Genomic DNA, 226884 nt, shown 5'->3' on the forward strand with positions numbered 1-226884 from the left:
AATATTGCCTTCGGACTGGAAATGCGCAAAGTGCCTCCGGCTCAGATTGCCCTGGAAGTGGACAGAGTGGCCGCCATGCTGCAGATCGATCATCTGCTCGACCGCAAGCCGGCTGAGCTGTCGGGCGGCCAGCGGCAGCGGGTTGCCATGGGACGTGCATTGGCCCGGGAGCCGCAGATATACCTGTTTGATGAGCCGCTCAGTAATCTGGATGCCAAACTCAGAGTGGAAATGCGTACAGAAATCAAAAAACTGCACCAGCGGCTGAAAACCACCATCGTCTACGTTACCCATGATCAGATTGAAGCCATGACGCTGGCCGACCGGATTGCAGTGATGAAAGACGGTGTCTTGCTTCAGCTTGCCAGCCCGGAGCAGATTTACAACAACCCGGTCAATATGTTCGTGGCGGGCTTTATGGGCTCCCCCTCGATGAATTTTATCCGCAGCTACCTCAGAGCACTCAATGACGGTTTTGCCATCGAAGTGCACAACCGGGATGGTGAGCGGGTCAGTATTCCTTTGCCAGACAAAGCAAACGATCTGTCGGCCTGGGTGAATCGCGAAGTGATATTGGGGCTTCGTCCTGAGCAGATCCGTCAGGCAACGGCGAATCCGCCAGCCGCGTTTGAAAGATACATCCGCAATCGGCTGGACGTGGTGGAGCCGACAGGCGCGGACACGCTGGTCGTCACCCAATTTAATGATCAGGACGTGACCGCGAGATTAGACCCTGAAAGCCACCCTCAATCGGGACGTGATTTCTTATTCGCGCTTGATGTGAGCAAAGCGGTACTGTTCGACCCGGACAGTGAAGACAGAATCTATTGAGTGGTGAGTTGTTCAGGGACAAAAAAAGCGGCTGTTTCCAGCCGCTTTGTGATGAGTCGTTAAGACGGGTCTCAGAAAATCAGGTGCGCCATCAGCGCAATCACCGGCAGAGTTACCAGGGTACGCAGAATGAAGATCACGAACAGCTCCCAGGCTTTCACCGGAATTTTGCTGCCCAGCAGCAGGGCGCCGATTTCAGACATATAAATCAGCTGTGTCACAGACAGCGCTGCAATCACGAAACGGGTCAGATCGCTCTGAATGTCCGCGGCCAGAATCGCCGGCAGGAACATATCCGCAAAACCAACGACTATGGTTTTCGATGCCTCGGCAGCTTCCGGGATTTGCAGCAGTTCCAGTAGCGGGATAAAGGGTTTACCCAGCCAGTCAAACACAGGCGTGTTTTCAGCAATCAGCAGTGCCAGGGTACCAATGGCCATCACCACAGGCAGAACGCCGAACACCATGTCGACAGCCGCTTTCACACCGTCATTGACGACTTTACGTAAGCTGGTGACTTTATTGGCGCGCTCAAAGGCTTTCTCAAGGCCAAAGCTCAGTACCGTATGACCGTTCGGCAGGGCATCCATGTTGGCATCGGCCGGTGTACCGCACACATATTCATTGCGCTTGCGGCTAAGAGGCGGCAGACGCGGCACAACAATGGCAGCGACCACACCCGCCAGACACACAGTGGCGTAGAAAGGCAGGAACATGTGTTCTAGTTTCACCTGAGCGATCACAACCAGACTGAACGTAATAGAAACCGCAGAGAAGGTAGTCCCGATCACCGCCGCTTCACGTTTGGTATAAAACCCTTCTTCATATTGTTTGCTGGTCAGCAGGACACCGACACTGCCGTCGGCCAGCCAGGAGGCCAGACAGTCGATCGCGGAACGACCCGGCAGGTTGAACAGCGGACGCATGACTTTGGTCAGCATTGCACCAAAGAATTCCAGCAGACCAAAGTTCGTCAGCAGGGGCAGGAAAAAGCCCGCACACAGGAAGACTGCAAACAGCACGGGCAGCAGGTCGTTCAGTACCAAACCGCCGGTGTTGCCGTCAAAGATAGCAGCCGGTCCGACTTTAAAAAACGTCAGAATCGCAAAGGTCGCGCCCAGCAATTGAACGATGTACCAAGGCAGGCTTGGCTTAAACAAATTGGCAATAAAAGGTTTGCGTTCAATAAAACGGGGTTTGGTGAGGCGAACCAGGGTCGAGCAAAGCGCCGTCAGGGTAATGACGGTGGTGACGATGGCCGTCAGGCTACCTTCAAACAGGTTCTGGATTGCTTTCGCCATCAAGGCAATAGGGATGGTTATCTCTCCACCTACGGTGATTGGTGCCATAAACAGCAGCACACCGATGAATGATGGCAGAATAAACATGAGCCAAGGCGCTTTACGTTTTTTTGCGCCAGTTATCACTTGTTCTGACATGATTGACCTTTAAGTAACTGATACAACGTGTTTTTATGCTGAGTTGAGTGAATATTCTCAGCATGAACATGCAGTTATTATTAATATAATCGGGGCGAAGGTTACATTTTTTATCACTGCAATGGAATACTTCTCTGAAAGAATCATCTAATTATGCATTGTAAATTAGACGTTATGATAAGTTACTCACGTTTAACAACGATATATCTTGCATTACATTTTTCACTGGTATTGGCCGCCTGGAAAGATTTGTGCAGCACTTCACTGTTATTGATATTGTCATTGTTAAGCGTAAAACCGCTTATATAATGGGCGCTTCTTGATGACTTTTTTGACAAATTCACAGCAAAAAAATACTAATACTTATGAATATTAAATTGCAGGGACTCACACTGGCAGTGGCAACAGCTATGTCTGTCAGCACATTTTCAGTTCAAGCGGCGGTGAATGGTGCGGATGCACGCAGTGTCGCGATGGGTGGCACAGGGGTGGCATCCGCGAGTTATCTCACGGCCAGTTTTTATAACCCGGCGCTGGTAGCCCATTACAGCCAGACCGATGATTTTGGTGTGCTATTACCCGCGGTTGGGATCAGTATTCATGATCCGGATGACCTGAATCAGAAAGTGGAAGATTTCCAGGATGTGAATGATGAGCTGGAAATGGCGATCAATAATAGCGGTGGCAGCCCGGTTTCAGATGCATTAGTCAATGACTGGAAAGCGGCATTGATGGCCATGGATGAAGGCAAGCTCAAAGCTGACATCAGTGTGGGGGCTGTAGTTGCAGTGCCGAACCGCTACCTGAGCATGAGTTTGTTTACCCAGGCCCAGGTTGTCAGCCTGGCACAGGCCAACATCGATCCTGATGATTTGGCCGGTGTGGATGGTTCGAACCCGCCGGATCTCGACAATCTCCAGTCTGATGTGCTGGGTATTGCCGGTGGCATTGTTGATGTCGGTTTAACCATGGGTAAATCTTTCGAATTACCGATTGTGGCGCTGCCGGAGCAGAAACTGTCGGTGGGTATTTCGCCCAAGATTCAGCAGCTGATTGCGGTCAGCTTCCAAAACACCGTCAGCCAGTTTGATAACAGTGACTTCGAATTTGAAAACGAATATCAGGATGATACGGCCTTCAACCTGGATATCGGTCTGGCATATCAGCCGATCCCGACGGTAACCCTGGGTTTCAGTGGCCGTAACCTGTTTAAGCAGGCGCTGGAAACCAACACACCGGAATCTCCCGCAGGTCAGCCAGGCAAATTTACCAGCAAGACTTTGCTGGTTGAGCCGAAATACACTTTGGGTGCGGCATACAGCAACAGCTGGTTTACTGCCGCTGCTGATGTGGATTTGACGGAGCAGAAGTACTTCAAAGAGTTTGATCTGGCGACGCAATATGCGCGTCTGGGTATGGAGCTGAATGGCTGGGACTGGGTACAGTTCCGTGCCGGTTACAGCCTGAGCCTGACTGACTCTGCAGAAGATACTATGAGTGCGGGGATCGGCCTGAGTCCGTTTGGCGTGGTTGCTGTTGATCTGGCATTGCAATACGGCCAGGACAATAACTACGGTGCGGCCCTGCAGTTCGGCTTTACGATGTAATCACCCGGAATGCATCGTGCGCAGCCCGTCATTCATTTGGCGGGCTGTGTATATGATAAATATATTGATTACATGAAATGCTAGTGTTGAGTCCAAAAATAAAAACAATATTAGCCAGGTTTTTATAATCAATTGAAAATAAATAAAAAACAATTCCTGCTTTATTTATCTTCAGTAGAATTCCCCAGAATCTTAGCTAACCTCATAAGCAATGAAGTGATTCTTCATTGAAAGGCGAAAAAACAAAGGAAATAAAGAGTCGATCTTTATTTTATTGTTCCCGCTATTTTTTTTATCGTACTTATTCTTTTGTTCAGGGTGCGATGAAAAGGGACATTACCATAAAAATATGAGGAACAACGTCATGGCTAGTATTAATAAAGTTGAAATCGTTATCGATTGCGAAGCCATTGAAAATGGTGCACAGGGCTATCAAGCGGTGCAGATGTTTGCTGATCCCAGCCTGGTCATCGATAACTCACAGGGTTCTTATGAGCTGAGTATCAAGGTCAATAATGGCGATGTGATTCGCTGGTCCGCGTTTCCGAAAGTGAGTGTCGCGGAAGATGGCAGTCATTATTCAGTGCTGATTGATGCTGAACATGAATGGAACAGTACCCTGATCAAAGGCTGGTCGGCTTATCAGGGTAATACACAAGTTTATGTCTATCAGGAAGACGGCATTCCGATGAACGACAGTGTCAATGTGCCCTTTGTTCGCCAGACCGCCTACATGCCGTATGTTCAGGCAACAGCCACACTGCCGGGCCGCCCGAATCCGGGCACTCAGCAAAAAGCGGCGTATACATTCTGGGTACAAGTTTTTAAAGATGATCAGCTGATTAAAGAAATTAACTGGGACCCTTATGTGACTGCTGTTCAACCCTAATTACTTTTGATAACACCCAATAGCGAGCGTTATTTTTGCTCGCTATTGGGTTTATTGGTTTTTGATTGGTTTTTGATTGATTCAAGCATTTCATCTTCAAGCGGTTTTCATCACAATCACAGCAGCAATTACCACAAATATCCCGGCCCAGCCAAGAGGAGACAGACGCTGCTGAAATAAAACTGAGCCGCCAACGGCGGTGCCCAGAATACCAATCGCGCCCCACGATGCATAAGCCACCGCTAAATCAATCTCTTTCACGGCCTGAGCCAGCAGCGTAAAGGCACACAAAACCAGCGCGATAGACAAGCCTCCCCAGAACTTGTGTTTAAAACCATTCGAACGGGTCAGCGCCATATTCGCAGCAATATCGACGATAGCCGCCAGCACCACAAAACCGAAGGATAAGGTAAAAAACTGATTCATGACAGACTCCTGGAGGCAGACGCACACCGGGCAGAAGATGTATCCTGATCTTGCTCCGGTTGCGACTCACCCAAGGTCACCATCACAATCCCCACGACCGCCAGGCCCAGGCCCAACAGCTCCTGCAGACTCAGATCGGCCTCAAAGACAAACAGCGAAACCAGCGTGATCAGCGCGATGCCGAGTCCTTCCCAGACCGCATAGGCCACACCGATGGCGATTTTTTTCGCGGCCAGCGACAGAAAGTAATAAGACACAGTGATCAGGAGATACATCACGCCGTATCCCCACAGTGAATTTTCCTCTCCGATCAGATTCATGGTGCTGGTGCCGGCCACTTCAGAAGTAATGGCCAACAGCAGAAAGATTCGTGCAATAAACATGCTATACCTGCCAATGAATGAACATTAATGGATAGCAAAGGATTGCCAGGCCACACAGCGAATTGAAACCTGTTAAAGAATTAGGCTGAGATAACGGGCAATGCTTTGCAATACAAGGCAAGATTAGCCGTTGGCCAGAGCGGGGAACAGGTATATGAGATATTCAATTATGAATATCACTGAACTTTGACAGGTCCCGCTTGAAAACATTTCTTTATGACTCGATGTAAATGCTGGTGGAGCGGGTGATTGCGGTTGGACTGGACAAAACCACCGGAAATCACAAAGTCACTGAATTCACGGTTGACGGCTGGCATCGGGTAGGCGGCCAGCGCCGGAAACAGCCGGGTCGTACTCGTACTGGCATACATGATGGCATCCGTATCCAGCAGCATTTGGGCTGCCAAGCGCAGGTTATAGGTTTTCAGCAGCACCCGTGGCTGGTAGCCCATGCGCTGATATTCCGACTCGACGGTACATAACGGGTTGTATGAGGCCGGTGCCGGCAGGGAAATGATCGGCAACTGCGAGACCGTCTCCCAGTCATTTACATCTTGATGTTGCGATAAAGTCGGGTGGTTCTGCCGTGCCACAATCATTCGCTTTTCGGTAAAGAGCGGCCGCATATAGAGATCTTTGGGCAGCTCGGTTTCCTGATCCAGCATGCAGTAGTCGTGCTGCCCATCCAGCATTTCCTCCTGACTGTAGCTGTTCCAGTTCGAAAAGGTAAAGGTCGCCTTCGGGAACGACTGATGGCAGACCCGCAACAGTTGCTGGCCCTGTTCATCCAGCAGGTATGGATCCACCACCAGCGATAAATGGCCGTCATACTCGGCTGCGCTGAAGTCCTCGAACTCTTTCAGCACTTTTTCGATTGGCGCCAGAATGTTGTCGAACTCTTCCGCCAGGCGTAACGCCATTGGGGAAGGCTCTACCCCGTGGGGCTTGCGGACAAACAGCGGATCATTCAGCGTGGCTTTTAAACGTGCAATTCCCCGGCTGGCACTGGGCTGAGAGATCCCCAACTGCATGGCGGCCACTTTAATACTCTTGTGATCAACCACGGCCTTGAGCAAGCGCATGAGATTGAGATCCAGCGTATCGAGTTGATGGGCCATGCAGACACCTGTGTTTGAGATTCGGAAAAGAAACAATGTCCTAGTGATAGTAATCGACTGAACCGGCAAGGTCACTATCTGTTGTGATGCACTCAACAGGCTAAGGGTTAAGGGTTAAGGGGTTGGGGGAAATCCGAGCAGGGCTTTCTTCAGCATTAACAGACAAAAGACCAGCAATTGTGCTGGTCTTTTGTCTGTTAATGCTGAAGGCGAGCTTGCGGATCAACGCATGGTCACAAACTACTGTCACACGTAGAATCTGGAAATTTTCTGTAACCCCCTGTCTATAAGACCTTAGAGGTTTTCCAGAAAAAGCGCTTTACCAAGCCATTTTCCTGAATTTCATGAGCTTCAATATATCACTTCCAGAGTTTCAAGCATTCGGTATCTTCATTTTGAATCCCTTTTCGGTGCCAGTTCAGCACGTAAGCCTAGGACTACAAAGACCGTGTTTCGAGGTGAAAGAGAAGATCCGGATCTTTTTGTAGTTACAAGAGCTAACAGAAAAAGAAGTAGAGACAAAAAGGTACAGTCTATGCCTGCACCTTTTTCCTAAATTGATTACGAGTTGCTTTCCATTTCTGCTGGCATTGGAGCATCTGGACTTTGATCCGACAAAGTATATGGATTTAATCGTCGGAACTGTCTCTGGTGGCTTAATGTCACTTGATTTTCCGTTTTCAGATCTAAAGCAATGCCAATAGACAAGGTTCTATCTTCGGTCCAATTAACTGTATCACCTAGAGCAACCTTGAACTCATTACGTATGACATTATCGATATCATCATTACTTGCATCAGCAAGCTCAGGCTGGGCCTGCTTAACAGCTCGTCTAAGTGGGCGAAGCATCTTGTCTTCAATGACAACTATCCCACAGACCTCATACTTTTGACCCTCTGACTTCTCTTCCCACGAATCAAGCTTGATATAAACACCAGAAAGGTGTCCATTCCGACGCTCATAGAACTTTTTTAAACGTTTCTCTGCACTTTTGATAGAACGATTGAAAGCATCTGGCCAAACATCACGTCGAAAGCGCTCAGCTAGCCAGTGTTTTAAGCTAAATGAGGAATTATCTTCTACCTGATAATCAACGTGCCTATTGAGCTCAAGCAGCTTGTTACGTTCAAACTGGATAATACTCGAAGCATTAACTTCAAATGCTTCATCCTGCCCATCTTTAGCTACAGAAAAGTGCAACCTCCGCTCATTGCGACCATTTTGAAATTGCTTATTTAGCCCATCGATTTTCTTAGCTATAAGCACATTAACCCATGGCTCCGAAACGAAGCATGGGTTAATTACAGCACAGTCGTACAAAGATATGATCAGGAGATTACCGTCGACACAAAGTTCTTGGACACTCTCTGGTAGTATAGGGGTAAGCCATTCAATAATTGAATCATCAATTAGAATACAACTATGTCGGCACCAGCCTCTTTCTAAGAGTTCCTCACGAACGCCTCTTATCACGTTTTTTCCTTATAGAATCAAGCTAGTAGATCGAATTTCTCGTAGAGTTCATCATACAAAGAAAAAAGTTCTTCTTTACTTGCTCCATTAAGCAAAGCTTCACCGAAAGCAGGATCACCATCGATAGGGCTAAATGCGACTTTGTGCAATAACGGTCTATGTTCCTTGTCCATATCCATCATCAAAGCATTCAAGTTTACAAGTCTAGCCTCAACAGCAGCTTCGCTTCGAGAACTACTTGGATCATTAATCCAGTTGTACAGAGAACGTCTTTTCAAGCCTAACCAAGAGGCAAATTGTGTATGAGAAAGCTGAAATTCATCTTTCAATTCTTGATACAGAGCAACAGAAGCATGTTTTCCTGTATTTGCTCTCTGATCATTTAGTGCTTCCAACACAAACTGAGGTAAGTCGTAATCTTGAATAGAAACAACTGGCTCTGGTTGTTGAACAGCGTAAGAACCAGGAGTGGCTGCCAGCAAACAAACTGATAGTACCTGAGGTGCTACCTGCCTAGTTAGCATAGTTTCCATACGTTAGCTCTCCTTAGTTATTGAACCGTAAGTGCGATTTAAATGCTCGTGAATCTGCTCAAATTTATTTTCAACATCCTGTAGATCTAGATTCACAAGACTCACTCCTTGAGGAGCTCTTTGTTCTTTTCCTTGCTGATGATGCGCAACAGAAATCGTCAACAGAAGGCTTCTCTCCTGTACGACAGGAATCCCGCCCATAAATTGCCATAGTTCCCATTCAGGCTGAGGTATGAAACTTTGACCTTCATGTGCAATTGTACTGTGTACAACCAATCCGATTAGGCCATCGTCTAGCTCATAGTCATGTCTAGTCGCTGCGCCGACACGTTGCCATGCCTCACCGATTCCTTTATCTGCAACAGCAAAAGGAGAATTTTCTCGGATGTTAGCTGCCGCGCCTTCAGCATCAAATGCAAACATATTAATATTTTGCATGGATAGATATCCAACGTATTTTACATCCATTGCGCGCGCAAACATGCTGACAACGTGCAAGAACATTTTTTTTTGTTCTTCAAACGGTACATAGTTACGTACTGAATAGTCAAAACCTTGGTTACCAACCTTTAATGCATGAACATTATCAGCACTCGCCATGTGCAGCTCATAAGCACCATCTTGGTCAATCTGTACCGCATTAGGGTTGGTAAGATCTATGTTTAGAGCTTGAACACGAGGCAAATGTGACTTAGGAAATCGATCACGAAGAGCTTCTTGTAGAGTTTCAAGCTTTGACTTAAGTCCCGAGACTCCTAGCTTTTCAAACCTAATAGACGCTTTTTTCGCAACTATTTTATTTACCATCTCGTCCCCATTCGTACCTTTAAGCACACTCTTGTTTAAGTTTTGCACAGCAATTTTGAGTTCGCATTATATTTTGCACACGTTTTTGCACAAGTCATTATTAGCAAATATTATGTCAATGTAGTGTGATATTCACCTAATCTCTTAACATTAACTATGTTTAATCAAGGATTTCTCCTAAATAACAGATTTGACCTGTACCATCAATCTGAGACACACAGCTAAGCGACTTGGAATGCCTGAATTGATTTATGTATTGCTAATTTAGCAAAGTTATTGTCATGCATTTGTCTCTAGTTTAGGGGGAGGTTTACAAGCCCCATAAAAAAGCTATACACCCCAAGGGGGTATATAGCCTTCTATTTTCAGTGTGGTGATTCGCTGAAGGTGAGCTTGCGGATTAGCGCATGGTCACAAACTCTTCCGAGCCGGTTGGGTGGATAGCGACTACGCTGTCGAAATCGGCTTTGGTGGCGCCCATCTTCATGGCAACGCCGAAGCCTTGGATCATTTCGTCCACGGTATAGCCGATGCCGTGCAGGCCGACCACAGTTTCTTCCGGACCGGCGCAAACCAGTTTCATCTTACAAGGCTGGCGGTGGCTGGTGACGGCTGTGTACATGGCCGTAAAGCCCGACTGGTACACTTTCACGTTGTCTTCGCCGTACTGTGCAATGGCTTCCGGCTCCGTCAGGCCGATGGTGCCGATGGGCGGGTGGCTGAAGACCACGGTTGGCACCAGCTTGTAGTCCATTTTCGCGTCTGGCTTGTTGTTGAACAGGCGCTCAGACAGCTGACGGCCGGCTTTCACGGCCACAGGGGTCAGCTCGATGCCGCCGTCCATGATATCGCCCACGCAGTAGATGCCCGGCACATTGGTTTGCTGGTATTCATCGACCTTGATGTAGCCTTTGCCTGTGGTTGCAACACCGGTCGCTTCCAGGTTGATTTTGTGTGTCACCGGGTTGCGGCCGATGGCCCAGATCAGCAGGTCGGTATTGTGTGACTCGCCGTTTTCAAAATGCAGCGTCACAGTGCCATCGGCTTCTTTGACCACTTCTTTTGGCACCGAGTGGGTGTGCAGGGTCGGGCCTTCGTTGTTCATCACTTCAACCAGGGTATCGACAATCAGCGGATCGAAGCTGCGCAGCGGCGATTCTTTACGCACGAACAGGTGAGTCTCTGTACCCAGTGCACTCAGAACACCAGCGATTTCTACCGCGATGTAACCGGCGCCGATCACAGCAGTGCGCTTCGGTTGTTCGGTCAGCTCGAAGAAACCGTTCGAGTCGATCCCGTGCTCTGCACCCGGGATGTCCGGAATGGTCGGCTCACCGCCAACGGCGATCAGAATATGATCGGCAGTGAAGTGCTGGCCGTTGACTTCAATGGTTTTGGCATCCACGAACTTGGCGAAACCATTGATCACTTCAATCTTGTTCTTGCCCAGCACATTGTCGTAAGCCTGATGGATACGACCGATATAGGCCTCACGGCTTTCCACCAGGGTCGACCAGTTGAAGTTTTTCACGTCCACGTCAAAGCCGTAATCTTTGGCATACAGATGCATGGCTTCTGCAATCTGAGCGCCGTGCCACATCACTTTTTTCGGTACACAACCGACGTTGACACAGGTGCCGCCCAGGGCTTTGGCTTCAATCAGCGCCACTTTTGCGCCGTACATTGCTGCGCGGTTAGCTGATGCAATCCCGCCGCTGCCGCCACCAATACAGATGTAATCAAAATGCGTTGCCATGACTTTTCTCTCTATGCTGTGAAATCTTAGCTGGACGACAGTGTATACCTAAGTCGCCTTCAGATGCTAGGTTCGGCGAAACGGACGTCTTTGCCGTGGAATCGGTGGCGATATTGATGCCGGGACGAAGGGGAAGCAAGCTAATCCGGCACAGGCCATGCCTGCACCGGATATCCTCAAACGGCAGGGATTATTCCGGCACCACCCAGCGCAGCGTGGTGTGGCCGCGGGTGGGCGCAATCACAGACTGCAGCCAGGGCAGCAGGGTCGCCATCTGGCTTTCCAGCTTCCACGGCGGGTTGATGACAATCATGCCGGAGGCTGTCATACCACGTTCTTCGGTATCGGGTTCGACCCCCAGTTCTATCTGCAGAATGTTACGGATCCCCAGACTCTCGAGTCCTTCCAGCATGGCGTCGATATTGCTGCGGTACACCACAGGATACCAGACGGCATAGGTACCGGTTGCCCAGCGTTTGATGCTTTGGCCGATGGCTTTCACCACGTCCATGTACTCATGCTTGAGCTCGTAGGGCGGATCGATTAAGACCAGACCGCGGCGCTCTTTGGGCGGCAGGCTGGCTTTGAGACGGGCAAAACCGTCTTCTTTGTAAATACGCACCTGACGATCGCCGCGAAATTCCTGCAACAGCAGCGGGAAATCGGTCGGGTGCAGCTCGGTGAGAATCATGCGGTCCTGTTCGCGGATTTGCGCGCGCGCCACCTTGGGTGAGCCCGGGTAGTAACGCAGGGTGTCACCCTGATTCAGCACCCGGATGGCATCTAAGTAAGAAGCCAGCGCTTTTGGCAGATCGTCGCGCTGCCACAGGCGGGCAATGCCTTGCAGGTATTCGCCGGTTTTTTCGCTGCGCTCATCCTGCAGATCATACCGGCCCACACCTGAGTGGGTATCGTGATACACAAAAGGTTTGTCCTTTTGCTTGAGCGCATCAAGGATCAGGCTTTGGACAATGTGTTTGATCACGTCAGCATGGTTGCCGGCGTGGAAACTGTGGCGATAACTCAGCATGGGTTACTCTGTGGTGGTCGACGAAGGGCGCTATTATGGCGTAATCCGGCCGATTATGCAGCGGGATTGTGGTCTGTCATCCGCACGGCCACTAAAATAGAGTGAGCTGTGAGCCTAAAATTGCGCGAGGGGATTGAAAATCACCGCAAGCAGACGCATTTCTTCAGGAACTTATATGAAAAGGATACGCTGATGTCGAACCCATTACTGACCATGACGGATCTGCCCCCGTTTTCGCAAATCAAACCCGAACACATCTTTCCTGCGGTTGAGCAGGCCATCAAAGACTGCCGGGCCAAGGTAGAAGAAGTTCTGGCCAGCGGCGAGGCACCCAGCTGGGACAGCATCTGTGCGCCATTGGCGGAAACGGATGATCGCCTGAACCGGATCTGGTCACCGGTGGGGCACCTGAACGGCGTCAAAAACAGCCCGGCGCTGCGTGAAGCCTATGAAAGCTGTCTGCCCATGCTGTCGGATTACGGCACCTGGCTGGGTCAGCATAAGGGGCTGTATGAAGCCTACAAAAGTATCCGTCACAGCGATGCCTTTGCCACCCTGTCGCAGGCGCAGAAAAAATCCATTACTGATGCGCTGAAAGAGTTCGAACTGTCTGGTATTGGCCTGCCCGCGAGCGAACAGCACCGCTATGGGGAAATCAGCAAGCGTTTGTCTGAGTTGTCGTCCACGTTCAGCAACAATGTGCTGGATGCCACTATGGGCTGGAGCAAGCTGATCGCTGATGCCGATGCATTGTCGGGTCTGCCGGAGTCGGCCTTGCAAGCAGCTGCAGCGGCTGCGGAAGAAAAAGGTGAGCAGGGCTATCTGTTCACGCTGGAAATTCCTTCCTATCTGCCTGTGATGAGCTATTGCGATAATCGCGAACTGCGCCGTGAAATGTACGAAGCTTTCGTAACCCGCGCCTCGGATCGCGGGCCGAACGCGGGCAAATGGGATAACAGTGAAATCATCGCCGAGAAACTCAAGCTCAGCCATGAGCTGGCGCGTTTGCTGGGCTTTAATACCTACAGCGAGAAGTCGCTGGCGACCAAGATGGCGGAATCCACCGATCAGGTGCTGGGTTTCCTTAATGATCTGGCCGCCCGTGCCAAGCCACAGGGTGAACACGAAGTTGCCGAGCTGCGCGAGTTTGCCCGTAGCGAGTTCGGGGCCGATGCTCTGGAACCCTGGGATATTCCTTACTATGCCGAGAAACTGAAACAGCACAGATACAGCATTTCCGATGAGCAGCTGCGGCCGTATTTCCCGGAGCAGAAAGTGGTGTCTGGCCTGTTCGAGGTGCTCAAGCGCGTCTTTGGCATGACAGTGACGGAACGCGAAGGGGTGGATGTCTGGGATCCGAGTGTGCGTTTTTACGATATTTTCGATGCCAATGGCGAGCTGCGCGGCAGTTTCTACCTGGATCTCTATGCCCGCGAGCACAAGCGCGGTGGTGCCTGGATGGACGAATGTATCGTGCGCCGCGTGCGTCAGGACGGCAGTTTGCAGCATCCGGTGGCCTACCTGACCTGTAACTTCAACAAGCCGGTCGGTGGCAAGCCAGCGCTGTTTACCCACGACGAAGTGGTGACCCTGTTCCACGAAACCGGCCATGGGATCCACCATATGCTGACCAAGGTCAATGAGTCTTCGGTTTCCGGCATCAATGGCGTGCCCTGGGATGCGGTCGAGCTACCAAGCCAGTTCCTGGAAAACTGGTGCTGGGAAGAAGAGGCGCTGGCCTTTATTTCCGGTCATTACGAAACCGGTGAGCCTTTGCCTGCCGAGTTGCTGGAGAAAATGCTGGCAGCCAAGAATTTCCATTCGGCGCTGGGCATGCTGCGTCAGCTGGAGTTTGGCCTGTTCGATTTCTCACTCTACACCAATTACGATCCGGAAACCGGCGCGCAGGTGCTCGATACGCTGGCTGCTATCAAGCGTCAGGTCTCTGTGCTGCCAAGCCCGGAATGGGGCCGTTTCCCGCATAGCTTCAGTCATATCTTTGCCGGCGGCTACAGCGCAGGTTACTACAGTTATCTGTGGGCCGAAGTGCTGTCATCCGATGCCTATTCCCGTTTCGAGGAAGAAGGGATTTTTAACCCGCAAACCGGTGCAGATTTTCTGGCCTGTATTCTGGAGCGCGGCGGCAGCGAAGAGCCGATGGACTTGTTCAAGCGCTTCCGCGGCCGCGAGCCGAAGATTGATGCCCTGCTGCGCCACAGCGGCATCACAGGTTAATCTCCGTGCTTGTCGAGTCACGCAGGTAAGATCAGAAAAAGCTCCCATCGGGAGCTTTTTTATTGCGTGGTATTCGCGAGCGTCTGCTTGTTAGTCTGCTTCACGGATCTGCAGCGGCCAGCCGAGATCGGTCTGGCGATGGGCTTCCTGTTGTAGTTCTGCCTCGGTCAGCGGATTGGCCGTCAGCCAGGCTTTCGGCAGGATCAGGGTGAGCTGATTGTCATCCACCGTCAGGTGCGCGGGTGGCTGGTGCTGGCTGTCACGCCGATGACAGAGAATGACGGCCAGACGCAGCAGGCGCAAGATACGCACAGCGTTAATTGCGGGGATGGCATGCTGCTCCGGCAGACTGGTTAGGTTGTCTCTGTGCCTGCGCAGCAACTCGCCCAGCAGGTGCTTCTGGGCGCGGGTAAAGCCGGGTAAGTCCAGATGCTGGATCAGGTACGCGGCATGATCGCCACTTTGCTTAAAGCCGATACCCGTACCGATTTCGTGCAAGATAGCACCGGACTGGAGTAAGGCGCGGGTTTGCTCATCGGTTTGCCAGACGGGCTGACAGTCTGCCAGTAAAGCCTGGGCGGTGTCGGCCACGGTATTGGCATGTTCGGTATCCACCTGAAAGCGGTATTGCAGACTGTTCAGGGTTCTGGCTCGCACATCGTCGTGGCGCATTTGGCTCATCATGTCGTACACCATGCCTTCGCGCAAGGCGCCGCCGGCCAGTGTCATGGTCTGGATCTCCAGTGTCTCGAACAAAGCAATCAGAATCGACAGGCCGCTTGGAAACACCAGGGCCCGCTCTAACGTCAGCCCTTCGATATCCAGATCTTCCAGCCGTTCATACTGCATGGCCTGACGCTGCAGACGCTTGAGTTTAGACAGGGTGATCAGCTCGTCCATACCCTGGGCGACCATAATTTCCTGCAGCGCCTGAACCGTACCGCTGGCACCGACACAGTGGTCCCAGCCGAGCGTGCGATAGGGGGCGACGATCGGGGTGATGGCCTCTTTGGCGGCCTGAATGGCAGCGCTGAAGTTTTCTGCGGTCAGGTGGCGGTCTTTGAAGTAACGCTCCAGCCAGGTGACACAACCAATTTTCAGGCTGGTCAGTGCCTTGGCATCAAACCCTTCACCGATAATGACTTCAGTACTGGCCCCACCGATATCGACGACCAGGCGTTTCCCCTGACCGCCAGAGGTGTGTGCAACGCCCTGGTAGATAATGCGTGCTTCCTCTTCACCAGGAATAATGTCGATGGGGTGACCCAGTATACTGATGGCTCTGGAAAGAAAGTCTTCGGCATTCACGGCGGTGCGCAGTGCCGCGGTACCGACAATACGGACCCGTTCAGCCGGAATATCCTGCAGGCGTTCGGCAAACATCGCCAGGCATTCCCAGCCGCGCTGCATGGCTTCCTGGCTCAGTTCATTCTGGCCGTTCAGGCCGGCAGCCAGCCGTACTTTGCGCTTAATTTTAGCCAGTGTATGCACACTGCCTGCGACTTCACGCACGATCCACATGTGAAAACTGTTCGAGCCAAGGTCAATGGCTGCATACAGCGGGGATACGACACAACTTTCCATAGCGTCTTCTTCAGTTACTGTGTTTTCTGTGGTGAACGACGGCGGTTATGATTGCGCTGGCGTCCCTGTCCTTGTCCCTGACGGGAACCACTGTTGCGACGGCCACCGCTCTGGCGAGGTGCCCGCTGAACTTTCACCGGTGGCGGCAGATCATCCAGCAGCGCTTCGGCATCGTATTTCGACTGCGGAATGCTGTGCTCGATGTAGGTTTCAATCGCGGTCAGATTGATCGCATATTCTTCACAGGCAAAGCTGATGGAATGACCGCTGGCGCCGGCACGACCGGTACGGCCGATACGGTGCACATAATCTTCGGCATCGTCAGGCAGATCGTAGTTAAAGACGTGGGTGACCTGAGGAATGTGCAGGCCGCGCGCCGCGACGTCGGTAGCGACCAGAATGTCGACTTCACCCTGGGTGAATTGCTCCAGAATGCGGACACGCTTTTTCTGCGGCACATCGCCGGTCAGGAGGCCAACACGGTGGTTATCGGCTTCCAGGTGTGCCCAGATGTCTTCACAACGGTGCTTGGTGTTGGCAAAAATGATCGCGCGATCCGGCCAGTCTTCTTCGATCAGGGTCTGCAGCAAACGCATTTTGTCCTGATTGGACGGGTAGAACAGCTCTTCCTGGATACGGTGACCGGTTTTTTGCTCGGGCTCAACCACCACGCTTTCCGGGTTGTTCATGTGCTCGAACGCCAGCTCTTTGACCCGGTAGGACAGGGTGGCAGAGAACAGCATGTTCAGGCGCGCTTTCGGGCTTGGCATCCGGCGGAACAGGAAACGGATATCCTTGATAAAGCCCAGATCGAACATCCGGTCGGCTTCATCCAGAACCACAACCTGGATGCTGTGCAGATCGATGACCCGCTGCTTGTAGAAATCGATGATACGGCCACAGGTACCGATCAGAATATCGACGCCATTTTCCAGGTGCTGTTTCTGTTTCTCGTAGGCTTCACCACCGTAAGCCAAGCCAGCGGTCAGGCCGGTGCTTGCCAGTAAGGGAGCAGCATCATTGTAAATCTGAATTGCCAGTTCCCGTGTAGGTGCCATAATGATTGCACGGGGCTGATTGGTTTTTCGCTCCTCGGATGCCGGGTTCAGCATCAAATGGTTAAAGGTGGCTGTCAGGAAAGCCAGGGTCTTACCAGTCCCTGTCTGCGCCTGACCAGCAATGTCACGGCCGGAGAGCACTACCGGCAATGCCAGGGCCTGGATCGGGGTACAATTATGAAACCCTTTGTCTTCCAGTCCTTGTAAAACCAGGGGGTTTAGTCCCAGGTCGGCAAATTTCTGCTCTGTGATATGAGTCGTCTTCATTCGTATAGAATATCAGCTTAGGGTTGCAATACGAAACGTATTCAATTCAAATAGGGCATCGATTTGCTGGTTAAAATAGAATCAGCGTTGAAAATCAACCATTGGAGTGGAAGATGAGCGACAAGATTGTGCAGCTGACAGACGCAAGTTTTGATAACGATGTGATTAATGCTGCAGGCCCAGTTTTAGTCGATTTTTGGGCTGAGTGGTGCGGACCATGTAAAATGATCGCGCCTATTCTTGACGAAATCGCAGACGAGTACCAAGACAAGCTGACTATCGGAAAGCTGAACATAGATCACAATGCCGCGACACCACCAAAATTTGGTATCCGTGGTATTCCGACTCTGTTGCTGTTCAAAGACGGCAATGTGGCCGCGACCAAAGTCGGCGCCCTGTCTAAGTCACAACTGAAAGAGTTTCTGGACGCCAACCTGTAATTGGCCTACAGTAACGCGAAACCGCGTACAATAACGTTTGTACGCGGTGTCAATTTCAGCCCCTAGACGGATGCTGGCTTTAGTGCTAAGTTATTGCACGTAAATTATACGACAGTTCATTTCTTGACCAGCCCCATTGGTCGAAGCTTTTCTCAATTAACCATAGAACCCCTAATTTGACTGACAAGAAACCCACCACTATGAATCTTACAGAACTGAAGAACCAGCCTATCTCAAAGTTGGTTGCGCTCGGCGAAAGCTTAGGACTCGAAAACCTAGCGCGTTTGAGAAAACAGGACATCATCTTTGCCATTCTCAAACAGCACGCGAAAAGTGGTGAGGACATTTTTGGCGACGGGGTTCTGGAAATTCTGCAGGACGGCTTTGGCTTCCTTCGTAGCGCAGACAGTTCTTACCTGGCCGGCCCGGATGACATTTATGTCTCACCAAGCCAGATTCGCCGCTTCAACCTGCGTACCGGTGATACCATTTCAGGTAAAATCCGGCCACCCAAAGATGGTGAACGCTACTTTGCCCTGCTGAAAGTCAACGAAGTTAACCACGACAAACCAGACAACGCCCGCAACAAGATCCTGTTTGAAAACCTTACTCCGCTGCACGCCAATGATCGCATGCGTATGGAACGCGGTAATGGCTCGACTGAAGACATTACTGCCCGTGTCCTGGATCTGGCCTCACCGATTGGTAAGGGTCAGCGTGGTCTGATTGTTGCACCGCCAAAAGCGGGTAAGACGATGCTGCTGCAGAACATTGCACAGAGCATTGCTTACAATCACCCTGAGTGTGAGCTGATGGTGCTGTTGATCGATGAGCGTCCGGAAGAAGTAACCGAGATGCAGCGTCTGGTCAAAGGCGAAGTCATTGCTTCAACCTTTGACGAGCCGGCTTCCCGCCATGTTCAGGTTGCTGAAATGGTGATTGAAAAGGCCAAGCGCCTGGTTGAGCATAAGAAAGATGTGGTGATCCTGCTGGATTCGATTACCCGTCTGGCCCGTGCGTACAACACAGTCGTGCCATCTTCCGGTAAAGTACTGACCGGTGGTGTCGACGCTAACGCCCTGCATCGTCCGAAGCGTTTCTTCGGTGCGGCCCGGAATGTGGAAGAAGGCGGCAGCCTGACCATTATCGCGACCGCGCTGGTGGATACCGGTTCGAAGATGGACGAAGTGATCTACGAAGAATTTAAAGGGACAGGTAACATGGAACTGCACCTGTCTCGTAAGATTGCTGAGAAGCGTGTCTTCCCGGCGATTGACTTCAACCGCTCCGGTACCCGTCGTGAAGAGCTGCTGGCCAAGCCGGATGAGCTGCAGAAGATGTGGATCCTGCGTAAGATCGTTCACCCGATGAATGAAACCGACAGCATGGAATTCCTGATCGACAAACTGGGCATGACCAAGACCAACGACGAGTTCTTTGAAGCGATGCGTCGTCAGAAGTCCTGATACAACGGGCTTGATGTCACAGATTGTAGAAACGCCACCTTGTGTGGCGTTTTTTTATTGCTGATAATATCGGCATGCTGTTTGAAACAGCATTCAATTAACCGCTGATGTTTTCTTCTTCGGACTGTACCGTTCTGCCAGGAAGGCCGGCGGACATGACCGGACACTCAGCGGTTCGGACAGTCAAAAAGAATGAAGTCAGCGATGACACGGAGTATGCAACATGCAACAAGGAAGAAGCATGTGGGTCTGGTTGTGGTTACTGCTGGTCGCACTCCCTCTGAGGGCTGAGGAAATCAGCCAGCAGGAATACCAGCAGGTTACGCAGGACATCACACCGGCATTGAAAGCGCTCAAAACCCTGTACCGGGAAAATGAGATTGCCCAGCTCAATTATCAGCTGGCAGACTTCTCTGTGCTGGAGCAGGAAGCCCTGCGCTCTGCACTGGTGGACTACGCCCATACCTTCAAAAAGCTGGATGAAGAAAAAGTTGCCTGGCTTGAAGCTCAGGCGGCCCGGAAATCCCGTTTTACCCTGACCGAGCAGGGGGATGGCTACCGGGTGACTCGCGCGGCTTTTACCTACGCAACCCAGGCACATCAACTGCTGCAACACTGGCAGCGCGAGCAACTGGCCGAGTCATTTGTCCGTCAGGCGAATGCCGGTGATCTGGTACTGACCGACTGGCTGGCCGGTGATCTCAATACCCAGCGTACCCGGCGTGATATTGCCCTGGCGCAGCTTCCCGCGCTATCCGCTAAAGGCACCCGATACCTCGCGGATCAGTTTTTGTCTGACAGACAGCTGCTCTGGTTGGCTGATAACGGCTTGCTGGCCAAACTGGCCGCAATCACTGAGGATGAGAGCCTGTATCAGCAATTGTGGCGTCGCCGTACCGATCAATATAGCCGGGCCGAGCTGAACCGGCTGGCGGACGCGCTGCCGTCCCCACTGGCGGTGAGCCAATTGATGGCTGCGACCCGTAATCCCTCCCTGAAAGCCCAGGCCTACCAGGCACTGGCGACACTCAAGCCATTGCCGGATGAGGTGGAAATTTTTCTGCTAGGCAAGTTGTCTGAACCGGAAGACGGCGAGCTGGTGGCCAGTAAACTGGTTAATCAGGGTCATACGAACTGGCTGACTGCACTCGCCGCTGGCACGCAGAGCTACACTTTGAAGCGCAACCTGGAATCTGCTTTGTCGGCATCCATGCCCTGATCGCCGGCCAAGTGGTTTGCCGGCTCGGGCACTTTCTCTTCAGTCCCTTGTTTTACTGCCAATAAATGCGTGCTTTACAAGCATCTTGTCAGGGATTCAGTATATAATGTGTCCCATTTTCATCCCGGCTGTCCTGAGCCGGGCCGAACAAACAGATAGGGTGCAGGAATGAAATTCAACGATCTGCGTGACTTTATCGCCTACCTGGAAGAGCGTGGGCAACTAAAGCGCATCAAGCAGCCAATCGATCCCCGGTATGAAATGACCGAAATCTGCGACCGTACGCTGCGCGCAGGTGGTCCGGCATTACTGTTTGAAAACCCGGTGGGCTACGATATCCCTGTGCTGGCGAACCTGTTTGGCACCACCGAGCGGGTGGCCATGGGCATGGGGCGTGAAGATGTGCTGGAGCTGCGGGAAGTCGGTAAATTGCTGGCGTATCTCAAAGAGCCGGAGCCGCCGAAAGGCTTCCGGGACGCTATCGATAAGCTGCCTGTCTTTAAGCAAGTTCTCAACATGCCTGCCAAGCGCCTCAGTAAAGCACCTTGCCAGCAGATCGTCTGGCAGGGCGATGAGGTCGATCTGGATAAGATTCCGGTCATGAGTTGCTGGCCGGGCGATGTCGCGCCGTTGCTGACCTGGGGCCTGACCATTACCCGCGGTCCGGAAAAGAAACGCCAGAACCTGGGTATTTACCGCCAGCAGAAGCTGAGCAAGAACAAAGTGATTATGCGCTGGCTGGCTCACCGCGGCGGGGCATTGGATATGCGTGAATTCATGCAGGCCCATCCGGGGGAGAAATTCCCGGTGTCTGTCGCCTTTGGCGCCGATCCGGCCACGATTCTCGGGGCGGTCACGCCTGTACCTGATACCCTGTCTGAGTACGCCTTTGCCGGTCTGCTGCGCGGCAGCAAAACTGAGGTGGTCAAAAGCATCAGCAACGATCTGGATGTGCCGGCCAGCGCAGAAATTGTGCTGGAAGGCTATATTGATCCCAATGAATACGCAGACGAAGGCCCGTACGGTGACCATACCGGCTATTACAACGAAGTGGAAAGCCACCATGTGTTTACCGTCACGCACGTGACCATGCGTAAAGACCCGATTTATCACAGCACCTATACCGGTCGTCCGCCAGATGAACCGGCTGTGTTGGGCGTGGCGCTCAATGAAGTGTTTGTGCCGATTCTGCAAAAGCAGTTTCCGGAAATTGTCGACTTTTACCTGCCGCCGGAAGGGTGCTCCTACCGGATGGCCGTCGTGACAATGAAAAAACAGTATCCGGGCCATGCCAAACGGGTGATGATGGGCGTATGGTCTTTCCTTCGTCAGTTTATGTACACCAAGTTCGTGATTGTTTGTGACGATGATGTCAATGCCCGTGACTGGAATGATGTGATCTGGGCGATCACCACCCGCATGGATCCGGCGCGGGATACTGTGATGATTGAAAACACCCCGATCGATTCGCTGGATTTTGCTTCGCCTGTGGTTGGCCTGGGGTCAAAGATGGGTCTGGATGCCACCAATAAATGGCAGGGTGAAACACAGCGCGAGTGGGGGACACCTATTATTAAAGACCCGGAAGTGGTGGCGAAGGTGGATGCCATCTGGGATGAACTGGGGATTCTGGCGAAATAGCGCCAGATACGCAGCTTGAAGGTTTAGCGCAATGTATCAGGTTCGGGTACTGCCGCAGGACGTTATGTTCAGCGTCGGGGAAGCAGAAACCCTGCTGAGTGCAGCCCGCCGGGCGGGACTGGCTTTTCCCCACCGCTGTCAGGTCGGGGCGTGTGCCACGTGTTTATGCCGCAAGCTGGCGGGTGAGGTCACTTACCGGCTGGCACCGGTGCTGACGGAGAAGGAGCAGGCCGAGGGATGGATTTTTCCCTGTCTGGCCATGGCCCGCAGCGATCTGGTACTGACTTTGGAATAGAGGAACAGAATGTCGATTCAGTGTGAAGTGAAGTCAGTCGAGTCACTGGCGTGTAATACCTACCGTATTTTGCTGCAACCCAAGCAGCAGGTTGATTTTAAAGCCGGGCAGTATTTGCTGGCGGTGATGGGCGAGAAAGACAAACGTGCCTTCTCGATTGCCAGCAGCCCTTGCCGCAGTGGCGAGCTGGAGCTGCACATCGGAGCGGCGGACCACAACCCCTATGCTGTGGAAGTGGTGGACGCGATGCGCCAGGCGATGGAAGACGGCAGAACATTTGAGGTGGAAGCCCCGCTGGGTGAGGCCTGGTTGCGCGAAGACAGCACACAGCCTTTGCTGCTGATTGCCGGCGGTACAGGGTTTTCCTACGTGCGCAGCCTGCTGGATAACTGCCTGAGCCGCGGCATGAAGCAGCCGATTTTTGTGTACTGGGGTGGCCGCGACGAATGTCAGCTGTATGCCCATGACGAGCTTGTGGCCCTGGCTGCCAAGCACGCGAACCTGACGTATGTTCCTGTGGTGGAAACGGCGCCTCCCGCCTGGCAGGGCAAAGTGGGTAACGTACTTGAAGCGGTCAATGACGATTTTGTCAGCCTGTCTGCTTATGACATTTATATCTGTGGTCGTTTTGAGATGGCGGGTGCGGCCCGTGAACAGTTTACCGCGGAAAAAGGGGCCGATCGCGAGCGGATGTTTGCTGACGCTTACGCCTTTATCTGATGGTCTTGATCAAAAACAAAAGCCCCTGGCATCAACCGATGGCAGGGGCTTTTTTGATGACCGTGCGTGCTTGTTAAGCGTGAGCCGCTGTCACACGCTTCTTCACCCAGGTTTCATTGACCCAGAGTGACAGCAGGATAATGGCACCGCCTACGATCAGGCGTGGGTAGTCGACATCTCGGTTCCAGATCACCAGATTGACGATCAGACCTGCCGGCACCAGGGCGTTGTTCATAATCGCCAGCGCACCGGCGTTCACCAGAGTTGCGCCTTTATTCCAGATGAAATAACCCAGGCCGGAAGCAACAATGCCCAGGTACACCAGAATGCTCCACTGGGTATCTGTGGTCGGCAGTTTTTCTGTGTTACCAAACAGTAAAAACATCGGCAACGCTACACAAACAGCACCGAGATAGAACAGACCAAAGACCGTATGCTGCGGCAAATCGGCTTTTTCTTTCTCCATGATGACTTTATAGCCCACCTGACCGATGGCAAAGCACAGGTTCGCGCCCTGCACAATCAGGAAACCGAGAATGAAGTCTTCATTGATGCCTTCAAATTTGATGACGGCGGCGCCGAGTACCGCAATGACGGCGGTGATCAGATACCAGGCCGAAAAACGGCGCTGCAGCACATCATAGATGAGGGTGACATAAATAGGGGTAAAAATGGTGAACAGCAGCACTTCCGGCACCGACAGGTACAGGAAAGACTGGTAGTAAAAGCAGTACATGATGCCGAGCTGAAAGGCGCCCACCACCATGAGCTTGAGTGCCAGCGTCACCGTCAGGTGCTGACGGCGCAGAAAAGGCAAAAAGACCAGAGCAGCCAGTGCGACCCGGGTCAGTACCGAGAACCAGGCGTCCACCTGTCCGGCCAGATAAACCCCAATCAGGCTGAAGGAAAACGCCCAGAGCAGCGTAATCGCAGTTAAGTATCCCATGTGACATGTCCTTTGAATTTTGGCCGCCTAGTGTAACCGAAATTCTGTCCGAGCCAATGGGAGGCTGGTCTGTCCTGAGCAGAGACTGGCTGGCGCTCACAGTAGCCAGCCAGGTGCGGGTGGATCAGTGCAGCGGCACCATCAGCAAATCCACCGGGGTGTGATTGATTAACTGCTTGGTGGAAGACAGGATTTTGCTCCAGAAATCCTGGTGGTGGCCGCAGATCATTAAATCCACATCCGACTGCTTGATGGTATTGCAGATTTCATCGCTCAGATCGCCGCTGCCGACAAAAGTGTGCGTCACCGGATAGTTCGCTTTTTTTGCCAGATCCTGCAGTTGCTCCTGAGCATGATCCGCCATGCGGTACTGCGCCTCGGCCATGTTGATATCGATCAGGCCGGTATACAGCTCAGCATAGTTGGTATCGATGTGGATCAGAGACAGCTTGGCCCCGAGTTTTTCTGCCAGCGCGGCGCCTTTGCCGACCAGAATGTGACTGTCTTCAGATAAATCAACCGCAACCAGAATATGTTGATAGGTCATAACCCGCTCTCCTGTAAGGTTTTTTATATGCTATCATGGCGTATGAGTAAAAAATGCTGTGCTGATCGCATTGCTTACGTTAACGGAAAATTCTGTGACACGCTTGGGTAAGCAGTTGGATCGTTTTGTGATTTTTATTGCTTACCGGCAGGTTAAGCATGATACCTTGACGCATGAGTTGCAAACTCAGTTATGCATAGTGACAATGTGTTTATTACACTAGATTAGGAAGGAGTAGTTCGATGCTTGCTCAAGCAATGGTTGAGAAACTGAATGAACAAATTAACCTGGAGTTCTTTTCATCCAACCTGTACTTGCAGATGAGTGCATGGTGTGAGGATAAGGGCTTCGAAGGGGCGGCAGAGTTTCTGCGTATTCATGCGACAGAAGAAATGCAGCACATGCAACGTTTGTTTACCTATGTCAGCGAGACAGGTGCGCTGCCGATTCTGGGGACGATTGAAGCACCGCAGCATGAGTTCAGCTCTCTGGGTGAAGTGTTCCGCGCCACTTACGAACATGAGCGACTGATCACTGAGCGCATTAACAAGCTGGCCCATGTGGCGTTTACTACGCAGGACTACTCAACGTTCAACTTCCTGCAGTGGTATGTTGCAGAGCAGCACGAAGAAGAAAAGTTGTTTAAAGGTATTCTGGATAAGATCGAACTGGTGGGTGAAGACGGGAAAGCACTGTTCTTCATCGACAAAGATCTTGCTGCCATGGCGAAGCAGGAATCCAGCTCTGTCATGGGTCAGCAGGCCGGCTAACAGGTTCTGGGAAATGCACGGCGGCGCCCCTTTCCGAAAGTGTGTCGCTGCTGTTTGCCTCCCAACCCTTCCCGGCCAGCATAGAACCATGGTCGTTGTTCGGAGGGTGTTATGTTTAGTGGTGATGCAATTCTGATGGCCCTGTTTCTGGTGGCTGTAGTCAATATCTCTCGTTATGTCAGCACGCTGAAAACCTTACTGGTGGTGATGCGTGACTGCGATCCGCTGCTGTACCAGCAGGTCGACGGCCGGGGTTTCTTCTCCTCTCAGGGAAACGTCAATAAGCAGATCCGGCTTTTCCATTATATTCGCAGCCAGCAATACCATAAGCATCACGACGAGCTGTTCATGGCCAAGTGCGACAAGGTACGCAAGCTGTTTGTCCTTGCCAGCACCAGCCTGATGGTGTTCCTGGTCTCTATCTTTGTTGTCGCCTATCTGGGCATTTAACCGGTGATTGCTGACAGATTTGGTAATCCGCCCGCAGACGGGTAAAATACGCGCACTTGAAAAGGATGCCGGGTAATGCATGTCATTACCGCATCCTTTTTATTTTGTCGCTGAGTCGGATTGCGGATAAGAGAATGGCAGAAAAGTTTGATGTAGTAATTATCGGTGCGGGTGCCGCCGGGCTGATGTGTGCCGCTGAGGCTGGCAAACGCGGCCGCTCTGTGCTGGTGGTCGAACACGGCAAAAAACCGGGCCGGAAAATTCTGATCTCCGGTGGGGGCCGTTGTAACTTTACCAACTATGATGTGACGGCCAGCAACTATGTCTGCCGCAACCCGCACTTTGCCAAATCGGCGCTGGCGCAGTATACCCAGTGGGATTTTATCGCCATGATCGCCAAGCATGATATTACCTACGAAGAGCGGGATCACGGCCAGCTGTTCTGCCTCGATTCGGCCAAAGACATCGTCGAGATGTTGCTCAAAGAATGCGACTTGCCGACGGTACAACAGCGTTATCGCAGTGATGTCCTGGACATCAGCAAAACCGACAGCGGCTTTCACCTGAAAATCAACGCAGACACCGTATCCTGTGAATCTTTGGTGATTGCCACCGGTGGTCTGTCGATGCCCAAGCTTGGCGCCACCCCGTTTGGCTATCAGGTTGCCGAGCAGTTCGGCCTCAAGATGGTGCCGACCACAGCCGGTCTGGTGCCTTTTACCCTGCATGTCGAAGACAAAGACGCCTTTGCCGATCTGTCCGGGATTGCGGTTCCCGCTGTGGTGACAGCCGCCGATGGCACCAGTTTCAAAGAGAATATTCTGTTCACGCACCGCGGTCTGTCCGGCCCGGCCATTTTGCAGATCTCCTCGTACTGGAAGCCGGGCCAGGCGGTGTCGATTGATTTACTGCCGACCCTGAGTCTGGATGACACCCTGCAGGCGATGCGCGACAAACACCCCAACCAGAGCCTGAAAAACTCGCTGTCCCGTTTGCTGCCCAAGCGCCTGGTCGAAGCCATGATCGCGCGTGGTGATATCGAAGACAAGCCGCTCAAGCAGCTCAACCCGAAAGAGGTTCAGGCACTGCACGACTATTTTCACCAGTGGCAGATTGCCCCCAACGGCACCGAAGGTTACCGCACCGCCGAAGTCACCCTGGGCGGCGTCGACACCGACGGCCTGTCCTCGAAAACCCTGGAAGCTAAAACCGTGCCCGGCCTGTATTTTATCGGTGAAGTGATGGACGTCAGCGGCTGGCTCGGCGGTTATAACTTCCAGTGGGCCTGGAGTTCCGGCTTTGTCGCCGGACAGTATGTGTAAGCTGCACTGAATTGAATATTTTGAACGAACACAGCCCCGCCTCGCGGGGCTGTTTTTGTTTCTGAATCGAGAATGTATTTCTCGATTGATTTTTGTGACGATTGAACCATATTCATCCTGAATGGTTTATTTCAAACACCAGGGCGACGAGTGAATTGGAATGAAAGGGCAATCTTTAACTGAATGTGATTTGAGTTTGTTTTTTATAGGCACGGGTATTTATGCCTTTCACCAAAGTGAGTTCACTAAAAAGACAGAGGTCACAATCATTGATCTAGTCTATTTAATCTGAGCTATGCGAATAAAAGGCGTTATATCGAGACCACTTTCAGAAATAACATCAGAAATACGCTGTGATGCCAGATATAAATCAGTCAAATATTGTTCAGCTATTTTATTTTCATCATAGGATGATGTATTGGTATCAAACCATGCCAGATTCATCGAGCCGATTGGCTGTTGTTGATAAAATACAGGGATGGCGATTGCAGAGATATTAAAGGTTTGCTTGAGCTCTTTATAACCCCAAAACTGTTTTTTCCGCGCATAATACATCCCATCCCGATGCTGGCCCGCCAAAGCTGCACTGTACGCTTTCCCCATAGAGGAGTGCTGTAAATCAACCCCTAAGCCAATCACTGCTCTTTTAGCGACACGGGCATCGGTTAAGCCAAAACTGCTCTCCACAATCACTAATTCATCAAACATGAATGTGAAATCTGTTGATAATCCCGTGATTTGATACAGGCCTTCTAAAATGGGTTTGACCAGCACAGCTAAACGCTTTTTCAGGACGCATTCAATTTGTTCATCGCGAAGCTTATCTGAATAAGGTGGAATATAAGTGTATTTATGATTGCCCAGATATCTGTGTACCCAACCGGCTTGTTCCAGGCTCAAAAAAGCACGTGTTAAGGTCGATTTGGATAACCCGGTTAACAGATGAGCTTCTTCTAAAGACAAAGTCTCTTGCTCAGCCATCAGCGTCAGAAGTCGCAGCACCCGCATGACAGGCGTCTCATTTTTTAAATCCATTTTCCAATTGCACTCTTTTTTCGCCCTTAGGTTTCATCGGGTGAAACCTAATCTTCCACATGGGCAGTTTTTTTATGTTTATGTAGATGTTCATCCATTGAATAAAAAGGACAAGATGAATGGACTATCAAACTATAGCAAATTCACCTGCAATGTGGGCAGTGAGCAGCCTCATTGTTTTGATGGTGTGTTTTCAGGCAGCTTTGTTCATTTACAAAGCCAAGAAAACCGCCAAATCATTATCCATTACCGATGAACAAATTAAAGTCGCCGTCCGGACCGCCGCCATCAGCTCGATTGGCCCTTCGCTCGGCGTTGCCATTGCCATGTTATCTCTGATGGTCAGCTTAGGTGCTGCATTTGCCTGGATGCGACTGTCTGTGATTGGTGCGGTGCCGTTTGAGCTGTTTGCCGCCTCCAGTGCTGCGAAAGCCGCGGGAACCGAAATTGGCAGCGAAAGCTTCAATATTCACGCTTATGTCAACGTTGTCTGGACTTGCACCCTCGGCGCACTGGGTTGGCTGGTGATCGTCATGTGCTTTGCCCATAAGTTCGACACAATGAGAAACACCCTGGTCCGGGGACGGGAAGAAATGCTGCCGGCACTGTCTATCGGCGCAATGATCGGGGCGATTTCGTATTTCAGTGCTCCTCAAATGCTGAAAGATGTGCCCAATTTCTCCGCTTTTGCGGTCTCAGGGATCACTGTCCTGGTGCTGTCCATGGTTGCGGATAAATCGGGCAAAGCCTGGCTGCATGACTGGGCATTTGGTTTCGCTATCTTTGCCGGCATGGCCAGCACGCTCGTGCGCTAATCAGAAAGGAATCTCACATGAATACTTATAGTCAGTTTATTGCCTCAATCCAGTTCTGGGGCCGGTTGACCCTGCTGCTCGCTGCGTTGCTCAGTTTTGGCCCGGCAGTATATCTGTACCTGGCTTATGGCTTGAGCCCTGATATCTCTCAACTTTTTGGCGCCTTTGCCATCATCGCTTCTTTCATGGTGATCTCCTATGTCCTCGAGCCGATGACCTATTATCCGGTGCTAGGTTTATCCGGGACTTATATGTCCTGGCTGGCGGGGAATATTTCAAACCTGCGCTTGCCGGTTTCAGCCGTTGCTCAGTTACGTGTCGGCGTCAAACAAGGCTCACCCGAAGGCGATATTATTTCCACCATCAGTATTGGCGTTTCGATCGTGGTGAATCTGATCGTACTGCTTGTGGTCGCCATGTTGGGGCAGGAGGTCTTAACGCGATTACCTGAAAATATTCTCGGCATGTTCGAATACGTGCTGCCAAGCGTCATGGGCGCGCTCTTATTTTTATTTGCACAAAAGAGCATGACGACCTGCGCGATTCTGTTAGCCGCCACAATCGGACTCAACCTGATGGCCGCACCGGGCTGGTCAATCCTGATTGTCTGCATTCTGGGCGGGATTTTGTTATCGATCTGGCTGGAAAAAAGAAAGTTAGCGGCCAGTCAGCCTGTGCCGGTGGGAGAAACCGAAAATGTATGATGTGATCACCTTATCGGGCACGGATTTTGAAATTGGCTTGCAACATGGCCAGCAGTGCCAGCAACAAATCAAGGCGAGCCTGACCAATTATCAAAACATGTTCCGGGAGCTGGCCGGGCTCAGCTGGGCGCAGGTCTTAGAGTATGCGGCGCTGGAGCAGGACAGACTGCAACAGCTGGATCCGAGTGCCTTTGAAGAAATGGCCGGCATTGCAGAAGGTTCGGGGTTTACATTGTTAGAAATTTTGTCCCTCAATATTCGCAGTGAGCTTTTGTTTGCCGTCACGGGGGAAACCACCTCCTGTCATGACGGCTGCACCTCCTTTGCGTCAATGCCGCATGCCAATGACGAACAAGCCATGATGTTAGGCCAGAACTGGGACTGGATAGAAGCACAACGCGAGGCGTGCTTTATTGCCCATGTTCAACCGGTCTCGGGGCCGCATTACTGCATGGTGACTGAAGCCGGGATTATCGGGAAGATTGGCTTTAACAATGCGGGTGTCGGCGTCTGTTTCAATGCACTGTCTTGTGGGTTTGATCCCACAGGTTGGCCGGCGCATCTCTTGCTGCGCAGGATATTGCGCAGCCCGAATCTGATCAGCGCGATGAACTGGCCGCTGCTCAACCAAAGCATGTGTGCGGCGAACTATCTGATCGCCTCTTCGGATGGCGCGGCCTATAGCGTTGAAGTCACCCCGGCCAACGTCGATATTATTCCGGATCAGCAACACAGCGGCGTGATTGTTCACACCAACCACTTAATCGGTGAGAAGAACAAAACTGTCCCGGATCCGACTGTGAAGCTGATGGGGGCATCGACCTACCATCGCCTGCATCGTTGTACCCAGTTGTTAACGGACAACAACAGCGCGTCGTTCGAGCGCTTGAGGGCCATTTTGGGCGATCATTCTGGCGGCCACGAAGGCATCTGTCAGCATCCGTCCAATAAAGCAGGTTTGCTTGGCACTTTATCCAGCGTCTTCAGCATAGTAATCAACCTGTCGGAACAAAAAGCTGAAATCTCAATGACCAATCCCTGCCAGGGTGAGTCATTCAGCGTGCGTTTTGCGGGAGATCAGCTCATTTGGGGGGAAAGTCATGCCTGTCATTCATGAGATTGAGCAAAACCAACCCGCGTTTCTGCAATGGCGGCATGCGTTGCATCAGCATCCGGGGCTGGGCTTTGAAGAAGAATTCGCCGCCCGGTTTGTGGAGCAGAAATTACGGGAATTTGGTTTTGATGCAGTGCACACCCAAATCGGCAAAACCGGTATTGTCGGGGTGCTGAAAGGTAACCGTGCGTCGGATCACATCATTGGTCTGCGCGCCGATATGGATGCTTTACCGATCCAGGAAGAAAATGATTTCGCCCACAGGTCAACTGTGGCTGGGAAAATGCACGCTTGTGGCCACGACGGCCACACGGCAAGCTTGCTTGCAGCTGCCTGGCATCTGGCACAAACCCGGGATTTTTCCGGCACAGTCATCTTTATTTTCCAGCCTGCGGAAGAGGGCTTGGGCGGCGGTTTATCCATGATCCAGGATGGCTTGTTCGAGCGTTTTCCGTGCCGGCGCATTTACGCCTACCACAACATGCCGAATGTCGCCAAAGGCCATATTTTGATGCGTGAAGGCGCACTGATGGCCGGGTCGTTCTTTTTCGATATCCAGATTCAAAGCCAGGGCGGGCATGCGGCTTATCCCCACTTAGCCACGGATCCCGGGCTGATCATGAGCCATATTTACTTATCGGCCCAATCTATCGTGGCGCAGAACCTGCCGGCTGCCGAGTGTGGTGTGCTGACGTTCACCGACTCGCGCGCGGTCAGCAACAGCTACAATGTGATCCCTGACAGCGCGCAGATGAAAGGCTGTTTGCGCTTTTTTAATCAAGAGATTGGTCGTTTAATGCAGCAGCGGCTGGAGCAAATCTGCCAGCAAACGGCACAAATGTATAGCGGCAGCGCCACCATCACATTTCAAGAAACCTTCATTCCCTTGCTCAATGACCCACATGCCACCGATATTGCCGCGCAAGCAGCTGCCCGGGTCGTGGGCAAGACCAATGTCACCACCGACGTTGACCCCGTCATGGGCAGTGAAGATTTTGCCTTTATGCTGGAAGAAGTACCGGGGTGTTATGTTGCGATTGGTGCCGGGGAATCTCAGAATTTGCACCATCATCAATACGATTTCGATGATGATCTTATCCCCATAGCCGCCAGCTTTTTCTGCGAGCTGGTGCAGGTTGAATTAAATTAACGGCACTAGGGTGATGTGATTTTTCGCAAATACATCAGGCCATCACGGCGCCCCCCGATAGGAGTGGCACGAATACCGTGCCACTTGTTTCCCCGGTTCTGCTGTGAAAGCCGGGTTGTCTCAATGATTGGGTCGTCGGTTCACTGCCCAATCTGTACGCTATCTACATCGACTGTGGTGCCGTTGAGGTCTTTATCGACTTCGCCCATCAGGGTGACCTGGGTCTCCGGGCCGACTTGCTGATCGCCCCACAGGTGGTTGTCGATTTCGACAATCATTTCGCCTGTGCTGTCTTTAAAGCGGTAGTCCTCATCGCCGAGTGACGCGATGATATGGCCGGTCAGGGTGACGCGCGTGTCGTCTTTGGCCTGCATTGCCTGGGCAACGGTTGCGCTGGCGCCCTGGGTTTCGTTCGGTCCTGTGTAGCCGCCCTGAGCGGCGGTCGCGGTCAGGGGCAGGGCCAGCGTAGCGAATAAGAAGATTATTTTTTTCATGATTCGGTTCTCCGTTATCGGGCTCATGGGAGCAACGACAGTTTTCAGTATGACAGCTGAGTCACGATTTGCTGCTGTCATTGTGCTGTCTGTGTCGCCAGAATAACGAAGAGAACGTGAAGTAAGCGTGAAATTTCCGTCAGAAATATATGAAAAGTAGCGATAAAGAATCTTTTTTTATCGCCAATTTTCTTTGCGATCAGGTTCGCCGGGCCATGCCGTGCCACAACATATCAAACGCCGCCTGACGTGAGGCGGGATCGGCTGCCAGTGCCGGTTGCTCGGCAAACAGGCTGACGGTGGATAAAAACAGGCTGTGGCAGGTGTTGAGCATCAGGGCGCGCGGCCAGTCGGCCAGTTCCCCTTGCTGTTGCCCTTGTTCGATCAGCTGCGGCAGGAAAGGCAGAGCCTGACTGAGCATGGCATGTTGCTGGCTGAGCAGGTACTGCGGGTCGTTGGCCATCTGGCGCAGAAACTGAAATTGCTGCGGATGGCTTAACCCCCAGCTGATGGCGGCTTGCCAGATATGCTGCAATTGCGCCTGTACGCTCAGGCTGGTGTCCGGTGGTGTCAGGGCCGTTGCCATATCTGTTTTGATGCTCAGATACAGAGTTTCGACCAGCACCTGCTTGCTGGCAAAGTGATGGAACAGCGTGCCGTTGGCGACGCCGGCGGCTTTGGCAATCTTGGCGGTGGCCGTGGCCTGAATACCCTGCTGGGTGAACAGGGTAAGGGCGGCATCTAACAATTGTTGCTTCTTATTCTGGCTCATAGCTCGCTGTCAGTGGAGAAACTGGCTCATCGGGGTGAGCCAGCATAATACAGGTTTAGCGTAAGAAGAAAGCCATCATCAGCTTTTGCACTCTGGCCCGCCAGCCGGTGAAAGGCGGTACGGCCAGTTTGGCGGTATTGATACGGCCTTTGGTCAGCACGGTTTTGGCTTTGGAGAAGGTCAGAAAACCTTCCTTACCGTGATAATGGCCCATGCCTGAGGGTCCGATACCGCCGAAGGGCGCATCGTCGGCCGCGACATGGAACACCGAATCATTGATCGCCATGCCGCCGGCGTGAACATCAGCCTTCACGCGCGCTTGCAGGCTTTTGTCCTGCGTCATCAGGTACAAGGCCAGCGGACGGGGGCGCTGCTGGATATACTGGATGGCTTCGTCAATGTTGCTGTAGGTGATCACCGGCAGTAAGGGGCCGAAGATTTCTTCTTGCATCAGGGTCAGGCTGTCATTCGGGTTGACCAGCAAATGCGGCACCATACGGTGCGCACCCGAGTCGATCGCATCCGGGTGGACGGCTTCAATCCGGGTATTCTTCTGCACAGCTTCTGCCAGCCACTGGCTCAGGCGGTCGAACTGGCGCTGATTGACGACTGAGGTAAAGTCCTGGCTGTGCACGCCTTGCGGATACATTTGCGTAAATTGTTTCTTGAACTCGGCAATGAACGCATCTTCTTTGCCTTCCGGGACTAAAACGTAATCCGGTGCCACACAGATCTGACCTGCATTCAGGCACTTGCCGAAGATCATCCGTTCAACCGCCTGCGGCATATCGGCATCCGGGGCGATCAGGGTTGGCGATTTACCGCCCAGCTCCAGCGTAACCGGGGTGAGATTGTCTGCCGCGGCGCGCATGACATGGCGGCCGACGGCGGTCGAGCCGGTAAACAGCAGGTGATCAAACGGTAGGGCAGTAAAAGCCGCTGCGATGTCGGCTTCCCCTTCGATTACAGCGACCTCAGTGTCATCGAAAATCGCTGCCAGCAGGGCGGTAATGACCTGGTTGGTTTGCGGGGTGAATTCACTCAGCTTAATCATGGCGCGGTTGCCGGCCGCCAGTGCAGGGATCAGCGGGCCGATACTCAGCATCACCGGGAAATTCCAGGGCACCACGATCCCGACCACACCGACCGGCTGGTAAATGACTTCCACTTTGGCCGGCATCAAGAGCAGACCGGCGTGACGGCGCGATGGCCGCATCCATTTTTTCAGGCGTTTGATGGTGTAGTTGATTTGCTGAACACAGGGCAGGATGTCGCTCAGCAGGGTATCCTGATGGCTGCGGTGGCCGAAGTCGGCAGACAGGGCGTCACACAGGGCGTCTTTGTTCTCCAGCAAGGCGGCTTTGAGCTGTTTGAGTTTACTAATCCGGCTGGCATAGTCCGGCATAGTCTGCGCCAGATACTCGTTCCTTTGTGCATGGAACAGTCGCTGCATCGTGAAAATCTGCTGGTTGTCTTGGGTCGCAGTGGCAAAAGTCATCCCTATCTCCTGTTTGACAGAGTGAACCGCATGCGCGCGGTTAAGGTCTCAGAGAATGCCAGCCGGTTTGTCCGTAAACCGACTGACCAGTCGGTTTAATATAGGTCGACTGAGTGTTGTGCGCAAGAAATCGGCAAACTTAAATCCCGTTCTGTGAAGTGCAGCCCGTGAGACGCAGCGCGATTATGGTGCTGTCTGGCGACGCGGATGCCCACTTTTTTCTGCCGGGTAAGCGGCCAGAAAGGCGTCGAAATACTGCTGTAACGCTTTGGCATCCTGATGCTCTCCCAGCAACTCCAGCAGGGCGATACCGGTTTCACAGGTACACAGATGACCCGTCTGCTGATTGCGACGCAAGGTGTAAGCGGAGTCGCGAACCAGACTCAGGCTGAGCCGGGGCAGCTTGGCCAGCCACGGGCTTTTGCGCACCATCTTGCGGGCTTCCTGCCAGGTGGCGTCGAGCAGAATGAATAAAGGGGTTTTGCCTGCCTCGTGCGCAAAGGGCGTCGGGGGATGGGGGTCATCGGCCGGAAACAGCAGCCAGGGCTGGATCTGGTCATCGGCTATCAGCGTCAGCAGCGCCTCGGGCGGCTCAGTGCGAGACCAGAGCACGCGCTGGCAATGCGGCAGGGTTCTGGCCATCAGGGCGCCGGTATTGGTGCTTTTGCCAAATTCCTTGCTGTGGGTCAGCAGCACAAAGATCGCCTGAGCGTGCAGGCGAACCTCGGCATGGCAGATACAATGATGCACAAAGCCGCAATTCGGGCAGGAAGCTGCAGTGGCGGTGCGGGTTTGCTGCGGGTTCTCATCGCTCATGGTTGTTATCGCTTATGGTATGCTTGAATCAGTTCGCTCAGATGTTACTGCGCTGGCACCACAAAATCACGACAACAGGATGCACTATGGCTTATTGGTTATTCAAAACGGAACCCGATACTTTCTCGATTGATACGCTCAAGCAAATGAATGTGGCTTGCTGGGAAGGGGTGCGTAACTATCAGGCGCGTAATATGATGCGTGATGAGGTTAAAGTGGGTGACCAGGTCTTTATTTATCACTCCTCGTGCAAAGATATTGGGGTGGTGGGGATCGCCAAAGTGGTGCGCGAGGCCTATCCGGATCATTTTCAGTTTGATCCCGACAGCCCGTATTTCGACCCGAAATCCGATCCCGCCAATCCGCGCTGGGTGATGGTCGATATTGAATATGTGCGCCATCTGCGCCTGGTCACGCTCAAACGCATCAAAGCCAATGATGCGCTGCATGAGATGCCGCTGGTGCAGCGCGGCAACCGCCTCAGCATTATGCCGGTCACGGAACAGCAGTGGCAGGAAGTGCTGCGAATGACAGGGCAGTTTTAACGCCCTGGGGTTGTGGTTGATGGTTTGAATATTCCCTCCCCTTGGCAAGGGGAGGGTGAGGGTGGGGTTCGAGCGGCGAGCACGGATTTGGTGTCTGTGCTCAGTAACCCCCGCCTGGCTTCCCCCTTAAAAAAGGAAGCAGGGAAAGTGGCTTACAGCAGATGCTCGGCCAGATAATGCGCCACGGCTTCGTCGGCACAGGAGCCAATCACGCCGTTGTCCGGCAGGGCGGCCATCACTTTGTGGTGAGCGGTGCCCATGACCAGACCTTTGCCGGCCATGCTCAGCATTTCCACATCATTCATACCGTCCCCGAAGGCGATGCAGTCTGTCAGTGCATAGCCTTTCGCTTCGGCAACTGCTGCCAGAGCATGACCTTTCGATACACCAACATCCATGACTTCCAGACACCAGGGGGTGGAAAAGGCGATACTGGCACGCTCGCCAAATACGGCGCGGAATTTGTCTTCCAGCACGACCAGCTTGTCGTGATCCTTATCATCACGGGTAAAGAAAACCTTCGCCACGCCATCCAGCGGCGGGTTGTTCACGTCGAACAGTTTATAGGTAAAGGTTTCGTGGAAATCACGCAGATACGCATCTTCGATATTGAGCAGCCAGTCATCATGGCGGTAAATGTGGATCCGTAAGTCCGGCTCGTCTTTGGTGAGTTCCATCAAGCCCAGAATGACGTCAGGCTGTACGTCCTGCTGGAACAGGACTTCGCCCTGACAGGTGTGCACCCGGGCACCGTTCGAGGTGATCATGAAAGCCGGAATGCCCAGTTGCTCACGCATTTCGGCCACATCGACATGGTGGCGGCCGGTTGCGAAGACAAAATCTTTGCCCTGCTGGTGCAGTTGCTGGAGGACCTCTTTGGTGAAAGGGGCTATTTTATGGTCTGGTGTCAGCAGGGTACCGTCAAGATCAGAAGCAACAATTTTATACATGGCACGTCTCTTTCTTTGTGTGGCTGCCCTTGTTCGGTCAGCCGGGTGATTTACCTACACAGGCAGTGTAAACCAGATTGGAGTCAAGAAAAGAGGCTAATCTGCGACCCCGGTTTTTTCCGCTATTCCAGTCAGTGCTGGTTCAGCCTGGCTGGCTGTTGGCGACCAGCGGGGTCTCGGCTGCCGCCGGCTTGCTGAAGCGGGCGAAGTGCGCCAGCAGAGCCGTGACCGCCTCAACTCGCTGCGAGTCCTGCTCGAACAGCACTTCATGGCGGGCGCCTTTGATCACTTTCACCTGGCACTGACCGCCGGCCTGTTTGATCTGCTGGCAAAACAGGTTCTGGGCCCGGTTGTCGACGATGGTGTCTTGTTCATTTTGCAGCAGCAGGATCGGGCAGCGGATCTGACCGGCCAGAGCGACCGACTGGCGGGCCGCGCTCAAGGCCTGCCAGACCCAGCGGGAGCTGGGGCCGCCGAGCTTTAACTCAGGGTGATCTTCATATAACTGGCGAAACCACTCATAGCGGCACTGGCTCTGGCACAAGGGGTTATCGGCAAAAGGTTTGGGATAATAAGGCGCCTGACCTGGCGCATAGCCGGGCTGACGCTGGAGCTGCTCGGCCACTCTGGCCAGCGGTGAGGCAATGGGTTTCATCCAGTGGCTGACTTTGATGCCGTGCATCGGGGCGCTCAGCACGGCGGCCGCAATCTCATCCGGATACTGGGCCAGATACAGACTGGTCACTGTACCGCCCATCGAATGGCCGAGCATCAAGAGTTGCTGGTAACCGGCGGGTTTGATGATGGTCTCGACAAAGGTATGGAGATCACTGACGTAATCGGCAAATTCTTCCACATGGCCGAGCTGGCTGTCCGGGGTTAAGCGGCCGGAACAGCCCTGGCCTCTGTGATCCAGGGCATACACATCGTAGCCCTGACGGGTCAGCTCCCAGCACAGTTCCTGATATTTATGGAAGGTTTCAACCCGGCCGTTCACCAGCACGATGGCTCTGTCTGCGCTGAACCCGGTCAGGCTCATCCAGGCAATGGGTACGCCTCCGACACCGGCGAACTGACTTTGCCGGCGCTGGGCCCAGCACTCGGCGACCGGTCCGGCCATGGTGGCCGCAAAATCGGGTTCCATGCTGATCGCCCCGGCCGGGAGGGAAAATGAAAATCCTTGAGTCATGGGAAGCTTGTCCAACATTTGTCCGCTCTTTGTGGCGAGATAAAGGAATTAGTAATATGTTCCAGTATAACGTAAAGTATTGATGGTTTTGGATACGGCATAAAATCTGCTGCCATTCTATTATTGTTATTGTCTTCCACCGGACAGGATCATTCATTTCCCCAATATGTACGCCTATGTTGCTCGTCAACCTATCCTGAATCGCCAGCAGAGAACCGTTGGTTACGAACTGCTGTTTCGTGATGGGGAGCACAATGCCTTTCCTGACATTGAAGCCAATACGGCCACCAGCCGTTTGCTGGTGGAAAACTACATGGCAGTCGGTGATGATCTGGCCACCGCAAGTCAGCGCACATTTATCAATTTCCCTTATGACAGCCTGGTGAAATTACTGCCGTTATTGCTGCCGCGGCATAAGGTGGTGATAGAAGTACTGGAAACCTGTCCCCCGGATGACGAGCTGTTTGCCGCCATACGCCATCTGTACAAACAAGGTTATACCATCGCGCTGGATGACTTTGATTTGCATCCTGCCTGGCAGCGTTTCATGCCTTATGTGCATGTGATCAAGCTCGATTTTATCAAACTGGGTTGTCAGCGTGCCTGCGACTTCGTTGCCCGGCATGAGAACCGCCGCCTGAAGTTTCTGGCCGAAAAAGTAGAAACCCGGGAAGAGTTTGAAGCGGCCCGGGCTGCCGGTTTTCATTTGTTTCAGGGCTATTATTTCAGTAAGCCTGAGCTGCTGAAAAACCGTCAGGTGACCCCGGAAACCCTGACCACCCTGAGGCTGCTGCGGGAAATCAGTCGCACCCCGGTCGATTTTCCCCGTGTCGAGCGTATTATTTCCAGCGACGTGTCTCTGTCGTATCTTCTGTTGCGCTATGTCAATTCCGCCGCGCACCGAACCTTATCGCCGATCGGTAACTTCAAGCAGGCGCTGGTGTATCTGGGGGAGGAGAAAATTAAGCTGTTTGTCTCTGTGGTGGCCGCGGCGCATGCCTCGATCCGCAAACCGCGCGAGCTGTATATTCTGTCGCTGCAGCGGGCACGGATGTGCGAAGAGCTGGCCAGGGGAAGCGGTATTGCCCTCAACAGTGATCAGGCGTTTCTGGCCGGGATATTTTCGCTGCTCGATGCTCTGCTCGATAAGCCGCTGCCGAAATTGCTGGAGCTGCTGCCGCTGTCAGAGGAGGTACACAATGCCTTATTACTGCGGCAAGGGCCGCTGGGCGATGTGCTCAATCTGCTCGATGCCTATGACAATGCTGACTGGGAAAATACCGCCCGGTATTGCCAGCGGCTGGGGATGAGTGAAGTTCAGGTTGCCAATGTGTATCATCAGACGCTGCGCTGGCTGGCCAGCTATCAGATCCCGTATCAGAAATAAGCGGGGCAACCCGGCAGCGGGAAAAGAGGAAAAACAAAACCGGGCATTTGCCCGGTTTGTCGTTGAGGGGGCGCTGAATCAGCCGCCAATGTTGTAATAGGTTGCGGCGCCCGGTCCGACCGGAATCCCCAGCACAAACACCCAGACATAGAACATCAGGCTCCAGCCCACGATAAAGACCATGGAATACGGCAGCATAGTGGCAATCAGGGTGCCCAGTCCCAGATTCTTCTGGTAACGGGTTGCTACCGCCAGAATCATCCCGAAGTAGCTCATCATCGGGGTGATGATATTGGTGACTGAGTCGCCGATACGGTACGCCGCCTGAATGGTTTCCGGCGCATAGCCAACCAGCATCAGCATCGGCACGAAGATCGGGGCGGTCACGGCCCACTGTGCCGAGGCGGAGCCTATCATCAGGTTGATAAAGCCACACATCAGGATAAAGGCGAAGAACAGCATCGGGCCGGTCAGACCGATGGATTGCAGCATGTCTGCACCCGCGACGGCAAAGACCTGACCAAAGTTGGTCCACTTGAAGAATGCCACGAACTGGGCGGCAAAGAACACCAGCACGATATACATGCCCATGGACGACATGGAAGCCGACATCGCGCTGATCACGTCGCGATCTGTCTTCATGGTGCCGACGACTTTACCGTACGCAAAGCCGGGAATGGCGAAGAACACAAAGATGAAAGCCACAATACCTTTCAGGAAAGGCGAGCCCGCCACCAGGCCGGTGTCAGGATGACGCAGGACGCCATTTTCCGGCACGATCGTCAGCGCCAGCAGCGCAGATACGACCAGGGCAGCCAGACCGGCTACCTTTAGACCTTTCTTTTCCAGATCTGTCAGCTTGCCCATTTTGTCCTTGCCCAGATCGTCGCTGGCTTCCTCGACATTGTAAGTGCCCAGTTTCGGCTCAACAATTTTCTCGGTCACGAAGGCACCCATGATGGTGATCGCGAACGTGGACGCAAACATGAAGTACCAGTTCACTTCCGGGCCAACCAGGTAGGTCGGGTCGATCATTTGCGCGGCAGTCTGGGTAATCCCGGACAGCAGGGGATCCACTGTGCCCAGCAGCAGGTTGGCACTGTAGCCACCGGAAACACCGGCGAAGGCCGCGGCCAGACCCGCCAGCGGGTGACGGCCCAGCGAGTGGAACAGCATAGCTGCCAGCGGGATCAGCACCACATAGCCCAGCTCAGACGCTGTATTGGAAATGATACCGGCAAAGACGACCACCAGAGTCACCATACGGCGCGACGCGCCCATGACCAGTCCGCGCATTGCAGCAGAAAGTAAACCAGAGTGTTCTGCAATCGCGACGCCCAGCATGGCCACCAGCACAGTGCCCAGTGGTGCAAAGCCAGTGAAGTTTTTCACCAGATTGGCCACGATCATTTGCAGACCTTCGGCGTTCATCAGGCTGATCACATGAATCATGCCGTCGGCAGCACGGCCCGGAGCGCCTTCCGGACGCGGGTCTGGCACGGAAACGCCAAAATAGCCGGCAATGCCAGAAGCAATCAGGATTGCCAGGCTGAACAGGGCGAAAAGGGTGATTGGATGTGGCAACAGGTTACCCAGCCACTCCACGGTATCCAGAAAACGCGTAAAGAGCGTTTTTTTGGTATTCAATTGTTTTTGTGAAGCACTCGAATGCATCACGACCTCCATTCTTACGTCTTGTACCCGTCAATGGGCATCGAATCGGTGCGGGAGGTTACGCTATTGTTAAAGCCATAAACAAGATAAAAATGTGTCAAAATGTTTCTATTGTATATTTTATGACTGAATGTTGACGCTTTAATTAGATTTTTATGTTCATTTTTGGGTTGTATTCGGACCATTTTACGCTTTGATATGCTATGTGTTGATTATTTGTGCGGGTGGCTCAAAGAATAAAGGACTGAATCTTGTCAGACAGACCGCCTGTGAAAGGGAACAAAGTGTGACTCATCTCTCGTTTCGGCGTAGATTTAATAAAACATCATTCAAATTATCAATTTGATAACATACTGATCAGCATCTGCCTTTAGTCTGTGACGCTTAATGTCAGTGAGGGATGCAACATGCTCAGCCGGCAAGTGATGGTGCTGAGGATTGAAAACGTAGCTGTCTGTAACCAGTGAAGGAGATCCCATGCGGGAAAAAATCGTCTTTGTCGACTTACTGCGCTGTGTGGCGGCAGCCGCTGTGGTTGTGATTCATGTGCTGGGGCCTTACCGTGAACTGCTCGGGCAAATCCCGGACCATGCCTGGATCACTGCGGTAAGCTATAACAGCTTCAGCCGCTGGGCTGTCCCTGTGTTTATCATGATCAGCGGTGCACTCATGCTGACAGACAGCCGGCCGTTTGAGCTCAATTATTATGTCCGGCGCCGGCTGGGCAAAGTCTTGATCCCCTTTCTGGTGTGGTCGGTGTTCTATGCGTTTTTTTCAGGCCTGACGCCAGCGGGCTATCAGAGCAGTACTGCCTTGGCGACACTGGCTGAGATGCCGGTCCACGAAACCTATTATCACCTGGGCTTTTTCTACTACTTTCTGCCGCTGTATCTGGTGATTCCGTTTTTACAGGCTTGGGTGAAGCGGGCCGAACCGACGGCAGTGAAAGGGGTGACGCTGGTGTGGATGCTGCTGACGGCCTTGTTTCTGTTATATGTCGACGGCCCCTGGAGCCATCAACTGGTGCTGTACAGCGGGTATTTGCTGCTGGGTTATTGTCTGTATCGTTATTCCTGGCCGACCCTGGCCTGGTTACTGCCCCTGGGGATTGTGGCATTGCTGCTGACAGATTATATGGTCCTCAGCCGTAGCTTTGCGGCAGGTGAATATACGGTGGGCCGATGGCTGTCTTACAAAACCCTGAATACTGTGCTCATCGCCGCGATGGTTTTTGTGGTGTGCCGCTCTATCGCCGATCGCCTCAGCGAAGAGACCCTGGCCAAACTGGCCTTTGTCAGCCGCTACAGCCTGGGGATTTACCTGCTGCACCCGATTTTTCTGTGGCCGGTCAGGGCATTCGATTGGTACTTCATTCATCCTGTGCTGATGATCCCATTCTGGACTCTGGTGGCTGGCGGGCTCGCTTTACTGACGAGCTGGTTGCTCAGCCGCCACCGGCTGACCGCCTGGCTGGTGCCCTGATGCAGTCAGTGAATCACGAGATCTGTCCGTGTCAGCGTTTCAGCGCAAAATGCAGAAACCGGCGGCCTCGATAGGTCAGGGTGCCTGAATCACCGGGATTGAGGGCATGGAAGTAGTGCGGTCCGATCTGGAAGTCACGTTTGGGGCCGCCTTTTACCGGCTGGACATAAAGCCAGTACTCCTCACTGTCGCCGCCGGGCTGGGTGCTGTCGACAGCGACACTCTGCTTATCGAGGATCAGCACCTCGATTTGCTTTTCTATCGCCGCGTCACCGGACAGATGGCGGCGGGAGATATAGACAAATGAGGCGACAGCCACAACAAGCAACACCAGAAGAATCAGGAAAGGGGTAACAGGCATAACAGGCTCCTTGGATAACGGCCCGCTATTATGCTTGAGTGCGTATCGGGTTGTCTGTGACAGAATGCGGTTATGGTGAGATCGCTGGCGCTAGATTTGCAACTGGCTGATCTCCCTGTAAGGTTAAAGAAGAAGCAGTGAGCAGGAGAGATGTGGGTGTCAGAGATTGAATTGGTGGTGAGCCGGAGCCGACGGCTCGAGCATTTACTGCGGCACCATTATCATGCGGAAGGAAAAGGGCTGCATCAGCTCATTACCAGCTGTGAAGAGCGTTTACCGCATGAGATCATCCCGACTTTGCGTTATGTGGCCACCATACGCAATAAAGTGGTGCATGAAGAAGGGTTTACCCTGGATGACAGCCGTGGCTTTCGCCGGGCCTGTCAGGCGTGCGAAAAAGAGCTGACGCCGCGAAGCGCACGCAGAGTATGGGCGGTCGCCGTATTGCTCGTGCTGGGGATGACCGCCCTGGCGCTGTGGTTTTATTCAAACAACTGGCACCATATCAAACTGGATCCGTGACAGAGACCGGCAGAATACACGCCAATAAAAAAGGTGCCTCAGGCACCTTTTTTATTGGCTAATTTTATCTTTTGCTTAATAAAGCACAGGCAGCAACATGAGACCGGCGACGACGGCGATCATGACAAGCCCTTGTTTTTGAGAAGGTGATAACATAGTTATAGGCTCCTTTTATGTTGCTGGAAAATTTGTTAAGAAAAGAATAGCACTTTTTTTATCGCCTGATCAAAGGGAGAGTGTGATATTTAGCAATAAATTTACTTTTAGTTGTCATGAAATCCCTTTGTTGAGGATTCTTTGTTGCTGAAAATGTGGTGGTCAAAAAACGCCCCAACCAAGGATTTACGTTTTAGTGTTTATATAAGTTTTTGATTTATATTTATTTTGTGGTGTGTTTCGTTTTTTTTCTTGTTCGGTTGTTACGGCTAGTTCGTATTTTGATGGCTGGGGCTTTGCTGCTGTTCTTAAGTCAGTTTTTCGTTATAAAACTAAAAAATTGTGCCTTGGGTGTACAGGCTGGATAGGGTTTTGCATACGATTTTCGTGATTAATCGACATTGAAGGCTGATTAACTGCACTGGAGGCAGTAAAGCGTGCTAAGGAAAGTCTTACTCCGATATAGAACGAGTGTTTTAATTTATCTGGCTGTTTTTTATGATTTTTTATTTTTATTTTGAACGGGGTTTCTCTCTGTTTCTGTGGCTCTGCCGGATGACCAGAGGCAATATTTATCGCATCAGTGCAGGATGGGTGAGGCTGGCAGTGGAATCGCCCTGTTTTCGTTTCCGGGCAGGGAGCGACAGCCTTAGCATTGAACGAAAAGGAATAAAAGTGGCGGTAAAGGAATAAGTTATATGAAAGTGTGATGGATCACAGAGGTGAGAATTGGCTGGGTTAATGGCCTCTCTGAGCTAGACAAACGGCGTTTGCTTTTTACACTGTCACAGCTTTGATAACTCAGGTGAACGTATGTGGGTCTGGTTAGCTGTCTCTTTTTCTGCTTTGTTACATATCAATGCCGCTTACCGCGGTCCCCAGTGGCAGTTTTATCTGTTTAAGCCGCTGACGATTGTGCTGCTGCTGGCAACGACTCTGCAGTTTGGCCACGGCGATATCTATCAGCAATGGATTATTGCCGGTTTGCTGTGCTCTGTTGCCGGGGATATTTTCCTCATGCTGCCCAAAGATAAGTTTGTGCCGGGCCTGACCAGCTTTCTGCTGGCGCACATCGTGTATTCGCTGGCTTTCTGGAATGAGCTGTCCGGCCCGATAGTCTGGTGGCTGCCTGCCTTGCTGATGGGAGCCGGCATCATTGTCTATCTGCTGCTGCTCCCGTCTCTGGGCCGTTTGGCGTTGCCGGTTGGCGTGTATATCGGGGTGATCATCCAAATGACCTGGGCGGCGGGTGAATACTGGTTAACCACCCGGACCGGATCCGGCCTGGCAGCTTTTGCCGGGGCGATGGTGTTTCTGGTATCCGATACCCTGCTGGCTCTGGATCGGTTCAGGGGCCGATTCCGGGCTGCGACCGGCAGTATCATGACCACCTATTATCTTGCCCAGTCGCTCTTGGTGGTCAGTGTGCTGCTACGCTGAGGATAAAGAGAAGAGGTTGGCAATGACATCACGCTGGCAACAGATCTACCGGGCAGGCAACAGCCTGGAGGCACACACGCTGAAAGGGCTGTTGGAACATGCCGGACTGGCGGTGCGTCTGACCGGGGAAAATCTCGGCTCGGCGGCCGGGGAACTGCCGGCTGATGTGGTGCAAGTGAGCGTTTGGGTCCCGGAGCAGGATGCGGTCAAAGCACGTCAGTTACTGACCGGATACGAAACTGGCAATCAGCGTCGCTGGCGTTGCATATCCTGCGGTGAAGAGAACGAGGGCCAGTTTGACTGGTGCTGGCAGTGCGGCACCGACAAACCGGAGACGGATGCCTGAATACCGCAAGGGCGCCGGTTAGGCGCCCTGATGGTGAGCTTGTTTACACCATGTGCTTTCGGCGAATATCCAGCAGCGCAAAGATGCCGAAGATCAGGATCGACCATTTCTCCCAGCGACTCAGTGACAGTTTGTCACCAAAGGCACCGAGGAAGATCAGCATTTGCAGGCCGTGCATTGCCAGCAAAAACGCTGTCATGATGTACAGGGCAATTGCAGCGACGCCGGGGAAAGGGTGGAACAGGTTCAGCAAAAGGACCACCCAGACAAATCCGATTGCAACTTTCGCCAGTAAAATCAGCGCTTTCATATTTCCTCTCTTTGATACAGGCGGTAGCAGACTTGTCCCGCCGCTTTTTCTTTGATGAGCTGCCAGTGTTCGGGGGTCTCAGGCTGTCCCAGCTCTTTTTCGGCTTCCAGATAAATCAGGGCCTGAGGAGTCAGCCAGCCATTGGTTTCCAGCAGGTGGATCACCTCCGGCAGCATATCGCGCCGAAAAGGCGGATCGATAAACACCAGATCATAAGCCGAGCCCGGCTGACGGAGGAAAGCCAGACTGTCTGCCTGATGCAGCTCAGCCTTGTCGGTTCCCAGGGTGTCCAGATTTCGCTTCAGCTGACTGGCGGCTTTGCTGTCCAGCTCCAGCAGCGTCAGATGGTCAGCGCCGCGCGATAAAGCTTCCAGGCCCAGACTGCCGCTGCCGGCAAAGAGATCCAGACAGCGTGCGCCGTGGATATCCGGTGCCAGCCAGTTAAACACGGTTTCTTTGACTCGGTCAGTTGTCGGGCGTAACCCGGCCACATCGTGGACCGGCAGTTTTCGCCCCCGCCAGCGGCCACTGATGATACGCACAAAGCCTGCCTGGCTGGGCGGGTGAGCTTTGTGTCCGGAATGCGTCTTACGTCTAGTCATACATTTCTTCGACCGCAGAGAAAGTGATAGTATACATGGGCCTGATTATCTTTGTGTTTGTTCGTTGTTGGCTCTGGGGATTGGCAATCTCCGCCAGGCCCGCTGAGCTGGCAAGCCCAAAGATAAACAGGCCCTTTAATTTCAGGCCGTAAATTGTACCAATCAATGTCTAGGATTTGCCAATGGCAGAAAAAAAGAAGCGCGGATTATTTTCATGGCTGGGGTTTGGTGAAGAAGAAAGCACCGAGCAACAAGCACAACAAAAGCCGCAAGAAGAGGCCGCCGCGCCGGAACAGGCTCAGGATGCGGCTGAAACGGTAACACCGCCTGCCGGGGACATGACCGATGCGGAAGCCCCGTTGACACATCGCGAAGATGAACCCGAGCTGCCTGAGCAGAGTTCGCATCTGGATGTTGAGGCCGATACGCAGAACCGGCCGCTGGAAGAAGAGTCTCTGCCAGAAAATCAGCAGGCTGATGATCAAGCAGCTGTCGTTGCCCCTGTCTCTGAAGTGGCGGCGGTGCAGGAAAAACCGCAGCGCGAGGGTTTCTTTGCCCGGCTGATGAAAGGACTGAAGAAAACCCGCAACAATCTGGGCGCTGGCTTCTTCGGGTTGTTCCGGGGCAAACAGATCGATGATGATCTGTTTGAAGAGCTGGAAGAACAACTGCTGGTGGCGGATGTCGGTATGGACACCACGCTCAAGATTATCGAAAACCTGACCGAAAAAGCCGACCGCAAACAGCTCAAAGACGGCGAGGCCCTGTACGGTCTGCTGAAAGACGAGCTGAGTGAGATGCTGGCAAAAGTCGAGCAGCCACTGGTGATCGATACCAGCCGCAAGCCTTATGTCATTTTAATGGTAGGCGTTAATGGCGTGGGTAAAACCACCACCATCGGCAAGCTGGCCAAGCAATTTCAGCAGCAGGGACTGTCAGTGATGCTGGCCGCCGGGGATACCTTCCGTGCCGCGGCGGTAGAGCAGCTGCAGGTGTGGGGCGATCGCAATAACGTGCCTGTCGTCGCCCAGCATACCGGCGCCGACAGCGCGTCTGTGATCTACGATGCGATTGAATCAGCCAAAGCGCGCAATGTCGATGTGGTGATTGCCGATACCGCCGGCCGTTTGCAGAACAAAGGCAATCTGATGGAAGAGCTGCGCAAGATTGTTCGGGTGATGCAAAAAATCGACCCGCTGGCGCCGCACGAAATCATGCTGACAGTCGATGCCGGTACCGGCCAGAATGCGATCAGCCAGGCCAAACTGTTTAGTGAAGTGGCACCCGTGTCTGGTATTACACTGACCAAACTGGATGGCACGGCTAAGGGTGGGGTAATTTTTGCCATCGCGGATCAATTTAACATTCCTATCCGCTACATTGGGATTGGCGAAGGGATTGAAGATTTGCGTCCTTTTGCCGCCCAGGAATTTATCGAGGCTCTGTTCAGCGACGAGGATTAACTGTGATTCGGTTTCAACAGGTCAGTAAAGCATATCGGGGTGGTCGCCAAGCCCTGCAAAAAGTGGATTTCCATCTGGGAAAAGGTGAGATGGCTTTTCTCACCGGCCATTCCGGTGCGGGTAAAAGCACGCTGTTGAAACTGATTGCTGCGGTTGAGCGGCCGAGTGATGGCCGGATTTTTTTCAATGATCATGACATCACCCGAATCGACAGTCATCAGATCCCTTTTCTGCGCCGTCATATCGGGATGATTTTTCAGGATCACCGCTTGCTGATGGACAGAACCGTGTTTGACAATGTGGCGCTGCCACTGCAGATCGCCCAGTCGCCGGCTGGCGATGTAAAGCGTCGGGTGTCAGCGGCGCTCGATAAAGTCGGCCTGCTGGATAAAGCACAATGCCTGCCGATCCAGCTGTCCGGCGGGGAACAGCAGCGGGTCGGTATTGCCCGGGCCGTGGTTAACAAGCCACTGGTGGTGCTGGCAGATGAGCCGACCGGTAATCTCGATGCCGATCTCTCCCAGCAGATGATGGGGCTGTTTGCTGAATTTAACCGGGTCGGGGTGAGCGTCCTGATGGCTACGCACGACACCTCCTTGTTAAGCCGTCACAGTTACAGGCGGCTTGAGTTACATCAGGGCAGTTTGCGAGAGGTAACGTATGGCGCGTGAAGCTCAAAGCTGGTTCTCTGTCCAGCGTCAGGTGGGTAAGCAGGCACTTACTGATTTATGGCGCCGTCCGGTGGGCAATGTCCTGACGCTGGCCGTACTGGCCTTTGCCCTGACGCTGCCGGCCTGTTTTTATCTGGCGGCAAAGAATATTGCGATTGTCAGTCAGGCCTGGCAGAACCCAACTCAGCTGACGGTCTACATGGCACCCGGTGCCAGTGATTCAGACGGCCGTGCACTGAGGGACACGCTGGCGGGCTGGACGGAAATCAGTTCGGCAGATTATGTCTCTCCGCAACAGGGACTGGATGAGTTTCGCGAGCACGCCGGTTTTGCCAAGGCACTGAGCCTGCTGGATGAAAACCCCCTGCCAGCGGTACTGATTATCAAACCCTCGGTGCAGTGGCAGTCGGGCAGTCAGGCGGAAATACTGGCCCGCAAGCTCAGTGAGCAGGTCGGGGTCGATGATGTCCGGCTCGACAGCGACTGGCTGCAGCGCCTGGATGCCATCAAACAACTCAGTGTGACGCTGACCATGATCATGGCAGGCCTGATGCTGCTGGCTGTGTTTCTGATTGTGGGTAATACGCTGCGTCTGCAGTTGCAAAATCAGAAAGAAGCGGTGCAGGTCATGAAGCTGGTCGGGGCGACCAATACCTATATTCTGCGGCCTTTTTTGTATACCGGCGCCTGGTATGGTTTATTGGCGTCAGTGGCTGCGTTAGTGCTTACTACGCTGGTAAGTTTGATACTGGAAGGTGCAGTGGATAAACTGGCCGCCTTGTATGGCAGTGATTTCCACTTAACGGGTCTGGCCTGGGACGAATGTTTGCTGTTGATCGTGTTATCCGCTTTGCTGGGAATCCTGGCAGCCCGTCTATCTGCCGGCCGACATTTAAAAGAAATTGAACCAATCTGAGGAATCAGACTCTACGTATTGGTTATGCATGCTTGCATTTTGTGCAGTATTGAAGGCATTATTATCGGTCTGGCAGTGTTATGCTGCCGGATTGACGTGAAAGTCCAGGGTATTTGGCTCTGGCAAAGCATCCACAGGGGTTACTTGAATGACAAAAGAGATGACTTCATTAGCTTTAGTTTCTGCTGATAGCCTGGAAGGCTATATCCGGTCTGTGAACAGCCATCCGATGCTGACAGCCGAGCAGGAGCGGGAGTTAGCTGAGCGTCTGCATTATGACGGTGATATTGAGGCTGCACGCAGTCTGGTATTGTCGCACCTGCGCTTTGTAGTCCATGTTGCCCGCGGCTATACAGGTTATGGCCTGCCAATGGCTGATCTGGTTCAGGAAGGCAATATTGGTCTGATGAAAGCGGTTAAACGCTTTAACCCGGAAGTGGGTGTCAGACTGGTGTCTTTTGCGGTTCATTGGATCAAGGCTGAGATTCATGAGTATGTGCTGCGTAACTGGCGTATCGTGAAAGTCGCGACCACCAAGGCCCAGCGTAAACTGTTCTTCAACCTGCGTAAGGCGAAAAAGCGTCTGGGCTGGTTTAATAATGATGAAGTCGAGATGGTCGCCGAACAACTGGGCGTGGAAACCAGTGAAGTGCGCGAGATGGAATCCCGTCTTGCCGCGCAGGATGCCACGTTCGATATGCCGGCTGATGATGACGAGCGGGATAACAGCTACACAGCGCCTGTGTATTATCTGGAAGACAAGTCGTCTGACGTCGCGCTCAGTTATGAAGAGAATAACTGGGAAGATCATGCCAACAATCGTCTGTCACTGGCACTGGCGAACTTAGATGATCGCAGTCAGCACATCGTCCGTTCGCGCTGGCTGGAGGACGACAAGTCCACCCTGCAGGATCTGGCAGATCATTATGGCGTCTCTGCTGAGCGAATTCGCCAGCTGGAGAAAAACGCGATGCGCAAATTGAAAGAAGCCGTCGGTGACGCGCTGTAACGATCCGCATGGTGCAGGATCCTGAAACTGAGGATCCCTGTGGGTCACTGGATTTTCTATCCACAAACTTATTGCATGAAGAAACCGGCTGTCAGCCGGTTTTTTTATGCCTGAACACTGATGAAATGGCGCTTTGCTGAATGGTCGCAGAAAGATGTGGTTGCAACAGAAAATGTTATCCACAGATTTTGATCGGATCTTTACTATATCTAGTGGATCCTCTTGGCAGAAAACACATTATCAACGCTATTCACAGTGTTTTCCACAGCTGGTGAAACTCTGATCAGCCCGATATGGGGGAATCCGACCCGCTTGACTAACTCCCGATCCTGTAAGGATATTCGGGGAGATTGTCGGGGAAAGCGCGCGCAGATTTTTTTCAAAGCTGTGAGTAACTGAGTATACTGGCTGGCAACGAAAGAAAGGGGGCAGACAGTTCGGTTTACGCCCGGATCCTTCTCAGATGAAATTGCCGGTTGTTGCGCCGCAAAGTGCGTCGCGTCAGATCGCGTGAACAGTGGGTGTTGTTGCCACAGAATCTGACACCCAGATTGATAATTTAAGAATGAGGCCGTCATGGAGCAGTTTGAACATATTTCTGTTGAGCAAGCGTACGCATTATTACAAGAGTCCGACACCAAGGCAGTACTGGTCGATATCCGTGATCCTCAGTCACATGCGTTAGCCCATCCGGAATCCGCTTTCCATCTGACCAATGATTCTATGGTCAGTTTCATGGAGGATGTGGACTTCGAGCAGCCGGTGATCGTGATGTGCTACCATGGGATCAGCTCTCAGGGCGCTGCCCAGTATCTGATTAATCAGGGGTATGAAACCGTGTACAGCATGGACGGTGGCTTTGAAGCCTGGCGTCGTCAGGCCTATCCGTGCGTTGAGCAGTAATCTGGCTCAGTGATTATCCTGCGCCGTCCGGCGACACCCGCGGCGCATAGACCTTCAACAGAGGGAGTCTGAGATGCAGCGTATCGCCGTACTCGATAACCCCCGAATGGCACAGGCCTTCATCGATTATATGGCCTCTCGCGGTATTGAACTGACCCTGGCCGCAGAGCCCGGCGGCCAGTTTGCCATTTGGTTGTCCGATCCCACACATCAGGTTGAAACTGAGGCCGAGTGGCAGCAGTTTGTCCGCCAACCGGACGATCAGAAATACCAGGCTGCCTCCTGGCAAGTGGTCAACCGCCGCAAACAGCCTTCGTTTCGCTACGACAGTCCCAGTATGATCGACCTGGTGAAATCCGGTGCCGGACCTGTCTGTCTGCTGGTGATGGTGCTGGCGATCGGCATTTACGGCGGCTGGCTGCTGGGCTGGCAAGCGCCACTGTTTTACTGGCTGCATTTTCCGACCATGCAGGGCGACAGCTGGGAAGTCTGGCGCTATGTGTCTCACAGTCTGATCCATTTCTCCGCCCTGCATGTGATTTTCAATTGCCTGTGGTGGTGGGTGCTGGGCGGACGGCTCGAACAGCACAGCGGCAGTGGTAAGTTACTGGAAGTCTTCATCATTTCCTCGCTGGTCTCCGGCCTGGCACAGTTCTGGTTCCATGGCCCCAATTTTGGCGGCTTATCCGGTGTGGTCTATGCGCTGCTGGGTTACTTGTGGTGGCTGGGCTGGCTGGTCCCATCGCGGGGCCTCACGATTCCCAATGGTTATGTCGTGTTTATGCTGGTCTGGCTGGTCTTAGGTTTCGTTGGTGTGATGGGGTTTGAAGTGGCCAATATGGCGCATCTGTTCGGGCTGATCTCAGGATGCCTGCTGGCCTTTGTCGATGCGCATCTGCGACAGCCAGCGGATTCTGCGCAGTAAGGTTTCAGCCAGGAGTGGGATCACTTCCCTAGTAACCAGACCGATTGCCCAGTAAGATGAGCACGCCCGGAAACGGGCCACTAGGGTCATTGGAACTTCGTTAATCAGGAGCAGTAACAGCAGTGAAGCAAAGCAAACGTCATCAGGAGATCATCGATCTCGTGAAAACTCAGGGCTATGTCAGTACCGATGACCTGGTTGCCCGTTTTAACGTCAGCCCGCAAACGATCCGCAGGGATCTCAATGAGCTGGCTGAAGAGAATAAGATCCGGCGCCATCACGGCGGGGCGACTGTACCGTCCAGTTCGGTCAACACCTCATACACCACTCGTAAAGTAATGCAGCTGGCTGAGAAAGACCGCATCGCGCAGGCGATGGTCAAGCATATCCCCGACGGCGCCACGCTGTTTATTGATATAGGCACCACACCGGAAGCGGTTGCGCGTGCCTTGCTGGACCATTCAGATTTGCGGATCGTGACCAATAACCTGAACGTGGCCGGTATTCTGACCGGTAAAGATGATTTCCGGGTGATTCTGGCCGGTGGTGAAGTGCGTAATCGTGACGGCGGCATCGTGGGGGAGGCGACTCTGGATTTCATCTCCCAGTTCCGTCTGGACTTTGGCATCATCGGGATCAGCGGCATTGATCTCGATGGCTCCCTGCTCGATTTCGATTATCACGAAGTGCGGGTCAAACAAGCCATTATTGAAAATAGCCGCTGTGTCATGCTGGGCGTCGATCACACAAAATTCGGCCGCAACGCCATGGTGAATCTGGGCGATATCAGCCAGATTGACATGTTGTTCACCAATAAAACGCCACCAGAGCCGCTGGCCAAGCGAATGGCGGAGCTGGAGACACACCTCGAAATTATTCTCGACTGACAGACCTGGGTGTGAGCGTTTTCGCTCATACAAGAAGATATCGAGCACTTAATTGCCTGCAATATTTTGAGAAGCTGCCTGAAAAGGCAGCTTTTTTTGTGCGTATGATCATATAGGTGTCATCTTTCGAGCATAAAAAAGATGATATTCACGTTCTTATTGGCTATATTGAGCGATATCGAACATTTATGTGAAGTGAACACTTTCGAATGCATGTCCTAATATAAGCAGAGGGCAATGCATCCGGTAAGCGCGCAACGCAGTGAAGGCACAGGTGAAAGGCATGACAGCAGCAAATGAGATTCTGGATATTATCGTCGTAGGGGGTGGCATTAACGGTGCGGGTATTGCCGCTGATGCTGCTGGTCGCGGACTGAAAGTGGCGTTGTTTGAGGCTGATGACTTTGCATCAGCCACCTCGTCTGCCAGTTCAAAACTGATCCACGGGGGTCTGCGCTATCTTGAGCATTACGAGTTTCGCCTGGTTGGCGAAGCCCTGGCAGAGCGGGAAGTCCTGCTGCGCAAAATCCCCCATATTGCCCGGCCGATGCGTTTTCGCCTGCCGCACCGGCCGCACCTGCGTCCAGCCTGGATGATTCGGGCAGGCTTGTTTTTGTATGATCACTTAGGAAAGCGTACCACGCTGCCCGCCAGTGAAGGATTACGCTTTGGCGCCGATTCTGCGCTGGTGCCTGAAATTACCCGCGGCTTTGAATATTCAGACTGCTGGGTCGATGATGCCCGTCTGGTGATCTTAAATGCGATGGAAACCGCGGCCCGTGGCGGTGAAGTGCGGAACCGCTGCCGGGTCGAAAAGGCCGAGCGTGACGGCGAGCTGTGGCAAGTGACTGTGCTGGACTGTCAGACCGGCGAGCGTTTCATTCGTCGCTCACATGCGCTGGTCAACGCAGCCGGCCCTTGGGTGAAAACCTTTTTTGACACCAGTCTGGATACCCCGTCGCCGCGCAATATTCGCCTGATCAAAGGCTCGCACATCGTGGTCCCCCGCGTGCACGACGAACCGCAGGCCTACATACTGCAAAACGAAGATAACCGCATCGTCTTCGTGATTCCGTACCTGGATCGATTCTCCATTGTCGGTACCACGGATGTGGAATACCACGGTGATCCGCGCAAGGTCGCGATTGATGAAGATGAAATCCGCTACCTGCTCAAAGTGTACAACGATCACTTTAAGCACAAACTGCAACGCCAGGATGTGGTCTGGACTTACTCCGGCGTCCGTCCGTTGTGTGATGATGAGTCAGACTCACCGCAAGCCGTGACCCGTGATTACACCCTGGAGCTGGAACAGGAAGGCTCGCAGCCGCCCTTGCTGTCTGTGTTTGGCGGCAAGCTGACGACTTATCGCAAGCTGGCCGAATCGGCACTGCGCAAGCTGGCGCCTTTTTTCCCGAATATGGGACCGGCCTGGACGGCACAAGCCTGCCTGCCGGGCGGAGAAACCGGTTTTGACCGTGAGCGCCTCAGTGCGGATCTACGCACCCGGTTTAGCTGGATGAGCGAGTTTAGCGCCGATCGCATGGCAACGAATTACGGCATCATGAGCTGGCAGATCCTGGAAGGTGTCAGCAGTGAAGCGGAGATGGGGCTGCATTTCGGCGAAGGTCTCTACGCCAGAGAACTTGATTACCTGATGAGCCGTGAGTTTGTGGTCAGCGCAGACGATGCGCTGTGGCGGCGCAGCAAACTGGGGTTGTATCTGAGCGCTGAGCAGCAACAGGCGGTGGCAGACTATATTGCCTCGCAACATGGTAAGGCGCACGCTGCAGCCTGATACTGTGTCATTAAATACGGGAAAGAAAGACCAAAGCGCCCACCGGGCGCTTTTTTTGTAATCTCAGCACCGCAGGTTATGGCGGTGTTGAATGTTTTGTCGGCGTTACTGGTACAGATATTTGGTAAACAGCAGTTCAGTTAACAGTTTCTGATTGGTTTCAGCAATTAAGAGGTCATTGACTTTGTCCAGGCACTGCTGACGTATGGCTTCGCGACCGGCCAGAGATTTGATTTTTACTTCCGGCTGTTCACCAATAATCTGGATAATGGCATCACGGATCAGCGGCGCATGGTGCTCCACCAGAGGGATATAGTCCGGGTCGGAGACCATGAGATCGACTTGCAGGCGCAGATAACCCAGCTTTTTGCCTTGGGTGATATAGTTGGTCGTGATATCTGGCGTCAGGGTGAAATAACTATATTCAGGGGTTTTTGCCGACACAGATTGTGCCAGCGCAGGCTGAGTCAGGGTAATCAGCACGATTGCCAATGTCAGGAGTAGAGATTTCATCTTGCTATCCATCTGTATCAGGGAAAAATCTGTTACCCAAGTGCCTACTTTGGTGAGGAATGATATTCCTGTCCGTGACGGCTTGCTACAATAGGGCATCATTCAATGTTATCAATTGGCCACATTCTATCACCCTTTCTAGGAATTGAATTGGGAAGATGTCGAAATTCAAGCAGATATATCAACCCGCTCTGGACAATGCCGACTGGCAACTGACAGAAAAAATACACCTCAATCAGCCTGAACTGCAAAGCTGGTTACAGGAAAATGGCTCGTTGTCACGTCGTTTTGCCCGTCATTGTCATCAGTTCAGCGTGCTGCTGCTGGGGCAGGAGCCGATCAAAGCCGGCAGCTTACGGCCGGATGAACAGGCGATGCTGGGGCCAGTGGATTGTCTGGAACGTATCGTGCTCTTGCATGGGGACGGTGTGCCCTGGGTGTTTGGCCGCACGCTAATTCCGCTGCCGACTCTGACCGGGGAGGAGCAGGACATCGCCCAGTTGGGCGAGTCGCCGCTGGGCTACCGGGTGTTTACCGATCAGAGTGCCCGCCGTGATGCACTGCAACTGGCGCGAATTCCGTTCCAAGGCGATGAACTATGGGCGCGGCGTTCCCGCCTGTGGGTCAAAGAAAAACCGATGCTGGTGGCTGAGCTGTTTCTGGCCCCCGCGCCGGTATATCAGCAACAGCGCCCCAATGTCGCGCCATTCAGCAGTCAATTATCAGCGGGATCAGGCAGCGAAAAAGCTGCCCATTACGAACAAAAGTAGGAGAGTGAAGGTTTGGAGATGACCAAGGCCAGGGCGTACTGGCAGCTAGCGCGGATGGATCGCCCGATTGGCAGTTTGTTATTGATGTGGCCGACCTTATGGGCATTATTTCTGGCCGCAGACGGCATGCCGGAGATCAAGGTGCTGCTGGTGTTCGTGCTCGGCGTTTTTTCGATGCGCGCAGCAGGCTGTGTCATCAATGATTACGCCGACCGGCATTTTGACGGCCATGTGAAGCGCACCGCCCAGCGTCCGCTGCCATCAGGTTTGATCAGTGAACGTGAAGCCCTGGGCTTTTTTGCTGTGTTGTCACTGGTGTCTTTTGCGTTGGTGCTGACCATGAATACACTGACGATTCAGCTGTCTGTCGTCGGCCTGCTGCTGGCGGCTGCTTATCCGTTTATGAAGCGCTATACCCACCTGCCGCAGCTGGTGCTGGGCATGGCCTTTGGCTGGGCCATTCCTATGGCGTATGCCGCGCAGTCTGGCGGTTTACCGCCTGTAGCTTGGCTGCTGTTTATCGCCAACATCCTCTGGACGATTGCCTATGATACCCAGTACGCCATGGTCGACAGGGATGATGATCTGAAAATCGGCATCAAATCCACCGCCATTCTGTTTGGCCGCAATGACAAGCGCATGATTGGCCTGTTGCAGCTGGGCACCTTAGGGCTCTTGATTCTGGTGGGCATGCAGACGGGACTCTCTCAGGTGTACTACTGGAGCCTGCTGGGTGCGGCAGCGCTGTTTGTCTACCAGCAGATGCTGATTCGCGGCAGGGAGCGTGAACCTTGTTTTAAGGCCTTTCTCAACAACAACTATGTCGGCATGCTGGTGTGGCTGGGGATGGCTGCTGGTTTAATGTTCTGAGGCGGTGATTCTGTTCCGGTTGTCAAAACGCCCGCATCTAGCGGGCGTTTTTTATGGTAAGCGGTCGGATTATCCGTCAGCGGAATCCGGCCCCGGTTCTTTTTTCTCTTCCCGGTTCATGACCGCCTGAATGGTCAGCTTCACTTCCGGAGAGACCAGATCGGCCAGCAGATCGGCCAGGCTGGCGACCGGACGGGACACGGCATGGTTGTCTTCATTCAGATAGCCTTCCTGGCGCAGGGTTTTGACCATGGCAGAGAAGACACCTTTATCGAAGAACTCAGGCGCATTGATGCCGTGCAGGCGGCTCAGACGCTGTGCCATCATCTGGCTTTGCTGTTCCAGATCGCTCTTCATCAGCTGAGGTTCGCTGCGTAGCAGGGTCAGGGCAATGGCGTAGCGCTGCAAGGTTTCAGTAATGGTATTGCCCAGTAACTGAAGCGGCCCGATACGGACACTGTTCAGCGACAATTCATTGCCGTCGCTCAGGATCAGCCGCTGACGGATCAGCTCATCTATCCAAGCATCAATCGCTTCCGGTAAATCGGCCCAGTCAAAACGCAGGTAAAGCTCTGCCTTCAAAAACGGATATAACAGGCTGATCTGACGATGCATTTCGGCCCGGCTCAGGCGCTGGTGCGAGACGACTATGTGGGCAATCAGCGAAGGCAGCGCAAACAGGTGGATGATGTTGTTGCGGTAATAGGTCATCAGCAGGGACTGCTGGCGATCCAGCGACACGATATCGCCCAGGCTGTCGCGCTCAACCATGAACTTGTCCATGCTGATCGCATGTTCAACCAGCTCAGCCGCGGTATCCGACGGCTGGGTACAGTCTGACGAGTAGGGCGTGTTACGCAGCAACTGCAGGTAGCAGTCAATCTGTTGCTCCAGCTCTTCGCGGCTCAGTGCCCGCTGGCGGGAGGCCAGCAAGGCCAGCGCACACAGGGTCAGGCCGTTGGTCGCCGCGGCATCATTGATGTGGGTCATCATTTTATCGGCCAGACTGTTGACCACAGGATTGAGCCATTGCGGACGGGCCGGTTCGATCGGGTCGATATGCTGACGCCACTCGGGAACCTGTTCGTTCAGATAATGGTTGAGCGGAATGGGTTCGCCGAAGTTGACGTAACCCTGGCCAAAGTTGCGCAGTTTACGCAAGGTGCGCAGTACCTGACCCAGGCTTTCTTTTTCTTTGCGCTTGCCACGCAGCTCTTTGGCGTAAGTGGCCACTTCCATCACGTGCTCGTAGCCAATATACACAGGCACCAGAGTAACCGGGCGGTTGAGGCCGCGCAGCATGGCCTGAATGGTCATCGACAGCATGCCGGTTTTCGGTGCCAGCAAACGACCGGTCCGGGAGCGGCCGCCTTCACTGAAATATTCCACCGAGTAACCTTTGGCAAACAGCTCGCCGAGATATTCGCGAAACACAGTGGAATAGAGACGGTTGCCTTTAAAGCTGCGACGAATGAAGAACGCGCCGCCACGGCGGAAAATCGGCCCGGCCGGGAAAAAATTCAGGTTAATTCCGGCCGCAATGTGCGGCGGCACCATACCTTCCTGATAAAGCACATAAGACAGCAACAGGTAATCCATATGACTGCGGTGGCATGGGACATAGACAATCTCATGGCCATCCTGCGCGAGTTGCCGGACTCGCTGAGCATTGCTGACATTGATCCCTTTATAGAGCCGGTTCCATAACCAGCTCAGGAAGCGATCGCCGTGACGCACCAGGCTATAGGAGAAGTCGGCCGCAATTTCTTCCATCATATCAATGGCTTCTTTACGGACTTTTTCCAGGGGTACATCCCGGCTTTCCGCTTCTTCGCGGACCACTTTGTCGATCGCTTTGGAAGCCAGCAGGCGGTTAAACAGCGCCTGACGTTGCGGCAGACGAGGACCGGCCGCAGCCAGCTTCTGACGGGAGAAGTGGATCTTGGCCACCCGGGCCAGTTTGTTGGCAATGGCGTTATCTGTGCCATGTTTATCGGCCATAAAGCGCAAGGACATGGTCGGGCTGAGGCGGACCATGCAATCCCGGCCCTGTGCCAGCACGGCGAAGCATTTTTCCGGGCCGTTTAAGGCTTTCAGTATTGGCTTTTGCTCCCCTTCAGTACCGGGTTTTCGTCCCCATAAAACCGAAGCGGGCAACAGCTGAACGTCCAGTTGCGGATCGGCTTTATGGGCCGCCAGTAAGTCGGTAAACAGCGTGAGGGAGCTGGCCGGTAACTGGCCGTCACTGCCGAAAATACTCGGGCTGTTGGCGACGAAAACATGGCGGGGAAATACCTGGCCATTGATGACGACAGATTCCAGCGGATCGGGCAGTCCCAGGGCTTTGGCTGCCGCACTCAGAGTCAGCAGATCGGTCTGCGAGCTGAAAGGCAGGGTATAGATAATAGGGCGGTCGAGATCCAGTTCCAGTTCAGAAACCGGGTCGGACGGAATGGTACGGGTCTTCACCAGTAAAGAAAGCGGCAAATTCAGAAGACTTTGCGAATATTTCTGCCAACGTGACATGTGTATAACGAGCCTCGAAATCTTAATGCGTGGCAAGGATAGCAGAAAACAGGCCGGGTATTGCTGCGAAAAATACGACACAGGAGGGGAAAGCGTAAAATTTTGTTCCCAGAGATGATGGCCGGCCCGGCACAATCAGCATTTCATTGAATAGAGTCTTTTCAAAACCCTGAACACTGGATATACTCACAGTGAACTGTATAAAAAGACAGGGTATGTCATGAAGCCGTTAACGCCACGCCAACAAGAAGTCTTTGATTTGATCAAAGCAAAAATTGAAGAAGCCGGTATGCCGCCGACCCGGGCGGAAATTGCCCGTGAACTGGGATTCCGTTCTGCCAACGCGGCAGAGGAGCATTTAAAAGCGCTGGCTCGTAAGCAGGTGATTGAAATAGTACCGGGTGCATCACGCGGTATTCGCCTGCTGGTGAATGATGAGGATACACAGGAAAGTGGTCTGCCGCTCATCGGGCGTGTGGCTGCCGGAGAGCCGATCCTGGCTCAGGAGCATGTGGAAACCCATTACGATGTTGACCCGTCCATGTTTAAACCGCAGGCCGATTTCCTGCTGCGGGTGAATGGCATGAGCATGAAAGACATCGGGATCATGGATGGCGATTTACTGGCGGTGCATAAAACCCAGGATGTTCGCAACGGCCAGGTGGTGGTGGCCCGTGTCGATGACGATGTGACGGTCAAACGTCTTGAAAAGAAAGGCTCTCAGGTTTATCTGCATGCTGAAAACGATGAGTTTGCACCGATTGTGGTGGATTTGACTCAGCAGCATCTGACCATTGAAGGCATTGCTGTGGGTGTAATTCGTAACGGTGATTGGGGCTGATGCCTGATCGATGTAAAGGGCAACGAATCCTTTGCAATAGTTAATGATAGTCATTATCATCAAAGTATCACCTTGTAGACGATGACGACTATGACGAAATCTGCCCGCTATCATATTCCGGCTGCACTCTTGCAGCCGCTCTGGCTGCGCAGCCGCGAGAGTCTGGCTGACGGTGGCTTGATTTACGATCCCTTAGCTGCTGCGGCCTGCCAGCAATGTCATCTGGCGCCCGATTGCCTGGTCGGTAATGTCGATCAGCACCAGTTGCTGCACGCAACCCTGACCCTCTTGGTGGATCAGCGGGTACAGCATTTCCTGCGTCGTTTTCCGAATGGGCATGTCATCAATGTCGGAGCCGGGCTGGATACCCGTTTCTATCGTCTGGATAACGGCCGGTGCCGCTGGCTGGAGCTGGATTGTGATGAGAACCTGCTGTGGCGGCAAAAGTTGTTCCATGCCAGTGAACGGTATCGGATGCGGCCGGGCTCTGTGACCGACTTGAGTTGGTTATCCCAGCTGCCGACCTCTTTTTCCTCGCCGGTGATGCTGGTCTGTGATCAGGCGTTGTTGCAGATTTCTGCGCAGGAAGTGGCGAAATTTGTCCAGCGGGTGGGTTGTCATTTCAATCAGCTGGAATTGTGCCTTGTGCTGGCCGGCGATCGCTGTGACAGCGGTCTGGGTCATAAATTAGGGACGCAGGCTTATGCTCACGGCTTTGAAGATCCGGCCCGCCAGTTACTGCAATGGCTGCCTTGGGCCGAGCAAATCTCCAGTCATTCGCCACTGACTGTCCCTTGTCCGCGCTGGCGTCCCTGGCAGCGATGGTTGTCCCATTTGCCTTCGTTCGGCCACAGGCTGACGCCTGTGGTGTCGCATCTGCGTTATTAAGCACCGCACTTTTTTCTGTCTATCTGCTGATCTGTCCGCTCTGTCGACCAGCGCCCATTTCTGACGGGCGTTGACTTTTTCTCACTCAAATTTTTGTTCATTCCGGCAAATCTGTCCTAAGTTAAATGTAAACAAGCTGTTATAGCTATATTTGCGCTGATTAGGGAATCCTGGCTGAGACAGGTGTCTGTTGTCTCCGGCGTGGGACGGTAACTGGCACTTGACTGTCAGGGCGACTGAGGGAGGGATCCACGGCATGATGCGGCAATGGTTTTATGGATTATTGGGCTGGCTGAGTTTGCCTGTATGGGCAGAAACCCAGTCGATGCCGCTGAATATGACTCAGGGTGTCACCGGGGTGAGTCAGCAGGTCTACTCACTGCATATGACGATTTTTTATATCTGTGTCGCGATTGGTATCGTGGTCTTCGGCGTGATGTTCTGGGCCATTATTCACCACCGGAAGTCACGGGGCGCGGTGGCGGCTTCTTTCCATGAAAGTACCAAGGTGGAACTGCTCTGGACCCTGATTCCTTTTGTCATTCTGATTGTGATGGCTATTCCGGCCACCAAAACCCTGCTGGCGATGGAAGATACCTCGCAATCGGATATCACGATTCAGATCACCGGTTCGCAGTGGAAGTGGCATTATCGCTATTTCGGCGAAGATGTTGAATTTTACTCCAACTTAGCCACCTCTCAGGCGCAAATTAACAATGAACGGCAAAAGCGCGATAACTATTTGCTGGAAGTGGATCATCCGCTGGTGGTGCCTGTCGGCCAAAAAATCCGCTTTCTGATGACCTCACAGGATGTGATTCATTCCTGGTGGGTCCCTGCGTTTGCCGTCAAGAAAGACGCCAACCCCGGTTTCATCAATGAAGCCTGGACCAAGATCGATAAACCAGGGATCTACCGCGGGCAATGTGCTGAGCTGTGCGGCAAGGATCATGGCTTTATGCCGATCGTGGTGATTGCCAAACCGCAGGCTGATTTTGAGGAATGGCTGCAGGTCACCAAAACTGCCCAGCGCGAAGCGAAAGCGGAAGAGCTGCGTCTGCTGGACATGCAAATGCCCATGGAGGAGCTGATGGCGATGGGAGAGAGCGTCTACAACACCCGTTGTGCTGTGTGTCACCAGGTCAATGGCCAGGGGTTACCGGGCGCCTTCCCTGCACTGGCCGGGACAGGCATTTCGGTTGACCCGGAAAAAAAACTGGAACACATCAGCGTAGTGGTTCACGGACGTAACGGGACGGCAATGCAGGCGTTCGGCCCGCAACTGAGCCTGAAGGAGCTGGCATCTGTCATTACCTATGAGCGCAATGCCTGGGGTAACAATACCGGTGATATGGTTCAGGCCGCAGAAGTGCAGGCAGTTCTTAAGGGCGAGCAGCTTTAGGGAGTAACAGGTCATGACGGACATGATGCGTGAACAGACAGTGGAAGAGACCAGCCATACTGAGCATGATGCACACCATCATCAAAGTGGCATCAAACGCTGGCTGTTTACTACCAACCATAAGGATATCGGAAGCCTGTACCTGATGTTCAGCTTCACCATGTTCCTGATTGGTGGGGCGATGGCGATGGTGATCCGGGCGGAGTTGTTCCAGCCTGGCTTGCAACTGGTGGAGCCGAACTTCTTTAACCAGATGACCACAGTCCATGGCCTGATCATGGTCTTTGGTGCTGTCATGCCTGCCTTTACCGGGCTGGCGAACTGGATGGTGCCGCTGATGATCGGGGCGCCGGATATGGCACTGCCGCGGATGAATAACTGGAGTTTCTGGATTCTGCCGTTTGCGTTTGCCATGCTGCTGGCGTCATTGTTCATGGAAGGCGGCGGCCCGAACTTTGGCTGGACTTTCTATGCGCCGCTCTCGACGACTTACAGTCCGCAGAGCACCGGCTTGTTTGTCTTCTCGATTCATATCATGGGGATCAGTTCCATCATGGGGGCGATTAATGTCATCGTCACGATCATGAACTTGCGTGCGCCCGGCATGACCTACATGAAGATGCCGCTGTTTGTCTGGACCTGGTTAATCACGGCATTTTTGCTGATCGCTGTGATGCCGGTGCTGGCCGGGGCGGTTACTATGGTGCTGACCGACAAATACTTTGGTACCAGTTTCTTTGATGCCGCCGGTGGCGGGGATCCTGTGATGTTCCAGCATATTTTCTGGTTCTTCGGTCACCCGGAAGTGTACATCATGATTTTGCCGAGTTTCGGTATCGTTTCGGCCATTATCCCGGCATTTTCTCGCAAAAGGCTGTTTGGCTACAGCTCGATGGTGTACGCCACGGCATCGATTGCCGGTCTGAGTTTCCTGGTGTGGGCCCACCACATGTTTACCACGGGGATGCCGGTGGCCGCCGAGTTGTTTTTCATGTACTGCACCATGCTGATCTCGGTGCCGACCGGGGTAAAAGTGTTTAACTGGGTGGCGACCATGTGGCGGGGATCGCTGACCTTTGAGGTGCCGATGCTGTTTGCCATTGCCTTCATTATTCTCTTTACCATAGGCGGTTTCTCCGGCCTGATGCTGGCGATCACCCCGGCAGACTTCCAATACCACGATACCTATTTTGTGGTGGCTCATTTCCATTACGTGCTGGTATCAGGCGCGATCTTCTCCATCATGGCCGCAGCTTATTACTGGCTGCCGAAATGGACGGGGCATATGTTCGATGAACGTCTGGCGAAATGGCATTTCTGGTGTTCTGTAATCTCGGTCAACATCCTTTTCTTCCCGATGCATTTCCTGGGACTGGCTGGGATGCCGCGCCGGATTCCGGATTATGCGCTGCAGTTTGCTGATGTGAACGCCATCGTCAGTATTGGTGGTTTTCTCTTTGGTCTGTCGCAGCTGATTTTCCTGGCGGTCGTGGTGAAGTGTGTGCGAGGTGGTGAACCGGCAGCTGCGAAACCCTGGGACGGTGCCGAAGGACTGGAATGGACAGTGCCTTCTCCGGCGCCACATCATACTTTCTCCACGCCACCTAAGGTGGACTAAGGAGGCGATATGGCTCATGCCGATCAGGAAAAAGGCAAGAAGAAATCGTTGCTGTCGCTCATTGCCATGTCTTTGGGGATGTTTGGCTTCGCCTTTGCTCTGGTGCCGCTTTATGACGTGTTTTGTGAAGTCACTGGCATCAATGGCAAAACATCCAACCAGGCCGCCATTGCCAGTGAGCAGGTCGATGACAAACGCACTGTGACCGTGGAGTTCATGGCCTATATCAATCCGGGTATGGCCTGGCGGTTTGAACCGGAAGTGACCCGACTGGTGGTCCATCCGGGTGAAACCTACACAGTGCTGTATTCGGCCCAGAACCTGACGCAGACCGCCACAGTGGGCCAGGCGGTGCCGTCCGTCTCGCCGGGGCTGGGGGCGCAGTATTTCAATAAAATTGAATGTTTTTGCTTTAACCGGCAACCACTGGCTGCCGGGGCGTCAGCAGAGCTGCCATTGCTCTTCTATATTGATCCCAAGTTGCCTGAGGACATCAATACACTGACACTGGCTTATACCTTGTTTAACGCTCAGCCGGAACCTGCGGCGCAAACGCAATGAGGTCGACCATGGCGAATCCGTACACAGAACATGAGCAGTCCCTGAAACCTTCCCATGAGCATTATTATGTACCGGCGGCCAGCGCCTGGCCGATAGTCGGAGCTGTCGCGCTTTTTTTAATCGCCATGGGCGCCGGTGCTACTGTTGGCGGACTGTTCGGTGGCAATGGTCCCTGGATTTTGATGAGCGGCGTGGGTCTGCTGCTGATCATGCTGGTGGGCTGGTTCCGCGATGTGATCCGCGAATCGATGACCGGCCTGTACAGCTCACAGATGGACCGCTCCTTTCGTCAGGGCATGAGCTGGTTCATTTTCTCGGAAGTGATGTTTTTTGCCGCTTTTTTCGGGGCTTTGTTCTATGCCCGGATGATCGCCGTGCCCTGGCTGGGCGGGGCAAGCAATAATGCGATGACAAACGAAGTGCTGTGGCCGGAATTTGTCGCCCACTGGCCACTGATCATAACCCCTGACGGCACAGAAACCCAGGCCATGGGGCCGCTGGGTCTGCCGCTCTACAACACTCTGATTCTGCTGACTTCTTCAGTGACCGTGCATTTCGCCCATGTGGCGCTGGAAAAAGGGAACCGCCCGCGGCTGACGCTTTATCTGCTGTTGACCGTGCTGCTGGGTGGTTTGTTCGTCTACCTGCAGGGTGTCGAATATATCCACGCCTATCAAGACATGAATCTGACCTTGGATGCCGGGGTTTACGGCAATACCTTCTTTATGCTGACCGGTTTTCACGGCCTGCACGTGACGCTGGGTACCCTGATTCTGTTTATCGTCTGGCTGCGGGTGCTGAAAGGGCACTTTTCACCGGAGCAGCACTTTGCTTTTCAGGCCGGTGCCTGGTACTGGCACTTTGTTGATGTGGTCTGGCTGGGGTTGTTTGTCTTTGTCTATATTCTCTGATGCCTTGTCCGAGGGCATTAGAACGGCCGGGGATGCGGTTCAATGAGACCCGTCGCCAGTGCCAGTAACAACAGGGCAAACAGCAGCACAGAAAACAGCACGCGCCGGCCAAGGTAGTGAGACATCGGCTTGCTTTGCTTGCCTTTCAGCATCACGGGCAAGGCACGAAACAGGTTAAACAGGATAAAGAACAGCAGGCAGACAATCAGGATTTTTAGCAACATGATAGCTCCGTGGTTGGCTGAATCAGGGCGTCAGGGACGAGGCACAGGACGCGATGAGACGGACAGGTTTTATTCTTTTTACTTTGGTGGTCCTGTCGGTGTTGGTCAAGCTGGGAATGTGGCAGATCTCACGGGGACAGGAAAAAGAAACGCTGACAGCCGCATTGAAGCTCAGGGGAGAGCAGACCTTCTACAGTGTCGCCAGTCTGCCGGATGACCCTTTGTGGTACCGGGTCAGGCTCAGTGGAGAGTATGACCACAGCAAAGCTGTTTTACTGGATAACCAGCTGGATCGCGGCCGCCCGGGTTATCACTTGTTTTACCCGTTCCGGACCGAAAACGGCGCCTGGGTACTGGTGAACTTAGGTTGGTTGCCCGCCCCGCAATACCGGGATGAGTTACCTGTGCTGCCCGAATTTCACGGTCAGGTCATGCTGACGGGCATGATAGCGTCGCCGACGCAGCTTCCTGAGCTGAGCGAAACCGGGACAGAAAGCGGCTGGCCCAGGCGGGTGCAAAACATCAAACCAGACGAACTGGCTGCGGCAACAGGATTGCCCTTGCCTGACTGGGTGATACAGATTGACCCGGATGACCCGCTGGCGTTGAAGCAGAACTGGCAGGCTGTCGTGATGGGGCCTGAAAAGCATTATGCCTATGCCGTGCAGTGGTTTTTGCTGGCGCTGGCGGTCGCCGGACTGGCCTGGTGGTGGCTGAAGCGCAGTACGCATTGATAAACAGGAGTCAGGGATGAGAAAACACATCAATTTAGTGCTGTTGTTACTCTTGTTTGTGCTGCCTGTGGTGGTGGCCAAACTGGTGCTGGACAACCACTGGTATCAGGGGGGAGCCATCAATCGGGGACAGTTGCTGGATGAGCCTGTGGTCACCGACTGGCTGGGGATGCGTGGCAAATGGCAACTGGTCTATCTGCTGCCCGAAGCATGTGATGCCCGTTGTCAGGGAGCCTTGTTTAATTTGCGTCAGGTGCCTCAGGCCATGGGCGCCGAGCAGGAGCGGATTGTCAGTCTGGTGCTGGTCTCAGGTCAGGGTGATACAGGCTTGCCTTCGGCAGAGCAGGTGCAGGCCGGCGGCAGTACAGTACTGGCCGCACCGGATCTTGTCCTTGCTCAGATCCGTGCATTGGAATTCGGTGCCCAGGCCATTTATATCTCAGATCCGCAGGGCAATGTCATGCTGGCTTATCCTCTGGTGGAAGGCCAGACCCAGGTCCTGGCTCAGGGGAAAGACATGCTGAGGGATCTCAAACGTTTACTGAAAGTTTCCAAAATAGGCTGATGCTGCAAACCGCATGCGCTAAGGAGTGGCGATGTTCTCAATGGCTTCTTCCCGTTCCCGGCAGACCGACCGGCGCTTTACCTGGCTGGTTGGACTGACGCTCTTATTATCCGTTGCTGTCATCGCCCTGGGAGCCTATACCCGGCTGACAGAAGCCGGGCTGGGTTGTCCGGACTGGCCCGGATGCTATGGTTTCATGACCGTCCCCAAAACGGACGCGCAGCATGCACTGGCCCAGCAGGCGTTTCCGGATCACCCGGTAGAAGTGCATAAGGCCTGGAATGAAATGCTCCACCGCTATATGGCCGGTGCGCTCGGGCTGCTGATTGTGGCCCTGAATGTGGTGGCCCGTCGCCGTGATGACAGGCCGCACCGCTTACCTCTGGTGCTGCTGGCGCTTGTGGTGTTCCAGGCGCTGCTGGGGATGTGGACTGTCACCATGTCGCTCAAGCCGGTGATCGTAATGGGCCACCTGCTGGGCGGTTTTACTACGGCCAGCCTGTTGCTGGTGCTCTGGTTGCGGATGTTGGCGAGAGACAGAGAACGGCCAGCGCCAGCGGTTGCCTCATCGCCTCAGTTGCTCAGGGTCAGGCGCTTAGCCGTGGCCGGACTGATCGTGGTGGCGGTGCAGATTGCACTGGGCGGCTGGACCGCAGCCAACTATGCTGCGGTGGTGTGTACTCAGCTGCCTGTCTGTGAAGTGGATTGGGTGAGCAAATTCGATATCAGGGCGTTTGAACCCTGGCAGCCGGGTTTTCAGACCTATCAGTATGGTGTGCTGAATTTTGACCAGCGGGTCTCAATTCATGCCGCGCACCGCATCGGCGCTATGCTGACAACCCTGGTGATCCTGCTACTGATCTGGCGGCTGTGGCAGATCGGCTGGCGACGCTACGCTGCAGTGATATTGGCACTGCTCTCGGTGCAGATCGCCCTGGGGGTGACGAATGTACTGGCCAGCCTGCCACTGCCCGTGGCTGTGGCTCATAATCTGGGGGGATTGAGTTTACTGCTCAGCGTACTGGCGGCGAACTGGGCGTTGTTTACGGCTCCCTCCGCAGCCATGATCCGTCGGGCTGCACGGATTACGCGAGTGAAAACCGTCCGCCATGCCCTGATTCAGGCGCAGGCAGACACACAGGGAAGGCAAACGCATTTTGGCCGGATGACACCCAAGTCAGGCTAAGTCAGGGAGGGAAGCGACATGGCTAAATTACAGTCACTGGAAGCACGGCAGATAGCGTATTCAGGCCGCGGCTGGCGACAGCTGGGGCGCGATTATCTGATGATGACTAAACCCAAAGTCGTGGCCATGCTGCTGCTGACGGCGCTGGTGGGCATGTGTCTGGCAGTCCCGGGGATCCCTCCGATAAAAGCCGTGGTGTTGGGGTTACTGGGAATCGGCTTGCAGTCCGCGTCTGCCGCGGCCTTTAATCATGTGCTCGACCGGCAATTGGATGCCCAAATGGCCCGCACCCATCACAGGCCTCTGGCGCGCGGGCGGGTACCGACTGTGAACGCAGTGATTTTCGCTACTGTGCTGATGATTGTGGGTTTTGCTCTGTTGTGGCAGCTGAACCCGCTGACGGCCTGGCTGACGCTGGCCAGTCTGGTCGGTTATGCGCTGGTTTACACGGTGTGGCTCAAGCATGCCACGCCACAGAATATCGTGATCGGTGGTCTGGCCGGCGCCGCGCCGCCTTTGCTCGGCTGGGCCGCTGTGACCGGCCAGTTTGATCCGCATGCCCTGTTACTGGTGATGCTGGTCTTTGCCTGGACACCGCCACATTTCTGGGCGCTGGCGATACATCGCCGCGATGATTATGCCAAGGCCGACATTCCCATGTTGCCGGTGACGCACGGCATTGCCTTTACCAAAACCATGGTTCTGCTTTATACCCTGATTCTGACGCTGATCGGCCTGTTGCCCTGGCTGACAGGTATGAGCGGGGCGCTGTATCTGGCGGGCAGCCTGGCGCTGAATCTGGGCTTTGTCGGTTATGCGGTGAAGCTTAAGTTTGCCGATGAACCTGGCCATGCCTGGGCGACCTTCAAGTTTTCAATCTGGCACCTGCTGGGGCTGTTTGTCGTGCTGCTGGCTGACCACTGGCTGGGCATATTGCTGGCCTGACACCGGCAGATGCATGTGAACAGCTGGCAGTCACGGAGCCTGCTGTTACACTGTGCGGCTTAAGCGTGTGAATCATAAGGTTGAAACTGTGCTGGCCGCATTAAAAGATATCTCCCTCCACCGCCAGGTCTTTGCCCTGGCGCTTCCTATGGTGCTGTCCAATATCACTGTCCCTTTGCTGGGGCTGGTGGACGCGGCTGTGATCGGCCATCTTGAGCATGCCTGGTATCTGGGGGGCGTGGCGGTTGGCGGCACCATGATCAGCGTAACCTTCTGGCTGCTCGGCTTTCTGCGTATGGCAACCACCGGGCTGTGCGCGCAGGCTTACGGCGCTAGTAATCGATCTTCGCAGGCGACTGTACTCCTGCAGGGCATCGCGCTGGCTTGGGGGCTGGCGGCGCTGCTGATCCTCAGCCATGGCCTGATCGCGGATGCGGTGTTTTCTGTCAGCGATGCCAGTGACGCTGTGAAAACTTACGCAGATCAATATTACTCGATTCGTATCTGGGGGGCGCCGGCGGCCCTGGCCAATTTTGTCATTATGGGCTGGCTGCTGGGCAGTCAGAATGCCCGGCTGCCCATGTGGCTGCTGATCATCACCAACAGCATCAATATCCTGCTCGATGTCCTGTTTGTGCTGGGGCTGGGCTGGCAGGTGGCCGGTGCGGCCGCCGCCTCTGTGATCGCCGAATACAGCGGCATGATACTGGGTCTGTATTTTGTGGCCTGCCAGTGGAAAAGACTGAATCTGCCGCCCTGGCGAGACCAGCTTAGCCAGGTCGGGCAGGGCATGGGGCGCTTGTTGCGCCTGAATCGGGATATTTTCCTGCGCAGCTTATGCCTGCAGCTGGCGTTCAGCTTTATGACGTTTCAGGGCGCCAGCTTGGGGGATAACGTGGTGGCTGCCAATGCGGTGTTGATGAGTTTCCTGATGCTGGTGTCCTATGGGATGGACGGCTTTGCCTATGCCATGGAAGCCATGGTGGGCAAAGCCATCGGTGCCAGAAACCGTGAAGCCCTGAGCCGGACGCTGATCAGCACCACGTTCTGGAGTGTGGTGATTGCTGTGCTGATGACGCTGGCCTTTGCGCTGTTCGGCGATGCGATTATCGCTCTGATCTCGGATATCCCAGCCGTGCAGCGCGAAGTAAGTCGTTATCTGCCCTGGCTGGCGGCTGTGCCTCTGGTGGCGATGTGGTGTTTTCTGCTGGATGGCATTTTTATCGGCGCGACCCGGGGCAGAGAAATGCGCAACAGCATGTTTATCGCAACCTGCTGTTTTTTCCTGATATGGCTGCTGTTGAGTCCGTTTGGCAATCATGCGCTATGGGCGGCAATGTTAGGTTTTCTGGCCATCCGAGGACTTTCGTTAGCGGCTATTTTTGCGTATCAATGGCAAAAAAATATTTTTCTTGAAGAGGCCTGTTCTAACAAATAGTTATCATATTTTATGCTGTTCAATAAGCTTGTGTGGGCGAATAACTCTACCCTTTCCTATTGATAGTGTTTAAAATATGACCTGTTTTTGGAGTTGAGCAGGTTGAAAATGAAACAAAAAATCGGTGTTTTTTTATTGCTTTTTATGGGTTTAGGATGGTGTTTTAATGCTAGTGCAGTGGCTCCGGGCGCCAAAGTTCGGGTGACAGCAACGGCGTATAATTCCGTACCCGCCCAGACCGACAGCAGCCCTTCGATTGCTGCCTGGGGAGACAGACTAAAGCCGGGAATGAAGGCAATCGCAGTATCTCGAGACCTTTTGAAAATGGGCCTCAAACACGGCTCTAAAGTGAAAATCTCAGGCCTGCCTGGTGAGTATGTGGTGCTGGATAAGATGCATCACCGCTGGTCAAAGAAAATTGATATTTACATGGGCCGGGATGTCCGGGCCGCGAAAAACTGGGGCCGACGCGCTGTGACCATCACAGTACTAAAAGCCTGATACTGCACAATACCTAGCCGAATAATCGCACGAAAGCCTGATTATCCTGATAGGCATTAAGCAAAAGACAAGAATGAAAAAAGCCGCGAAAGCGGCTTTTTTTATGGGCTTGGTTCCGGTGCGGCTGTAGGGACAGTAAGGACTGGGTGCTCGCGCCGGGACACAGCAAGCTTGTGCTGATCAGTAGTAGGAATGATCGCCGCGGGCGTGCTCAGTTACATCACGAACCCCTTTCAGCTCACCTTCAAATTCGGCCAGCAATTGCTTTTCAATCCCTTCTTTGAGGGTCACATCCACCATAGAACAGCCGTTACAGCCACCGCCGAACTGCAGAATCGCGATACCATCTTCCGTGATTTCAGACAGGGATACATGACCGCCGTGACCGGCCAGCTGAGGGTTAACCTGGGTCTGAATCATGTAATCCACGCGCTCCATCAGTGGTGCATCGTCAGACACTTTACGGACTTTGGCGTTCGGGGCTTTCAGTGTCAGCTGTGAACCCATTTTGTCGGTAACAAAATCAATCTCAGCGTCGGCCAGGAAGGGCAGGCTCAGCTCATCAATATAAGCAGAGAACAGACCGAGTTGAATCTCGGTGTCACTGGCTTCTACGGCTTCCGGCGGGCAATAAGACACGCCGCACTCAGCATTGGGGGTACCCGGGTTAACCACGAAGACACGGATGTTAGTGCCTTCCGGCTGCTGGGCCAGCAGCTTAACGAAATGCTGCTGTGCATTTTCTGAAATAGTAATCATAGACACGACGTAATACCTGACTTAGTAAGCGTTAAACCTATTCTACTCTTTGGCGGAAGAACTCGCACCCCTGAATCTTGTGTGGTTTTTTTGAACAGTTCAAACGAGCCGTCACCGGTCAGCGATCATGGGGTGTAAAGGCCAGACAGTAGACATCAATCCGGGCGACCTGCTGCTTCCTGAGCAGCTGAGACAACACAGAGACGGTACTGCCGGTGGTCACCACATCATCAACGATGGCGACGTGATCCGGCCACACCCTGTTGTTATTAAGTATAAATGCCTGCCGGAGATTCTGCAGGCGGGCTTTTCTTGAGAGCTGATGCTGCGGCCGGGCCCATTGGGTCCGGTGCAGCACCCGGTGATCGCTCTCGCTCCCTGTGATCTCTGCCAGGGCGTCCGCCAACAGCGCACTTTGATTAAATCCGCGGATCAGCCGGCGCCAGGGATGCAGCGGTACAGGCAGCAGCAGCGGAGCCGGCTCAGTGATTTGCTCGGCTAATAAACCGGCCAGTGGCTGGCGGAGCCAGAACTTCCCCTGAAACTTGTATTGCTGAACCAGCCGATTGAGCGGAAAGCCATATTCCCCGAGGCGCACCAGCCGATCCCAGGGCGGCGGCTGGCGCAGACAGTAGCCGCAATGGCTGACGGATTCCAGTGTGGTGGCGCCGCAGCGCCGGCAATAAGGCGGCGTAGGCAGGCTGGTCAGACAGTGGTGACACCAGTAGTGATCACTGTCACGCAGCGGTAAACGGCACAAGGCACATCGCTGGTTTGGCCAACGAAAGATTGATCTTACAGCCACAGGGGATAACATCCTTGCCATCCGGTTTGAAGTGAAGGAAGTGTACATGACGGCATCTGTCTACTGGCAAGCATTTGGTCAGGACCCGGCTCAGGGTTCCGATCTGGTTCTCATTCATGGCTGGGGCATGAATGGTGCCGTCTGGCAGCATCTGGTGCCACATCTGGAAGCGCAATACCGGGTGCATGTCGTTGACATGCCGGGCTATGGTTACAGCGCCGGTGTCGGAGCGCAGTCGGTCGAAGCCATGGCGCAAGCCTTGCTGGCTGACGCGCCGGAGCAAGCGATCTGGCTGGGCTGGTCGCTGGGTGGACTGGTGGCCAAGCAGGCGGCGCTGCAGGCGCCCGATCGGGTCAGCAAGTTGATCACTGTGGCCAGTTCGCCGCGTTTTGCCGCGATGGACAGCTGGCGCGGCATCCAGCCTCAGGTGCTGAGTGATTTCCGGCAACAGCTCAGTGACGATTTCAGCCTGACGGTGGAGCGCTTCATGGCGCTGCAGGCCATGGGCAGCCCGAGTGCACGGCAGGACATTAAGTTACTCAAGCAGGCCGTGCTGTCGCGTCCTCAGCCTTCACCGGACGCGCTGGCTGCCGGTCTGGAGATGCTGGCGGATGTGGATTTGCGTCGGCAGCTTGCTCAGATCCAACAGCCCTGGCTACGCCTGTATGGCCGGCTTGACGGGTTGGTGCCGGTAAAAGTCGCCAGCGACATGGACAAACTGGCACCGCAGTCAGAGAAAGTCGTTTTTCCGAAAGCGTCCCATGCGCCTTTCATTTCTCACCCACAGGACTTTCTGCAGGTATTACAGTCGTTTATTGACGGTAACGTTCCGGCTGCCCGGGCGACTGAAGCGACAGAAATATTAAAGTAAACGCGTGATTGGCCGATAATCAGTATATCGCGGCAGCGATCTCTGCCCGATTTGCTGTTATTCATAAGGCGCACAATAGCCGTTGCTCGGGTGCGTCAGCGTAGAGCCAATGGCTCAAAGCGTTGCCTGTAGGAGTCGCCTGAACATGATCGTGTCGCCCCTGAATGCCGGTATCCCGACACTGGCGCCATCGGTGAATCCGATGACGGAGCAGGCTGCGCGGGATAACAAGATCCGTGACAAAGTGCGCCCGGCCAGTGCCAGTCTGCCTTCCGGCGGCGAACCTTCGCTCAAAGGCGATGACAAGCAAATGCGCCGGCCCGGCTGGGATCCCAGTGAGCACCCGGATTATGCGTCGCTGGATGCCGCCCAGCAAAAAAGCTACGGCTATCAGCAGGAATTTGAACAACTGGTGCTGGCACTGTCGGCAGACAGTTATATGAAAGATGTCAGCGAGCTGGGTTACAGCATGCATATCCGCTTGCCAAGGTCGCTACTTGAAGAACTGGCGCAGATCAGCAAGATGGAACGCATCCGCAGCGTGATCCGCTATAAATACGCCCAGGCCACAGTACCGAATCCGCCCACTGAAATGCTGAAGATTGTCTGAGTGATGATATTTTGAGCGAAAGGCTGTATTGAAGAGAAAAAGGCGGGTATCAACCCGCCTTTGTCGTTCAGCTTATCGCGTTTACTTCTTGGCTTTGGCAAACGCCGCGGCAAAGGCACCGCCCATGGCATTGTTGTCCGGCTGTCGGTCACGCTGCTGGCGCGGCGCACGGCGAGTTTGATCGCCCTGACGCTGGCCGCCCTGCGGTTTGTGGCTGGCTTCCTGGCCCGGCTCGTCGCTCAGACGCATCGACAGAGCAATCCGTTTGCGCTGCAGGTCCACTTCCATCACTTTGACTTTCACTACGTCACCGGCTTTGACCACTTCGCGCGGATCGGAGATGAATTTGTCCGACAGCGCCGAAATGTGGACCAGGCCGTCCTGGTGAACACCGACATCCACAAAGGCGCCGAAATTGGTCACATTGGTGATCACCCCTTCCAGCACCATGCCCGGTACCAGATCTTTCACTTCGTGAATGCCTTCAGCAAAGGTGGCCGTCTTGAACTCAGGTCGCGGGTCACGGCCCGGTTTGTCCAGCTCGCGAATGATGTCGGTCACAGTCGGCAGGCCAACTTCTGCTGTGGTGTAGTCGGCTGCTTTCAAACCGCGCAGGAACTCGCTGTTGCCAATTAAGGCATCGAGCGGCTTGCCGTTTTTCGCGGCAATGGCTTTGACCACATCATAGGATTCCGGGTGAACCGCGGACGCATCCAGCGGGTTTTTACCGTTCATGATCCGCAGGAAACCGGCACACTGCTCAAAAGCCTTCGGCCCCAGACGCGACACTTTTTTCAGTGTGGTGCGGGCATCAAAGCGACCATGTTCGTCACGGTAGGCCACGATGTTGCTGGCAATTGCCGGCGTCAGACCGGCTACGCGGGTCAGCAGGGCAGGCGAGGCGGTATTGACGTCCACACCAACGGCGTTTACACAGTCTTCCACCACGGCATCCAGACGCTTGGCCAGATTGTTCTGGCTGACATCGTGCTGATACTGGCCCACACCGATGGATTTGGGATCGATTTTTACCAGTTCTGCCAGCGGATCCTGCAGGCGACGGCCGATGGAAACCGCACCACGCAGCGACACATCGAGATTCGGGAACTCGTTGGCCGCCAGTTCAGAGGCGGAATACACAGAGGCACCCGCTTCACTGACCATCACGCTCTGAATCTTCAGATTGCTGTCTTTGAGCAGCTGCGCCACAAAGCTGTCAGTTTCACGTGAAGCAGTCCCGTTACCGATTGCAATCAGATCAACGTTATGTTTTTTCAGCAGTGCCAGCACAGTGGCGGCGGACTGGGCCACCTGTTTTTGCGGCTGGTGCGGATAAATGGTGGCGGTATCGACCAGCTTACCTGTGCTGTCGATAACGGCCACTTTACACCCGGTACGCAGGCCCGGATCGAGCGCCAGTGTCATGCGCGGTCCGGCAGGGGCAGCCATCAGCAGATCTTTCAGGTTATCGGCAAACACCTGCATCGCGCCGTCTTCGGCTTTCTCACGCAGGGCGGCCATCAACTCGGTTTCCATGTGCATCAGAATCTTGATGCGCCAGGCCCAGCTGATCACCTGCTTGCGCCAGCTGTCTGCCGGTTTAGTGCCCAGGTTCACGCCATAGTGATCGGCAATGATGACTTCACAGTAAGAGCCGCGCACGCCTTCTTCCTGATTCGGATCCGCATTGAGTGCCAGTTGCAGCACACCTTCATTGCGGCCGCGGAACATCGCCAGCGCCCGGTGTGACGGCACCTGAGTCAGTTTCTCGTTGTGCTCGAAGTAGTCTTTGAATTTCGCCCCTTCCTGCTCTTTGCCCTCCACCACGCGGGCGGTCAGTTCGGCATTGCTCTGCAGGTGGCGGCGGATTTTATCCAGCAGGGCGGCGTCTTCGGCAAAACGTTCCATCAGAATGGCGCGCGCGCCGTCCAGGGCCGCTTTGGTATCGGCGACCCCTTTGTCGGCGGACACATAGCTTGCCGCAGTGGCTTCCGGATCGTGGTCGGGTTGTGACCACAGCAGATCTGCCAGCGGCTCCAGACCGGCTTCAATCGCAATCTGGCCCTTGGTGCGGCGCTTGGGTTTATACGGCAGGTACAAGTCTTCCAGACGGGTTTTGCTGTCGGCGGATAAGATTTCAGCTTTCAGCTCAGGCGTCAGTTTGTCCTGCTCGGAAATGGATTTGAGGATCACCTGACGGCGGTCTTCCAGCTCGCGCAGGTAGCCCAGGCGGGACTCCAGATTACGCAGTTGGGTATCGTCCAGCCCGTCGGTCACTTCTTTACGGTAACGGGCAATAAAGGGGACGGTGTTGCCGTCATCGAGTAGCGCCACGGCTGCGGCAACCTGCTGCGTTTTGACGTTCAGTTCAGACGCAATCAGGTGATGGATACTCGCGGTCATAGAATTCCTTTGGCTACAGTTTTCTCAGGCCGACCATCTAACCACAATTCCGCCCGTCAGTCAGCGCCCAAGCCCCCGCAAAATGTCAGGAGTTTGCCAGCCGAAGCGGCGGGTGTGATCTGTATGCAAGCAGCGGCAGGCGGACAAAATGCTAAAACGTGTCGAAGTCATCCCATTGATGAGCCAGACGATTGATTTATTGTCGATGCAATCCAAGACATGATAAGCAATAATTTGCATTTAAATCGCGATACATATAATCAAGCACCATCACATCGAAGAATCAAATCAGATGACAGGAAGACAACAGCAAATCGCCGTTTTGATCATGTCAGGGATGACAAACAAGCAGATCGCACAACAACTGTTTATTTCAGAAAATACCGTGAAATATCACTGTAAACAGCTTTTTGGTACCTATGGGGTCAACACAAGAACTGAGTTGGCTTGTGCAGTTTTGAAATCAGGAATGGTGGGGGAGCGTGCCTGAAGACCTCTGTTGGTTCATCCTATACTTATCTTCTCGACACAATCCCTGAATGATACATGGTTCTTAATTTTGTAAGGTAATGTTCGTAATAACCGCACAGATGTGAATTTATGGAACTCAAGATGAAGATAGCTTACCTGAAGCATATCTTCTTTATCATTGCGAACTTTATCCTTAATAGTCTCGGGACTCCCAACTTCATGAGAATGACGGTCATGAGCAAGGAATAAAATCGGAACGACTATCCAGTCTCTCGATCTTTAAGGCGTAATCAAGAGACAAGGAAAATTTTTCTAACTCTGAGTTAAAAAGGTCTTCAACTCGGATAATAACTCTTGATGGAGGAAAGTCACTTCGACGTCATTTAATATTGTGTTCTCTATTCGCATTGCATCTAGCTCGTTTCCTGATTTGTATTTCACCAAGCTAATTAGCTGATATAAGTCATATTTTGAATGATGATCGACATCTCGTTCGAGCATTTTTTTTGGATCGACCAAGCTACGTTCAATGGATGCAAGCTCAGCATTGAATTGAGTTTTGGCTGTATCATACTGTTGCAGTAATTGGTAATAATGTGCATCAGTATGATCGGGGAGTGAGGATAGCGCTTCATTAACTATCCGATTCAGTTCGCATCCAGAACCTTCATTGAATAAAAAAGCCATGAGCTCAGAATAAGCACCAGCAACATAATTTTCATATTGACTCATATCTTGCTTTCCCATGTGAATTACCGTGGTCAGTAAGCTCTTTTTCTCCATCGATGTAATTGATGGAGGGAAATATCTGGATTTGAAAAATTTCCAGCGAATATTTTCCGGTTCTTCAGTCAGTTGCAAGTTGAGTAACTTGAGATTTCTGTCGTCTTTCTTAGAAAGTAAGTCATCACTGTAACCAGTATGTCTGAATGTTATCGGAACAGAAAGGATTTGGTCTTTTCTTAAGTCTGGTACAATGTATTCGTGGACTCGGCCATGGTAGCGGTTTTGCACTGAGTTTCTAAATAACCGGATGTTGGTTTTAAGGTTGCAACCATTGTTACTGATAATTTCAGGACATAGCAGTAAGTTGTGATTATTGTGTCTTGAGAGCTCTTCAAGGAGCGGATGAATTGTGTCAGCACTATCCACTGTTTCATCCGCATCCAGTACCAGAATCCAATCACTGGTTGCTTTGCTGAGTGCAAAATTCCTGGCTTCTGCGAAGGAGTCTGACCATAGAAAATGGAATATTTTTACTTTATCGCAGTTAAGGTTTTTCAACAGGTCGAGTGTACTGTCTGTACTCCCGGTATCCACGATTATGATCTCATTGGCTGCTTCTAAAATACTGGCAAGGCAGCAAAGGATGTTGTCTTCTTCATTTTTGATAATGATGGTGACGCTAAACGTTTTCATTCTATAATTTATAATCCATCTATTAGTTTCGGAAAGAGAAAGATCGCGAATAAATTCCATGCAAAATGGTAAGATAAGTTTATGATAATGGATATGATATTTCCAAACCGGATTCTGAAATACTCGAATAAGACACAAAAAATGTAACCTAACCCAAGTGTGAATAATGAGTTGGCGACTGAGTTTAAAAGGTGGGTTAATGAGAACAATATGGTGACAATCACTGCGGAAATATAGATGTCACCAAAAACAAAACGACACATGTTTTGTAATATAAAAAAGAAGAAAATGGTTTCTATTAGACAATAAATAAAAACAGATATTACTGTCCTGTCTTCATTGTACAGAGCGTCAACGGTTTGATTTGTGTCAATGAAGATAAGCTTGATAACCGACATAAAAATAACCGCTATTACAAACATAATCTTTACTAGTAACACTTGCCTTATGAGTGATTTTAGATCTTGTTCTAATGTGTTGTAGAAATGTTTTTTTATCATTATGAATTTTATTCTTTCTATATGAAGTATGGAGGTTGTTTAACCTCCATATTAAATTTATCTGTCCTGCTTCCGAGAATGGTGCGAGTTTGCACCACCAACACAACCGCCTCTGGATGGGGTGCTGTGTCTGTGCGAAGATTTCTCCCACTTATCTAAACCACGGCTGACACTTTCACCAGCAAAACCACCGCCTATCATCTTTCCAACCTCTTTCAGTGCTTTACCCATCCAGCCACCATTCACATTTAACATTTCTTGATGATTCAATTCTTTCATGTTTAATCCTTTTATTTTGATGCAATATGCTTGCGTATAATATTGTTATTGGACTGAATGTAACCTACCCAGTTAGGTAGTCATAGATATTTTTTCGCAGAAGATCTTCTCTCTGAAATTCACCAGGATCATCCATCATTATTTCAATTGAATCACCCGGTCAGCCGTCGAAATGGTTTCTGCTCTGTGAGCAATCATAATTCTGGTCATAGTTAGGGTTTTGATATTGTCATTGATCCAGTGTTCATTGCTTTTATCTAAATGGCTGGTTGATTCATCCAGGCATAATATTTTTGGGGACTGATAAAGTGCCCGGGCTAAAAACAGGCGTTGTAGCTGGCCCCCGGAGAAACTGTTACCCATGTCGCCGACGAGCGCGTGGTAGCCCATCGGCAGGGCTTCAATTTCATCCCGGATGCAGGCCATGCGGCAGCATTCTCTGACGCGATTTTCATCATAGTTGGACTCAAATAAGGTGATGTTTTCTGTAACTGTGCCGGAGAGCAACATGTCATTTTGCATCACTGAACCAAAATAACGGCGATATTCGCTCAGCGGTATGTCATTCATGTCAATTCCGTCGAGGTAGATACGACCTGACGTGGGTTTGAGCAGACCAAGGATAATTTTGAGCAGCGTTGTTTTACCGCAGCCGGAAGCGCCGACGATGGCAACCGACTCACCTGGTGCAATTTCCATACAGACATCTGTGAGCACTGCATCGCTGGTATCTGCGTAACGAAAGCTGATGTTTTCCAACCGAATGCCACCCCTAAAGGCTGACTTGGGCAGGGGGGTACTGTAACCAACCGGCTCTTTTTCCTGAAGGGTGATATCTGACAACCGCTCCAGGTGCAAACTGAGCAGTTTGAAGTTCAGGACATGGTCAATCAGCCCGGCCATACTGGACGTGAACTGTCCTTTATAGGCGATAAAGGCTATCAGCATTCCCACGGTCAGGTTGCCATCAATGACAATTAATGCACCGAAATAGATCACCAGAATCGACTCAATACCTAACAGGACAGTGTTGAGGGTGTTTTCAGCGATGCTGAGTTTGCCTAGCCGGATATTGGTGTTGATCACCTCAGCATAATGGTTGAGCCATAAGTTCTGACGATTGGACTCTTGACCAAAGAGTTTGATGGTCTGGATAGCACGAATGGATTCCAGGAAGGCGGTGTCTTCTTTGGCCTCTGCCATAATGTTTTCTTCGGTGATCCGGCGGTTTGGATAATAGAAAGCCAGTTGGATCAGAAAAGAGAACAGGACAATGCCGAGAACGACAGTGGCAAGTAACGGGCTGTAGAGGAACATCATCACCAGTACTACAACAGCCATCACACCGTCGATAACGGCTTCAACCAGACCGGTGGTGAGTGTTTCCCGGATAGCGGATAACGCCCCGAATCGGGAGACAATGTCTCCGACATGCCTTTTTTCAAAATAGTGTAACGGCAGGCGCAGTAAATGATGGAACAGGTTTGCTCCCATCTGCAAACTCATGGCGCTGCTCAGACGAAGCACCAGCCAGCTACGGAAGGCGCTGAGACCAGACTGGAAAATGAGCAGCAGCGTGAAGCCGCAGGCCAGAACCAGTAGCAGGGCAGTGTCTTTACTGAGTAACACAGAGTCGATCACCCACTGCATATAGTAGGGCGAGAGCAGGGCAGTACACTGATACACCAGTGACAGGCTCAATAAGGTGGCGAGTGAGCGTTTAAGGCCAGTGATTTTGCGCCATAGCTGGCGCATTTTCATCACCGCACGTTCATCTTTTTTCTGGAATTCTGCGGTGGGCGTCAGTTCCAGTGCGATCCCGGTAAAGTGCTGGCTGAACTCTGCGATTGAGAACTTACGCTTACCGTGGGCGGGATCGTTAATGGTGACGGCTTTTTTACTGACGCCGGTGAGCACCACAAAGTGTTGTAAATCCCAGTGCAGAATACAGGGGAGCTGAAGCTGATCAATTTCTTCCAGATCGCACTTCAATGCTCGGCCCGCGAGTTGCAAATCTCCAGCCAGCATCATCATTTGTTTGAGGTTCATCCCGCTATCATCGAGCGCCATACGCTGGCGCAGTGGCGGGATATTGATTTGAAAGCCGTGGTAGGAGGCGATCATTGCCAGACAGGCTAAGCCGCATTCTGCGACTTCTGCCTGCATGACCATCGGGACACGTTTCTTGCCGGAATAAGACAGCAGTGAAAGCTGCGGGTCATACGAAACGTTTGTGTTGGTGACGTCAGATAGTTGGTCACTCATCCTAATTTTCCTTGCACGGCATAGAGGGGTTCCAGGATCCACTCAAGTAAACTGCGTTGTTCCAGAATGATATCAGCTTCCGCAATCATCCCCGCTTTGAGTGGGAATGTTTTGCCATAGGCATGCATAGATTGCTGGAGGAGCCTGGCTTTGACCCGGTAGACCGCTTCATCAATATTGACAGGTAAGCGTTTATCGGTTGGCAGAACCAGTGCCCGGTCGACATGAGTGATTTCGCCCGAGATCATGCCAAATTTCTGATAAGGGAAGGCATCAAAGCGAATGTTCACCGGGTCACCAATTTGAACAAAACCAGCGGAACGGGTCGGGAGCAGAAGCTCAATCTCCAGTGGTGAGTGGTTGGGAATAATACTCATCAGGGGCGTACTTTCATCGACCCGAGTGCCGGGCGAGATCTGAATGGCAGTCACCGTGCCTGCTTCAGGTGCCTGCTTGATGAATTCAAATTGGTTGTTCAGCTCTGTCAGCCGCACTTTCAGGCCGGAGATTTCCCGCAAGATAACAGATTGTCGCAAGGACAATTGGCCAGGCAGCAATGCTAATTCCGATTCTTGAGCAGAGATTTCTGCTTTGATTCCGGCAATTTCACGCTGAGTCCGGTCGCTGATTGCCTGCGCTTCGAGGTAGGCCTCTTCCGTTTCATCCAGTTGGCTGGCGGAGGTAAATCCTTTGTCGTGGAGTTTCTGGTGATTCAGATACTGCTTTTCCTTCAGTTGCAGCTTTTTCTGGTTTGTGCGTTCAGCATTTTTGATGGCCTGCAGACTTTTGGTTAACTGTGTGATCTGGGTTTCCAGCCGGGACTGATTCTTTTCATGCATGGCCACATTGGTCTGGAATTCTTTTTCCAGCGTGGCAATCTGAGTGGTTAATTCCTGGCTGAGTGCGGAAGATAATTCAACCCCGGTTGACAGATTCTGGCTGTTCTGGATTTTGACTAAATGTGTATTTTCCTGAATGACCATCCCATCGCTGACATAGATCTTATCGATAATTCCGCTGCGATTGGAATACACCTTGATCACACCGGCTTCCGGACGTAAGTAACCTTTCACTGTCTCTTTGCGTGAAAACTCGGTGCTTATTAGAAAACACATCAAGATAGTGAAGAACATCAGGATGAATATTGCGAATAGGTATAAATATGTTGGCTGGGTCAGGCAGACGTTTCCTAAAAGCCGATGCTTCTGATATTCAAATACTTCTTTGCGAAACAACAAGGTGTCAATCCCATAGGCAGAATCGGCGCAAGATAATTGCAAATATTTTTTAGGGATACATGAATAGATAAAAAATGCGATTCAATTCAATTTATTGCTATTATGCACCAATTTTATCTTGACGCTACTGTCAAAGAAATGGCTTTTTATTTATCGCACCAGTTCAGTGCAGGTTATATTTAAATAGCAGAAAGGAATAAATACTTTGAAAGAATTAAATTTGAATGAAATGAATAATGTTGCTGGTGGAGCTCGAGCTAGAGGTTGTGGTTGTGGGTTCGGTGGGGGAGGTGGTTTTTCCCATCGTCCTGGTAACCGTCAGGCTGATCGTGACAATCGAAGAAAAACAGCTGTTGATGGTGGTACCCGAGGGCATGAGCGAGGTCGGAATCAAGCGGGGAATCGCTCCGAACGTGGCCGAGGTGGCCGACATACTGAGCGCTAATACGATATAGTCCTGAAAAAATCACAATTTATTCAATACCTTTCATGGAGTGAAAGGTATTTTTTTAATTCGGAGTAATAAATGATGCGCCGACATATATCTTACCTACTATTTCTTTGTTCTGTTCATCTTGTTCATGCAGATGAAGTACTCCCTTTTCCTTTTCATAAAGCGTATGAAATTTATTCTGTGTCTGGTCACAGTGATGAAGAAATTGATGCTTCTTATGAAAAAAGGCCCGCTCATTTAAAAGAAATTAACATCGATGCATCTGCAGCATGGGATTATGACTTTTATTATGATGACCAGACTTGTGATATCGATTTTATTACGCTTGATGTGACGTATACGTTGCCGCAGTTAAGAATATCATCTGAAAATCAAGAGTTCATGAAGGCGTATTTGGCATATACGAACAAGATTTATGCACATGAAGAACGCCATTGTGCAATCGCGTTGTCTCAGCTTCATGCGATTTACCAGTTGATTAAGCAAGGTCAGCGTGACGGGTGTGGTACTGTCCAGGATTTGATTGGTGAGCATGAGTCGAACATTACTGAAATGAATCGTAATTTCGATGTGTATACAAACCATGGCGAAATTGAATTAGCGGTTTCTCCGTTCGGCGAGGATGATTTTCTTCCGTACTGTAAGATTGAGGTCCCAGTTTCAGTTCATGTTGATGCAAGTTGAAAACGGTTTTTTTCTGTTGCGCAGAGTGACTGACGAGCGAGGAGATTGAGTATGTTGTAATGGATCATCATCAACAATGTCCTGTTGTTAGCTGTCAGTGGGTTGTTGCGAGTTAATGTTGAGTTCCTGGCTCAAGTCAGGCTGGTCGATTATCTCTTCTATAGTGGTTTTGTCTTCTGGCTGATCGGTGGGATGGCGTTGTTGGGTGGATCGCGCCTGACACGAGAAGATAGCATCAGTGTGGATGACATAGAGAATTACAGGGAGAATTTTCGGTTTTTTATCCTGATGCTGCTCTCGGGTTTACCCATCATTGTCAGTAGTGCTGTCTTGTATCGAATGGGCGTCATTACCTGAAGGTTGGGCGTGAGTTGGAGCTCAACCTGCCATTTTCCCGAATCATATCTCGATGTCGTGACCGCCAACGTCATATAATCAAGCCATTACCAGCAAGCAGAGACAGACACAATGAGAACCCCATTGATCACCCGGGAAGGGTATAACCGGCTCAAGCAGGAACTGGATTTTCTGTGGCAGGAAGAGCGCCCGGAAGTGACCAAGAAAGTGACCTGGGCGGCCAGTTTGGGTGATCGTTCGGAGAATGCCGATTATCAGTACAACAAAAAACGCCTGCGGGAGATCGACCGCCGGGTGCGTTACCTGCGCAAAACCTTAGAGAAGGTGAAAATTGTTGATTATTCCCCGGTACAGGAAGGTAAGGTGTTTTTCGGCGCCTGGGTCGAGGTGGAAAATGAAGCCGGTGACAGCAAAAAGTTCCGCATTGTCGGCTATGACGAGATTTTCGGGCGCCGGGATTATATTTCGATTGATTCGCCGATGGCGCGTGCCTTGCTGAAAAAAGAAGTGGATGATGAAGTGGTGGTGCGCACGCCAGAGGGTGATAAAGTCTGGTTCATCAATACGATAACTTACGTCACAGACTAAGCGCTAAGGGCGTGTCAGGTGTGGGGACACACTCGGTAACAATTTCACGGCGATCATTTGCGCACTGTTTCAGTCACAACAGGCAGCGGTCGCGTAAAATAGCAGCTCGGCGACATCCAGAGTTCGAAGCATAAGGTGGAACGATGCAAGACAATTTCAAGATTTTAGTGGTCGATGACGACATGCGCCTGCGTGCGCTGCTGGAGCGTTATCTGTCTGAGCAGGGCTTTCAGGTGCGCAGTGTGGCCAATGGCGAACAGATGGATCGCCTGCTGGCCCGGGAAAATTTCCACCTGATGGTATTGGATTTGATGTTGCCGGGCGAAGATGGCCTGTCGATTTGCCGTCGTCTGCGCAATGCCAACAACATGCTGCCTATCCTGATGCTCACCGCCAAAGGCGATGAAGTGGACCGGATTGTCGGTCTGGAAGTCGGTGCCGATGATTATCTGCCCAAGCCGTTTAACCCGCGTGAGCTGCTGGCCCGTATCCGTGCGGTACTGCGCCGCCAGACCGTTGAAGCACCGGGCGCACCGAGTGTGGAAGGCAAAATCATCACCTTTGGTGAGTTCCGCCTCAATCTGGGTACCCGGGAAATGTTCCGCGGGGAGGAAGCCATGCCGCTGACCTCCGGCGAATTTGCGGTGCTCAAAGCCCTGGTGACCAACGCCCGCGAGCCGATGTCGCGCGACAAACTGATGAATATGGCCCGTGGCCGTGAATATTCAGCGATGGAACGCTCGATTGACGTACAGATCTCGCGTCTTCGTCGCATGATTGAAGAAGATCCGAGCCGCCCGCGTTATATTCAGACCGTCTGGGGGCTGGGTTACGTGTTTGTTCCAGACGGCAGCGAGGCATAAGTCATGCCGATGCGCCTGTCGCCGCGCTCGACCTTTACCCGCACCCTGATTCTGCTGGCTGGCTTGCTGATAGCCAGCCAGATTTTTTCCTATCTGGCCGTACTGAATTACGCCCTGCTCCCCAGCCTGCAGCAGTTCAACCGCATCATGGCCTATGAAGTCAAACTGATGCTCAAAGAAGATGTGGAACTGGCCGATGGCCACAAGTTTCATCTTGATACCCCGCTGCGCCGGCAACTGCTGGAGCAGTTGGGAGTGACCCTTCATGCCGATGACAGTCCGGAATCGGCTGAATTCAGGGAAGCGACCCGCATTGATTATCTCAGTGAGGAAATGACCCGAGAGCTGAACACCCCGACTGAGGTGCGTCTGGTACTGGGAACAGACAGCTATGTGCTGTGGCTCGACTGTGATGCGATGCCGGGTTACCTGATGCGGGTGCCGTTGTCTGAATTGCAGGAAGAAGACTTTGCGCCGCTGTTCGGTTACAGCCTGTTTATTGCAGTGATGGTGATTGCGGGGGGCTGGCTGTTTATCCGTATCCAGAACCGTCCCCTGGTGGCCCTGGAGCAGGCGGCACTGGAAGTTGCCAAAGGCGGTTCTCCGCCACACCTGGATGTGCAGGGAGCCTCGGAGATCCGGGCGGTCACGAAAGCCTTTAATCGCATGGGCGAAGGGATCAAGCAGCTTGAAGACGACAGAGCATTGCTGCTGGCTGGTGTGAGCCATGATTTGCGTACGCCACTGACCCGGATCCGCCTGGCGACCGAAATGATGTCGCCTGAAGATGCTTATCTGGCTGAAAGTATGATTAAGGACACCGAAGAGTGTAATGCCATTATCAGCCAGTTTATGGAGTATCTGAAATCCACCCAGCTGCTGGAGCAGGAACTGCTCGATCTGAACATACTGCTTGAAGATGTGGCCGAAGCCGAAGGGGGCATTGAGCGCGGGATTGAACAGTCACTGGGTACCATCAATGGCAAAGTGTATGCCAACGGGGTGGCCATTAAGCGGCTGATCAGTAACTTGCTGGTGAATGCACTTCGCTACGGTCACGGCTGGGTGCGGGTGACCAGCGGCATGACGGCCGATCGCCAGATGGCCTGGTTCTGTGTTGAGGATGATGGTCCGGGCATTGAGCCGGATCAGGTCGCCAGAATGATGCAACCGCTGACCCGCGGCGACAGTGCCCGGGGCAGTGACGCAGAAGGCACCGGCCTTGGGCTGGCGATAGTGAAGCGTATTGTGGATCAGCACCAGGGCGATATTCAGTTCAGTAACCGCAGCAGCGGCGGACTGAAAGTCCAGATCAGCCTGCCGGTGCGAACCGGTAAACACAATGGCAAGCGGAGTGTGAAGTCTTAAGTCTTAAGCTCTTTACCCTGACCCCCTCCTAGCCTCCCCCTTGAAAAGGGGGAGGGATCATTCTGAACGAGCTGAAACCACGAATATTCCCTCCCCTTGGCAAGGGGAGGGCGAGGGTGGGGTTCGTGCAGCGCACCTGGATTTGGAACTGTGCCCGTAAACCCCTTCCTAGCCTCCCCCTTGAAAAGGGGGAGGGATCTGACGGAGAAGGCTGGAGTGTAGTGGTTTAATGAACCCGGACACCATTTAAGGTGGTAAAGTAGCCACCAAAGAAAGAGGTGTTCAATGACCAAAAAACGACGCTCATTTAGTCCTGAGTTCAAACGTGATACTGCAAGTTTGGTACTCGACCAGAATTATTCAATTCCTGAGGCATGCCGCTCCGTTGACGTCGGAGAGACGGCACTTAGACGTTGGGTTGATCAGCTCAGAGCTGAGCGCGGTGGCCAAACACCAACATCGAAAGCACTCACGTCAGAACAGCAAAAAATTCAGGAGCTTGAAGCACGAATTAATCGCTTAGAGCGGGAAAAAGCGATTCTAAAAAAGGCCACAGCTCTCTTAATGTCGGACGAACTCGAACGTACACGCTGATAGACCAGTTGAGGGAGCATGAATCGGTTCACTTGGTCTGTTCAGTATTCGATATTTCTTCATCCAGTTATTACGACTACAAGCAACGACAACAACGCGTTGATGTTGAACGCATGGAACTTCGTAGCGAAGTCAATCGACTCTTTACACTCAGCCGAGGTGCTGCCGGTAGTCGTACGATCACCTGGATGATGCGTGAACGCCGTTATTCCATCGGTCGTTTCAAAGTCAGAGCGCTGATGAAAGAAGCGCAACTTATCAGTAAGCAGCCAGGTCCACATGTTTACAGGAATGCGACCGTTGAGCGGCTTGATGTTCCGAACCGTCTCAACCGAGAATTTCATGCGTGTGGACCTAATCAGGCTTGGTGTGGTGATATCACTTACATCTGGGCTGGTAATCGGTGGTGCTATCTGGCTGCTGTGATTGACCTGTTCCGTCGTCGTGTTGTCGGTTGGGCGATGTCAGATAAACCAGATGCTTCATTAGCCGCAAAGGCTCTGACCATGGCCTATGAGCAAAGAGGCCGGCCACAAGATGTACTGTTTCATTCAGATCAAGGCTGTCAGTACACCAGTCGTCTGTTTCGCCAACATCTATGGCGTTATCGCATGACTCAAAGTATGAGTCGTCGTGGTAATTGTTGGGACAACGCACCCATGGAGCGGTTGTTTAGAAGTCTGAAATCGGAGTGGATACCAGCAACAGGCTATACATCGTTGACAGACTCAACCAAAGATATCAGTCGTTATCTGATGGACTACTACAACTGGGAAAGGCCACACAGCTACAATGATGGTATTCCGCCTGCAAAGGCAGAATACCAACCTAATTTACTGTCCGGAATTAGTTGACCACTACAGAGGTACGAATCCCCCGACAATCATCAGGCTTTCTTTTCTTCCGGCAGGATCAGGTTGAGCAAAATCGCCGTCAGGCCACCGGCTGCCATACCGGAGGACAGAATGCTCTTCACTACATCCGGCATGAACTGAAGAATTTCCGGTTTCTGCGCAATCCCCAAGCCCATTGAGAACGACAGCGCCATGATCAGAATCGCCCGGCGGTCCAGTTCACAGCGGGAGATAATCCGCACCCCAGAAGCGGCAATGGTACCGAACATCACGATGGTGGCGCCGCCCAGCACAGGTTCCGGGATCAGCTGAACCAGGCCGGCCACGGCCGGGAACAGGCCGAGCAGAACCAGCATGCCTGCAACAAAATAGCCGATGTAACGGCTGGCAACGCCGGTCAGCTGGATAATGCCGTTGTTCTGGCTGAAGGTGGAATTCGGAAAGCTGTTCAGCACTGCCGCCAGGGCCGAGTTGATACCGTCGGCCAGTACACCGCCTTTGATGCGCTTGAGATAGACAGGGCCACTGACGGGTTGTTCAGACGTTTCCGAGGTGGCTGTGATATCGCCAATGGCTTCCAGTGAGGTAATGGCAAAGACGATCACCAGTGGGATCAGCAAAGACCAGTCAAACCCGAGGCCGTATTGCATTGGATCGGGCACCGCAATCAGGCTGGTTTCCGCGAGCTGGCTGCTGTCTATCATGCCCATTGCCCAGGCCGCGAGTGTACCGGCGGCCATGGCAATCACAATCGACGAGACACGCAGATACGGGTTTTTCATCCGGTTCAGCAGCACGATCAGCCCCAGTACGATGCCGGCCAGCAAGAGTTTGTCCAGACTACCGAAGCTGCCGTTTTCAATGGCCGCATAACCGCCGCCGATAGAGGTCAGGCCGATCTGGATCAGCGTCAGGCCAATCAGAGTGACCACAATGCCGGACACCAGTGGCGTAATGATACGACGGGTGTGCTGTAAAATACGCGAAATAGCTACTTCAGTGAGAGAAGCGGCGAGGATAGTGCCGAAAATAGCGGCCATCATGGTCGTTACATCCGCGCCGCCGGCTTTCATCGCCAGTCCGGCACCGATAATCGGGCCAAGAAAGTTGAAGCTGGTGCCCTGAATCGACAACAGGCCGGAACCGACCGGGCCTATGGTGCGGATCTGAATGAAAGAGGCTACTCCGGAAGCCAGCAGGGACATACTGACGATGGTATTGGTATCGCTGGCGGGCAGACCCAGCGCCTGACAGATAATCAACGACGGCGTAATCACGGCCACGAACATCGCCAGCAAATGCTGCAATGCGGCAAACAGGGTTTGCGGCAAAGGCGGTCTGTCATCGAGTCGGTAGATCAAATCGGATGAACGCGGTGGCGTGATCTCTTGGTGCTGGCCAGTCATGATGCTTCCTTATGGGCGTCGACAGAACGGCCTCAGGCTGCGAGACAGGCAGACGCTGAGACCAGACAATGACTCTTAGGTCAAAAGTGGCCACTATTCTAATGAGGTTGCTATTTTTAGCAAACGTTTGCGCGATTCAATTGACGGTAAAATCGCGATTAAAAGCAGAAAATAGCCACACATTGCAGCAATCAGCAAACTGAAGACGGATGATCAGGCGTTCGAGTAGTTTTCTTTTTGTCCCAGCCAGCGGTCAATGATCGCTTTGGCATTGGCCGGGTATTGATCGTGCAGATAGCGCGCCATTTTCTGAACCTGGGGGATCAGGTGCTGGTCGCGGACCAGATCAGCGACTTTGAAATCGGCAATCCCGGTTTGTTTGGTGCCGAGCAGTTCGCCCGGGCCGCGGATTTCCAGATCGCGCTGGGCGATCACAAAGCCGTCGCTGCTTTCGCGCAGGACGCCCAGACGCTGCTGCGCCGTTTTCGACAGCGGGGCATGATAGAGCAGCACACAGTGGCTGGCCACATTACCCCGGCCGACCCGGCCGCGCAGCTGATGGAGCTGGGCCAGCCCCAGTCGTTCCGGGTTTTCAATGATCATCAGACTGGCATTGGGCACATCCACACCAACCTCAATTACTGTGGTGGCGACCAGCAGGTGCAGTTCACCGGCTTTGAAGCGCTGCATCACGTCCTGTTTCTCGGCCGCTTTCATCCGGCCGTGCACCAGCCCGATTTTCAGTTCGGGCAATTGTGCGGTCAGTTCGGTGGCCGTATCGGAGGCTGCCTGAGCTTCCAGCACTTCGGATTCATCAATCAGGGTGCAGACCCAGTAAGCCTGACGACCCTCATTGAGACAGGCTGCGCGGATGCGCGCGATGATGTCGGCACGACGTGTGTCTGAAACGGCAACGGTCTGGATCGGTGTCCGGCCCGGTGGCAGCTCATCAATGACTGAGGTTTCCAAATCGGCATAAGCTGTCATGGCCAGCGTCCGTGGAATCGGTGTGGCCGTCATGATTAACTGATGCGGGTAGCGACCTTCATTGGCGCCTTTTTCCCGCAGCTCCAGCCGCTGGTGCACCCCGAATCTGTGCTGCTCGTCGATGATCACCAGCGCCAGGTTGCTGAACACGACTTGCTGCTGAAACAGAGCATGGGTACCGACCACCATTTTGGCCTCGCCGCTTTCAATGCGGGCCAGCTCAGTGTCGCGTGCTTTACCTTTGAGTTTGCCGGCCAGCCAGCCGACCTGAATACCAAGCGGTTCCAGCCACTGGGCAAAGTTCAGCGCGTGTTGTTCGGCTAGCAGTTCGGTCGGTGCCATCAGCGCGACCTGAAAACCGTGCTCTATGGCGCGGACCGCAGCTAAGGCGGCAACCAGGGTTTTGCCTGAGCCGACATCACCCTGGACCAGCCGCATCATGGGGACGGGTTTGGCGAGATCGCTTTCGATATCGGCGACCACACGCTGCTGCGCACCGGTCGGGCTGAAAGGCAGGCCGGCCAGTAATTGTTGTTTCAGGGTTTCACTCGACGGCAACGGCCAGGCTTGGTGCTGCTGGCTTTTTTCACGCACCGCCAGCATCGACAGGTTCTGTGCCAGCAGTTCTTCCAGGATCAGACGTTTCTGTGCCGGGTGTTCCCCTTTTTCTAACTGATCCAGCGACACATCCGGCGTGGGACGATGCATCACATGCAGGGCTTGCGCCAGGGTCATCTGGCGATCGTACAAACCTTCGGGCAGTAATTCGCTGACCGCGGCTTTGTCGAGCAGGTTCAGCGCCTGTTCGGTCAGGTTGCGCAGGGTCAGTTGGCGTAAGCCGTCTGTCGTAGGATAGACAGGGGTAAGAGTCTCTTCGACCGCCAGTGCGGTCGGTTCAGAAAACACGCTGTAATCCGGATGGATCACTTCCAGCCCGTGCTGACCGCGACGGATCTCGCCGTAGGCTTTGACCTGTTTGCCTTCGGACAGGGCGTTTTTCATCGCGGCATTGAAATTGAAAAAGCGCAGGGTGACAGTGCCTGTAGTATCGCTGATCTTGACCGTCAGCATCCGGCGCTTGCCAAAACTGACGGCGTGATGCAGCACTTCGCCCTGCACCGTCAGGTGCTGGCCGGGTGTCACTTCGCCAATCGGCCAGATCCGGGTGCGGTCTTCATAGCGCAGCGGCAGGTGGAACAGCAGATCCTGTACGGTGTGAAGGCCGATTTTGCTCAGTTTCTCCGCCATTTTGGCGCCGACGCCTGACAGTTCTGTCAGGGCGATGGTGTCTAGCATCTGTCCGCTCATGCCTGCTTACTCTGTGCGTTGTCCGTTCAGGGTTATTTTTTGCGCCGGGGTTTATCCCTGGATTGTATGGCCTGCCACCAAGCGTCATCAGCCACGATCTGACCGGCGTCGTCCAGCGGTGGGTAGGGCAGTTGTTTACGTTTGGCCACTTTCGCCAGCACCGGATGACCGCGTTCAAACAAGATACGGTGAACCGTATCGGCCGGCAGCGGCGTGGTGTCTCTGTCATACATGCCGGCGAGCTGGCGCTGGCGCTGCGCTTCATACAGGATCAGCGCACTGGCCACTGAGACATTGAGTGACTGTACCATACCTACCATCGGAATGATGATATCCTGATCGGCCAGGGACAGGGCTTCGGCAGTGATCCCGTTTTTTTCGCCGCCCAGGATAATGGCGGTGGGTTTGGTGTAATCAATCTCGCGAAAATCCACCGCGCGATCAGACAGGTGCGTCGCCAGCACCTGCATACCTTGCTGTTTCAGCTGGCCGATGGCATCGGGCATGCTGGTGTGGGTTTCCAGCTCAACCCAGTTGCGCGCGCCGGCGGACGTGTGGGCAAGCACCCGCATTTTTTCCGGCCATACGGCGTGGACTTTGTGCACGCCAACCGCATCGGCGGTACGGATAATGGCGGAGACGTTATTGGGTTTGTGCACTTCTTCCAGGCACAGGGTTAAATCGGGCTGGCGGGTAGCCAGCACTGACTGGATCCGCTGGTAACGTTCTGGCGTCATGATTCTGGTCTTGTTTCAGTTCTGGCTGAATGGCACGATTCAGCGCTCGGGAAAGCACAAACGCCCGGAGCGGGCGTTTGAGTGATCAGTGTTGCTGCGGCGGGCAGACATATCAGTTCTTCTGCCGGGCCACCCGGACCACGTTGGGCATCACCCGGATCCGGCGCATGATGTTGGCCAGATGAACCCGGCCTTTGGTTGTCAGGCGCACTGTGATGGTATACAGGCGGCCGTCTTTTTCTTCCGTCGACAATCCCTGAATGTTGGATCCGGTATTGGCGATGGTGTTGGTGAGATCGGCCAGCGCGCCCTGATGGTTCTGCATATCCACTTTGAGGTTGGTGACAAACTCCTGCTCAAAGTCCCGGCTCCACTCAACCGGCATGTATTTGTCCGATTCTTTCTGATAGCCGCGGATATTGGCGCATTCTTCGCGGTGAATGACCAGCCCTTTGCCCGGACTGACATAGGCCATGATCGGGTCACCATGAATCGGATGGCAGCAGTTGGCAAAGGTCAGCAGAATACCGTCAGCACCCCGGATTGGCATCCGGCGTTTGTCATCCGCCTGGGTTTCGTCATCCAGCGTGCCGAGCAGGCGGCGGGCGACCACCACACTCATCAGTTCACCCAGACCAATCGCAGCCAGCAGGGATTCTGAGTCTTTGAGACGCAGATCTTTGAGGACTTTGTCCAGCGTGACCGGGTCGACCTGATCGATGTTCAGCTCGCCCAGCGCATGATTGAGCAGACGGCGGCCCAGAGTGATCGACTCAGTACGGCGCATGGTTTTCAGCACCTGGCGGATCTTGGTGCGGGCCCGTGAGGTCACCACATAGTTGAGCCAGGCGGCATTCGGACGGGCGCCCGGCGCACTGATGATATCGACTGTCTGGCCGTTTTTCAGTGGTTTGCTCAGCGGATAAGGCTGACGGTCAATTTTCGCCCCGACGCAGGTGTTACCGACATCGGTGTGCACGGCATAGGCAAAGTCGACTGCGGTCGCGCCGACCGGCAGTTCGACAATCCGGCCTTTGGGGGTGAAAACGTAAATCTCATCCGGAAACAGATCGGATTTCACGTTCTCGATGAATTCGAAGGAGTTACCGGCGCTTTGCTGCAGCTCGATCAGGCTTTGCATCCAGCGCTGGGCTTTGACCTGCGCTGTGGTACCTGAGCTTTCACCGTCTTTGTAAGCCCAGTGCGCCGCGACCCCTTTATCGGCCATCTGATCCATGTCTTCGGTGCGGATCTGTACTTCAACCGGTACACCGTGCGGGCCGACCAGCGAGGTATGCAGCGACTGATAGCCGTTGGCTTTCGGGATGGCGATATAGTCTTTCATCCGGCTCGGACGCGGCTTGTACAGGTTGTGTACCTGGCCCAGCACGCGATAGCAGGTATCCAGGTTATCGACCAGCACCCGGAACGCGTAGATATCCATGATGGAATGAAAACGCTGTTCTTTGTTCTTCATCTTGTTGTAGATGGAGTACAGATTTTTTTCACGGCCCAGAACCTGGCCGTCGATCCCCGCATCATGAAGGCGACCTTCAATCTCGGCGTGAATACGGTTGATCATTTCTTTGCGGTTACCACGGGCAGCGGCAACCACTTCTTTCAGGACCCGATAGCGGTTCGGGTACAGTGCCTCAAAGCCCAGCTCTTCAAGCTCGGTCTTGATATTGTGAATACCCAGACGGTGGGCCAGGGGCGAGAAGATTTCCAGTGTTTCGCGGGCAATGCGGCGACGTTTATCCGGACGCAGCGCGCCCAGGGTGCGCATGTTGTGGGTCCGGTCGGCCAGTTTGATCAGGATCACCCGGATGTCATTGGCCATGGCCATGATCATCTTGCGGAAGTTTTCTGCCTGCGCTTCCTTGCGGTCGCGGAACTTGAGCTTGTCCAGTTTGGACACGCCGTCCACCAACTCTGCCACGGTCGAGCCGAAACGACTGTCGAGGTCGTCTTTGGTGACATCGGTATCTTCGATGACGTCGTGGAGCAGGGCGGCCATCAGGGTCTCATAATCCAGGCGCATTTCGGCCAGGATACGGGCGACGGCAATCGGGTGGATGATGTAAGGCTCGCCGCTGGAACGCGTCTGGCCTTCATGGGCGTCTCTTGCGACTAAATAGGCCTGCCTGAGCGCCTCAATCTGAGTCTCAGGCAGGTATTCAATTACAACTTCTTTCAGGCTATCAAAGAGATACAAATTGCCCGCTTCCTTGAATTAGCGCTGGTTACCTGCAATCGCACTGACTGCCGCCAGCTCAGCGGCTTCCTGCTCTTGCATTTCCTGACGCTCACGTGCATCCAGAATGTCTTTGGTGATCAGGCCTTCTTCGATCTCGCGCAGGGCGATCACTGTGTATTTGTCATTCTCTTCAGGAACCAATGGATCCTTACCGCCAGTCTGCATTTGACGCGCGCGGCGAGAAGCAATTTGAATCAGGTCGAAACGGTTGCCGATTTTATCAACAGCATCTTGAACAGTTACGCGTGCCATCGAGGACTCCAGTGGGTTTAATAAAAAGATGGAAAATTGTACAAAATTACTTACTGTTGCGCCAGTAGCGCAGCCAACATGCTGCTATATTTAGCAGCTTGCTTGTCTTGCTTCAATCGCTCAGCGCGGATGATGGCTTTAAAATCGATTAAGGCGACATCAAAATCGTCATTCACGATCACATAGTCATATTCAGTGAAATGCGAGATTTCAGAGCGTGCTTCATCCATGCGTCTGGCGATCACTGCCTCGCTGTCCTGACCGCGGGCGTTGAGACGACGCTCCAGCTCATCTTTGGACGGCGGCAGGATAAAAATACTTTTGGCTTGAGGCATCAGCGTGCGGATCTGTTGCGCGCCCTGCCAGTCGATGTCGAGAAACACATCGATCCCTTTGTTCAGTTGCTGTTCGATCCACAGACGTGATGTGCCGTAGAAGTTACCGAACACTTCGGCATGCTCCAGAAATGCATCCTGGGCAGCCAGCTCTTTGAACTCTTCCACGCTGACAAAATTGTAATGCACACCATGAACTTCACCCGGACGCATACCGCGTGTGGTGTGGGATACGGAGACTTTCATGTCATAGGTCGGGTTGGTTTCCAGCAGGGCATTGATCAGGCTGGATTTGCCTGCGCCGCTGGGGGCCGAAACTATGTATAACGTGCCTTTGCTCATTACCATTGTCACTCAAGTGGAAGAAAGGGCGCGCAGGGTATCATGAACTGCGGCTAAATTGAATCCGCAAGTGTGAAGTTTCGCTCCAGGGCCAAAAACCGCCTTCATGACCTTGCTCTTATAAAAAATAGCAGCTGGTTGCTGGGTTAGCGGGTCAGGGTTGTGAGCCGGGTGAAATTCTCCACCATGTGGTGGAAGCTGTAGTGCTGGCGGGCTTTCTGACAATTGGCTGCGCCAATCGCCTGCCATTGCTCGGGCTCGGACAATAAATGCTGAAATGCGCGGGCGTAGTGAGCGGGCGGTACGACAAAAGGCGTGTTTTCCGCGGCGACTATGGTTTTCACATCGCCCACATCGGTGGCGACAATCGGCAGGGCGGTTGCCATGGCTTCCAGCACAGATAAGGGCATCTGTTCAGTATCGGATGACAGGCAAAAGATGTCGCCCTGGGCCAGAAATCCCCAGACATCATCAATCCGTCCAGCCAGCCTGACCGTTTGTGTCAGGTTACGGGCCACAATGTAGGCCTCAAGTTCGGTCAGCATCGGGCCATCACCGCCGATCAGTAAGCGGCTGCGGGGGGCATGGCTGGCAAAGGTGTCGATCAGACGGTGGAGATTTTTTTCGGCGCGTAAGCTCGCCAGGGTGATCAGTGTGGTCACTGCAGAAGGCGGCCTTTTCTGAAGCGTTTCCGGCATGGCAATGCCATTGGGAAAATAGTGCAGCCGCTGTTCGGGGATCTGCCAGTGCTGCCGGGCGATGGCCATTAAGGTGTTGGACGGTACCACGACCTGGGTGTCCCCACTGAGCGCATGGCGGCGAAACAGATTTCGGCGCCGGTACAACTGGCTGGCTTCATCCGGGCTGAAGCCGTCTTCCCAGTGAATGCCCCGGCACAGGCGCAGCAGGCGGTTGCAGAAGGCCCATTCGATGGCGCCCCAGTTGTAGGTCATCAGGATATCGGGTTGATGACGGCTGATCAGGCGGTGAATGGTGTGCAGTCGCTGTGGCAGGCTCATGGCCTTGAGGGCCGGCATGGGCAGAAACTCGGCCTGCACATCGGTTGCCAGCCGGGACATTGCCTGATCGGCGCCGTCCAGCGAGATGATGGTGTGGCGATATTGTCCGGACAGGGCATTGGCCAATTGCGCGAAGCGGATTTGCGGGCCGCCCACGGCAAAAGTGGAAAAGACATGCAGTAAGCGGATCATTCTGAAACCACTTTGTCAGCATGCACGGGGCGCGGCGTGGCACTTTCACCACGGGTGACTTCGGCTTCTGTCTCAGCCGCAGGCGTCGCCTGATGCACCAGAATGGCCTGTTGATAAAAGCAGTCCCAGTCACTGACCGGCTGCCAGTTCAGCAGGCGCTTCTCAATGCTGGTATCAAAACGGGCATTCATGGCGCGGGAGCGCAGATCGTACAAGGTGGGCACATCGGTTTTGCGGCCCGACAAGCGCTTGATGCCCCATTTACCCAGTTCCTGCAGAAACAGCCAGAAGGTCAATTGCGGTACATAGCGATAGGGGCGGCCCAGTCCCTTGCTGATCATGGCCACGTATTCGCGCGCGCTGGGGCGCACATCACCGACCAGGTTCAGTGCTTTGCCGGCAATGCCCGGCGCGGTCAGGGCAGATACCGCGGCGCTGGCAACATCGCTGGCCAGCACAAAAGGCAGGGGGTTATGGCCTAAGTTCCAGCCAATAAAATACTGGTTGTTATTGAAAAAGCCGACCCCGGTGTGATTCACCAATCCACCCTGACCGACCACAATGCCGGGCCGGAGCACGACAATGTCCAGTCCCTTGATTTCATGCAGCAGCAGGTGATCGGCCATGGCTTTGGCGCGGGCATAATGTGCCCGCTGTGCAGCCGCCGGGTCCGGCGGGGTGTCGCTGTGAATCACAGTTCTGTCGCTGCCGAGATAGAGCGAGGCGATGGAGCCCAGGTGCACCAGACGCGTGATCTGGTGAGTCTGACAGGCCTGGGCAATCAGCCGGGCCGAATCGACCATGGCGTGCTGAATGGTTTCCCAGTCACCGCTGGCACCGCCGTGGGCCAGATTGATGACATAAGTGGCACGTTGTACGGCGGTATCAACGGCCACGGGATCGCACACATCCCCCTGGATTAACTGCACGGCTGGCTGGTGATAAAAAGCAGGTAAAGCCTGAAGATTGCGCGCCATGATGCCGACTGAATCGTGTTTTTTCAGCAAGTGTTGCACCACATGACGACCGATAAAGCCGGTGCCGCCGATCACCAGCACATCGAAAGGCGTGTCGCAAGGTTGGTCGCTGTCTGGTTTAGCGGTGCAATGAACCGGCGGCTTCGCTGTTTTCAGCAGATCGGCCCCCTGGCTTTGGCTGGCCAGAAGATGGCATAGCGCCACCAGATCGCGGCCGAGTACGCCATCATGCAATAAGGGTTGCCCGGTCGCGATCGCCTGATAAAACTGGCCAATACTGGTTTTCATCGACAGGAAAAAAGGATCCTGCGAGTTTTTCAGGCCGGCGGTACTGAGCGCATAGTCGCTCAGTTGCCGCATTCCCTGCGACAGCAGACTGCTGGCCTGGGTACAGGCGGCCACGGCTGTATCCAGCGCCGGCAGAAAACGGCTGCGGTTTTGCACTATGGCTTGCTGGCGGACAAAATCCAGGCTCAGGCAGCCGTCTTCGCCGGTGATCTGCATTTCCCACACCGGAAAATCCTGACCCATCGCAAAGGAGAAATGAAAAGGAATATCCAGCTCGCCGATGGCATCCAGACGCTGAATCAAAGGCTGACCATTGCTGAGCTGCCGGGGCTGAGTGATTTGCGCCAGCACAGGCGCGTTCGGGCGGCCGAACAGACTGAGCAGCTGCGACAGCGGATGCACGGCCTGCTCGAGCAGTAAATTGACGGGCTGGCGGAACATCCAGTGACTGAACTGACCGGCTGCCAGCTGGCGTAACGGCATTTCATAGCGCAGGGAAACGGATTTCACCGGGCCAATGTCATGGTTGGCCAGATGCTGCCTCGCCCGGTCCATCACAGGATGAAAAATGAAATTCTGATTCACGGCCAGCGTGACCCCCTGTTGCTCAGCCAGGGCAATCAGCGCATCGCATTCCGCTTCGGTTTCAGCCAGGGGTTTTTCGACCAGCACATGTTTGCCGTGGCGGAGCAGAGTCGTGGTTAATGCAGCATGGAGATTGGGCGGAGTCAGTACATGGGCGCTGTCAAATTCGGCCTCTGCCAGCGCTTGTTCGATTGTGCTGAAGACAGAGGGGATATGGTGACGCTTTGCCAGAGCTTGTGCGGCAGAGCGATTGGGATCGACAACAGCACACAGCGCAATGCCATCCAGTGATCGGATGGCCGCCGCGTGAACATCAGAGATGTAGCCTGCACCAACCAGGATGACCTTCTTGTCTGTTTTTGCTGTCATGCTGCTACCTCTCCTTGGTTTTTTCTTGAAAAACAGTGACTAGATGAGCGTCGTGATTGAACTTTTATACGATGGTTTTGCCGCTCTTGTTAACTATAGTCAGTGCAGACAGGGACTGAGCTGCAACCTGATAAAGTCATGCGAAAGTTGAGAGCCGTGAACGCAGGCGGTGAGGTGGTGATGCCCGTCGAACGGGGTGGCGCAGGATCTGCTAATCTGAATCAAATCAGATTGATCTGTTCTTATCTGCGGGCTGGGAGACTGGCATCTTTCATCACCTCTCTGCGACGGAGTTCCCGAATATGGCGATTCGCCCCTTACTTGTTTGTCTGCTCTTGCTGCTGACCGGGTGTGGCAGCACAGGAGCCGGTTCATCCAGCCCGGCCAGCTATCACTACAGCAATGCGTGGTGGTACGACGATTATCTGTATTACTGGCACCATTATTATCCGAACTGCTGTCAGGGGGATGGCGAATACAAGGAGATGATGACCCAGTGGTGGCAAAGTCTGGATCCGGACAAGCAGCAGGAAATCAAAAACAAGTTCGACAACTGGCAAGGGGACCATGCTGATATTGCCGACAATCTGCCGGCGGTCAAAGCCCGGTTTGATCAGAAATGGCAGAGCCTGCCGCCGGAGACACAACAACGAGTCCAGCAGCAATTGCAAACCCGCCGCGAGCAAGGCCCGATGGATCGCTCTGCGATTCGCGCAAACCGGCCTGCGCTGCAGCGCGGTATGATGAGTCACCCCAATATTGGCGCGGGTCAGATGCGTGGCCAGGGAGGCGGCGGACTGCGGGGCAGGATGTAACCAGACGTCACACAGGTTCTCTGTTCCGAACCCGAGGACTGATTTTGCTCACGCGAAACATCAAAACTGTCGACACATTGCAGAGCGCCTGTTGTGCTGATTGAGTGTGATTTCCGAGAAATTTGCATTTTTTATGCCTTATTTATCGATTTTAGCTGATTTATCCCCTGGGTTTTGTCACTTTTAACGCGCTGACCTGATTGCGAGTACAGTCACAATTGTCGACAATCTTGTTGATTGTTGACAATCTGTCTTCTATTTTAAGGTCATACTCTTGGGGAGCACGACAGTCAGTGATGATCTTCCTGCTCACCCACTGACAGAAGATGAAAAGACGGCGACGGCACATTTCGGGTTGCCGGCGTTTGATTGAAAAACAGATCCAGAACCCAGCCCAAAATTGAGGAAAATGCCATGAGTTTAAGTCCGGGGGCGAAATTCAGACTCGCCATTCAAAATAACCATCCTTTGCAGATTGTCGGCACTGTGAATCCCTACTGCGCCATGATGGCAAAGCAACTGGGCCATCAGGCCATTTATCTGTCTGGCGGTGGGGTGGCCAACGCTTCTTATGGATTGCCGGATCTTGGGATCACTACGCTCAATGACGTCTTGGTTGATGTCGAGCGCATTACCAATGCCTGTGACTTGCCGCTGCTGGTTGATATCGATACCGGCTTTGGCGGGGCATTTAATATTGCCCGGACCATTAAAGCCATGGAAAAAGCCGGCGCCGCAGCGGTGCATATGGAAGATCAGGTCGCGCAGAAGCGTTGTGGTCACCGGCCCAATAAGGCCATCGTCAGCCAGCAAGAAATGGTGGATCGGGTGAAAGCGGCGGTGGATGCACGTATCAATCCGGACTTTGTCATCATGGCACGGACAGATGCACTGGCTGTTGAGGGCATGGACAGGGCGATTGAACGTGCGATTGCCTGCGTCGAAGCCGGGGCCGACATGATTTTTCCGGAAGCGATGACGCAGTTGGACCAGTACCAAGCGTTCTCAAATGCACTGCGTTCAGCCACGGGGAAACATGTTCCGATTCTGGCCAATATTACGGAGTTTGGCCAAACACCACTTTACGATTGTGAAGCACTAGCACAATCGAATGTTGATATGGTGCTGTACCCACTCAGTGCATTTCGTGCCATGAATAAAGCAGCAGAGATGGTCTACAGCCATATTCTGGAACATGGCAATCAGGAAGCCATGCTGGAGAAAATGCAGACGCGTCAAGAGCTGTATCGTTACCTGAATTACCATGATTACGAAGACAAGCTGGATCAGCTGTTTTCAGAACAATCCTCGTAAGCACAGGCTGCGGTACGGGGAAGTCCGGAAAGAACCAGAAATGCGAAACAGAGCCCTGAAGGGCCGACTCCAATCACGTGAAACCGCTGCGCTATCGAGCTGAAGCTGGCTCAATGAGACCGATTCATCAAGAATCCGAAGCGCAACAAGAAAAGGAATTTCAACATGTCATCTCAGCAACTTAGCGGCGCTGGCCTGCGGGGTCAAAGCGCGGGCAGCACTGCTTTATGTACCGTCGGTAAAACCGGCACAGGTCTGACTTACCGTGGTTATGACATCACAGATCTGGCCAACCATGCTCAGTTTGAAGAAGTGGCCCACTTACTGCTCATCGGGCACTTACCCACGCAGGCTGAACTGGACCGATACAAAACCCGTTTGATCGGCCTGCGGGGCCTGCCTCAGGCCCTGAAAGAAGTCCTGGAGCGTATTCCTGCGGATGCGCACCCCATGGATGTGATGCGCACAGGGTGCTCCATGCTGGGGAACCTGGAGGCTGAGCATGATTTCTCGCAACAGCAAGCCGTGACCGAAAGAATGCTGGCGCTGTTCCCGGCGATAATCTGCTATTGGTATCGTTTCAGTCACGATGGCGTGCGGATCGACACGGAAGATACCCGTGAAGATTCTATCGGCGGGTACTTCTTAAAGATGCTGACCGGCGAAGCGCCAAGTGAACTGTTCAAGCAGGTGATGCACTGCTCGCTGATCCTGTACGCAGAACATGAATTTAATGCATCGACCTTTACGGCACGCGTCTGTGCTTCCACCCTGTCCGATCTCCACTCTTGTGTGACAGGAGCCATCGGCACTTTACGTGGACCGCTGCATGGCGGGGCCAATGAAGCGGCGATGGAGATGATAGAGCACTGGAAAACGCCGGATGAAGCCGAGCAAAATATTCTGCGCATGCTGGAGAACAAAGAGAAAATCATGGGCTTTGGTCATGCGATTTACCGTGAGAGCGATCCGCGCAATGCACTGATCAAACGCTGGTCTCAGGCCCTGTCTGAGCAGGTGGGTGATACGCACCTGTTCGCCGTCTCTGAGCGTGTGGAATCGGTCATGAAACGTGAAAAAGGCCTGTTCTGTAACGCGGATTTCTTCCATGCCTCGGCCTATCATTTCATGGGGATTCCAACCAAATTATTCACCCCGATTTTTGTCATGAGCCGTTTGACGGGTTGGGCAGCTCATGTGTATGAGCAGCGGGCGAATAACCGGATTATCCGCCCCAGTGCAGATTACACTGGCCCGGAACATCAAGCCTGGTTGCCCATCGAACAACGTGGCTAATCTGCTCGCCCTGACTGTGCCTTGTGCACGGTCAGGACATTGAGCCGATATTTTATCACTGGTTCACTCGAACCGGTTCTCTGTGATTTTTGGGATGGACTATGAACAGCCAATACAGAAAAACCCTGCCGGGCAGCCACATTTGCTATTTCGATGCCCGGGAAGCGGTGAATGACATCTCGCCGGGTGCTTATGACACCCTGCCTTACACCTCCCGTGTTCTGGCCGAAAACCTGGTTCGCCGCTGCGAACCGGAAGCGCTGACTGATTCTCTGAAGCAGCTGATTGAACGCAAACGCGATCTGGATTTTCCATGGTATCCGGCGCGCGTTGTCTGTCACGACATTCTGGGGCAAACGGCACTGGTCGATCTGGCCGGTTTACGGGATGCGATTGCTGAACAGGGGGGCGATCCGGCGAAAGTGAACCCAGTGGTGGAAACGCAACTGATTGTGGATCACTCGCTGGCGGTCGAGCATGGCGGCTTTGAACCGGATGCGTTTGAGAAAAACCGGGCGATTGAAGATCGCCGCAACGAAGACCGCTTTCACTTCATTGAATGGTGTAAAACGGCATTCAAAAACGTCAGTGTGATCCCGGCCGGTAACGGCATCATGCATCAGATCAACCTGGAGAAAATGTCTCCTGTGGTGCAACTGAAAGATGGCGTTGCCTATCCGGATACTTGTGTCGGGACAGACAGCCACACACCACATGTCGATGCACTGGGCGTGATCGCCATCGGTGTGGGCGGCCTGGAAGCGGAAACTGTGATGCTGGGACGTCCGTCGATGATGCGCCTGCCGGATATTGTCGGGGTCAGGCTGACTGGAGAGCGGAAACCGGGGATTACCGCGACGGATATTGTGCTGGCCATGACAGAATTTTTGCGCAGCGAACGCGTCGTTTCTGCTTACCTCGAATTCTTCGGCGAAGGGGCGAAAGCGCTCACCATCGGTGACCGCGCGACGATTTCCAATATGACCCCCGAATACGGTGCCAGTGCCGGGATGTTCTACATCGATGAGCAGACCATCAACTACCTGAAACTGACCGGCCGTGAACCGGAACAAGTGGCACTGGTTGAGCAGTATGCGAAACAGACCGGATTGTGGGCGGATGCCCTGGATACGGCGCTATATGAACGAGTCCTGGAATTTGATCTGTCGTCGGTCGAGCGCAACTTAGCCGGTCCGTCCAATCCGCATCGCCGTTTGCCAACGGCCCAACTGGCGCAGCGTGGTATTGCCGCGCCCTGGGAAGAAAAAGAAGGTGAGTTGCCGGATGGCGCGGTGATTATTGCTGCGATAACCTCGTGTACCAACACCAGCAATCCGCGCAATGTGGTGGCTGCGGGCCTGCTGGCGAAAAAAGCCAATCAACTGGGCTTAGTGCGCCAGCCCTGGGTTAAAACCTCTTTTGCGCCAGGCTCGAAAGTGGCCAAGCTGTACCTGCAAGAAGCCAACCTGCTCTCTGAACTGGAACAGCTGGGCTTTGGGATTGTGGGGTATGCCTGTACCACCTGTAACGGCATGAGTGGCGCGCTCGATCCTCAAATCCAGCAGGAAATCATCGACCGCGATCTGTATGCCACTGCGGTGCTGTCCGGTAACCGTAACTTCGATGGCCGTATTCACCCTTATGCCAAGCAGGCCTTCCTGGCGTCCCCCCCGCTGGTGGTGGCTTATGCCTTGGCCGGCACGGTGCGCTTTGATATCGAGCGGGACGCACTGGGCACGGATGCCAGCGGTCAGCCCATTTATCTTCACGATATCTGGCCGAGCGATGAAGAAATCGACAGGGTCGTCAATCAGTCCGTCAAACCTGAACAGTTTCATCAGGTTTACATTCAGATGTTCAAACCGGACGATGCCGAGCAACCCAGTCACCCGCTGTATGACTGGCGTCCGATGAGTACTTATATCCGCCGTCCGCCCTATTGGGAAGGGGCACTTGCCGGTGAGCGAACGCTCAGAGGCATGCGCCCGCTGGCGATTGTGGGCGATAATATCACCACAGATCACCTGTCGCCCTCCAATGCGATTCTGGCCAGCAGTGCGGCGGGTGAATATCTGACCCAAATGGGTGTGCCGGAGGAAGACTTTAACTCGTACGCAACGCACCGGGGGGATCACCTGACCGCACAACGAGCGACTTTCGCCAACCCGAAACTGTTTAATGAGATGGTTCAAGAGAATGGTGAACTGGTGCAGGGCTCTCTGGCGCGTCTTGAACCGGAAGGGACAGTCACCCGGATGTGGGAAGCGATAGAAACCTATATGGCCCGTAAGCAGCCGCTGATCATTGTTGCCGGTGCCGATTACGGCCAGGGATCTTCCCGCGACTGGGCAGCGAAAGGTGTGCGTTTAGCCGGGGTCGAAGTGATTGTTGCCGAAGGTTTTGAGCGCATTCACCGCACCAACCTGGTGGGCATGGGCGTGCTGCCCCTGCAGTTCAAAGCGGGCGTCAGCCGGCTCACCCTGGGGCTGGATGGGACTGAGCTGTATGATGTGGTCGGTGACATCCAACCGGGGGCTGATCTGGCGCTGGTGATTACGCGTCGAAACGGTGAAACACTGGATGTGGCGGTGACCTGTCGGTTAGATACGGCCGATGAAGTGCATGTCTACCAGGCGGGCGGTGTGCTGCAGCGTTTCGCGCAAGATTTTCTGGCCAATTAAGGTAAGGGAGCAAGGACAATGAGTGATGTGAGTTCCCCGTCCCAGTGCAGAGTGCCGGCCACTTATATGCGGGGCGGTACCAGCAAAGGGGTCTTTTTCCGTTTACAGGATCTGCCGCCTGCCGCGCAGATCCCGGGTGAAGCCCGGGACAGCCTGCTGATGCGCGTGATTGGTAGTCCGGATCCGTACGGGAAGCAAATCGATGGTATGGGGGGGGCGACCTCCAGCACCAGTAAGACGGTCATCGTTTCGAAAAGTGAGCAACCGGATCACGATGTGGATTACCTTTTTGGTCAGGTCTCGATTGATAAACCCATGGTCGACTGGAGTGGCAACTGTGGCAATCTTTCCGCTGCAGTCGGGCCGTTTGCGATTCACGCCGGGCTGATCGCACCGGAACGTATCCCGCAAAACGGCATCGTGGCGGTGCGTGTCTGGCAGGTGAATATCCAAAAAACCATCGTGGTGCATGTGCCTGTGGTCAATGGCCTGGTACAGGAAACCGGTGAATTTGAACTGGATGGGGTGACCTTTCCGGCGGCTGAAATTCAGGTCGATTTTATGGATCCGGCCGACGGGGAAGGCTCGATGTTCCCAACAGGCAATCTGGTTGACGATCTCGATGTCCCGGGCGTTGGGACGTTTAACGCCACACTGATCAATGCCGGCATTCCGACGATTTTTGTCGATGCCGCCTCGATTGGCTATCAGGGCACCGAACTGCAGGATGACATTAACAATGACAGCAAGGCCCTGGCAATGTTCGAGACCATTCGTGCCCACGGCGCGCTGAAGATGGGGCTGATTGAGCACTTGGATGAGGCGAAAACGCGTCAGCATACGCCTAAAATCGCCTTTGTTGCCAAGCCGCAAACCTATCTGGCCTCCAGTGGCACAACCGTCAGTGCTGCGCAGACCGATCTCCTGGTGCGCGCCTTGTCGATGGGCAAGTTACATCATGCCATGATGGGCACCGCTGCCGTCGCCATCGCTGCAGCTGCCTGTGTGCCGGGTACGCTGGTGAACCTTGCAGCAGGCGGTGGCAATCAAACCTCGGTGACGTTTGGCCATCCTTCCGGGACGCTTAAAGTCGGCGCCAGCACGGCTCTGGCCCAGCAATCCTGGAAGGTCGAAAAAGTGGTCATGAGCCGCAGTGCCCGGATACTGATGGAAGGCTGGGTACGGGTGCCTGCTGAGACTATTGCATCAGGGTGACGCAACTTTGCTTGTTTACCCAGTCTCTTGCATGCTGGCGGATCAAAAGATCGGACAATGGCAGGCTCTGGGCATCAGGCCTGCCATTGTTGATGCGGAATGCTACAGCTGAGTAACAAAGGTGCCCTCAGGCGTGACGGGAAGGTAGTTGCGGTAGAAATCCAGATAAGCCTGCTCGGGGTTCAGATCGCTGAACAGTTCCGGATACAGGGCTTTGGCATAAAACTGGATCATCGCACCATCCATAATCGTTCGGCATGCCCCGTGGTAGGCGGCGTAAACACGATTGTTGCGCACGGCGGAAATGGACGTCCAACCCAGGCGGTTCTTAAAGCCGGCTAAACGCTGCCTGGCGAGCGCTTCTGGTACGCCTTGTCCCATCAGCATGGCGTCATCAACACTGCCTGATTCATACCCTGTCATGACGATGACGTCTGGGTTCGCGGCAATGATCTGCTCCGGATTCAGTTTGCCCCACCACTCCACATAAGGCGCGGAAATGTTGTCTCCGCCGGCCATGGTGGCAATGGCACCCCACATGTTTTTACCGAATGTGTAGCCAACTTCATTGATACCCGCCGCGCCGTATTCGGTATAGACTTTGGGTTTTGCCAGCTTGGCCGAGGCTAAGCGTTCATTGATCAGTTCGATATTCCGGCGGTATTCACCGGCAATTTTTTCGGCTCTTTCTTTCTGACCGGTAATCACGCCGATCAGTTGGGTGCTTTGGATGTGGCGCTCCAGTGTCTGGGCGTTGTAATCGACCACTATCACCGGGATGCCTGCGCTTTCAATGCGCGCTATTTCTGCGCCTAATGCTTTATATTGCCAGTCTGCCAGCATCAGTAAGTCCGGCTGAAGGCTAATGACTTTTTCAACGGAAAACGTGTTGGTATCAACGCGGCCAATGCCGGGAATATCCTCAAGCGAAGGGCGGTGTTTAACGTACAGTTCCCAGTTTGCTGAACGTGCCTGCCAGATATATTTCGACATGCCGACAACATGGTCATAGGCCGCTTCTGTGCCGATCGCCATGTAATCTTCCGGATAAAACCCGACAATGGCTCTTTTGGCCGGCGCGTCAAAGGTAACTTCTCTACCCAGGACATCCGTGACTGTGGTGACTTCTGCAAACGTTGCCGCACTGAACATCAGTGCAGCAATACTGAGTAACTTTTGATACATCAATGAGAACCCTGCTTTTTATGATCGATACCGGCCGGCATAGCCAGGTGCTTACTTAGCCAGCAATCATAATTCCATCAATAACACTTATGCAAACTATTATCATTTCTGGTAATGTGCGTACGGAATATAACCTGGCCGTCAGCCAGAGCATTGTGTGGCGGCTGGTCGCTATTGTTAACCAATCAAACACATCATCGGGTAATGTCAGATGCAATCTGCAGCAGTATTACAAGCCATTGAGACACAAAGAAAAAATGAATGCCGGCGCATGGTTGTGCTGATCATGTTCTGTCTGGTTTTGATGGCATCTTTTGTGCTGGATATTATGAGTGGCCCGTCCATGCTGGATGCCACCCGAGTATTGCACGCACTCTTTCAGTTTGTCGGCTTGCCTTTTCAGGTCGACAGCTCGACACAAATCATTGTCACTGATTTACGACTACCGATTGCATTGATGGCGATTGTGGTCGGCGGGGCTTTGGGGGTCGGCGGAGCTGAGATGCAGACTCTGCTCAACAACAATATGGCCAGTCCGTATACGTTGGGCATGGCGGCGGCAGCGGGATTTGGCGCGGCAATCACGCTTTACTTCGGCTCTTTAGGCATAAAGAGCTACTATGCCGTGCCGATTGGGGCGTTCATCTGCTGCATGCTGTCGGCCTGTTTCCTGTTCGCACTGGCCTCTATGCGACATATCAGTTCAGGCCAGCTCATCTTGGCGGGCATCGCTTTACTGTTTCTTTTCCAGTCACTTCTGTCACTCGTGCAGTTTGTTTCGTCACCTGAACTCAGTCAGCAAATCCTGTTCTGGCTCTTTGGCAGCTTGTCAAAAGCGACCTGGGGTAACCTGATGATTACGGCGGCTGTGGTGATCTCGGGATTTTTCTTTTTGATGAAAGATTCCTGGAAGCTGACGGCGTTACGTTTAGGCGAGGAGCGTGCGAAAAGCGTCGGGGTGAATGTGAAGCAGCTGCGGCTGAAAACACTGTTTATTGTCGCTCTGATGACGGCAACCATCACCAGTTTTGTCGGAATTATCGGGTTTGTGGGGATTGTTGCGCCCAACATTGCCAAAATTCTGGTGGGTGAAGATCAGCGATTTTTTTTACCGCTCTCGTTTTTGATTGGCGCCTTTCTGCTATCTACGGCTTCGGTGCTGTCTAAAGTGATTGTGCCGGGCGCTTTGTTTCCTATCGGCATCGTGACCGCCATTATTGGGGTGCCGTTTTTCTTCTGGCTCATTATCGCGAAGCGGAGTTAATTCATGTTGACTGTCGACAAGGCCAATATTCAGCTTGGCTCACTGACCTTAGCCCGTGATATGAGCTTCGGCTTAAAGCCGGGGCAGATCACCGCGATTCTCGGGCCGAACGGTACCGGGAAAAGCACGCTGCTCAAGACGTTATTCGGTGAGATTAAGTTAGACAGTGGCGAGATTGCTTATTGCGGTCATCGCTTGTCTTATCAATCGTTAGCACAGTGGCGGCATCAATTTGGGTATATGCCGCAGGATATCAATCTGGATGTCAATTTAACGGTGATTGAAGTGATCCTGTTAGGACGATTGGACGCCCTGAGCCTGCGCGTTGATGATCAGACGCTCAATCAGGTACTGCATATTCTCGACAACATCGGGATTGCGCATCTGGCGAACCGCAGCGTGAATACCCTCAGTGGCGGTCAGTGCCAGATGGTGCTGTTTGCACAAGCGTTAATGCGTGACCCGGCGATCATGATGCTGGATGAACCTGTCAGTGCGCTGGATCTGCATCATCAGCACGTCTTGCTGGAACATCTGGTCAATCAGACCCGGGAGAAGCAATGCATTACGCTGATGGTCTTGCATGATCTGAATCTGGCCGCGCAGTATGCCGATAACCTGTTGGTGCTGAAGCAGGGCGATCTTGTCGCTTGCGGGCATCCCAAACAGATTCTGACATCCGAACTGGTCGAAGAGATTTATAACGTGGAAGCTCAGGTGATCACCGATGACACTGGTGTTCCCTTTGTGCGTACCCTGCGCTCGAAAAAGGCGGCGTAAGTGAGATTGCACCATATCACCCATGACTGGCACTTGCTGTCAGCCGCCGGTCGCGTTCTGGTGTTTAACAGTTTCAGCTTTAATCTCGGCTTTTATATGTTGCTGCCGTATCTGGCTGAGCATTTGCAGAATCTGGGCTTTGACGGCTGGTATATAGGACTGATCATCGGCCTGCGTGTCCTCAGTCAGCAAGGTCTGTTTCTGGTTGGCGGCACGCTGGGCGACCGGTTTGGCTACAAACGGATGATCCTCTGGGGCTGCGCCGTCCGCATTGTGGGCTTCTTTCTGCTGGGCGTCAGTGACAGTTTCAGCGTGATTCTCCTGGGCGCTTTCTGTACCGGATTTGCCGGCGCGCTGTTTACCCCGAGCAGTCAGGCGTATCTGTCGTCCGAGTATCCTGAGCCGAGCGAGCGCCAGCGCGTTTTTGCGTTGCAGAATCTGGCAAAGGAAGCCGGGATGCTGATTGGTCCATTGATTGGCCTGACCCTGTTTAATGTCAGTTTCAGCTGGGTCGGCTTGTCTGCGGCTTGCGTGTTTTGTCTTTTGTTTGTGCTTCAGTGGCATTATCTGCCCAAAGATAGCCATCCTCCAAGCAGCACAGCGCAGCAGGGTTTTCTGCACGACTGGTGGTTGATGCTGAAACATAAAGCCTTTATGAACTTCGTTCTGGCCGCCAGCGTCTATCAGATTCTGTTTCACCAGCTTTACCTTGCTATACCTCATCAGGCTAAGGTGCAAACCGGCACACCTTCTGTCATCACCTGGGTATTTATGGTGTCGTCCTTCATGGGTGTGCTGTTGCAACTGCCTGTCAGTCGCTGGGTGGATGAAACGCTCGGTGTTGCCAAAGGCATGGGGATTGGGATGGCGCTGATGGGCAGTGCCTTTCTGTTCCTGAATCTGCACTTTGAACCCTGGCTGCCATTGCCGTTTGTACTGTGTGCCATGCTGCTGAGTGCCGGCTCCATGATGGTGTACCCGCTGATAGGTGCTTATGTACCGCGTTTTGCCGAACCGGCGAAACTGGCGAGTTATTACGGCCTGCATGCCTGTATCGGTGGATTCTTTGCGTTTGCTGGCAACTGGGGCGCGGGCTGGCTGCTGGACTTACCGGATTTTCACTCTGGCTGGCTGTGGCTGACATTCGCGGTACTCGGCTCTCTCTCCGGGATTGGCTTGTTTGTGCAGGTCAGTCAGCAGGAGAGAAGCGAACAGCAACCGCTTGGTGTCTCAAACGACTCAATCGCAGATTGAACATAGCTATGGCACTAAAACGGAAAGTGAGGCCGTGCCGTTGGTTGAAGCACAGGAAAAATGCTGAAAGCCACTGAAAACAACAAGCCCCTGAAAGCAGGGGCTTGGTCAGAATAAGTCGGCTGAAGTCACTCAGGAATTCTTATTCGATGTTCTGGATCTGCTCGCGCATCTGCTCAATCAGCACTTTGAGTTCAACCGCGGCGGCGGTGATCTCTGTGTTGATGGATTTAGACGCCAGAGTGTTCGATTCGCGGTTGAACTCCTGCATCATGAAGTCCAGGCGTCGGCCACAGGCGCCGCCTTTTTTCAGGATCTTGTGGGTTTCTTTGACGTGAGAATCCAGGCGGTCAAGCTCTTCGGCGACATCGCTCTTCTGCGCCAGCAGGATCAGTTCCTGTTCAATGCGGTTGGCATCCAGCTCAACTTTGGCTTCTTCCAGGCGATTGAGAATGCGATCGCGTTGCCACTGCATCACTTCAGGCATCAGCGCGCGCACTTTGCCGGCTTCTTCTGAAATCGCGGCCAGGCGCTGGTCAATCAGATCTTTCATATTGGCACCTTCGCTGGCACGCGCTGCCAGGAAGTCGTCCACTGCACCGTCAAACGCCGTCAGCAGCTCTTGGTTGATGGTGTCCATGTCCTGCTCAGGCGTTTCCATCACGCCGGGCCAGTTCAGCACCTGAAACGGGCCGATATTGCCTTCACCTGCCGCTTCTTTGACCCAGCTTGCTGCCTTGATGACCTGCTTGGCCAGTTGCTCGTTGATGCGCAGTTCGCTGCTGGAAGCCGGGTTGGCTTCAAAGCGCAGGCTGCACTCCACTTTGCCCCGGGCCAGACGCTGACGGAAGCGCTCGCGCAGGACAGGTTCCAGGCTGCGGAACTGTTCTGGCAAACGCAGATAAGTTTCCAGGTATCGTTGGTTTACCGAGCGGATTTCCCAAACGGCACTGCCCCAGTCGCCTTTTACTTCGCGACGGGCATAGGCGGTCATACTGTGAATCATTGGCTGTCGGCCCTTAAGAAATGATGGCTTGATTATACGCGCCGGTGCGAATAATGGAAATCTCTCCTCGGCCGGCGGATGCGGACAGGCGTGCACTGCGACGCAGATCTGGCTATAATCGCCGGTTAATGTCTGCTGACCGTGGTTCGGTCAGCGCTCAGTACCCAATTTCAGCCAAGGTGAAACCCGATGCGTCCAAGTGGAAGAAGTGCCAGTCAAGTTCGTCCGATTACTATCACCCGTCATTTCACCGCTCATGCCGAAGGATCGGTATTGGTTGAGTTCGGCGATACCAAGGTCATCTGTACCGCCAGTGTTGAAGAAAGTGTGCCGCGCTGGCTGAAAGGCAAAGGCCAGGGCTGGGTGACGGCGGAATACGGCATGCTGCCACGCGCGACTCATACCCGGAACCGTCGCGAGGCGGCCAACGGGAAGCAGGGCGGCCGGACCCTGGAAATTCAGCGCCTGATTGCCCGCAGTCTGCGCGCAGCGGTAGATCTGGAAGTGCTGGGCGAGCAGATGATCACGGTCGACTGTGATGTGATTCAGGCCGACGGCGGTACGCGTACCGCTTCGATTACAGGGGCCATGGTGGCGCTGACCGATGCTATCAATCTGATGCTGGAGAAAGGCCTGCTGAAAAAGAATCCGCTGAAAACCTCAGTGGCCGCTGTATCTGTGGGGATTTATCAGGGTACGCCCGTGTGCGATCTGGATTACGCGGAAGATTCCAATGCCGAAACCGATATGAATGTCATTATGAATCGTGATGGCAAGATCATTGAGATCCAGGGCACGGCGGAAGGGGATGCCTTCAGTACGGAAGAATTAATGGCCATGCTGTCGTTAGCCAAAGACGGCATTGCCGAGATCATCACTATCCAGCAGGCGTCGCTGGAAAGTTAATGTTTTTGGAGCGGTTCCTGTTGGAGCCGCTTTTTTTTGCCTGCAGCACACGGAGGCTGCGGGAATTGACCGGCCAGCGCCCGTGTCTGGCTGAAGCATGCGACCAATCGCTCGAGGAGAAACAATGAAAGCATATCAGCGTCAGTTCATCGAATTTGCTTTGGAAAAAGGTGTATTGAAATTTGGTGAGTTCACCCTGAAGTCTGGCCGTCAGAGCCCGTATTTCTTTAATGCCGGCCTGTTTAATTCAGGTCGCGATCTGGCGCGCCTGGGCCGCTTTTATGCTGCGGCACTGGCTGATTCCGGCATTGAATTTGATGTCTTGTTTGGTCCTGCTTATAAAGGCATTCCGATTGCCACCACAACCGCCGTTGCGTTGGCTGATCACCATGATGTGGACACGCCATACTGCTTTAACCGTAAAGAAGCCAAAAACCACGGCGAAGGCGGCAATCTGGTCGGCAGTCCGCTGGAAGGTCGCATTATGCTGGTTGACGATGTGATTACGGCCGGTACGGCAATCCGCGAGTCGATGGAAATCATCCATGCCAATGGGGCAGATCTGGCCGGTGTGCTGGTGGCGATTGACCGTCAGGAAAAAGGCAAAGGCGAGCTCTCTGCGATTCAGGAAGTGGAGCGCGATTTCGGTTGTGCGGTGATCTCGATTGTTTCGCTGGGCGATGTGGTGAGCTATCTGGAAGAGCAGGACGGCATGGCCGCACATCTGGAAGCGGTGAAAGCGTATCGCGCTCAGTATGGGATCTGAAAGATAAGTGCTTGAATAGAAAACTGAGGTAAAAGCCCAGCGTGACTAGTAAAACGCTGGGTTTTTTATTAGATACGGTTTCTACCTAGTTCAGCCAGTGCCAGAGAAACGACTTTGTCCACACTGATTGAGTTGATACTCTTAGTTTCATCATTGGGAATTATCGACCAAGAATGTTCGCTCGAATGGAACCACTCATTCATCGCATGCATTGGTGAAGTATTTTTTTGAGTTTCCCATCCCCATATCATGATCAAAGGCACTTCCAGCATTTGAAATATATGTGCAGGACCACAATCATTCGAGATAGTTAATCTGGATTGGAGCGCAATAGAGATTAATTCAGGAATGCTTGGTGATTTTATGATGAGGACATTGTCGCCTGTGTGATGGTTGAGAATTATGTCTTCATAATCCGCTTCATCAGGTCCCAGAATGTAGTTGATACATTTAATACTGGATTTTGCTTCTTTAATCCTGGTCGCTGCTGCGCAGTATTTTTCAATATTCCATCGCTTAAATGCCCCAGCACCACCTCCTGGAATTAGTGTCAAGGCATTTTCATCCATACTGTGTCGGGGTTGAGACGCAAGTTGCGAGATAATTGATGGGGAATAGTGACTACCTTCGACTTGATTCAGTAACGCGAGCAAGTAGCGGCCGATGTACTGATTGCCTTTAACCATTTCCAGACTGGATGTATACCGGTTTTTAAGTACAGAGGGGCAAGTTAGAGTGTGTTTTTCCTTTGCCCCCGATAAACAGACGGCTAAGTGAGTTTTTTCAGATCCTGGATACAGGTTGTAGATGGTATCAAATTGGCGCTGGCGTAATTGTTGTACCAGTTTGAGAAAGCTGGTCTTGTTATAAACAACCAGCTCATCGGCTGCACCACACTCAGTAATAAGTTTGCTATTGTCTGTTTTCGAATAAATTGTAATAACAGCATGTGGATGTTGTTGGCGCAACGCACAGCAAAACGATAACTGGGTCAAGATGTTGCCAAAATGGGGTCTGTGCGGTGTAAAAATACAAATTTTCATTTTTTAAGTCTAATTCAACTGATTGGTCAGCAGTTCCCAGTAAGCATCGAAATTGTCATTTGGCTTGTGGCGGAAACTGGAGCGCACAAAGCGGTTATAACTGCCTTCGACCTGACCCAGCAACTGGGCGGATAAGAGGTTTTCATCAATCGGGAAACCGCGGCCTTCGCGCAGTTTGCGTTCACGCAGGATCTGGCGCAGCTGGGTTTCAATGCGCTCGAATAACTGGTTGATGCGCGACTGGAGTCTGTCCTGCTCAAACATCAGAGCGTGGCCTGTCATGATGCGGGTGAGCCCGGGATTGCGCTCGGCAAACACCAGCAACAATTGCAGCACCATACGCAGTCGGGTCATGGTGTCTTTTTCATCATCCAGAATACGGTTAATGCGTGTGGTGATCGAGTCTTCAATGAACTCGATGAGGCCTTCAAACATGCGGGCTTTGCTGGGAAAGTGGCGATACAGTGCGGCTTCGGAAACGCCGACCTGAGCTGCCAGTTTCGCTGTGGTAATACGCTGACTGCCCTGGTTTGATTCCAGCATTTCAGCCAGCGCTTGTAAGATTTCTTCGCGGCGGTTGTTTTTTTTATTGCCAGCCATGAATAACCGTTCCTTTTCGATATAAGACTGTGTCCGGACAGAAAAAGCCTGACTATCTTAGCCATGCGCACAGGGCATGGAAAGTGTCTGGATCAGGCAGTGTTATCTTTATCGACAGCCAGAGTGTAAGCTTGAGAGCTGGCTGCCAAAAATGAATGAACCGCTGAGTGTTGTTGCCGGTTTTGCTGAGCGTTCAACAAATTAGGCTCAGTGTTGCGCGTGGTAGCGGTTGATGATTTCTGTCATTAATTGGCGCCCCAGTGATGCTTTGTCAGTCAGGGGCAGTGCCTTGTCACCGTTCTTCCAATACAGGTGCAGGGCATTATTTTCACTGTTAAATCCTTGTCCCTGCTGTGCCACATCATTGGCACAAATCAGGTCGAGGTTTTTACGCTGTAGTTTGTCTTGCGCATAGCGAGCGACATCCTGTGTTTCGGCAGCGAAACCCACAGTAAACGGACGCTGCTCAGTCAGCGCTGCAACGCTGGCGATAATATCCGGATTTTTCACCAGTTTCAGTACCAGCTCGTCCTTTCCGGGCTGCTTTTTCATTTTTTGTGAAGCCATTTCCGCCGGGCGAAAATCGGCCACCGCAGCACAACCAATAAAAATATCATGCGCCTTGGCCTGCTCAGTGGCGGCCTGATGCATCTCGATAGCGCTTTCTACGTTGATCCGGGCGACGCCTGGCGGGGTCGCAAGGTTGACCGGGCCACAGATCAGAGTAACGCTCGCGCCACGCTGTGCAGCAGCCTGGGCAATCGCAAAGCCCATTTTGCCTGAGCTGTGGTTGGAGAGGTAGCGCACTGGATCCAAGGCTTCCCGGGTCGGGCCGGCTGTAATGGCGATGCGGACACCGGCCAGATCCTGCGGCTGGAAGGCGTTTTCTATCTCAGCCACCAGCGCCATCGGTTCCAGCATCCGGCCTGGACCGATATCGCCACAGGCTTGCTCGCCGCTGGCCGGGCCCCAGATTTGATGCCCCCAGCTTGCCAGCACAGACAAGTTTTCCTGGGTGGCAGGCTGGCGATACATCTGCTGATTCATGGCCGGTGCGACAGCAATCGGCGCATCGGTCGCCAGACATAAGGTGGTTAGCAGATCGTTGCCCATCCCGGCGCGAAGGCGGGCAATCAGGTCGGCAGAAGCGGGAGCCAGCAGCACCAGATCGGCCCATTTTGCCAGTTCAATATGGCCCATGGAGGCTTCGGCGGCGGGGGCGAGCAGGCTGTCGGCCACCGGATGACCGGAAACGGCCTGCATGGTCAGCGGGGTAATGAATTCCTTGGCGGCCGGGGTCATGACGACGCGAACCGCTGCGCCTCGCTCAATCAGACGCCGTGTCAGCTCGGCACACTTATAGGCTGCGATGCCGCCGCTGATCCCCAGAAGTATTTTCTTTCCTGCCAGTGTTTTCATTCGATTGCCTGTGTCGTGAAAAAACTGGCAACAAGATATCACCAAAGCGATGTGGTTTCATCGCTTTAGTCGCGAGAAAAGTGCCGGTCAGGCTGCGACGGATGGCCGAGACCGGGTCATCGCTCGACACCGCACGGGCGAAACGCTGTAACAAGGCAACAAAGCTGCGCCTGGCGCCGCATTTTCAAATGCCGGGCTTTGTATGGAGCGCGACATTTGCGTTTCTTTTGCACAGACACAGTGAAAGGATCGAAACGCCATGGTATTGAAACATTTGCCTGCGGAGGCGCGTCCCAGGGAAAAACTGTTACAGCGCGGCGCCAATGCGCTGTCGGATGCGGAGCTGCTGGCCATTTTTTTACGCACTGGTCTGCCGGGCATGAATGTGATTGAACTGGCCGGCCAGTTGCTGGACGAGTTTGGCTCTCTGCGCGCCTTATTGGCGGCGGACTGCAAAACCTTTTGTCAGCACAAAGGGTTAGGGCCAGCGAAATACGTTCAGTTGCAGGCAGTGCTGGAGATGAGTTTGCGTTTTTTATCCGAGAAACTGGCAAAAGGTGAAGCCCTCAGCAGCCCGGAGTACACGCGGCAATATTTAAGCCAGATGCTGCGTGATCGCCATCGTGAGGCATTTTATGTGTTGTTTCTGGATAACCAGCACAGGGTGATCAGCGGGGAGGTGATGTTTGAAGGCACAATTGATGCCGCCAGCGTGTATCCGAGGGAAGTGGTAAAAAGATCACTGGAACTTAATGCAGCGGCGTTGATTTTAGCGCATAATCACCCCTCAGGCGTGGCGGAGCCAAGTCAGGCCGATCGGCGAATTACTCAAAGGATCAGCGATGCGCTGGCCTTGGTAGATATTCGGATCCTCGATCATTTTGTCGTCGGAGACGGGGAAGTGATTTCTTTTGCTGAAAGAGGATGGCTGTAACTATCAAGCTGATTATTGTTCAGCTTGATGTCAAACTAGGCCGAAATTGATCAAAAAGACGAGAAAGGATCTGCTCGGGACTTGAGCAACTGGTTTTGACTTAGTATAATGCGCGACCTTTGATAGCTTCGGTTAGATGGAATGCTTTTTGCGTTCGGTTAATCGCGGTTGATATCGAGCTGAAACGATTTGGAGAAGACAGTAATGTCCCGAGTATGCCAAGTAACTGGTAAACGTCCTGTAACGGGTAACAACCGTTCACACGCACGTAATGCCACCAAGCGTCGTTTTCTGCCGAACCTGCAAACTCATCGTTTCTGGGTAGAAAGCGAAAAACGCTTCGTTAAACTACGTCTTTCTGCGAAAGGCATGCGTATCATTGACAAGAAAGGTATCGATACCGTTCTGTCTGAAATGCGTGCTCGCGGCGAGAACGTTTAAGAGGATTTGAAGAATGGCTAAAGGCATTCGTGAGAAGATCCGTCTGGTATCATCTGCCGGCACAGGACACTTCTACACTACCGACAAAAACAAACGTAACATGCCAGGCAAGTTTGAGATCAAGAAATTTGATCCAGTTGTTCGCCAGCACGTTATGTACAAAGAAGCAAAAATCAAGTAATTGGTTTATTTTGCTTTTTGATAAAAACCCAGCCAAGGCTGGGTTTTTTTATGGCTGTCGCTCAGGAAGCGGATTATGATCACTGACTCATACTTAGTGCTGGAGAGACGATGAAACTGTCGCGTAAGGGATGGAACAACATCATCATCATTGGAGTGCTGTTGTTTATCGCTATGATTCAGCTGCCGGAATTGATTCAGCAGCGCATGACGCAGGCCACCCCGGCCGAGCAGCAATCTGCCGGCTTGGTGCGCTTACTTCCGGCTGACAGCCACATTAAAAAGCTGGTGCTGCCCAATATTATTTTCAGTCGTCACAATGAAAACTGGCAATCTGAACCGGCCATAACAGATGATCCGTCAGCCATCGTGGCAAACTGGCAGGATGTCGCCGGTACTAACATTGACTCAGAAACCTTCGCCCAGCTCAATGATAAGCTCGAAGCGCCCCGCAGCGTGGAAGTGTGGCTGGAAAATCATGAAGAACCTTACCGCCTGACGGTCTATCAGCTTCCCCAGTTCTGGTTGTTACAAAACTGGCAGGGCGAATGGCTGGCGATCACGGTTGAGGCCAGCTACCTGTTCCCTGAAATCTGATATCCTGCATCCACCACAGCAAAGATGAATCAGAGAAAAGATGCCTGAATTACCTGAAGTTGAAGTCAGCCGCATGGGGATCACGCCTCATGTGGTGGGTCAGACCGTCGTTCGTGTGACGGTCCGCAATCCCAGCCTGCGCTGGCCCGTCCCCGCTGAATTACAGTTGTTACAGGGGCAAACCATTCGTGGTGTGACGCGCAGAGCCAAATATCTGCTGCTGGAAACCGATGCCGGCTTTGCCATTATTCACCTGGGCATGTCAGGCAGCTTGCGTATCTTGCCTGCCGAAGTGCCGCCGGTGAAACACGATCATGTCGATGTGCTGCTCGCCAGCGGTGAAGTACTGCGTTATAACGATCCCCGTCGTTTTGGTGCCTGGCTGTGGCAGGAGCGTGACAGCGAGCATCCTGTGCTGAGTAAGCTCGGTCCTGAGCCTTTGGCTGAGGGCTTTGATGCCGGCTACCTGACGGAAAGGGCCAAAGGTAAGCGCACCGTGATTAAACAGTTCATCATGGATAATCAGGTGGTCGTGGGCGTCGGTAACATTTACGCCAATGAATCCCTGTTTGCCGCGCGCATCCATCCGCAGACCCCGGCAGGGCAGCTAACAACTGAGCGACTGGCTGTGCTGGTCGATGAAATCAAGCGTGTGCTGAGTCAAGCCATTGCTCAGGGTGGGACGACACTGAAAGATTTCAAACAAAGTGACGGGAAGCCGGGCTACTTTGCGCAAGAGCTGCAAGTGTATGGCAAAGCGGGGAAACCTTGCCCTCATTGCGGGCAGATCCTCAATGAGGTCAAAATCGGACAGCGTGCTACAGTCTATTGTAGTGAGTGCCAGCAATCATAATGTTGTCAGAGAGATAGGCCCTCATATCTGTCTTTAGGGAAGAGAAGGAGGGCGCGTGATACGCCTTCTTCGGGGGTGTCTATGCGCTTTTTGGTAACAGGAGTGGCGGGTTTCATTGGCAGTGCAGTGGCGCAGCGTTTGTGTCACATGGGCCATGAAGTGGTGGGCATTGATAATTTCAACAGCTACTACGATGTGAAGCTGAAGCAGGCCAGAGTCCGGCATATTGCCCATCCGGCGCTCTTAGTGCTGGATTGCGATCTTGCAGACAGAGAGGCCATTGCCCGTCTGTTTCTCACCCACAGATTTGAGCGAGTCATCCACCTGGCCGCCCAGGCCGGGGTTCGCTATTCGCTGGATAACCCGATGGCGTATGCCGACAGCAACCTGATTGGCCACCTGACCATTCTGGAAGGCTGTCGTCGCCATCAGGTTGAGCATCTGGTGTACGCCTCTTCCAGCTCTGTGTATGGTCTCAATCGTAAGCAGCCTTTCTCAACCCGCGACAGCGTCGATCACCCGGTCTCTTTGTATGCCGCCACCAAAAAAGCCAATGAACTGATGGCGCATACCTACTCTCACCTCTACGGCCTGCCTACCACGGGCTTGCGCTTTTTTACGGTCTATGGCCCTTGGGGCCGGCCCGACATGGCGCTGTTTCGTTTTACTGAGGCGATCCTGGCTGGTCAGCCGTTAGAGGTCTACAACCACGGCGACATGCGGCGCGATTTCACTTACATTGATGATATCGTTGAAGGCGTGGTCCGGATTCAGGATGTCGTACCTGCTGGTCAGCCGGACTGGAACGCGGAAGAGGGCTCGGCGGCCAGCAGTTCAGCCCCCTACCGGATGTACAATATCGGCCATGGGCAGCCAGTGAAACTGATGGACTTTATTGCCGCACTGGAAAACGCTTTGGGCAGGCAAGCCAGCAAAAACTTCCTGCCGATGCAGCCGGGGGATGTGTACGCCACCTTTGCTGAAACAGAAGATTTGTTTGAGGTGACGGGATTCAGGCCACAGGTCGGCATCGAACAAGGCGTGAAGCGCTTTGTGGATTGGTATCTGGGGTATTACGGGCAAGCCATGAAGGAAAATACCGCGGCCCGCTGAGATGCGGGCCGGCGGTTTCTGTGTTTGGCGTCGAGTGTTATTTGGTCAGCTTGTCTTTCAGCGCCTGAGCCACAGTCGGGTGGACGAACTGATCCACCTGTCCTTTGTGCAGCGCCACTTCTTTGACTATGGTGGAGGAGATAAAGGAATTTTCCTCAGCCGGGGTCAGGAACACCGTTTCCAGCTCTGGCATCAGGCGGCGGTTCATGTTCGCCAGCTGAAATTCATATTCAAAGTCCGACACCGCGCGCAGGCCACGCACCAGAATGGTTGCCTGTTGCTCGCGGGCAAAATCCACCAGCAGTCCGGAAAATCCCACCACTTCAACGTTACTGAGATGACTGGTGATGGCTTTGGCGAGATTCACTCGTTCCTGCAGATCAAATAATGGCTTTTTGCTCGGGCTGAAAGCAATCCCGACAAGCACCTGATCGAACATGGCAGCAGCGCGCTCAATCAGATCCTGATGGCCGTTGGTGATAGGGTCAAAAGTACCAGGGTAAATGACTCGGGTTGTCATTTCTGCGTTCCTTGTTGATGTATATTATTTGGGGCTTCAGCACTCATAGGGAATTGTAAATGGCTTCGTACTGCTTGGCAGTATGCGATATATCAAATAGGTTCATTTTTTCCTGTCCTGCTGAGATGTATTGCTTTTGAAGATTGCTATCCTGAGATATTCGGGCGATAGCTTCAGCAAGCTGTGTACTGCTTCCTACGGGAATTAGCTCACCATTTATACCGTGATCGATAATATCTGGAATACCGCCTGCCCTAGTGGCGACGATAGGGAGGCCCGCTTTCATTCCTTCCAGAATGACAGAGCCCAGCCCTTCAGTGTACGACGGATGGATTTGCAAATCGGCAGCCTCAAACCAGTCTCCCATATTCAACTGTTTACCCATAAAGCTGATATTGGTTAATCCTTTTGCCTGAGATTCCAGTTCAGCCCGCAGCTTGCCGTCCCCCAAAATGGCAATATGAATGTTGGAGGCTTGTTGTTCGAGTAAACGCGCAGCTTCAATGGTGACGTCAAATCCTTTGTGATGAAGCAGGTTGCCTGCATGGATGACAAGAAATTTACCTGCAAATTTAGTGCGAATCGTGCTGACTTCACTGTTACTCACTGGATAAATGACAGGTGAGCTGGGAATTTTGTATGGATGCTGGCTAGGGACTTTCGTATGAATACAATCGACAATAGCTGTGCTCAGACCAATGGTTGCACTGGCATCGGTATAGCATTTTTTTAGTAGCCATCTGTCTTTTAAAGGGTTATCGATGCGGCGGGTAACGATATAGGGACATCTAAACAGTTTGGATTGGATCCAAGCCCAATAAATCGCTCTGCCTTCGTGGACATGTATAACCTGACACTGCCTGGTTATTTCAGCACTGTGATTAAAAAGAAAGTGCTGGGTTAAATACATGCGACATCCGAGTGAGGCCGCTTTTTGAGCGAATGGACTTTTAGGGTTGGCAACGACACTTAAGGTATAACCCAGTCTGATCTGTTCTTTGATAAGCTGTAGGGTTTGTTGTTCGCCACCACTGAAGCCTGTAGCGAGATTTACATGACAGATATGCTTGTTCATTTGGAATGTTTGTCCTTTACGTATTCACGTAACCAAAGGTCGGCATAGCGTGTAAAAACAGTATTGGCACTCAGGATTGCTAAGAGTAAACCGTGACGACCATCCAGAAAGCCACCTTTGATAAAATACATTTTTATAAAACGAGCGATAGCGTGTGCAATTGCTGCGCTCAGGGAGCCGCGCTTTTTACCTTCTCGTTGATCGGTCCACGATTTCGCATATAAGGCTGTCTTGCGTGTATATTGACTTAGATTATCAAAGGTAAAATGCAGTAACCGGCCATCTAGTGGGCGGACAGTCAACCCATCAGTGAGCAATTTTTCATGCACCAGGGCATCGTTGTAGCGGGTTTCGTCACGGCGGTACAGGCGAATCACCCAGTCCGGCGACCAGCCAGAATGGTGAATGGTTTTGCCGAAGGCATCGCTCAGCCGGTTGATCTTAAACGCAACGCCGGTCGGATTGGCTGTGATCGCAGACTGGATGGCTGTTTTCAGCTCAGGGGTGACCCTTTCATCAGCATCCAGCACCAGCACCCAGTCTGTAGTCGCGTGCTGTTGGGCGCGTTGGCGTTGCGGGCCAAAGCCGGGCCAGTCGTCATAGCGGAAGAATTTGTCTGTGTAACGACGGGCAATGGTTTCGGACTCATCCGTACTGCCGGAGTCAATAATGACGATCTCGTCGACCCAGTCTTTGACCGTCTCCAGGCAGGCCGCCAGATGTTTGGCTTCATTCTTGATGATCATCAGCACACCCAAAGTGGTGTTGGAGGTGTTAGGCGCCATTTGGTGTCCAGTTTTCAGATAGATGAGTCGTGACTGTCAATACAGTGATATGCGAACGATTATGCCGACCGGGGTGACGAATGTAAAACCCCGGCCCTGTTTCAGGGATCAATCTATCGCTTTCATTTTGTCTGCAATGCATCCGATCACAGTTCAGCGGTGATTTTGTCGAACATGGCGGTGACGCGCTCTGCCGTGATGCGTTTCATCGCTGTGTCATCTTTGACCCGGCTGCGCCAGGGCAGCTGTTCAGGCGCCTTGCCCGTTTCGGCCGCAATGCATTCATCGTACACACTCACCACATACTGGCGTGACAGATAGGGGCCGGTACGCTTGGGGTTATGGTGGGCATACAAACCCAGCACCGGGGTACCGACAGCCACCGCCATATGGGCCGGGCCGGTATCCGGCGCACACACCAGTGCCGCTTTCTGCAACAGGGCCAGCAGCTGTTTGAGGCTGCTCTGACCAATCAGGTTAGTGACGGGGAAGTCCAGCTTGTCTTCAATGGCATTACCCAGGTCTATCTCAATTTTTGCCGGACTGCCGGCCAGAATAATGGCATAGCCCTGCTGGTGGGCATGGCGGGCTAATGCCGCATACCCTTCCGGCGTCCAGTTTTTATAGCCCTTACTGGCCGCGGGCGTGATGACCAAGGTCGCGTCCTGATGAATTTGTTGATCGGCCCAGCGGTGGTCATCTTCAGATAACGGAATATCCCACTGAGGCGTCAGATCGCGGACACCCAGGGTGGCAGCAAACTGCATGAAGCCATCCAGGACATGGGGGGAATCCGGTGACGGGACTTTGACATTGGTGAAGAGTTGCTGAAGATCGCTGCTGCGCTCGGCATCAAACCCCAGTTTGTACTTCGCTTTGATCCCCAGACTGACGATGCTGGCGCGAATGGCGGTTTGCATATGCAGCAGGGCATCAAAACGCTCACCTTTGAGGGCCTGCCAGACAGCTTTGTAGCCTTGCCAGCCCTGCTTTTTATCAAAGATGATCACCCGGATGCCGGGTAAATCCTTCAGCAGCCGTGCTTCGACTTTGCCACAGATCCAGGTCAGGCGCGTTTGCGGCCATTGCCGTTGAATTGCCTGTGCCATGGCAATACTGTTGCAGACATCACCAATCGCCGACAGGCGCAGGATGCACAAAGACTGGGGAGCGGAATTGAATAATGTCATGACACCTGCTTTCAACCGAATGGATGTGATTGTGTTTTGGGAATTATATACATTAAGCATCTCGGAATCAGCGTGATTGCGCGAACACTGTGCAAAGATTCTGCCTATCTCATGACGGGCACGGACAAACCTGTATAAAATAGATCTTTTCAATCGTTTAGGGTACACCGCAATGGAAATACGGGAGCAAGATAACTGCCGGATCATGTTTGACCCTGCTTTGCTGGCAGAAGATCCCTGGCAGTGCTTTGAGCCGGATTTCTGGCAGCATCAGCAGGCTGTGCTGGGCAGCGCGAAAGGGCGGGGAACCACCTGGTTTGTCCGCGGCGAACGGGTTGACATGGCACTGCGGCATTACTTTCGGGGCGGGCTGTTTGGCAAGCTGGTGAAAGATCAGTATTGGTTTAAGAGCTGGCCAACTTGCCGCAGCATGGCTGAATTTTCCCTGTTGCAGCATCTGGTGGCGCAGGGCGTCAGAGTGCCGAGGCCCGTTGCGGCAAGAGTCTGTAAGTCCGGGCCATACTATCGGGCGGATCTGCTGACAGAGAAAGTACCTGACGCAACTGATCTGGTGGCGCGTTTGCAGCAGGGCGCTTTGTCGTCAGAGCAATGGCAGCGTGTCGGTGAGATGGTTCGCCGGATGCATGACTGCCGGGTCAATCACACTGATCTGAATGCACACAACATCTTGCTGGACGGGCAGGAGCAGATCTGGCTGATCGATTTTGATAAATGCAGTATTCGTCACGGTGATGGCTGGCAGGAAGAGAATTTGTCCCGGCTGCACCGCTCTTTTGTCAAAGAAGTCGATAAAGCCGGAATACACTGGCAGGAAAGCGACTGGCAGCAACTACTGTCGGGTTACCGCCGATCGCCTTCTGATTAATGGATGCTGGCAGAGAGTGCGTGCAAGGTGCGCGCAATGGCCCCTTGATTGGCTTTGACCACGCCAAGGGCGGCCTGGCCTGTTTTGGCCTGCTCTGTGCTGTTTGTCATCAGCCGTGACACGGCGCGTGCTAATTCCTCGCTGTTGCCGACGATTTCTGCGCCCCCCGCGTTTAACAGCTGAGTGGTGATATCGGTAAAGTTGTAATAGCTCGGACCAGTCAGGACGGGTTTTGCCAGTGCGGCTGGTTCAAGCAGGTTGTGACCGCCGACTTTGTCGCCCAGCAGGCTGCCGCCGACAAACGCCAGATCGCAGGCACCAAGCAGCAACATCATTTCGCCCATGGTATCGGCCAGATAGACCTGTTTATTGCTCAGTGGTTCGTTGCTCAGAGTACGGCGGGCGGCGGTAAAGCCCTGTTGAACAATCAGCGTGTAGACAGGGTCGAATCGCTCGGGGTGTCTGGGCACCAGAATCAACAGCGCGTCGGGGTGATGGCGTAAAATCTGTCTGTGGGCTTCAAGTACCTGCTCATCTTCGCCCTGATGGGTGCTGGCGGCAATCCACACCGGACGCTGGCTGCCCAGCTGATCTCTTAGTATCTCGCTGGCCTGTTCCAGCCCTTCGGGTAAAGCAAGGTCAAACTTGATCGAACCGGTAATCTGTACCACTTGTGGCGAAACACCTAAGCGAATGAAGCGCTCGGCATCATCCTGATGCTGACACAAAACCTGATCCAGATTATGCGCAAGCAGGTTAAACAGGGGTTGGACTCTGGCATAGTGCTGGCAGGAGCGTTCAGATAAGCGGGCGTTCAAGATAGTGACAGGCAGGCCGGCATGTTTGGCTTCGGCCAGCGTATTGGGCCAGAGCTCAGTTTCCATGATGCACAGGGCACGTGGCTGCTGCGTACGGAGAAAGCGGCGCAGAGCCCAGGGAAAATCGAGCGGCATATAGCGATGTTCAACCAGTGACCCGAGGCGCGCGGCCTGCGCTGCGCCCGTGGCGGTTGTGGTGGTCAGCAATATCGGTAAATCGGGATATTGGGTTTTCAGTGCTTTGATCAGCGGTGTGACCGCCAGGGTCTCTCCAACGGACACTGCATGGATCCACAGCGGCCGCTGGCCCTGCACTTGAGGGCTGATGCCGAAATGCTCTTTCCAGCGCTGACCAATCGGCGGGACACCCGGACGCTTTTTATAGAGTGAAACCAGCAGCAATGGGGCCACTGCAGTGAGCAGGCAAGTGTAGAGAAAGCGTAGCATCAGTTCTCAGGATTTCCTTCGGTAGTGCAATATCAATGTGGGAGGCATAGACAACCAACTGTGTACAGAATGCCATTCATTCTAGTTCGCCAAACCGTTAATGGCTTGAATGACACGATCCGCCGGTAAGTCTTTCAGGCACTTCAGGTGTCCGTAGGGGCATTCTCGCTTAAAGCACGGACGGCACTCAATCTCTGTATATACGATAGCGACCTGTTCTGCCAGTGGCGGGGTATAGTCCGGTGACGTCGAGCCATAAATCGCGACCACTTTGCAGCCAACTGCTGCGGAGACATGCATCAGTCCCGAATCGTTACTGACAACCGTATCGCAGGCTGCGAGCAGGTCGACCGCTTCAATCAGGCTGGTTTGTCCGGCTAAATCATGGCAGAAAGCTTGTAATTCAGCGGGGAGTGCCTGTTTGATGGCGGCGGTGACCGGCTGATCTTTCGCCGAGCCGAACAGCCAGACTTGCTTGCCCTGCGCAATCATCTTTTGTGCCACCTGGGCAAAATAGGCGTCTGGCCAGCGCTTGGCTGGACCAAATTCTGCCCCCGGACAAAGGCCAATCACAGGGCGATCATTGTTCAGCGCCAGACGTTTCATTGCACTGGCCTGATTGTGGTGGTCAACCGTCAGTGCCGGTTTGGGCAGCGTGGGCAGCGCCGCACTGCCAGTCATTTGCGCTTTGGGATAAGCCAGTGCGCAGTAGCGCTCAATCATCAGGCTGAAATCACGCTTGTTGCCACGAAGATCAGTGAGCAGACCATAGCGGCTTTCTCCTTTCCAGCCGGTACGAACCGGAATGCGGGCAAAAAGCGGGATCAGCGCAGATTTTGCCGAATTAGGCAGGATATAAGCCTGATCATAATGATTGTTACGCAGTGAGCGTCCAATCCGGTAGCGCCCTTTGAGGTTAAATTCGCCGTGTCCGATGGGCATTTCAAGCGCGCGGTGTACCTCGGGCATGCGTTCCAGAATAGGGCGGCACCAGGTCGGTGCCAGTACATCAATTTCAGCTTGCGGATACTGCTGCTTGAGACTGGTATACAGGCATTGCGACATCACCATATCGCCAACCCAGGATGGACCGATAATAAGAATTTTCATGGAGTCAGCACTTTTAACTTACGGAAATAAATTGTTATCTAAGCGGGAACATTCTGCTTTTTCTGCATGCAACCAGCTAAGAAGATTACAGTAAAGACACTGTAAAACATGGTGCCTGAGTTATGGTTCAGGAAATTCTGGCTTAAGCAGTAGCTGGCGACCAGTAATACATGAATGATGCCGCATTGAGCAAATACCCACTGACTGTCATGCCGCTGGTACTCGCGGCTATAGCGCATGAAAATGGCAAATGGGATAGCAAATAACATGATCAGGGCCGTGATACCAATCAAGCCTTTTGTTGCGGCTTCTTCAAGATACTGGTTATGTGCTCGTCCATATAATTCCACTACTTTGTCGACTTTTCCTTCTTCGACAAAGCGTTTTTCAGCGAGATCCCGCCCTGGAAAACCTTGACCAAAAAATGGTTTTTCTTCCAGGCTGTACCAGGCGCTTTTCCACATTTCAAATCTTGCTCCCACAGAGGTATTGCTTCTGTCTTGTTGGGTATAGAGCTCGACATCGGCATAAGCTTGATTGATACGGGTTTCGACTTCAGGCAGAAGTGTTGTGCCTAAAAGAAACAAGCTGACCGACATGACAGCAAACAGTCGTTTCGATAATAAATCGCGAAAATGATAGAGTATAAAAAACAGTACGATAGGGGCCAAAACCCATCCGCCGCGAGAGCCAGACAGTACGGAGCCCGTGATGCCAGACAGCGCGGCAATGAAAAACAATAAACTGATGATATATTTCTGTTTGCCCCAGTAATAGAAAGTGGCAAAAAGTGAAATCAGTCCCAGTGACATGGCCGTATTGCCCGATTGAATTGGCATATATCCTTTTACTAAGTGGCCAGTATATGCTCGTTCCATGTGCAGAATTTCTACATGGTAAATGGCCACGGCACCTGCGACAAAAGCGCCAACACCGACTCCAGCCAGTAACCAGTGTATACGGGGAGGGTAAAGTAACAGCAGGAATAGAATAGGCAGTGTTAATACCGTGCGGCTGGGAATGTCTGCTTCACTGATATTACCCCCGTAGACCAGCAAAGACGCCAGCACGACGAGAAAATAGGTGCTGAAGGCTACAATTAACAGCTTGATATCTTGTGTGAAAAACGGGGTTTTTAATGTGAACAGTACAGGTAGTGCCATCGCCAGCAGAAGAACGGGCACTGGCTTATAGCCGCCACCGATGAGCAAGATAGTGGCAGGGTAAGCCGCAGCGAGAAATGCCACTAGACAGTGAAACGCAAAGGTAAACTTATTCGTCATGAGGCTCATAAACCGCTAATCTTTAGTGTGTTATAAGGATCAGGCTCATTATCCGGCCGGGTTTTTAATAAGCGTAAATTCCACATGTACTGTGTGGGGGTTGGGGCGACCATATTTTCCAGCGACTGGGCTAATGTATCTGCATCCTGCTGCAAGTCACCCGTTGGCAGGTTATCAATAGCAGGTAATATATGGATTTCAAATTTACCTGTGATGCTGTTATAGACAGGCATCATTGGCAAAATTTCTGCGCCTGTCATGCGTACAATTTTTCCTAACCCGGCAAAAGTCGCTTTTTTCGTGGCAAAAAAGTCGGTGAACTGACTTTGCTCCGGGCCAAAATCTTCATCTGGCAGATAATAACCCATATAGCCTTGCTTTACGGCCTTGATATAGGGTTTCAAACCCTCTTCACGTGTATAGCAAACACCGCCATATTGCAGACGCTGTTTGCTGATAAGCCAGTCGTATACGGGCTGGCGGTGTTGTGGCTTCATTAACGCGGCAACCGGTAACCCCAGTGAAGCCCAGTAAATGGCCGGAAAATCAATCGCCCAGGCATGAGGGACCAGCATAATCAGTGGTCGCTCTTCCTCAACGAGCTTTTCTAGGTGCTCAAGACCAAATACTTGCGTTCGTTCGTGTAGATGAGCCCGGTTTTTGAACGTCAGTTCACCCATTGCAAAAATGACTTGAGTAGCGACAGCGAACATATCGTCAATCATGGACTCCCGTTCCGCTGGACTTTGTTCGGGAAAACAGAGTGTCAGATTGACCTGGGCCCGCCGACGGACTTTTTTTGCCCGACGGCCAATGAATTTACCCAGCTTACCTGCGATAGGATCTCTCACTTTCCAGGGTAGTAGGGCAAAGAGCATCAAAAAGCCAATGCTCACCCAGGTACCCCAATGTTTAGGGTGCAAAAAAGCCCACTTGAACGATGGCCGGTAACCTTGATTAGGTAATGGCTTTAAAGTTCGTGATAGTTTCACTTGTCACTACTCGTTGATTTTATTGGTCGTCAGGATTTTGCGTTCAGAATCGCCATATACTCAGCAACGCCTTCGGCAACGGTTTTAAACGCTTCGTGATAACCGGCGGCACGGACTTTGGTCAGGTCTGCCTGAGTATAGGCCTGATAGCGGCCTTTCAGGTGCTCCGGAAACGGGACAGTTTCGACCTGGCCTTTACCGTGATGCTGAATCACAGCATCGGCGACGGCCTGAAAACTTTCTGCCCGGCCGGTACCGCAGTTGAAAATACCGGAGACGCTATGTTGCCAGAACCACAGGTTCATTTTGCAGACATCACCCACATAGATGAAATCGCGCTTAAAGGTGTCTGAGCCTTCAAACAGCTTTGGCATTTCGCCTTTTGCAATTTGTTCATTCAGGTGAAAGGCAACGGAGGCCATGCTGCCTTTGTGCTGCTCGCGCGGGCCGTAGACGTTGAAGTAACGGAAGCCGGTAATCTGCGAGAGCGTTTCGCCGTGGGCTTCGGCATCTTGCCACAGGCGGCGGACATAGTTGTCAAACAGCTGCTTGGAATAACCGTAAACGTTCAGGGCGCCTTCGTAGGCCTTCTCTTCGATGAAATCACGGTCACGGCCGCCGTAGGTCGCGGCGGAAGATGCATACAGGAACGGAATCTCGCGCTCCAGGCAGAAGTGCAGCAGCTCTTTGGAATACTCATAATTATTGAGCATCATGTATTTGCCGTCCCACTCTGTAGTAGCTGAGCAGGCACCTTCGTGGAAGACGGCTTCGATCGGGCCAAAGTCATCACCCGCCATGATCTGGGTGATGAAATCTTCTTTGTCCATATAATCGGCGATATCTAAATCGACCAGATTCGCGAATTTGGTACCGTCTTTGAGGTTGTCGACGACCAGAATGTCGCTATACCCTTGTTCATTGAGCGCTTTTACAATGTTGCTGCCGATCATGCCGGCGCCACCAGTCACTATAATCATGGCACTTCCAGTTTTATCAGATGGACCCGGTAGTCAGAGGCCAAAAGCGTAGCAGAAGAACTGCACCACCGCGTCAAAATTTAGTCAGTAGTTATGATAACATCATCAGGGTTTGTTGATCTGGATTTTGACCCACATAAGATAACAAACCGAGACTGCCCAGGGCGATGCAAGTGAGAGGCTTATGAAAACCCGCGATAAAATCATCCATGCAGCATTAGAGTTGTTTAATGACGGAGGGGAACCCAACGTCACCACCAACCACATTGCGGCACATATGGGCATCAGCCCAGGCAACCTGTATTACCATTTTCGTAATAAAGAAGAGATTATACACAGTATTTTTGATGAATACGCTCAGGATTTGCGGGTTCGCTTCCAGCCGCGGGAAGAGGCGGTGCTGTCGGCTGACAGTCTGCTGCAATACCTGGATGCGGTCTTTATGCTGATGTGGCGCTACCGATTTTTTTACGCCAACCTGCCCGATATTCTCAGCCGGGATCCTGTGCTGCAGCATAAGTATCTGGAAGCGCAGGAAAATCTCCATCAGGATATCATGGTGGTGATGCGCCATTTCCGGACCTTAGGGCTGGTCACCCTGAATGATGATGATTTGCTGAGTCTGGCAACCACCCTCAAGCTGGTGGCGACCAGTTGGATCAGTTATCAAACTGCGCAGGCACCCAAGGCGAAAATTACCAAGGCTGTTATCTATCAGGGCGTGTTGCAGATGCTTGCTGTGATAAGACCTCTGACCAGTGAGGAGGGGCGGCAGGTCGTTCTTCAACTTGAATCACATTATTGTGATCAAGTGGAGCGGGATGTTTCATAGTTGTCGACGGACTAGAGTTTAGCTCTTAGAATCCGGCAAACTTTGTAACATTGTGGTGAATGATTGCTAATTTAATAGTAGGTTGTTCGCTAAAAGTGGCAAATACGCCTTTACATGTTTGGAGAGCAAGATGTCAGCTGCCTTTTATCAACAGATCGCCGATCAGATTCAGGAAGTGAAAGCAGAGGGATTATACAAAAGTGAGCGTGTAATCACTTCTGCTCAGAAAGCCAATATTGCAATTGCCAGTGGTGATCAGGTATTGAATTTCTGTGCCAACAACTACCTGGGTCTGGCTAACCACCCGGCGTTGATTGAGGCTGCCAAACAAGGCATGGATGAGCACGGTTTTGGTATGGCTTCAGTGCGTTTTATCTGCGGTACGCAGGACGCACATAAAGAGCTGGAGAGTAAGCTGTCGGCCTTCTTAGGCATGGAAGACACTATCCTTTACTCTTCGTGTTTTGATGCAAATGCAGGTCTGTTCGAGACCATTCTCGGCCCTGAAGATGCCATTATTTCAGATGCGCTGAACCACGCTTCTATCATTGACGGTGTACGTCTGTGTAAAGCCAAACGCTTCCGCTATGCCAACAATGACATGGCCGAGCTGGAGCAGCAGTTGATCGCTGCCAATGAAGCCGGCGTGCGCCACAAGCTGATTGTGACCGATGGTGTCTTCTCGATGGATGGCGTGGTGGCAAACCTGCCGGCTATCTGTGATCTGGCGGATAAGTATGATGCGCTGGTGATGGTCGATGATTCTCACGCTGTTGGCTTTATGGGTGACAATGGCCGTGGTACCCATGAGTACCATGATGTGATTGATCGCATCGACATCATCACAGGGACGCTGGGTAAAGCTCTGGGCGGCGCGTCAGGCGGTTATACCTCAGGTAAGAAAGAAGTGATCGACTGGCTGCGCCAGCGTTCTCGTCCTTACCTGTTCTCGAACTCGCTGGCTCCGGCGATTGTGTCTGCTTCGATCCGCGTGCTGGATCTGCTGGCGGAAAGCAGCGATCTGCGTGCGACGCTGTGGAAAAATGCAGCGCACTTCCGCACCCGTATGTCTGAAGCCGGCTTTACACTGGCAGGCGCGGATCATGCCATTATCCCAATTATGCTGGGTGATGCGAAAGTTGCAGCGGAATTTGCTGAGCGCGCCCTGAAAGAAGGCATTTACGTGGTGGGTTTCTCTTACCCTGTGGTGCCAAAAGGCCAGGCGCGAATCCGTACTCAGATGTCTGCCGCGCACAGCGCAGAACAGCTGGATAAGACGATCGATGCGTTTATTCGCATTGGTCAAGAGATGGGTATCATCTGATCATCACCGACTTTGCTGCAGGAGCGGTTTGAAACCGCTTCTGGGCCACTTGTGGAAAGCATCATGAAAATTAAAGCATTAGCAAAACTGAAGCCTGAAGAAGGCATCTGGATGACAGAGGTCGACAAGCCTGAGATGGGCCACAACGACCTGCTGATCAAGATTAAGAAAACCGCGATTTGTGGTACTGACGTTCATATCTATAACTGGGACGAATGGTCACAAAATACAATTCCTGTGCCTATGGTCGTCGGTCACGAGTACGTGGGCGAAGTGGTCGCGATTGGCCAGGAAGTGCGTGGTTTTGAAATTGGCGACCGTGTCTCTGGTGAAGGCCACATTACCTGCGGTCACTGCCGCAACTGTCGTGGCGGTCGCACTCACCTGTGCCGTAACACGATTGGTGTGGGTGTCAACCGTGAAGGGGCCTTTGCTGAGTATCTGGTGATCCCGGCCTTCAACGCATTTAAGATCCCGGACAACATTTCAGACGATCTGGCGTCGATTTTTGACCCGTTTGGTAATGCAGTGCACACGGCGCTGTCTTTCGACCTGGTGGGCGAAGATGTGCTGATCACAGGTGCCGGTCCTATCGGGATCATGGCGGCGGCGGTGGCCAAGCACGTCGGCGCGCGCCATGTGGTGATCACGGACGTGAACGAATTTCGCCTGGATCTGGCCCGCAAGATGGGCGTGACCCGTGCCGTCAACGTGGCTGAGCAAAAGCTGGAAGATGTGATGGCGGAGCTGGGCATGACAGAAGGCTTTGATGTCGGTCTGGAAATGTCGGGTGTACCGGCGGCGTTTAACAGCATGCTGTCGAGCATGAACCATGGCGGAAAGATTGCCATGCTGGGTATTCCGCCTTCGAACATGGGCATTGACTGGACTCAGGTGATTTTCAAAGGTCTGGTGATCAAAGGGATTTATGGCCGTGAAATGTTTGAGACCTGGTACAAGATGGCCAGCTTGATTCAGTCTGGTCTGGATCTGACGCCTATCATCACCCACCACTACAGCGTGGATGATTTCCAACAGGGCTTTGATGTCATGCGCTCCGGCCAGTCCGGTAAAGTGATTCTGAGCTGGGACTGATGTCCCTCTCATATGCAAACAAACGGAACGGTGTGCCTCGGCACACCGTTTTTTTTCAGCTGCCGGTGGAAAACAGTTCAGACAGGCGAACCAGAGTGACCTGCTGCTGAATCTCAGGCAGCATGGCATTCAGGGTTGAGAGAGTGACCGGATGAGGATGGCCAATCGCAATCACCGCACCTTGTTGCTTCGCCTGTAAAACAGCCCGTTTCAGCTGGCGGCGGATGAAGGTTTCGCTTGGGACATGATCCAGAAAAACATGGCGGCGCAGGGCGGGAATGTGTGCCGCCCGGGCTTGCGCCTGAGCAACAGACTTCGCCGTCGTGCGGCTATCGAGAAAGGCGAGATGCTCTTGTTTGAGCACTTCCATCACCCAGTCCATCGCAGTCGGGTTCTGGGTCAGGGCGCTGCCCATATGATTATTGACCGCCACCGCGCCCGGCACGCGCGACAGCGCATGGCGGAGTTTATCCTGAAGCTCTTCCTTGCTCATGGTGGCGGTCAGGGTAGTCATTTCAAGCGGCGCCGTTCTGCTCGGCTGCATTGGCATGTGGAGCAGGACATCTCTGCTTTCCTGCTGAGCCTGACGGGCAGTGAGCTGGTCGTAAGGTGTTTCCGGCAAGATCGAGACACTGATTTGCGGCGGCAGGGCTGAGAGCGGGGAAGGCATGTGCTGATAACCCAGATCATCAATCACAATCGCCAGTCTGGCCGCTTGCGCTGAAGATGCCAGAAGCAACAACCAGATCAGACCTACACGAATTAACCCCTTCATTCGAACCATCCTTGTTCTGCTCATGGGTGTTGTGCGCTATAAAAAGTTAACGGCTCAGCCAGGGCTGCGGGTTGGTTGGCGTGCCTTTGCGGCGAATCTCAAAATACAGTCCCGGTGTTTCCTGACCGCCGCTGTCGCCAACCAGTGCGATGGCTTCGTTTCGCTGCACGGTATCGCCCACTTTCTTCAGCACGGTCTGGTTATAGCCGTAAAAAGTCATGTCGCCCTGGCCGTGATCTACGGCGACCATCAGGCCGTAGCCGCGCAGCCAGTCGGCAAAGACGACTTTACCACCATGGACGGCTTTGACTTCGCTGCCCACGGCCTGACTGATCACCATGCCTTTCCAGCGCAGCTCACCCTGAAGCGGACTGCCGTACGCGTGGCGGATACGGCCTGTGACCGGCCAGGGCAATTTGCCTTTGTATTTGCCCAGGCCGTCCATATTGACTCTGGCCTGGCGTGCCGCTTCCTCGGCGGCTTTGCGGGCTTTGGCAATTTCGGCGATCAGACGGGATTCATTGCTTTTCAGCTCGGTTAAGTAGCGTTTATCTGCATTCAATTGGCCCTGTAATTCCCTGACCGTGCTTTGACGCGCCTGCTGACTGCCCAGCAGTGATGCCCGTTCTTTTTTCAACTGGTCGAGCAGGGATTGCTGTTCATGACGCTGTTCGCTGAGCTGATGTTTTTTGAGCTGCAGTTCGGTATCCGTGGCGGCCAGTTCATCCAGCGCCTGGCTGCGAGCCTGACTGAGGTGCGAGGCATAGATGGCCATGCGCTCTAACCGGGCCGGGTCACTTTCACCCAGCAGGTTGGCGAGCGGTGAGGATTTCCCAAGTTTGTATTGGCTGGTCAGTAACTCTTTCAGCAGCTCACGCTGGCCAATCTGACGTTGCAGCAGTGTTTGCTGTTCTTTTTCCAGTTGGCTGATTGAGCGCGTCAGGCCGTCTGTTTTTTGTTCGGCGGTGCGAATGTTACCAGCCGCTTTGGCAATGGCCAGCTCCTGTTGCTTCAGGGTTTTCTGCACATCATTGAGCTGTTGTTTTTTATCGCTCAGCTGTTTTTGCTGTCGCGCGATTTCCTGTTTCATGCCCTGCAGCTGATTTTGATCGTCAGCAAACAGGGGGGCACTGAACGCCAGGCATAGTAAAGCGCCAGTGCCTAAGGCACTGGCGCGGAGTGTACAGATCGCACGATAAAATAATTCCCGCATGGCAGGGATTATTTCAGATCGTACAGCACCTGACCAGTCATCTCTGACGGGATTTGGAGCCCGGTCAATGACAGCATGGTTGGCGCCAGATCAGACAGCTTGCCGCCGTCTTTCAGGCTGATCTGCTTATCGCCGACATAAATCAGCGGCACAGGCAGGTTGGTGTGTGCGGTATGAATCCCACCAGTTTCCGGGTTCACCATCATTTCTGCGTTCCCGTGGTCGGCGGTGATCAGCAGCTGTCCGTCTGCTTCTTTAATGGCTTCAACCACGCGGCCAATACTTTCATCAATGGCTTCACAGGCTTTCACTGCCGCATCGTACACACCGGTGTGGCCGACCATGTCGCCGTTCGGGTAGTTACAGATGATCATATCGAACTCGCCGCCTTTGATGGCTGCGACCAGCTTGTCGGTCAGCTCAGGGGCACTCATTTCAGGCTGCAGGTCGTAGGTAGCGACTTTAGGGGATGCCACCAGAGCGCGGGACTCACCTTCAAACTCGGTTTCGACACCGCCATTGAAGAAGAAGGTCACGTGCGCATATTTCTCGGTTTCAGAAATGCGCAGTTGGGTTTTGCCTTGTTTCGACAGCCATTCACCTAAGGTGTTGGTCAGGCTTTCCGGCGGGAACGCGGATGGCAAATCGATATCGGCGGCATACTGGGTCAGGGTCACGAAGTGCAGCGCCGGGAATTGTTTGCGCGCAAAGCCGCTGAAATCAGCCAGGAACGCGCGGGAGATCTGACGGGCACGGTCGGCACGGAAATTCATGAAGATCACCGCATCACCGTCCTGCATGGCGGCATCCGGCTGGCCGTCGGCACGAATCACAGTGGCTTTGACGAATTCATCGTTCTCTTCGCGGGCGTACGCAGCCTGCAAACCTTCAACCGCAGACGCCGCGGTGAAATCACCTTTGGCCGCAGTCAGCAGGTCATAGGCAGACTCAACACGCTCCCAGTTGTTGTCCCGGTCCATGGCGTAGTAACGGCCAACCAGAGACGCGGTGCGGCCTTTACCCAGTTGGGCAAATAAGGCATCGAAGCGTTCCAGAGAGGCTTGAGCACTGCGTGGCGGCGTGTCGCGGCCGTCGAGGAAACAGTGCAGGTAAATGTGCTCTGCACCGCGCTCTGCTGCCATTTTCACGGCCGCTTCAATGTGATCTTCGTGGCTGTGAACGCCACCGGGTGACATCAGGCCCATAATGTGCACTGCTTTGCCTGCGGAAATCGCGCTGTCCATGGCTTTGACCAGCGCAGGGTTATGCTGAAATTCACCGTCGGAGATGGATTTGGCGATGCGGGTCAGATCCTGATAGACCACGCGGCCTGCGCCGATATTGGTGTGGCCCACTTCTGAGTTACCCATTTGACCATCAGGCAGACCCACATCAAGACCAGAGGCCTGAATCAGGGTGTTGGCTTCATTGGCCATCAGGTTATCCAGTACCGGGGTATTGGCATTGGCAATCGCGTTATTTGCCGTGTCTTCGCGGTATCCCCAACCGTCCAGAATCACCAGCGCCAGTGGTTTCTTAGCAGACATAAGTTGTCCTCTCCATAATGTGAACAATCTGAAAATGTAGACCAATTACCTCAACATCCGGCTTTAAAGCCGCTTCCAGGGGCTCAGGTAAGGAGTCAGGTCGGTAATTTTACTACAAAATTACCGCTTCTTTGTAGTTCAGATCAAACATTGCTGTAAATGGTTTGTTATCTTGACCTCCTAGAATATATGCATTTCCCCGGAGTAACGTAAGAGCTGAGCATACGTTTTTTTCTATTGTAGTTATCGGCGGCGCCTTGCGATATGTGGTTTATTGCGCACAAAGCAGTGAGCCGTAACGCGTAAATGTGGCGGGTGGCTGTACTTCATTCCGGCCACAGGTATACTCAGTTTCCTTAATTTTGGTTGAATCTTACCCCTGTGCGGGAATCCGGCAGGCAGTCAAGGTGAATAGAGCGAAAATCATGCAGCAATTCATAGAGTTTGTTACGAGTAATCCTATTTTGTCACTGGTCTGGGTTGGCCTGGTTCTGGCCCTGATCGCTTCCATGGTGAAGCAAAAAACTGCGGGTTATGCCGTGGTCACCCCGAATCAGGCGACAATACTGGTCAATCGTGAAGACGGCGTTTTTGTCGATATTCGCAGCAAAGATGAGTTCCAGCGTGGCCACATTGCAGGCGCACTTCACATTTTACCAAGCGAAATTAAAGCCGAGAACTTTGGACAGCTTGAAAAGTATAAGTCAGCCCCCATCATTGTGGTATGCAAAACAGGTCAGACGGCGCAGGAAAGCGCCAGCCTGCTGCACAAAGCGGGTTACGCCAAGGTGAGCCTGCTGAAGGACGGATTGATTTCCTGGAATGAGGCCAATTTGCCTCTGGTGCAGGGAAAGAAATAAGTGCTTTGAACTCTCAGGTGGCTGACAGCGTCAGCTGCCCTTTATTTCAGGCCGGAAACTTCCGGTAAAAATGACAGATTTCTGAACGAAATCATCAAAAAAGGACAATATCATGGCTGAAGCAGCGACCAACGAAGCGCAACAGAACTTCCAAATCCAACGCATTTTCCTGAAAGACGTGTCTTTCGAAGCGCCGAGCTCGCCGGAAATGTTCCAGAAAGAGTGGAACCCGGAAGTGAAATTGGATCTGGATACGCAGAGTCGTGAGCTGGCGGAAGGTGTGTACGAAGTGGTACTGCGCCTGACAGTCACAGTGAACAATGCTTCTGAAGCGGCGTTCCTGTGTGAAGTTCAGCAAGGCGGTATTTTCTCTGTCGCTGGCATGGAAGCGCCACAACTGGCCCATTGCCTGGGCGCATTCTGCCCGAATATTTTGTTCCCGTACGCACGTGAAACAATTTCCAGCCTGGTGGTGAAAGGTACTTTCCCGCAGTTGAACCTCGCGCCAGTGAACTTTGATGCCCTGTTCATGAACTACCTGCAAAGCCAGGCGGAAGGAAACCAGGAAAGCACGCAAGCCTGATTGGCAACAACGTATGACCTCAATCACTGATAACGCAATCACGATGACAGTACTGGGTGCCGGTTCTTACGGCACCTCGCTGGCCATCTCGCTGGCCCGTAATGGCGCAAATGTCATTTTATGGGGCCATAATCCTGCGCATATGGCGCAGCTGGAAGCCGATCGGGCCAACGAGGCATTTCTGCCCGGGGTGGCCTTTCCGGAGTCGCTGATCCTGAGTGTGGATCTGGAAGCCGCCGTCAAGGCCAGTCGCGATTTACTGCTGGTGGTGCCCAGTCATGCTTTTGCCGATGTGCTGAAACAGATGAAGCCCTTCCTGCGGGAGGATTCCCGGATCTGCTGGGCCACCAAAGGTCTGGAGCCGGAAACCGGACGTCTGTTGCAGGATGTTGCCCATGAAATCCTGGGTGAAGAGATACCGTTAGCGGTGCTCTCCGGGCCGACGTTCGCCAAAGAGCTGGCTGCCGGTTTGCCGACCGCAATTGCGGTGTCGTCACCGGACGCCGGGTTTGTCAAAGATCTGCAGGATAAAATTCACTGCGATAAAAGCTTCCGGGTCTACAGCAATAACGATTTCATCGGCATGCAGCTGGGCGGTGCGGTGAAGAACGTGATTGCGATTGGTGCCGGTATGTCGGACGGGATTGGCTATGGTGCCAATGCCCGCACTGCGCTGATCACCCGAGGTCTGGCCGAGATGTGCCGTCTGGGTGCGGCGCTGGGTGCGCAGCCGGAAACCTTCATGGGCATGGCTGGGCTGGGCGATCTGGTGCTGACCTGTACCGACAACCAGTCGCGCAACCGCCGTTTTGGTTTGGCGCTGGGGCAGGGCAAGCAGGTTGATGAAGCGCAGCAAAGTATCGGCCAGGTGGTTGAAGGTTATCGCAACACCAAGGAAGTCTGGGTGCTTGCCCAGCGCTTTGGGGTCGATATGCCGATCACCGAGCAGATTTACCAGGTGCTATATCAGGGTAAGGATGCGCGTGAGGCTGCCAGAGATCTGCTGGCACGGGCTAAGAAAGACGAGTAATTGATTGGACAATTGCTCGGAAGCAAAAGATACAGCGCGGGCACTCAAGCCCGCGTTGTTTTTTTTGCTGAGAAGTTTAAAGTGATAACCATGATCAGCAGTCGAGACTCATCCGGTGAGTAGGGTGCAGGCTATGGTGCAAACACATCAAGGATATACAGGGGACGACGTGAGGGAGTGTCAACAGCAAGCCGTCTGGGAGACGATTAAGCAAGAGGCCAAGGTGCTGACTGAGCAGGAACCGATGCTGGCCAGTTTTTACCATGCCACGATTATTAAGCACGATAATCTGGGTGCCGCACTCAGCTATATACTGGCGAATAAGCTGGCCACGCCTTCCATGCCTGCGATGGCCGTGCGGGAAGTGGTGGAAGAAGCCTATATCGCAGACAGTATGCTGACGGAATCGGCGGCCTGCGATATTCGCGCTGTGGTTGACCGTGACCCTGCGATTAACAAATTTTCTGTGCCGCTTCTTTATCTGAAGGGCTTTCACGCTTTGCAGGGCTATCGGGTTGCCAACTGGCTGTGGAAACAAAAGCGCGAAGCACTGGCTATTTATCTGCAAAACCAAATCTCAGTCACCTGTCAGGTGGATGTGCATCCGGCGGCCCGAATTGGCCAGGGCATCATGTTTGACCATGCCACAGGTATCGTTATTGGTGAGACGGCAATTATCGAAAACGATGTGTCTATCTTGCAGGATGTAACGCTGGGCGGGACAGGCAAAGAGTGCGGCGACCGTCACCCGAAAATTCGTGAAGGGGTGATGATAGGCGCTGGTGCCAAAGTGCTGGGGAATATTGAAGTGGGTGAGGGCGCCAAGATTGGTTCTGGCTCTGTGGTGCTGGCCCCTGTGCCGCCTCACACCACAGTGGCGGGTGTACCGGCGAAAATTGTCGGTCGTCCGAGCAGCGACAAACCATCAATGGATATGGATCAGCAGTTCAACGGTATTTATCAGACCTTTATTGCCGGTGACGGCATCTGAGTGCGATTGCCCTCGCTGATTTTCAGTCAGTGTACAAGGGAGCTTCGGCTCCCTTTTTGTCACTGAAGGGGTTATTTTGCCCCGGCAAAATCAAACTGGCGCCAGGCTTCATAGGCAATGATGGCGGCCGCATTGGAGAGGTTCAGGCTGCGGCTGTCCGGATGCATCGGGATGCGCAGCCGTTGCGTTGCTGGCAGGCTTTCAATGATGTCCGCCGGCAAACCGCGGGTTTCCGGGCCGAACAGCAGGATGTCGCCATCCGCAAACTGGGCCTGAGTATGGTACTGGGTGGCTTTGGTGGTGCAGGCAAACAGGCGGCGACCGGCAGTGGCGGCCAGAAAGGCCTCAAAGTTGGCGTGACGATGCACATGGGCCAGATCGTGGTAATCCAGGCCGGCACGGCGTAATTTTTTCTCTTCCAGATCAAAGCCTAATGGCTCAATCAGATGCAGATGCGCACCGCAATTGGCGCACAGGCGAATAATGTTGCCCGTATTGGGCGCAATTTCAGGTTCGTACAGAGCAATATCAAACATGGTCAGGCTACAACAGCGGTAAAAACACTATTGTAGCCTGCCTTGATAGCTGGGGACTAGTGCTGCGCTGCTGCCCATGACAAGAGCGTATTGAGCATCAGGATCAGCCCGACGGCCAGCAGAACGCCAAACACCAGCTTGCTGAAGTGCGCCTGATCGATACGGTGATGCAGCCGGTTACCGACCCATGCGCCGATGCCGACACAGGGCGCCAGCCAGAGCAAGGTTTCCCGGTAGGGTGCCAGTTCGCCGGCCTGCAGGAAATAGATCGTCAGGCAGCCATTGAGGCAGAGCCAGACTGTCAGTAAGGTGGCTCTGAACTGGGTTTTATCCAGCGAGGTGCGGGCCAGCGCATACACCAGCAGCGGGCCGCCGGACGCGAACAAGCCATGGGTGATCCCGGCTGCCGTAATGGTAGAGTGCCGCCGCAGTGCAGGCATCTCAGCCGCCGCAGGTTGCAGCAGGGCACGGGCGGCAAACCAGATGATGAGGCCGGCAAATAAAGTTTTGCTGAGTAACTCTGGCAGATAGGGGGTTAGCAAAACACCGATGGCAGTACCGGTCAGCATCATGGGCAAAACAGTACGCAACAGAAACCTGAACTGAATATGCTGTCGCAGACGCCAGGTCATGGGTGCTGTCATCAGCAGATTCAAGGGCACCAGAATATGCACCAGGGGATCGATCTCCATCACCAGCGCGCCCAGCGACAGCGCCAGCACGATACTGCCAAATCCCGTCATGGCTTCAATGCCAAAGGCCAGAATAATCGCTATCCCCAGCCACACCAGTGTCATGACTTCACCTCAAGCTCAGTGGCAAATTTCCGGGACATCAGGTGCAGGAACACCCGTGGCAGCAGGCGGTAGAGCAAGCTGGAGAAATGGGTGAAGCGATCCGGGAACAAGCGCTCTTTGTGTTGCGCAATAGCGGCAAATATCTGCTCGGCCATCCATGAGCTGGTACGCATTTTGCCGACCATTGAGCGTTTGTGGCGGCTGCGTCCCCCGTCGCCATTGAGGGCATTCTGTTCGATGGGCGTATCAAGAAAGCTGGGATAAACCATCAGTACCGTCACGCCATCCTGTCGCATTTCGGCCCGGAAAGTTTCAAAGTACTGGTGCAGGGCGGATTTAGAGGCGCAGTAACCGGCACGCCCCATCACTGGCATCCAGCCTGCCATTGAACTGATGTTGACCACTTTGGCCTGATGCTGCACCAGCAGCGGCAGCAGCCCTTGAGTCAGGCGGACCGGCGCAAAGAAGTTGACCGCCATGACTTTTTCGATCACCGCCGGTTGCGTGATACGGGACAGCGAACGGTGGGTGATTCCGGCATTGTTGATCAGCAGCGCAATCTCAGGCTCGTGCTGCCGGATATCGGCAATCAGCGTATTCACGGCATGGCTGTCGGCGAGATCGCAGACAAAGCTCTGGCTGTCTTCCAGCGTGGCGGCCAGTTCTGTCAGCTTGTCTTCGTCCCTGTCGATCAGATACAGCCGGTAGTGATATGACAGCCGAATGGCCAGATCGCGACCCAGCCCTGAGGCGGCACCGGTGAGGATGGCAACTGGTTTGTGCTCAGTCATGCGAACACCCCCTGGCCGGGATCAACCCTTGCTGGCTGGCATAAAATTCGAAGACTTCCAGCGAGGTTTTTTTCGGGATATAGCCAAAATCAAATTTCAGCGCGTAGTTTGCCAGCACAGGTCGATAGCGAAGAAAATCCAGCTGCTCGGGGCCGTATTGGGTCAAACGCAGCAGCTTGCCGATCCGCAGGGCGGTTTTCAGCAGCCAGGCTGGTAAATCCCGGGTGTCTTTGCCGAGAATATCGGCGATCTGGTGGACACTGAGGGCGCCGTCGCCCGCCAGGTTGAATTGCCCGGATTTATTCTGGCTGACCCCTTCGGTGATGATATCGATCACGTCCTGATCCCAGATGAAGACAAACGGCGACGGCGAGCCTTTGATGGCCAGTAATTTGTCTTTGCGGAACAGATCCGTGATCAGGTTGTTGGTTTCAGCCCCCAGCACAGTGCCCGGGCGCAGGATCAGCTGTTGCAGTTCCGGGTAGGCGACACGGTATGTGGCCAGCATCTCTTCCACCAGGCGTTTGTGGTAGCTGTAGGAAAAATGCCGGTTGCCCCGCAGCGGGTCGGACTCACGCAGCCACTCGGCATTGTCGGCATGATAGCCGTACGCAGCGCCGCTGCTGGTGACCGTCAGATGGGCGACCTGATGATTGATACAGGCTTTGAGCAGATTTTCTGTCCCGTTGACATCAATGTCGTAGTCTCTGTCCCGGTCACGGGAGGGCTGCACTATGCTGGCCAGATGGATCACATGGCTGATGCGATGCCGGCCAATGAAATCACTCAGCGCAGCAGAGCGAATGTCCATTTTCTGATAGGTAATCCCCTCAGGCTGAGCGTCCTGAATATCTATGCCAAATACCTCGGCGTGCCGGGCGAGGCGCACGCTGAGCTGCCGGCCCAGATAGCCCTGGCAGCCGGTGATTAAAATTCGCTGCGTCATAAGGTCCCTTTATGCTGTTCGCGCGTGGATGAAACAGGTGAGGTGAGGGCGGCGTGGCGGTGATCCAGGCGGTGCCAGCAATAGCACAGTCCCATGCCACTGATCAGATGCCAGATCCCCCAGCCTGCGGCAATAATGGCCATCCCGGTCAGATCGCCGAAAAAGGTGAAAATGATGCCCAGTCCCAGGCCGGAATTCTGCAGCCCGACTTCCAGTGTGATCGCCCGGCGATCGGCAACCGGCAGTTTCATGACCCGGGCACAGAGCCAGCCGATCCCCAGCGCCAGGGCATTGTGGACAATCACCGCCAGCAGGAAAACACTGGCACCGGCAATAAAGCGCGGCCAGTTACTGACCAACGCAATCGCCACAAAGCTGAACAGAGTGAGCAGCGAGATGATGCGGAAAAAGGGCTCGCTGCGTTTGGCAAAACCGGGGGCTATCTGGCTGCAGATCAGTCCGAGCGCCAGCGGTAACGCCAGCACCAGTGCCACCATCATCAACAGACTTTCCGGCGGCACGGCAATTTGCTTCAGCAACTGGGCCGTCTGCGGGTTCATGCCGGCATAGAACATGAAATTAAAGGGGGTCATGAAGGCTGCGGCGACACTGGCGATTCCTGTCATACTGATGGACATCGCCGTATTGCCTTTGGCCAGATAGGTGACGATATTGGAAAAGCTGCCGCCGGGGCAACTGGCCACCAGGATTAAGCCCAAGGCCACTTCGGCGGGCATGGGCACCAGCAGAGTAAGCAGCCAGGTCAGCGCCGGCATCAGCACAAACTGGGCCGCCAGTCCGGTCAGGGGGCCTTTGGGCTGGCGGATGACCTGGCGGAAATCGGCCGGCTTGAGGCTCAGGGCGATGCCAAACATCATCATGGCCAGGATCAGATTCAGTAACAGCAGGCTCGTGCTCGACATTCAGCGCTCCCATTGCAGCTGGCGCATTTCGCGGTTCAGTGCCGCCAGGTAATCGGCTTTGTGTACATAGTAGGCCATCCGCTCCAGGTTGAGATATGCAATGCCGCCGTCAATTCTGCGGCTCGCCTGCTGGCGGACTTTGTTCATAAATTTTTCCGCTTCGGCCGGTTTCTCATGGCGTGCCCGGATGAAACGGGCTACCAGCTGCGCCTGATCATCACGTCCCTGCCAGCCAAGCCCTGAGGCTTCCACCATGCCCATCACAAACAGGTTGTCATGCTGCGGGGTGAACATATTGAGGTACAGGCTGGGCGCATCGCCGTCCCAGTTCAGGTGCCGACGGTCGATAAAGGGATAATGCAGCGAATAGCCGGTGGCCTCAAGGATCAGATCATACTCTGCTTCCTGCCCGTCCTGGAAGCGGGCGCCATTGGGCAGTAACTGCTCAATCGATGGCCGCACGCCAATATCACCGTGCCCGATGTGGTGCAGGAACATGGAATTGACCACAGGGTGGGATTCGTACATGCGGTAGTCGGGATCCGGCAGACCAAACTGACTGGGCTTGCCGGAAATCAGTCTGACCAGGGTGCCGTCGACGAGCTGTTTCAGCCGGTTCGGTAAGCGCACTTTCCCCCCCAGAGTATCTGTGGGGACGCCCGCCACAAATTTAGGCAGGAAGTAATATCCCCGGCGGATCACCATGTCAACTGAGCGGGCGCGATGCACGGCATCGACTGCAATGTCGCAGGCACTGTTCCCGCAGCCGACAATCAGGACCCGTTTTCCGGCAAAGACCTCGGCGCTTTTATAATCGCTGCTGTGAAATTGCTCGCCCCGGAATTCGCCGTCAAAGTTGCCCCGTCTGGGGTGATGCAGCGTACCATTGGCCAGCAGTACCCCGGATGCCATCAGGGTAAAGGTCTCATCATGCTGGCGGTAGGTGACCAGCCAGTTGCCCTGACAAGGCTCGACCTTCTCCACCCAGGCGTGAAAGCGATAATGGCCATAGAGATTAAAATGCCGCGCATAATCCTGAAAATAGCGGCACAGCTGATCATGTTTCGGATAGGTGGCCACATGATCCGCCATCGGAAAATCAGAGAACTCTGTCATTCGTTTGGAGGAAATCAGGTGAGCCGATTCATACATCGTACTGGTCGGGCTGCTGATGTCCCACAGTCCGCCGACATCGGCATGGGCTTCCAGCCCGATCACAGGCAATCCTTGTTCGGCCAGGCGGCGTACTGTGCACAGGCCCATCGGGCCGGCGCCAATTACAACGTAGGGATGCATACTGAATGACTCTCTGTTTAGGTTCTGCATATCATCATTAACTTTTTGTTAACACTTGGCTATGGCCCAGACGGGACATAAACAGGTTAATTTGGGACACTATGGCCCAAAATAACAGTCGGGTTCCGAGCCGCATCACAGCGTTCGCGCAGGGGCCTGTGGTATAACGACCGCAAGTATGAGGAAGCATCACTCGGGTCAGTACTATGTATGCCAGCACGGTCACACCAGGATTTAGCAAGGCAATCCTTAAGTTTCTGCCGTCTTTGGGGATCACGCTGCCGGACGCCCTGCGGCGCCAGGTCGCCGCTTGTCCGGCCGGTGAACGCTTGCCCTTGTCCTTGCAGGATCAGCTCTGGCAGACGATTGCGGATCTTGCCAGTTGCGACGGGGTCGGGTTGCGGATTGGCCGCCAACTGCAGATCGATCAGTTTGATATGCTGGGCTTTTTGTTACTCAGTAGTGTCAATCTGGCCGGTGCGGTAGACAATCTGTTGCGTTTTTCTGATCTGGTCGGAGAAGGCGGACGCTTTGCCCGGTTCCACAGTCAGGAAGGCTGGCATCTGGTTTATCGCCCCCATTTTGAGTCGGCCAGAGCCCCGCGACTGGAAGCCATTTTTGCCAGTGTGATGCAGGGCGCTGCCGTGGTCGCCGGTGGCCCGGTGATCCCGAAGCGGGTCGCGTTCGAGCATCCGCCTCAGGCGCCGCTGGCCCTGTACCGCGAGGTGTTTGGCGAGACTCAGATCTGTTTTTCGCAGACAGGGAACGCCTTGGTTTTCAGTGATGAAGACTGGTTGTGCAGCCGGCGTGACATTCAGCCGGAATTGCAGGCCCAGTTGATACGGCTGGCGCAGCAGCAGATGAAACGACTGGCGCCCGCCTCGTTTCTGGACCAAATCAGCCACCTGCTGACACAGCAACCCAGTCTGACCCGCGCGCAGACTGCGGCCTTGTGCAATCTCAGTGAGCGCCACCTCAACCGTAAGCTGGCGGATTTTGGCGTCAGCTTCAGGACCTTGTCTGAGCAGATAAAAAAGCAGCAGGCTCTGCAGATGCTGAACCAAAAAGGCAGCACCCAGGCCAATCTGGCGCTGCATTTTGGTTATGCAGATGACAGTGCCTTTGCCAAAGCGTTCAAACGCTGGACCGGCATGGGGATCCGGGACTACCGCGCCTCAGGCTGTGACAGCGAGTGACGCTGGCTTTTTTGTGCCAGCGGTAGCATCAGGGTGACTCTCAGTCCGCCCAGCGGGCTGTGGCTGGCGGTGATGCTGCCATTGTGCTGGCGAATGGCGTTTTCTGTAATCGCCAGCCCCAGTCCGGTGCCACCGCTGTGGCGGTCCCGGGCGGTTGAGACGCGGTAGAAAGGCCGGAAAATATCTTGCAGCTGATCATCGGGCACGCCTTCGCCGTTATCGTCTATGGTCACGGTCAGCGAATGGTCATTGGCGCTGAACTGAACATCGATGCGATCTTGGCTGTAGTAGATGGCATTGCGAACCACATTTTCCAGGGCACTGATCAGCAATTCTGCGTTGCCTGCCAGCGGCCAGGGCTGTAACGGGCTGCAGGTGAGCGATTTCTGGTTCTGGCTGGCCTCAAATTCGGCATCTTCCAGCATGTCCTGCCACAGGCTGACCGCATCACTGTACTCGCGGGTTTCCTGCCCGTGGATTTGCATCCGCGACAGTTCCAGCAGTTTGGCAATCATGGCTTCCAGCCGTTCCGCTTCGGTATCAATGCGATCCAGCTCTGTGCTGTTGCCCTGCTTGCGCTGGGCCAGGGCGGTGGCCATGCGGAGCCGGGTCAGCGGAGAGCGCAGTTCATGAGAGATATCTGACAGCAGTCGCTGTTGCCCGCTGATCATCTGATTGACTGAGGATACCATCTGATTAAAGCTGGCGCCGGCCTGGCGGAATTCAAGAGGGCCGGAGGATTCGAGCGTCGGATCCTGAGTAAATTGTCCGCTGGCAACGCGTTGCGCCGCTTCTTGCAGTTTGCGCGCCGGACGGCTTAATGCCCAGGCCAGCCACAACAGCAGCGGGGTACTGACCAGCATAGTCAGCAGCAGCAGATGAAAAGGCTGATCGAGAATACGCAGGAAGAAAGGCGGCGGGCGGTGCGAGATTCTGCCGACATACATCAGCGCGCTTTGCTGCTGATCGGTCACCAGAAAAGGTCCGGCCACCATCCAGCGGCCGTAGAGTTTCTGGCGCGGCGCGTCCGGGCTGTCGGCACTGGTAATGAAATTGCGTAACGCTTTGGTACGCTGATGCGGCGTCAGGAGTTCGCCGTCATCATTGGTGAAATACAGCTGCATGCCTTTGTGGCGCTCGGGATCGGCCAGCGGCAGCAGTTTTGCCTGCAGCGGACCGGGCTGGCTGCTTAACCGCTCTGAAATGCGCGCCGCGGCGTCCTGATAACGCGCCAGCTCTGGCTGAGGAATCGTATGCTGCGAGCGAGGGTCAAGGTGGGGCAGCAGCAGAAGCACCACAACAACCAGCATCAGGGTCAGCCAGAAAATGGCAAAGATCCGGCTGGAGAGGCGGTTGAACACTGGCTTGTTGAATATGGGCCGGCTGAATGGGCTGAGTTTCATCCCGCCTCCACAAACAGATAACCTTTGCCGCGCAGGGTTTTGATTCGGGGTTTACCGTCTTCGCGCGGGGGCAGTTTTTTGCGCAAATTGGACACATGCATGTCGATGGCGCGGTCAAAGGGGGCCAGGCGTTTGCCCAGTACTTCCAGGCTGAGATCCTGTTTTGTCACCACAGTGCCGGGGTGACGGATCAGGTGGCTGAGCAGGGCCAGCTCTGTGGCGGTCATTTCTATCAGCTCGCCGTGACAGGTGACTTCCTGCCGGCCGGGATAAATGGTCAGATCCAGATAGCTCACGCAGTCTGATTCGTTCTGGTTGTCCTGCACCAGTCGAGAGCGGCGCAGGATCGCACGCATGCGGGCCAGCAGTTCCCGGTCGCTGAAAGGCTTGGGTAAATAGTCATCCGCACCCAGCTCCAGCCCCAGCACCCTGTCGATCTCTTCACCTTTGGCGGTCAGCATCAGTACCGGCGTACTGCTGGTCTCGCGCAGTTTACGCAGCATATTAATGCCGTTCATGACCGGCATCATGACGTCCAGCAGGATCAGATCTGTGTCCTCATCGGCCATTAACAGCCCCTGTTCACCATTGTGGGCAATGCGCACGGTGAAGCCTTCCAGCTGAAGGATGTCATTGAGCAATGCTGTCAGTTCATGATCGTCATCGACCAGAAGAATGTTTGCCATACTGATTCCATACCAAGTAAATGATTCAGGTTAAGTATCCCTTATGCCCGAAAGCAGGCCAAGCAGGATAACAGGGCTTTACCCAGCTTTACGTTTGCCCGACAACAGTTTACCTGCCAGCGCGTAGTATTGGCTTATCGGACACCAACAGAGCGAGAACAGAATATGAAAAAGACGATGACCAGAACAATGAAAACGACAGTTGCCATGGTACTTGCGGTACCTATGCTGCTGGGTTCCGTATCGGCCCTGGCGGAAGGCGGAAAATATCATGGTAAGGGTCATGATGGTGACTGCGGGGGGCCTCGTGCCGAGCATGGGGTGATGCAGTCGCTGGATTTGACCGATGCGCAAAAAGAGCAGATGCGCAGCCTGCGTGAGAGCCATAAAGCGGAGATGCGCGACAACATGGCCCAGGGCCGTAAAGCTATGAAGGCGAATCACGACAAAATGCAAGCCTTGCTGCTGGCTGACAACTTTGATGAAAATGCCGTGCGTGAGCTGGCCAAGCAAATGTCGGATCAGCAAATTGAGCATCGGGTGAGTATGATGAAACAACGTCACGACATGCTCAATATTCTGACGCCTGAGCAGAAAGCACAGTACAAGACATTAAAAGCTGAGAAGCAGGCAGAATGCATGGCGAAATGGAAAGAAAAACGCAGTGAATAATGCTGTATTTATCTGAGAACACCGAAGCCACAACGAAATGTTGTGGCTTTTTTTGTTGTCACCATGAGCTTAACTTGTCAATTTTGTTATTAAATTTCATCACAAAACCGCTATACTGCGAATAATATTTGTCTGTTCATGTGGCCGGAAATCCGGCTCGCCGTCGGGGTTCAGGAGAATTCGCTGACAAGGCAGCCGACATGGCGAACTCAGCATATACTTAGTGGCATATAGTCTGGTCGCACCCTGGGGTACAAAATGCACTCGGGGTTCCAGGATGCCAGCAAGGCTGCCGACACATGGCAAGTTTACGTGATATGAATCAATACATCGTTTTTCTAAATTGTAATACTCCTACATTAGTAGGAAAGTTACAGTTTACGCGAGTCGCCACCGAGAGGCAGGCGAGGCGGAGTCGCTGACCAGGGCCAGCTCGCATAGGAAAGGATTTTCATTTCCCAAAGTCAGAGGGTAACCATGATTAAAAAGATTGGTGTTTTGACCAGTGGCGGTGACGCCCCAGGTATGAACGCGGCGATTCGCGGTGTTGTTCGCGCAGGTTTATCAGAAGGCCTGGAAGTTTACGGTGTCTATGATGGCTATCAGGGCCTGCATCAGAACCGTATTCAAAAGCTTGACCGTTCCAGTGTCTCTGACGTGATCAACCGGGGCGGTACGTTTCTTGGCTCTGCCCGTTTCCCTGAATTCCGTGATGAGAAAGTCCGTGCTCAGGCGATCGAGAACCTGAAAATTCACGGGATTGACGCGCTGGTGGTGATTGGCGGTGATGGCTCTTATATGGGGGCGAAAAAGCTGACCGAGATGGGTTATCCGTGCATCGGTCTGCCCGGTACGATCGATAACGATGTGGCCGGAACCGATTATACCATCGGCTTTATGACGGCGCTGAATACCGTGATTGATGCCATTGACCGTTTACGCGATACGTCATCTTCACACCAGCGTATTTCTATCGTTGAGGTAATGGGGCGTCATTGCGGCGATCTGACCCTGATGGCATCGATTGCCGGTGGTTGTGAATACATCATCACCCCGGAAACCGGCCTGCACAAAGAACAGCTGCTGGCCAAAATCAAAGAAGGTATCTACAAAGGTAAGAAGCACGCGATTGTGGCGATTACCGAGCTGATGACAGACGTCAACCAGCTGGCGAAGTACATTGAGTCAGAAACCGGCCGTGAAACCCGCGCCACCGTGCTGGGCCATATTCAGCGTGGCGGACAGCCAACGGCTTTTGACCGTATTCTGGCCTCTCGTATGGGTGCCTACGCGGTTGATCTGCTGATGCAGGGTGAGGGCGGCCGTTGCGTAGGGGTACAAAATGAAAAAATGGTCCATCACGACATTATTGATGCCATCGAGAATATGAAACGCCCGGTGCGCACCGATTTGTACAAGGTTGCCGATAAGCTGTTCTGATCATTTCAGGGCGGGACAGGTAAAACAAAGCCGACACTCAGCAGGTCGGCTTTTTTGTGCGCTTGTCAGAAGACAGGACGCTGCAGGAGCGGCGTTTGCCGCCCCTGATGGTGTCTTATTTCTTTGCTTCTGCTGCGGCTTTGGCAATCGCTGCAAAACCTTCTGCATCCAGTGCGGCACCGCCAACCAGAGCACCGTCGATGTCTGGCATTGCGAACAGCTCAGCTGCGTTACCTGCTTTCACAGAACCGCCGTACTGGATCACTACGTTTTTCGCGACTTCTGCGCTGAAAGACGCGATGTGGGCACGGATCGCAGCATGGATTTCTTGTGCCTGCTGGGCCGTCGCCGCTTTACCTGTGCCGATGGCCCAGATAGGTTCATAGGCAATGATGGCGCCGTTCAGCGCTTCAACACCTTGTGTTTTGATCACAGCGTCCAGCTGACGGGCGCACACAGCCACAGTTTCACCGGCTTCGTTTTGTGCTTCGGATTCACCGATACACAGGACAGGCGTCAGGCCGTGCTCTTTCAGGAAGGCAAACTTCTGCGCCACGAACTCGTCTGACTCGTGATGGTACTCACGACGCTCTGAGTGGCCGATGATAATGTGGCTGGCGCCAAAATCTTTCAGCATCTCTGGTGAGATATCGCCTGTGTACGCACCACTGGCGTTCACATCAACGTTTTGGGCGCCCAGAATGATATTGCTGTTGCCCTGGCTGATCAGGCGTTGTGCCAGATCCAGGTACATCACAGGTGGCGCGACTGCCACATCAACGCCCTCAACGCCAGCCAGCGCGGCATCCAGACCTGTCAGCAGGTTGGTGACCATTTCTTTGCTGCCGTTTAGTTTCCAGTTACCCATAACTACAGGATGACGCATAAGATTTTCTCCATATCTATGTGATGTCTAAAGTCAGACTAAACTGAGTACACCGCTGTCAGGCAGTAGTGTGTTCAGTGCAGCCTGACTGATCATGCTGGTTGAAACGTCCGATAGTATACGCCCGATAGACGTAAACTTCCTTAATCTCGAACAAATCCATGCCCGGTTGTACCTGTTTCAACGGCAAAAGTGAACTCTGAGCTGTAATAAATTTTCAGTGTCGGCTCAGTGCGGCCAGCCGGATGGAGGGTGAAAAGTGATCCACAGGGGATTTCTGCATGCCTGTGTCGCTGTCGTCAGTAAAATCGGCTAACTTAGGCGCCAGTTCATGGAATATCGGGTCGCCCCTGACCAACAAGGAGAGTTGTATGCCACACCTGAAACTGGAATTTGCCGATCCTGTCGCTGAGCGCGTGAATGTTGCCGCCTTACTGGAAGACTTACACCAGTCGTTGTTAACCTGCGGGGTGTTTGAGCCCGCCTCGGTCAAATCCCGCGCTTATCCTTGCCACCAGTGGCAGGTCGGAGAGGGCGGCGATGCCCATAATTTTATTCACCTGGAACTGGCTTTGTTGTCGGGGCGTGACAATGACTGCAAGCGCGGACTGGCCGAACGCCTGATGCCGCTGCTGGAGCAGCACGCCGCGGCGATTGACAGCCTGACGATAGAAATTCGCGATATGGAAAGTGAAACGTACTTAAAGTCGAAGCGCTGATCTGCCTGCCAGGAGCCAGCCGTCGCTGGCTCCTGATTTGTTCAGTTCTGTTTAGCGGTCGCTCAGGCCTGACGGCGAAACGGCATCACTTTCGCTTCATGCTCCGTCAGGGTTTCGGGGGCGGTCAGTGAGCGGGCAAAGCGCTGTAATTGTTGTTGGAGTTCAGCCCGCAGCAGCATATTGGTATGAATCGGATTTTTACCCCGGGCAATGACCTGATTGATATGGCTCATCTGCGCACGCAAGCGGGGCTGCATGGCAGGGCTGGCGTTTTCAATGATTTCCTCGCTCATCCGCAGCCGCAAGGCTTCCAGCTCTTCAGGGGCCGTTTCGGCCAGTTTCTTGAGTTCGTCAAAGGATGGTAACGTCTGCATAACTCATTCCCCAAGCGTCAAATCTGTGACTTACTTAACACTAGATGGCGGGGAATGAAAAAAGCGTCTCATTGATGAGACGCTCAATAAAAGTAACCTGAGTGTACAGAGAGTCAGGCTGGCTGTGGCTTTCGCGCCCGGTTACCTCGGTTACCAATAGTGCTCGACGGTGATCTGGCCGGGTTTGCGGCGCAGGTTTTTCTCAAATCCGCGTGCTTCCAGGACTGCCTTGGTGTCTTTCACCATGGCCGGGTTACCGCACAGCATCAGTTGCGCGGTTTTCGGATCGAGCGGTATGCCGACGTGGCGTTCCAGCTGGCCGTCTGAAATCGCTTGTGGAATACGGCCGGTGAGTGCCAGTGGTGCCGGCTCCCGGCTGACAAACGGCTGGACGATCAGTTGTTCAGGGTGGGCCGCTTTGAGCGCGTTGATTTCCGCCTGATAACTGAGATCGGCGGCAAAGCGAACGGCATGCACCAGCACGATTTTACGAAACCGCTGCCAGGCGGTGGCTTCACGCAAAATAGACAGATAAGGCCCGATAGCGGTCCCGGTAGATAACAGCCACAGGCTATCGCCGTCTGGGACTTCATCCAGGGTGAAGAAACCGTTCGCCCGGGCGGTGATGAAGACCTCGTCGCCGGCTTCCAGGGCGTGCAGGCGGGGGGACAGCAAACCGTCTGCCACCCGTGTGGCGTAGATTTCAATCTGGTTGGTACTGGGTGGATTGACGAAGGAGTAAGCGCGTTGGATCATTTTGCCGTCGCATTCCAGCGCCAGCTTCGTAAATTGCCCGGCTTTAAAGGGCTCAATATTCGCCTCCAGCGTTAAACTGAACAGTTCGCTGTTCCAGTGACGATTACTGATAACCTTGGCAGGGATCCAGTCAGCCATTGTTGATCTCCTTTTACATTGTCAGATTCACCGAGTCAGATGCTCAGGACGGAAGAATGCGGTAGCTGCACCGGCGCTGACCGGCAATCATGTGTTCGTTGCGCTCTATGGTCACGCCATCCCCCAGCAGACGCTGGAAGACCGCCAGTTCAGATCGACAAAGAGAGGGGCAGCGCTTCGCGGCATGGCAGATAGGACAATGGTTCTCAATCAGAATGAAGCCGTGTTCATCGGACTCCAGCTGTGCCATGTAACCTTCCTTTTCCCTCAGTGTAGTCAGAATCTGAAGTTTGTCTTTTAAATCTGTGGCCTTTGCAATGGCCTGCTGATACTGGATCAGCGTGCTTTCTTCGCGCTGCAGCAAAATTTGCTGCAAGCCTTCCTGGCCGAACAGGTTTTCCACCGAATCCAGCATCTGAATGATCAGATCGCCGTGACGATCAGCAAACTGCTCGTGGCCTTTGGCGGTCAGGTGCCAGTGACGGGTCGGCCGGCCGACTTTGGCTTTGATGTCTTCAAATCCCACCAGGCCGTCGTCTTCAAGCCCCTGCAAGTGCTGGCGCACGCCCATAGTCGTCAGGCTCAGCTCCTCAGACAGGGTTTTGGCCGTGACCGGGCCGTCCTGCTTCATTCGGTGGAGAATTTTATCTATGGTTTTCATCGTCGTATTACTTGTATTCATGCGCCTATTATGTGGCCAGCCCAGTATATAAAGCAATGGCTTTACTAAATAGCATAGTCCAGCTTGCCAAAAAAAGCCGTAAAAGTCTGATGATGATCAGGTGGTTATCCCGGCGCCGAACAGATATCGGGAAGGCTGGCACCGGGAAGACAGGGCGCTGTCAGAGAATATGAGGCAGAATCGCCGGATCTTTTCTGTCCAGATAATGAATCGACTTGATTCGGCGGATCGTACGGCATTTGCCGCGGATGAGCAGGGTTTCTGTGGTGGCGATATTACCGTTGCGGGTAATGCCGTCCAGTAAATCGCCTTTGGTGATACCCGTCCCGGCAAAGACCACATTGTCGCTTTTTGCCATTTGTTCCAGAAGCAGGACCTGATTGGGCTCTATGCCCATGTCGCGGCAGCGGTCCATTTCCTGCTGGCCCATGCGATAGTTATCATCACTGCCGCCTTTGACCAGAAAACGCGGCAGCAGACGTCCTTGCATATCACCGCCTAACGCCCGGATGGCTGCCGCCGAGACCACACCTTCCGGCGCCCCGCCGATGCAGTACATCACGTCGACTTCGCTGTCCGGCATGCAAGTGAGAATGGAAGCGGCCACATCGCCGTCCGGCACGGCATAGACACGAATGCCCATGGCCTGCATCTTGGCAATCACCTCGTCATGGCGCGGTTTCGCCAGGGTGGTCACCACCAGGTTCTCTAACGGCTTACCCAACGCGGCAGCGATATTGACCAGGTTGTCTTCCAGCGGCAGATTGAGATCGATCTTGCCCTTGGCCTGCGGGCCGACCACCAGTTTTTCCATGTACATGTCCGGTGCTTTGAGAAACGCCCCTTTTTCACCGGCTGCCAGCACTGCCAGTGCATTGTTCTGACCCATGGCGGTCATTCGGGTGCCTTCGATCGGGTCGACTGCGATATCGACGGCATCACCACCGGCGCCAACCTGTTCGCCGATATACAGCATCGGGGCGTCATCAATTTCTCCTTCACCGATGACAATCTCACCAGTGATCTCGGTTTTGTTTAGCAGGGTGCGCATGACTTCGACAGCAGCGCCGTCAGCGGCATTTTTGTCGCCCCGGCCGAGCCATTGATAACCTGCCAGCGCGGCACCTTCAGTGACACGGGAAAAAGCCATTGCCAAATCGCGTTTCATGGGAACTCCAGAACTACTCAGTAAAAGATATCAGGTCAGTCACAGATATCAGGGTGTCGATTCTCTGCGCGAATTGTAACACAGACGCCAGCGCTGCGTTTCCTGCTGCAAGGGATCGATAAAAAACAAGCCCGCCGGGAAGGGCAGGCTTGGGGTCAGCGTTCAAACACTTAGTGTGACCATTCGTCGGCGGGGATTATTCGTCTTCGTCGATCGCCCAGCCTTTGGCGCATTCCACCGCACGTTTCCAGCCTTTGTAGCGTCGTGCACGTTTGCTGTCATCCGGGCAAGGCGTGAAACAACGGTCCAGCACGGCCTTGTTTTTCAGCTCATCAATACTGTCCCAGAAGCCCACTGCCAGACCGGCCAGATAGCCGGCGCCCAGTGCGGTGACTTCTGTCACCACAGGGCGGTGCACTTCGGTGTTGAGCAGATCTGACTGGAATTGCATCAGGAAATTGTTGGACACTGCACCGCCGTCCACTTTCAGTGCGGCCAGATGGATCCCGGAATCAGCCTGCATGGCATCCAGGACATCGCGGGTCTGATATGCGATGCTTTCCAGGGTGGCGCGGATCAGGTGGTTGTTGTTCACCCCCCGGGTCAGGCCGACAATGGCGCCGCGCGCATACGGGTCCCAGTAAGGAGCGCCTAAGCCGGTGAAGGCTGGCACCACATACACGCCGTTGGCACTGCCCACTTTCTCTGCAAAGTACTCAGAATCTTTGGCATCACCGAGCAGTTTCAGCTCATCACGCAGCCATTGGATCGAGGCACCGGCCATGAAGACTGCCCCTTCCAGTGCGTAAGCCGGCTCGCCTTTCGGGCCGCAGGCCAGGGTGGTCAGCAGGCCATTTTGCGAGTTGACCTTCTCTTTGCCTGTGTTCATCAGCAGGAAGCAGCCGGTGCCGTAGGTATTTTTGGCCTGACCGGGTTCCACACACATCTGACCGAACAGGGCGGCCTGCTGGTCACCGGCAATGCCCGCGATAGGCACCCGGGTGCCGCCTTTGCCGCCAATGTTGGTCTGACCGTAGATTTCAGACGAGGCTTTGACTTCCGGCATCATGGACAGCGGGATATCCATGGCTTTGAGCAGTTTCTCATCCCACTCCAGCGAGTTGATGTTAAACAGCATGGTCCGGGAGGCGTTGGTATAGTCGGTGACATGCACACGGCCCTGGGTCAGTTTCCAGATCAGCCAGGTATCGACGGTACCGAACAGCAGGTTACCCGCTTCGGCCTGCTCACGGGCGCCTTCGACGTTGTCCAGAATCCACTTAATTTTAGTGCCGGAGAAATACGGGTCGACCACCAGGCCTGTGTTGTCACGAATGTAAGCTTCCAGCCCCGGCTGTTGTTTCAGCTGCTGGCAGATTTCAGCGGTACGGCGGCACTGCCAGACAATCGCGTTATAGACAGGTTTACCTGTGTTCTTGTCCCAGACAATGGTGGTTTCGCGCTGGTTGGTGATACCGATACCGGCAATCTGGTCGGTGCGGATGCCGACTTTGGCCAGGGCTTCGACCATGGTAGAGCTCTGGCTGGCCCAGATTTCCATCGGGTCGTGCTCAACCCAGCCAGCTTTGGGGTAGATTTGGGTGAATTCGCGCTGCGCAGTGCAGACGATGTTGGCGTCGTGATCCATGATCACGGCACGTGAGCTGGTGGTTCCCTGATCGAGTGCGACGATGTACTTTTGTTCTGTGGTCATCTGAGTGTCCTCTTCTCTTTAAATTAATTATAGATAGCGCTGCAATCAGGCTTGCGCGACTTCTTTCTCATCATCTGATTCACATTGGTTCGGCAGGGTACAGCGGTTACCCGGCAGATAGACGCCGACGGCTTTCGGGTACAGCCAGGCCCCGAAGCAGGCTCCGGCAATCGGTGCCAGAACAGGGATAATAAAGTAAGGAATGTCTTTGCCGCCAGTCAGCGCCATCTCGCCCCAGCCCGCCAGATAGGCGAAGAATTTGGGTCCGAAATCTCGCGCCGGATTCATGGCAAAACCGGTCAGCGGACCGAGCGAACCCCCAATCACGGCAATCAGAATGCCGATCAGTACCGGCCCCAGCGCGCCGCGAGGAGCGCCGTTTTTCTCATCACCGATGGCCAGAATGGCAAACATCAGCACGGCTGTGATCACAAACTCAACCGCAAACGCACCGCTGAAGGACAGGGCCGGGTTCGGATAGGTGGAGAAAATTCCAGCGGTGGCCAGGCTCTCGGCACTGCCGCGAATTATGCCATGCGCGCTTTCGAACTCGGTGAACAAATTGCTGTACAGGCCGTACACCAGAGCGGCTGAGCAGAAGGCGCCAGCCAGCTGAGACAGAATGTAAGGGAGCACTTTGGTTTTATCAAAGCCGTGAAAAAGGGCGAGCGCAAGGGTAACGGCCGGGTTGATGTGCGCGCCTGAGACACCCGCGGTGCAGTAAATCGCGATGGTGACGCCCAGGCCCCACATAATGCTGATTTCCCACTGGCCGAAGTCAGCGCCTGCTAACACCAGAGCGGCGACGCAGCCCACCCCAAAGAAGATGAGCAGTCCGGTGCCGATAAATTCTGCCAGGCATTCGCCGAGCAGTGAAGGGGGTTGTCGTTTTGTCATGTGCCAATCCTTATGTCGAGTGATAGGTAAGAGAGTTGTTATCGTTATGTGACCAAAAAATACTCGAAGGGTGATTTAACCGAAAGTAACACGAGTTAAAAATGTGCGTTCGAGCATGTTATTTGTTTGATTGGTCGATATCGAAAGGTAATCGAAAGGCACGAGATAGAGTTTATACTCTATTTTTGGGATGAGGCGCGAACACTAGCATGTCAGCGGAAGCGGTTCAAAATGCGCAGAGGAAAACTGAGTGTTCGCTAACAGTTCAGCGCAGCTGGCAGTGCATCCCAACACTGAAATCGTAAAATTTTGTTGAAGTTTGAATAATTTTTATCCGATTGTGATAAAGCGTGGTATTAGTAGATGCCAGACGAATAAGGCCTAGTTAGAATAGGGCTACGTTGGAATTGTAATTTGCCTGGTAGGCGTAGCTTAAGCTGCGGTCTTGCGCAGGTGCTGATAGGGTGAAAACTATGTCTTTAGAGATGCTGGAACAGCTGGAAGCCAAAGTGCAAATGGCTGTCGACACCATTTCCCTGCTGCAGATGGAAGTGGAAGAACTGAAAGAGAAGAACGATAACCTGGTGAGTCTGGCTCAGGAACTGCGCGCCGATCGTGAGTCGCTGGCTCAGGATAACGAGAAGTTGCGTAACGATCATCAGGCGTGGCAGGAGCGTGTTCGCACCTTGCTGGGCAAAATGGAAACGGTTGAGTAAGTCTCATCGTTACCAGAAAGAAAAACAGAGCCGGTTGGCTCTGTTTTCGTTTGTGCGGGGAAGATCCGGCCGTTTAGTCGATGTCCAGTGGCTCTGGTGACAAAATCACCCCGGTATTGTCAGCATAGAGATGGTCTTCCGGCAGGAAAGTAACGCCGCCGAAATTCACCGCGACATCGACTTCGCCTGTACCTTGCTTGTCAGCGCCGACAGGAATCGATGCCATGGCCTGAATACCGATATCCAGTTCATCCAATTCATCGACATGGCGCACACAGCCATACACGATGATGCCCTCCCACTCACTCTGTACTGCCAGTTGTGCCAGCTCGGCATCAATCAGTGCGCGACGAAGCGAACCGCCACCATCGATTAACAGGACTCGCCCGGCGCCCGGTTCGGCCAGCACAGTCTGAAGCAAACCATTGTCTTCAAAACATTTCACTGTGGTGATCTGGCCTCCGAATGAGCTTCGGCCCCCGTAAGAGCTGAACATTGGCTCAACCACGTCAACCAGGTCGAGATAAATATCACAGAGTTCAGAGGTATTGTATTCCATAAGCTCGCTTCTTTATTGGCAGTAAAATTAAGCCGGACAGGCAGCACAAAGCGCCTATTCACTAACTTGCTGAAAGTATAACCAGCTCAGGCGGCATTGCAATCTCGGCGCCATGCTTTAGCGGTCGGCAAGCAATCCGATGGCAAACAGCAAGTTAGTCATCAGGGCGATTTTAGCCAGTAAGCCCAGCATCGGTGCTAATGATTGCGCGTGTTGCGTGGTCAGTACCTGATTTGCATGGGTCAGTAACCAAGGGGCGGCCAGCAAAAATAGCCAGCCCCACGCCGAGTGGGCCATCAGCAGGGCATAGGCGGTAAAGCCAAGCAGGCTGAACACTAGGAGCAGCAGGTGATACCAGCGGCCTGCCTCCGGCCCGAGTCTTGCCGCCAGGGTGATTTTCCCGCAAGCCCGATCGTTCTCGATATCCCGCAGGTTGTTGAGATTCAGCACCCCGACCGCCAGCAGGCCACTGGCGGTCGCGGGCAGTAAGATGAGCCAGTGAAATTGCTGGCTTTGCAGGTAATAGCTGCCGCCGACGGCAACCCAGCCGAAGAAGATCAGCACGGCAGGATCGCCCAACCCGCGATAGCCATAAGGCTTGGTGCCTAGCGTATAGGCCAGTGCTGCCAGGATAGAGACGCCTCCCAGTGCCACAAAGCTGAGCAAGACCGTGAGGGACGGCCGGGCCAGCCACAGCAGGGTGATACCGCTCAGAGTGGTCAACGTCAGGGTCAGGCCAATGGCGGTACGCATGGCGGTGAGGGAAATCCGGCCCTGCTGCAGTCCGCGCTGCGGCCCCAGACGGTGGCGGTTATCCGTGCCTTTGCGCACATCGCCATAATCGTTGGCCAGATTCGACAGGATCTGCAGCAACACAGCGGTCAGCAGCGTCAGCAGGGCGATCGCCGGTGAAAAATGTCCCTGGGCAGCGGCCAGGCTGTTACCGCACAACAGAGCGGCGACGGCCAGCAGCAGGGTTTTGGGCCGGGTCGCATCCAGCCAGACGGAGAAAGAGGACAAAGCCATAATCCCAAGATAAAGACAGCATAGGGTGGAGTATGGCCCGATGACAGAAAAGAATGTTGTTCTGGCGCAACAAGAAGATAAAAAACGGGATGCCAGTTGAGAATCTGGCATCCCGCTGGGGGACGGCACACTGAGTGGTTGAGTGAACCACTCTAGTGGCAGGTCTGGTTACAGAATAAAGCGGCTGAGATCTTCGTCTTCCACCAGTTCGCCCAGATGGGCATGCACATAGGCTTTATCGATGATCTGCTCTTTACCGCTTTGCTCGGACGCGTCATAAGACAGCTCTTCCATCAGGCGCTCCAGCACAGTATGCAGGCGGCGGGCACCGATATTTTCCGTACGCTCGTTGACCTGCCAGGCCGCATCGGCAATCTGGGCAATGCCATCTTCGGTAAAGCTGATGGTGACATTTTCCGTGGCCATCAGGGCGCGGTACTGCTCGGTCAGTGAGGCGTTCGGCTCGGTCAGGATGCGCTTGAAGTCTTCGCTGGTCAGGGCTTCGAGTTCAACCCGAATCGGCAGACGACCCTGCAGCTCTGGGATCAGATCCGACGGACGTGCGACCTGGAAGGCGCCGGACGCGATAAACAGGATATGATCGGTTCTGACCATGCCATGTTTGGTCGAAACCGTGGAGCCTTCCACCAGCGGCAGCAGGTCACGCTGAACCCCTTCGCGGGACACATCCGGACCTGAGCTTTCGCCACGCTTACAGATTTTGTCGATCTCATCAATGAAGACAATACCGTTGTTCTCAACCGCGTGAATCGCCTGCTCTTTCAGCTCTTCCTGATTGACCAGCTTGGCGGCTTCATCTTCGGTCACCGCTTTGAGCGCATCTTTGATTTTCATCTTGCGCTTTTTGGTGGTGTTACCCGCCAGATTCTGGAACATCCCCTGCAGCTGGTTGGTCATTTCTTCCATGCCGGGAGGGGCCATGATCTCAACGCCCATTTGCGGCGCGGCGACGTCGATTTCGATTTCCTTGTCATCCAGCTTGCCTTCGCGCAGTTTTTTGCGGAACGACTGACGGGTGGCCGAATTGGAGTCGCTTTCTTCATTCTTGCCCCAGGCATCACGCGGTGGCGGGAGCAAGACATCCAGGATACGGTCTTCGGCCAGTTCTTCAGCGCGGAAGCGGACTTTTTCGGTGGCCTGCTGATGGGTCATTTTGACCGCAACATCCGTCAGATCGCGGATAATGGTTTCCACTTCTTTGCCGACATAACCGACTTCGGTGAACTTGGTGGCTTCAACCTTGATGAAAGGCGCGTTGGCCAGTTTGGCCAGACGGCGGGCGATCTCGGTTTTACCGACACCGGTCGGCCCTATCATCAGGATGTTTTTCGGGGTTACTTCAACGCGCAGCTCTTCCGGCAGCTGCATGCGACGCCAGCGGTTACGCAGCGCAATCGCCACGGCACGCTTGGCCTTGTCCTGGCCGATAATATGGCGGTTCAGTTCATGAACAATTTCGCGGGGAGTCATTTCAGACATGGGGAATCCTTACTGGGTATCGAGTTCTTCAACAGTCTGGAAGTCATTGGTGTAAACGCAGATATCACCAGCAATGGTCAGCGACTTCTCAGCTATGGTGCGAGCATCCAGCTCGGTGTTTTCCAGCAGCGCCCGGGCTGCGGATAACGCAAAATTACCGCCTGAGCCGATGGCAATCAGGTCGTTTTCCGGCTGAACTACATCACCGTTCCCTGTGATAATCAGCGAGGCGGTGGCATCCGCAACGGCCAGTAAGGCTTCCAGGCGGCGCAGGCTGCGGTCGGTGCGCCAGTCTTTGGCCAGCTCGACCGCGGCTTTCATCAGATGCCCCTGGTGCATTTCCAGCTTGCGTTCGAAGCGCTCAAACAGGGTGAAGGCATCGGCGGTACCGCCGGCGAATCCTGCCAGGACCTGATTGTTGTATAAGCGGCGGACTTTGCGGGCGTTGCCCTTCATGACGGTATTGCCCAGTGAGACCTGGCCATCACCGGCGATGACGACTTTTCCATTGCGACGTACAGAGACTATGGTTGTCACGGTATTACCTCTTAGCATCAGTCCGGCTCGTGGGCCGGTATGGGTATAGCCGCAGATCTGGGGATGACGGTTTCCGATTTCAAGGCAAACCGGAGAATCTGCGTCGTGGAGACCATAAAAAAGGATGCCTTGGCAGCGTTTTGTCTGCGTCAGCATCCTTCATCAGTGTAGTGAGCCATGATCAGGCCAGCAAGCGGATCAGGCGTCCCAATACCAGATGGCGCACGGTTCAATACCGGCCCGGCGCAGCATGTTGCGATCACTTTCGGCTTTGCGTTTTTGAGGATAAGGACCGAGCACCACGCGATACCAGCTGCCTTTTTCACCCTGAGACACTTTGATCTGGCTGGTGAGCCCCTGGAAAGCAATCATGGCTTTACGCTCTTCTGCCTGAGCGGGCGAGCGGTAAGCGCCACACTGCATCAAATAAGGGCGTCCCGGCTTCTCCGGCACCTTTTTCGCTTCCACTTGCACTTCTTTGTTTTCCAGCTCTTCGATGTAGCGCCATTTTTCTGCCGGCTTAGGCGGCAGTTTTTCCTGTGGTTTCGGTGCAGTCACAGGCTTAGTGTCGACTTTAGTGCTGGTTTCCTGCTTGGGTTTGGCGGCAGGGGCCGGCGGCGTTTTGTCTTTGACCGGCGTCTGTCGGGCAGGCGTTGTGTCGCTGACGGCAGGTTGAGGTGACGAAGACAGAAAATACAGGCCATATCCCAGAGCTGTGACCAGACACAGGGCGATCAGCGCCCATTTTACCGGGAACTGGCCGCTGGGTTGACTGCCGCGGGAAGGCGTTTTTCTGGCGGGCTTCTTCGCGGCCCGGCCTCGCTTGACGTAATCTTTGGTTGCCACAATGTTTTGATGATTGCTGGACGAATGGTCAGACATGGTACAAAGAAGTGCCCACACTGGCTAGTGTCGGGAAGCCTGTACCTGCTGCACAGGCAGTGCTTCCCGATTATTCTGTGACCTTTTGCTCAAAGTGATGATTTTTTCAGCTCAGGTCACGGGTGGCTATTGCGAATTGCCTGGCGGTGGCGCGGCACTTTCCCGGATCACCAGTTTGGCATCCAGCAGGCGCGAACCGGCCGCGATGTCTTTACCCTGAAGGATATCCAGCAGCATCAGCATCGACTGTCGGCCAATTTCATAGCGGGGCTGCGACACTGTGGTCAGCGGCGGATCGCAGTATTCGGCGAACTGAATATCATCAAACCCGACGATGGACAGATCCTGAGGGACATTGATCCCGAGGCGTTTGGCTTGCTGCATCGCACCGATGGCCATGACATCGTTGTGGCACAGCAGGGCGGTCGGCGGCTCGGGCAGCGATAACAGGGTGGTCACGGCGCGGGCCCCCCCGGCAAAAGTGAAATCACTTTTGACTGTGTAAGCCGGATTCAGTTCTGTGCCGGCGCGGCGCAGGGCCTGCTGATAACCCTGGGAGCGGAACTGGCAGAGCATGGCACTGTCTGGGCCTGTGATCTGGGCAATGTGCTTGTGGCCCATCTGGGTCAGGTAGTTCACGGCTTCAAATGCTGCGGTCAGGTTATCAATGTGGACGGTCGGCAGCTCCAGCTCTGGGGCAAACTCACAGGCCATCACCATAGGCGGCAGGTTTTTTTGCTCCGGTTTGCTGATATCAAAGGGTAAATCCGTGCCCAGCAGTAACATGCCGTCTGCTTGCTTGGTGAACACCAGATTCACGAATGAGTTTTCCCGGCTTTTCTGCTGGCCGCTGTCGCCCAGCAGTACCAGATAGCCATATTCCATCGCCGCTTCTTCAATGCCCCGGATAATTTCTGTGAAATAGGGATCACAGATGTCGGGGACGATAGCGACAATGGTTTTAGATTCATTGCGCCTCAGGTTACGAGCCAGGGAATTGGGGGAATAGCCAGCATCCATGACAGCCTGTTCGACTTTTTTACGGGTCGAGGCTGACACTTTTTCCGGGTTCATCAACGCGCGCGACACAGTCGCGGTGGAGACTCCGGCCAGCTGGGCAACATCCTTCATTGTCGCCATAAATAGTTCCTCTCTAAGACATTTCTCTCAATAATGCTGGAGGATCGCAACCAACTCGGTGCAGAAACCTGGTCCAACAAGCCTGTTATTGTAGGCGCTTTATGCGGGTTTAAACATGTGCCAAATAGCATAAATTACATTGGGCTTGTGATCCAAATCGCATTAATTGTCTTATCTTCAGCTTAAATCCTGGGGTTCGACGTCCAGCGACCAGCGCACTTTCCGCGCCAATGGCAGCAAGTTAATGGCAGGACGGGCCACAGACAGCAGCGTTTGCAGGGTTTTCCGATCGGGCGCCTGAAGCAGTAACTGCCAGCGGTAGCGGCCGGCGCGGCGGGAGAGCGGCGCCGGATTGGGCCCCAGCACCAGCGTATGGGCTTCAAACAGCGGACTGGTTTCGAGAATCCCGCGCACCTGATGCAGGAACTGTTCGGTCAGTTCACTTTGCGCCGCCTCGGCCCGGAACAAGGCCAGATAGGTATAAGGCGGCAGCATGGCCTGACGGCGCTCTGTCAGCGCCTGAGCGGCAAAGTGGTCATACCCTTTGTAGAGCAGGGCCTGAAGCAGACTGTGTTCCGGATGGTGGGTTTGCAGCAGCACTTCGCCCGGCTTGCTGGCACGGCCTGCGCGACCTGCGACCTGGATGAACAGCTGAGCCAGGCGCTCCGCCGCACGAAAGTCATTACTGAACAGCGCGCTGTCGACATCGACCAGCGCCACCAGGGTGACATCCGGAAAGTGGTGACCTTTGGCCAGCATCTGGGTGCCGATCAGGATCTGATACTCCTTGTTCCTGACCGCTTCCAGGTAATTGTCCAGGCTGCCTTTGCGGCGGGTACTGTCGCGATCAATGCGCACGGTTTTGAATTCAGGGAACAAGCTGGCAAGCTGGTGTTCAAGCTGCTCGGTGCCGACCCCGACGGTCTGGAGCTGGGTTGAACCGCACTGCTGGCACTGGGGCATGACCGGCCGCTGGGTCTGACAATGGTGGCAGCGCAGTTCGCCGGAGTGCTGATGGTAAGTGTAATAGGCGTCGCATCGCTTGCATTCCGCCAGCCAGCCACATTCATGGCACATCAGCGCCGGCGCGAACCCGCGGCGGTTGAGAAACAGCATCACCTGATTGCCGGCGCTCAGGTGCTGGCGCATCCGGGCAATCAGCGGCGCGGACAGCCCCGCCTCCAGATGGAGCCCTTTCATGTCCAGTACCCCGTGGCGGGCGGCCTGCGCGTTACCGGCGCGGCGGGTCAGATGCAGGTGGTGGTATTTGCCGGTTCTGGCATTGTGCAGGGTTTCCAGTGCCGGGGTGGCTGAACCAAGCACAATCGGAATGTTTTCTTTGTTCGCCCGCAGCACGGCCATGTCTCTGGCATGATAGCGCAGGCTGTCCTGCTGCTTATAAGACGGGTCATGCTCTTCATCGACAATGATGATGCCGAGATCGGCGAACGGGGTGAACAGGGCAGAGCGGGTCCCAATAATAATACCGGCCTGATTGTCGCGCCCGGCCAGCCAGGCACTGAGGCGCTCGGTATCATTCAGGCCGGAGTGAATGGTAAACAGCGGCACGTTGAAGCGGCGCTGAAAACGGTTGATGGTCTGAGGCGTCAGGCCAATTTCCGGTACCAGCACCAGGGCTTGTTTGCCAGCGGCCAGCACCGGCTCAATCAGGTTGAGATAGACTTCGGTCTTGCCTGAACCCGTCACCCCTTCCAGTAAATAACAGGCATAATCCGGGTTGGCATTGACGCTGGCAATCGCCAGTGCCTGTTCTTCGTTGAGGCGGGGTTTCTCTTCGGTGACAGCGAAATCCGTGGGCCAGTGGCCACTGTGCGCTGTGGTGTGAAAACTGTCGACCCAGCCTTTTTCGGCCAGCGTTTTCAGGGTGGCGCTGTTCACCTCCTGATCGAGCAAGGCATCGTGACTCAGCGCGCCATGGCGCAGCAGCGTCAGTACTTTTGCCTGCCGCGGTGCCCGTTTGAGTGCCGCCAGAGGTTGTTCCTGGCCTTTTTCTGTCAATTGCCAGTAACGAATCTCAGCATTGGCCGGTCTGCCTTTACGTAAGGCCGAAGGCAGGGCATTGGCCAGGGTATCGCCCAACGGGTATTGGTAGTAGCGGCTGGTCCATTCCAGTAACTGAAACAATGGCGGCTGCCACAGCGGTTCGCTATCGAGCACCGCCTTGAGGGGTTTGAGCTGGTCGCGGGGAAAATCGGACTGCCCGGTCAGGGCAATAACAATCCCGGTTAGCTGCTGACGACCAAATGGCACCCGTACCCGGCCACCGACCACGGGCCGAAGGCCTGATGGGATCAGGTAGTCAAAGCTTTTGTCCAGCGGAACGGGCAGGGCAACCCTGGCGATGGTGGCAGTCATGGGTATTGGCTGATATCACTTATACTTACAGGTAGATGGCAGTGTACCTTGCACAGGGGGTGAGGCAAAGCAAGACAACACTGTGATTGCAGGTTGATCTGTGTCGGCTGATTGATTATCATACGCCGCCTATTTGTCCAGCGCCGTCGGCCTGGCAGTATTTATTAACCACGTGTGGTGCCCGGCTTTGGATCGGGAGAGCGACACGGCCTTAGCTTAGAGGTTTCCCATGAAACAAGGTATCCACCCAGAATACACAGCTGTAAACGCACGTTGTTCTTGCGGCAACGCTTTTGTCTTTAATTCAACTATGAAAAAAGACATCAACCTGGATGTGTGTGACAAATGTCACCCATTCTACACTGGTAAGCAACGTCAAGTGAGCACCGGTGGCCGTATCGACAAATTCAACAAGCGTTTCGGCGCTCTGTCTAGCAAGTAATTGCTTTCAGACAACTGTCGAGAAAAGGGACGCTCAGGCGTCCCTTTTTGCTGTCTGCGGTTTCTGCCTGCCCTTAATGACTGATTTATTTGTTGTCATTGACCCCTATCTGTTCTCCCCGCATATCTTCTGGCCTGCCACGGCCATTGTCTTGGTATTACCAGCTTGTACGAACTAGGATTTTGTGCTGCTATCGAATATGATTGATTGTTCAATACCGAACCGAACAGAACATCCATCCATTCAGGATTCTAATAATTATGTCTGAAGATTTTCGTCAACAAGCACTTCACTATCATGCTTACCCTGTCCCCGGGAAAATTTCGGTTGAACTCAGCAAGCCTGCGAATACAGTAGAAGATCTTGCGCTGGCCTACAGCCCTGGTGTGGCTGAGCCGGTGCGGGAAATCGCCCAAAATGCAGAGAATGTCTATAAGTACACAGGTAAAGGCAACATGGTTGCTGTGATTACCAACGGTACGGCCATTCTTGGCTTGGGTAACCTTGGTCCGCTGGCTTCTAAGCCGGTCATGGAAGGTAAGGCCCTGCTGTTCAAGCGTTTCGCTGGCCTGGATTCAATAGATATCGAAGTGAAACACCGCACCATCGACGAGTTTGTTGATACTGTGGCCAATATCGCCGATACCTTTGGCGGGATTAACCTGGAAGATATCAAAGCCCCCGATTGTTTTGAGATTGAAAAGCGTTTGATTGAACGCTGCCAGGTGCCTGTGTTCCATGATGACCAGCACGGTACCGCGATTGTCACGGCTGCCGGTATGCTGAACGCTCTGGAGCTGCAGGGCAAAGATATCAAAGAAGCGGTGATCATCTGCCTGGGTGCCGGCGCAGCGGCCGTCGCCTGTATGGAACTGCTGATCAAATGCGGCGCCCAGCGTGAAAAAATCTACATGCTGGATCGCAAAGGGGTCATTCACACCCGTCGTGATGATATCAACGAGTATAAGCAACTGTTTGCTAACAACACAGATAAGCGTACCCTGGAAGATGTGATCGAGGGCGCGGATATCTTTGTTGGTGTCTCTGGTCCGGATCTGCTGGCGCCTGAAGCACTGAAGCTGATGGCGGACAAGCCGATCGTCTTTGCCTGCTCAAACCCGGATCCGGAAATTAAACCTGAGCTGGCCCATGCGGTTCGCAATGATCTGATCATGGGAACCGGCCGTTCGGATTATCCGAACCAGGTCAACAACGTCATTTGTTTCCCGTTTATTTTCCGCGGTGCGTTGGATGTGCGTGCCAGCGAAATTAACGATGAAATGAAGCTGGCTGCGGTCAACGCGATCCGTGAACTGGCTAAAGAACCAGTGCCGGCAGAAGTGATCAAAGCCGCCGGGGTGGATAAGCTGGCGTTCGGTCCTGATTATATTATCCCGAAACCGATGGATCCGCGTTTGTTGCCACGGGTTGCCAAAGCGGTTGCGGTCGCAGCGGTTGAATCCGGTGTTGCCCGGATTGAGATGCCTGTGGGTTACATGGAAGTGTAATGACACCCAGTGTGTGCTTATGATTGAAAAAACCAGCCATGTGGCTGGTTTTTTTTTATCTCAAGGCGCTATCTTGATTATTCGTTGATGTCTTCGTACTCAATGCCCAGGCTGTCCATGATGGCCTTGGCTTCTGCCGGCAAATCGTCAGGGCGATCTTTGCGGATATCTTCATCCGTTGGCAGTGGCTGACCTGTGTAGGCATGCAGGAATGCCTCGCACAGCAGTTCACTGTTGGTGGCGTGGCGAAGGTTGTTTACCTGACGGCGGGTGCGTTCATCTGTGAGGATTTTCAACACCTTTAATGGGATAGAGACAGTGATTTTCTTGACCTGCTCATTTTTCTTGCCGTGTTCCGCATAAGGGCTGATGTACTCACCGTTCCACTTTGCCATTGTTTACCTTCTCAGCGATATCGAGTTTTGAAATATTGTATGGGGGGAATTTTAGCGGCATTTACTGCCACAAGCAAAGACATATGGACGTCTAGAAGTGTTGACGTCTTTTTTAAATCTCGCTAAGGTTGAGGCATCTTACTCTCGTCGGCCTCTGACCTGGTCCCAGAAACAAGGAAGCAAATTACATGAGTGACAAGAAAACAGCTACTATCGCTGTTCGCAGCGGGATTGAAACCGATCAGCAATTTCGTGCAGTGGTGCCACCTATTTACTTGACCTCAACTTACGGCTTCCCTGAATTAGGGACCTTACCTCAATACGATTATTCCCGCTCAGGTAACCCAACCCGTAATTTACTGGCAGACACCCTGGCGGAGCTGGAAGGCGGGGCAGGCGGTGTGGTGACCAGCTGCGGCACGGCGGCGATTAACCTGCTGGCAACGGCACAACTGGGGCCGGATGATCTGGTTGTGGCACCTCATGACTGCTACGGCGGCACTTACCGCTTGTTCAATACCCGTGCCGGTAAAGGTGACTTCAAGGTACTTTTTGTCGATCAGGGCAACCCTCAGGCGCTGGCTGAAGCGCTGGCCAGAAAACCGACACTGGTGTGGGTGGAAACGCCGTCTAACCCGCTGTTGCGGGTGATCGACGTCGAGCAGCTGTGCCGTCAGGCGCACGATGCAGGGGCGCTGGTGGCGGTGGACAATACTTTCCTCTCGCCGGCGCTGCAGCAGCCGATTGCCCTGGGCGCCGACTTTGTGGTGCATTCCACCACCAAATATATCAATGGTCATTCAGATGTGGTGGGCGGGGTGCTGATTGCCAAAGACAGTGAGCACGCCGAGACTTTGTCCTGGTGGGCCAACTGTATCGGCGCCACTGGCGCCCCCTTTGATGCCTACCTGACCCTGCGTGGTGTGCGCACGCTGATGGCGCGTATGCGGGTTCATGAAGAAAACGCCGCCCGGTTGCTGGCCTATCTGCAAACCCAGCCGCTGGTGGGCAAGATTTACCACCCCAGCCTGGCCGATCACCCCGGCCATGCCATTGCAGTCCGGCAGCAAAAAGGCTTTGGCTCTATGCTGAGTTTTGAGCTGGCCGGCAGCAGGCAGCAGCTGGAAGTTTTTGTGGCGTCTTTGAATGATTTCTCTCTGGCTGAATCGCTGGGCGGTACGGAAAGCCTGATTGCACATCCTGCCAGCATGACCCATCGTGCCATGTCGGATGAAGCACAGCTGGCTGCCGGTATTTTGCCTTCTCTGCTGCGTCTGTCTGTCGGGCTGGAAGATGCCGATGATTTGATTGCCGATCTGGCCCAGGCCTTTGCCAAAGCGGCGGAGGCCAGTGAATGACCCGGAAACGTCAACTGCACAAATTTGGCGGCAGCAGTTTAGCGGATGCCAGCTGCTACCGGAACGTCGCTCATATTCTGGCACAATACTCCAGTGATGAGGATCTGGTGGTGGTCTCGGCGGCCGGCAAAACCACCAACCGACTGATTCAGTGGCTGTCTTTGCTGAGCAAAGATGGCCGGCTGGCACATGAAAGCCTGCAGGATTTGCGCACCTTTCAGCAGCACCTGATTGAAGAGTTGCTGGAAGAAACCGTGGCGGATGAGCTGCTCACTTCACTGCATCTGGAATTCAGTGAGCTGGGCCAGCTCACCGACAGTGATATCACCCCGGCCAGACAGGCCTGGGTGCTCGGACACGGCGAATTGTGGTCCTCCCGCTTGCTGGCCGCCTTACTGACACAAAAAGGCATGGCGGCACGTGCGCTGGATTCCCGTTCTTTCCTGCGTGCCGAACGCGCCGCGCAGCCTGAAGTTGACCGGGGCCGTTCACTGCCGTTGCTGCAAAATGAACTGGCGCAGCATAGCGGCCATCGTATGGTGATCACAGGTTTTATGGCCAGTAATCAGGCCGGAGAAACTGTGCTGCTGGGCCGCAATGGCTCGGATTACTCGGCCACAGTGATCGGCGCACTGGCCGGTGTCAGCCGGGTGACTATCTGGAGTGATGTCGCCGGTGTCTACAGTGCAGATCCCCGCCTGGTCAGTGATGCCTGTTTACTGCCGCTGCTGCGTCTGGATGAGGCCGATGAACTGGCCCGTCTGGCAGCCCCTGTGCTGCACAGCCGTACGCTGCAGCCGGTTGCCCAGAGTGCCATCGACCTGACACTGCGCTGCAGCTTGCAGCCGGAATCTGGCTCGACGCGGGTTGAAAGGGTGCTCGCTTCCGGTCGCGGCGCCAAAATCATTACCTCGCTGGATGATGTTTGTCTGCTGGAGCTGTCTGTTTCCCGTGCTCAGACGCTGGCGCTGGCGCAGGTGGAGCGTGAGCTGGCGACGCTGCTGCCCAAAGCGCAGCTGATCCCGCTGGCCCAGTCGGTTGAAACCGATAAAGGGCAGATTCTGCTGGCCTATACCGCTGAAGTGGCCAACGGGGTGCTGGCATTGCTGCAAGACAGCGGCTTACCGGCCGAGATCCGTTTGCGCGATGGCTTTACGATGGTCGCTGCGGTCGGGGCCGGGGTGGTGATCAACCCGGTTCACTGTCATGGTTTCCAGCAGCAGTTAAAGGGCCAGCCGGTTGAATTTATTGCCGAAGCCGAATCCGGACTGAGCCTGGTGGCGGTCCTGCGTCAGGCCGATACCCAGGCTCTGGTCCAACTGATCCACCAGAGCCTGTTTCAGGCGCAAAAGCGGATCGGCTTGATTTTGTGCGGCAAGGGTAATATTGGCAGCCGCTGGCTGGAACTGCTGGAAGAAGAAAAAGTAGCGCTGGAAAAGCGGCACGGCATGAGCTTTACCCTGATCGGGGTGGCGGACAGCCGGCGCCACTGGCTGGACCTGCAAGGCATTGAGCCGCTTCAGGCACTGACCCGGTTTGATGATGAAGCCACAGAGGGGGCGGACTGGCTGCCGGCCATCGGGCAGCATGATTATGATGAGCTGGTGGTGTTAGATGTCACCGCCAGCAAAGCGCTGGCAGAGCGTTATCCGGAATTTGCCAGTCACGGCTTGCATCTGATTTCGGCCAATAAAGTTGCCGGCTCGGCAAAAGGCAAAACTTACCGCGCCGTGGTCGATGCGTTCGAGAAAAGCAGTCGCCACTGGCTGTATAACGCCACGGTGGGCGCCGGGTTGCCGGTCAATCATACGGTCAAAGATTTGCGCGACAGCGGGGATACCATTATTGCTGTGTCCGGTATTTTTTCCGGCACCCTGTCCTGGCTGTTCCAACAGTTTGACGGCAGCCTGCCTTTTAGTCAGTTGCTTGAACAGGCCTGGCAGCAGGGGCTGACAGAGCCGGATCCGCGCCACGATCTGGACGGCAGCGATGTGATGCGAAAACTGGTGATCTTAGCGCGTGAATCCGGCCTGGCACTGGAGCCGGAGCAGGTCAAAGTCGAGTCACTGGTCCCCGAGGAGCTGGAACCCCTGAGTCTGGATGCTTTCTTTGAGCGCAGTGCCGTACTCGATGAGCGTTTGCAGGCGCGTCTGAGCAAAGCACAGCGAGAGGGAAAAGTGCTGCGTTATGTTGCGCGTCTGGACAAAAATGGGCACGCCGTGGTGGGCCTGGAAGCGTTGGAGCCTGAGCATGCGCTGGCAAACCTGCTGCCCTGTGACAACATCTTTGCGATTGAAAGCCGCTGGTACCGGGACAATCCGTTGGTGATCCGCGGTCCTGGCGCGGGCCGGGATGTGACGGCAGGGGCGTTATTGTCGGATTTGAACCGCCTGGCGCGGCTTTTGTAAGATTTTCCCGTTATGAGATAGAACCAAAGGGTAGCCGAGCGCTGCCCTTTCTGTTTTCTTGCTTCGGCTTTTTCCTGTATTGGTGCGGGTTGGCGGGCAATCGGCAGGGTAAAACTCTGGACTTGAATAAAGTGGATCTTGATGTTGAGAAAAATTCATGTTGATGCGGTTGACATTAATTTGGTTACAAGACATTCTGTGGACATATAGACGTCTAAATGGTTGTTTGGCGTCAGGGTTCAGAGGGAAGGCCGCAGGCCAGCAGCAGGAAGGTTTCAATTATGGGTTATTCTTACGCCAGTCACTTGGATGCGTTAAATCAGAACATCGCCGATCTGAACGGCGCTATCAATGTATCATTTGAATTCTTTCCGCCAAGTACGCCTGCGATGGAAGAAACCCTCTGGTCATCGATCCACCGTCTGAAGACGCTCAAGCCGAAGTTCGTATCTGTGACTTACGGCGCCAACTCAGGCGAGCGTGACCGTACTCACTCTATCATCAAAGATATTAAAGATCAGACCGGTCTGCTGGCAGCGCCTCACCTGACCTGTATCGATGCCACGCGTGATGAACTGCGCGCCATCGCCCGTGATTACTGGAAAAACGGCATTCGCAATATCGTGGCGCTGCGGGGCGATTTACCGCCGCAGGGGGGCAAGCCGGATATGTATGCGGTTGATCTGGTCAAGCTGCTGCGCGAAGAAGCCGACTTCGATATTTCTGTGGCGGCTTACCCTGAAGTGCACCCGGAAGCGAAAAGTGCTCAGGCCGATTTGATTAACCTGAAACGCAAAGTTGATGCCGGTGCCAGCCGCGCGATCACTCAGTTCTTTTTTGATGTGGAGAGCTACCTGCGTTTTCGCGACCGTTGTGTGGCCGCCGGTATCGATGTTGAAATTGTCCCGGGTATTTTGCCTGTGGTGAATATGAATCAGGCCAAGCGCTTTGCGCAGGCCAATAATGTGAAAATCCCGAACTGGTTAGAAAAACAATATCAGGGACTGGATGACGATTTGCTGAGCCGCCAGATGGTTGGGGCCAGTAACGCGATTGATATGGTGCGAGTGCTGAGCCGTGAGGGCGTCAAAGATTTTCACTTCTATACCCTGAACCGCGCTGAACTGACCTACGCGATCTGCCATACCTTAGGGGTGCGCGCTGAGGCTGAAGCCACGGCCTGATTGCTCTCTCGGGCAGGAAAAAGAAAAAGCCGCAATGCGGCTTTTTTTGTCACTGGCAGGGCGTAATTTATCGGCCCTTGACGTTCAGAGGAGCCGATAGTGCACTGCGCCTGCACATCAGTCTGCAGGATTACTCTGCAGCCATGGCGACATTGCTGTCGGCGCTGTCGATGTCTTGCAGCTCGACCAGAACTTCTTCCGCCCAGTCGATCCAAGCCTGTCGGTTATGGATCCCGCGACGCAGTGTCAGGCGATCGAGGCGCGACTGACGATCCATGTCTTTGTAATTGGCGAAGTGGACTTTTTCCAGCTCGTGGTAATGGTTCATCAGGGTGTGTGATTCCTCGATCAGTGCTTCCAACTGGCGCTGCATCGGCAGTGAGTTGTGAACACCGCAAACCAGAAGTTTGGCAGAGAATTCATCACGAATGGTTGGATTGCGGGCTGGCTCCTGGAACCACTCAAACAGCGCCTGACGGCCCAGATCAGTGATAGAGTAGACCTTGCGATCCGGCTTACCTTCCTGAGGTTCCAGTTTGCAGGTCACCTGGTTGTTGGTGGCCATTTTGTTGAGCTCACGGTAAACCTGCTGATGACTGGCTTTCCAGAAATAGCCGATACTGTGAGAAAACTCTTTAGTTATGTCGTAGCCGGTCGCGTCGCGCGAACTCAGCACGGTCAATATGACGTGTGGTAGTGACATCTCTTCTATCCGTTAAAATACTACAAAAAATAAACCGACGAGGCATAACGTTACCCTTCCGCTCTCAGGCGTTTTTATAATCGTCTTGTTGCAGTGCCCGGTCGAGATCACATAGGATATCATCAATTGATTCTCTGCAACCACTGGAAGCATAAATATTCCATGATGAACAGTGAGCAATTACTTATCTTGTGACGCTCGTCCAATTATGTAGACTGCGCGCAGTGCATAAAGTTTCAATCAAATTGATTCACAGCACTCTATAGACCTTAGTTGAAATGAAAAAAGTCACCTTGTCTAAATTGTAAATAAAAAAACAGGCCACCTGCCGGTGACCTGTTTGATGTTGCGATGAGGCGAAATCTTAACCCGTGTTGCGCATGCCGGCGGCAATCCCGGCAATGGTGACCATCAGGGCTTCTTCCAGAATCGGCGATTCGCTCTCCTGCTGGCGGGTGCGGTGCAGTAATTCCGCCTGCAGCATGTTGAGCGGTTCAACATAGACATTGCGAAGGCGGATAGATTCAGCCCCCCAGGGATCCTGCTCCATCAGATGATCGCTGTTCTCTACGTTCAGCACCACCTTGATATCGCGCTGTAACTGGTCTCGCAATTCCTGCCCCAGCGGCCATAAACTCGCGTCTGTCAGCCGCTGATCATAGTATTCGGCAATCTGGATATTGGTTTTGCTGTACACCATTTCCAGCATACCTAGTCGGGTAGAGAAGAATGGCCATTCACGGCACATTTCTTCCAGCAACTCAGAATGGCCCTGATCGATGACATGCTGAATGGCTTTACCGGCACCCAGCCAGGCAGGCAGCAGCAGACGGTTCTGACTCCAGGCGAAAATCCATGGAATGGCGCGTAAGCTTTCTACGCCGCCTTGCGGGTTTCGCTTGGACGGGCGTGAACCCAGCGGCAGTTTACCCAGTTCCATTTCCGGCGTTGCTGCGCGGAAATAGGGCACGAAGGAATCATGGCCACGCACCACAGAGCGATAGGCCTCGCAGGAAACATCGGACAGCACGTCCATGACATCACGCCATTGCTGCTTAGGCGCCGGTGGCGGCAGCAGGTTGGCTTCCAGAATGGCGCTGGCGTACAGGTTCAGGCTGTTGACGGCCACGTCCGGCAGTCCCAGCTTAAAGCGGATCATTTCGCCTTGTTCGGTCACCCGCAGGCCGCCTTTGAGGCTGCGCGGCGGCTGAGACAGCAGGGCAGCGTGCGCAGGCGCACCGCCACGGCCAATACTGCCGCCACGACCGTGGAACAGGGTCAGTTCAACACCGGCCTCGTCACAGACATTGACCAGGGCTTCCATCGCGCGATACTGCGCCCAGCCTGCCGCCGTAACCCCGGCATCTTTGGCTGAGTCAGAATAGCCGATCATCACCATTTGGTGGTTCTGGATGAAACCGCGGTACCAGTCGATGTTCATCAGCTGGGTAATGACTGCCTCGGCATTATTGAGGTCGTCCAGAGTTTCAAACAGAGGGCAGACATCCAGACGGAAGGTGCAGCCGGATTCTTTGAGCAGCAAATGAACGGCCAGCACATCCGAGGCGGTGCGGGCCATGGAAATCACATAGGCGCCCAGCGCCTGACGCGGCTGCTCAGCCACGACACGGCAGGTATCCAGCACTTCCTGTACCGCTTCCGATGGCTGCCAGTTCCGGGGCAGCAGGGGACGATTGGACGCTAGCTCACGAACCAGGAAAGCCACTTTGTCCTGCTCGCTCCACTGATCGTAATCGCCCAAGCCCAGATAGCGGGTCAGTTCAGAAATGGCATTCGAATGGCGGGTGCTTTCCTGACGGATATCCAGTCGCACCAGATGGACGCCGAAACATTGAATGCGGCGCAGGGTATCCAGCAGCAAGCCGTCGGCAATGATAGACATGCCGCACTCGTGCAGTGAGCGGTAACAGGCATGGAGCGGTTGCCACAGTTGATCGATGTCTTCCAGGATAGCGACTTTCGGCACACTGTCGCTGCCTTTGATCTGAGCATCCAGCACATCGCGGGTCTGGGTCAGTAAAGTCCGCAAGCCTTTGATGATTTCACGATACGGTTCGTGGGCACCATTGGCCAGTTCGCGCACTTCGCTGTTGCACTCGACCATAGACAGTTCGCTGACCAGCTCCTGGATATCATTGAGATACAGGTCGGCCGCTTTCCAGCGGGAGAGCAGCAGTACTTCACGAGTGATCGTGGAAGTGACAAACGGGTTCCCGTCACGGTCGCCGCCCATCCAGGACGAGAACTTGACCGGTGCAGCGTCCAGCGGCAGGCTCTCACCAAGGTGCTGGTGCAGTTTCTCATCGAACTGACGCAGAAATTCCGGTACCGCCTGCCACAGTGAATTTTCAACCACGGCAAATCCCCACTTGGCTTCATCAAGCGGGCTGGGGCGTTGTTTACGGATCACATCGGAATGCCAGGCCTGAGCGATCAGTTGCTCCAGACGGCGTTCGGCTTTCTGGCGCTCACGGTGAGACAGCTCGCTCAGCTCGAGTTTGGACAGGCATTTGTTGATTTGCACCAGCTTGTGAATCATGGTGCGACGTGCAATTTCAGTCGGGTGAGCGGTTAGCACCAGTTCGATATTCAAATCGCGAACGGCTTGCAGCGAGTCGAGCTCGCCGATCTTTTCGTCTTTCAGTTTGGCGAACAGTGAATCCATTTCATCCGGATTACACACCAGCTCCTCGCAATGGCGAGAAATGGTGTGGTACTGCTCGGCGATGTTGGTCAGGTTGAGAAACTGGCTGAACGCATGAGTCACAGGCAGCAACTGATCGTCCGGCAAGTTCTGCAACTCTGTGATCAGTTTTTCCCGGTCATCACTGTTGCCGGCACAAGCCGACTTAGACAGTTTCCGAATGGTTTCTACTTTATCCAGCAGTTCGCTGCCATGGGCGTCCTTGATTGTATTACCCAGCAAGTGACCAAGCATACTGACATTGCTTTTTAACGCACTGTACTTTTCGTTCATATCGCATCCATATCGTAATTTTGTTACATCCAATCGCCAAGGCGTAGCCAACAATCTAGCCTTCATTGGGGCGAAAGGTCAATAAGTGCACCCTTTTTAGGCCAAATTCCCACCGCTTTATCCTGCATAAGGCCGCTGTGTGTCTCATTCCTGTAATTTACTTTCTTTAGTTTTACAGTTTGAGCGTGCGCTTTAACACTGGCCCGGCGTCAGAAAAGGCATTTTTTCTTCTGCTTCACTTGACACAAAAGGCAGGAAAAGGTAAATATAAAAATTCATAATAAGTGAATAAAAATATTCTTTGCTGTATCGGGTTCGCTCGAACCTGTTTCACCAGAGAATGACGTTGAACAACGCTTTTATCCGAATGACCAGAGGCTATCAGTAAGTAGTATGAACCAGGCGATGAATTACAAGCAGTATTCCTTCCGACGACGCTAAGTCTCTATCGCCTGGTGCCTCTGGCACCTTTCTCTTGCGCCTGCCCGGCGCCACGCGCTGAACACAGCAGTCATATTTTCTTGATAGTGAATTTCACAACGATGACAACGGGATCCAATATGTTGAACACATCTATCATCGGTGCCAGCGGTTATACCGGCGCAGAGCTGGCCGCTATGGTCCATAAGCACCCGCATCTGCAATTGGCTGGACTTTATGTGTCTGAAAACAGCTTAGACGCAAATAAGGCGATCAGTGAGCTTCATGGCCAGCTGCGCGGGCAGATTGATCTGCCTCTGCAACCTCTGACAGACGTGGCCGCTGTGGCACAGGCTTCCGATATTGTCCTGCTGGCAACGGCCCATGAAGTCAGTCATGACCTGGCACCTGTTTTCCTGGCGGCTGGCTGTCAGGTGTTTGATCTTTCCGGTGCATTCCGGGTGAAGGGGGATGACTTTTATACCCAGTATTACGGCTTCGCGCATCAGCATGCGAACTGGCTGGATGCGGCTGTGTACGGTCTGGCGGAGTGGAATGCTGAGGCGATCGCTCAGGCTCAGTTAGTCGCTGTGCCCGGCTGTTATCCGACGGCGTCGCAACTGGCGCTGAAACCGCTGCTGGCAGCCGGCTTGCTCGATACCCTGCAATGGCCGGTGATCAATGCCGTCAGCGGTGTCTCTGGTGCCGGCCGGAAAGCCAGCATGACCAACAGTTTTTGCGAAGTCAGCCTGATGGCATACGGTGTCTTTACCCATCGTCATCAGCCGGAAATTTCCGCGCACCTGGGCACTGATGTCATCTTTACCCCGCATCTGGGTAATTTCAAACGGGGCATTCTGGCCACGATTACGGCCAAACTGGCACCCGGAGTGACCCCGCAAGCGGTGACAGAAGCGATGGAAGCGGCCTATACCCAGCCGGGCCAGCAGGCGGTGCGTTTGCTGGGCAATCACACAGCACGTTTGCAGGATGTGGTGAATACTTGCTTCTGTGATATTGGCTGGAACGTGCAGGGGCAGCATGTGATCCTCACGTCGGCGATCGATAACTTATTAAAAGGCGCATCGTCTCAGGCGATGCAATGCATAAATATTCGTAATGGTTTTGCACCATTGACTGCGTTGGTTGGTTAAGTCTGGCTGTTGAAAGGAGAACCGGGATGGAACAGTCGCCGTTAGTAATCAAATTGGGTGGAGCCGTACTGTCGTGCACCGACACCCTGGAAAAAGTATTTGGTGCCATCAATGCCTATCAGGCCAAGGCTAACCGGCCTTTGGTGCTGGTCCATGGCGGCGGCTATCTGGTTGATGACCTGATGAAAAAGCTGAATCTGCCGACGGTGAAAAAGCAGGGGTTACGGGTGACGCCTGCGGACCAAATCGGCGTGATTGCCGGCGCCCTGGCGGGCACGGCCAATAAAATGCTGCAAGGTCAGGCCATCAAGTCCGGGGTGAAAGCGGTGGGGCTAAGCCTGGCAGACGGTGGTCTGTGTCAGGTCACTGAGCTGGATCCTGAACTGGGAGCCGTCGGCAAAGCCGCGCCGGGAAACAGCCACTTAGTGTCCGGCATTATCGCGGCAGGTTATCTGCCGATTGTCAGCTCAATTGGCCTCACGGCCGATGGCGAGTTGATGAATGTCAATGCTGATCAGGCCGCGGTGGCTGTGGCGGCGGCGCTGGATGCCGAACTGGTGTTGCTGTCGGATGTCAGTGGCGTACTGGATGGCAAAGGGCATCTGATTGCCTCGCTGAGCGAGCCTCAGGCGGATGCGCTGATCCAGCAGGCGGTGATTACCGATGGCATGATTGTCAAAGTGAAAGCCGCATTTGAAGCTGCCAAAGGATTGGGACGTGCCGTCGAAATTGCCGGCTGGCGCTACCCGGAACAGTTGGTAAATCTGTTTGACGGGGAGCAAATCGGCACCCGATTTGTGCTCTGAACCCGCAGAATTGAGTACAAACGCTGGCGGCAAACCGGCGTTTGGATATAAAAATTACCCTGATTTCGTTTGATGTTTCAAACAGTAAAGATTGATATCGCCTGAACGGGTAGACCGTCGAGCAGGCAACAAAGGAGAGTAACAATGAGTAAGGTAAGTAAAGTTGTATTGGCCTATTCCGGCGGTCTGGACACATCGGCCATCATCCCATGGCTGAAAGAGAACTATGACTGCGAAGTGATCGCCTTCGTCGCCGATGTAGGCCAGGGTGAAGAGGAACTGGTCGGTATTGAAGAGAAGGCTCTGGCGTCAGGTGCATCGGCTTGTTATATCGCCGATCTGAAAGAAGAAATGGTCAAAGACTATATCTACCCAAGCCTGAAAACCGGCGCTGTGTATGAAGGCAAATATCTGTTGGGTACCTCAATGGCCCGTCCGATTATCGCCAAAGCACAGGTTGAGTGTGCGCTGGAAGTGGGCGCGGATGCCCTGTGCCACGGTTGTACCGGTAAAGGCAACGATCAGGTGCGTTTTGAAAGTGCCTACGCGGCCCTGGCACCACAACTGACTGTGATTGCCCCTTGGCGTGAATGGGATCTGCGCAGCCGGGAAGCTCTGCTGGATTATCTGGCCGAGCGTAAGATTCCAACCACGGCAACGCTGGAAAAAATCTATTCCCGTGACGCGAATGCCTGGCACATTTCAACCGAAGGCGGCGTGCTGGAAAACACTTGGAACCAGTCCAACGAGCTGTGCTGGGTATGGACCAAAGATCCGGAAGATGCGCCGAACACCCCGGAAGAAGTGTCTGTACTGATCGAAAAAGGCGAGATTGTGGCAGTCGACGGCAAAGCCATGTCGCCGTATGAAGCGCTGGTCTATCTGAACAAGAAAGGTGCCGAGCACGGCGTCGGCCGGATCGATATCGTGGAAAACCGTCTGGTCGGGATCAAATCCCGCGGTTGTTATGAGACACCGGGAGGCACCATCATGATGGAAGCCCTGCGTGCCGTCGAGCAACTGGTCCTGGACAAAGAGTCGTTTGAATTTCGTGAAAGCATTGGCCTGAAAGCATCGCACCTGATTTACGATGGTCGTTGGTTTACTCCGCTGTGCCGTTCACTGCTGGCCGCCGCGAATGAGCTGGCGCAGGACGTCAATGGTGAAGTGGTACTGAAACTGTACAAAGGTCAGGTCACTGCCGTTCAGAAACGTTCGCCGAACAGCCTGTACTCGGAAGAGTTCGCCACCTTCGGTGAAGACGAAGTGTACGACCACAGCCATGCGGGTGGCTTTATCCGCCTGTACTCGCTGGCCAGCCGTATCCGTGCCCTGAACGAACAGAAAAAATAATCTAATCAGCGTAAAGCGCATTACTAATCAGACATGTGAGCAAGTCGGTCGTACAGCAAAGGAGAAGTACCATGGCACTATGGGGCGGACGTTTTAGTCAGGCAGCAGATACTCGGTTCAAGCAGTTTAACGATTCCCTGCGTTTTGATTACCGCCTGGCGGAGCAAGACATCGTTGGCTCGGTGGCCTGGTCCAAAGCGCTGCGTCAGGTCGGGGTACTGACCGAAGCGGAGCAGCAGAAGCTGGAGCTGGCACTCAATGAGCTCAAGCTGGCTGTGATGGAGGATCCGCAACAGATCCTCCACTCTGACGCCGAAGACATCCACAGCTGGGTTGAGCAACAGCTGATCCACCGTGTGGGTGATTTGGGCAAAAAGCTGCACACCGGCCGTTCACGGAACGATCAGGTGGCGACTGATCTCAAGCTGTGGTGTCGTCAGCAGGGACACCAGCTACTCATGATGCTGGACCACCTGCAAAGTCAGCTGACGGCAGTGGCCCGTGCACACCAGACCACTGTGTTGCCGGGATATACCCACCTGCAGCGGGCTCAGCCGGTAACGTTTGCCCACTGGTGTCTGGCTTATGTGGAAATGTTTGAGCGGGACCATTCCCGTCTCAGTGATGCGCTGCACCGGTTAGATACCTGTCCGTTAGGTTCAGGTGCACTGGCTGGTACGGCTTACCCGATTGACCGTGAAGCTCTGGCCCACAGTCTGGGTTTCCACCGGGCAACCCGTAACAGTCTGGATTCTGTATCGGACCGTGATCATGTGATGGAGCTGTTGTCGACGGCGTCGATTTCCATGCTGCATTTGTCGCGGCTGGCCGAAGACATGATCTTCTACAATTCGGGCGAGTCTAACTTCATTGAGCTGGCCGATACGGTGACCTCAGGTTCTTCCCTGATGCCGCAGAAAAAGAATCCGGATGCGCTGGAGCTGATCCGGGGTAAGTGTGGCCGGGTATACGGCTCCCTGGCGGGCATGATGATGACAGTCAAAGCGCTGCCGCTGGCTTACAACAAAGACATGCAGGAAGACAAAGAAGGCTTGTTCGACGCACTGGACACCTGGCATGAATGCATGGAAATGGCTGCGCTGTGTTTTGACGGTATCAAGGTCAATAAAGATCGGACGCTTGAAGCGGCGATGCAGGGGTATTCCAATGCCACTGAGCTGGCCGATTACCTGGTGGCCAAAGGCATCCCGTTTCGGGAAGCACACCATATCGTCGGCGTGGCTGTCGTCGCGGCGATTGAGAAAGGCTGTGCGCTGGAAGAGCTGTCACTGGAGGAGATGAAAGCTTTCTCGCCTGTGATTGCTGAAGATGTGTACCCGATCCTGACCATTGAATCCTGTCTGGAAAAACGCTGCGCACTGGGCGGTGTGGCGCCCAATCAGGTCGATCATGCGATTTCACAGACAGAAAAACGGCTGTCAAAACGCCATGCACCGGGCGTGAAAGTGCGTGGGGCGCGCCTGACGGATCTCGACGCCATTGAAGGCATGGTGGCGTACTGGGCCGGGCTGGGCGAGAATCTGCCGCGTCCGCGCAATGAACTGGTGCGGGATATCGGCTCCTTTGCGGTGGCAGAAACCCAAGGGCTGGTCACCGGCTGTGCGTCGCTGTATGTCTATGACTCGGGCTTGGCGGAAATCCGTTCGCTGGGGATCGAGGCGGGCTGGCAGCATCAGGGGCAGGGCAAAGCATTGATCCAGCATTTGCTGGAAAAAGCCAGTCAGATGGCGATCAAGCGGGTGTTTGTGCTGACCCGTGTGCCTGAATTTTTCATGAAGCAGGACTTTATTCCGACCTCAAAATCCTTGTTGCCGGAGAAAGTGATGAAAGACTGCGATATGTGCCCGCGTCAGCATGCCTGTGACGAGGTGGCACTGGAAGTCAGGTTAGATCAGCAGCACGTGATTCCAAGCGTCAACGTCGCCTGATATTCACACTGTCTGCGAGTTAATAAAAAAGCGCCGGTGATCCGGCGCTTTTTTGTCCCCTTCAAAACCACCGCCTATGGGCGGTAGTGATTGTTTCCCCGTCAGTGTCGGGGCTGAATCAACAGCCGGGGCCGCAGTCCATGCAGTGCTTGATCATTTCCGGCCCCAGATGCAGTTTGGCGTTGAGATCGCGCAGTGCGGTACGGACACCTTCCTCGATCACCGGATGGTAAAAGGGCATGTCCAGCATTTGCGCCACTGTCATCTTGCTCTGGTGTGCCCAGGCCAGTAAATGCGCCAGATGTTCAGCATTCGGCCCCATCATCTCGGCACCCAGAAAACGACCTGTGCCATGTTCGCCGTACAGGTTCAGTATGCCCTTATTGCGCAGCATCACCCGCGAGCGGCCTTGATTCTCGAACGAGACAGTCCCGACTTCAAAGCAGCCGCAGTTGCCCAGCCGCTGGGTAATCTCGCGACGACTTTCCCCGATCATGGCAATTTGTGGCTCGGTGAATACCACGGAAATTTTCGAGCGACGCAGTCCGGCACGAATATCCGGGAAGCGGCCGGCATTGTCTCCGGCGATCCGGCCCTGATCAGCGGCTTCGTGTAGCAAAGGCAACTGATTGCTGGCATCACCGGCAATGAAAATTGACGCCACCGAGGTTTGCAGGGTGAAATGATCAGCGACCGGCACGCCGCGCTCATCCAGTTCCACATCAGTGTTTTCAAGCGCCAGCTTGTCTGTATTCGGCCGGCGACCGGTCGCAGCCAGCACATAGTCAAACGTCTGAGTTTCCAGCTCGCCTGATTTGTTAATGAACTGAATCTCAACCCTGTCGCCGATGCGTTTCATGCTTTCGACTTTGACATCGGCATTCAGGTACAGCTCGTCATTGAAGGCGGTGTTGGCATATGCCATGACTTCATCGTCGGTCAGCGGGCCGACCTGGCCGCCGAGACCGAAGATTTTGACCTCAACTCCGAGGCGATGCAGTGCCTGACCCAGCTCCAGCCCGATCACACCCGGACCGAATACTGCTACCGAGGCCGGCAGATCATCCCAGTCGAAGACATCATCGTTGATCACCAGGCGATCCCCCAGCTCATGCCATGCGCCCGGATAGGCCGGACGGGAGCCGGTGGCAATCACAATCCGCTGGGCTTCAATGCGGGTGTGATCATCGACCTCGAGTGTGGTGTTATTGATAAACCGGGCATAGCCGCTGATTTTGTCTGCCGCCGGAATCTCATCGACGCTCTCCAGCACGAAGCCAACGAAGCGGTCACGCTCACGCTTGACCCGGTCCATGACTTCACGGCCGTTGATCTGAATCTCGCCCTGCGGATGCACACCAAAGGCGGGAGCTTTTTCAATGTTGTGGACGCTTTCAGCCGCAGCAATCAGCAATTTTGAGGGCATGCAGCCCACGCGGGCACAGGTGGTGCCGTAAGGGCCACCTTCGATCATGACCACGCTGTCAGTGTGCGCTTTGGCGGCGCGGTAAGCACCCAGGCCAGCCGTACCACCACCAATGACGGCCACATCTACGGTTAAGGTTTTCATCTTTTCTCTCCAACGACATTCAGTTCAACGGTGTGCAATCTGGCAGGGCGTTCGCCCTGCCTTGGTGCGTGGGTTAGCCCAGGTAGGCTTCCAGCTCTTCGCTGCCGCCGATGTGCTTGCCACCAATAAAGACCTGAGGCACAGTGCTGCGACCAGAGACAGCGCGCAGGCTGACTGTGGTGGCATCTTTACCCAGGATTACCTCTTCAAACTGAAGCCCTTTGTCGATCAGGTTCTGTTTCGCCTTGGCACAGAACGGGCAGCCCGGTTTCGTGAAAATGGTAACCGACTCCTGCAGTTTATGGTCAGGGGCGATATAGTTCAGCATAGTATCAGCGTCAGAAACGTTGAACGGGTCGCCCGGTTCGTCGTTCTCGATAAACATTTTTGTGACCACGCCGTTTTTCACCAGCATGCTGTAGCGCCATGAACGGTCGCCGAAGCCCAGGTCGTTTTTCTGTACCAGCATGCCCATACCTTTGGTGAACTCGCCGTTACCGTCCGGGATGAAAGTAATGTTTTCCGCGTCCTGATCGGCTTTCCAGGCATTCATGACAAAGGTGTCGTTGACCGAGACACACAGGATGTCATCCACGCCATGCGCAGCAAAGACAGAAGCCAGCTCGTTGTAACGTGGCAGGTGGCTGGACGAGCAGGTTGGCGTGAACGCGCCCGGCAGGCTGAATACCACCACGGTTTTGTTGCTGAACAGCTCATCGGTGGTAACGTCAACCCACTGATCACCCTGACGGGTACGGAAAGTCACCTGTGGAATCGCTTGGCCTTCTTTTGATGTAAACATATTGTTCTCCTGCTGGATGTTTTGATTTCAATATTTTGTGGAACATTTTTGTCTTGTTCCTGTTGATGGGGCTAGTATGCGAAATTTGGATTGATAGCTCTAATCGTTTGCTGTTATCTTATTAATCGTTAATTTCTATTAAATGAAATGGGAACCGATTGATGAATATCCGAGATCTCGAATATCTGGTGGCACTGTCTGAGCACCGACATTTTCGTAAAGCGGCAGAGGCGTGCTTTGTCAGTCAGCCGACCCTGAGCGGGCAGATCCGTAAGCTGGAAACTGAGTTAGGGGTGTCTTTGCTCGAGCGCACCAGCCGCAAGGTGCTGTTTACCGATGTCGGGCTCAGTCTGGTGACTCAGGCGAGAAAGGTGCTGCACGAGGTCAAGGTGCTGGCAGAAATGGCCAGCCAGCAAGGGGAAAGCATGGCCGGCCCGCTGCATGTCGGTTTTATTCCCACAGTCGGCCCCTACTTATTGCCCCTGATTATCCCGGCGTTGAAAGCGGCTTTTCCTCAGTTAGAGTTGTACCTGCATGAAGCGCAGACTCAGGTGCTGGTGCAGCAGCTGGAAGAAGGTAAACTGGATTGCATTATTCTGGCCGCAGTCAAAGAAAGTGAGCATTTCAAAGAGCTGTCGCTTTACCATGAACCTATGGTGTTGGCGGTGCCAGAGGGACATCCCTGGGCGGATAAAAGTGAGCTGTCCATGCAGGAATTGAATGGCCATACCCTGCTGATGCTGGGGGATGGGCACTGCCTGCGCGATCAGGCAATGGGGTTTTGTTTTGCTGCCGGCGCGAAAGAGGACGGCAGTTTCAAGGCAACCAGTCTGGAAACCCTGCGCAATATGGTGGCGGCCGGCAGTGGGATGACCTTGCTGCCGAAACTGGCGACACCGCATGCGGCAAAACGGGATGGTGTATGTTATCTGAAAGCCTGCGATCCTGAACCGAGCCGTTTGATTACGCTGGCCTATCGTCCAGGCTCACCGCTTAAAGGGCGTTATGAGCAGTTGGCCGAGCAAATCCGGCGCACGATCAGTCTGCATCTGGACAGCTAAAATGAAACAAGCGCGCCTGAAGGCGCGCTTGTTATTCCTGACTCACAACCTGTTGTTCAGGGCGAGCGATCAGAACAGCTCGTCTGAACTGTCGGATTCAAAGAGGCCGCCGTCGCTGCCCCCTTCACCGACATACTCTTTCGGTTCCGTCCCCTGAATGAAGTACTCGAACATTGAGGTAAAATCATTCTTCTTGGTCAGCTTGCCGGTGTCGCGGTCGATACGCACCTGAACAATGTTGGGCGGCAATTGCTTGCGTTGTTCAGGCACATCCTGCAGCGCTTGTTCCATGAAGCCAATCCAGGCCGGTTGAGCCGTTTTGGCACCGGCTTCGGCGCCAGCCGTCTGATCATTATCAATGTTCGGGTTGGTGCTGGTGCGGCCCAGTTCACGGCTGTGATCGTCAAAGCCAACCCAGGCCGTAGCGACAATCCCCGGCCCGAAACCTGTATACCAGGCATCTTTGGAATCGTTGGTGGTCCCGGTTTTACCGCCGATATCACGGCGTTTCAGGACCTGCCCGCGCCAGCCCGTGCCGTTCCAGCCACTGCCGTGGCGCCAGTCACCGCCGCCCCAGATGTTGCTTTCCAGCATTTCACGCACCAGAAAAGCGTTCTGCTCGGTCACCACTTGCGGTGCAATGCGAAGCGGCTGTTGATCGGCTGCCGTGGCACTGCCCGTCGGGCCCAGTTCTTCTTCGCTGATGGCGATGTCATGCATGACTGCGCGGCTGGCCACTACAGAGTTACCTGCCAGTTGCTCTTTGCGCTGGCAATCATCATTACAGACCACATTCGGATGCGCCTGATAGACCAGATTACCGTAGGCATCTTCCACGCGTTCAATGAAATAGGGCTCAACAAAGTAGCCGCCATTGGCAAAGACAGAGAAGCCCTGAACCATTTCCAGCGGGGTCAGGCTGCCAGCCCCCAGCGCAATGGCTTCGGCCCGGGGAATGTCTTCTCGTTTGAAACCAAAGCGGGTCAGGTAGCCGATGGTGTCGTCCAGCCCGACATCCTGCAACACGCGGACTGCCATCACATTTTTCGATTGTGCCAGGCCGATACGCAAGCGGGTCGGGCCGTTGTAGGTCGGCGGTGAGTTTTTCGGGCGCCAGGCGGTGCCCATGCTCTTGTCCCAGCTGTTCACCGGTGCATCGTTGATCAGAGTTGCCAGTGTCATCCCGGAGTTCAGGCCGGCTGAATAGATGAATGGCTTGATGCTGGAACCAACCTGACGGATGGACTGAGTGGCACGGTTGAATTTGCTGTGGACGAAGTTAAATCCGCCCACCATGGCCTGTACGGCACCATTGTATGGCGAAATGGCGACAAAGGCGGTGTTGGCATCGGGCACCTGGCTCAGTACCCAGCTTTCACCTTTTTGCTGGACCCAGATTTGCTGGCCAGGCGCCAGGATCTCAGGCGCTGACTTCGGTGCCGGGCCCTGGCTGGAGTCGGTAATGAAGCGGCGTGCCCATTTCATGCCATCCCAGTCGAGACGCTGATGCTGGCCGCTACGCAGGACGACTTCCGCGCTTTTCTGGTCAACCTTGATCACCACGGCAGGCTCCAGCTCACCGTAGCTTGGTTGTTTGGCCAGATGATCCAGGATCATCTGCTCATCCCATACCGCCTGTTCCGGCATCCACAGGGTGGCCACCGCACCCCGGAAACCGTGGCGCTGGTCATAATCCATCAGGTTTTGTATGGCGGCCTGTTGTGCTGCCCGCTGCAATTTGGGGTTAACCGTGGTGAACACTTTCATCCCGGATGTGTAAGCATCTTCACCATAGCGGTCCAGCATCCAGGCTCTGGCCCGTTCGGCAAAGTAAGGCGCATTGAGCGCAATCTCCGCACCGTGATAGCGGGCAACGATAGGTTCTGCTTTGGCCTGTTCGAATTCAGTGCGGGTGATGTAGCCCTCATCCAGCATCCGGCTCAAGACCACATTGCGGCGTGTGGTTGCCCGATCCAGCGAGTAAATCGGGTTCATGGTCGACGGCGCTTTCGGCAGGCCGCCAATGATCGCAATTTCACTCAGCGTCAGCTGGCTGACATCTTTACCAAAATAGACCTGTGCAGCCGCTCCGACACCGTATGCCCGGTAACCGAGGTAAATTTTGTTCAGGTACAGTTCCAGAATTTCATCTTTGCTCAGCAGTTGTTCAATGTGAACAGCGATGAAAATTTCTTTGATTTTACGCATGATTTTTTTCTCATTGCTGAGGAAAAAATTACGCGCGAGCTGCTGGGTAATGGTACTGGCGCCCTGTTTGGCGGTTCCTGAGGTTGCCACCACAAAGGCAGCACGGGCGATGCCGATCGGGTCAATACCCGGGTGGTCATAATAGCGGCTGTCTTCGGTCGCGATCACCGCGTTGATCATCTGCTGAGGAATTTGATCCAGTGTCAGTGGGATACGGCGCTTCTCACCAAACTGGGAAATCAGTTCGCCGTCAGCACTGTACACCTGCATAGGTGTCTGTAACTCAACGTTTTTCAGCGTTGCGACATCAGGGAGATCCGGTTTCAGATAGAGGTAGAAACCAAAAATCGTGCTGACTCCAAGAATGATGCAAATGATTGCAAAAATAAATAATCGCTTTATGAACTTCACTTGAGAATTCCCGTTACACCTTCGTTTGGCCATCCGCGCTATTTCAGTCAGTAGTATAAAGATAACTCAAATAAATTTAACGCCGTCAGAGGTGTTTATTCGAATAATTTTGCCTTGTTTTTACCAGGGGAGCATACCACGCCATGTTGCACAAGCCAGTCTGGACCGGGATAGATATCGGTCACCATAGTGTAAAGGCGGTCGTGCTTAAGCAAAATAAAGGGCGGCTGGCGTTATTAGATTACGCTGAAGTCGCTTTGTCTCCTGCAGAACATGCCGGGGCGTCCCCTGGCGGCGGGTCTTACCAGAATAGCCTGTCTGAACCTATCTTGTTGTCAGCCTTGCGTAAAATACGGATGCTGCTTCCAAAGCGCGCGGTCCGTACTGTGTTGTCACTGCCCGACAGTGAGGTAGTGCAGCAGGTGCTGACGCTGGAACCACGCTGGGGACAGGATATCGGAACCGAACTGGCAAAGATACTGGCGGGTACGCTGTCGATGGCACCGGAGGCGTTGAGCCTGGATTATTCCCCTTCACTGGTTTCCGAACAGGGTGCGGCAGAGGACAGGCTGCGTTTTCAGGTTGTTGCGGCCAAAACCACTGTGGTTGAAGCGAGAGCCCGGAGTGTGCGTGAGGCTGGTTTTGAGCCTGTGATCATGGAATTGCAGGCGCGTGCACTCTTGTGGCTGCTGGAATACTGTCACCGGCAGGCAATAACGGCAATGGGAGCGAATCCGGCACTAGTCTGTCTGGGCCCTGAGGATACTGATCTGGCCGCCGGTTTTTCACATAACCTGCCGCTGCACCGCACCTTTGAGCAGAATGGCGATTGCCAGATGCCACCACCGGCGCTGATCCGGCAACTGCAACATTATCAAGTACTTTCTCCGCTCACCGGCTTGTGGCTGACCGGCCGCCCTGTGTCTGATGCGGATCTGATTTTATGGCAGCAAGCGTGCGGCTTGCCGGTTGCTTATTTGACACCGGAGCTGTTATTTCCAACGCTGTCGCGCACCACGACCGTGGCCGTGCCGGCGGATACGGCCTGGGCCAGAGCGGCGGCGCTGGCGGTCAGAGGGGGACTCTCATGCTGATCCCCGTCAATCTCTTGCCCTGGCGTCAAGCACAGCTGATCGCGCATCGCCGCCGGTTCTGGTACTGCATGGGGACGACGTTTGTCATGGCCGTGTTGATTGCAGGGAGTTTGCGGCTCTATTACGGGGAGCGGGCAGCACGCCAGCACATCAAAAATGAACGTATTCAACAGCAAATCCTTGCGCTGGCGCCTGATCTGGCCAGGCTGGCGAATGATCAGGGGCAGCATCAGATGTACCAGTCCCGGCTGACGGAGATCAGCCGCTGGCATTCTGCGCGTTTTCCCCTGATCCATGTGCTCAATCATTTACCTGAACTATTGCCGCAGTCCGCCGGGCTGGAGCGGCTGACGCTGCAAGACAATACGCTGGTACTAACCGGTCAGACCCGGCAACTGGCTGCTTTGCCTGATTTTCTGGACAGAATTGAGCGTCAGGAATGGGTCAGTCAGAGTCAACTGCATTCTGTTCAGCGCGGGAACCAGACGGAGCCGGCTGTTCAGCGTGGTGAGGCGATGCAGGGTTTTTCCGTCACTATGGCATTAGCGTCAGCGCTGACGAAGGCAACTGATGACTGACTGGCGGGATCTGACACTGGAATCGATGCCCGAATGGCCACTTCGTTATCAGCTGGTTGCCTGTCTGGTGCTGCTGGTGATGCTGAATCTTGTGGTGTGGCAAGGCAGTATTACCGGTGTGATCCGGCAATATCATGGGCTGCAAGCCCAAGCTCGGACATTGCAGACGCAGTATGATCAGCAGCGAAGTCAGGCCGATTTATTGCCTGACTGGTCGGAACGCGCCGCGAAAATGCAGGCCGGTTACCGGCTGCAGCTGGCCCGGTTGCCTGCCCAGTCCGACTGGCCGCAAGTCCTGGCAGACATTGAAACCCTCAGTGTGGAGACCGGTGTCGTTCTGCACGCGCTCAGGTGGGGGAACAGTGAAAACCACGACTGGTACAGTGTGCAGCCATTGCACTTTGAATGGCAGGGTAGCTATGCCTCATCAGGGGCATTATTAGCCAGGCTGGCATCTATGCACTGGTTGCTGGTGGTGAATGAACTGACGATGGAGCCGCTTGAAAGGCGTTCGGATGTGTTGCAGATCACCGGCAGTGCACGCTTGTATCAGATATCCCAAGTCCTCGCTGGGGCGGTTCCGACGGATGATAAAAAACAGGAGAAGCGCTGATGGCTCTCTTTTTACTCCGTCGCTTTGTTCTCCCCATCCTCAGGTATGTTTTGCTGTCGGTTGCCTGGCCTGTGGCTGGAGACGGCCTGCCAGATGCGCCCGAGTTTAACGCCAGCGCGTCTGGTTCTCCGTTTCACCGCTTTGATGTGATTGAGGCAGAGCCAGTCGCTTGTCAGGCCTCAGTCACAGACATGCTGGTGAAGGGGCTGATGATGAAGGGCAGCGTCAGGGACACGCACGGATGGACGGCGCTGCTGAGCGGGGAGGATGGCCGGTTATTCAAGGTCAGGCCCGAGCAGGTGATCGGGCCGAAAATCCGGGTGCTCAGCGTGAATGCCGGGCAAACCGAGTTAATGTTGGAGACAGGCAGTGTGCCCGGCTGTCCTGGGGTCACGCCTTACACGCTTTATTTGTCACGGAAGCCTCACATCCGGTTTGATATTCAGACCGGGTAGCCAGCGAATTCAATAGTTAATCGTCCCTGCACACACAGTCTGACGCCGGTCTGAACAGGATGATTCAGGAAAGAAAACATGCATACTTTTTACGCCCTGTTCAGGCTGGCAGCCTGCATGATCTCTGTACTTGCTACTGCCGTTGTGATGGCAGAGTCTGAGGCTGTATCTCCAGTGAATGGAGAGCGATTGTCGCTTAATTTTCAGGATGTCCCGGTGCGACAGCTATTGCAGGTGATGGCCGATCACCAGCAGCATAATCTGGTGGTTGCGGACGAGGTACAGGGCAACATTACCCTCAACCTTAAGGATGTGCTCTGGTCTCAGGCGCTCGATATTATTCTCCAGATGAAAGGACTGACCTATCAACGCCACGGCAATATTATGGTGGTGGCGCCAAAAATGGCGATGGCCGCTCAGGCGTCACAGGTTGTCCGGCAACCTTTGCACGGTGGTGAACTGAAAACCGAAGTGATTCTAATCCGTTACGCCAAAGCCACAGATTTAGCCGACATGCTGGCAGGCAAGCCCGGCCAGTCGGGTTTGCTGACGGAATATGGCGCTTTGCATGTGGATGACAGAACAAACGCTCTGGTGGTTAAGGAAGTGGCAGACAGCATGGATAGTTTACTGGCTATCATTCGCGCGCTGGATAAACCGGTCAAGCAGGTACAGATCGAAGCGCGTATTGTCAGCATGAATGAAAAGGATATCACGGATCTTGGCGTACGCTGGGGAATGTTAGACACCCATGGCAGTGTGACGCTCGGGGGTTCCATTGAGGGGAATCTGTCCGCGCTGGGGGCCGATAGTCTTGAGCCGGATGTCAGCGATTATCTCAATGTGAACCTCGGCGCTCAGGCGGGCGCGGCCAGAATCGCTTTTCAGGTAGCCAGGTGGGGAGATCAGTTGCTGGATCTGGAATTGTCGGCCCTGCAGGCCGAGGAGAAAGCAGAAATCATTTCCAGTCCCCGGCTGGTCACGACAAACAAGAAAATGGCCTATATTGAGCAGGGGACAGAGATCCCCTATCTCGAAGCTTCGTCCAGTGGCGCAGTGTCTGTTTCTTTTAAGAAAGCTGTGCTGAGCCTGATGGTGACGCCGCAGATCACTCCGGATGACAAACTGGTGCTGGACCTTGAGGTCACGCAGAACAAGCCTGGCGAGACGGTCATGACAGGCACAGGGGAAGCGGTGGCCATTGATACCCAGCGGATTGGCACTCAGGTACTGGTGGACAATGGCGAGACCATCGTGCTGGGCGGTATTTTCCAGCACCAGTTCAGTCAGGCGGTGCGCAAAGTCCCGCTGCTGGGAGATATTCCCTTACTGGGCAGCTTGTTCAGGCAGGAACTCGAGCGGGATACCCGACGCGAATTATTAATTTTCGTGACCCCGAAAATCCTCCGATAGTGAGGCCGGGCGCAGGCGCAGGGCGGTTTATTTTGCTGAGATGAGGCGCTTGACTGAGACTGGCTATTGCCAAACAGCAGTGAGTCCTGAGATAATTTTCGGTCTTATCACGAATGAAATGTGAGGAAGTTGGCGCCTCAGGCTTGCAAATCAATGGCCTGTGGGCGGTTTTGTCTATTTTTTAATCGCGCGTATATTTGCTAAACATGGCTGAAAAACGAAATATTTTCTTGGTAGGACCAATGGGAGCCGGTAAGAGCACCATTGGCAGACACCTTGCACAGCAGTTACATATGGAGTTTCTTGACTCAGATACTGTGATCGAAGAGCGTACCGGCGCCGACATCAGCTGGGTCTTCGACGTAGAAGGCGAGGAAGGCTTCCGTGCCCGTGAAGAAGCGGTCATCGACGATCTGACCCAGGAGCAAGGCATCGTCCTGGCGACCGGGGGAGGCTCGGTGAAAAGCAAAGAGAGCCGAAACCGTCTGTCAGCTCGTGGTATCGTGGTTTATCTGGAAACCACCATTGAGAAACAGCTGGCACGTACTCAGCGTGACAAGAAGCGCCCTCTGCTGCAAACCGATAAACCTCGTGAAGTGCTTGAAGCGCTTGCAGAAGAGCGTAATCCATTGTATGAAGAAGTAGCGGATTACACAGTACGTACCGACGACCAGAGTGCTAAGGTCGTTGCTAATCAAATTATCAAAATGCTGGAAGAGCGTTAACGACGGAGAAACAACGAGTCATGGAGCGGATTACAGTCAGTCTGGGTGAGAGAAGTTACGATATTTCAATTGGCACCGGGTTACTGTCTGATCCGGATTACTTCACCTCTGTGACTGGTCGACGGGTTGTGATTATCAGTAATGACACTGTCGCCCCTCTTTATGCCGACACCCTGCAGGCCACGCTCAGTTCACTGGCAAAGGACGTGGCCCTGCTCAACCTCCCTGACGGCGAGCAGTACAAAACCCTCGATACTTTTAATCAGATCATGACTTTTCTGCTGGAAGGCAGTTATGGCCGCGACGTGGTGCTGGTAGCACTGGGTGGGGGCGTGATTGGTGATGTCGTGGGTTTTGCCGCTGCTTGTTTCCAGCGCGGGGTCGATTTTATTCAGGTTCCGACCACTCTGCTCGCACAGGTGGACTCATCGGTCGGCGGGAAAACGGCCGTCAATCATCCTTTGGGTAAAAACATGGTTGGGGCCTTTTATCAGCCGCAAGCGGTGGTCATTGACACCGACTGTCTGAAAAGCCTGCCAGCCCGCGAGTTTGCCGCCGGTATGGCTGAGGTCATCAAATACGGCATTATTGTTGATCAGGATTTCTTCACCTGGCTGGAGCAGCATCTGGATCAGCTGCGTGCACTGGATCCCAAAGCCCTGAGCCAGGCGATTGCCCGTTGCTGCCAGATCAAAGCCGATGTGGTGGCCGCAGACGAGAAAGAGTCGGGTGTGCGCGCGCTGCTGAACCTAGGTCACACTTTTGGTCATGCGATTGAAGCTGAGATGGGTTATGGTAATTGGCTTCACGGTGAAGCTGTTGCTGCCGGGACAGTACAAGCGGCGCAAACGGCTTGTCTGTTAGGCTTAATGACATCAGCGGAAGCGGAACAAATTCGTTCATTGCTGGTGCAGGCCGATTTGCCGGTTGTTGCACCGGAAACGATGAACTTTGACCATTATATCAAGCACATGATGCGGGATAAGAAAGTGTTATCAGGTAAGCTCAGACTGGTACTACCGACTGGAATTGGTCGTGCTGAGGTCGTTTCTGATGTACCGAATGATATCCTGCGTCAGGTGATAGAACCCTGATGTTGTAATCATTCATGACGATAGCCGCTTCTCTGACGTCTCTGGATCTGGACAGCCAGATCCAACTGCTTTCCCGGGTACAGTTCCTGACCCGATTCAGCTCCCATTTGATCCAAATCAGCGGCGAAGCCGGGGCCGGTAAATCCTGGCTGGCGCAACGGTATCTTGAGCAATGGGCCGACTCGGACGGTATTCATCAGACCCGACAGGCCTTGCTGATGTGCCACCCGGCACAGAATGACAGCCAGCACAGAACCATATTGCTCAATCAGCTCATTCCAGGTGCCGTGTTTAACGAGAGTGATCCCTTGCATCAGAGTATCGAGCGTTTGCTGACGGGGAAACCGGTCGAGTTACTGCTGGTGATCGACGATGCACACTTGCTCAGTCCGGCACTGATCGGTGAGTTGTGGGCGCTGGTGGTAAAAGCGCAAGAATCAGATGACTGGCAGGTGAATGTACTACTCTTTAGTCAGACTGGCCGGTTAACCAAAGCGTTACACCAGGTCTCTCATGGCCAGGGGCAGGTGCCGCTGGAGCTGGAAATTCCCTTACTGCCTGAACAGGAAGTACAGGCGTTTCTGGAATTGGTGCTGGCGACTCACTCACTGGATGCCAACCAGCGACGCGCCCTGAAAGCGCAGGCGGCTGAGGTGGCACCAACGCCAGGCGCCTTATCGGCACTCAATCACACGGAGGTGGCGAATATGGACAATACAAACGCCAGAGCGCTTTCCCCGGCGGCCCTGTTACTCTTGCTGCTGGTTATTGTAGGGGCCGGCCTTGTTTTCTGGTACTTCCCGGATCAGAGCGCACCAACTCAGGCGGAGACGGCAACGCTCGGCCCGGAGACGACCGCTGCCGATGAAATACTGGCGCAATCTGATGATGGCCTGGTGGCTTCGCCGGATGCGAAGACTGAACCGCTATCTTCAGGCGACCCAGCCGATGGGCTCACCGTCAATACGAATAACCAAAGCGCAGAAACGCCATCGTCTGCAACGGCAGAAACCCGTCCGGAAGTCCTGCCCGAGCCGGTTAAGATCGAAGGATTGACCGTCGGCCGCAGTAATCCCGCAGGCCAGCGCGTGGTCCTGCCTTCGGATGTGGTGGATGCCATGATCACCGAGCAGGAAACCGGTGGCTCAGGCGAGTTGGCAGTGGCTGCCCAGGATGCGCTCAGTCAGGCGGCTACCCCTCCTGTGGCTGAGGGTGAAGCAACCGGTATCCCCGGCGCGGCTTCGGCGCCCGAACAAACGCAAAGTGCTGAACCTGTCGGCACAGCCCCGGCAGAAGCGGCTCCAACAGCACCGCAACTGACCGGCCTGCAGGCGGCTATGGCCGCAGATAAAGCAGCACTTAAGTCAGTCAATAGCCGTCATTATGCGCTGCAGCTGGCCGCCATGCATTCGCTGGAAGCCACCCGCAGTTTTCTTGATGAATACGGCATTGAAGAGATCGCCCAGGTGTACCAAACCCAGCGGCAGGGCGTGCGCTGGTATATCGTGGTCACCGGTGATTACAGCAGCGTGGCTGCAGCTCGCCGGGCACAGGCACAGTTACCGGCCAAAGTGCAGTCCGTACAACCCTGGGTGAAATCTTATACGCAGATCCACCGGGAAATCGATCGGGGTCAGTCCCTGTAGAGTGTCAGATTGGCAGTCATTGAATTGTTCGGGATAATTGTCCCCAAGCAGTATGGGTCAGGTGAGAAATAGGTTACAATCCGCCACCTTTGAAAAGACAGTCGTTATGGGTGGTAGGTTAACCAAATGAAAAAGCAGCGTGCCTTTCTGAAATGGGCCGGAGGCAAGTTTTCTCTGGTCGAGGACATCAGACGACATCTGCCACCTGCACGAAAATTGGTTGAACCTTTTGTCGGTGCGGGCTCTGTGTTTCTGAACACGGACTACGACGACTATCTGCTGGCTGATATCAATCCGGACTTAATCAACCTGTACAATGTGATTAAGCACGAACCCGAGCGTTACATTGAAGATGCCCGGCAGTATTTCACACCGGAATACAACCAGAAAGGTGCTTATCTGGCTATCCGCGAAGCGTTTAACCAGACGCAGGATACCTATCTGCGTTCTCTGTATTTTCTCTATATGAACCGCCATGGTTTTAACGGTTTGTGCCGTTATAACAAGAAAGGCGGTTTTAACGTGCCGTTTGGATCGTATAAAAAGCCTTATTTTCCTGAAGCAGAAATGTACCACTTTGCAGAAAAGGCCAAGAAAGCGACCTTTATCTGTGAGGGCTACCACCAGACGTTCTCCCGTGCCCGCAAAGGCAGTGTGATTTATTGCGATCCGCCGTATGCACCGCTGTCCACCACGGCCAATTTTACCTCTTATGCCGGCAATGGGTTCAGCTTAGATGATCAGGCGGCGCTGGCTGATGTGGCAGAAAAAGCTGCTGCAGAGCGCCATATTCCGGTACTGATTTCCAATCACGACACCACACTGACCCGCCGCTTGTATCACGGCGCGGACTTGTCTGTGGTGCGGGTCAAACGCACCATCAGCCGAAATGGCGGTGGCCGCAATAAAGTAGACGAACTGCTGGCGCTGTTCAGCCCGCCACAAAACGACTGATAATCACCAGCAGTCCCACAAACAGAAAAATAGCAACCAGTCCTGCCACAATGAAGGGCAGGGCACTCGGCTGGCTGAAATCCTGTTGCCGGCTGTGATCGGACTGCACCCCCAGCAGTGCAGCGCCCACGCTGCGCCACAGATTGGTTTTCTTGGATGCGGGCTTGTGCTTCATGTCCAACTCCTGTCGTCTTCGCTTCCTTATGCTTTAGCTTAGCCTGTAAACCCAGCGAGGGCCGTGGAACAAATCGGTAAGACATCGCAGGGGAGATCGGGTAGAATTTTGCCCATCTAGTGCCCCGTATAGCGATACCGCGCGGGACTCCTTTTAAGTACAGAGGCTGAACATGACGGATTTTCTGATCGCTCCCTCCATTTTGTCTGCCGATTTTGCCCGTCTGGGTGAAGACGTTGAAAAAGTGCTGGCCGCCGGTGCCGATGTGATCCACTTTGATGTAATGGATAACCACTACGTCCCGAACCTCACCTTTGGTGCCCCGATTTGTAAAGCGTTGCGTGACTATGGCATTACCGCGCCGATTGATGTGCATTTGATGGTAAAACCTGTAGATCGCATTATTCCGGATTTTGCCAAGGCCGGCGCAACCATGATCACCATTCATGCCGAAGCGACCGAGCATCTGGACCGAAGCCTGCAACTGATCAAAGACCACGGCTGTCAGGCCGGTGTGGTGTTCAATCCGGGCACGCCGCTGCATTATCTCGATCATGTGATGGACAAGCTGGACATGATTTTGCTGATGTCAGTGAATCCGGGTTTTGGCGGTCAGTCTTTCATTCCGCATACACTGGAAAAACTGCGTCAGGTGCGCGAGCGTATTGAGGCCTCTGGCCGTGATATCCGGCTGGAAATTGACGGCGGGGTGAAAGTGGACAATATCCGCGAAATCGCGCAGGCCGGTGCCGATATGTTTGTCGCCGGCTCGGCGATTTTTGGTCAGCCGGATTATAAGGCCGTGATTGACGAGATGCGGGCAGAGCTGGCAAAGGTGAAGCGTTCATGAAAATAGAAGGCATTCAATTCATTGCGTTCGATTTGGACGGCACCTTGCTCGACAGTGTGCCCGACCTCGCTGACGCTGCCGATAAAACCATGCAGGCACTGGGCTTACCCGGCGTCACCGAAGCGCAAACCCAGACCTGGATAGGGAATGGTGCTGAGACGCTGATTGGCCGCGCCCTGAGTCAGAGCATTGAACTGGACCCGGCGCTGGATCCCGAGCTGCACCAAAGGGCACTGATGATGTTTAACCGCTTTTATCAAGAAGGTGGCCACAAGAAGACAGTGCTGTACCCGGGGGTGACAGAAACGCTGGAAACACTGCATCAGGCAGGGATCCCGATGGCGATTGTCACCAACAAACCCTCACAGTTCGTACCGCATATTCTTGAAGAGTACGGGATCAGTCAGTATTTTACCGATGTGATCGGCGGCGATACCTTCCCGAAGAAAAAGCCGGATCCTTACGCACTGCACTGGTTGATGGAAAAACATTGCCTGAGTTGCAGTGAGATGTTGATGGTCGGCGACTCCCGCAATGATGTTCTGGCGGCTCAGGCAGCCTCATGCTATGTTGTCGGCCTGACTTATGGCTACAACTATGGCCTGCCGATCAGCGACAGCCACCCGGATCGGGTGCTGGATCAGTTCAGCCAGTTGCTGGATGTTGTAGCTATCGCATAATCGCAGAGTTGCTCCGACCGGTTCAGGTTCAGCCGGTCATTTATTGTTTTCAGGCGGCATCGGTGTCGCCGGATATGTTTAGGAAAAACAGGAATATCCCATCATGAGTAAACCCATTGTATTTAGTGGCGTACAGCCTTCCGGTGAGTTAAGTATTGGTAACTACATGGGTGCGCTGCGTCAGTGGGAACAAATGCAGGATGAGTACAACTGCCACTACTGTGTGGTGGACCTGCATGCCATCACGGTCCGTCAGGATCCGGCCGCGCTGCGTGAAGCCACGCTGGATGCGCTGGCGCTGTGTCTGGCGGTGGGCGTCAGCCCGGAAAAGAGTACCCTGTTTGTGCAGTCTCATGCTCCTGAGCATGCACAGCTGGCCTGGGTGCTGAACTGCTACACCCAGATGGGTGAGCTCAACCGCATGACCCAGTTTAAAGACAAATCACAGCGTCATTCGGAAAACATTAATGCCGGTCTGTTTTCTTACCCTGTGCTGATGGCGGCAGATATCCTGCTGTACGGCGCGCATCAGGTACCTGTGGGCAATGACCAGAAGCAGCACCTGGAGCTGGCCCGTGATATCGCGATTCGCTTCAACAACCTGTATGGCGAGACCTTTGTGGTGCCTGAGCCTTACATTCCGCCAGTGGGCGCGCGCGTCATGAGCCTGCAGGATCCGCTGAAGAAGATGTCCAAGTCAGATGACAACCGCAACAATGTGATTGGTCTGCTGGAAGACCCGAAAGCGATCACCAAGAAGATCAAGCGCGCGGTGACCGACTCTGAAGAGCCGCCACGTGTGGTGTTTGATATCGAGAATAAACCTGGGGTGTCGAACCTGATGGGTATCATGTCGGGTGTGACAGGCAAGAGCCTGGCCGATATTGAAGCTGAGTACAGCGATAAGATGTACGGCCATCTGAAGAAAGATACTGCTGAAGCGGTCGTGGCCATGCTGGAGCCGCTACAGGCGCGTTATCACGCATACCGTGAAGATCGCGCTTTCCTGGATCAGGTCATGAAAACCGGTGCCGAGAAAGCCTCTGCGCGTGCTGCCGAGGTGCTGAAGAAGGTCTACCAGGCCGTAGGTTTCGTCGGCCGTCCTTAATCGGAACCCTCATTCAGCGTACAAATGTAAGCAGAAGGCATCACCTTCTGCTTTTTTTGTCCCCGTTTGACGCAAATTCCTCCTGCTTATTTTTAGAGTAAGATCACTAAAATGACGTCACAAGATGCATATGTGTAGTGTTTGTTAAATCTGTCACATTTATGAGATGTATGCCTGTTAAATAATGCATTCCTTTTTAGATATAGCTCTCAGTAAATGTAAAGGATTGCAGACATGTTACGAACCACACTTTTGCCATTGGCTGCTGCGATGGGCTTATTGCCTGCGCAGGCAATGGCCGACACCTTTCGCTGTGACACGCAAACCCTGACCCCGATTTATCAACTGCAGGGAGACGGCCTCAAGAGCCCTGTCATTCCTGACGGCCAGTACACCAGCCCGGATGCCTATTACGTGCGCGGAGTGGTGACGGCCAAAGCGACCAGCCTGTATAAAGGCTTCTTCATCCAGGATCCGCAGGGGGACGCCAACCCGGATACTTCTGACGGTATCTTTGTCTACACTGGTGGCAAGGTGGCCGCGGACGTGCAGCCGGGCATGACGGTGTGCCTCAAAGCCAGAGTCAAAGAGCACTATGAGCTGACGCAGTTACTGGCCGAGCAGGACCAGCTGGTGATTGAAGCCCCGGGCGTTGTACCGGCACCGGTTGCCATTAGCGTCAGAGACGGTGAGCAGCTGGCCGATGCCATGGAGCGCTATGAAGGCATGCGTGTCCGGCTGGTGGCAGACAGCCAGCTGAAAGTGACCCGCAATTTTGGTTTCGATTATGCCTCGTACCGTAACAATATGGTGCTGTCCCACGCTGCGCCGTTAATGAAACCCACCCAGCTCTATGTGGCCGGCAGCGAGCAAGCCAAAGCCCTGGCGGCGGCGAATGATCGCAATCAGCTCTATATTGACACGGATGCCAAAGCACCGGATGGCGTGATGCCTTATTTTCCGGGTCTGGATGCCGAGCAGGGCTATGTTCGGGTCGGCGATACGGTTGTGAACCTTGAAGGGGTGATCGGCTACAGCTACGGCGAATACCGTCTGATCCCGACGAATACGATTTCAGCGGCTGATTTTATTCACCACGATGATCGTACCTTAGCCCCACAGTCGGTGCCGGAGACGCAGCTGAAAGTCGCCAGTTTTAACGTGCTCAACTTCTTCACCAGCGACAGCGATATCGGCGGTCCGCTCAATGCCAGATGTAAAGATCAGGCCGATGCCGATGTAGCCAAGGGCTGTAACCGTGGTGCCAAAACCCTGAGTGATTTCCAGCTGCAGCGCAGCAAGATAGTCAATGCGCTCACTGCCATGGATGCCGATATCGTCGGCATCATGGAAATGGAAAACAACGGCTTTGGTGCTGACAGTGCGCTGGCCAATCTGGTCAGCACGCTGAACCAGCAGTTCAGTGATCCGGCGGATCACTATCGCTTCATCACCATTGAGCAGGCTGACATGCACCAGGAGCAGTTTCTCGGGACAGACGCTATTACTGTGGCGTTGATCTACCGTCCGGCCAAAGCAGAACCGGCTCAGGCGGCTCAGGTGATCCGACTGCCCAAGCAGCAACTGACCGGGACTAATCCGCAAGGCGAGGTCAAAGATCTGGAGGTCTTCCAGCGCGACAGCCTGATGCAGTCCTTTACGGTGAAAGGCGTTCAGGGGGCCAAACCGCTGACTGTGGTGGTGAATCACCTGAAATCCAAAGGCTCAGGTTGCTATGAAGACTGGGTCCGCGGCGAGTTTGACAGCGATCCGGCTGATTTGCAGGGCCACTGTAATGCGTTCCGGGTCTCTGCCGCGATGGTGTTGTCAGATAAACTGAAAAATATCGACGGCGATCTGCTGGTACTGGGCGATATGAATGCCTACGGCAAGGAAGATCCGATCCGTATCCTGACCGACTATGATCCGGTCAGTGCCGAGCGCAAAATCGTGTCGGCGTCCGGCACCTCAGTAGCCGGCAAGGTGCTGCATGAGCAGGGTATCGAAGCGGGCAAAGGACTGGGTCTGGTGAATCTGGCCGACAAAGGCCACGACACGCCGGCTTATTCCTACAGCTACGAGGGCGAGCTGGGCAGCCTGGACCACGCGCTGGCCAATGCATCACTGGCTGAGAAAGTGGCCGGAGTCGAAGAATGGCACATTAATTCGGTCGAAAGTACCTTGTTCGAATACTCAAGCCAGCACACCGGAGATCTGGTGAAATCGACCGGGCCTTATTCGGCCTCAGATCATGATCCCATTGTGGTCAGTCTGCGCTATCCACAGCCGGATAACCGCGGTTTCCAGCTGACCTTCAAAAACAAGAGTCCCCATCCTGTCTATCCGGTGTTCAATCGCTGGTACTGGGACAGCACGCAAACTTGGCTGATGCCGGGCAAGCAGCGCCGCTACCGGGAGGACAATCGCTTCTTAAACCATGTCGGCATTGGTGCCGGCGATCAGGTCAGCCTGAGTCTGCTGGCATACGGGGTGTTCGAAGTACCTTGCAGCTACGCGCCGCTGCGCTTAACCGGCCGCCTGAAAGCTGTGTATAACGGTGACAGCTGTCAGATGAAGCACTGATCCCGCGCTTTTGACGCCAAAAAGGCCGGCAGGAGCCAATCCTGCTTGCCTTTCTCTCTCTCTGTTGCAAAATAGGGCGCCGATTTTGCCAGGGCAGGGATCCTTATGCTGTTGATCATTGATAATTACGACTCTTTTACCTACAACCTGTACCAGTATTTCTGTGAGCTGGGCGCTGAGGTGAAGGTGGTCCGTAATGACGAGATTGATCTGGCGGGGATTACCGCACTGGCGCCTTCCCATCTGGTGATTTCCCCCGGCCCGTGTACCCCGGATGATGCCGGGATCTCGCTGGCGGCGATTGCTCATTTTGCGGGTAAACTGCCGATTCTTGGCGTCTGCCTCGGGCATCAGTCGATGGCGCAGGTCTTTGGTGCCAAAGTGGTGCGCGCCCGGCAAGTCATGCACGGTAAAACCTCTCCGGTGCGACACAACAACCGCAGTGTGTTTTGCGGCCTGAATAATCCCCTGACGGTCACCCGCTATCACTCGCTGGTGGTACAACCCGATACGCTGCCGGACTGTTTCGAAGTGACAGCATGGACAGAAAAAGACGGCAAGCCGGATGAGATCATGGGCATCAGCCATCGCACTCTGCCGCTGGAAGGGGTTCAGTTCCACCCGGAAAGCATTCTCACAGAACAAGGGCATCAGTTGCTGGCCAATTTTCTGCGTCGCTGATACCGGCTTTTCTCTCTCTTTTTTATCTTTTCTAATTTTACTTTTTCGCTGTCAGGCCTTGTCAAATGTGGCCTGGCTAATGACCTATTAGTCTTACTAATGGGTGTTTTGGGCGTTTTTGGCTGTCTCACAAGCGCGATCTGTATCACTTTTCTTAACATTGGCCAAAAAATATTCATCCGGCCTTTGTCGCAAGCTTATGCATTTCGTCAAATCATGCGCAGGGGCATTGATTCCTACAGGGAAAAACACCTTTCCTTAAAATCGTCTTAATAAGTTTTCCTTACTCACGCATAAATATGTATCCATGGCAGTTATATGACGCACTTTCCGCAAAGGAAAAACATTTTCTGCTATTGGAATCGGTTAATATTATGTAAATACTATGCGCAAAGCGATATACACAGAAGGAAAGTATAATGGCGACGGATCAAAAAGTAGGACGTCAAACCTTTGATGAGGTCATGGTACCTTGTTATGCCCCAATGCAAATCATCCCGGTGAAAGGGAAAGGTGCCCGTGTATGGGACCAGGATGACCGTGAGTACATCGATTTCGCCGGTGGTATCGCGGTGAGCTGCTTGGGCCATTGTCACCCGGCTATGGTGTCAGCTCTGAAAGAGCAGGGTGAAAAGATTTGGCACCTGAGCAACGTCATGACCAATGAGCCGGCCCTGCGTCTGGCGAAAAAACTGACCGAAGTCAGCTTTGCTGAGAAAGTCTTCTTTGCCAACTCGGGCGCCGAAGCAAACGAAGCCGCGCTGAAACTGGCGCGCCGTTACGCGGCTGATAAATTCGGCCCGGAAAAAGATGAAATCATCGCCTTTAAACAAGGTTTCCACGGCCGTACTTTCTTCACTGTGACCGTGGGTGGTCAGGCTGCGTATTCTGACGGCTTCGGTCCAAAACCTCAGGCGGTGACGCACCTGCCGTATAACGATCTTGAAGCGCTGGCAGCACATATCTCTGATCGCACCTGTGCGGTGATGATGGAGCCGCTGCAGGGCGAGGGCGGTATCGTTTCTCCGACCAAAGAATTTATCCAGGGCGTGCGTGAGTTGTGTGACAAACACAATGCCCTGCTGGTGTTTGATGAGGTACAGACAGGGAACGGCCGTACGGGTGAGTTCTATGCGTATCAGGGTCTGGGCGTGACGCCGGACATCCTGAGCACAGCGAAATCGCTGGGTGGCGGTTTCCCGATTGGCGCGATGCTGACCACCACTGAGCTGGCGCAGCACCTGAAAGTGGGGACTCACGGTTCAACCTATGGCGGTAACCCGCTGGCGTGTGCCGTGGCTGAGGCTGTGGTTGACGAAGTCAGCAAGCCGGAAGTCCTGGCTGGTGTGAAAGAGCGCGAGCAGTGGTTCCGTGACGGGATTGAGAAAATCAATGCTCAGTACCCTATCTTCGCTGAAGTCCGTGGTAAGGGTCTGCTACTGGGCGCAGCCCTGAATGAAGCCTGGCAGGGCCGTGCACGTGATGTGCTGCTGGCGGCCGGTGAAGAAGGCCTGATGGTCCTGGTTGCCGGTACCAATGTGGTGCGTTTCACGCCATCGCTGGTGATTGAAAAATCGGATGTCGAAGAAGGTATGGCGCGTCTGGAACGTGCGATTGCCAAGCTGTACAACCAATAATAAGACAAGGGCAGGCGCACGAGCTTGCCCTGCTTGCTGCCCCGGGGATCGCCCGGGGCCGCTGTTAGAAGAGTCAGAAATAACAGATATTCAGAGTTAGCAACCTGTGTTGCTACCTGCATCAGGAGGGAGTTCGATGCTGGTTATACGTCCAATTACAAAAGCGGATTTGCCTGCACTGATGACGTGCGCCGATGAATCAGGCCACGGATTCACATCATTGCCGGTTAATGAGGAGATCCTCAGCAATCGGATCGCTCATTCAGTTGAAAGCTTTAATAAAGACGTCACTGCACCGGGTCCGGAAGGCTACCTCATGGTAGCGGAAGACACTGAGACAGGCGAAATTGCCGGGACGACAGCGCTGGAAGCCGCGGTCGGACTGGATAACCCATTCTATACTTATCACCTCAGCACACTGGTTCATAATTCACATCATCTGGATGTACATAAAGTGCTGAAGGTACTGACGTTCGGTAATGACTACACGGGTGTCAGTGAGCTATGTACCTTATTCCTGCGCCCGCAATGGCGTCAGGGACTGAACGGAAAACTGCTCTCCAAGTGCCGTTTTCTGATGCTGGCCGAACATCGTCATCGTTTCTCGGACACTGTGATTGCCGAAATGCGCGGCGTGTCAGATGAACAGGGAAATTCCCCGTTCTGGGAATGGCTGAAAGAGCACTTTTTCTCGATTGATTTCGTTGAAGCCGATTACCTGACAGGGATTGGCAAAAAAGAATTTATTGCTGATCTGATGCCGAAACTGCCGATTTACGTCAACCTGCTGAGCAAAGAAGCGCAGGCAGTGATTGGCCAGGTGCACGACAATACGCGTCCGGCGCTAAAATTGCTGGAAGCGGAAGGATTCGTTAACCGTGGCTATGTGGACATTTTTGATGCTGGCCCCACGGTGGAATGCGATCTGCGCCATATTGAGTCTGTCCGTGCATCTCAGCGCTGTACGGTTGAGATCGGCGAACATCACAGCTCGCATAATTACATCATCAGTAATACCCGTTTTGCCGGTTTCCGTGCAACGGTTGGTAAAGCGGCACTGGATGGTGAACGTAATCTGGCCATCATTTCTCCGGAAATGGCCAAGGTGTTAGAAGTGAAAAACGGGGATCAGGTTCGCCTGATTGCTCAATAACTAGGGTGGAATACAAGATGACACAATGGATTGCAGGTAACTGGCAAGCCGGTCAGGGTGAAGCGATGCAATCGCTGAATCCATTCAGCGGTGAAGTGATCTGGGAAGGTAAGAGTGCTACAACCGAGCAGGTTGAGCAGGCTGTGGCCAGTGCGCGTCAGGCGCTGATGACCTGGCGTCATACCCGACTGGAAGAGCGTCAGGCGATCGTTGAGCGCTTCGCTGCCCTGGTCAAAGACAACAGCGAGCACATTGCCCGCACAATCGCTGAAGAAACCGGTAAACCGCTGTGGGAAACGCGCACTGAAGCTGGCGCCATGGTGGGTAAGATTGCCATTTCTCTGCGTGCTTACAATGAGCGTACCGGCGAGCGTGAAAAAGACGTCGCGGGCACCAAAGCCGTCCTGCGTCACCGTCCGCTGGGCGTGATGGCGGTATTCGGGCCGTATAATTTCCCGGGTCACCTGCCTAACGGTCACATTGTTCCTGCGCTGCTGGCGGGGAACACTGTGGTGTTCAAACCTTCGGATCTGACACCAAAAGTCGCGGAAGAAACCGTCAAACTGTGGGAACAGGCGGGTTTGCCTGCCGGTGTACTGAACCTGGTTCAGGGCGCGCGGGCGACCGGTGAAGCGCTGGCGCAGTCGGCCGGTATCGACGGCCTGCTGTTTACCGGTAGTGCCAATACCGGTCATATCCTGCACCGTCAGTTTGCCGGTCAGCCGGGCAAAATGCTGGCGCTGGAGATGGGCGGCAACAACCCGATGGTCATCTCCAAGGCCTATGGCGATCTGAAATCCACTGTATACACCATCATCCAGTCGGCTTTCATCAGTGCCGGCCAGCGTTGTACCTGTGCCCGCCGCCTGTACGTGCCAGAAGGCGCGGAAGGGGACGCCCTGATTGCAGCACTGGTCGAAGCGACCAAAGCCATCAATGTGGACGGCCCGTTTGCCGAGCCGCAGCCGTTTATGGGACCGCAAATTTCTGTCGCCGCCGCGGACAACATTATTGCCGCGCAGGAGCGTCTGCTTGCTATGGGTGGTGAATCTCTGCTGAAAGCCGCGCGTGGCCAGGGCGCTGTCGTCACGCCTGGGATTATCGAAGTCAGCAAGATTGCCGAATTGCCGGACGAAGAATATTTCGGTCCGCTGCTGCAGGTGGCGCGTTACCAGGAGCTGCCTCAGGCGGTCGAGATGGCCAACAACACCCGTTATGGCCTGTCGGCCGGTCTGGTCTCGACTGATGACAGTGAGTGGGAATATTTCATCGATCATATCCGTGCGGGCGTCGTCAACCGTAACCGCCAGTTGACCGGTGCCAGCGGCGATGCGCCGTTCGGTGGTCCGGGTGCCTCGGGCAACCTGCGTCCGAGTGCGTACTACGCTGCGGATTACTGTGCTTACCCGATGGCATCGATGGAAGGTGAGGCAACCGAACTGCCGGCACAACTGTCGCCAGGAATTCAACTGTAACTCATACATAACCCGTATTTTCGAAGGGGAACCGCATCATGGAAAGAGTGGAAAAATTGTTTGATGCCCTGTGGCAGGACTTTACGACCCGTCTGTGCCCGTCAGCGGCGCAGGTGCACGATCTGCTGACAGAGGAAGAGCCTCTGCAAAACGATCATATTGCGCTGCGCACCTTTAATCTGCCGGGTGTCAGTCTGGATGTTCTGGCGGCACCGTTTATCGCCATTGGTTACAAGCCGTGCGGCACCTACCATTTCGAGCAGAAGAAACTGTACGCTGAGCACTTCGAGCACCCGAATCCGGCTGCCCCGAAAGTGTTTATCAGTGAACTGCTGGTCGGTCAGTGCTCTGCCCAATTGCAAAACACGGTGCGTGCGCTGGTCAAGCAGATCCCTGAGGGTGCAATGAAGGATGCGTCCTTCCTCTATGGCGGCCGTTTGTGGGAGCTGGACTTTGCAACCTATGAAATGCTGGCTGCGGAAAGCGAGTATGCCGGTTGGGTTGCCGCCCACGGTTACGGTGCCAATCACTTTACCGTGAGCGTCAATCAGCTGGAGCAGTTTACCGAAGTGGCGGCAGTGAACAGCCTGCTGCGGCACAACGGGTTCAGCATCAATGAATCTGGCGGTGAGGTGAAGGGCAATCCGGAAGTGATGCTGGAGCAATCCTCGACCATGGCGGATCGTGTGGATGTGTCCTTTACTGATGGCGTACGCACCATTCCTGGCGGTTTCTATGAGTTCGCCAAGCGCTATCCGCAGGCAGACGGGGAGCTTTATCCGGGCTTTGTCGAAGCGTCAGCCGATAAAATCTTCGAAAGTACCAATATGTGATTCAGCCATGCTGAAATGCACGTAAAACAGCGGCCTTCGGGTCGCTGTTTTTTTATGTCTGAAATGCCTGATGTCAGTGCTGCTGATCCAAGGGCAGCATCCAGGCCTCGTTGTCACGACTCAAGATGCCCGAGTGCAGACCGGATTCTTGCTCCAGTAACTGGCGCGGCGACTGAAACCCTGTCATTTCTACTGATGCTGTCAGGAAACGGCCCAGAGTGACCACAGGACGGGGCGGCACCTGGCTGTGCTGCGCATTCGGGGCAAAACGTTCGATATCCATATCACTACATCCACATAAAACTGATATGCCAAATGTAGCAGTAGGATGCAGGAAGGCAACTGAAAAACTGTGAGGTCACTAGAGGAACCTGATGTAAAGCGGGTCCGGAGATTCAAATGCAAGAAAAGCCGCACAGGCGGCTTTTCTGATACTCACAATGGCTGCATCACAGCAGGTGATCAGCGTGTGCCGTAAACCACGATGGTTTTACCGTGGGCAGAAATCAGGTTCTGCTCTTCCAGCATCTTCAGGATGCGGCCAACGGTTTCACGGGAGCAGCCAACAATCTGACCGATTTCCTGACGGGTGATTTTGATTTGCATCCCGTCCGGGTGAGTCATCGCATCTGGCTGTTTGGCCAGATTCAGCAGTGTCTGGGCAATACGACCGGTCACATCCAGGAACGCCAGGTCGCCAACTTTCTGGCTGGTGACTTGCAGACGGCGCGCCATCTGCGCAGACAGGCGCATCAGAATGTCCGGGTTGACCTGAATCAGCTGGCGGAATTTCTTAAAGGAAATCTCAGCCACTTCACATGGTGTTTTTGCACGAACCCAGGCAGTACGCTCCTGGCCTTCTTCAAACAGGCCAAGCTCACCGATGAAGTCGCCCTGGTTGAGGTAGGACAGAATCATCTCTTTGCCTTCTTCGTCCTTGATAAGAACGGCAACGGAGCCTTTAACAATGTAGTAGAGGGTCTCCGCTTTCTCGCCAGCGTGGATCAGTGTACTCTTTGAAGGGTACTTATGAATGTGGCAATGAGAAAGGAACCACTCCAAGGTTGGATCTGTTTGCGGTTTACCTGGAACCATATTACTAACTTCCTCTGCAGTGTGTTGCCCAACAACGTCATTCCTTGAATTGGTGTTGGGTATAACAATATCATTGTTTGCCAACTAGGATATTCAGTCAACGGCTGGGCTGCAAGCGCATGTGAACATTCAGTCCAAGAGTTTAACTTTTTTCGGCACGCATTGCTTGATATTGGGTGACGATAAATGCACATTTTGGACGCATTACTGTGCACATGATCACACAGTTGTGACTTAGTTTTTAAATGCGGGTTTGAGGAGTAAGGAGCATCGCATGCAATCACGTGTTAAATGGGTAGAAGGTTTGACTTTTGTCGGCCAGTCAAACTCGGGCCACAGTGTGGTCATGGACGGTAACGGCGGCAAAACGGCGCCGAGTCCGATGGAACTGGTGCTAATGGCGGCTGGCGGTTGCAGCTCTGTCGATGTGGTTGACGGCCTGAAAAGTGCCGGTCAGGCCATCACCGCCTGTGAAGCCAACATCACCTCAGAGCGCCGCGAGCAGGCACCGCGTTATTTCACCTCCGCCAATCTGCATTTCGTGGTGACCGGTCATGATCTGGATGACGCGCTGGTGGCCAAAGCGGTTGGTGATTCGCTGGAAAAATACTGCTCTGTGTGCCTGATGCTGGGTAAAGGGGTCACCCTGACCCATTCTTATGAAATCGTCGCCGCTTAAGGGTGGTTCGGGAAAGCCGTACCGGTTTTCCCACTTATTTTTCGGTGAGCAGTATGATCGTTCCCTGGCAAGAATTAGACCCCGAGACACTCAATAACCTGATCGAGCATTTTGTGCTGCGTGAAGGCACGGATTATGGCGACCGGGAGCTGAGTCTGGCCCAGAAAGTGGCCAAAGTCAGACAGCAACTGGATAACGGAGAGGCAGTGATTCTGTTCTCGGAACTGCACGAAACGGTTGATATTAAACTGCGCCGGTCACTTCGCACAGAATAAAGCTGCCATAATGAAAAGCGGCAGCAGAAAACGGAAGCTGGCGCTGACTGGCAGGGCTGCAAGCTTGACTGCTTGCATTCACCCTGTTAATAACTGATTCCGTTAGGATTAACGACAAGGTATGTCATGTCTGCAAAACACCCGATCATTGCAGTAACAGGTTCCTCCGGAGCAGGGACGTCCACCACCTCGGAAGCCTTCCGTAAAATGTTTAACATGCTGAACATTCATGCGGCCTGGCTGGAAGGAGACAGTTTCCACCGGTTCACCCGACCTGAAATGGATGTGGAGATCCGCAAAGCCAAAGAGCAAGGCCGTCATATCAGCTATTTTGGCCCGCAGGCCAACGATTTTGCTCAGTTGGGCAACTTTTTCCGCCAGTATGGCGAAGATGGCAGCGGCAAGTTTCGCCGTTACCTGCACACCTTTGACGAGGCGGTGCCCTATAACCAAATGCCGGGTACATTCACCCCCTGGCAGGATCTGCCGGAAAATACTGATCTGCTGTTTTATGAAGGGCTCCATGGCGGTGTTGTGGACGGCGATGTCAACGTGGCGCAGCATGTCGATTTGCTGATTGGCATGGTGCCGATTGTCAACCTGGAATGGATCCAGAAAATCGTCCGCGATACCCGGGATCGCGGCCATTCCCGTGAGGCGGTGATGGAGTCGATTGTCCGCTCAATGGATGATTACCTCAATTACATCACGCCACAGTTTTCCCGGACCCATATCAACTTTCAGCGGGTGCCGACCGTGGATACCTCAAATCCGGTCAGTGCCAAAGCGATCCCCAGTCTGGACGAGAGTTTTGTGGTGATCCGTTTTCGCGGTATCAAGAACGTGGATTTCCCCTATCTGCTGGCGATGATCCAGGGCTCTTTTATGTCGCGCCACAATACATTGGTGGTGCCGGGCGGTAAAATGAGCTTTGCAATGGAGCTGATCATGCGACCGCTGATCCAGCAATTGATTGATACCGGTAAGATAGGTTAAGCGAGATAAAATAACGCCTGAGTTCAGGCGTTATTTTTTTTATGCGCCCAGTTTATCCCGAAACCAGGCCGGCACTGTGTGATCCAGCCAGAAGACCGGTTCCCGCCAGGTGCCGCTGATAAAGCCGACGTGGCCGCCATGTCGGGTCAGATGATAATCAATGTGCGCTGGCAGAGGCTGTCTGGGGATCACGGCCTCAGTCATAAAAGGGTCATCGGCAGCATGAATCACCCGCAGTGGCGTTTTCACCTGAGACAGCTTACCCAGCCCGCTACAGCGCTGGTAATAGTCCTCTGCATTACTGAAACCGTGTAAGGGTGCAGTGACGGCATCGTCAAACTGGCGCAGCGAACGGAGCGCTGTGATCTGCTCACTCTGAAATGGCAGTACCTCGGGTAAGACGGCCATTTTTTTCAGCATATTCTTCTTCATGGAACCCAGCAGGTAACGCTGGTAGACCCGCGAAAATCCTTGCTGTATCCGGTCGGAACAGGCCGCCAGATCCAAAGGTGGTGAGATGACCTGAGCGGCAGTAAGCTCAGAGACTTCACCGGTTTCAGCAAGATAATTGACCAGCATATTTCCCCCCAGTGAGACACCGACGGCCAGCAGCGGATTGTGAGGAAAACGTTCCCGAAGATGCCGGATGAAGAAGGTGGCATCTGAGGTTTCCCCTGAATGATAGCTTCTCGGCTGGCGGTTCACTTCGCCGCTGCAGCCGCGAAAATGCATCATCACGCCCAGCCAGCCCTGCTGCCTGGCAGCAAACAGCAGGCTGTGGGCGTAGGGGCTGCGAAAACTGCCTTCCAGACCGTGAAAGAGGATCATGACAGGGCTCTGTGCCGGGTGGTGAGAGGGCGTATCGGTCCAGACCAGATCGAGGAAATCATCATCCGGGGTCAGAATACGCTCTGTTAGCGGCTCGAACTGCGCCTGACGGCGAATCATCCGCGGCAGAATGGTTTGTAGATGGGCGTTACGCAGGCCAGCGGCAGGCTCAAAATGATACATCGGCTTCTTCCTCACAGCGGAAAATCAGGATATGGCTCCTGAGCCAGCAGCTCAGCCAGGATCGCCAGACCTTGTTCAAGTTTATCATGACTGTGCGGCGCGCTGACGGCCAGACGCACGGCCTGGGGGATCGTCGAGCCGGGCGGCGTAAACAGCTCGGCTGATTTGACGATCACGTCTCTCGCTTCGGCGGCCGAGACAAAGTCGCTCAAGCGCCAGTGGTCGGGCAGCGTGAGCCAGGCGTGGAAACTCTGTGCGTGATGTTGAATGTGATAGGGTTGCAGATAGCGCTCGAGCAACAACTTTCGCTGCCCCATATCTTGCCGGATCGTGGTTAACAGCCGGTCGGCATCGCCCTGACGGATCAGTTCGCAGGCCAGGGCACTGAGCAGCGGGCTGATCATCAGGCAGTGATGGTGCAGCGCTGTGTTCAGTCGGTCCTGATATTTGCCCGGCACCTGGATATACCCCAGCCGCAATCCCGGGGCGAGGCATTTCGACAGGCTGCCGAAGTGGATCACCTGTTCACGGTCGAGATTGACCAGCGGCGGCGGGGCGTCGACCGGCAGCAGGCCATTGACATCATCTTCAATCACCAGCACCTGATGACGGCGGCATACCGCCAGAATCGCTTCGCGCCTTTCCCGGCTCATGGTGGCGGTGGTCGGATTTTGCAGCGTCGGTGTGCAGTAAAGCATCCGGGGCTGATACAGGCGGCAGGCTGCGTCCAGACTCTCAGGGATCAGCCCTTGCTCGTCCATCTCGACCGCTTTGACATTGAGTTGCATCTGGCGGGCCAGCCCGAGAAAACCGGGATAAACCAGGTTCTCCGTCAGCAAAGTATCGCCGCTGCGGCAGAATACAGACAGTACCAGCTGAATGGCATGCTGCGCCCCGGAGGTGAAATGCATCCGCGTCGGATCGATCTCAATGCCATGGCGGTTCAGCCAGTGGCAAATCATGTCTCTGTGTTCACTCAGTCCTTGCGGAGCCTGATACAGCATCAGGTGGTTGAGCTGTTCGGCCTGCTGCGAGAGCGTCTGCATGGCCTGGGCCAGCGGTGCTGAGCGGTCGACATAAGGCGGGATGTTATAGCCCAGATTGCACTCATCCGGTGTCTGCGTGGGGTAACTGAACACCCAGCCCGGGCGGTGACTCGGACAGACGTATGTGCCGGCGCCCACTCTGGCTTCCAGCAGTCCCCGGCGTTCAGCTTCGGCATAGGCGCGGGTAATGGTCCCGACGGTCACTCCCAGCGTATCGGCCATGGCTCTGTGTGTCGGCAGCTTATCACCGGGGGCCAACTGGCCGGATTCAATCAGATGTGCCAGGGTCTCGGCCAGACGGCGGTATTTGGGTAGCCCGTCTTCCCCCCGAGCGAAAAAATCTTGCTGAATTGTCTCGATTGTCATGGTGACAATAAATCCTTTGATCGCAAATCTTCCTCTTGATAGTCTGCATTTTGACCACTTTGGTGGGAATAAAGCAAGTGTAAATTAAAATTGTACCGATACAATCGGGTGTGAATCACGGAGTGGCAGATGAACCTGGAATGGCAATTTTTGATCTCACTGGCCGCATTTGCGGCCACGATGACCGGAACTCCCGGACCGAACAATATGATGGTGACAGCCTCGGGGGCCAATTTTGGCTACTGGCGTACTGTGCCGCACATGCTGGGCATCGGCGGGGGGCTGGTGAGTATGATTCTGCTGGTGGCGGCTGGGCTGGGGGTGCTTTTTGAGCGCTACCCTGTGTTGCATGAAGCCCTGCGCTGGCTTGGCAGTGCCTATTTACTGTATCTGGCCTGGAAGATTGCTGCTGCCGGAGGAAGGCTGCAGACCGAAGACAGTGATGCCAGACCGATGTCGTTTTTCGCCGCGGCCTTGTTTCAGTATGTGAACCCTAAAGCCTGGATGATGTCGGTGACGGCAATCAGTACCTTTACCATGAGCGGGGAAGGCTACTGGGGGTCTGCGGCGGCGGTGGCCCTGATTTTCTTTGTGGTGGGCTTTCCCTGCGTCTCACTCTGGGCCGGATTCGGCACTATGATTGGCCGTTGGCTGAATCAGCCGAAAGCCAGACAGATTTTCAATCTGGTGATGGGCGCGCTGACCGCGGGTTGTGTGGTGATGATATGGTAAGGCAGCCAGGCTGCCTTGTTCATGCTGTGTTTCCCGCGCTGGTCAGCCGCGGATCGCTGTGGTCAGGCTGCCGGCATTCAGCTGCTGGCAGTACTGAGCCAGATTGTCGGCAGGTGGCGGCAGCGCTGCTCTGGCCTGTTGTGCCTGATGGTTCAGACAGCGGATCAGATCCTGCTGCTGGTTTTGCTCCAGCAGCAGCTCAAAGTCCAGCATTTGCTGGTAGCCTGGCTGGTCGAGCTGAGGTTTCAGCGCGCGGCGCAGATGACGGTAGGCTGTCAGTTGGCCGTCGCTCGCGGTCAGCGCTTTATTGAGCTGGCGGATCTCTGTTTCTGATAAGGGATACTGCTGGCTGTCCAGCCAGAGCAGTAACAAGGCCAGATTGACGTTCCCCTGAAAATCGTCCTGAAGCTGCAGGCAGGCCTGGCTGACCCCGCCCAGACTGTAGTGCTGCAGGCAAAAACGCCAGAACTGATCCGGCTGAAAAGGCTGGCCGGCATAGTGTTCAGAATTTGGCATTGAAGTCCTGCTCCATCGTTTCTAACTGCTCGTGCAGTTCCATCCATTCCATTTCAACCTCTTCCAAAGCGGCTTTTGCCTGGCTCTGATCAAGCAGTGTCTGGTTGAGTTGAGTTTTGTTGTCCGCTTCATAGATGCTGGGATCAGACAAGGCGGCTTCCGCTGTCGCCAGCGACTGGCCGAGTTTTTCCATCTTAGCTTCCAGTTTTTCAACCTGTTTACGCAGCGGCGCAGTCTGTTTGCGGAATTCCGCCTCCAGACGTTTGAGCTCTTTGCGGGAAGCCGCGCTGTTATCTTTACTGACGGTGTCCGGCTTGCTGGCCTGCTGCTCGCGGCGCTCGGTGCGCTGCTGCTCCGCCAGCCATTTGTGGTAATCATTGAGATCGCCATCAAACGGTTCGACTTTTTTGTCGTGCACCAGATACAAATCATCCGTGGTGGCGCGCAGCAGATAACGATCGTGGCTGACGATGACCATCGCCCCTTCAAAGGACTGCAGGGCCAGCGTCAGCGCCTGACGCATGTCGAGATCCAAGTGGTTGGTCGGTTCATCCAGCAGCAGCAGGTTCGGGCGCTGCCAGACAATCAGTGCCAGAACCAGACGGGCTTTTTCTCCCCCGGAAAAGGGGCCAACCAGATCCAGTGCCTTGTCGCCTTTGAAGCCAAAACTGCCGAGGTAGTCACGCAGTTGCTGTTCTGTCGCTTCCGGTGCCAGGCGGTTCATGTGCTGCAGTGGGGTTTCATCCAGGCGCAGGGTTTCCAGCTGGTGCTGGGCAAAATAACCGATTTTCACCCCTTGCGAGTAAGTCAGCTCACCGGCCTGCACCGCCAGTTCACCTGAAAGTAATTTGATCAGGGTGGATTTACCGGCACCGTTACGGCCCAGCAGACCAATTCGGCTGCCCGGTACCAGATTAAGGCGGATCTTATCCAGGATCGATGTCTCACCATAACCGGCTGCGACCTGATCCATCATCATAATCGGGTTGGGCAGTGAATCCGGCTCGCGGAATTCAAAGCTGAACGGGTTGTCGAACTGGGCGGGCAGTACCTTTTCCAGACGCTCCAGCGCCTTGATCCGGCTTTGCGCCTGACGGGCTTTACTGGCTTTATAGCGAAAGCGATCGATATAAGACTGCATGTGCGACATTTGCTTTTGCTGCTTCTGATACATCGACTGCTGCAGGATCAGTTTTTCCGCCCGCTGGTTCTCAAATGACGAGTAATTGCCCGTGTATTCATTCAGCCGCTGATTTTCGACATGAATAATGCGGTTGACGACCGGGTCAAGGAAATCGCGGTCATGGGAAATCAGAACCAGAGTGCCCCGGTAATTTTGCAGCCATTTTTCCAGCCACAAGACGGCATCCAGATCCAGGTGGTTGGTGGGTTCGTCGAGCAGCAGCAGATCTGAGCGGCACAGCAAGGCCTGCGCCAGATTAAGACGCATCCGCCAGCCACCGGAAAACTGAGTCAGGTTCCAGTCCATCTGAGCCTGAGAAAAGCCCAGGCCATCGAGCAGCTCGGACGCCCGGGCTTTGATGCTGTAACCGCCAATCGCGTCGATCTGGTCGTGCAGCAGGGCAACCTTGTTACCGTCATCGGCCAGCTCTGCCGCCTGCAGTGCCTGTTCCAGCTGGCGGTATTCGCGGTCACCGTCAATCACATAATCCAGTGCGGTGCGTGCTAAAGCCGGTGTTTCCTGGGCCACCCAGGCCAGCTCCCAGTGCGACGGGACAGCATGTTGCCCGGCATCAACGGTCAGCTCGTTTTTGATCAGCGCAAACAGCGTAGATTTCCCGCAGCCATTCTTGCCCACCAGTCCGACTTTATCGCCAGGATGAATAGTGGCTGTTGCCTGATCCAAAAGGACATTTCCGCCCCTGAGTAATTGAATATCAGAAAAAGTGATCATCGCCTGTTACTACCGGCTGTTGCCGCTCCACAACAAATAGGTTTCTGGTGCGGCAGTCTATACTAAACCTCGGTCAACTGCGAACAAGGCCGGAGTCCCGGGAACGGGCAGCGATGTATTTTGCTGTTGAAATCTCAGGAATTAAGCGATCTTTTGGCGCAATAATTCGGTATGATGTTTCAAGAGCCGGGACATCCCGTGAATGCTCATGATGTTACTCAGGGAAATGAGGATCAGGCCTATGGAGCACGCCCCACCACGTATTCTGCTGATTTACGCGCATCCGGACCCCGATGCGTCGGTTGCCAATAAAGCCATGCTCTCTGCGGTGGCGAATCTGCCTCATGTGACGTTCCACGACCTGTACGGCAAGTATCCGGACTTTTTTATCGATATTACCTATGAGCGTGCCTTGCTGGCCCAGCATGATATTTTGGTTTTTCAGCATCCTTTATATATGTATTCCTGTCCGTCTTTGCTCAAAGAATGGATCGATGTGGTGCTCAGCAAAGGGTTTGCTCACGGGGATGGCCGGGCAACCAAGGGCAAATACTGGCGTTCAGTGATCACCACGGGCGGGGCGGCGGAAGCTTATACACCGGACGGGTATAACCGCAGTAGCGTGGACGATATCCTCAAGCCGTTTGAACTGACCGCTGAGCTGTGCCAGATGCACTGGATACCACCTCTGGTGCTGCACTGGGCGCGGCGGGTACCGGATGCCGAACGGCGCGAACATGCACAGTTGTACCGGGAGTGGCTGAACGCGCCACTGGCCGGCGTCGACGCGGGCCGGGAGAAGCGTTATGGCGTCTGATGTATTGAGTGCCGGGGTGGTGTTTCTGGCGGCGGCCGTGGTGGCTGTGCCGGTGGCCCAGCGTCTCGGACTGGGATCGGTTTTGGGCTATCTGCTGGCCGGGATCGGGATTGGTCCCTGGGGTCTGGGGCTGATCAATGATGTGGAAGAAGTGCTGCATTTTTCCGAGTTCGGGGTTGTGCTGCTGCTGTTTCTGATTGGACTGGAGCTGAACCCCAGCAAACTCTGGCAGATGCGACAACCCATTCTGGGCTTGGGCGGCAGTCAGGTGGTCTTGACCAGTTTAGTGATTGCCTCTCTGGTACTGGTGTGCGGACAATTTGTCGGCGCGGTGGATTGGCGGGTCGCCCTGGTAATCGGAATGGGGCTGGCGTTATCTTCCACTGCAATAGCCCTGCGGATCATTGAAGAGCAGGGCATCGGCGGCTCGCAAACCGGGCAGTCTGGCTTTGCTGTACTGCTGTTTCAGGATATCGCGGTGATCCCTATGCTCGCCGTGTTGCCTCTGCTGGCAGGCAGCGATGGTGGCACCTGGCTCGATTTAGGCGCGATGGTGGCAGGCATCGCCGTCTTGCTGGTTGGCGGTCATTTCCTGCTGCGGCCTTTGTTTCGCTGGGTGGTGATGTCCGGGGTGCGCGAGCTCTTTACCGTTACAGCGTTGCTGCTGGTGATAGGGATTGCACTGGGGATGGAAATTCTCGGCCTGTCGATGGCACTGGGCACTTTTCTGGCCGGGGTGCTGCTGGCGGAAAGCGAATACCGCCATGAGCTTGAAATTGCCATCGAGCCGTTTAAGGGCTTGCTGCTCGGCCTGTTTTTTATCTCTGTCGGTATGGCGGTGAATCTCGGTCTGTTGCTGGAATACCCGTTACAGATTCTGGCTGCGGTCGTGGCTTTGGTCGTGGTTAAGGGCTTCATTCTGTATTTGCTGGCCCGGCTGTTCGGCATTCAGGCCAAGTCGCGCAGTCAGATGGCGGCGATCCTCAGTCAGGGGGGTGAGTTTGCTTTTGTGCTCTTTACTGCTGCACGCAGCGAAGGGCTGTTAGCGGCGGATCTGAGCAGCTTTTTGCTGGTGGTGGTCAGCCTGTCGATGATGACCACACCGCTGATCTTACGGCTGCAGGACAAATGGTTCGTCCGTACGTTTAAGGCTGAAGCCAGCCATGAGCCGGAGTCGGATGTGGTTGATCGCGAACCCAGGGTGATCATTACCGGGTTTGGCCGTTTTGGTCAGGTTGTTGGCAGGTTGCTGTTTGCCAATAAAATCCGGGTCACCATCCTGGAACGGGATCCCAGTCAGATTCAGTTTCTGCGTAAGTTCGGCTACAAGGTGTATTATGGCGATGCCAGCCAGCTCGATTTACTGCGGGCGGCGGGGGCAGAAAAAGCAGAGGCCATTATTATCTGTACCGACAATCCGGAAGAGGTGATGCAGGTGGTTGCGCTTTGCCAGCAGCATTTTCCGCGCCTGAAAATACTGGCCCGTGCCCGCAGCCGGGTGGAAGCGCACCAGCTGCTCAGCCATGGCGTGGAAAGGTTTTCTCGTGAAACCTTTGCCGGCGCGCTGGATCTGGGACGTCAGGCACTGGTTGCACTGGGCATGCATCCCTACAAAGCCAAACGGGCAGAAGCACATTTTCGGAAATTAGATACCACCGCCTTGCGGGACTTATTGCCCCAGCATTCAGAAGATGTTCACTTAGCCTCCCGGGCCAGAGAAGCCCGGAAAGAGCTGGAAGAGATCTTCGATCGTGAAATGCGGGGCGAACGCGAACGACATAATGGCTGGGACTGACCGATAGTCGGTCAGCACAACCCGGCAGCAGCAGGAAAGGAACCATGAGTAAGAAACGTTTTATTGCCGGGGCTGTGTGTCCGGCATGTCAGCAGCAGGACACCCTGCGCTGGTGGGTGGAAAACGAGGTCGAGAAAGTCGAGTGTGTGGCTTGCCATCATACGGATACACGGCTGCCGAAATCGGTTGAAGACAGTCAACATGTGGCGGGCACAGCCTCAGAGCAGGTGATCGGCATCTTCAAGCCGGAATAACACGATCGCTGCGAACAAAATTGGCGTCATCGCGGGCTGATCCGGTATGATGGCGGATTAAATCCCTGCTCAAATTCGGAGTAAACATGAAAGTCGCTAAAGACACAGTAGTAAGCCTGGCTTATCAAGTGAAAACGGAAGAGGGCGTCGTTGTTGATCAGTCAACCACGGATGCACCACTTGATTATCTGCATGGCCACAACAACCTGATTGTCGGCCTGGAAAAAGCACTGGAAGGCCGCGAAGTCGGCGACAAATTCGAAGTGACTGTGGCCCCGGAAGAGGCTTACGGCGAGCACCATGACGAAATGGTTCAGCGCGTACCGGCTGAAGTCTTCCAGGGTGTGGATGAAATCACAGTGGGAATGCGTTTCCTGGCAGATACGGATCAGGGGCCAATCCCTGTTGAAGTCACTGAAGTTGACGGTGATGAAGTCGTGGTTGACGGCAACCACATGCTGGCGGGCCAGACACTGACGTTCGACGTGGAAATCGTTGCCACTCGTGCGGCGACTGAAGATGAGATCGCGCACGGCCATATTCATCAGGAAGGCGGTTGTGGTCACGACCATGATCACGATCACGACCACGACCACGATGGCGGTTGCTGTAACCACTAAGTCATCGCGTCATGACGACAAAACGGGAAGCTCAGGCTTCCCGTTTTTTGTTGCTGCTGTCTATCTGCGTTTGCTGTGCGGTCTCAGTAATGCGGAGGCGGCGTCTCTTCGCTTTCACTGGCGAGATTGGAGACCTGAGAGCCTTGTACCTTACCGGCTAGATAGCGCAGTTGTACCTGCATTTTGTCGATCAGAAATTGCTGCTGGGTCAATGCGGTATTCAGCTCTTCAATGGTCTGTTCCTGAAAAGCCTGTTTCATTTCCAGCTCATCAATCTGCGCCTGTAGCTTTTGTTCAATATCTGTCATGGTTCATGTCGCTGCGGTTAGCTGTGTTCAGTCAGTGAGATACCAGTCCTGGGCGATGCCGGCTGAGCTGCCTGAGCGAACATCCCCCTCTGGTGTGATGGCCACATCATACACCACCGCCGACCCCGGACGCTCGTTTTCTTGCGTGGCGGCTTGCCAGTAGGCGGCTCTCTCACCGGTTGCGGTGTGCCACAGTTCTACTCGCTTGGAGGGACTGCCTGTGGCCAGATAACGCCCGTCATCGGAAAAGCGTGCACTGGAAAAATTTTGCTGTCGCAGGCGTATGGCCAGAGCAGCTTGCTGGTGACCATCGGACAGATCCCAGACAAATGCCTGATTACCGCTGTCTGCGGTGAAAGCCAGCTTGCCGTCTCGCTGCAAGGCAACCTGGTTGACTCGCGTCGGGTGTTCAAACCGATAGAGAATCTGACCGCTGACTGTATCCCAGAAGTAGGCCTGGTTGTCATCCCCGCCGGAGAGCGCATATCGGCCGTTGGGGGAGAGGGCGACGGCATTGACTTTTTCTCTGTGAGCGAGGAACTCCAAGCGTCTGCCGTTGCCCAAGTCGACGTACAGGGCTTTACCGTTAGAGAGCGCCAGCAGGATCTGTTTGCCGTCATTGGCGATCGCGACATCTCGGATGATGCCGTCGGAGACAGACCACAATCCCTGAGCCTGGCTCCAGGCCAGATCCCACACCGCAAAGTTTTGTGCGGTTACGGTAATGGCAAACCGCTGATTGTCGGATATCTCACTGTTTGTCACGGTTGTGTGATGTGGGTCTTGAGAACCTAAATCAGCTAACTTTTTGTTTTGCTGTAGATCCCAGAGCACGATACCTTGTTGGACTGAATAAAATAACGCAAAGCGACCATCCCGGCTCAGGCTGAATGTGGTGGCACCGTCAGCGGCAAGATCCCAGCGCTGGCGTTCCGGGCCTGAAATATCGCAACCGGTCAGCGTAAAGAGTGCCAGAATGAAAGTTGCTGCTAAAAATGATTGGCGCATGGATCGTACTTTCCGTTTGAAGACTATTGCGTTCCGACTGTGACGCATTTGTGTCCGACGCAGTGAATGACGGTAAGAAAATAGTTGGTATTAGTATATTGATATGGCATGGTTTTAACATAGCTGTGTAGAACCTTGCGTAAAATTAAGAGCTTAGACTCTGAATAAATGGAGAGATACATGAAACCAGTTCTGAAACCAGTTCTAAAAATGTCTGTGTTGGCAGCAACGATTCTGCTGGCGGTCGGCTGTCAGGATGAGAAAACTTCAGCACCGGCAGAGACGGCTGAGCCAGCAGCAGTAGAGCAGCCGGCTGCGACAGAAGCAGCAAAGGCATTTGAGTCTGATGATCAGAAAGCGGCTTATGCGATTGGGGCTTCACTGGCGCAATACCTGTCGGCGAACCTGGAACAGCAAAAAGAGCTGGGTCTGGATCTGAAAAAAGAAGATGTGCTGGCGGGGGTCACTGATGTCTTTGCCGGTAACAGCCGTATGAGCCAGGAAGAGACTCAGCAGGCGCTGCAGGATCTGGATCAGCGTGTTTCTGACATGATGACGACCAAAGCCAAAGAAGAAGCAGAGAAGAACACCAAAGCCGGTGATGACTTCCGGGCGGAATTCGAAAAGCAGGAAGGCGTGAAGAAAACTGAATCAGGCCTGTTGTATCAGGTGGAGACTCAAGGCGAAGGTGAGATGCCAAAAGCCACCGACACAGTGCAAGTGCACTATAGCGGTACGCTGATTGACGGCACGGAATTTGACAGCTCATACAAGCGCAACCAACCTGCCACTTTCCCGCTGAACCAGGTCATTCCGGGCTGGACGGAAGGCGTGCAGCTGATGCCGGTCGGTTCTAAGTTCAAGTTTGTCATTCCGCCAGAGCTGGCTTACGGTTCACAAGCGAACCCAAGTATTCCGGCAAACTCCACCCTGGTATTTGAGGTTGAGTTGCTGGATATCGTCAAAGCGGAACAGGACGCAGAAGCGACGGCTGATCAGTAAGCATTGCTTCAAGTGAGACCTTCGAGCCCGGCAAATGCCGGGCTTTTTGCATTTACAGCGCTGATTTAGGATCATTTTTGTGCGCTGCAAATTTCATTTTCTGAAGACCTGTTTTCATATTCTGATAAACTTGCAAGCAAGAATTGATTTTTTCCCCGTTTCGTTGAAACCGAAGTTTGCCTTCAAGAGCTGCGAATCGGGAACAAGCAAGGAAGACTGAAAGTGGTATCGACCGATAATTTTGGCACTGAAGTCATGGTGGAAAGTGACTTAATTGAAACCCGTACTTTTACTGAGCACGATTTTGTTATATTGCGCTCATACGAAGCTGTGGTTGATGGACTGGCCACCCTGATCGGGCCATTTTGCGAAATTGTGTTGCATTCTCTGGCTGATCTGAACACCTCGGCGATTAAAATTGCCAATGGCGAAAATACCGGCCGCAAAGTGGGCTCGCCGATCACTGATCTGGCGCTGCGCATGCTGCGTGACATTGAAGGATCAGAGCGCAATTTTTCCCGCGCCTACTTCACCCGCGCCAAGGGTGGTGCACTGATGAAATCTATCACGATTGCAATTCGCAATGCGGATGACAATATCATCGGTTTGCTGTGTATCAACGTGAACCTGGATGCCCCTTTTTCTCAGATTCTGCAGTCTTTTATGCCGACCGATGAGGCCAAGCACGCCGCCTCCAGTGTGAACTTTGCCAGCGACGTCGATGAGCTGGTGGATCAAACCGTCGAGCGCACCATTGAAGAAATCAATGCCGATAAGAATGTCTCGAATAATGCCAAAAACCGTCAGATCGTCATGGAGCTGTACGATAAAGGCATCTTCGATATTAAGGATGCGATTAACCGGGTGGCTGATCGTCTGAATATCTCCAAGCACACCGTCTACTTATATATCCGCCAGCGCAAGACAGAGGATGGCGAAAAATGAGCCTGACGTTTGCCCTGGTGGTGGATGGCCCGGCCTATGGCTCCCAAAATGCCCGCAGCGCCTACCAGTTTGCTCAGGCTGTCCTCGCCAGTGGGCACAGGTTGCAGCGGGTATTTTTCTACCAGGATGGTGTACACAATGGTTCGGCACTGACTGCC

220 protein-coding genes (2 of these 220 running past the window's edge) are annotated in these 226884 nt (G+C 53.9%); 123 read left to right on the top strand and 97 right to left on the bottom strand.

Features of this window, described 5'->3' with window-relative positions:
- Window positions 1-831: the 3' portion of an ABC transporter ATP-binding protein gene (locus LN341_RS00260; protein ID WP_234203793.1), read on the top strand. The gene continues 282 nt to the left of window position 1, outside the view; the window shows 831 of its 1113 coding nt (coding positions 283-1113); its start codon lies beyond the left edge, outside the window; it ends in the stop codon at window positions 829-831.
- 71 nt (window positions 832-902) lie between these two features.
- Here the strand turns inward: LN341_RS00260 and LN341_RS00265 are convergent, their stop codons facing one another.
- Window positions 903-2270 carry a YjiH family protein gene (locus LN341_RS00265; RefSeq protein WP_046222525.1) on the bottom strand — a complete coding sequence of 456 codons (1368 nt, stop codon included), beginning with the start codon at window positions 2268-2270 and terminating at the stop codon, window positions 903-905.
- 365 nt (window positions 2271-2635) lie between these two features.
- On the opposite strand from LN341_RS00265, the gene traF reads away from it, so the two are divergent.
- Entirely contained in the window at window positions 2636-3877 is a 1242-nt protein-coding gene (traF, locus tag LN341_RS00270; RefSeq protein ID WP_234203794.1) for a conjugal transfer protein TraF, read from the top strand.
- Between the two features lie 364 nt (window positions 3878-4241).
- A complete protein-coding gene (locus LN341_RS00275) occupies window positions 4242-4766 on the top strand; it encodes an AidA/PixA family protein (protein WP_046222523.1) in 525 nt (174 codons plus the stop codon).
- A gap of 96 nt (window positions 4767-4862) precedes the next feature.
- On the opposite strand, the gene mdtI is transcribed toward LN341_RS00275, so the two are convergent.
- The 8 genes from mdtI to LN341_RS00315 form a co-directional block, all read right to left on the bottom strand.
- Window positions 4863-5192, bottom strand: coding sequence for a multidrug/spermidine efflux SMR transporter subunit MdtI (gene mdtI, locus LN341_RS00280; RefSeq protein WP_046222522.1), 330 nt, complete (start codon window positions 5190-5192; stop codon window positions 4863-4865).
- Window positions 5189-5575: an SMR family transporter gene (locus LN341_RS00285; protein ID WP_046222521.1), complete on the bottom strand. Its 387-nt coding sequence runs from the start codon at window positions 5573-5575 to the stop codon at window positions 5189-5191. The genes mdtI and LN341_RS00285 overlap by 4 nt, the downstream gene beginning before the upstream one ends.
- Before the next feature lie 176 nt (window positions 5576-5751).
- The gene (locus LN341_RS00290) at window positions 5752-6693 is read right to left on the bottom strand and encodes a LysR family transcriptional regulator (protein ID WP_234203795.1); all 942 of its coding nucleotides are present in this window, start codon (window positions 6691-6693) and stop codon (window positions 5752-5754) included.
- Between the two features lie 561 nt (window positions 6694-7254).
- The gene (locus tag LN341_RS00295; protein ID WP_234203796.1) at window positions 7255-7959 is read right to left on the bottom strand and encodes a hypothetical protein; all 705 of its coding nucleotides are present in this window, start codon (window positions 7957-7959) and stop codon (window positions 7255-7257) included.
- A 224-nt stretch (window positions 7960-8183) separates the two neighbouring features.
- A complete protein-coding gene (locus LN341_RS00300; protein ID WP_234203797.1) occupies window positions 8184-8699 on the bottom strand; it encodes a hypothetical protein in 516 nt (171 codons plus the stop codon).
- A gap of 3 nt (window positions 8700-8702) precedes the next feature.
- Window positions 8703-9506 carry a TIGR04255 family protein gene (locus LN341_RS00305; protein ID WP_234203798.1) on the bottom strand — a complete coding sequence of 268 codons (804 nt, stop codon included), beginning with the start codon at window positions 9504-9506 and terminating at the stop codon, window positions 8703-8705.
- 400 nt (window positions 9507-9906) lie between these two features.
- Window positions 9907-11262: a glutathione-disulfide reductase gene (gene gorA / locus LN341_RS00310; RefSeq protein WP_234203799.1), complete on the bottom strand. Its 1356-nt coding sequence runs from the start codon at window positions 11260-11262 to the stop codon at window positions 9907-9909.
- Window positions 11263-11452: 190 nt separating this feature from the next.
- Complete coding sequence (locus LN341_RS00315) at window positions 11453-12292, bottom strand: 23S rRNA (adenine(2030)-N(6))-methyltransferase RlmJ (protein WP_234203800.1); 840 nt, start codon at window positions 12290-12292, stop codon at window positions 11453-11455.
- A 192-nt stretch (window positions 12293-12484) separates the two neighbouring features.
- Between LN341_RS00315 and prlC the strand changes: the two genes are divergently transcribed.
- Window positions 12485-14527: an oligopeptidase A gene (gene prlC / locus LN341_RS00320; protein WP_234203801.1), complete on the top strand. Its 2043-nt coding sequence runs from the start codon at window positions 12485-12487 to the stop codon at window positions 14525-14527.
- Between the two features lie 90 nt (window positions 14528-14617).
- On the opposite strand, the gene gppA is transcribed toward prlC, so the two are convergent.
- The gene (gppA, locus tag LN341_RS00325) at window positions 14618-16111 is read right to left on the bottom strand and encodes a guanosine-5'-triphosphate,3'-diphosphate diphosphatase (protein WP_046220471.1); all 1494 of its coding nucleotides are present in this window, start codon (window positions 16109-16111) and stop codon (window positions 14618-14620) included.
- 14 nt (window positions 16112-16125) lie between these two features.
- Window positions 16126-17436, bottom strand: a complete 1311-nt coding sequence (rhlB, locus tag LN341_RS00330; RefSeq protein ID WP_046220470.1) for an ATP-dependent RNA helicase RhlB — start codon at window positions 17434-17436, stop codon at window positions 16126-16128.
- A 113-nt stretch (window positions 17437-17549) separates the two neighbouring features.
- On the opposite strand from rhlB, the gene trxA reads away from it, so the two are divergent.
- The 6 genes from trxA to fre all read left to right on the top strand — a co-directional run bounded on the left by trxA (window position 17550) and on the right by fre (window position 23217).
- A complete protein-coding gene (gene trxA / locus LN341_RS00335; RefSeq protein WP_046220469.1) occupies window positions 17550-17876 on the top strand; it encodes a thioredoxin TrxA in 327 nt (108 codons plus the stop codon).
- Between the two features lie 200 nt (window positions 17877-18076).
- A complete protein-coding gene (rho, locus tag LN341_RS00340) occupies window positions 18077-19342 on the top strand; it encodes a transcription termination factor Rho (protein WP_046220468.1) in 1266 nt (421 codons plus the stop codon).
- 241 nt (window positions 19343-19583) lie between these two features.
- Window positions 19584-20561 carry a hypothetical protein gene (locus LN341_RS00345; RefSeq protein ID WP_046220467.1) on the top strand — a complete coding sequence of 326 codons (978 nt, stop codon included), beginning with the start codon at window positions 19584-19586 and terminating at the stop codon, window positions 20559-20561.
- Between the two features lie 168 nt (window positions 20562-20729).
- Window positions 20730-22202 (top strand): 4-hydroxy-3-polyprenylbenzoate decarboxylase, encoded by a 1473-nt coding sequence (gene ubiD / locus LN341_RS00350; protein ID WP_046220466.1) that lies wholly within the window; start codon window positions 20730-20732, stop codon window positions 22200-22202.
- Between the two features lie 31 nt (window positions 22203-22233).
- Complete coding sequence (locus LN341_RS00355; RefSeq protein WP_046220465.1) at window positions 22234-22497, top strand: 2Fe-2S iron-sulfur cluster-binding protein; 264 nt, start codon at window positions 22234-22236, stop codon at window positions 22495-22497.
- Window positions 22498-22506: 9 nt separating this feature from the next.
- The gene (fre, locus tag LN341_RS00360; protein ID WP_046220464.1) at window positions 22507-23217 is read left to right on the top strand and encodes an NAD(P)H-flavin reductase; all 711 of its coding nucleotides are present in this window, start codon (window positions 22507-22509) and stop codon (window positions 23215-23217) included.
- A gap of 73 nt (window positions 23218-23290) precedes the next feature.
- On the opposite strand, the gene LN341_RS00365 is transcribed toward fre, so the two are convergent.
- A complete protein-coding gene (locus LN341_RS00365) occupies window positions 23291-24163 on the bottom strand; it encodes a carboxylate/amino acid/amine transporter (protein ID WP_046220463.1) in 873 nt (290 codons plus the stop codon).
- Between the two features lie 124 nt (window positions 24164-24287).
- Window positions 24288-24710, bottom strand: coding sequence for a universal stress protein (locus LN341_RS00370; protein ID WP_046220462.1), 423 nt, complete (start codon window positions 24708-24710; stop codon window positions 24288-24290).
- Window positions 24711-24952: 242 nt separating this feature from the next.
- Here LN341_RS00370 and ftnA point away from each other — a divergent pair, with 242 nt between their 5' ends.
- The 3 genes from ftnA (at window position 24953) to LN341_RS00385 (ending at window position 27252) form a co-directional block, all read left to right on the top strand.
- Window positions 24953-25480: a non-heme ferritin gene (gene ftnA, locus LN341_RS00375; protein ID WP_046220461.1), complete on the top strand. Its 528-nt coding sequence runs from the start codon at window positions 24953-24955 to the stop codon at window positions 25478-25480.
- A 111-nt stretch (window positions 25481-25591) separates the two neighbouring features.
- Window positions 25592-25930, top strand: a complete 339-nt coding sequence (gene uspB, locus LN341_RS00380) for a universal stress protein UspB (protein ID WP_046220460.1) — start codon at window positions 25592-25594, stop codon at window positions 25928-25930.
- 134 nt (window positions 25931-26064) lie between these two features.
- Complete coding sequence (locus tag LN341_RS00385) at window positions 26065-27252, top strand: NAD(P)/FAD-dependent oxidoreductase (RefSeq protein WP_234203802.1); 1188 nt, start codon at window positions 26065-26067, stop codon at window positions 27250-27252.
- 279 nt (window positions 27253-27531) lie between these two features.
- Here the strand turns inward: LN341_RS00385 and LN341_RS00390 are convergent, their stop codons facing one another.
- Complete coding sequence (locus LN341_RS00390) at window positions 27532-28287, bottom strand: helix-turn-helix domain-containing protein (RefSeq protein ID WP_234203803.1); 756 nt, start codon at window positions 28285-28287, stop codon at window positions 27532-27534.
- A 119-nt stretch (window positions 28288-28406) separates the two neighbouring features.
- Here LN341_RS00390 and LN341_RS00395 point away from each other — a divergent pair, with 119 nt between their 5' ends.
- Genes LN341_RS00395 through LN341_RS00410 form a run of 4 tightly spaced genes read left to right on the top strand, consistent with a single transcriptional unit; the run spans window position 28407 to window position 32070 of the window.
- On the top strand, window positions 28407-29102 hold the full coding sequence (locus LN341_RS00395; RefSeq protein WP_046220457.1) for a DUF5058 family protein: 696 nt from the start codon (window positions 28407-28409) through the stop codon (window positions 29100-29102).
- A 17-nt stretch (window positions 29103-29119) separates the two neighbouring features.
- A complete protein-coding gene (locus tag LN341_RS00400) occupies window positions 29120-29806 on the top strand; it encodes a hypothetical protein (RefSeq protein ID WP_046220456.1) in 687 nt (228 codons plus the stop codon).
- Entirely contained in the window at window positions 29799-30923 is a 1125-nt protein-coding gene (locus LN341_RS00405; RefSeq protein WP_234203804.1) for a C45 family peptidase, read from the top strand. The genes LN341_RS00400 and LN341_RS00405 overlap by 8 nt, the downstream gene beginning before the upstream one ends.
- The gene (locus tag LN341_RS00410; RefSeq protein ID WP_234203805.1) at window positions 30907-32070 is read left to right on the top strand and encodes an amidohydrolase; all 1164 of its coding nucleotides are present in this window, start codon (window positions 30907-30909) and stop codon (window positions 32068-32070) included. Before LN341_RS00405 ends, LN341_RS00410 begins: the two co-directional genes overlap by 17 nt.
- 140 nt (window positions 32071-32210) lie before the next feature.
- Here LN341_RS00410 and LN341_RS00415 read toward each other — a convergent pair whose 3' ends face one another.
- From LN341_RS00415 to LN341_RS00430, 4 genes are all read right to left on the bottom strand, one after another.
- Entirely contained in the window at window positions 32211-32564 is a 354-nt protein-coding gene (locus LN341_RS00415) for a NirD/YgiW/YdeI family stress tolerance protein (RefSeq protein WP_234203806.1), read from the bottom strand.
- Between the two features lie 199 nt (window positions 32565-32763).
- Window positions 32764-33336, bottom strand: a complete 573-nt coding sequence (locus LN341_RS00420; RefSeq protein WP_234203807.1) for a TetR/AcrR family transcriptional regulator — start codon at window positions 33334-33336, stop codon at window positions 32764-32766.
- Between the two features lie 55 nt (window positions 33337-33391).
- Window positions 33392-34834, bottom strand: a complete 1443-nt coding sequence (locus LN341_RS00425) for a coniferyl aldehyde dehydrogenase (protein ID WP_370643671.1) — start codon at window positions 34832-34834, stop codon at window positions 33392-33394.
- 183 nt (window positions 34835-35017) lie between these two features.
- Window positions 35018-35650: a tRNA-uridine aminocarboxypropyltransferase gene (locus LN341_RS00430; protein ID WP_234203808.1), complete on the bottom strand. Its 633-nt coding sequence runs from the start codon at window positions 35648-35650 to the stop codon at window positions 35018-35020.
- Between the two features lie 86 nt (window positions 35651-35736).
- Between LN341_RS00430 and LN341_RS00435 the strand changes: the two genes are divergently transcribed.
- Window positions 35737-36195 carry an EVE domain-containing protein gene (locus LN341_RS00435; RefSeq protein WP_046220450.1) on the top strand — a complete coding sequence of 153 codons (459 nt, stop codon included), beginning with the start codon at window positions 35737-35739 and terminating at the stop codon, window positions 36193-36195.
- 152 nt (window positions 36196-36347) lie between these two features.
- On the opposite strand, the gene LN341_RS00440 is transcribed toward LN341_RS00435, so the two are convergent.
- Window positions 36348-37145 carry a Cof-type HAD-IIB family hydrolase gene (locus tag LN341_RS00440; RefSeq protein ID WP_046220449.1) on the bottom strand — a complete coding sequence of 266 codons (798 nt, stop codon included), beginning with the start codon at window positions 37143-37145 and terminating at the stop codon, window positions 36348-36350.
- A gap of 142 nt (window positions 37146-37287) precedes the next feature.
- Window positions 37288-38334, bottom strand: a complete 1047-nt coding sequence (locus LN341_RS00445; RefSeq protein ID WP_370643672.1) for an alpha/beta fold hydrolase — start codon at window positions 38332-38334, stop codon at window positions 37288-37290.
- A 166-nt stretch (window positions 38335-38500) separates the two neighbouring features.
- Between LN341_RS00445 and LN341_RS00450 the strand changes: the two genes are divergently transcribed.
- Entirely contained in the window at window positions 38501-39721 is a 1221-nt protein-coding gene (locus tag LN341_RS00450) for an EAL and HDOD domain-containing protein (protein ID WP_046220448.1), read from the top strand.
- A 78-nt stretch (window positions 39722-39799) separates the two neighbouring features.
- Here the strand turns inward: LN341_RS00450 and LN341_RS00455 are convergent, their stop codons facing one another.
- A complete protein-coding gene (locus LN341_RS00455; RefSeq protein WP_046220447.1) occupies window positions 39800-41395 on the bottom strand; it encodes an AbgT family transporter in 1596 nt (531 codons plus the stop codon).
- Window positions 41396-41872: 477 nt separating this feature from the next.
- On the opposite strand from LN341_RS00455, the gene LN341_RS00460 reads away from it, so the two are divergent.
- A complete protein-coding gene (locus LN341_RS00460; RefSeq protein WP_234203809.1) occupies window positions 41873-42877 on the top strand; it encodes an acyltransferase in 1005 nt (334 codons plus the stop codon).
- A 31-nt stretch (window positions 42878-42908) separates the two neighbouring features.
- Here the strand turns inward: LN341_RS00460 and LN341_RS00465 are convergent, their stop codons facing one another.
- On the bottom strand, window positions 42909-43238 hold the full coding sequence (locus tag LN341_RS00465; RefSeq protein WP_234203810.1) for a DUF2500 domain-containing protein: 330 nt from the start codon (window positions 43236-43238) through the stop codon (window positions 42909-42911).
- Window positions 43239-43394: 156 nt separating this feature from the next.
- Between LN341_RS00465 and LN341_RS00470 the strand changes: the two genes are divergently transcribed.
- The 3 genes from LN341_RS00470 to LN341_RS00480 all read left to right on the top strand — a co-directional run bounded on the left by LN341_RS00470 (window position 43395) and on the right by LN341_RS00480 (window position 45702).
- Complete coding sequence (locus LN341_RS00470) at window positions 43395-43760, top strand: hypothetical protein (protein WP_046220492.1); 366 nt, start codon at window positions 43395-43397, stop codon at window positions 43758-43760.
- 969 nt (window positions 43761-44729) lie between these two features.
- Complete coding sequence (locus LN341_RS00475) at window positions 44730-45356, top strand: lysoplasmalogenase (RefSeq protein WP_046220444.1); 627 nt, start codon at window positions 44730-44732, stop codon at window positions 45354-45356.
- A gap of 22 nt (window positions 45357-45378) precedes the next feature.
- The gene (locus LN341_RS00480) at window positions 45379-45702 is read left to right on the top strand and encodes a DUF2007 domain-containing protein (protein WP_234203811.1); all 324 of its coding nucleotides are present in this window, start codon (window positions 45379-45381) and stop codon (window positions 45700-45702) included.
- 43 nt (window positions 45703-45745) lie between these two features.
- On the opposite strand, the gene LN341_RS00485 is transcribed toward LN341_RS00480, so the two are convergent.
- Together LN341_RS00485 and rsmD are read right to left on the bottom strand one after the other, a co-directional pair.
- Window positions 45746-46012 (bottom strand): DUF1145 domain-containing protein, encoded by a 267-nt coding sequence (locus LN341_RS00485; RefSeq protein ID WP_046220442.1) that lies wholly within the window; start codon window positions 46010-46012, stop codon window positions 45746-45748.
- The gene (rsmD, locus tag LN341_RS00490; RefSeq protein ID WP_046220441.1) at window positions 46009-46614 is read right to left on the bottom strand and encodes a 16S rRNA (guanine(966)-N(2))-methyltransferase RsmD; all 606 of its coding nucleotides are present in this window, start codon (window positions 46612-46614) and stop codon (window positions 46009-46011) included. Before rsmD ends, LN341_RS00485 begins: the two co-directional genes overlap by 4 nt.
- Window positions 46615-46796: 182 nt before the next feature.
- Here rsmD and ftsY point away from each other — a divergent pair, with 182 nt between their 5' ends.
- The 8 genes from ftsY to glpD all read left to right on the top strand — a co-directional run bounded on the left by ftsY (window position 46797) and on the right by glpD (window position 55186).
- On the top strand, window positions 46797-48077 hold the full coding sequence (ftsY, locus tag LN341_RS00495; RefSeq protein ID WP_046220440.1) for a signal recognition particle-docking protein FtsY: 1281 nt from the start codon (window positions 46797-46799) through the stop codon (window positions 48075-48077).
- A 2-nt stretch (window positions 48078-48079) separates the two neighbouring features.
- Window positions 48080-48748 (top strand): cell division ATP-binding protein FtsE, encoded by a 669-nt coding sequence (gene ftsE / locus LN341_RS00500; RefSeq protein ID WP_046220439.1) that lies wholly within the window; start codon window positions 48080-48082, stop codon window positions 48746-48748.
- Complete coding sequence (gene ftsX, locus LN341_RS00505) at window positions 48738-49664, top strand: permease-like cell division protein FtsX (protein ID WP_234203812.1); 927 nt, start codon at window positions 48738-48740, stop codon at window positions 49662-49664. Before ftsE ends, ftsX begins: the two co-directional genes overlap by 11 nt.
- A gap of 148 nt (window positions 49665-49812) precedes the next feature.
- On the top strand, window positions 49813-50673 hold the full coding sequence (gene rpoH / locus LN341_RS00510) for an RNA polymerase sigma factor RpoH (protein WP_046220437.1): 861 nt from the start codon (window positions 49813-49815) through the stop codon (window positions 50671-50673).
- Window positions 50674-51249: 576 nt separating this feature from the next.
- Window positions 51250-51576: a thiosulfate sulfurtransferase GlpE gene (glpE, locus tag LN341_RS00515; protein WP_046220435.1), complete on the top strand. Its 327-nt coding sequence runs from the start codon at window positions 51250-51252 to the stop codon at window positions 51574-51576.
- A 73-nt stretch (window positions 51577-51649) separates the two neighbouring features.
- Window positions 51650-52501, top strand: a complete 852-nt coding sequence (glpG, locus tag LN341_RS00520) for a rhomboid family intramembrane serine protease GlpG (protein WP_234203813.1) — start codon at window positions 51650-51652, stop codon at window positions 52499-52501.
- 122 nt (window positions 52502-52623) lie between these two features.
- On the top strand, window positions 52624-53388 hold the full coding sequence (locus tag LN341_RS00525) for a DeoR/GlpR family transcriptional regulator (protein WP_046220433.1): 765 nt from the start codon (window positions 52624-52626) through the stop codon (window positions 53386-53388).
- A 283-nt stretch (window positions 53389-53671) separates the two neighbouring features.
- On the top strand, window positions 53672-55186 hold the full coding sequence (gene glpD / locus LN341_RS00530) for a glycerol-3-phosphate dehydrogenase (RefSeq protein ID WP_234203814.1): 1515 nt from the start codon (window positions 53672-53674) through the stop codon (window positions 55184-55186).
- Between the two features lie 105 nt (window positions 55187-55291).
- Here glpD and LN341_RS00535 read toward each other — a convergent pair whose 3' ends face one another.
- Window positions 55292-55699, bottom strand: coding sequence for a flagellar basal body-associated protein FliL (locus tag LN341_RS00535; RefSeq protein ID WP_234203815.1), 408 nt, complete (start codon window positions 55697-55699; stop codon window positions 55292-55294).
- Window positions 55700-55857: 158 nt separating this feature from the next.
- Here LN341_RS00535 and LN341_RS00540 point away from each other — a divergent pair, with 158 nt between their 5' ends.
- Window positions 55858-56469, top strand: coding sequence for a chorismate lyase (locus LN341_RS00540; RefSeq protein WP_234203816.1), 612 nt, complete (start codon window positions 55858-55860; stop codon window positions 56467-56469).
- A gap of 18 nt (window positions 56470-56487) precedes the next feature.
- Window positions 56488-57339 carry a 4-hydroxybenzoate octaprenyltransferase gene (gene ubiA / locus LN341_RS00545; RefSeq protein WP_370643720.1) on the top strand — a complete coding sequence of 284 codons (852 nt, stop codon included), beginning with the start codon at window positions 56488-56490 and terminating at the stop codon, window positions 57337-57339.
- Between the two features lie 69 nt (window positions 57340-57408).
- Here ubiA and plsB read toward each other — a convergent pair whose 3' ends face one another.
- Window positions 57409-59865, bottom strand: coding sequence for a glycerol-3-phosphate 1-O-acyltransferase PlsB (gene plsB, locus LN341_RS00550; protein ID WP_234203818.1), 2457 nt, complete (start codon window positions 59863-59865; stop codon window positions 57409-57411).
- A 220-nt stretch (window positions 59866-60085) separates the two neighbouring features.
- Here plsB and lexA point away from each other — a divergent pair, with 220 nt between their 5' ends.
- The 6 genes from lexA to LN341_RS00580 all read left to right on the top strand — a co-directional run bounded on the left by lexA (window position 60086) and on the right by LN341_RS00580 (window position 66086).
- Window positions 60086-60706, top strand: a complete 621-nt coding sequence (gene lexA / locus LN341_RS00555) for a transcriptional repressor LexA (RefSeq protein ID WP_046220428.1) — start codon at window positions 60086-60088, stop codon at window positions 60704-60706.
- 90 nt (window positions 60707-60796) lie between these two features.
- Complete coding sequence (locus LN341_RS00560; protein WP_234203819.1) at window positions 60797-61594, top strand: class I SAM-dependent methyltransferase; 798 nt, start codon at window positions 60797-60799, stop codon at window positions 61592-61594.
- A gap of 256 nt (window positions 61595-61850) precedes the next feature.
- Complete coding sequence (gene coxB / locus LN341_RS00565) at window positions 61851-62996, top strand: cytochrome c oxidase subunit II (RefSeq protein ID WP_046220426.1); 1146 nt, start codon at window positions 61851-61853, stop codon at window positions 62994-62996.
- 13 nt (window positions 62997-63009) lie between these two features.
- Window positions 63010-64614 carry a cytochrome c oxidase subunit I gene (gene ctaD, locus LN341_RS00570; protein WP_046220425.1) on the top strand — a complete coding sequence of 535 codons (1605 nt, stop codon included), beginning with the start codon at window positions 63010-63012 and terminating at the stop codon, window positions 64612-64614.
- A 9-nt stretch (window positions 64615-64623) separates the two neighbouring features.
- Window positions 64624-65175 (top strand): cytochrome c oxidase assembly protein, encoded by a 552-nt coding sequence (locus tag LN341_RS00575; protein ID WP_234203820.1) that lies wholly within the window; start codon window positions 64624-64626, stop codon window positions 65173-65175.
- An 8-nt stretch (window positions 65176-65183) separates the two neighbouring features.
- Entirely contained in the window at window positions 65184-66086 is a 903-nt protein-coding gene (locus tag LN341_RS00580; protein ID WP_234203821.1) for a cytochrome c oxidase subunit 3, read from the top strand.
- Between the two features lie 17 nt (window positions 66087-66103).
- Here the strand turns inward: LN341_RS00580 and LN341_RS00585 are convergent, their stop codons facing one another.
- Window positions 66104-66310, bottom strand: coding sequence for a DUF2909 family protein (locus tag LN341_RS00585; RefSeq protein WP_027250530.1), 207 nt, complete (start codon window positions 66308-66310; stop codon window positions 66104-66106).
- 53 nt (window positions 66311-66363) lie between these two features.
- Between LN341_RS00585 and LN341_RS00590 the strand changes: the two genes are divergently transcribed.
- From LN341_RS00590 to LN341_RS00615, 6 genes are all read left to right on the top strand, one after another.
- A complete protein-coding gene (locus LN341_RS00590) occupies window positions 66364-67044 on the top strand; it encodes an SURF1 family protein (protein ID WP_234203822.1) in 681 nt (226 codons plus the stop codon).
- 16 nt (window positions 67045-67060) lie between these two features.
- Entirely contained in the window at window positions 67061-67609 is a 549-nt protein-coding gene (locus LN341_RS00595) for a cytochrome oxidase (RefSeq protein ID WP_234203823.1), read from the top strand.
- Window positions 67610-67640: 31 nt separating this feature from the next.
- Window positions 67641-68795, top strand: coding sequence for a heme A synthase (locus LN341_RS00600; RefSeq protein WP_234203824.1), 1155 nt, complete (start codon window positions 67641-67643; stop codon window positions 68793-68795).
- A 99-nt stretch (window positions 68796-68894) separates the two neighbouring features.
- Window positions 68895-69740, top strand: a complete 846-nt coding sequence (gene cyoE, locus LN341_RS00605; RefSeq protein ID WP_370643721.1) for a heme o synthase — start codon at window positions 68895-68897, stop codon at window positions 69738-69740.
- Window positions 69741-69828: 88 nt separating this feature from the next.
- A complete protein-coding gene (dinF, locus tag LN341_RS00610) occupies window positions 69829-71178 on the top strand; it encodes an MATE family efflux transporter DinF (protein ID WP_370643722.1) in 1350 nt (449 codons plus the stop codon).
- A 108-nt stretch (window positions 71179-71286) separates the two neighbouring features.
- Window positions 71287-71679, top strand: coding sequence for a 3D domain-containing protein (locus LN341_RS00615; protein WP_046220419.1), 393 nt, complete (start codon window positions 71287-71289; stop codon window positions 71677-71679).
- 180 nt (window positions 71680-71859) lie between these two features.
- Here LN341_RS00615 and nfuA read toward each other — a convergent pair whose 3' ends face one another.
- The gene (gene nfuA, locus LN341_RS00620) at window positions 71860-72438 is read right to left on the bottom strand and encodes a Fe-S biogenesis protein NfuA (RefSeq protein WP_046220418.1); all 579 of its coding nucleotides are present in this window, start codon (window positions 72436-72438) and stop codon (window positions 71860-71862) included.
- A gap of 118 nt (window positions 72439-72556) precedes the next feature.
- The gene (locus LN341_RS00625; protein ID WP_234203826.1) at window positions 72557-73243 is read right to left on the bottom strand and encodes a ComF family protein; all 687 of its coding nucleotides are present in this window, start codon (window positions 73241-73243) and stop codon (window positions 72557-72559) included.
- Window positions 73244-73289: 46 nt separating this feature from the next.
- On the opposite strand from LN341_RS00625, the gene bioH reads away from it, so the two are divergent.
- Both bioH and LN341_RS00635 read left to right on the top strand, forming a co-directional pair.
- Complete coding sequence (gene bioH, locus LN341_RS00630; protein WP_046220416.1) at window positions 73290-74114, top strand: pimeloyl-ACP methyl ester esterase BioH; 825 nt, start codon at window positions 73290-73292, stop codon at window positions 74112-74114.
- Between the two features lie 145 nt (window positions 74115-74259).
- Entirely contained in the window at window positions 74260-74724 is a 465-nt protein-coding gene (locus tag LN341_RS00635) for a hypothetical protein (protein ID WP_046220415.1), read from the top strand.
- 81 nt (window positions 74725-74805) lie between these two features.
- On the opposite strand, the gene LN341_RS00640 is transcribed toward LN341_RS00635, so the two are convergent.
- Window positions 74806-77127 (bottom strand): Tex family protein, encoded by a 2322-nt coding sequence (locus LN341_RS00640; protein ID WP_234203827.1) that lies wholly within the window; start codon window positions 77125-77127, stop codon window positions 74806-74808.
- Window positions 77128-77419: 292 nt separating this feature from the next.
- On the opposite strand from LN341_RS00640, the gene LN341_RS00645 reads away from it, so the two are divergent.
- Complete coding sequence (locus LN341_RS00645) at window positions 77420-77617, top strand: response regulator transcription factor (RefSeq protein WP_234203828.1); 198 nt, start codon at window positions 77420-77422, stop codon at window positions 77615-77617.
- Window positions 77618-77910: 293 nt separating this feature from the next.
- On the opposite strand, the gene LN341_RS00650 is transcribed toward LN341_RS00645, so the two are convergent.
- From LN341_RS00650 to LN341_RS00665, 5 genes are all read right to left on the bottom strand, one after another.
- Window positions 77911-79077, bottom strand: coding sequence for a glycosyltransferase family 2 protein (locus LN341_RS00650; protein WP_234203829.1), 1167 nt, complete (start codon window positions 79075-79077; stop codon window positions 77911-77913).
- The gene (locus tag LN341_RS21855) at window positions 79026-79517 is read right to left on the bottom strand and encodes a type II CAAX prenyl endopeptidase Rce1 family protein (RefSeq protein WP_370643676.1); all 492 of its coding nucleotides are present in this window, start codon (window positions 79515-79517) and stop codon (window positions 79026-79028) included. Before LN341_RS21855 ends, LN341_RS00650 begins: the two co-directional genes overlap by 52 nt.
- 57 nt (window positions 79518-79574) lie before the next feature.
- Complete coding sequence (locus LN341_RS00655) at window positions 79575-79796, bottom strand: hypothetical protein (RefSeq protein WP_234203830.1); 222 nt, start codon at window positions 79794-79796, stop codon at window positions 79575-79577.
- A 138-nt stretch (window positions 79797-79934) separates the two neighbouring features.
- Window positions 79935-82061: a peptidase domain-containing ABC transporter gene (locus LN341_RS00660; protein WP_234203831.1), complete on the bottom strand. Its 2127-nt coding sequence runs from the start codon at window positions 82059-82061 to the stop codon at window positions 79935-79937.
- Window positions 82058-83134: an HlyD family secretion protein gene (locus tag LN341_RS00665; protein WP_234203832.1), complete on the bottom strand. Its 1077-nt coding sequence runs from the start codon at window positions 83132-83134 to the stop codon at window positions 82058-82060. The genes LN341_RS00660 and LN341_RS00665 overlap by 4 nt, the downstream gene beginning before the upstream one ends.
- Window positions 83135-83535: 401 nt before the next feature.
- Between LN341_RS00665 and LN341_RS00670 the strand changes: the two genes are divergently transcribed.
- The 7 genes from LN341_RS00670 (at window position 83536) to LN341_RS00700 (ending at window position 89061) form a co-directional block, all read left to right on the top strand.
- Window positions 83536-83754 (top strand): hypothetical protein, encoded by a 219-nt coding sequence (locus LN341_RS00670; protein ID WP_234203833.1) that lies wholly within the window; start codon window positions 83536-83538, stop codon window positions 83752-83754.
- A gap of 71 nt (window positions 83755-83825) precedes the next feature.
- Window positions 83826-84437, top strand: coding sequence for a DUF922 domain-containing protein (locus LN341_RS00675; protein ID WP_234203834.1), 612 nt, complete (start codon window positions 83826-83828; stop codon window positions 84435-84437).
- 102 nt (window positions 84438-84539) lie between these two features.
- Window positions 84540-84794 (top strand): hypothetical protein, encoded by a 255-nt coding sequence (locus LN341_RS00680; RefSeq protein WP_234203835.1) that lies wholly within the window; start codon window positions 84540-84542, stop codon window positions 84792-84794.
- 111 nt (window positions 84795-84905) lie between these two features.
- A complete protein-coding gene (gene greB, locus LN341_RS00685; protein WP_046220413.1) occupies window positions 84906-85382 on the top strand; it encodes a transcription elongation factor GreB in 477 nt (158 codons plus the stop codon).
- A gap of 143 nt (window positions 85383-85525) precedes the next feature.
- Window positions 85526-86245 (top strand): two-component system response regulator OmpR, encoded by a 720-nt coding sequence (ompR, locus tag LN341_RS00690; RefSeq protein WP_027250541.1) that lies wholly within the window; start codon window positions 85526-85528, stop codon window positions 86243-86245.
- 9 nt (window positions 86246-86254) lie between these two features.
- A complete protein-coding gene (gene envZ / locus LN341_RS00695; RefSeq protein WP_234204807.1) occupies window positions 86255-87613 on the top strand; it encodes a two-component system sensor histidine kinase EnvZ in 1359 nt (452 codons plus the stop codon).
- 285 nt (window positions 87614-87898) lie between these two features.
- Window positions 87899-89061, top strand: a protein-coding gene (locus tag LN341_RS00700; RefSeq protein WP_234203679.1) for an IS3 family transposase whose coding sequence is annotated in 2 segments (ribosomal slippage) — window positions 87899-88154 and window positions 88154-89061 — 1164 coding nt in all. Because the reading frame shifts where the segments join, the coding sequence is not laid out codon by codon here.
- Window positions 89062-89093: 32 nt separating this feature from the next.
- On the opposite strand, the gene LN341_RS00705 is transcribed toward LN341_RS00700, so the two are convergent.
- From LN341_RS00705 to LN341_RS00740, 8 genes are all read right to left on the bottom strand, one after another.
- The gene (locus LN341_RS00705; RefSeq protein ID WP_046220412.1) at window positions 89094-90467 is read right to left on the bottom strand and encodes a uracil-xanthine permease family protein; all 1374 of its coding nucleotides are present in this window, start codon (window positions 90465-90467) and stop codon (window positions 89094-89096) included.
- A 213-nt stretch (window positions 90468-90680) separates the two neighbouring features.
- Window positions 90681-92762 (bottom strand): ATP-dependent DNA helicase RecG, encoded by a 2082-nt coding sequence (gene recG / locus LN341_RS00710; protein ID WP_234203836.1) that lies wholly within the window; start codon window positions 92760-92762, stop codon window positions 90681-90683.
- Between the two features lie 32 nt (window positions 92763-92794).
- Window positions 92795-93499: a tRNA (guanosine(18)-2'-O)-methyltransferase TrmH gene (gene trmH, locus LN341_RS00715; RefSeq protein WP_234203837.1), complete on the bottom strand. Its 705-nt coding sequence runs from the start codon at window positions 93497-93499 to the stop codon at window positions 92795-92797.
- Window positions 93500-93611: 112 nt separating this feature from the next.
- Window positions 93612-95714 (bottom strand): bifunctional GTP diphosphokinase/guanosine-3',5'-bis pyrophosphate 3'-pyrophosphohydrolase, encoded by a 2103-nt coding sequence (spoT, locus tag LN341_RS00720; protein ID WP_046220409.1) that lies wholly within the window; start codon window positions 95712-95714, stop codon window positions 93612-93614.
- Window positions 95715-95732: 18 nt separating this feature from the next.
- On the bottom strand, window positions 95733-96008 hold the full coding sequence (gene rpoZ, locus LN341_RS00725; RefSeq protein WP_027250547.1) for a DNA-directed RNA polymerase subunit omega: 276 nt from the start codon (window positions 96006-96008) through the stop codon (window positions 95733-95735).
- Between the two features lie 50 nt (window positions 96009-96058).
- Complete coding sequence (gene gmk / locus LN341_RS00730; protein WP_046220408.1) at window positions 96059-96685, bottom strand: guanylate kinase; 627 nt, start codon at window positions 96683-96685, stop codon at window positions 96059-96061.
- Window positions 96686-96831: 146 nt separating this feature from the next.
- Window positions 96832-97896 carry a glycosyltransferase family 4 protein gene (locus LN341_RS00735; protein WP_234203838.1) on the bottom strand — a complete coding sequence of 355 codons (1065 nt, stop codon included), beginning with the start codon at window positions 97894-97896 and terminating at the stop codon, window positions 96832-96834.
- A complete protein-coding gene (locus tag LN341_RS00740) occupies window positions 97893-100115 on the bottom strand; it encodes a Gfo/Idh/MocA family oxidoreductase (protein WP_234203839.1) in 2223 nt (740 codons plus the stop codon). Before LN341_RS00740 ends, LN341_RS00735 begins: the two co-directional genes overlap by 4 nt.
- A gap of 302 nt (window positions 100116-100417) precedes the next feature.
- On the opposite strand from LN341_RS00740, the gene LN341_RS00745 reads away from it, so the two are divergent.
- The 5 genes from LN341_RS00745 to prpF all read left to right on the top strand — a co-directional run bounded on the left by LN341_RS00745 (window position 100418) and on the right by prpF (window position 107436).
- Window positions 100418-100930: a hypothetical protein gene (locus LN341_RS00745; protein ID WP_234203840.1), complete on the top strand. Its 513-nt coding sequence runs from the start codon at window positions 100418-100420 to the stop codon at window positions 100928-100930.
- A gap of 414 nt (window positions 100931-101344) precedes the next feature.
- The gene (gene prpB, locus LN341_RS00750; protein ID WP_046220406.1) at window positions 101345-102244 is read left to right on the top strand and encodes a methylisocitrate lyase; all 900 of its coding nucleotides are present in this window, start codon (window positions 101345-101347) and stop codon (window positions 102242-102244) included.
- 165 nt (window positions 102245-102409) lie between these two features.
- Entirely contained in the window at window positions 102410-103540 is a 1131-nt protein-coding gene (gene prpC, locus LN341_RS00755) for a 2-methylcitrate synthase (protein ID WP_234203841.1), read from the top strand.
- Window positions 103541-103641: 101 nt separating this feature from the next.
- Window positions 103642-106221, top strand: coding sequence for a Fe/S-dependent 2-methylisocitrate dehydratase AcnD (gene acnD, locus LN341_RS00760; RefSeq protein WP_234203842.1), 2580 nt, complete (start codon window positions 103642-103644; stop codon window positions 106219-106221).
- Window positions 106222-106239: 18 nt separating this feature from the next.
- The gene (prpF, locus tag LN341_RS00765; RefSeq protein ID WP_046220403.1) at window positions 106240-107436 is read left to right on the top strand and encodes a 2-methylaconitate cis-trans isomerase PrpF; all 1197 of its coding nucleotides are present in this window, start codon (window positions 106240-106242) and stop codon (window positions 107434-107436) included.
- 102 nt (window positions 107437-107538) lie between these two features.
- Here prpF and LN341_RS00770 read toward each other — a convergent pair whose 3' ends face one another.
- A complete protein-coding gene (locus LN341_RS00770) occupies window positions 107539-108621 on the bottom strand; it encodes an ABC transporter substrate-binding protein (protein ID WP_046220402.1) in 1083 nt (360 codons plus the stop codon).
- Between the two features lie 211 nt (window positions 108622-108832).
- Between LN341_RS00770 and LN341_RS00775 the strand changes: the two genes are divergently transcribed.
- From LN341_RS00775 to LN341_RS00785, 3 genes are read left to right on the top strand one after another with little or no spacing between them, the layout of a single operon-like run.
- Window positions 108833-109885: an iron ABC transporter permease gene (locus LN341_RS00775; protein WP_234203843.1), complete on the top strand. Its 1053-nt coding sequence runs from the start codon at window positions 108833-108835 to the stop codon at window positions 109883-109885.
- A gap of 3 nt (window positions 109886-109888) precedes the next feature.
- On the top strand, window positions 109889-110665 hold the full coding sequence (locus LN341_RS00780; RefSeq protein ID WP_234203844.1) for an ABC transporter ATP-binding protein: 777 nt from the start codon (window positions 109889-109891) through the stop codon (window positions 110663-110665).
- Complete coding sequence (locus LN341_RS00785; RefSeq protein WP_234203845.1) at window positions 110666-111919, top strand: MFS transporter; 1254 nt, start codon at window positions 110666-110668, stop codon at window positions 111917-111919.
- A 142-nt stretch (window positions 111920-112061) separates the two neighbouring features.
- On the opposite strand, the gene LN341_RS00790 is transcribed toward LN341_RS00785, so the two are convergent.
- Window positions 112062-112925 (bottom strand): YicC/YloC family endoribonuclease, encoded by an 864-nt coding sequence (locus LN341_RS00790; RefSeq protein ID WP_046220398.1) that lies wholly within the window; start codon window positions 112923-112925, stop codon window positions 112062-112064.
- A gap of 189 nt (window positions 112926-113114) precedes the next feature.
- On the opposite strand from LN341_RS00790, the gene rph reads away from it, so the two are divergent.
- A complete protein-coding gene (gene rph, locus LN341_RS00795) occupies window positions 113115-113831 on the top strand; it encodes a ribonuclease PH (protein ID WP_234203846.1) in 717 nt (238 codons plus the stop codon).
- A 124-nt stretch (window positions 113832-113955) separates the two neighbouring features.
- Window positions 113956-114597: an orotate phosphoribosyltransferase gene (gene pyrE / locus LN341_RS00800; RefSeq protein ID WP_234203847.1), complete on the top strand. Its 642-nt coding sequence runs from the start codon at window positions 113956-113958 to the stop codon at window positions 114595-114597.
- 68 nt (window positions 114598-114665) lie between these two features.
- Here pyrE and LN341_RS00805 read toward each other — a convergent pair whose 3' ends face one another.
- The 3 genes from LN341_RS00805 to coaBC form a co-directional block, all read right to left on the bottom strand.
- The gene (locus LN341_RS00805; RefSeq protein WP_234203848.1) at window positions 114666-115640 is read right to left on the bottom strand and encodes a glycosyltransferase family 9 protein; all 975 of its coding nucleotides are present in this window, start codon (window positions 115638-115640) and stop codon (window positions 114666-114668) included.
- A gap of 9 nt (window positions 115641-115649) precedes the next feature.
- The gene (slmA, locus tag LN341_RS00810; protein WP_046220394.1) at window positions 115650-116240 is read right to left on the bottom strand and encodes a nucleoid occlusion factor SlmA; all 591 of its coding nucleotides are present in this window, start codon (window positions 116238-116240) and stop codon (window positions 115650-115652) included.
- Window positions 116241-116447: 207 nt separating this feature from the next.
- Entirely contained in the window at window positions 116448-117659 is a 1212-nt protein-coding gene (coaBC, locus tag LN341_RS00815) for a bifunctional phosphopantothenoylcysteine decarboxylase/phosphopantothenate--cysteine ligase CoaBC (RefSeq protein ID WP_234203849.1), read from the bottom strand.
- A 259-nt stretch (window positions 117660-117918) separates the two neighbouring features.
- Between coaBC and radC the strand changes: the two genes are divergently transcribed.
- The 6 genes from radC to LN341_RS00845 all read left to right on the top strand — a co-directional run bounded on the left by radC (window position 117919) and on the right by LN341_RS00845 (window position 121777).
- Window positions 117919-118593, top strand: a complete 675-nt coding sequence (radC, locus tag LN341_RS00820; RefSeq protein ID WP_046220392.1) for a DNA repair protein RadC — start codon at window positions 117919-117921, stop codon at window positions 118591-118593.
- A 204-nt stretch (window positions 118594-118797) separates the two neighbouring features.
- On the top strand, window positions 118798-119034 hold the full coding sequence (gene rpmB, locus LN341_RS00825; RefSeq protein WP_027250565.1) for a 50S ribosomal protein L28: 237 nt from the start codon (window positions 118798-118800) through the stop codon (window positions 119032-119034).
- A 13-nt stretch (window positions 119035-119047) separates the two neighbouring features.
- Window positions 119048-119215: a 50S ribosomal protein L33 gene (rpmG, locus tag LN341_RS00830; RefSeq protein ID WP_002535344.1), complete on the top strand. Its 168-nt coding sequence runs from the start codon at window positions 119048-119050 to the stop codon at window positions 119213-119215.
- A gap of 110 nt (window positions 119216-119325) precedes the next feature.
- Complete coding sequence (locus LN341_RS00835) at window positions 119326-119811, top strand: hypothetical protein (protein WP_234203850.1); 486 nt, start codon at window positions 119326-119328, stop codon at window positions 119809-119811.
- A 40-nt stretch (window positions 119812-119851) separates the two neighbouring features.
- The gene (gene mutM / locus LN341_RS00840; protein ID WP_234203851.1) at window positions 119852-120664 is read left to right on the top strand and encodes a bifunctional DNA-formamidopyrimidine glycosylase/DNA-(apurinic or apyrimidinic site) lyase; all 813 of its coding nucleotides are present in this window, start codon (window positions 119852-119854) and stop codon (window positions 120662-120664) included.
- A gap of 81 nt (window positions 120665-120745) precedes the next feature.
- Window positions 120746-121777, top strand: coding sequence for an NAD-dependent epimerase (locus tag LN341_RS00845; RefSeq protein WP_234203852.1), 1032 nt, complete (start codon window positions 120746-120748; stop codon window positions 121775-121777).
- Window positions 121778-121814: 37 nt separating this feature from the next.
- Here the strand turns inward: LN341_RS00845 and coaD are convergent, their stop codons facing one another.
- The 4 genes from coaD to LN341_RS00865 form a co-directional block, all read right to left on the bottom strand.
- Entirely contained in the window at window positions 121815-122297 is a 483-nt protein-coding gene (gene coaD / locus LN341_RS00850; protein WP_234203853.1) for a pantetheine-phosphate adenylyltransferase, read from the bottom strand.
- Between the two features lie 43 nt (window positions 122298-122340).
- Window positions 122341-123372 (bottom strand): glycosyltransferase family 4 protein, encoded by a 1032-nt coding sequence (locus tag LN341_RS00855; protein ID WP_234203854.1) that lies wholly within the window; start codon window positions 123370-123372, stop codon window positions 122341-122343.
- Complete coding sequence (locus tag LN341_RS00860) at window positions 123369-124157, bottom strand: glycosyltransferase family 2 protein (RefSeq protein ID WP_234203855.1); 789 nt, start codon at window positions 124155-124157, stop codon at window positions 123369-123371. Before LN341_RS00860 ends, LN341_RS00855 begins: the two co-directional genes overlap by 4 nt.
- Window positions 124158-124303: 146 nt before the next feature.
- Window positions 124304-125347, bottom strand: coding sequence for a glycosyltransferase family 9 protein (locus LN341_RS00865; RefSeq protein ID WP_234203856.1), 1044 nt, complete (start codon window positions 125345-125347; stop codon window positions 124304-124306).
- A 172-nt stretch (window positions 125348-125519) separates the two neighbouring features.
- On the opposite strand from LN341_RS00865, the gene LN341_RS00870 reads away from it, so the two are divergent.
- The gene (locus tag LN341_RS00870) at window positions 125520-126233 is read left to right on the top strand and encodes a 3-deoxy-D-manno-octulosonic acid kinase (protein ID WP_234203857.1); all 714 of its coding nucleotides are present in this window, start codon (window positions 125520-125522) and stop codon (window positions 126231-126233) included.
- Here LN341_RS00870 and waaA read toward each other — a convergent pair.
- The 5 genes from waaA to rfaD all read right to left on the bottom strand — a co-directional run bounded on the left by waaA (window position 126230) and on the right by rfaD (window position 131863).
- Complete coding sequence (waaA, locus tag LN341_RS00875; RefSeq protein WP_234204809.1) at window positions 126230-127501, bottom strand: lipid IV(A) 3-deoxy-D-manno-octulosonic acid transferase; 1272 nt, start codon at window positions 127499-127501, stop codon at window positions 126230-126232. The genes LN341_RS00870 and waaA overlap by 4 nt on opposite strands.
- A gap of 78 nt (window positions 127502-127579) precedes the next feature.
- The gene (gene waaF, locus LN341_RS00880) at window positions 127580-128608 is read right to left on the bottom strand and encodes a lipopolysaccharide heptosyltransferase II (protein ID WP_234203858.1); all 1029 of its coding nucleotides are present in this window, start codon (window positions 128606-128608) and stop codon (window positions 127580-127582) included.
- Between the two features lie 38 nt (window positions 128609-128646).
- The gene (locus LN341_RS00885) at window positions 128647-129819 is read right to left on the bottom strand and encodes an O-antigen ligase (protein WP_234203859.1); all 1173 of its coding nucleotides are present in this window, start codon (window positions 129817-129819) and stop codon (window positions 128647-128649) included.
- A 77-nt stretch (window positions 129820-129896) separates the two neighbouring features.
- Window positions 129897-130883 carry a lauroyl-Kdo(2)-lipid IV(A) myristoyltransferase gene (gene lpxM / locus LN341_RS00890; RefSeq protein WP_234203860.1) on the bottom strand — a complete coding sequence of 329 codons (987 nt, stop codon included), beginning with the start codon at window positions 130881-130883 and terminating at the stop codon, window positions 129897-129899.
- Between the two features lie 29 nt (window positions 130884-130912).
- The gene (gene rfaD, locus LN341_RS00895; RefSeq protein ID WP_234203861.1) at window positions 130913-131863 is read right to left on the bottom strand and encodes an ADP-glyceromanno-heptose 6-epimerase; all 951 of its coding nucleotides are present in this window, start codon (window positions 131861-131863) and stop codon (window positions 130913-130915) included.
- Between the two features lie 184 nt (window positions 131864-132047).
- Here rfaD and LN341_RS00900 point away from each other — a divergent pair, with 184 nt between their 5' ends.
- The 3 genes from LN341_RS00900 to tdh all read left to right on the top strand — a co-directional run bounded on the left by LN341_RS00900 (window position 132048) and on the right by tdh (window position 135114).
- Window positions 132048-132695, top strand: a complete 648-nt coding sequence (locus LN341_RS00900; protein WP_046220380.1) for a TetR/AcrR family transcriptional regulator — start codon at window positions 132048-132050, stop codon at window positions 132693-132695.
- A gap of 130 nt (window positions 132696-132825) precedes the next feature.
- Window positions 132826-134019 carry a glycine C-acetyltransferase gene (locus LN341_RS00905; RefSeq protein ID WP_046220379.1) on the top strand — a complete coding sequence of 398 codons (1194 nt, stop codon included), beginning with the start codon at window positions 132826-132828 and terminating at the stop codon, window positions 134017-134019.
- Window positions 134020-134082: 63 nt separating this feature from the next.
- Window positions 134083-135114, top strand: coding sequence for an L-threonine 3-dehydrogenase (gene tdh / locus LN341_RS00910; RefSeq protein ID WP_046220483.1), 1032 nt, complete (start codon window positions 134083-134085; stop codon window positions 135112-135114).
- Between the two features lie 55 nt (window positions 135115-135169).
- On the opposite strand, the gene LN341_RS00915 is transcribed toward tdh, so the two are convergent.
- From LN341_RS00915 to gpmM, 3 genes are read right to left on the bottom strand one after another with little or no spacing between them, the layout of a single operon-like run.
- A complete protein-coding gene (locus LN341_RS00915) occupies window positions 135170-135889 on the bottom strand; it encodes a divergent polysaccharide deacetylase family protein (protein ID WP_046220378.1) in 720 nt (239 codons plus the stop codon).
- 46 nt (window positions 135890-135935) lie between these two features.
- Entirely contained in the window at window positions 135936-137102 is a 1167-nt protein-coding gene (locus tag LN341_RS00920; protein WP_234203862.1) for a peptidoglycan DD-metalloendopeptidase family protein, read from the bottom strand.
- Window positions 137103-137110: 8 nt separating this feature from the next.
- Complete coding sequence (gene gpmM / locus LN341_RS00925) at window positions 137111-138649, bottom strand: 2,3-bisphosphoglycerate-independent phosphoglycerate mutase (RefSeq protein WP_234203863.1); 1539 nt, start codon at window positions 138647-138649, stop codon at window positions 137111-137113.
- A gap of 425 nt (window positions 138650-139074) precedes the next feature.
- On the opposite strand from gpmM, the gene LN341_RS00930 reads away from it, so the two are divergent.
- From LN341_RS00930 to cysE, 4 genes are all read left to right on the top strand, one after another.
- Window positions 139075-139509: a rhodanese-like domain-containing protein gene (locus tag LN341_RS00930; protein WP_046220375.1), complete on the top strand. Its 435-nt coding sequence runs from the start codon at window positions 139075-139077 to the stop codon at window positions 139507-139509.
- Window positions 139510-139621: 112 nt separating this feature from the next.
- Window positions 139622-140092, top strand: a complete 471-nt coding sequence (gene secB / locus LN341_RS00935; protein ID WP_027250588.1) for a protein-export chaperone SecB — start codon at window positions 139622-139624, stop codon at window positions 140090-140092.
- 13 nt (window positions 140093-140105) lie between these two features.
- A complete protein-coding gene (gpsA, locus tag LN341_RS00940) occupies window positions 140106-141122 on the top strand; it encodes an NAD(P)H-dependent glycerol-3-phosphate dehydrogenase (RefSeq protein WP_046220373.1) in 1017 nt (338 codons plus the stop codon).
- A 133-nt stretch (window positions 141123-141255) separates the two neighbouring features.
- The gene (cysE, locus tag LN341_RS00945) at window positions 141256-142113 is read left to right on the top strand and encodes a serine O-acetyltransferase (protein ID WP_370643681.1); all 858 of its coding nucleotides are present in this window, start codon (window positions 141256-141258) and stop codon (window positions 142111-142113) included.
- Between the two features lie 71 nt (window positions 142114-142184).
- Here the strand turns inward: cysE and trmL are convergent, their stop codons facing one another.
- Genes trmL through LN341_RS00975 form a run of 6 tightly spaced genes read right to left on the bottom strand, consistent with a single transcriptional unit; the run spans window position 142185 to window position 147402 of the window.
- On the bottom strand, window positions 142185-142649 hold the full coding sequence (gene trmL, locus LN341_RS00950; protein ID WP_234203864.1) for a tRNA (uridine(34)/cytosine(34)/5-carboxymethylaminomethyluridine(34)-2'-O)-methyltransferase TrmL: 465 nt from the start codon (window positions 142647-142649) through the stop codon (window positions 142185-142187).
- Window positions 142650-142705: 56 nt separating this feature from the next.
- Window positions 142706-143446: a sulfite exporter TauE/SafE family protein gene (locus tag LN341_RS00955; protein WP_234203865.1), complete on the bottom strand. Its 741-nt coding sequence runs from the start codon at window positions 143444-143446 to the stop codon at window positions 142706-142708.
- Window positions 143443-144237 carry an SDR family oxidoreductase gene (locus LN341_RS00960; RefSeq protein ID WP_046220370.1) on the bottom strand — a complete coding sequence of 265 codons (795 nt, stop codon included), beginning with the start codon at window positions 144235-144237 and terminating at the stop codon, window positions 143443-143445. Before LN341_RS00960 ends, LN341_RS00955 begins: the two co-directional genes overlap by 4 nt.
- Complete coding sequence (locus LN341_RS00965) at window positions 144230-145183, bottom strand: SDR family oxidoreductase (protein ID WP_234203866.1); 954 nt, start codon at window positions 145181-145183, stop codon at window positions 144230-144232. The genes LN341_RS00960 and LN341_RS00965 overlap by 8 nt, the downstream gene beginning before the upstream one ends.
- Window positions 145180-146106 (bottom strand): bile acid:sodium symporter family protein, encoded by a 927-nt coding sequence (locus tag LN341_RS00970; RefSeq protein ID WP_234203867.1) that lies wholly within the window; start codon window positions 146104-146106, stop codon window positions 145180-145182. Before LN341_RS00970 ends, LN341_RS00965 begins: the two co-directional genes overlap by 4 nt.
- Complete coding sequence (locus LN341_RS00975) at window positions 146107-147402, bottom strand: NAD(P)/FAD-dependent oxidoreductase (RefSeq protein ID WP_234203868.1); 1296 nt, start codon at window positions 147400-147402, stop codon at window positions 146107-146109. It lies immediately after the preceding gene.
- A gap of 206 nt (window positions 147403-147608) precedes the next feature.
- Between LN341_RS00975 and LN341_RS00980 the strand changes: the two genes are divergently transcribed.
- Window positions 147609-148598, top strand: coding sequence for an AraC family transcriptional regulator (locus tag LN341_RS00980; protein WP_234203869.1), 990 nt, complete (start codon window positions 147609-147611; stop codon window positions 148596-148598).
- Here the strand turns inward: LN341_RS00980 and cpxA are convergent.
- Both cpxA and LN341_RS00990 read right to left on the bottom strand, forming a co-directional pair.
- Window positions 148568-150001: an envelope stress sensor histidine kinase CpxA gene (gene cpxA / locus LN341_RS00985; RefSeq protein WP_046220365.1), complete on the bottom strand. Its 1434-nt coding sequence runs from the start codon at window positions 149999-150001 to the stop codon at window positions 148568-148570. The genes LN341_RS00980 and cpxA overlap by 31 nt on opposite strands.
- A complete protein-coding gene (locus tag LN341_RS00990) occupies window positions 149998-150687 on the bottom strand; it encodes a response regulator (protein ID WP_046220364.1) in 690 nt (229 codons plus the stop codon). Before LN341_RS00990 ends, cpxA begins: the two co-directional genes overlap by 4 nt.
- Window positions 150688-150864: 177 nt before the next feature.
- Here LN341_RS00990 and LN341_RS00995 point away from each other — a divergent pair, with 177 nt between their 5' ends.
- Both LN341_RS00995 and pfkA read left to right on the top strand, forming a co-directional pair.
- Window positions 150865-151359, top strand: a complete 495-nt coding sequence (locus LN341_RS00995) for a CpxP family protein (RefSeq protein ID WP_370643682.1) — start codon at window positions 150865-150867, stop codon at window positions 151357-151359.
- Window positions 151360-151836: 477 nt separating this feature from the next.
- Complete coding sequence (gene pfkA / locus LN341_RS01000) at window positions 151837-152799, top strand: 6-phosphofructokinase (RefSeq protein WP_046220363.1); 963 nt, start codon at window positions 151837-151839, stop codon at window positions 152797-152799.
- Window positions 152800-152914: 115 nt separating this feature from the next.
- Here pfkA and tpiA read toward each other — a convergent pair whose 3' ends face one another.
- Window positions 152915-153685 (bottom strand): triose-phosphate isomerase, encoded by a 771-nt coding sequence (gene tpiA / locus LN341_RS01005; protein ID WP_046220362.1) that lies wholly within the window; start codon window positions 153683-153685, stop codon window positions 152915-152917.
- Between the two features lie 371 nt (window positions 153686-154056).
- On the opposite strand from tpiA, the gene LN341_RS01010 reads away from it, so the two are divergent.
- The gene (locus LN341_RS01010) at window positions 154057-154404 is read left to right on the top strand and encodes a 5-carboxymethyl-2-hydroxymuconate Delta-isomerase (protein WP_234203870.1); all 348 of its coding nucleotides are present in this window, start codon (window positions 154057-154059) and stop codon (window positions 154402-154404) included.
- A gap of 62 nt (window positions 154405-154466) precedes the next feature.
- On the opposite strand, the gene LN341_RS01015 is transcribed toward LN341_RS01010, so the two are convergent.
- The 6 genes from LN341_RS01015 to LN341_RS01040 all read right to left on the bottom strand — a co-directional run bounded on the left by LN341_RS01015 (window position 154467) and on the right by LN341_RS01040 (window position 160133).
- Window positions 154467-154778 (bottom strand): DUF3135 domain-containing protein, encoded by a 312-nt coding sequence (locus LN341_RS01015; protein ID WP_046220360.1) that lies wholly within the window; start codon window positions 154776-154778, stop codon window positions 154467-154469.
- A 150-nt stretch (window positions 154779-154928) separates the two neighbouring features.
- Complete coding sequence (locus tag LN341_RS01020) at window positions 154929-155672, bottom strand: ferredoxin--NADP reductase (RefSeq protein WP_234203871.1); 744 nt, start codon at window positions 155670-155672, stop codon at window positions 154929-154931.
- A gap of 43 nt (window positions 155673-155715) precedes the next feature.
- Window positions 155716-156333 (bottom strand): metalloregulator ArsR/SmtB family transcription factor, encoded by a 618-nt coding sequence (locus LN341_RS01025; RefSeq protein ID WP_234204813.1) that lies wholly within the window; start codon window positions 156331-156333, stop codon window positions 155716-155718.
- 181 nt (window positions 156334-156514) lie between these two features.
- Window positions 156515-157522 carry a class II fructose-bisphosphatase gene (gene glpX / locus LN341_RS01030; RefSeq protein ID WP_046220357.1) on the bottom strand — a complete coding sequence of 336 codons (1008 nt, stop codon included), beginning with the start codon at window positions 157520-157522 and terminating at the stop codon, window positions 156515-156517.
- A gap of 196 nt (window positions 157523-157718) precedes the next feature.
- On the bottom strand, window positions 157719-159236 hold the full coding sequence (gene glpK, locus LN341_RS01035) for a glycerol kinase GlpK (RefSeq protein ID WP_046220356.1): 1518 nt from the start codon (window positions 159234-159236) through the stop codon (window positions 157719-157721).
- A 45-nt stretch (window positions 159237-159281) separates the two neighbouring features.
- Window positions 159282-160133: an MIP/aquaporin family protein gene (locus tag LN341_RS01040; protein WP_046220355.1), complete on the bottom strand. Its 852-nt coding sequence runs from the start codon at window positions 160131-160133 to the stop codon at window positions 159282-159284.
- A gap of 473 nt (window positions 160134-160606) precedes the next feature.
- Here LN341_RS01040 and zapB point away from each other — a divergent pair, with 473 nt between their 5' ends.
- A complete protein-coding gene (gene zapB / locus LN341_RS01045) occupies window positions 160607-160849 on the top strand; it encodes a cell division protein ZapB (protein ID WP_046220354.1) in 243 nt (80 codons plus the stop codon).
- 73 nt (window positions 160850-160922) lie between these two features.
- Here zapB and rraA read toward each other — a convergent pair whose 3' ends face one another.
- The 7 genes from rraA to priA form a co-directional block, all read right to left on the bottom strand.
- The gene (gene rraA / locus LN341_RS01050; protein ID WP_046220353.1) at window positions 160923-161408 is read right to left on the bottom strand and encodes a ribonuclease E activity regulator RraA; all 486 of its coding nucleotides are present in this window, start codon (window positions 161406-161408) and stop codon (window positions 160923-160925) included.
- A 117-nt stretch (window positions 161409-161525) separates the two neighbouring features.
- Window positions 161526-162434: a 1,4-dihydroxy-2-naphthoate polyprenyltransferase gene (locus LN341_RS01055; protein WP_234203872.1), complete on the bottom strand. Its 909-nt coding sequence runs from the start codon at window positions 162432-162434 to the stop codon at window positions 161526-161528.
- Window positions 162435-162602: 168 nt separating this feature from the next.
- Window positions 162603-163934, bottom strand: coding sequence for an HslU--HslV peptidase ATPase subunit (gene hslU, locus LN341_RS01060; RefSeq protein WP_046220351.1), 1332 nt, complete (start codon window positions 163932-163934; stop codon window positions 162603-162605).
- Between the two features lie 9 nt (window positions 163935-163943).
- Window positions 163944-164471 carry an ATP-dependent protease subunit HslV gene (gene hslV / locus LN341_RS01065; RefSeq protein WP_027250611.1) on the bottom strand — a complete coding sequence of 176 codons (528 nt, stop codon included), beginning with the start codon at window positions 164469-164471 and terminating at the stop codon, window positions 163944-163946.
- A gap of 198 nt (window positions 164472-164669) precedes the next feature.
- Window positions 164670-165317, bottom strand: a complete 648-nt coding sequence (locus tag LN341_RS01070) for an SPOR domain-containing protein (protein WP_046220481.1) — start codon at window positions 165315-165317, stop codon at window positions 164670-164672.
- A gap of 162 nt (window positions 165318-165479) precedes the next feature.
- Window positions 165480-166493: a DNA-binding transcriptional regulator CytR gene (gene cytR / locus LN341_RS01075; protein ID WP_046220350.1), complete on the bottom strand. Its 1014-nt coding sequence runs from the start codon at window positions 166491-166493 to the stop codon at window positions 165480-165482.
- A 177-nt stretch (window positions 166494-166670) separates the two neighbouring features.
- Window positions 166671-168869, bottom strand: a complete 2199-nt coding sequence (gene priA / locus LN341_RS01080) for a primosomal protein N' (RefSeq protein WP_234203873.1) — start codon at window positions 168867-168869, stop codon at window positions 166671-166673.
- Window positions 168870-169098: 229 nt separating this feature from the next.
- On the opposite strand from priA, the gene rpmE reads away from it, so the two are divergent.
- On the top strand, window positions 169099-169311 hold the full coding sequence (gene rpmE, locus LN341_RS01085; protein ID WP_046220348.1) for a 50S ribosomal protein L31: 213 nt from the start codon (window positions 169099-169101) through the stop codon (window positions 169309-169311).
- 260 nt (window positions 169312-169571) lie between these two features.
- Window positions 169572-170819, top strand: a complete 1248-nt coding sequence (locus LN341_RS01090; protein ID WP_046220347.1) for a malic enzyme-like NAD(P)-binding protein — start codon at window positions 169572-169574, stop codon at window positions 170817-170819.
- A gap of 77 nt (window positions 170820-170896) precedes the next feature.
- Here LN341_RS01090 and metJ read toward each other — a convergent pair whose 3' ends face one another.
- Window positions 170897-171214 carry a met regulon transcriptional regulator MetJ gene (gene metJ, locus LN341_RS01095; RefSeq protein WP_027250617.1) on the bottom strand — a complete coding sequence of 106 codons (318 nt, stop codon included), beginning with the start codon at window positions 171212-171214 and terminating at the stop codon, window positions 170897-170899.
- 188 nt (window positions 171215-171402) lie between these two features.
- On the opposite strand from metJ, the gene LN341_RS01100 reads away from it, so the two are divergent.
- The 3 genes from LN341_RS01100 (at window position 171403) to metF (ending at window position 176164) form a co-directional block, all read left to right on the top strand.
- Window positions 171403-172572: an O-succinylhomoserine (thiol)-lyase gene (locus LN341_RS01100; RefSeq protein ID WP_234203874.1), complete on the top strand. Its 1170-nt coding sequence runs from the start codon at window positions 171403-171405 to the stop codon at window positions 172570-172572.
- Window positions 172569-174980 (top strand): bifunctional aspartate kinase/homoserine dehydrogenase II, encoded by a 2412-nt coding sequence (locus tag LN341_RS01105; RefSeq protein ID WP_234203875.1) that lies wholly within the window; start codon window positions 172569-172571, stop codon window positions 174978-174980. Before LN341_RS01100 ends, LN341_RS01105 begins: the two co-directional genes overlap by 4 nt.
- Window positions 174981-175261: 281 nt before the next feature.
- Window positions 175262-176164, top strand: a complete 903-nt coding sequence (gene metF / locus LN341_RS01110; protein WP_046220344.1) for a methylenetetrahydrofolate reductase — start codon at window positions 175262-175264, stop codon at window positions 176162-176164.
- Window positions 176165-176294: 130 nt separating this feature from the next.
- Here metF and LN341_RS01115 read toward each other — a convergent pair whose 3' ends face one another.
- Window positions 176295-176867: a PadR family transcriptional regulator gene (locus LN341_RS01115; RefSeq protein WP_046220343.1), complete on the bottom strand. Its 573-nt coding sequence runs from the start codon at window positions 176865-176867 to the stop codon at window positions 176295-176297.
- Window positions 176868-177231: 364 nt separating this feature from the next.
- Entirely contained in the window at window positions 177232-179865 is a 2634-nt protein-coding gene (ppc, locus tag LN341_RS01120) for a phosphoenolpyruvate carboxylase (protein ID WP_046220342.1), read from the bottom strand.
- Window positions 179866-180425: 560 nt separating this feature from the next.
- Here ppc and argC point away from each other — a divergent pair.
- The 4 genes from argC to argH all read left to right on the top strand — a co-directional run bounded on the left by argC (window position 180426) and on the right by argH (window position 185547).
- Window positions 180426-181439, top strand: a complete 1014-nt coding sequence (gene argC, locus LN341_RS01125) for an N-acetyl-gamma-glutamyl-phosphate reductase (protein WP_234203876.1) — start codon at window positions 180426-180428, stop codon at window positions 181437-181439.
- A 26-nt stretch (window positions 181440-181465) separates the two neighbouring features.
- Window positions 181466-182245 (top strand): acetylglutamate kinase, encoded by a 780-nt coding sequence (argB, locus tag LN341_RS01130; RefSeq protein WP_046220340.1) that lies wholly within the window; start codon window positions 181466-181468, stop codon window positions 182243-182245.
- Between the two features lie 144 nt (window positions 182246-182389).
- Complete coding sequence (locus tag LN341_RS01135) at window positions 182390-183598, top strand: argininosuccinate synthase (protein ID WP_046220339.1); 1209 nt, start codon at window positions 182390-182392, stop codon at window positions 183596-183598.
- A gap of 71 nt (window positions 183599-183669) precedes the next feature.
- Complete coding sequence (gene argH / locus LN341_RS01140; RefSeq protein WP_046220338.1) at window positions 183670-185547, top strand: argininosuccinate lyase; 1878 nt, start codon at window positions 183670-183672, stop codon at window positions 185545-185547.
- Window positions 185548-185665: 118 nt separating this feature from the next.
- Here the strand turns inward: argH and LN341_RS01145 are convergent, their stop codons facing one another.
- Together LN341_RS01145 and LN341_RS01150 are read right to left on the bottom strand one after the other, a co-directional pair.
- Window positions 185666-187117: a dihydrolipoyl dehydrogenase gene (locus LN341_RS01145; protein WP_234203877.1), complete on the bottom strand. Its 1452-nt coding sequence runs from the start codon at window positions 187115-187117 to the stop codon at window positions 185666-185668.
- 73 nt (window positions 187118-187190) lie between these two features.
- Complete coding sequence (locus LN341_RS01150) at window positions 187191-187919, bottom strand: glutathione peroxidase (protein ID WP_046220336.1); 729 nt, start codon at window positions 187917-187919, stop codon at window positions 187191-187193.
- A 161-nt stretch (window positions 187920-188080) separates the two neighbouring features.
- On the opposite strand from LN341_RS01150, the gene oxyR reads away from it, so the two are divergent.
- Window positions 188081-188980, top strand: a complete 900-nt coding sequence (oxyR, locus tag LN341_RS01155; protein WP_046220335.1) for a DNA-binding transcriptional regulator OxyR — start codon at window positions 188081-188083, stop codon at window positions 188978-188980.
- A 69-nt stretch (window positions 188981-189049) separates the two neighbouring features.
- Here the strand turns inward: oxyR and LN341_RS01160 are convergent, their stop codons facing one another.
- Window positions 189050-191599, bottom strand: a complete 2550-nt coding sequence (locus LN341_RS01160) for a penicillin-binding protein 1A (protein WP_046220334.1) — start codon at window positions 191597-191599, stop codon at window positions 189050-189052.
- A 143-nt stretch (window positions 191600-191742) separates the two neighbouring features.
- Here LN341_RS01160 and pilM point away from each other — a divergent pair, with 143 nt between their 5' ends.
- From pilM to dam, 9 genes are all read left to right on the top strand, one after another.
- The gene (gene pilM, locus LN341_RS01165) at window positions 191743-192693 is read left to right on the top strand and encodes a type IV pilus biogenesis protein PilM (protein WP_234203878.1); all 951 of its coding nucleotides are present in this window, start codon (window positions 191743-191745) and stop codon (window positions 192691-192693) included.
- Window positions 192687-193271: a PilN domain-containing protein gene (locus LN341_RS01170; RefSeq protein WP_234203879.1), complete on the top strand. Its 585-nt coding sequence runs from the start codon at window positions 192687-192689 to the stop codon at window positions 193269-193271. The genes pilM and LN341_RS01170 overlap by 7 nt, the downstream gene beginning before the upstream one ends.
- Complete coding sequence (locus LN341_RS01175; RefSeq protein ID WP_234203880.1) at window positions 193264-193884, top strand: type 4a pilus biogenesis protein PilO; 621 nt, start codon at window positions 193264-193266, stop codon at window positions 193882-193884. Before LN341_RS01170 ends, LN341_RS01175 begins: the two co-directional genes overlap by 8 nt.
- A complete protein-coding gene (locus LN341_RS01180) occupies window positions 193884-194339 on the top strand; it encodes a hypothetical protein (RefSeq protein ID WP_234203881.1) in 456 nt (151 codons plus the stop codon). The genes LN341_RS01175 and LN341_RS01180 overlap by 1 nt, the downstream gene beginning before the upstream one ends.
- 78 nt (window positions 194340-194417) lie before the next feature.
- Entirely contained in the window at window positions 194418-195752 is a 1335-nt protein-coding gene (locus LN341_RS01185) for a type IV pilus secretin PilQ (protein WP_234203882.1), read from the top strand.
- A gap of 206 nt (window positions 195753-195958) precedes the next feature.
- Window positions 195959-196477 (top strand): shikimate kinase AroK, encoded by a 519-nt coding sequence (gene aroK, locus LN341_RS01190; protein ID WP_027250635.1) that lies wholly within the window; start codon window positions 195959-195961, stop codon window positions 196475-196477.
- Between the two features lie 20 nt (window positions 196478-196497).
- On the top strand, window positions 196498-197571 hold the full coding sequence (gene aroB, locus LN341_RS01195; RefSeq protein ID WP_234203883.1) for a 3-dehydroquinate synthase: 1074 nt from the start codon (window positions 196498-196500) through the stop codon (window positions 197569-197571).
- 14 nt (window positions 197572-197585) lie between these two features.
- A complete protein-coding gene (locus LN341_RS01200; RefSeq protein ID WP_234203884.1) occupies window positions 197586-199217 on the top strand; it encodes an SPOR domain-containing protein in 1632 nt (543 codons plus the stop codon).
- A gap of 126 nt (window positions 199218-199343) precedes the next feature.
- Window positions 199344-200171, top strand: coding sequence for an adenine-specific DNA-methyltransferase (dam, locus tag LN341_RS01205; protein ID WP_046220328.1), 828 nt, complete (start codon window positions 199344-199346; stop codon window positions 200169-200171).
- On the opposite strand, the gene LN341_RS01210 is transcribed toward dam, so the two are convergent.
- Window positions 200149-200346: a DUF2970 domain-containing protein gene (locus LN341_RS01210; protein WP_046220327.1), complete on the bottom strand. Its 198-nt coding sequence runs from the start codon at window positions 200344-200346 to the stop codon at window positions 200149-200151. The two genes, dam and LN341_RS01210, sit on opposite strands and share 23 nt — an antisense overlap.
- 172 nt (window positions 200347-200518) lie before the next feature.
- Here LN341_RS01210 and rpe point away from each other — a divergent pair, with 172 nt between their 5' ends.
- From rpe to LN341_RS01255, 9 genes are all read left to right on the top strand, one after another.
- Window positions 200519-201196 (top strand): ribulose-phosphate 3-epimerase, encoded by a 678-nt coding sequence (gene rpe / locus LN341_RS01215; RefSeq protein ID WP_046220326.1) that lies wholly within the window; start codon window positions 200519-200521, stop codon window positions 201194-201196.
- Window positions 201193-201876, top strand: coding sequence for a phosphoglycolate phosphatase (locus tag LN341_RS01220; protein ID WP_046220325.1), 684 nt, complete (start codon window positions 201193-201195; stop codon window positions 201874-201876). The genes rpe and LN341_RS01220 overlap by 4 nt, the downstream gene beginning before the upstream one ends.
- Window positions 201877-201979: 103 nt before the next feature.
- The gene (gene trpS / locus LN341_RS01225; protein ID WP_234203885.1) at window positions 201980-202984 is read left to right on the top strand and encodes a tryptophan--tRNA ligase; all 1005 of its coding nucleotides are present in this window, start codon (window positions 201980-201982) and stop codon (window positions 202982-202984) included.
- A gap of 234 nt (window positions 202985-203218) precedes the next feature.
- A complete protein-coding gene (locus LN341_RS01230) occupies window positions 203219-205567 on the top strand; it encodes an ExeM/NucH family extracellular endonuclease (RefSeq protein ID WP_234203886.1) in 2349 nt (782 codons plus the stop codon).
- Window positions 205568-205672: 105 nt separating this feature from the next.
- The gene (locus LN341_RS01235) at window positions 205673-206248 is read left to right on the top strand and encodes an aminodeoxychorismate/anthranilate synthase component II (protein WP_234203887.1); all 576 of its coding nucleotides are present in this window, start codon (window positions 205673-205675) and stop codon (window positions 206246-206248) included.
- A gap of 419 nt (window positions 206249-206667) precedes the next feature.
- The gene (locus LN341_RS01240) at window positions 206668-207885 is read left to right on the top strand and encodes an aspartate aminotransferase family protein (RefSeq protein WP_046220321.1); all 1218 of its coding nucleotides are present in this window, start codon (window positions 206668-206670) and stop codon (window positions 207883-207885) included.
- 136 nt (window positions 207886-208021) lie between these two features.
- A complete protein-coding gene (gene astA / locus LN341_RS01245; protein ID WP_046220320.1) occupies window positions 208022-209038 on the top strand; it encodes an arginine N-succinyltransferase in 1017 nt (338 codons plus the stop codon).
- Between the two features lie 17 nt (window positions 209039-209055).
- Complete coding sequence (gene astD, locus LN341_RS01250; RefSeq protein WP_234203888.1) at window positions 209056-210513, top strand: succinylglutamate-semialdehyde dehydrogenase; 1458 nt, start codon at window positions 209056-209058, stop codon at window positions 210511-210513.
- Window positions 210514-210551: 38 nt separating this feature from the next.
- Window positions 210552-211346, top strand: coding sequence for a DUF1338 domain-containing protein (locus LN341_RS01255; RefSeq protein WP_046220318.1), 795 nt, complete (start codon window positions 210552-210554; stop codon window positions 211344-211346).
- A 73-nt stretch (window positions 211347-211419) separates the two neighbouring features.
- Here LN341_RS01255 and LN341_RS01260 read toward each other — a convergent pair whose 3' ends face one another.
- Window positions 211420-211629: a hypothetical protein gene (locus tag LN341_RS01260; RefSeq protein WP_046220317.1), complete on the bottom strand. Its 210-nt coding sequence runs from the start codon at window positions 211627-211629 to the stop codon at window positions 211420-211422.
- Window positions 211630-211808: 179 nt separating this feature from the next.
- Entirely contained in the window at window positions 211809-212441 is a 633-nt protein-coding gene (crp, locus tag LN341_RS01265) for a cAMP-activated global transcriptional regulator CRP (RefSeq protein WP_027250650.1), read from the bottom strand.
- Between the two features lie 274 nt (window positions 212442-212715).
- Between crp and LN341_RS01270 the strand changes: the two genes are divergently transcribed.
- The 3 genes from LN341_RS01270 (at window position 212716) to LN341_RS01280 (ending at window position 214391) form a co-directional block, all read left to right on the top strand.
- Entirely contained in the window at window positions 212716-213120 is a 405-nt protein-coding gene (locus LN341_RS01270) for an OsmC family protein (protein WP_234203889.1), read from the top strand.
- Window positions 213121-213173: 53 nt separating this feature from the next.
- A complete protein-coding gene (locus LN341_RS01275; protein ID WP_234203890.1) occupies window positions 213174-213395 on the top strand; it encodes a YheU family protein in 222 nt (73 codons plus the stop codon).
- A 126-nt stretch (window positions 213396-213521) separates the two neighbouring features.
- The gene (locus tag LN341_RS01280) at window positions 213522-214391 is read left to right on the top strand and encodes a phosphoribulokinase (protein ID WP_027250653.1); all 870 of its coding nucleotides are present in this window, start codon (window positions 213522-213524) and stop codon (window positions 214389-214391) included.
- Between the two features lie 39 nt (window positions 214392-214430).
- Here LN341_RS01280 and LN341_RS01285 read toward each other — a convergent pair whose 3' ends face one another.
- Window positions 214431-215402 (bottom strand): hydrolase, encoded by a 972-nt coding sequence (locus tag LN341_RS01285; protein ID WP_234203891.1) that lies wholly within the window; start codon window positions 215400-215402, stop codon window positions 214431-214433.
- An 11-nt stretch (window positions 215403-215413) separates the two neighbouring features.
- On the bottom strand, window positions 215414-216814 hold the full coding sequence (locus LN341_RS01290) for a PLP-dependent aminotransferase family protein (RefSeq protein ID WP_234203892.1): 1401 nt from the start codon (window positions 216812-216814) through the stop codon (window positions 215414-215416).
- Window positions 216815-216943: 129 nt separating this feature from the next.
- Here LN341_RS01290 and LN341_RS01295 point away from each other — a divergent pair, with 129 nt between their 5' ends.
- Window positions 216944-217546, top strand: coding sequence for a LysE family translocator (locus LN341_RS01295; protein WP_234203893.1), 603 nt, complete (start codon window positions 216944-216946; stop codon window positions 217544-217546).
- 42 nt (window positions 217547-217588) lie between these two features.
- Here LN341_RS01295 and LN341_RS01300 read toward each other — a convergent pair whose 3' ends face one another.
- Both LN341_RS01300 and LN341_RS01305 read right to left on the bottom strand, forming a co-directional pair.
- Window positions 217589-218062 carry a TIGR02444 family protein gene (locus LN341_RS01300; protein WP_234203894.1) on the bottom strand — a complete coding sequence of 158 codons (474 nt, stop codon included), beginning with the start codon at window positions 218060-218062 and terminating at the stop codon, window positions 217589-217591.
- Window positions 218049-219977 carry an ABC transporter ATP-binding protein gene (locus LN341_RS01305; RefSeq protein ID WP_234203895.1) on the bottom strand — a complete coding sequence of 643 codons (1929 nt, stop codon included), beginning with the start codon at window positions 219975-219977 and terminating at the stop codon, window positions 218049-218051. The genes LN341_RS01300 and LN341_RS01305 overlap by 14 nt, the downstream gene beginning before the upstream one ends.
- Before the next feature lie 241 nt (window positions 219978-220218).
- Between LN341_RS01305 and kefG the strand changes: the two genes are divergently transcribed.
- From kefG to slyD, 4 genes are all read left to right on the top strand, one after another.
- Window positions 220219-220794, top strand: a complete 576-nt coding sequence (gene kefG / locus LN341_RS01310) for a glutathione-regulated potassium-efflux system ancillary protein KefG (protein WP_046220310.1) — start codon at window positions 220219-220221, stop codon at window positions 220792-220794.
- Window positions 220784-222589 (top strand): glutathione-regulated potassium-efflux system protein KefB, encoded by a 1806-nt coding sequence (gene kefB, locus LN341_RS01315; RefSeq protein ID WP_046220309.1) that lies wholly within the window; start codon window positions 220784-220786, stop codon window positions 222587-222589. Before kefG ends, kefB begins: the two co-directional genes overlap by 11 nt.
- A 44-nt stretch (window positions 222590-222633) precedes the next feature.
- The gene (locus LN341_RS01320) at window positions 222634-222843 is read left to right on the top strand and encodes a YheV family putative zinc ribbon protein (protein ID WP_046220308.1); all 210 of its coding nucleotides are present in this window, start codon (window positions 222634-222636) and stop codon (window positions 222841-222843) included.
- Between the two features lie 86 nt (window positions 222844-222929).
- Window positions 222930-223463, top strand: coding sequence for a peptidylprolyl isomerase (gene slyD / locus LN341_RS01325; protein WP_046220307.1), 534 nt, complete (start codon window positions 222930-222932; stop codon window positions 223461-223463).
- Window positions 223464-223546: 83 nt separating this feature from the next.
- Here slyD and LN341_RS01330 read toward each other — a convergent pair whose 3' ends face one another.
- Window positions 223547-223771 carry a SlyX family protein gene (locus LN341_RS01330; protein WP_046220306.1) on the bottom strand — a complete coding sequence of 75 codons (225 nt, stop codon included), beginning with the start codon at window positions 223769-223771 and terminating at the stop codon, window positions 223547-223549.
- A 27-nt stretch (window positions 223772-223798) separates the two neighbouring features.
- Window positions 223799-224779 (bottom strand): WD40 repeat domain-containing protein, encoded by a 981-nt coding sequence (locus tag LN341_RS01335; RefSeq protein WP_234203896.1) that lies wholly within the window; start codon window positions 224777-224779, stop codon window positions 223799-223801.
- 192 nt (window positions 224780-224971) lie between these two features.
- Between LN341_RS01335 and fkpA the strand changes: the two genes are divergently transcribed.
- The 3 genes from fkpA to tusD all read left to right on the top strand — a co-directional run.
- On the top strand, window positions 224972-225781 hold the full coding sequence (gene fkpA / locus LN341_RS01340; protein WP_234204815.1) for an FKBP-type peptidyl-prolyl cis-trans isomerase: 810 nt from the start codon (window positions 224972-224974) through the stop codon (window positions 225779-225781).
- 255 nt (window positions 225782-226036) lie between these two features.
- Window positions 226037-226726 (top strand): transcriptional regulator, encoded by a 690-nt coding sequence (locus LN341_RS01345; protein WP_370643724.1) that lies wholly within the window; start codon window positions 226037-226039, stop codon window positions 226724-226726.
- Window positions 226723-226884 carry the beginning of a sulfurtransferase complex subunit TusD gene (gene tusD / locus LN341_RS01350; protein ID WP_046220303.1) on the top strand. It continues 231 nt past the right edge of the window, so 162 of the gene's 393 nt are visible here — the first part of the coding sequence; the start codon lies at window positions 226723-226725; the stop codon falls past the right edge of the window. Before LN341_RS01345 ends, tusD begins: the two co-directional genes overlap by 4 nt.

The organism is Photobacterium sp. TLY01, assembly GCF_021432065.1.
Taxonomy (GTDB): domain Bacteria; phylum Pseudomonadota; class Gammaproteobacteria; order Enterobacterales; family Vibrionaceae; genus Photobacterium; species Photobacterium halotolerans_A.

What these genes read in the sequence shown, in the direction of transcription:
- LN341_RS00265 (WP_046222525.1), bottom strand. Translation starts at nt 2,270, where the DNA reads ATGTCAGAACAAGTGATAACTGGCGCAAAAAAACGTAAAGCGCCTTGG.
- traF (WP_234203794.1), top strand. Translation starts at nt 2,636, where the DNA reads ATGAATATTAAATTGCAGGGACTCACACTGGCAGTGGCAACAGCTATG.
- LN341_RS00275 (WP_046222523.1), top strand. Translation starts at nt 4,242, where the DNA reads ATGGCTAGTATTAATAAAGTTGAAATCGTTATCGATTGCGAAGCCATT.
- mdtI (WP_046222522.1), bottom strand. Translation starts at nt 5,192, where the DNA reads ATGAATCAGTTTTTTACCTTATCCTTCGGTTTTGTGGTGCTGGCGGCT.
- LN341_RS00285 (WP_046222521.1), bottom strand. Translation starts at nt 5,575, where the DNA reads ATGTTTATTGCACGAATCTTTCTGCTGTTGGCCATTACTTCTGAAGTG.
- LN341_RS00290 (WP_234203795.1), bottom strand. Translation starts at nt 6,693, where the DNA reads ATGGCCCATCAACTCGATACGCTGGATCTCAATCTCATGCGCTTGCTC.
- LN341_RS00300 (WP_234203797.1), bottom strand. Translation starts at nt 8,699, where the DNA reads ATGGAAACTATGCTAACTAGGCAGGTAGCACCTCAGGTACTATCAGTT.
- LN341_RS00305 (WP_234203798.1), bottom strand. Translation starts at nt 9,506, where the DNA reads ATGGTAAATAAAATAGTTGCGAAAAAAGCGTCTATTAGGTTTGAAAAG.
- gorA (WP_234203799.1), bottom strand. Translation starts at nt 11,262, where the DNA reads ATGGCAACGCATTTTGATTACATCTGTATTGGTGGCGGCAGCGGCGGG.
- LN341_RS00315 (WP_234203800.1), bottom strand. Translation starts at nt 12,292, where the DNA reads ATGCTGAGTTATCGCCACAGTTTCCACGCCGGCAACCATGCTGACGTG.
- prlC (WP_234203801.1), top strand. Translation starts at nt 12,485, where the DNA reads ATGTCGAACCCATTACTGACCATGACGGATCTGCCCCCGTTTTCGCAA.
- gppA (WP_046220471.1), bottom strand. Translation starts at nt 16,111, where the DNA reads ATGGAAAGTTGTGTCGTATCCCCGCTGTATGCAGCCATTGACCTTGGC.
- rhlB (WP_046220470.1), bottom strand. Translation starts at nt 17,436, where the DNA reads ATGAAGACGACTCATATCACAGAGCAGAAATTTGCCGACCTGGGACTA.
- trxA (WP_046220469.1), top strand. Translation starts at nt 17,550, where the DNA reads ATGAGCGACAAGATTGTGCAGCTGACAGACGCAAGTTTTGATAACGAT.
- rho (WP_046220468.1), top strand. Translation starts at nt 18,077, where the DNA reads ATGAATCTTACAGAACTGAAGAACCAGCCTATCTCAAAGTTGGTTGCG.
- LN341_RS00345 (WP_046220467.1), top strand. Translation starts at nt 19,584, where the DNA reads ATGTGGGTCTGGTTGTGGTTACTGCTGGTCGCACTCCCTCTGAGGGCT.
- ubiD (WP_046220466.1), top strand. Translation starts at nt 20,730, where the DNA reads ATGAAATTCAACGATCTGCGTGACTTTATCGCCTACCTGGAAGAGCGT.
- LN341_RS00355 (WP_046220465.1), top strand. Translation starts at nt 22,234, where the DNA reads ATGTATCAGGTTCGGGTACTGCCGCAGGACGTTATGTTCAGCGTCGGG.
- fre (WP_046220464.1), top strand. Translation starts at nt 22,507, where the DNA reads ATGTCGATTCAGTGTGAAGTGAAGTCAGTCGAGTCACTGGCGTGTAAT.
- LN341_RS00365 (WP_046220463.1), bottom strand. Translation starts at nt 24,163, where the DNA reads ATGGGATACTTAACTGCGATTACGCTGCTCTGGGCGTTTTCCTTCAGC.
- LN341_RS00370 (WP_046220462.1), bottom strand. Translation starts at nt 24,710, where the DNA reads ATGACCTATCAACATATTCTGGTTGCGGTTGATTTATCTGAAGACAGT.
- ftnA (WP_046220461.1), top strand. Translation starts at nt 24,953, where the DNA reads ATGCTTGCTCAAGCAATGGTTGAGAAACTGAATGAACAAATTAACCTG.
- uspB (WP_046220460.1), top strand. Translation starts at nt 25,592, where the DNA reads ATGTTTAGTGGTGATGCAATTCTGATGGCCCTGTTTCTGGTGGCTGTA.
- LN341_RS00385 (WP_234203802.1), top strand. Translation starts at nt 26,065, where the DNA reads ATGGCAGAAAAGTTTGATGTAGTAATTATCGGTGCGGGTGCCGCCGGG.
- LN341_RS00390 (WP_234203803.1), bottom strand. Translation starts at nt 28,287, where the DNA reads ATGGATTTAAAAAATGAGACGCCTGTCATGCGGGTGCTGCGACTTCTG.
- LN341_RS00395 (WP_046220457.1), top strand. Translation starts at nt 28,407, where the DNA reads ATGGACTATCAAACTATAGCAAATTCACCTGCAATGTGGGCAGTGAGC.
- LN341_RS00400 (WP_046220456.1), top strand. Translation starts at nt 29,120, where the DNA reads ATGAATACTTATAGTCAGTTTATTGCCTCAATCCAGTTCTGGGGCCGG.
- LN341_RS00405 (WP_234203804.1), top strand. Translation starts at nt 29,799, where the DNA reads ATGTATGATGTGATCACCTTATCGGGCACGGATTTTGAAATTGGCTTG.
- LN341_RS00410 (WP_234203805.1), top strand. Translation starts at nt 30,907, where the DNA reads ATGCCTGTCATTCATGAGATTGAGCAAAACCAACCCGCGTTTCTGCAA.
- LN341_RS00415 (WP_234203806.1), bottom strand. Translation starts at nt 32,564, where the DNA reads ATGAAAAAAATAATCTTCTTATTCGCTACGCTGGCCCTGCCCCTGACC.
- LN341_RS00420 (WP_234203807.1), bottom strand. Translation starts at nt 33,336, where the DNA reads ATGAGCCAGAATAAGAAGCAACAATTGTTAGATGCCGCCCTTACCCTG.
- LN341_RS00425 (WP_370643671.1), bottom strand. Translation starts at nt 34,834, where the DNA reads ATGACTTTTGCCACTGCGACCCAAGACAACCAGCAGATTTTCACGATG.
- LN341_RS00430 (WP_234203808.1), bottom strand. Translation starts at nt 35,650, where the DNA reads ATGAGCGATGAGAACCCGCAGCAAACCCGCACCGCCACTGCAGCTTCC.
- LN341_RS00435 (WP_046220450.1), top strand. Translation starts at nt 35,737, where the DNA reads ATGGCTTATTGGTTATTCAAAACGGAACCCGATACTTTCTCGATTGAT.
- LN341_RS00440 (WP_046220449.1), bottom strand. Translation starts at nt 37,145, where the DNA reads ATGTATAAAATTGTTGCTTCTGATCTTGACGGTACCCTGCTGACACCA.
- LN341_RS00445 (WP_370643672.1), bottom strand. Translation starts at nt 38,334, where the DNA reads ATGACTCAAGGATTTTCATTTTCCCTCCCGGCCGGGGCGATCAGCATG.
- LN341_RS00450 (WP_046220448.1), top strand. Translation starts at nt 38,501, where the DNA reads ATGTACGCCTATGTTGCTCGTCAACCTATCCTGAATCGCCAGCAGAGA.
- LN341_RS00455 (WP_046220447.1), bottom strand. Translation starts at nt 41,395, where the DNA reads ATGCATTCGAGTGCTTCACAAAAACAATTGAATACCAAAAAAACGCTC.
- LN341_RS00460 (WP_234203809.1), top strand. Translation starts at nt 41,873, where the DNA reads ATGCGGGAAAAAATCGTCTTTGTCGACTTACTGCGCTGTGTGGCGGCA.
- LN341_RS00465 (WP_234203810.1), bottom strand. Translation starts at nt 43,238, where the DNA reads ATGCCTGTTACCCCTTTCCTGATTCTTCTGGTGTTGCTTGTTGTGGCT.
- LN341_RS00475 (WP_046220444.1), top strand. Translation starts at nt 44,730, where the DNA reads ATGTGGGTCTGGTTAGCTGTCTCTTTTTCTGCTTTGTTACATATCAAT.
- LN341_RS00480 (WP_234203811.1), top strand. Translation starts at nt 45,379, where the DNA reads ATGACATCACGCTGGCAACAGATCTACCGGGCAGGCAACAGCCTGGAG.
- LN341_RS00485 (WP_046220442.1), bottom strand. Translation starts at nt 46,012, where the DNA reads ATGAAAGCGCTGATTTTACTGGCGAAAGTTGCAATCGGATTTGTCTGG.
- rsmD (WP_046220441.1), bottom strand. Translation starts at nt 46,614, where the DNA reads ATGACTAGACGTAAGACGCATTCCGGACACAAAGCTCACCCGCCCAGC.
- ftsY (WP_046220440.1), top strand. Translation starts at nt 46,797, where the DNA reads ATGGCAGAAAAAAAGAAGCGCGGATTATTTTCATGGCTGGGGTTTGGT.
- ftsX (WP_234203812.1), top strand. Translation starts at nt 48,738, where the DNA reads ATGGCGCGTGAAGCTCAAAGCTGGTTCTCTGTCCAGCGTCAGGTGGGT.
- rpoH (WP_046220437.1), top strand. Translation starts at nt 49,813, where the DNA reads ATGACAAAAGAGATGACTTCATTAGCTTTAGTTTCTGCTGATAGCCTG.
- glpE (WP_046220435.1), top strand. Translation starts at nt 51,250, where the DNA reads ATGGAGCAGTTTGAACATATTTCTGTTGAGCAAGCGTACGCATTATTA.
- glpG (WP_234203813.1), top strand. Translation starts at nt 51,650, where the DNA reads ATGCAGCGTATCGCCGTACTCGATAACCCCCGAATGGCACAGGCCTTC.
- glpD (WP_234203814.1), top strand. Translation starts at nt 53,672, where the DNA reads ATGACAGCAGCAAATGAGATTCTGGATATTATCGTCGTAGGGGGTGGC.
- LN341_RS00535 (WP_234203815.1), bottom strand. Translation starts at nt 55,699, where the DNA reads ATGAAATCTCTACTCCTGACATTGGCAATCGTGCTGATTACCCTGACT.
- LN341_RS00540 (WP_234203816.1), top strand. Translation starts at nt 55,858, where the DNA reads ATGTCGAAATTCAAGCAGATATATCAACCCGCTCTGGACAATGCCGAC.
- ubiA (WP_370643720.1), top strand. Translation starts at nt 56,488, where the DNA reads ATGACCAAGGCCAGGGCGTACTGGCAGCTAGCGCGGATGGATCGCCCG.
- plsB (WP_234203818.1), bottom strand. Translation starts at nt 59,865, where the DNA reads ATGTCACGTTGGCAGAAATATTCGCAAAGTCTTCTGAATTTGCCGCTT.
- lexA (WP_046220428.1), top strand. Translation starts at nt 60,086, where the DNA reads ATGAAGCCGTTAACGCCACGCCAACAAGAAGTCTTTGATTTGATCAAA.
- LN341_RS00560 (WP_234203819.1), top strand. Translation starts at nt 60,797, where the DNA reads ATGACGAAATCTGCCCGCTATCATATTCCGGCTGCACTCTTGCAGCCG.
- coxB (WP_046220426.1), top strand. Translation starts at nt 61,851, where the DNA reads ATGATGCGGCAATGGTTTTATGGATTATTGGGCTGGCTGAGTTTGCCT.
- ctaD (WP_046220425.1), top strand. Translation starts at nt 63,010, where the DNA reads ATGACGGACATGATGCGTGAACAGACAGTGGAAGAGACCAGCCATACT.
- LN341_RS00575 (WP_234203820.1), top strand. Translation starts at nt 64,624, where the DNA reads ATGGCTCATGCCGATCAGGAAAAAGGCAAGAAGAAATCGTTGCTGTCG.
- LN341_RS00580 (WP_234203821.1), top strand. Translation starts at nt 65,184, where the DNA reads ATGGCGAATCCGTACACAGAACATGAGCAGTCCCTGAAACCTTCCCAT.
- LN341_RS00585 (WP_027250530.1), bottom strand. Translation starts at nt 66,310, where the DNA reads ATGTTGCTAAAAATCCTGATTGTCTGCCTGCTGTTCTTTATCCTGTTT.
- LN341_RS00590 (WP_234203822.1), top strand. Translation starts at nt 66,364, where the DNA reads ATGAGACGGACAGGTTTTATTCTTTTTACTTTGGTGGTCCTGTCGGTG.
- LN341_RS00595 (WP_234203823.1), top strand. Translation starts at nt 67,061, where the DNA reads ATGAGAAAACACATCAATTTAGTGCTGTTGTTACTCTTGTTTGTGCTG.
- LN341_RS00600 (WP_234203824.1), top strand. Translation starts at nt 67,641, where the DNA reads ATGTTCTCAATGGCTTCTTCCCGTTCCCGGCAGACCGACCGGCGCTTT.
- cyoE (WP_370643721.1), top strand. Translation starts at nt 68,895, where the DNA reads ATGATGACTAAACCCAAAGTCGTGGCCATGCTGCTGCTGACGGCGCTG.
- LN341_RS00615 (WP_046220419.1), top strand. Translation starts at nt 71,287, where the DNA reads ATGAAACAAAAAATCGGTGTTTTTTTATTGCTTTTTATGGGTTTAGGA.
- nfuA (WP_046220418.1), bottom strand. Translation starts at nt 72,438, where the DNA reads ATGATTACTATTTCAGAAAATGCACAGCAGCATTTCGTTAAGCTGCTG.
- bioH (WP_046220416.1), top strand. Translation starts at nt 73,290, where the DNA reads ATGACGGCATCTGTCTACTGGCAAGCATTTGGTCAGGACCCGGCTCAG.
- LN341_RS00635 (WP_046220415.1), top strand. Translation starts at nt 74,260, where the DNA reads ATGATCGTGTCGCCCCTGAATGCCGGTATCCCGACACTGGCGCCATCG.
- LN341_RS00640 (WP_234203827.1), bottom strand. Translation starts at nt 77,127, where the DNA reads ATGACCGCGAGTATCCATCACCTGATTGCGTCTGAACTGAACGTCAAA.
- LN341_RS00645 (WP_234203828.1), top strand. Translation starts at nt 77,420, where the DNA reads ATGACAGGAAGACAACAGCAAATCGCCGTTTTGATCATGTCAGGGATG.
- LN341_RS00650 (WP_234203829.1), bottom strand. Translation starts at nt 79,077, where the DNA reads ATGGAATTTATTCGCGATCTTTCTCTTTCCGAAACTAATAGATGGATT.
- LN341_RS21855 (WP_370643676.1), bottom strand. Translation starts at nt 79,517, where the DNA reads ATGATAAAAAAACATTTCTACAACACATTAGAACAAGATCTAAAATCA.
- LN341_RS00655 (WP_234203830.1), bottom strand. Translation starts at nt 79,796, where the DNA reads ATGAAAGAATTGAATCATCAAGAAATGTTAAATGTGAATGGTGGCTGG.
- LN341_RS00660 (WP_234203831.1), bottom strand. Translation starts at nt 82,061, where the DNA reads ATGAGTGACCAACTATCTGACGTCACCAACACAAACGTTTCGTATGAC.
- LN341_RS00670 (WP_234203833.1), top strand. Translation starts at nt 83,536, where the DNA reads ATGTTGCTGGTGGAGCTCGAGCTAGAGGTTGTGGTTGTGGGTTCGGTG.
- LN341_RS00675 (WP_234203834.1), top strand. Translation starts at nt 83,826, where the DNA reads ATGATGCGCCGACATATATCTTACCTACTATTTCTTTGTTCTGTTCAT.
- greB (WP_046220413.1), top strand. Translation starts at nt 84,906, where the DNA reads ATGAGAACCCCATTGATCACCCGGGAAGGGTATAACCGGCTCAAGCAG.
- ompR (WP_027250541.1), top strand. Translation starts at nt 85,526, where the DNA reads ATGCAAGACAATTTCAAGATTTTAGTGGTCGATGACGACATGCGCCTG.
- envZ (WP_234204807.1), top strand. Translation starts at nt 86,255, where the DNA reads ATGCGCCTGTCGCCGCGCTCGACCTTTACCCGCACCCTGATTCTGCTG.
- LN341_RS00705 (WP_046220412.1), bottom strand. Translation starts at nt 90,467, where the DNA reads ATGACTGGCCAGCACCAAGAGATCACGCCACCGCGTTCATCCGATTTG.
- recG (WP_234203836.1), bottom strand. Translation starts at nt 92,762, where the DNA reads ATGAGCGGACAGATGCTAGACACCATCGCCCTGACAGAACTGTCAGGC.
- trmH (WP_234203837.1), bottom strand. Translation starts at nt 93,499, where the DNA reads ATGACGCCAGAACGTTACCAGCGGATCCAGTCAGTGCTGGCTACCCGC.
- rpoZ (WP_027250547.1), bottom strand. Translation starts at nt 96,008, where the DNA reads ATGGCACGCGTAACTGTTCAAGATGCTGTTGATAAAATCGGCAACCGT.
- gmk (WP_046220408.1), bottom strand. Translation starts at nt 96,685, where the DNA reads ATGAGCAAAGGCACGTTATACATAGTTTCGGCCCCCAGCGGCGCAGGC.
- LN341_RS00735 (WP_234203838.1), bottom strand. Translation starts at nt 97,896, where the DNA reads ATGATCCGCTTACTGCATGTCTTTTCCACTTTTGCCGTGGGCGGCCCG.
- LN341_RS00740 (WP_234203839.1), bottom strand. Translation starts at nt 100,115, where the DNA reads ATGACAGCAAAAACAGACAAGAAGGTCATCCTGGTTGGTGCAGGCTAC.
- LN341_RS00745 (WP_234203840.1), top strand. Translation starts at nt 100,418, where the DNA reads ATGGCGATTCGCCCCTTACTTGTTTGTCTGCTCTTGCTGCTGACCGGG.
- prpB (WP_046220406.1), top strand. Translation starts at nt 101,345, where the DNA reads ATGAGTTTAAGTCCGGGGGCGAAATTCAGACTCGCCATTCAAAATAAC.
- prpC (WP_234203841.1), top strand. Translation starts at nt 102,410, where the DNA reads ATGTCATCTCAGCAACTTAGCGGCGCTGGCCTGCGGGGTCAAAGCGCG.
- acnD (WP_234203842.1), top strand. Translation starts at nt 103,642, where the DNA reads ATGAACAGCCAATACAGAAAAACCCTGCCGGGCAGCCACATTTGCTAT.
- prpF (WP_046220403.1), top strand. Translation starts at nt 106,240, where the DNA reads ATGAGTGATGTGAGTTCCCCGTCCCAGTGCAGAGTGCCGGCCACTTAT.
- LN341_RS00770 (WP_046220402.1), bottom strand. Translation starts at nt 108,621, where the DNA reads ATGTATCAAAAGTTACTCAGTATTGCTGCACTGATGTTCAGTGCGGCA.
- LN341_RS00775 (WP_234203843.1), top strand. Translation starts at nt 108,833, where the DNA reads ATGCAATCTGCAGCAGTATTACAAGCCATTGAGACACAAAGAAAAAAT.
- LN341_RS00780 (WP_234203844.1), top strand. Translation starts at nt 109,889, where the DNA reads ATGTTGACTGTCGACAAGGCCAATATTCAGCTTGGCTCACTGACCTTA.
- LN341_RS00790 (WP_046220398.1), bottom strand. Translation starts at nt 112,925, where the DNA reads ATGATTCACAGTATGACCGCCTATGCCCGTCGCGAAGTAAAAGGCGAC.
- rph (WP_234203846.1), top strand. Translation starts at nt 113,115, where the DNA reads ATGCGTCCAAGTGGAAGAAGTGCCAGTCAAGTTCGTCCGATTACTATC.
- pyrE (WP_234203847.1), top strand. Translation starts at nt 113,956, where the DNA reads ATGAAAGCATATCAGCGTCAGTTCATCGAATTTGCTTTGGAAAAAGGT.
- LN341_RS00805 (WP_234203848.1), bottom strand. Translation starts at nt 115,640, where the DNA reads ATGAAAATTTGTATTTTTACACCGCACAGACCCCATTTTGGCAACATC.
- slmA (WP_046220394.1), bottom strand. Translation starts at nt 116,240, where the DNA reads ATGGCTGGCAATAAAAAAAACAACCGCCGCGAAGAAATCTTACAAGCG.
- coaBC (WP_234203849.1), bottom strand. Translation starts at nt 117,659, where the DNA reads ATGAAAACACTGGCAGGAAAGAAAATACTTCTGGGGATCAGCGGCGGC.
- radC (WP_046220392.1), top strand. Translation starts at nt 117,919, where the DNA reads ATGGTATTGAAACATTTGCCTGCGGAGGCGCGTCCCAGGGAAAAACTG.
- rpmB (WP_027250565.1), top strand. Translation starts at nt 118,798, where the DNA reads ATGTCCCGAGTATGCCAAGTAACTGGTAAACGTCCTGTAACGGGTAAC.
- rpmG (WP_002535344.1), top strand. Translation starts at nt 119,048, where the DNA reads ATGGCTAAAGGCATTCGTGAGAAGATCCGTCTGGTATCATCTGCCGGC.
- LN341_RS00835 (WP_234203850.1), top strand. Translation starts at nt 119,326, where the DNA reads ATGAAACTGTCGCGTAAGGGATGGAACAACATCATCATCATTGGAGTG.
- mutM (WP_234203851.1), top strand. Translation starts at nt 119,852, where the DNA reads ATGCCTGAATTACCTGAAGTTGAAGTCAGCCGCATGGGGATCACGCCT.
- LN341_RS00845 (WP_234203852.1), top strand. Translation starts at nt 120,746, where the DNA reads ATGCGCTTTTTGGTAACAGGAGTGGCGGGTTTCATTGGCAGTGCAGTG.
- coaD (WP_234203853.1), bottom strand. Translation starts at nt 122,297, where the DNA reads ATGACAACCCGAGTCATTTACCCTGGTACTTTTGACCCTATCACCAAC.
- LN341_RS00855 (WP_234203854.1), bottom strand. Translation starts at nt 123,372, where the DNA reads ATGAACAAGCATATCTGTCATGTAAATCTCGCTACAGGCTTCAGTGGT.
- LN341_RS00860 (WP_234203855.1), bottom strand. Translation starts at nt 124,157, where the DNA reads ATGGCGCCTAACACCTCCAACACCACTTTGGGTGTGCTGATGATCATC.
- LN341_RS00865 (WP_234203856.1), bottom strand. Translation starts at nt 125,347, where the DNA reads ATGACATTATTCAATTCCGCTCCCCAGTCTTTGTGCATCCTGCGCCTG.
- LN341_RS00870 (WP_234203857.1), top strand. Translation starts at nt 125,520, where the DNA reads ATGGAAATACGGGAGCAAGATAACTGCCGGATCATGTTTGACCCTGCT.
- waaF (WP_234203858.1), bottom strand. Translation starts at nt 128,608, where the DNA reads ATGAAAATTCTTATTATCGGTCCATCCTGGGTTGGCGATATGGTGATG.
- rfaD (WP_234203861.1), bottom strand. Translation starts at nt 131,863, where the DNA reads ATGATTATAGTGACTGGTGGCGCCGGCATGATCGGCAGCAACATTGTA.
- LN341_RS00900 (WP_046220380.1), top strand. Translation starts at nt 132,048, where the DNA reads ATGAAAACCCGCGATAAAATCATCCATGCAGCATTAGAGTTGTTTAAT.
- LN341_RS00905 (WP_046220379.1), top strand. Translation starts at nt 132,826, where the DNA reads ATGTCAGCTGCCTTTTATCAACAGATCGCCGATCAGATTCAGGAAGTG.
- tdh (WP_046220483.1), top strand. Translation starts at nt 134,083, where the DNA reads ATGAAAATTAAAGCATTAGCAAAACTGAAGCCTGAAGAAGGCATCTGG.
- LN341_RS00915 (WP_046220378.1), bottom strand. Translation starts at nt 135,889, where the DNA reads ATGAAGGGGTTAATTCGTGTAGGTCTGATCTGGTTGTTGCTTCTGGCA.
- LN341_RS00920 (WP_234203862.1), bottom strand. Translation starts at nt 137,102, where the DNA reads ATGCGGGAATTATTTTATCGTGCGATCTGTACACTCCGCGCCAGTGCC.
- gpmM (WP_234203863.1), bottom strand. Translation starts at nt 138,649, where the DNA reads ATGTCTGCTAAGAAACCACTGGCGCTGGTGATTCTGGACGGTTGGGGA.
- LN341_RS00930 (WP_046220375.1), top strand. Translation starts at nt 139,075, where the DNA reads ATGCAGCAATTCATAGAGTTTGTTACGAGTAATCCTATTTTGTCACTG.
- secB (WP_027250588.1), top strand. Translation starts at nt 139,622, where the DNA reads ATGGCTGAAGCAGCGACCAACGAAGCGCAACAGAACTTCCAAATCCAA.
- gpsA (WP_046220373.1), top strand. Translation starts at nt 140,106, where the DNA reads ATGACCTCAATCACTGATAACGCAATCACGATGACAGTACTGGGTGCC.
- cysE (WP_370643681.1), top strand. Translation starts at nt 141,256, where the DNA reads ATGGTGCAAACACATCAAGGATATACAGGGGACGACGTGAGGGAGTGT.
- trmL (WP_234203864.1), bottom strand. Translation starts at nt 142,649, where the DNA reads ATGTTTGATATTGCTCTGTACGAACCTGAAATTGCGCCCAATACGGGC.
- LN341_RS00955 (WP_234203865.1), bottom strand. Translation starts at nt 143,446, where the DNA reads ATGACACTGGTGTGGCTGGGGATAGCGATTATTCTGGCCTTTGGCATT.
- LN341_RS00960 (WP_046220370.1), bottom strand. Translation starts at nt 144,237, where the DNA reads ATGACTGAGCACAAACCAGTTGCCATCCTCACCGGTGCCGCCTCAGGG.
- LN341_RS00965 (WP_234203866.1), bottom strand. Translation starts at nt 145,183, where the DNA reads ATGACGCAGCGAATTTTAATCACCGGCTGCCAGGGCTATCTGGGCCGG.
- LN341_RS00970 (WP_234203867.1), bottom strand. Translation starts at nt 146,106, where the DNA reads ATGTCGAGCACGAGCCTGCTGTTACTGAATCTGATCCTGGCCATGATG.
- LN341_RS00975 (WP_234203868.1), bottom strand. Translation starts at nt 147,402, where the DNA reads ATGCATCCCTACGTTGTAATTGGCGCCGGCCCGATGGGCCTGTGCACA.
- LN341_RS00980 (WP_234203869.1), top strand. Translation starts at nt 147,609, where the DNA reads ATGTATGCCAGCACGGTCACACCAGGATTTAGCAAGGCAATCCTTAAG.
- cpxA (WP_046220365.1), bottom strand. Translation starts at nt 150,001, where the DNA reads ATGAAACTCAGCCCATTCAGCCGGCCCATATTCAACAAGCCAGTGTTC.
- LN341_RS00990 (WP_046220364.1), bottom strand. Translation starts at nt 150,687, where the DNA reads ATGGCAAACATTCTTCTGGTCGATGACGATCATGAACTGACAGCATTG.
- LN341_RS00995 (WP_370643682.1), top strand. Translation starts at nt 150,865, where the DNA reads ATGACCAGAACAATGAAAACGACAGTTGCCATGGTACTTGCGGTACCT.
- pfkA (WP_046220363.1), top strand. Translation starts at nt 151,837, where the DNA reads ATGATTAAAAAGATTGGTGTTTTGACCAGTGGCGGTGACGCCCCAGGT.
- tpiA (WP_046220362.1), bottom strand. Translation starts at nt 153,685, where the DNA reads ATGCGTCATCCTGTAGTTATGGGTAACTGGAAACTAAACGGCAGCAAA.
- LN341_RS01010 (WP_234203870.1), top strand. Translation starts at nt 154,057, where the DNA reads ATGCCACACCTGAAACTGGAATTTGCCGATCCTGTCGCTGAGCGCGTG.
- LN341_RS01015 (WP_046220360.1), bottom strand. Translation starts at nt 154,778, where the DNA reads ATGCAGACGTTACCATCCTTTGACGAACTCAAGAAACTGGCCGAAACG.
- LN341_RS01020 (WP_234203871.1), bottom strand. Translation starts at nt 155,672, where the DNA reads ATGGCTGACTGGATCCCTGCCAAGGTTATCAGTAATCGTCACTGGAAC.
- LN341_RS01025 (WP_234204813.1), bottom strand. Translation starts at nt 156,333, where the DNA reads ATGAAAACCATAGATAAAATTCTCCACCGAATGAAGCAGGACGGCCCG.
- glpX (WP_046220357.1), bottom strand. Translation starts at nt 157,522, where the DNA reads ATGAAACGCGATTTGGCAATGGCTTTTTCCCGTGTCACTGAAGGTGCC.
- glpK (WP_046220356.1), bottom strand. Translation starts at nt 159,236, where the DNA reads ATGACCACAGAACAAAAGTACATCGTCGCACTCGATCAGGGAACCACC.
- LN341_RS01040 (WP_046220355.1), bottom strand. Translation starts at nt 160,133, where the DNA reads ATGACAAAACGACAACCCCCTTCACTGCTCGGCGAATGCCTGGCAGAA.
- zapB (WP_046220354.1), top strand. Translation starts at nt 160,607, where the DNA reads ATGTCTTTAGAGATGCTGGAACAGCTGGAAGCCAAAGTGCAAATGGCT.
- rraA (WP_046220353.1), bottom strand. Translation starts at nt 161,408, where the DNA reads ATGGAATACAATACCTCTGAACTCTGTGATATTTATCTCGACCTGGTT.
- LN341_RS01055 (WP_234203872.1), bottom strand. Translation starts at nt 162,434, where the DNA reads ATGGCTTTGTCCTCTTTCTCCGTCTGGCTGGATGCGACCCGGCCCAAA.
- hslU (WP_046220351.1), bottom strand. Translation starts at nt 163,934, where the DNA reads ATGTCTGAAATGACTCCCCGCGAAATTGTTCATGAACTGAACCGCCAT.
- cytR (WP_046220350.1), bottom strand. Translation starts at nt 166,493, where the DNA reads ATGGCGACAATGAAGGATGTTGCCCAGCTGGCCGGAGTCTCCACCGCG.
- priA (WP_234203873.1), bottom strand. Translation starts at nt 168,869, where the DNA reads ATGACTGCCACCATCGCCAGGGTTGCCCTGCCCGTTCCGCTGGACAAA.
- rpmE (WP_046220348.1), top strand. Translation starts at nt 169,099, where the DNA reads ATGAAACAAGGTATCCACCCAGAATACACAGCTGTAAACGCACGTTGT.
- LN341_RS01090 (WP_046220347.1), top strand. Translation starts at nt 169,572, where the DNA reads ATGTCTGAAGATTTTCGTCAACAAGCACTTCACTATCATGCTTACCCT.
- metJ (WP_027250617.1), bottom strand. Translation starts at nt 171,214, where the DNA reads ATGGCAAAGTGGAACGGTGAGTACATCAGCCCTTATGCGGAACACGGC.
- LN341_RS01100 (WP_234203874.1), top strand. Translation starts at nt 171,403, where the DNA reads ATGAGTGACAAGAAAACAGCTACTATCGCTGTTCGCAGCGGGATTGAA.
- LN341_RS01105 (WP_234203875.1), top strand. Translation starts at nt 172,569, where the DNA reads ATGACCCGGAAACGTCAACTGCACAAATTTGGCGGCAGCAGTTTAGCG.
- metF (WP_046220344.1), top strand. Translation starts at nt 175,262, where the DNA reads ATGGGTTATTCTTACGCCAGTCACTTGGATGCGTTAAATCAGAACATC.
- LN341_RS01115 (WP_046220343.1), bottom strand. Translation starts at nt 176,867, where the DNA reads ATGTCACTACCACACGTCATATTGACCGTGCTGAGTTCGCGCGACGCG.
- ppc (WP_046220342.1), bottom strand. Translation starts at nt 179,865, where the DNA reads ATGAACGAAAAGTACAGTGCGTTAAAAAGCAATGTCAGTATGCTTGGT.
- argC (WP_234203876.1), top strand. Translation starts at nt 180,426, where the DNA reads ATGTTGAACACATCTATCATCGGTGCCAGCGGTTATACCGGCGCAGAG.
- argB (WP_046220340.1), top strand. Translation starts at nt 181,466, where the DNA reads ATGGAACAGTCGCCGTTAGTAATCAAATTGGGTGGAGCCGTACTGTCG.
- LN341_RS01135 (WP_046220339.1), top strand. Translation starts at nt 182,390, where the DNA reads ATGAGTAAGGTAAGTAAAGTTGTATTGGCCTATTCCGGCGGTCTGGAC.
- argH (WP_046220338.1), top strand. Translation starts at nt 183,670, where the DNA reads ATGGCACTATGGGGCGGACGTTTTAGTCAGGCAGCAGATACTCGGTTC.
- LN341_RS01145 (WP_234203877.1), bottom strand. Translation starts at nt 187,117, where the DNA reads ATGAAAACCTTAACCGTAGATGTGGCCGTCATTGGTGGTGGTACGGCT.
- LN341_RS01150 (WP_046220336.1), bottom strand. Translation starts at nt 187,919, where the DNA reads ATGTTTACATCAAAAGAAGGCCAAGCGATTCCACAGGTGACTTTCCGT.
- oxyR (WP_046220335.1), top strand. Translation starts at nt 188,081, where the DNA reads ATGAATATCCGAGATCTCGAATATCTGGTGGCACTGTCTGAGCACCGA.
- pilM (WP_234203878.1), top strand. Translation starts at nt 191,743, where the DNA reads ATGTTGCACAAGCCAGTCTGGACCGGGATAGATATCGGTCACCATAGT.
- LN341_RS01170 (WP_234203879.1), top strand. Translation starts at nt 192,687, where the DNA reads ATGCTGATCCCCGTCAATCTCTTGCCCTGGCGTCAAGCACAGCTGATC.
- LN341_RS01175 (WP_234203880.1), top strand. Translation starts at nt 193,264, where the DNA reads ATGACTGACTGGCGGGATCTGACACTGGAATCGATGCCCGAATGGCCA.
- LN341_RS01180 (WP_234203881.1), top strand. Translation starts at nt 193,884, where the DNA reads ATGGCTCTCTTTTTACTCCGTCGCTTTGTTCTCCCCATCCTCAGGTAT.
- LN341_RS01185 (WP_234203882.1), top strand. Translation starts at nt 194,418, where the DNA reads ATGCATACTTTTTACGCCCTGTTCAGGCTGGCAGCCTGCATGATCTCT.
- aroK (WP_027250635.1), top strand. Translation starts at nt 195,959, where the DNA reads ATGGCTGAAAAACGAAATATTTTCTTGGTAGGACCAATGGGAGCCGGT.
- aroB (WP_234203883.1), top strand. Translation starts at nt 196,498, where the DNA reads ATGGAGCGGATTACAGTCAGTCTGGGTGAGAGAAGTTACGATATTTCA.
- LN341_RS01200 (WP_234203884.1), top strand. Translation starts at nt 197,586, where the DNA reads ATGACGATAGCCGCTTCTCTGACGTCTCTGGATCTGGACAGCCAGATC.
- dam (WP_046220328.1), top strand. Translation starts at nt 199,344, where the DNA reads ATGAAAAAGCAGCGTGCCTTTCTGAAATGGGCCGGAGGCAAGTTTTCT.
- LN341_RS01210 (WP_046220327.1), bottom strand. Translation starts at nt 200,346, where the DNA reads ATGAAGCACAAGCCCGCATCCAAGAAAACCAATCTGTGGCGCAGCGTG.
- rpe (WP_046220326.1), top strand. Translation starts at nt 200,519, where the DNA reads ATGACGGATTTTCTGATCGCTCCCTCCATTTTGTCTGCCGATTTTGCC.
- LN341_RS01220 (WP_046220325.1), top strand. Translation starts at nt 201,193, where the DNA reads ATGAAAATAGAAGGCATTCAATTCATTGCGTTCGATTTGGACGGCACC.
- trpS (WP_234203885.1), top strand. Translation starts at nt 201,980, where the DNA reads ATGAGTAAACCCATTGTATTTAGTGGCGTACAGCCTTCCGGTGAGTTA.
- LN341_RS01230 (WP_234203886.1), top strand. Translation starts at nt 203,219, where the DNA reads ATGTTACGAACCACACTTTTGCCATTGGCTGCTGCGATGGGCTTATTG.
- LN341_RS01235 (WP_234203887.1), top strand. Translation starts at nt 205,673, where the DNA reads ATGCTGTTGATCATTGATAATTACGACTCTTTTACCTACAACCTGTAC.
- LN341_RS01240 (WP_046220321.1), top strand. Translation starts at nt 206,668, where the DNA reads ATGGCGACGGATCAAAAAGTAGGACGTCAAACCTTTGATGAGGTCATG.
- astA (WP_046220320.1), top strand. Translation starts at nt 208,022, where the DNA reads ATGCTGGTTATACGTCCAATTACAAAAGCGGATTTGCCTGCACTGATG.
- astD (WP_234203888.1), top strand. Translation starts at nt 209,056, where the DNA reads ATGACACAATGGATTGCAGGTAACTGGCAAGCCGGTCAGGGTGAAGCG.
- LN341_RS01255 (WP_046220318.1), top strand. Translation starts at nt 210,552, where the DNA reads ATGGAAAGAGTGGAAAAATTGTTTGATGCCCTGTGGCAGGACTTTACG.
- LN341_RS01260 (WP_046220317.1), bottom strand. Translation starts at nt 211,629, where the DNA reads ATGGATATCGAACGTTTTGCCCCGAATGCGCAGCACAGCCAGGTGCCG.
- crp (WP_027250650.1), bottom strand. Translation starts at nt 212,441, where the DNA reads ATGGTTCCAGGTAAACCGCAAACAGATCCAACCTTGGAGTGGTTCCTT.
- LN341_RS01270 (WP_234203889.1), top strand. Translation starts at nt 212,716, where the DNA reads ATGCAATCACGTGTTAAATGGGTAGAAGGTTTGACTTTTGTCGGCCAG.
- LN341_RS01275 (WP_234203890.1), top strand. Translation starts at nt 213,174, where the DNA reads ATGATCGTTCCCTGGCAAGAATTAGACCCCGAGACACTCAATAACCTG.
- LN341_RS01280 (WP_027250653.1), top strand. Translation starts at nt 213,522, where the DNA reads ATGTCTGCAAAACACCCGATCATTGCAGTAACAGGTTCCTCCGGAGCA.
- LN341_RS01285 (WP_234203891.1), bottom strand. Translation starts at nt 215,402, where the DNA reads ATGTATCATTTTGAGCCTGCCGCTGGCCTGCGTAACGCCCATCTACAA.
- LN341_RS01290 (WP_234203892.1), bottom strand. Translation starts at nt 216,814, where the DNA reads ATGACAATCGAGACAATTCAGCAAGATTTTTTCGCTCGGGGGGAAGAC.
- LN341_RS01295 (WP_234203893.1), top strand. Translation starts at nt 216,944, where the DNA reads ATGAACCTGGAATGGCAATTTTTGATCTCACTGGCCGCATTTGCGGCC.
- LN341_RS01300 (WP_234203894.1), bottom strand. Translation starts at nt 218,062, where the DNA reads ATGCCAAATTCTGAACACTATGCCGGCCAGCCTTTTCAGCCGGATCAG.
- LN341_RS01305 (WP_234203895.1), bottom strand. Translation starts at nt 219,977, where the DNA reads ATGATCACTTTTTCTGATATTCAATTACTCAGGGGCGGAAATGTCCTT.
- kefG (WP_046220310.1), top strand. Translation starts at nt 220,219, where the DNA reads ATGGAGCACGCCCCACCACGTATTCTGCTGATTTACGCGCATCCGGAC.
- kefB (WP_046220309.1), top strand. Translation starts at nt 220,784, where the DNA reads ATGGCGTCTGATGTATTGAGTGCCGGGGTGGTGTTTCTGGCGGCGGCC.
- LN341_RS01320 (WP_046220308.1), top strand. Translation starts at nt 222,634, where the DNA reads ATGAGTAAGAAACGTTTTATTGCCGGGGCTGTGTGTCCGGCATGTCAG.
- slyD (WP_046220307.1), top strand. Translation starts at nt 222,930, where the DNA reads ATGAAAGTCGCTAAAGACACAGTAGTAAGCCTGGCTTATCAAGTGAAA.
- LN341_RS01330 (WP_046220306.1), bottom strand. Translation starts at nt 223,771, where the DNA reads ATGACAGATATTGAACAAAAGCTACAGGCGCAGATTGATGAGCTGGAA.
- LN341_RS01335 (WP_234203896.1), bottom strand. Translation starts at nt 224,779, where the DNA reads ATGCGCCAATCATTTTTAGCAGCAACTTTCATTCTGGCACTCTTTACG.
- LN341_RS01345 (WP_370643724.1), top strand. Translation starts at nt 226,037, where the DNA reads ATGGTGGAAAGTGACTTAATTGAAACCCGTACTTTTACTGAGCACGAT.